The organism is Bacillus cereus group sp. MYBK195-1 (assembly GCF_051916605.1).
In the GTDB taxonomy this organism is placed as follows: Bacteria; Bacillota; Bacilli; order Bacillales; family Bacillaceae_G; genus Bacillus_A; species Bacillus_A cereus.
On record NZ_JBQAGZ010000001.1, the window covers coordinates 1,202,567 to 1,433,252 of the forward strand.

Sequence of the window (230,686 nt, forward strand, 5' to 3'; positions counted from 1 at the left end):
TCAATATGAATTTGATTTGGGAAACTAAAGTTACTACAAGAGTCAGAACAAAACTGATCCATCCATTCTTCGAAACCATCAACATGAAAAAGACAATCCTTCTTTTTCTTGCCCATGTAAGACACCCTCCGTAAAATCTCAATTCATACTATGTTATGCATGAATGAAGTAGGGGTGAAGAATAAATGGAAAAATATAAACATTGTATGTGGTAAAGGCAGCTATTGTGAACCTTTTGTTTTACATATCATGATGTGCATGATGTTTTTGGCGTGAATGGTTACGGTTTTTTACTTTATGAGATCCGCTTAATGGTTCAGGTTGTCCCTTTTTTTCTTTTGCTTCACGATTGTTTTTGCTCATTGTATGTGACACCTCCTCTTTCTCTTTAGAATGAGAGAAGTTTGCAAATTTATACGAGAATGTTTTTAGAAAAAAAGGTAAAGATAATTGGGACTAACTATTATGGAAAGGGGATTATATAATGCCATATCATAAAGATAAACAGCAAGCTTTTCAAGCAGCGCAGCAAGGAGTTACACAAGCAGAACATGCATATAACAACATTGTGAAAAATGATCCAAACTACGGTCATGATTTAAAAGAGTTACGCCAAGAGGTTCAGGAGGCGTATGAACAGATTCAAAATGCGTTAGAAGTAGCTTCGGAAACACAACGCCCACAACTTGAGCAATACGAAAATAATCTCCAAAATATTATGCAACATGTAGATCAATTAGAAAAGTAAATGAGGTTGTTGTGTATTTGACAACCTCTTACTTTAATGAACATTATGCGAAAACAGAAAATTTTTCTATTCGTTTTTTCTTTATTATGCGCAGTACATATATTTCAAGTTGAAAAAGTGGAAGCGAAAATGTTGCTCAGAAAAGAGCTAGAACCAACTGGCTATGTAACGTGGGAAGTACCTAATAATGAAAAGATTATTGCCATTACATTTGATGATGGCCCAGATCCAACTTATACACCGCAAGTTTTACATTTATTACGTCAATATAAAGCAGAAGCAACATTTTTTATGATTGGATTTCGAGTGCAGCGCAATCCATATTTAGTGAAACAGGTGTTAAAAGAGGGACATGAAATTGGAAATCATACGATGAATCATTTGTATGCGAGTAATTCATCAGATGAAAAATTAGAAAATGATATTTTAGATGGAAAGAAATTTTTCGAAAAATGGGTGAAAGAACCTTTGCTATTCCGTCCTCCTGGCGGATATATTAACGATGCTGTATTTAAAACAGCGAAAGAAGCTGGTTATCAAACCGTTCTATGGTCGTGGCATCAAGACCCGCGTGATTGGGCAAATCCAGGGGTTGAATCTATCGTAAATCATGTAGTGAAAAATGCTAAAAGTGGCGATATCGTATTGTTACATGATGGAGGAAATGATCGTAGTCAAACAGTAGCAGCGCTAGCAAAAATTTTACCTGAACTGAAAAAGCAGGGCTATCGATTTGTAACGGTTTCGGAATTGTTACGTTATAAACATTAGAAAAAATCCCAAAAGGTGAATGGTCCTTTTGGGATTTTTCGTTACTGGTTCTTTTTGCGTTTCTTATTATTTTGTCGTTCTGCAGCAGTTAAGTTTTCATTTGCAAACTCTTCGTTATAACCAGCGCCTTGTCCTTGTGCAGATGCCGCATTCATTCCTGAAATAGTATGATTTGCTTTTCTTTTACCCATTTTATTTCACCTCTATAACTTTTTTTTATAAGTTGCATGATGAGCAATTCATAGTATGTATGAACTGTAAAGAAAGCGCTAATAGAGCACTTTACTTTATGGTAATAGTATTCATAAGGAACATAAACACTATTCAAATTTAGAAACATAAAGAAAACTTATGATAATCTATAAGTTTCTTATTATTTACTTATTTAGAAAGTTGTAATAAGATATTATCGTAAGGTATTGAAAAGTTTGTCTACATTTTATATTCAGACAACTTAGTCATGTTTAACAGGGGGGAAACATAATGGTCAAACATAATCCATTTCAATCACGCGCAACTTTTGAAGTAGATGGAAAAACGTATCATTATTATGATTTGAAAGCGCTTGAAAACGCAGGGGTTGGCAACGTATCTCAATTACCATATTCCGTGAAAGTTTTACTTGAATCAGTACTTCGTCAAGTAGACGGACGTGTAATCACAGAAGAGCATGTTACAAATTTAGCGAAATGGGGAACGAAAGATGTGCAAGATATCGATGTTCCATTTAAACCATCTCGTGTAATTTTACAAGATTTCACTGGTGTACCAGCTGTTGTTGATTTGGCTTCGCTTCGTAAAGCAATGGCAGACATGGGTGGAGATCCTGATAAAATCAATCCAGAAATTACTGTAGATCTTGTAATTGATCACTCTGTACAGGTTGATAGAGCGGGTACGGCAGACGCGCTTGCATTCAACATGGACTTAGAGTTTAAACGTAATGAAGAACGTTATAAATTTTTAAGCTGGGCACAAAAATCATTTGATAACTATCGTGCAGTTCCACCAGCTACAGGTATTGTACACCAAGTAAACCTTGAATATTTAGCACCAGTTGTTCATGCTGTGAAAAATGCTGAAGGTGACTTAGTTGCATACCCAGATTCATTAGTTGGAACAGACTCACATACAACAATGATTAATGGTATCGGTGTTCTTGGATGGGGCGTTGGTGGTATTGAAGCAGAAGCAGGGATGCTTGGACAGCCTTCATACTTCCCAGTACCTGAAGTAATCGGTGTGAAATTAACCGGTACACTTCCAAGTGGTACTACAGCAACTGACGTTGCATTAAAAGTAACGCAAGTATTACGTCAAAAAGGTGTAGTTGGTAAATTCGTTGAGTTCTTCGGTAACGGACTAAAGAGTATGCCTTTAGCTGACCGTGCAACAATTTCAAACATGGCACCAGAATACGGCGCAACTTGTGGATTCTTCCCAATCGACGATATTTCATTAGAATACTTACGTTTAACAGGTAGAGATGAAGAGCAAATTCGCGTTGTTGAAGAATACTGTAAAGCGAACGGTTTATTCTATACAGCAGACAGCAAAGATCCAATTTACACTGATCTTGTTGAAATTGATTTAAATACAATTGAATCTAACCTTTCTGGACCGAAACGCCCACAAGATTTAATTCCACTTTCAGATATGAAAGATGCGTTCCACAAAGCTGTTGTAGCGCCAGTTGGAACACAAGGACTTGGATTTAATGAGCAAGAGTTCGATAAAGAAGTGAAGGTTACATTAGAAGATAAAGAAGTAACGATGAAAACAGGTGCAATTGCAATCGCTGCAATTACAAGCTGTACAAATACATCAAACCCATACGTATTAATTGGAGCAGGTCTAGTTGCGAAGAAAGCAATTGAAAAAGGACTTAAAGTACCTGAGTACGTAAAAACATCATTAGCACCAGGATCTAAAGTTGTTACTGAGTACTTAGATAAATCAGGTTTAACAACATATTTAGATCAATTAGGTTTCCAAACAGTTGGTTACGGCTGTACGACTTGTATCGGTAACTCTGGCCCATTAGCGCCAGAATTAGAAGAAGCAATCGCAGCAAACGACTTACTAGTAACATCTGTTTTATCTGGTAACCGTAACTTTGAAGGGCGTATTCACCCACTTGTAAAAGCAAACTACTTAGCATCACCACCACTAGTTGTGGCATATGCACTTGCAGGTACTGTTGATATTGACCTGAAAAATGATGAAATCGGTAAAGATGCAAATGGCAATGCTGTTTACTTCAACGATATTTGGCCATCAGCTAAAGAAATTGAAGATGTAGTTCAAAGTGTTGTTACATCTGAACTGTTCAAGAAAGAATATGCACAAGTATTTAACAGCAATGAGCGTTGGAATGAAATCCAAACTTCAAATGAAGCGTTATATACTTGGGATAATGATTCAACATACATTCAAAACCCACCATTCTTTGAAGGATTATCTAAAGAGCCAGGTGAAGTTGAAACATTATCAGGCCTACGCGTAGTTGGTAAATTTGGTGACTCTGTAACGACAGACCACATTTCACCAGCAGGTTCAATCGGTAAGCATACACCAGCTGGACGCTACTTATTAGAAAACGGCGTACAACCAGTTGACTTCAACTCTTACGGTTCTCGTCGTGGTAACCATGAAGTTATGATGCGTGGTACATTCGCGAACATCCGTATTAAAAACCAAATCGCACCAGGAACAGAAGGCGGATATACAACATATTGGCCAACAGGTGAAGTAACGTCTATCTATGATGCTGCTATGAAATATAAAGAAGATGGCACAGGCCTTCTAGTTGTTGCTGGTAAAGATTACGGTATGGGAAGTTCTCGTGACTGGGCTGCAAAAGGTACAAATTTATTAGGTATTAAAGCAGTAATCGCAGAAAGCTTCGAGCGTATTCACCGTAGTAACTTAGTGTTAATGGGTGTGTTACCACTTCAATTTAAAGATGGCGAAAGCGCTGAAACGTTAGGTCTTGTTGGTAACGAGTCATTTGAAATTCAAATTGACAAAACAGTTAGACCACGCGATCTTGTAAAAGTAGTTGCAACTGATCTAGATGGCAACGAAAAACAATTTGAAGTAGTAGCTCGTTTCGATAGTGAAGTTGAAATTGACTACTACCGTCACGGTGGTATTCTGCAAATGGTTCTTCGTGAGAAAATTGAAGAGTCTAAAGTGTCGAACTAAATAATTGAAATGAATGATAAGGAAGCTAACAATTGTTAGCTTCCTTATTTTATGGAAAGGGATGAAACCATTTGGTTTCATCCCTTTCTTTTTACTATAAACAATGGAGGAAACGTCATGAAAGAATATAAAAGAATTTTGTTACCGTTACAGAAAGAAAAAATATTAGTAATAGCAGCTGTATGCAGTGGGCTTTTTGCAGCTATTTTAAATCTCTCCCGTCCACTATTCATGGGACTAATTGTAGATAACCTGATTCAACGAGAGCTGAAAGGAGCGTATCTTTACATTACTTTGTTTACAGCTAGCCGTTTGTTGATGTGGGTGAACAATCTTTCATTTGATTATGTAAGCTCAAAAGCGAGTCAGCGAATATTACGAGAGAAGCGTATAGATGTATTGCGCCAATTTTTCCTATTACCGTTTGAAGAGAGTGAGAAAATCAAACAAGGAGAGTTAGAAACTTTGGTCGTGTCTGATATTCCGAACTGGGTCAGATTATACGGCTCTATATTAATAGAATATATACACGCTATTGCCCAATTTATTGGAGCTTTCATAGCACTACAACATATAGATATACAGTTTATATTGTGGGTAACTCCGTTTTTATTTTTAAGTACAATTGTTCCAATACTGATGGGAGAAAAGGTAAGAGATATTGCAAGCGTTTCTCAAAAAAATCACTCAAGTGTTGTAGAGATGGTGTCACAGTTTGTAAAGGGGATACAAGATTTGCGGAGTTTACAAAAAGAAAAATGGGCAATTCGCTTATTTAAAAGAGTAACGGCACAATCGTATAAATCAGAAGTAAAGAAGACGATGATGCAACATTGCATTGGAGTAGTTGGAACGGTGATTGAAACAGGAGCATATATTGTTGTTCTCATTATAGGTGCACAAAAAATAATGAGGGGAGAAATAGAAGTTGGTTCACTCATTGCAGTGTTAGCGACAATTGAGATGCTCTTTTTCCCTGTCCGTTATGTGGGCGATTTATTAATAATGACACAAGTTGCAGTCGCTTCGGCAAATAGAGCTTTTTGCTTTTTAAATAAACGAGCAGTAGATAGCAATGTAGAAAGAGCGATGGGGATCAGGATAACAAATGTTTCATTTCAGGAGAATGACGAAGAGAAATGCAGAATTCATAATATTAATTTGCAAATTCGTCCTGGTGAACTCGTTATGATTGTGGGAGAAAGCGGTGCAGGAAAAACAACGCTTTTAAAGTTAATAACGGGCTTGTATAAACCATCTAACGGTAGCATTGCTTATTATGGTAATGAAGCTCGTATGACTACAGTGTGGCAAGAACCACGTTTTTTCCGAACGACGGTAACAGAGAATATGTATTTCGGGGAAGAGGGTTTAGAAAATCAGTTAGAAAAAAATAGTGAACTTATAAATGTAACGCCGATTATTAGAGGGTTACCTGAAGGGAGTCAAACTGTGCTACATAAAAGCGGTGAAGAGTTTTCGGGAGGCGAAAGAAAACGTCTTGCATTATTGCGCGCGATTGTATCAAATCCAACTCTTATTATTTTAGATGAACCGACGGCTGGGTTAGATCCGGGCAATCAAGAACTGGTTTGGAATATGATTGAAGGGATAGGAAGAGATGTAACGAGAATTGTGGCAACACATGATGTAGAGAGGGTGGTACTAGCAGATCGTATTGTCATAATGAAAGAAGGAAATATTGTTGCATGTGAGGGTCCAGAAAAATTAATACATAGTCATTCATTTTTTAAGAGATGTGAATAAAGATAAGAGCAATGCTCTAATCTTTATTCAGTGTCATTTAGTTGATACTCGATAGATTCGGAGTGATTTAGATCAACGTTAAAAGTAGCAGTCATAAGGAAAGTGGCAATTCCAAGAATTAAGAAAAGGACGAATGAGACTAGAGAGACGTAGAGACAAATACGTCCTATTTTCTTTTTTTCAAGATCTTTACTAAAGAGTGAAATGATCCATGTAATAATACCGACTGGGTATAAAAGAAAACTAAGAATATATAATGTTGTTTTTTCGAATGAATTCATAAACAATCCCCTTTTGTTGTAGGTTTATAACTATGAGAGGAAAAAGGTGAATGGGTCCATAATTAGATAAGCAATACTTCATCTGCTTTTCTAATTATATGATAAAATTGCACTTTTAATAAGAATATTCTAATTATTTCGATTGTGAATATTTCCAAGCTTGTCCGTATAAGCTAAAATAAGGTATATAGTATTTTGATGAATGTGTTAAAAGAAGATAATACGTTAGGGTGATATAAAATGTGGCGGAAGCTTACGATTATTGTAGTGTTACTTTGTTTAGCGGGATATGCAGCTTATGAACAGTTTGGTCATAAAGAGCAGGCGGTAAAAGTGAAGCAAGAAAAAAGTGAAGCTGCTATGAAAGAGATGATTGCAAGTAATGGTATTGAAATAGGGAAGAGTGCACCAGACTTTACATTAACGAATTTAGATGGAACGAATGTAAAGTTATCAGATTTAAAAGGAAAGAAAGTGATTGTAAACTTTTGGGCAACGTGGTGTGGACCATGTCAGCAAGAAATGCCGGATATGGAAGCTTTCTATAAAGAACATAAAGAGAACGTAGAAATTTTAGCAATAAATTATACGCCTTCAGAAAAAGGTGGGGGAGTAGAAAAGGTAAGCAATTTTGCTAAAGAAAAAGGAATTACTTTTCCTATTTTATTGGACAAGAACATTGATGTGACAACAGCGTATAAAGTAATTACGATTCCAACTTCGTATTTTATAGATACAAAAGGTGTCATTCAAGATAAGTTTATTGGGCCGATGACGCAAAAAGAGATGGAGAAAAGAGTTGCTAAATTAAAATAATGGTGAAAAGGTAGAGGTGGAGAGTTCCCATTTCTGCCTTTTCTTTTTCAAGTAGTAATAACTTCATGATATGATGTAAGAAATATAAACGTTTAGAGATAAAGGAGTGTATGGAGTGGGGAATGTATCCTTACCGTTAGATTATGTTGTAATTGATTTTGAAACAACAGGATTTAACCCTTATAATGATAAAATTATTCAAGTTGCAGCAGTGAAATATCGTAATCATGAATTAGTAGATCAATTTGTTTCATACGTGAATCCAGAGCGGCCAATTCCGGACCGAATAACGAGTTTAACAGGTATTACCAATTATCGCGTTTCAGATGCACCGACGATTGAAGAAGTGTTACCTTTATTTTTAGCATTTTTACATACAAATGTTATTGTGGCCCATAATGCTTCTTTTGATATGCGCTTTTTGAAAAGTAATGTAAATATGCTTGGGTTGCCTGAACCTAAAAATAAAGTAATTGATACTGTATTTTTAGCAAAGAAATACATGAAGCATGCGCCTAATCATAAACTTGAAACGTTAAAACGAATGCTGGGAATTCGTTTAAGCTCTCATAATGCATTTGACGATTGCATTACGTGTGCTGCTGTTTATCAAAAGTGTGCAGCTATTGAAGAAGAAGGGAAACGAAAAGTAAATAAGGCTATGCTTGATGAAACTGCGGTATATGAAGCGGTCAAAGAAATACTTGCATGTAATAAACGTAATGTAGAATGGCTACGTTGTATGAACGTAGGAAGTTATTTAGATATAAAAGCTTTTTATCCAGTTATGAGATTAAAGGTAAAAGGGCGAAAGAAATATGTATTAACAGAGATATTAGAAGAAGATGTGAAAGAAATATGTACAAGTTTAAAATGTGAACCGGCGTTAAAAAGTGAAGTTGGTAATACGAGAATTATGCTTAATAGCTTAGAGGATGTTATGAAATTAGAAAGTTATATTTTAGAGCAGTATGATTTTGTATTACAGGCGCTTCATGATTATAAAGAAAATGAAATGAATGCAGATGAAAAGTTGAAAGAGTATTTAAATATTATGGTATAAAAAACTCCGTGTGCAATATATTGTACACGGAGTTTTTTTAGGAGTACTAAAACATAAAATTTTCTTGCAAATCTGATTAAAGAGTTTTTTGTTTGCTCATACTATGTAATAAGAAAGCGAAGGAGAGAGGGTGAACAACATGAGAAGAAGTCGCCGTAAATCGTTTGAAGAACTTGTAAATGAAAATAAACAACAATTATTAAGCGATCGTGAGGCAATTGATCGCATTGAAGAGCGCATTGAAAAACGTTATGAAATGAAACTTTTTAAGCAAGCTGAATAATTCTTAACACTAGTACGATACTAGTGTTAAGGAGGCGATAGTAATGGGTAATCCGAAAAAAAATTCAAAAGACTTTGCACCGAATCATATTGGAACACAATCAAAAAAAGCTGGTGGAAATAAAGGAAAGCAAATGCAAGATCAAACAGGTAAACAACCGATTGTTGATAATGGTTAAAGAAAAGGAGAATATTACATTCTCCTTTTTTATGTATAAATTTGAGGAAAGATAGGTAATTTAAGATGGTGTGTATATACAATATTAGGAGGGAAGTACATGCCAAATCCAGATAATCGAAGTGACAACGCTGAAAAGTTACAAGAAATGGTGCAAAATACAGTTGATAACTTTAATGAAGCAAAAGAAACAGCGGAACTTTCTAATGAAAAAGATCGTGCTGCTATTGAAGCAAAAAATCAAAGACGTTTAGAAAGTATTGACTCATTAAAAAGTGAAATCAAAGATGAATCTTAACAAAATGTACAAAAAGGGCTGACTTTTGTCAGCCCTTTTTCGTAATCGTAAAGTTTTCAACAAGTAAACGCCAATTTTGTGGAAATGGCAAGCCAATCTTCCAATAACTAATACCGCCAATGGCCTGCTCTTTCATTAAATTGAATTTACTTTGAATAGACCTCGCATCTTCAAACCAAACTTCATGTTGTACGCCATTTTCGTCAAAGTAATTAAAATGTGGAGCTTGAGCTGTGAAATCATAGCGGATAGGAACATTATATTTACGAGCAAGTGCAACAGCTGCGACAGAGCTAACTGCTTTTGCTGGTGGATTCCCTTGTTTGAACGGAAGTTTCCAATCGAATCCGTATAAGTTTTGCCCCATCATAATTTTTTGGGGAGGCATTTGAGATTTTGCGTATTGAAGTACTTCTTTTACAGGACCGATAGGAGAGATTGCCATTGGTGGCCCGCCCTGCCAACCCCAGTCATATGTCATAATGACGACGAAATCAACAATTTGCCCTTGCGCTTTATAATCATGGGCTTCGAAAAACTTTCCCTTTTGATTTGAACTTGTCTTCGGTACGAGAGTTGTGCTTAATGTGTACCCGCTAGGTAAGCGTGTTTTTACATTTCGTAAAAAGCGATTATACGCCTCGCGGTCTTCGGGTGCTATACTCTCGAAATCGAAATGAATGTCTCGCATGCCATATTTTTCAGCTGTTTGCAAAATGTTAGTAATAAATTTGTTTTGAATCGTTGCGTCGCGTAAAATAACCGATGTTAGATCGGCACTGAAATTACCATTTTCAATATTTGTAATAACGAGCATAGGGATTGTTTGCCCTTGCGTTGCAATATTAGCAATTTTAGCTGTTTCAGTAGGTTCTTTTAATGTGCCATCTCTTTTTGCCTCAAAACTAAAATAAGCTAAATATGTTAAAAATGGATTGATGGCACGTGTAGCATTAACTAAACTCTCTTTAATCGGTATAGTGGAAGGTTGTAAATAAGCGATGGATTCTACAGCTCGTTTTGTGCCTTTTGGTACATATAATTGTTGTCCGACATGGAGAATAGATTTTAAAGATAAATTATTAACTTTAGCTAAACTAGCGAGGGGAACATTATATGTTTGAGAAATCCGATAGAGGCTGTCACCAGGCTGTACATAATAATTATTTCCTTTCGTATTAACGATAAGTGCCTGACCAACAACGAGCGTTTCAGCGGGATTTAGTCCATTGTCTTTTACTATTTCGTCAGGTGTTGATCCATATTTTGATGCCAAGCTATATACGCTATCACCGCTACGAACCGTTACAATTTGAATCATATGCTTGCTCCTTTCGGGAAAAGATTCACTATTTTTATTTTATTTTTGATGTCACTGTATTATGATTAAATGTATGCAAGGTAGCAGAAGTGAAAGAAGGCGAATATACATATGTTTGTAGCAGAACATGAAGTTGAAATCCGTTATGCGGAAACAGATCAAATGGGTGTTGTTTACCATTCAAACTACTTAGTGTGGCTTGAGTTAGGTCGCACGAAACTTATACAAGATTTAGGTTTTTCATATGTTGAAATGGAGAAAGAAGGAATTATTTCTCCTGTGTTAGATTTACAAATTTCATACCGTAAAGCGATGCGTTACGGAGAAAAAGCAATCGTAAAAACATGGGTAGATACTGTGAGCCCACTTCGCGTTGTATATGGATATGAAATATATAATGGTGATGGTGAACTTTGTATTACTGCAAGTACGACGAATATTTGTGCGAAAAAAGAAGGGTTCCGCCCTGTATCATTTAAAAAGTTATATCCTGAGTGGTATGCGAAATATGAGGAAATTAAGAAAAAATAAAAAAGCGTGGCAGAAGCCACGTTTTTTTATTTTTCATAATTAAATTGTGGGAAGTCGTCACCTTCGTTAAGTGTAACAGATAAATTATGTCCATCGAAGAACCATTCATCATCGCCTTCAATAAAGAAGTTAATACCTTCTTCTTGAATTTGAACAGCAGGATGTGCAGGATCATCTTTACGAATCCCTAAAGAAAGTCCTTTTTGCACAGTACTGCAACCACCGTATTGTACGAAAAAGCGTAGTGTTTCATTTGATTGTAAGTTTAATTCATTTTTATACCATTGTGCTGCTTCTTTTGTTACGGAAAGATTCATGTATAGTTCCTCCAAATTATGTTGCTTTTTCTTTAGTATAAAAAATAACGCAAAAAGACGCTATTAATATGCTTCACGTTTTCTTTTTGCGTTATGTGGGTTACGATCTTATTTTTGCTTTTTTGAAAAGTTTGCTTTTGGTTCAGTTTTATTTATAATTCGTCCGATATTTGCACGGTGTTTATAAATAACCATACCTGCTAATAAACACATCGCAATAATGAAGATTTTATCCCCGCTAACAATGGATGCAATAACAGCAACAACTGCTGTTACCATAGAAGAAAGTGATACGTATCTTGTTGTAAATAAAAGGGTGAAAAATACAACAGCCAATATTGCAAAAACAACTGGTGAATAGCATAATAGCACCCCAGCAGAAGTTGCAACTGCTTTACCACCGCGGAATTTCGCGAAGATTGGATAGACATGTCCAAGAACAGCCGCTAACCCGAACCATAGTGGATGAATATCTAATCCGAAAATCATTGGTAGACTTGTTGCTAATGTCCCTTTTAAAATGTCAGCAATTGTAACGGTAAAACCTGCTTTTTTCCCTAATGTGCGGAATGTGTTTGTTCCGCCTAGATTACCGCTCCCGTGCTCACGAATATCGATTCCGTAGCCGATTTTTCCAACAACTAGTGCAAATGGAATCGAGCCAAGTAAGTAGGCAACGATAAATAAAAGATATGTAGTAACCATAAGTTCAGTCTCCTTTATTCAAATGTGTTGATAAAGGGTAAAAAGAGTTTTTCCCGTATATTGTACCATACATTTGTAAAGAGCACATTTCTTTTTTGTAAATGAAAAATTCATTATTTCGTGAAAAAAATTTCACAGTAATGTTACATTTCTCACAGAAACAGTAAGACTATATGTAGTAACATTTTAATCAAAAGATAACAACATATTGGTGGAGGGTTATAAATGTTACAAAATAATACACGTGGAGAAGAAGAATTAATGAAAGTGTTCGAGACAATAGTCCACGGCAATGAACAAGATTTAATGCAAGAAAATGCAAATGTAGACGGCCGCTCTCCAATGGGCGTAATGGGAACGTTCGCATCTGAGAGTGCAAAATATTATGCTGTTGAGAATTTATTGTCAGATCAAGTGAAAAAAGCGATAAATGAAAATATATTATATCCACATGATTTAGATTTTTATGCGACAGGAACGACGACTTGTTCACAAATTCCGTTAGCGCAAATGCTTGCTAACGGTTTTCATACTGGACATGGACATATGAGACAACCGCAAGACATTAAAAGTGCATTGGCTCTTTCGTCTATTATTTTTCAAGCGAATCAAAATATGCAGCATGGTGGTCAATCGTTTGCACTCTTTGATATTGATTTAGCACCTTATGTACGAAAAACAATTGAGAGACATAAAAAACGATTACAATCATATCCGCTTACGAAAGAACAAATAGAAGAATTCGCATGGAAAGAAACGGAAAATGATACGTATCAAGCGTGTGAGGCTTTCGTTCATAATTCAAATAGTATGCATAGTAGGGGCGGAGGACAAGTACCGTTTATTTCTATTAATTACGGAACAGATACATCAAAAGAAGGAAGAATGTTAATTAAACAACTTTTAAAAGCGACACAAGCTGGACTTGGTAAAGGAGAGACACCGATTTTTCCGATTCAAATTTTCAAGATGAAAAAAGGTGTGAATTTTGAAGAAAGTGATCCGAACTACGATTTATTTGAATTAGCATTAGAGACAACGGCTGAACGATTGTTCCCTAACTTTTCATTTTTAGATGCTCCGTTTAATGCAGTACATTATGATGGAAGACCAGAAAGTGAAGTATGTTACATGGGATGTCGTACCCGTGTTATGTCTAATATACATGGAGAAGAAACAGCGATTGGTAGAGGGAATTTATCATTTACGTCTATTAATTTAGTGAAATTAGCGTTAATTAGTGGTTCAAAAGAAGCGTTTTTTGAAGCGCTAAACTATTATTTAGATTTAGGAATTAAGCAGCTATTAGAAAGATATGCGTATCAATGTACGAAGCGAGCAAGAGATTTTCAGTTTTTATATTCACAAGGTGTATGGCGTGGTGGAGAAACGTTGCAGCCTGAAGACTCCGTAGCCTCGATTTTAAAACAAGGGACGTTAAGTATTGGTTTTATCGGTCTTGCGGAATGTTTAGTAGCTTTAACAGGAAAGCATCATGGGGAAGATGGAGAATCATGGAAACTTGGGTATGAAATTATTTCCTTTATGAGAGATAGAATGGATAAAGCGACAGAAGAACATCAACTGAATTTCTCAGTAATTGCAACTCCAGCAGAAGGATTATCAGGGAAGTTTGTGAAAAAAGATAGAGAAGAATTTGGTGAAATTAACGGTATAACGAACCATAATTACTATACGAATTCATTCCATATTCCAGTTTATTATAACATTCAAGCGATAAATAAAATCCGTTTAGAAGGCCCGTTCCATGCTCTCTGTAATGGAGGACACATTACTTATATTGAACTAGATGGAGCAGCAATGCATAACAAAAAGGCATTAAAACAAATTGTACAAGCCATGGCAGAACATGGCGTTGGATACGGTTCAATTAATCATCCTGTTGACCGTTGTAAGTGCTGTAGTTATCACGGGGTTATTGGGAATGAATGTCCAAGTTGCGGGAATAAAGATGAGGCTAATATAGAAAGAATTCGCCGTATAACAGGCTATCTTGTAGGAGATATGTCGAAGTGGAATAGTGCGAAACGTAGTGAAGAGATAGATCGGGTGAAACATAAATGAAAGTGCTGAATATTATTCATGATAGTGTAGTAGATGGAGAAGGATTGCGGACAGTCGTGTTTTTTGCGGGCTGTCCGCATCGTTGCGTTGGTTGCCATAATCCGAAATCGTGGAATATTTGCAATGGAACGGAAATGACAGTAGAAGAAATTGTGAAAGAGATTGCAAGTAATCCATTAACTGATGTAACATTTTCAGGTGGAGATCCATTTTTTCAAGCTGCTGAAGTGAAAAAGGTAGCAAAAATCGTAAAAGATTTGAAAAAAAACCTATGGATGTATACAGGTTATACGTTAGAAGAGATACAGAGTTCTCAAAATAATGATATGATAGAGTTGTTACATTATGGGGATGTTTTAGTCGATGGAAGGTTTGAAATTGAGAAAAAAGATTTAACACTTCCATTTCGCGGAAGCTCCAATCAACGTATTATTCGATTGAAAGAGTAAAAAGGCGGGATAGATTATATGAATAAAACAGTATTGCTTGTTGAAGATGAAAGAAGATTACGTGAAATTGTTAGTGATTATTTTCGTAATGAAGGCTTTGAAGTAATCGAAGCAGAAGATGGAAAAAAAGCGTTAGAGTTATTTGCAGAGCATGAAATTGATTTAATTATGTTAGATATTATGTTACCGGAAATAGATGGATGGTCTGTTTGTAGAAGAATTAGAAAAGAATCAGCAGTACCAATTATTATGTTGACAGCACGTTCGGATGAGGATGATACATTGCTAGGTTTCGAATTAGGTGCAGACGAGTATGTAACGAAACCATTTAGCCCGAAAGTATTAGTAGCTCGCGCAAAGACGTTATTGAAACGTGCGGAAGGTGCGGTAGGAGTAGCGGAAGAAAATGCTATGTCTTTAGCTGGAATAGAAGTAAATCGTCTATCTAGAACTGTTTTAGTAGATGGAGAAGAAATTATATTGACACATAAAGAATTTGAACTTCTTGTGTATTTAATGGAGAACAAAGGAATCGTGTTATCACGTCAACATTTATTAGATCAGTTATGGGGATATGACTATTACGGTGATGACAGAACGGTTGATACCCATATTAAAAAACTTCGAAATAAGCTAGGAGATAAAGCGAAGCATATCGGTACTGTTATTCGAGTTGGTTATAAATTTGAAGAATAATCTAGAACGATTTGTGTAATTTAGCCTAGGGAAATGGCGATTTTATACTCTCTTTTGAAGGTAGAATGTACAAAAAATACTTTTTTTGTCTACAATGTTAGATAGGAGTATTTTTTTAATTAGATTTCACGATGAGTTCACAAGAAGGACACAAAACGTGACTATACTGAAAATACGAATTCACCAGAGAGGGGAAATAAAACATGGGATATTACGACGGACCAAATTTAAATGAAGAGCATAGTGAAACGAGAGAAGTGAGAAAATCAGGTAGTAAAAAAGGCTATTTCTTCACAGGTTTAGTGGGGGCTGTAGTCGGAGCGGTTTCGATTAGTTTTGCAGCACCATATATGCCATGGGCTCAAAATAATGGAGCGCCAGTATCATCATTTAGTTCGGATTCAAAAGTAGAAGGTACTGTAGTTCCTGTTGTAAATAAAGCGAAAAATGAAACTGATTTACCTGGTATGATTGAAGGGGCGAAAGATGTTGTTGTAGGTGTTATTAATATGCAACAAAGTGTTGATCCATTTGCAATGCAACCGACAGGTCAAGAACAACAAGCTGGTTCAGGATCAGGTGTTATTTATAAAAAAGCAGGGAATAAAGCATATATCGTAACAAACAACCACGTAGTAGATGGTGCAAATAAACTTGCTGTAAAACTAAGTGATGGTAAAAAGGTAGATGCAAAGTTAGTAGGGAAAGATCCTTGGTTAGACTTAGCTGTTGTTGAAATTGACGGGGCTAATGTGAATAAAGTTGCAACTTTAGGTGACTCAAGTAAAATCCGCGCGGGTGAAAAAGCAATTGCAATCGGTAACCCACTAGGTTTTGATGGAAGTGTAACGGAAGGTATAATCAGTAGTAAAGAACGTGAAATTCCAGTTGATATTGATGGCGATAAACGACCAGATTGGCAAGCACAAGTTATTCAAACAGATGCAGCGATTAACCCTGGTAACAGTGGTGGTGCATTATTTAACCAAAATGGTGAAATAATTGGGATTAACTCAAGTAAAATTGCACAACAAGAAGTTGAAGGAATTGGATTTGCTATTCCAATTAATATCGCAAAGCCAGTTATTGAATCACTTGAAAAAGACGGAGTAGTGAAACGTCCAGCGCTTGGAGTAGGTGTCGTTTCATTAGAAGATGTGCAAGCTTATGCAGTCAATCAATTGAAAGTACCGAAAGAAGTAACGAATGGTGTTGTATTAGGTAAAATTTACCCAATATCACCGGCTGAAAAAGCTGGTTTAGAGCAATATGATATTGTAGTAGCATTAGATAATCAAAAAGTAGAGAATGCGCTTCAATTCCGTAAATATTTGTATGAAAAGAAAAAAGTAGGCGAGAAAGTAGAAGTTACATTCTACCGTAACGGTCAAAAAATGACGAAATCGGCTACTTTAGCAGATAATTCAGCTACAAAGAATCAATAATCGAAATAAAAGAAAGTCTCTTTCATATTGAAAGAGACTTTCTTTATCGGCTATACTAAAGGAATAGGAGGGATTAATTATGACAATTGAAAACCCAACTCGTACGGAAATTGGTGAAGTGTTAAAGAAAAGCAAAACAATTGCGGTTGTTGGATTATCAGATAAGCCAGAACGTACATCGTATATGGTTTCAAAAGCAATGCAAGATGCTGGATACCGCATTATTCCAGTTAATCCAACAATAGATGAGGTGCTTGGAGAAAAGGCAGTTTCTTCACTAAAGGATATTAAGGAACACGTTGACATAGTAAATGTATTTCGTCGCTCAGAGTTTTTAATGGATGTTGCAAAAGAATTCGTAGAGATTGATGCAGATGTTTTTTGGGCACAATTAGGAGTACAAGATGAGGATACATATAAACTTTTAAAAGAAAAAGACTATACTGTAATAATGGATCGTTGTATTAAAGTAGAACATGCGATGACAAAATAGTATAGATTTAAAGGTAGAAAGATTGATTCAGCCCTCATTATAGATAAGTAGGGCCGATGAACGAGGTGTTCATCATGAGATTTTTTAAAGGCTGTTTTTGGGGATTGTTATTTGTAATCCCATTTTGGATCTTGATCATTTGGATCATAATAAAGGTTTGGAATGTGTAATCTTGGAATACATATCCATTTCTCGTTGACAAACGATTATTTTTCTGAAATAGTAGCCTAGAGGAATCCTTGTGAGAAAACAAGGATTTTTCTATTGAAAATGGTATATAAAAGAGATAAGATAACTTGCCAAAACTATAGTCGAGGCGTTATTCTATAATAGAAACATATGTTCTGATTTTGGATTAGGAAAGGGGCAAGGAGTTTGGCGAAGCATCAGTTCCAATATAATGAAGATGCGATTCAAGTGTTAGAAGGACTTGAAGCCGTTCGAAAACGCCCGGGTATGTATATCGGGAGCACGGACAGCCGTGGATTGCATCATTTAGTATATGAAATAGTAGATAACTCCGTTGACGAAGCGTTAGCGGGATTTGGCGACGAAATTTCAGTCGTAATACATAAAGATAATAGTATTAGCGTTATAGATAAAGGGCGAGGAATGCCTACGGGAATGCATAAACTTGGGAAACCTACACCTGAAGTTATTTTAACTGTACTTCATGCCGGTGGTAAGTTTGGTCAAGGTGGTTACAAAACGAGTGGTGGTTTGCACGGTGTTGGGGCATCGGTTGTAAATGCCTTATCAGAATGGTTAGTCGTAACGATTAAGCGTGACGGAAATATTTACGAACAACGCTTTGAAAATGGCGGTGTTCCTGTAACGACGCTTGAGAAAATCGGGAAGACGAAAGAGTCTGGTACTACGATGCATTTCAAACCAGATACAACGATTTTCAGTACAACAAATTATAATTATGAAACATTATGTGAGAGATTACGTGAATCTGCATTCTTATTAAAAGGAATGAAAATCTCAATAAAAGATGAACGAAATGATTTAGAGGATGTATTTCATTATGAAACGGGAATTGAAGCTTTCGTTTCATATTTAAACGAAGAAAAAGATTCCATTCATCCAGTTGTATATTTCACTGGTGAACAAAATGGAATTGAAGCAGAACTAGCATTTCAATTTAACGATGGCTACTCAGAAAACATTTTATCGTTTGTAAATAACGTACGTACAAAAGATGGTGGAACACACGAAGCTGGATTTAAAACAGCGATGACGCGTGTGTTTAACGAGTATGCTCGTAAAGTAGCACTATTAAAAGAAAAAGATAAAAACTTAGAAGGCACAGATATTCGTGAAGGTGTAGCGGCTATCGTTTCGGTACGTGTACCAGAAGAAGTGCTTCAGTTTGAAGGGCAAACGAAAGGGAAACTAGGTACAAGTGAAGCGCGTTCTTCAATTGATGCCATTGTATCTGAGCATTTAGCATACTTTTTAGAAGAAAATCCTGATGTAGCTACACTTCTTGTGAGAAAAGCAATTAAAGCAGCACAAGCCCGTGAAGCAGCCCGTAAAGCAAGAGAAGAAGCGCGTAGTGGTAAGAAAAAGAAAAAATCAGAAGGTACGTTAAGCGGGAAATTAACACCTGCACAATCACGTAACCCGCAAAAAAATGAACTGTACCTAGTAGAGGGTGACTCTGCCGGTGGTTCTGCGAAACAAGGACGAGACCGACGTTTCCAGGCCGTATTACCGTTACGTGGTAAAGTAATTAATACAGAAAAAGCAAAGCTTGCTGATATCTTTAAAAATGAAGAGATTAATACAATCATTTATGCGATTGGCGGCGGTGTAGGAAATGAATTTGATGTTGAAGATATTAACTACGATAAAGTTGTAATTATGACCGATGCCGATACGGATGGGGCTCATATTCAAGTATTGTTATTAACGTTCTTCTACAGATATATGAAGCCACTTATCGAAGCTGGTAAAGTATTTATCGCACTTCCTCCTTTATACAAAGTAAGTAAAGGAAAAGGTAAGAGTGAGGTAATTGAATACGCTTGGTCAGATGAGGAATTAGACGGTGTAACGAAAAAAGTTGGAAAAGGCTATATGTTACAACGTTATAAAGGACTTGGTGAAATGAATGCGGATCAATTATGGGAAACAACAATGAATCCTGAAACGCGTACATTAATTCGCGTGAAAATTGATGATGCAGCAAGAGCAGAGCGTCGCGTTACAACGTTAATGGGCGATAAAGTAGAACCGCGCCGTAAATGGATTGAACGTAATGTACAGTTTGGTATGCAAGAAGAAGGAAATATTTTAGAAAATGAAATGATTATGGAGACGGAGGTGGAATAACATGCAAGCAGAGAAGTTTCATGACCTCCCGCTTGAAGACGTGTTAGGTGATCGCTTTGCACGTTATAGTAAATATATTATTCAAGATCGTGCACTTCCAGATGCACGTGATGGTTTAAAGCCAGTACAAAGACGTATTTTATATTCTATGTATGTAGAAGGTAATGTACATGATAAAGCGTTTCGTAAATCAGCTAAAACAGTAGGTAATGTTATCGGTAATTATCATCCACATGGAGATTCCTCTGTATATGAAGCAATGGTACGCTTAAGCCAAACTTGGAAAGTACGTAATGTTTTAGTTGAAATGCATGGTAATAACGGTAGTGTTGATGGGGACCCAGCGGCAGCGATGCGTTATACGGAAGCTCGTTTATCACCAATCGCATCTGAATTATTACGTGATCTTGATAAAGAAACAGTTGAATTCGTGTCAAACTTTGATGATACGAGTGAAGAACCGGTTGTATTACCAGCAGCGTTCCCGAATTTATTAGTGAACGGATCTACAGGGATTTCCGCTGGTTATGCAACAGAAATTCCTCCGCATCATCTTGGAGAAGTTATTGATGCTACAATGATGCGTATTGATAAGCCAAATAGTACTGTTGATGATTTATTAACAGTTATGAAAGGACCAGATTTCCCAACAGGCGGTATTATTCAGGGGATTGATGGTATTAAAAAGGCGTATGAAACAGGTAAAGGTAAAATTATTATTCGCGGAAAAGCAGAAGTTGAAACAGTGCGCGGTGGGAAACAACAAATTGTAATCACTGAAATTCCTTACGAAGTGAATAAGGCAAATCTTGTAAAGAAAATGGATGAATTACGTCTAGATAAAAAGTTAGATGGTATTGCTGAAGTGCGTGATGAGACAGATCGTACTGGTTTACGAATTGTTGTTGAATTAAAGAAAGAAGCAAACGCCGAAGGTATTTTAAATTATTTATATAAAAATACAGATTTACAAATTCCATATAACTTTAATATGGTAGCGATTAATAATCGTCGTCCAACACTTATGACATTACCGAAAATTTTAGATGCTTATATTGGACATCAAAAAGAGGTTATTACGAGACGTTCGCAATATGAATTAAGAAAAGCAGAAAATCGTCAACATATTGTAGAAGGTTTAAAGAAAGCATTATCGATTTTAGACCAAGTAATTGAAACAATTCGAGCTTCAAAAGATAAACGTAACGCGAAAGATAATTTAAGTGCAAAATTTGGCTTTACAGAAGCACAGGCAGAAGCAATTGTTTCCTTGCAATTATATCGCTTAACGAATACAGACATTACGGCGTTACAAGAAGAAGCAGATGAGCTTAATAAGAAAATTATTGAGCTACAGGCAATTTTACAAAGTGAAAAAAGATTACTTCAAGTAATTAAAACAGATTTAAAGAGAGTTAAGAAAACATATAGTGATGATCGACGCGCGATTATTGAAGATCAAATCGAGGAAATTAAAATCGATGTAGAAGTTATGATCCCACAAGAAGATGTCATCGTTACTGTAACGAAAGAGGGATATGTGAAACGTACTGGATGGCGCTCACACAATGCCTCAAACGGCAAAGACTTCGGTATGAAAGAGGGTGACATCTTACTTGAACGATTCGATACGAATACGACAGAGACAGTCCTCTTATTTACGAATAAAGGAAACTATATATATCTGCCAGTATACGAAATGCCAGATATTCGTTGGAAAGATTTAGGTCAGCACGTTGCTAATATCGTTTCACTCGACCGGGATGAAACAATCATTTGGGCAACGGTTGTACAGAACTTTGAGGAAGAAAAACGATTTATCGTATTTGTAACAAGAAATGGTATGATAAAGAAAACAGAATTAAATCAATATAAAGTTCAGCGTTATTCAAGGGCATTCGTTGCTGTAAACTTGAAAAAAGATGATGAAGTTGTCGATATATTTGCGACAGATGGAACTAGTGATATCGTTCTTGCTACACACGGTGCATATGCACTTATTTTCCATGAAGATGAAGTAAGTCCAGTCGGTGTAAGAGCTGCTGGCGTGAAAGCAATTAATTTAAAAGAAGATGACTATGTCGCTTCTGGTAAACCGTTAAATGGTGACAAAGATCAACTTATTCTCGTAACACAGCGCGGTGCTGTAAAACGTCTAAAAGCATCAGAAATTGAAAAATCAACGAGGGCGAAACGAGGTCTTGTTATTTTCAAAGAATTAAAACGTAATCCGTACCGCATTGTCGGTATTGAAATTGTTCGGGACGATGAATTAGTTTACATGAAGACAGAGAAAAACGTTGTAGAAGAGATTGATCCGAAAGCGTATCGAAATAAAGACCGGTATAGTAATGGTAGCCTAGTGCTAGATGTTAATGATACTGGTGAAGTAGTAGAAACGTGGACGAAGAAAAGACCAGAATAAAGAGGGCATCTTGCTATGAATAATAGCAAGATGCTTTTTTCTAGGCAATTTATTATGTAAATAATAATAATCTTGTTATAATAACTGAATGAAATCGTTCTCATAAAGTGAAACTTTAATCAATGGGGATTTTCTTTATCCACACTGATTATTAGTTGAACCAATCGGGCTTTAACAAGCAGTTGATTTCTCACCTAATTCCTTAGCTTTCGCTGAATTTTTGGTTAGGAATCTTACTGCCTGTTAAAGCGGGACAAATGGAGGGGCAACATGAAAAAAATAGGTGTAGGGATTGTAGGATTTGGTTTTTCTAGTACGACATTTCATATCCCACTATTGCAAACGATAGAAGAATATGATATTCGTGCTGTATTATCCTCAAAAGAAGAGGTAGTAAAAGAAACATTACCAAATGCTAATGTTGTTAGTACAATTGATGAATTGGTGAAGCGAGCTGATGTTGACTTAGTTGTTATTACATCACCTAATACAACTCATTTTCCATATGTAAAAGAAGCAATTTTAAACGGTAAGCATGTTGTTGTAGAAAAACCATTTGTTGTCTCAATTGAAGAAGGGGAAAAGCTTATTTCATTAGCAGAGCAGCATAATGTAATGTTAAGCGTATATCATAATCGTCGTTTTGATAATGATTTCTTAACAATTAAGAAATTGTTAGGAGAAAACAGAGTAGGGAATGTATACGCATATGAATCGAATTTTGATCGTTTCCGTCCACATGTACGTGATCGATGGAGAGAAAAAAATCTACCAGGCTCCGGTATATTATACGATTTAGGATCGCATTTAATTGACCAAGCGTTATCAATATTCGGGAAACCAGATGCGATAAGTGCAGATGTAATAAAACAACGACCAGGTGCAGAGGTGGATGATTATTTCCACATAGTACTTCATTACGGAGTTAAACGTGTCATTTTACGTAGTAGCAGTTATGTGAAAAAAGCTGGACCGCATTTTATAGTGCATGGAGAGAAAGGTTCTATCGTGAAGTACGGTATGGATTCGCAGGAAGAGCAATTAAAAAATGGAATGAAGCCAGGTGATAACGGTTATGGAGTAGACGATGAAGAGAATTTTGCTACTTTAGAAACAGAAGAAAACTTAGAGCGTATTCCAACAGAAGTCGGTTGTTATGACAATTATTATAAAGGTGTGCGAGATAGTATATTAAATGGTGAGAAACTACCTGTAACAGCAAAAGAAGGTTTAGATGTTATTAAACTGATTCAATTAGCGATTGAAAGCAGTGAAAAAGGTAGAGTCATTTCTATAAAATAAAAAGACACGAAATTCGTGTCTTTTTTATTTTTGTGGAACAGAAAGACCATAGAAGAACATAGTGACTATATCTTGTATATGTTTTTCGCGATTTCCTTCAAGAAGTTGTGCCCCAAAATCATCACCTAATTTAGTAAACATTTGAATGTAAAGTAACATCATTTCTTTAGTAAGGTGTGGATTAATTTCGTTTTTACGCTGAGCTCGTTCTAATATTTCTAAATACCAGGGCAAGATTTTTTCATTTTGATAACTATAAATAAACTTTCGGAGTTCTTCGTCCCTTTGCATCATTTGCAGTAACATATCAGGTTGAAATAACCCGCCAGTATTCATTTTTCTTACAATCATTTTTTGCATCATATCATGAAAAGGTAATTTTTCTTCTGCAAGATCTTTATAATATTGAAATTCAGATATGATAAATTCTTGTATAAGCTCCCTAAATAACGCATCTTTACTTCCGAAATGATTATAAATTGTAACTTGAGAAACGTTGGCTTCTTTTGCGATATGTTCTATTTTCACTTCATTAAATCCACGTTCTGAAAATAATACGAATGCTGCTTCTTTAATGGCACGTTTTTTCTTTTCTTTTACTCTTTCAAAGCCGTTCAATGCAATCACCTCACTTAAAATATACAAGAAAAAATAATGGAAAACAATAATTTTGAAATATGAACTAATAAATATTTCAAAAAGTTGTTGCGAATATGGAAGATGAGGAGTACAATAATTTTGAAATATCACATATTAAATATTTCAAAAAATGAGGTGGAATTATGATTTCAGTTCAAGATGTCACAAAACAGTTTTCGAATGGAAAAGGTTTGTTTCATATTACATTTGATGTAAAAAAGGGAGAAGTATTTGGTTATTTAGGCCCAAATGGTGCTGGAAAATCAACGACGATTCGTAATTTAATGGGATTTATAAAACCGACAGCTGGTAAAGCGACAATTTTTGGATTAGATTGTTGGAATGAAGCAGCGAAAATTCAAAGGGAAGTTGGTTATCTACCGGGTGAAATTTCTTTTATTGAAGGAATGAACGGATTAGAGTTTTTAAAATTAATGCAAGGAATGCGTGGATTAAAGGATACAAAAAGACGAGATGAACTAATAGAGCGTCTGCAATTTGATGTGAAAACACAGATTCGCAAAATGTCTAAAGGAATGAAGCAAAAAGTAGGGATAGTCGCTGCATTTATGCACGATCCAGAGGTGTTAATTTTAGATGAGCCAACATCTGGACTTGATCCACTTATGCAGCAAGTGTTTATAGATTTAATATTAGAGGAAAAGCAAAGAGGAAAAACAATTCTTATGTCTTCGCATATTTTCACTGAAATTGAGAGAACTTGTGACAGAGTAGCTATTATTAAAGATGGTCGACTCGTAACGGTTGAAAATATTCACGATTTACAAAGTATGAGAAGACAGGTGATAGATGTAACAGTATCATCACAAGAAGAGATTGAGTCTCTTACAAAGTGTAATTTGCAATTTGAAGCGGTAAAAGGCAGAGAGGCATCTATCATTGTACAAGGAAACTATCAAACTGTTTTACAAACACTTTCAAACTACAATGTAACGGCACTTCAAACGAGAGCGATGGATTTAGAACATTTATTTATGCATTATTACGATAAGAAAGAAGGAATAACGCATGAATAAGCAATTATTTTTAGCTAGTTTGAAAGAAACACAAAAAAGTATTTTGAGTTATGCGTCTGGTGCAGCTTTATATCTGTGGTTATTAATTTGGATATTCCCGTCAATGGTATCAGCAAAAGGGCTAAATGAATTAATAGGTGCCATGCCTGATAGTGTGAAAAAAATCGTTGGTATGGAAAGTCCGATTCAAAACGTAATGGATTTTCTAGCGGGCGAATACTATAGTCTATTGTTTATTATCATTTTAACAATTTTTTGCGTAACAGTTGCGACACATTTAATTGCTCGTCATGTAGATAAAGGAGCAATGGCATACTTGCTAGCAACGCCTGTATCTAGAGTACGAATCGCAATTACGCAAGCGGCTATTCTTATATTAGGACTACTGATTATTGTAGCGGTTACGTATGTAGCGGGTATAGTAGGTGCTGAATGGTTTTTAGAGGATAATAACTTAAATAAAGAATTATTTTTGAAGATAAATGTAGTCGGAGGACTCATATTTTTAGTCGTTAGTGCCTATTCATTTTTCTTTTCTTGTATATGTAATGACGAAAGAAAAGCACTAAGTTATTCAGCGAGTTTAACTATCTTATTTTTCGTATTGGATATGGTAGGGAAGTTAAGTGATAAGTTAGAATGGATGAAAAACCTATCATTATTCACGCTGTTTCGTCCGAAAGAAATTGCTGAAGGATCATATAATATATGGCCGGTAAGTATAAGTTTAACTGCTGTAGCGCTTTGTATTTTTATCGTAGCGATTGTAGTATTTAGGAAGAGGGATTTACCGTTATAGAGTAGAAAGTCCACTGAGAAAGTGGGCTTTTTTTATTTGTAAATTTAAACTAGTATGTTTATTGCATCCTTATAAAGGATATTTATCTTTTCAATTAAAAAAATATTCAAAAAAGTGAACCTTTTTCTAGGTTCATACGTCTAATATATGTAAAGTTAAATTGGAAGTGATGAAGTGAGGATGAAACAGGAGGAGCGATTGTGAAAGTAATCCCTTTATATAAAATGATTATAAAAGAAGAAACGGATGTTTCTTTAGCGAAAAAAGGTGATCATGAAGCCTTTATAGCGCTTATACATACAGAAAAAGTGAAGATGTATCGAATAGCAAAGGCGATGTTACGTGATGAGACAAATATAGAGGATGCGATACAGACAACAATTTTAAAAGCCTATGAAAATATAAAAAAATTAAAAAAAGAAGAATTTTTTCAAACTTGGTTAATTCGAATACTAATAAATGAGTGTAACAATATTATTAGAGCGTATAAAAATGTAATTGTGACAGAAGAGAATGATTACAATATGAGTGCGTGTGATCAGTATGAAGATATAGATTTGTGTAATGCGATTCAATCGTTACATGAAGAATTAAGAGCTGTTACGGTGCTTTATTACTATGAAGACATGAATCAAGAGAGTATAGCAAAGCTGTTAGAAATACCGAAAGGAACAGTGAAATCAAGATTGTCACGCGCGAGGGAACAACTACAAAAACGATTAAAGATGGAATAGGGGGTGTAAAGGATGGATAATGAAAAATTATTTGATGAGAAATTAAAAAAGAGAATAAAAGATGAAAATGTTATAGTACCTCCAGAGTTAAATGAAAAGATTAATGGTACGCTACATAATCTTAAGGTAAAAAAGAAGAGTTACAAAATTCATATGATGATAATTAGTGCAGCGGTTTGTATACTTTCAGTGGTATCTATGTCTGAGTTTTCTATACAAAGTTTTGCGCAAAATGGTGGAGTATTTGAATATGTAAAGAAAAAAGCGTTTTCTGATTATGAAAATGAAGAAGAAATAAAATCGAATGTACATTATCCAGATAAAGAAAAGATTCATCAAAAAATGCTAGATTCTATTGATTATTTTAAAAATATTTCAGGACAATTTGAGGAATATTCTAGCTCATCAAGAATTGCTACAACATATAAGTATGCGATTGATACGGAGAAACAAAGAGGTATCTCTTCGAAAGAAGATAAACTAGCGAAAAAACGAACAATTATATATAACGAGGGCAAGAAAAAAGAGTTTGATGATGAGAAGTATACCTATAAAGAGACAAAATGGAACCCAAAAGAAAGAAACAATGAACTATTAAAATTAAATCCTACGGAAAGGTTAGTGAGAAAATCAGATGAGAAAAAGAGATATGATGATGAATATGTAGGGCTAGCTAAATATAGTATTCAATCAGAATTCGCAGATTTGTTAATTCGATATAAAGATTGGAATTATAAAGAAACGAAATATCTTGGATTAGATTGTTACAAAATTGAAGGAGTTATCAACATAGAGATGCCTGTTAGCACCTCTGAAGATTTAAGAGGGAAATTCGAAATGGTTGTGGAGAAAAATACAGGGATTATGTTGAAATTTCTTAGTTTTCAAGAAGGCTTGATTCAATATTCAGTTACGACTGAATGGATACAAATAGATAAGGGATTGAAAGAAAGTATGTTTCAAAAGGATAGCGCTAAATATGAAAAAATGAAAAACATATTGGGTGAATAGAAACAGGAGGAGAGTAAATGGGGAATCATTCATCTTTAAGAGAAGAGAAAAATAAGCAAAAATATAAAAAGAAAAAGATAATAAGTTTACTACTGGCGGTATTACTATTTGGTGGAATTGGCTATGGAGCCTATGTATATATGAAAACTTCTAGTCTCGTACAAAAATCTAATTTGAATTTAGCACGAGGCGAAAAATCCAATTTACGTGAGAAATCTGTAAAGCCAATTGCAAATCATGTTTCACTTTTAATTATGGGAATTGATGAAAATCAAGAACGACAAAAGGAATATAATGGTGCATTTCATACAGACGCATTATTGTTAGCGACTTTTAATAAAGATGATAAAACAGTGAAATTAACGAGTATACCGCGTGATACATATACATATGTTCCAGTTGAAAAGAAAAAAGATAAAATAACCCATGCATATGGAAGTGGTTTCGTTAAAAATGGTAAAGATGGAGGACCGCAAGCTTCTGTGGAAGCGGTAGAAAAATTGTTACAGGTGCCTGTTGATTATTTTGTGAAATTTAATTTTGGTTCCTTTACTAAAATTGTTGATGGGTTAGATGGTATTGAAGTGGATGTCCCAGTTGAATTTACGGAGCAAAATAGTAAAGATGAACCTGAAGCGATTCATTTGAAAAAAGGATTACAAAAATTAAATGGGGAAGAAGCACTTGCACTAGCAAGAACGCGCCATATTGATAGTGATGCAATGAGAGGACAACGCCAACAACTTGTTATTGAAGCGATTTTAAGTAAATTAAAAAGTGTAGGATCGATTGCGAAGTTAGAAAAAATAGTTGAGGCGGTTGATGGTGATTTTAAAACAAATTTAGTAATGGATGATATTTTATCTTTTTATAAATACGGTTTAAACGGTTCAGTTGAAAAAATACAATTAGCTGGTGATGATTTATACTTACCTAATGGCCCAAACGGGCAACGTGTATATTATTATAATCCTAATAAAAAAGATCTACAGAGTTTGAGTAATACTCTTAGAACACATCTAGGATTAAGTGAAAAGCAAATTGAGGAGAATTAAAGCAGACGAAATGTCTGCTTTTTTATTTTTGTCTAATGGTATGACATTTAGTTTTTAATGTTATATACTATTTTAAAATTTTAGTTAATAGTGTAACATAATGGTAGGGTTCAAGTTAAGTAGCAAGGGGGCTACCATATAGAATAAATGTTATTGCTTAAAATAGTTTGGGAGAAATGAAAATACAGGGGAGTAGCAAAAATGAGAATTGCAAAGAATTTAACATTCCAAGTTATTGTGGCCATTATTTGTGGTATTGCAGTAGGGGCAATTTGGCCGAGTGTTGGACAACAAATGAAGCCAATTGGTGAAACATTCATCAATATGATTAAAATGGTTATTGCACCGATTATCTTTTTAACAATTGTACTCGGTATTGCAAGTATGGGAAGTATGAAAAAGGTAGGCCGTGTTGGTGGGAAGGCACTACTATATTTTGAAATTGTTACAACAGCTGCTTTAATTATTGGTATCATCGTAGCAAATGTTGTGCGTCCCGGAGATGGATTAGATCCCTCAAAACTAAAAGGCGGAGATGTTTCACAATATGTACAAAGCGGGCAAGAAATGAAATGGATGGATTTCTTTTTACATATTGTGCCGTCTAACATGTTTGAAGCATTTGCAAAAGGTGATATTTTACAAGTGTTATTCTTCTCCATTTTATTCGGCGCAGGATTAACGATGTTAGGGAAAAATGGACAACCGGTTATTGATTTTTTTGAAAGATTATCGAAAGTATTTTTTAACATTTTATCAATTGTAATGAAATTAGCACCGGTTGGAGCATTCGGTGGGATGGCATTTACAATTGGGAAGTATGGTTTAAGCACGCTCATACCACTTGGCAAATTAATGATTTGTGTATATGCGACAATGGCATTATTTGTTTTTATTGTTTTAAATTTTATTTGTAAACTGTATAAATTTAGTTTGTGGAAATATTTAGCGCATATTAAAGAAGAATTACTTATTGTTCTCGGGACATCATCGTCAGAATCAGTACTGCCGCGAATGATGACAAAGATGGAAGACTTCGGGTGTTCGAAACCGGTAGTAGGTTTAGTCATTCCAACAGGCTATTCTTTTAACTTAGATGGAACAACAATTTATTTATCGATGGCTACTATATTTTTAGCACAAGTTTTCCACGTCGATCTTTCACTAGGTCAACAATTAACAATAATAGCTATTTTATTAGTTACATCTAAAGGAGCAGCAGCAGTAACCGGCGGGGGATTCATTGTACTAGCATCTACTCTATCTGCAATGAATGTTATCCCATTAGAAGGTTTAGCGTTATTACTTGGTGTAGATCGTTTCATGTCAGAAGCACGTGCTATCGTTAATTTAATTGGTAACGGTATTGCAACTGTAGTTGTTGCAAAAAGTGAAAATGAATTTGATGATGAGAAGTATACGAGAGTAGTAGAGGAAATGAAACGAGAAAAAATGGCCAGGTAAAAAGTCAGCTTTGCTGACTTTTTTATTTTTGTAGAAAAGATGTTTTTAGATATATGCATTATTTATTAGCAATAATTAACAAGTATTCAAGCGGTAAATGAGATCGAAGTGATTAAAACAACGAATGTGTATGAATGCAAAATAAGGTTTGAACAACATATGGAATTTTTATGAATATTACTGTAAAAAAATAATTTTTTAAAAATTTTCAATAATAATACTTTACAAAAATTAAAAAATTAGTAGAATAAGAATTAGTAAGAATCGTCTGATAAATATATAGAGAAAAACAGAATTATCAGAAAATTCTTTAATAGCTATCGTTAAGAATTAGGGAGGGTACAAAATGAAAAAGAAACAAATGAAAAAACTAACAGCAGTTGTAGTACCGGTTTTAGCAATGAGCATGGCACTAACAGCATGTTCTACATCAGGCGGAGATAAAAAGACAAGCACAAACTCAAGTGGAGATAGCAAGTCAGAGGGAAAATTAGCGGCAAAACAAGTGTTGAATCGAACAGTAAACCAAGAGATTCCAACGATGGATTCTTCTAAATCAACAGATACAGTATCTTCACAAATGCTAGGGAATACGATGGAAGGATTATATCGTCTTGATAAAGATAATAAGCCTATTCCAGCTGCAGCAGAATCTAGCACGAAAAGTGAAGATGGTAAAAAATATACATTTAAACTACGTAAAGATGCAAAATGGTCAAATGGAGATCCAGTAACGGCGAAAGATTTCGTATATGCTTGGCAACGTCTATTAGATCCAAAAACAGCTGCTGAGTATGCATTTATCGCATTCCCGATTAAAAATGCAGAAGTAGTAAATAAAGGAGAAAAACCTGTAACTGAATTAGGAGTAAAAGCAGTAGATGATCTTACGCTTGAAGTTGAGTTAGAGCAAGCAGTACCGTACTTCTTAAACTTAGTAGCATTCCCATCATATTATCCATTAAACGAAAAGTTCGTTAAAGAAAAGGGCGAGAAGTTCGGTATAGAGTCTGATACAACAGTTTATAATGGACCGTTCGTTCTTAAAGATTGGAAGCATGAACAAGGATGGCAATTAAAGAAAAATGATCAATATTGGGATAAAAAGACTGTAAAACTTGAAGAAGTTAACTTCAGTGTTGTTAAAGAACCAGCAACTCTTATCAATTTATATGATAGCGGTCAAGTTGACTTTGCTTTATTAACTGGAGAGTTCGTAGATAAATACAGAAATAAGAAAGATGAATTCGGAACATATTCACAAGTGAGTACGTATTTCATTCGTATGAACCAAAAACGTGATGGACAAGATACACCATTAAAGAGTAAAAAGTTACGTGAAGCAATTGCACTATCAGTTGATAAAAAGAATTTAGCAAACGTAATTTTAAATGATGGATCAAAAGAAGCTGACTTCTTAGTACCAAAAGGTTTAGCAACTGGACCAGACGGTAAAGACTTCCAAGAAACGTTTAAAAATGGTTTAAAACCAAATGCTAAAAAAGCTGCTGCAGCTTGGGAAGAAGCGAAAAAAGAGCTAGGTAAAGACCAAGTTACAATTGAATTCTTAAACTATGATACTGGTAATGCGAAAAAAGTTGGAGAATATATTAAGGACCAAATTGAGAAGAACTTAAAAGGTGTAACAGTTAACATTAAACTTCAGCCATTTAAGCAAAAACTAAAATTAGAAACTGAACAACAATATGATATTTCGTATGGCGGATGGAATCCGGATTATGCAGATCCAATGACGTTCTTAGATATGTTTGAGACTGGACATTCTCATAACCAAATGAGCTTCTCTGATCCTAAATATGACGGCATGGTGAAAAAAGCTGGAACGGAATTAATGAGCGATGCAAAGAAACGTTGGGAAGAGTTAGGAAAAGCTGAAAAAACATTACTTGAAGAAGATGTAGCGATTGTACCTTTATATCAACGTGGAGATTCTTATGTTTTACAACCAAATGTAAAAGGTGTAGTAAAACATAATATCAGTCCAGAATTTAGCTTTAAGTGGGCATATGTAACTGAAAAATAATAGAGTTGAAAAAGCATTTAAAAGTGGCTTAGCTACTTTTAAATGCTTTTTTTGTGAGCTTAAAATACTAATTTTTAGTGTGGTTAAATAGAGGCGAATAAGGTGTATAGTATATACATATAGTAGATGGGGGATAAATCCTACTAAATTAAAAAAATCAGAATATTTAAAATTAAACTATTTACAAATACGAAAAAAAGAGTAGAATAACATTAGTTGTAATTTTCTGAAAAAATAATCTTTAGTAAGGGGTCTCTCAAGGGTTGGTAATGTACATATAATTAGGGAGGGTACAAAAATGAAGAGAAAAAAGATGAAAAAGTTAACGGCAGTTGTAGTACCAGTTTTAGCGATGAGTGTTGCATTGACAGCATGTTCTGGGTCAGGTGGGGAAAAGAAAACGACTACTACATCAAATAGTGGGGAAGAAAAAAAATCTGATATTAAATATGCAGCGAAACAAGTATTAAATCGTACGGAAAACCAAGAAATTCCGACGATGGATACTTCTAAATCTACTGATACATTAGGTTCGCAAATTTTAGGGAACACGATGGAAGGCCTATATCGCCTTGATAAAGATAATAAGCCAATTCCTGCTGCGGCAGAGTCTAGTACGAAAAGTGAAGATGGTAAAAAGTATACGTTTAAACTGCGAAAAGATGCAAAATGGTCAAATGGTGATCCTGTAACAGCGAAAGATTTCGTTTTTGCATGGAAGCGCTTACTCGATAAGAATACTGCGGCAGAATATGCATTTATTGCTTACTATATTAAAAATGCAGAAGCAATTAATAAAGGAGAAAAACCTGTAACTGAATTAGGGGCGAAGGCGGTAGATGATTACACGCTAGAAGTAGAATTAGAAAAACCGGTACCGTATTTCTTAAATTTATTAGCATTCCCATCATACTATCCATTAAATGAAAAATTCGTAAAAGAAAAAGGTGATAAGTACGGTTTAGAAGCAGATACAACTGTGTATAATGGTCCATTCGTTATGTCTTCATGGAAACATGAACAAGGTTGGCAGCTGAAGAAAAATGATAAGTACTGGGATAAAAAGACTGTGAAATTAGAAGAAATTAACTATAGTGTAGTAAAAGAGGTTGCAACGAAAGTAAACTTATATGATACAGGATCAATTGATTTTACATTACTATCAGGAGAGTTTGTAGATAAATATAAATCGAACAAAGAAGAATATGGTGAGTATGCGGAATCAAGTACATTCTTCTTACGTTTAAATCAAAAACGTAACGGACAAGATACGCCTTTAAAGAGCAAAAAACTTCGTGAAGCAATTGCATTATCAGTTGATAAAAAAGGATTGGCAAATGTAATTTTAAATAATGGTTCAAAAGCAACAGATCAATTGGTTCCAAAAGGACTTGCGACAGGGCCAGATGGTAAAGATTATCAAGATACATTTAAAAATGGTCTGAAATATAATCCGAAAAAAGGAGCAGCAGCGTGGGAAGAAGCGAAAAAAGAACTTGGAAAAGATCAAGTTACAATTGAATTGCTAAGCTATGATGATGGAACTGCGAAAAAGATTGCTGACTATGTAAAAGATCAAATTGAGAAAAATTTAAAAGGTGTAACGATTAATACGAAAATTCAGCCGTTCAAACAAAAATTAAAATTAGAAACTGCGCAAGATTATGAAATTTCTTATGCAGGTTGGAGTCCAGACTATGCGGATCCAATGACATTTATTGATATGTTTGAATCGAAGAGCCCGTACAACCAAATGAGTTATTCAAATCCAAAATACGATGAAATGGTAGGAAAAGCAGGTAATGAATTAATGAGTGATGCGAAAAAACGCTGGGAAACGTTAGGGAAAGCTGAAAAATTATTCCTTGAAGAAGATGCAGGGTTAGTTCCTTTATATCAAACAGGAAGATCGTATGTAATGAAACCGAATGTAAAAGGAATTGTGAAACATAACATCAGTCCAGAATATAGCTTTAAGTGGGCGTATGTAACTGAGGATGGCGGAAAAAAATAAAGTGAAAGCATTTCAAAAGTGGCTGAGCTGCTTTTGAAATGCTTTTTAGTATGTATAAGGGAATAAATCTCGTTAGCCTATTGAGAATCGGGTAGGTAATTAGGAAGGTTCTATCGGAGGAATTTAGAGAGGTCAGTAAGTAGTAAGACAGATGATAGTAAGAGACCTCATGCTAATAAGAAAAATATAGAACGTAGTAATAGATTGGAATAAGGGGAGGGATGTTTACATATAAGTAGACGGGGATAATTCATATAGTAGTTAAAACAACAAGTTACTATAATAAAAAAATAAACATTTAGAAAATTTACAAAAATACTTTACAAATTTTTAAAAAATAGTAGAATATTAATTAATAAGAATTTTCTGATAACGAAAGTTAGTAGAGAAATTCTAAATGTTAATATCGTACATATAATTGGGGAGGGTACAAAAAATGAAGAGAAAAAAGATGAAAAAATTGACAGCGGTCGTAGCACCAGTTTTAGTAATGAGTATGGCATTAACAGCTTGCTCTGGATCAGGAGATAAAGAGAAGGCAAGCACAACACCGAAAAGTGGTGAAAAAGAAGGCGGAAAGCTAGCGGCGAAGCAAGTGCTTAATTTAACAGAGTCTCAAGAGATTCCATCTATGGACTCTGCTAAAGCGACAGACCAAGTATCGTTTCTAGCTTTAAACAACGTAATGGAAGGTTTATATCGACTTGATAAAGATAATAAAGCAACACCAGGAGTTGCTGAATCATATAAAAAGAGTGATGATGGTAAAAAGTATACATTTACATTAAATAAAAATGCAAAATGGTCAAATGGAGAGCCTGTAACAGCGAAAGATTTCGTGTTTGCTTGGAAACGTGCGGTAGATAAAAATACAGCAGCAGAATATGCATACATTATGTTTGATTTGAAAAATGCACAAGCGATTAATGAAGGAAAAGCTGAACTAGATACGTTAGGAGTAAAAGCTGTAGATGACTATACGTTAGAAGTAGAATTAGAAAATCCAGTTCCTTACTTTGTAGAATTAACTTCATTTGGAACATTTTATCCATTAAACGAGAAATTTGTAAAAGAAAAAGGTGAAAAGTACGGTTTAGAATCAGATACGACGTTATACAACGGACCGTTTACATTGACAGACTGGAAACATGAAGAAGGTTGGAAGTTAAAGAAAAATGCACAATATTGGGATAATAAAACAGTGAAGTTAGATGAAATCAACTTTAACGTAGTAAAAGATAGTGGTACACGTGTTAACTTATATGAAAGTGGACAAATCGATCGTTCAGGACTTACATCTGAATTTGTTGACAAATATAAATCAAACCCCGACTTCTTTACACAAAAAACACCGTCAACGTACTTCTTACGCTTAAACCAAAAACGTGGTGGGCAAGATACAGTGTTAAAGAGCAAAGATCTACGTTTAGCGATTGCAAAAGCGTATGATAAAAAAGGCTTAACGAACGTTATTTTAAATGACGGATCTACACCGGCAGATTACTTAGTACCAAAAGAATTTGCTAAGAGCCCAGATGGAAAAGACTTCCGTAAAGAAAATGGAGATATTTTAAAAACAGATGTGAAAAAAGCAAAAGAGCATTGGGAAAAAGCGAAAAAAGAACTTGGAAAAGATGCAATTACAGTAGAACTATTAAACTATGATGGTGATGGTGCGAAAAAAGTAGGAGAATTCTTAAAAGGAGAACTTGAGAAAAACTTACCAGGTTTAACAGTGAATTTGAAAAACCAGCCATTTAAACAAAAGTTAAAATTAGAATCAGATCTAGATTATGATTTATCTTACGCTGGTTGGGGCCCTGACTACTTAGATCCAATGACATTCATTGATATGTTCGTTACAAATGGCCCTCATAACCAAACAGGATATTCAAATCCTAAATATGATGAAATTGTACAAAAAGGTAAAGGTGAGCTATTAACGAAAACGAAAGAGCGTTGGGATAGCTTACTGAAAGCGGAGAAAATGTTATTGGAAGATGCAGCAATTGCACCATTATATCAACGTGGTGATGCTATCGTTCAAAGACAGAAAGTAAAAGGTATTGTTCACCATCCAGTTGGTGGAGACTACAGCTATAAATGGGCATATATTACAGAGGATAAGTAAGATGAGGGGCGTACAATACGCCCTTTTTTCTATGCACTTTTCTTCCGTGCTCGAATATATAAAATAAAAAAGGGAGAATCCCATGAAGCGAAACACATACATCGATTTCCTAGCTTATTACGGAATAGGAAGTGCTCATCCTGGTGGTTTTACGTTAACAAAACAATTGTTAGCACAACTGCCTTTTAAATATGGAGCGAATGTCCTTGAAATAGGTTGCGGTACGGGAAAAACAGCGGCATATATGACAAGGGAATTTGGTTATAAAGTAACAACTGTTGAAAAGAATGAAATTATGATTCAAAAGGCAAAAGATAGATGGTTGTTTGAAGGGTTAGATATACAATTAATTGAAGGAAGTGTAGAGCATTTACCGTGTTTGAATAACTCATTTGAGTTCGTACTTGGAGAATCAATCATCGCTTTTACAGACAAAGAAAGGGTTATCTCGGAGTGTTATCGTGTATTACAGCAGGACGGTAAGCTTGTTGTCATTGAAATGATTATTGATAGGCACATTGATAAGGGTGAGGAAGAAAAAATCGTCCAATTATATGGCATGAAAGAACTATTAACTGAGAAGGAGTGGGTACAATTATTTCAGAAAGCAAATTTTAAAAGAATTACAATTGCTGGTGGTGGCACGATTGCAGAAACAATCTCTGGCTATGTAGAAGAGCCAGAATGGAATGTATCCTCACATATTCCGAATGAGTTATATGAGGCGTGGATACAGCATGAAAATGTACGGCTTATGTACCAACACATTTTAGGGCATCGTATTTTTATATGTGAAAAATAAAGAAAAAGAGTTGGCTAAAGGTAGCCAACTCTTTACTATGTTAAATGAAAAATAATGCAGCTAATGTAATTCCGAAGATGAAACCAAATCCGAGTTCAACACCCCAGCCACAACCGCCGCCTCCCCAGCCGCCGCAACCACAACTACTACAACCACGACCGCCACATCCGCAGCTGCTGAATCCACCACCGCATCCGAATCCACAACTATCACACCTGCTAAGGCCTCCACAAAGGTCACAACCACCGTTTGCATAAGCGTCGTAGTATCCGAACCCTGAATCAAAAGATGAGCGCTGTTGCACCGGTTCGATCCATACAGAGTTTTGTGTCACATCGATTATTTTACCTAAATGTATACGGCCATCACGGTCTTCAATCCGAACAACTTTTCCGAAATAACGTTGGCATGTATCATAACATTTTTGTCTATGCATATTCTTTTCTCCTTCCGCATTACAGTAATACGATATGTAAGGGGGACAAGTGCGGCTTGTACGAATGCCCTATCTATCATAATTGTTATAGGAAAGGGGAAATATAAGAAGAGGATATATAAGGAGGAAAAGGCATGAAATCTACAGATCAGTTTCAGACATACGAAGTACCGTGGGAAGATTTTATTGAAGCGTTACGAGAGGAAATGAAGAAGCAAGTAGGGGCAGATATTATTGATACAGTAGTTTGCAATTTAGAAGATGGTTTTGAAGTGTATACATATGTGCAGGGGGATTTAGATTTTGAATATAAGGAAGCGCTTGAGAGAAAATACGGAAGTGATGCGAAGACACCTAATGTGTTAACGATAATGTTATTAGCTAGTATTTATAATACAAGTGAAGAGAATATACGCTTGCATGCGGATAATAAAGAGAATCCGATTGTTGAAGTGTATGTAAAGCAATGAAACACGCTGTGGAAGGCGTGTTTTTTATTTGTATGATAAAATGTTAGAAAATTGAGAAAGAAGGTGAAGGATTGGGAATTAAACATCTTAATTTAACAGTTACAGATGTAACAGCAGCTAGAGAGTTTTTAGAGAAGTATTTTGGTCTAATTTGTAGTGGAACAAGGGGAAATGGCTTTGCAGTTATGCGTGATAATGATGGATTTATACTAACTTTAATGAAAGGAAAAGAAGTTCAGTATCCAAGAACATTTCACGTAGGATTTCCACAAGAAAGTGAAGAACAAGTAGATAAGATAAATCAAAGATTGAAGGAAGATGGATTTTTGGTCGAGCCTCCTAAGCATGTCCATGCGTATACGTTTTACGTTGAAGCACCTGGTGGATTTACAATAGAAGTGATGTGTTAAGTCAAAAATCAAACTTTTTGTTATGTGTTTTTAAAATAAAAAGTAGGAAAAGTCTGTTTTAAGTGTGGAGCTTAAACAGGCTTTTTTACTTATAGTATCGGATAGAAAACGCTAGAAGGAATAATATTCAGTTCTTATAACTGTTTACATAATAAAATTATGCTGGGTTCGTTGTCCTAAAATACAAGTCATATATCTTGTTTCCTCTCATAAATTTAAACATAGGAATTTGTCTACAAAGGTGGCGAAGCCTCATCATGAAAATCCGAATTTGTGCCACGTTCATGTTGTTTCTATTTATATGTTTACCTTTATCAGCTTTTGCAAAAGGAGAGGAGGCAAAGGAAAGGGTCGTTTCACTTGTATATGACGATTCGGGCAGCATGAGAAATAACGATCGCTGGAAATATGCCAATTATGCTTTGCAAAGTTTAGTTGCGCTATTGGATGAAAAAGATAAATTTTCTTACGTTCCAATGAGTAAGCCGAATGATCCATTAAACATTTCGTTAACGAAGGATAAAAGGCAAACAGAAATTGAGGGAATTGGAGCGTGGAAAACGTATTTAAATACTCCATTTAGCGCGGTAGAAACGGCGATGCAATCTATAAAAAAGGAAGCAGATATAGATGGAAAACGTGAATTTTGGCTTATTGTATTAACTGACGGGGCATTTAATGATTTAGAGAAAGATAAGGTTGGCGGAAAAGAACAAATTTTGCAGAAATTAGCCCAGTTTAAGAAAGAAATGGATGCAAAAAAGATATCGTTACATCCAGTCTTAATTACGATGGAAGAAGATTTAGGACAACAAGAAAAAGAACAACTAAATACGTTCAAGGAAATATGGAAGAAAGAGATAAATGGTGTTACGATGCCGTCAAGCGGAGAAGATGGCATTGTAAAAAGTGTAAATCAAGTGGCAGCATTAGTTGCAAATCGTGATCCATTCTCCTCTGTTGAATCGATTGTAAAAACGAAAGTAGTGGGGAAAAGAGTAGAGATTACAACACCGTTTCCATTAAAGCGTATGACGCTTGTACGACAATCGCCTTCTCTGCCCGATTATCAGGTCACACAAATTTCTAAACCATTACAATTGCAATCTTCTTTTTCCATACATGCACCAGGAGAAGCAAAATTGTTCGGAAATATAGTTCATATAAGTACGGAAAATGAGGAAGTTATTAAACCAGGAACTTATACGATAGAAGTGGACCAGGACATTGAGAAAGAAGGACTACAAGTACTAGTTGAACCAGCGCTTAATTATACGGTTTCTACTTATGACAAAGATGATAGTAGTCAAAAAAATGTAGAGAAAATGTACGAAGGTGTTACTGCTGTTATTGAAGCAAAGCCTACGGAGTTGCCAGTTCAGTCTTCTTACTTTCAGGCAGAAGTAGAAATAGACGGAAAACAATATGCAATGAAGTGGGATGATAAGAGGCATGTGTTTTATTACGAAACGAAGCTTGGTAAAGGATTAGTACGCGGGAAAGTTCATATGAATATAAAGGGGTTTTATAGACAGACGAAAGAATTTAAAATTGAAACAGCTGAGAAACCGAAATTATCACTTCAAACTGTTACAAAAGATTATGAAGAAAAAGTGACAAATTTAGAGAATAGTAAACCATTTGTTTTACAACCACAGTTAGATGGCAAGTCAATGACAGAAGAAGCTGTAAAAAAACTATTAAAATCTACTGGTGTCACATCTAAACAATCAATCAATTATGAAATAAAGCAACATGGAAATCAAATCTATGTTTATCCTCGTCCCTATTACTCCGACACATTTAATTTTACAGATACCGGCACCGTAGAAGCTACCATCGTAATGCAGGATTCAAAATTACAAGAAGTAAAGAAAAACATAACATTCCATATTCAAGATGCTCCGTTTTATGAAAAATATGCGCTTATTTTTAAGTTTGTCATTCCTATCACTTTATTACTACTGGTAGTAGGAATCATTGTTTTAGGATGGATTGTTCGGCCAAGATTTCACCGGAAAGCACTACTGTATTATGAATGGGATCAAGAGGTAGCGAAAGATTGGCTATATCAATCTGAACCAGAATTACTTCGAAATAAATGGTGGAACCATTATTTTGGTATCCCATTTAGAGCAGAAAGAAAAACAGTGCAATCCGTTACGTTTATAGCGAAGAAAGGTTCGAAATCTGTCTTTGTAGCGAAAGAATCACAAGTAGTTGGAATGATTATTGATGGAATGTTTATAACAGAGGATGAAGTAGGAATGGAACATAAGACACTATATCCAAATGAACTTTTACTAATTGATAGAGGATATGGTAAAGAGATTTACAAGTACGAATGTGAATAGTAGGTAGGGATAAGAAGGGGATGGAGTATGGATTCTCTTTCCCTTTTTTCAAACAAGCAAGAATAGGAAGGTGGTTCACATGACATTACAAGTTCCAACAATATTAATTGGTTTAGGTGGAATCGGTAGTACTGTGACGCATCAAATATATGAAAAATTACCTGAAGAGCGCCGGAAAAAGGTAGCAATGCACGTATTTGATACAGATGTGAATACATTGAGTAAATTTGATCATATTCGAAAGTTTAAGACACAAACGAGTTCTAGTAAAACGCCCAGGGAGTATATTGCAGGAGATCCAACAATCCCAGAGTGGTTTCCGATGGATCCGACTATACTTGATAAACCATTAACAGAAGGAGCAGGACAGTTACGCGTCATTTCACGTTTAGCGTTACGTGCTGCGATGAAAGAAGATAAATTAACGTCCTTTTGGCAAGAAATTGAGAAAATTTTTCCGGTTACAAGTGATCAAACAGAATATGGTGTGCGTGTCATTATAGTAACATCACTAGCAGGCGGAACAGGTTCGGGGATGTTTCTGCAAATTGCATTATATTTACGTGAAATGCTTCGGAAAAAATTGCAGCATCATAACATTTTAATACGCGGTGCGTTTTTAATGCCGGATGTTTTAGTAAAGACGAGAACAGTTAGTGCGAAAGAGTTTGAAACGGTGCAAGCGAACGGCTATGCATCGTTAAAAGAATTACATGCTATTACGCTCGGTTCTACTGGAGAATTATCAAAACGCGGCGGTGTAACAATTGAATTAGAGTATCGCCCTGATCAAGTAGATGAAGACGGAAGAACGAATCATACAATTAAACAACATCATTTACCATACAATTATTGTTTCTTATACGATTATGAAAACCTACATGGACACCATTTACACAATTTATCAGATTATATGGAACAGATGGCAAATACAATTTATTTACAGTTATTTAGCCCGATGTCCACAAGTCATTTTGCACAGGAAGACAATCAAATTCAGCAATTAGCAGAATCAAGCGGAAAAGGGCGATATTGCGGGGCAGGAACGGCAAAACTCATTTATCCATATGAACATGTGTTAAAATATTGTGCTTTAAAATGGGCGGTGCAAGGTTTAGATGAATCGTGGCTTCATTTAGATCAACTGTTTCAAGAGAAGAAGCAAAGATACGATCAAGATGTAAAACGTGGGATGCAACGTGAAAAGCCGGAGAGAGGTAAAAGTTATTTAGAGGACTTGGAGCATCTTGCTACCCGTCCAGAGCAAGCTCATATTTTCTATAGACAAATGTACAATGAAACACGTGAAGGAGCAGAGGGTGGTAAGATCGGAGTTGCGAAATCAAAACTGTTTTTAGAAGCTGTAGAAAGTTATGTACAACGAACGGTGCAAAAAGATGAGGAATTAAATCGTCTGCAACATGAGTGTAAAATTTCAGCTGCGAAACTGAAAATGATGGAACAAATGAAAGGTGAAGTGGCAAGAGTGGATCATGCGGTTCGTTTATATGCGTATGCAATTCCGAGCCGTGTACATGAACATGTAACGACACTTTTATATGACATGATTGAATCAGACCGCTTTTCACCAAGTGGTTCTGAAGGGCAGTCCTATCAATTAAATACATGGTTTTTAAAGAAAACAGATCCAGTTCACCCAGTAGCAGCACGTTTTATGTTATATGAAATTCGAAAGCAGTTAGTGGAAAAAATGAATCGACTACATGAAAATAATGAACAAAAGCGTAATGTAATTCAAAACTACGATAAAAAATTTAATGTGGGTAATATCGATGGAACGGTAACGGCTGTACGCCGAGTAGAAATTGCTCAACAACAAGGCTGGTTCGGAAAAATGATTAATAATCAGCAACGTTTATTCAAAAGAGAATTTGAAGACATCGTAACGCAATATGTACACAAATTAAATGAATATCGAAAAGAAATGCTATTAGAACTTGTATATCAATCGCTATATCAAGCAGTTAATAAAATGATTCAATATTGGGAAAGATTTTTTGATAATTTACATGAAACACGTGAAAATTTACTGTTTGAGATCCAAAAGCGCAGTAAGGAATTTGAAGGGAAAACAAACCCGACGAATGTATATGTATTAGCTGAGGAACAGCTGCAAGAAAAGATATGGCAAGATATGCAGCAACATTTAAATTTAGGTGTACTACCGAAAGATATATCAGCGGAAATTTATATGAGTTTGTACGGGGAATATTGTCGTGATGCGAAAACAGAAGAGATTCAGTCGAAAAAGGTAGAGGATTTCTATCGAGAACATATACTGAGCTATTGTTATGACGAACTGCAAGTACGCTATCGTGATAAATTAGAACTGAATATCATTGAAGCGTTGCGAAAAGAAGCAGATTATAAGAAACGTGATCGCGATGAATACGTTCGTGAAAAAATTGAAGACCTGTTCCATTTAGCGAGTCCATTCGTTCCGAAAGTTGCTCATCATAGGGAATTACAATATTGGGGTATACATCCTTCTTTAAAGAAAGAGCTGCAAGAGGAATTAATTCAAGAAATGTTTAAAGAAAAAGATACAGTACATGAAGCCTTTTCGCCATTTGAAGTAATCTGTTATCGAGCGCATTACGGCTTATCGCTGCAAGATTTTCCTAAATTATCATCAGGACATATTTCAAACGGATTTATGAATGATAAAGGTGACTATTTCCAATCGTATTATCGCCGTGTAAATAAATTAAATAGTAAAAAATCTAGTTTAACGCCGCATTTAGATAAGTATTGGCACTTACCAGCCTTTATGCCAGATTTAAACGCGACTCAAACAAAATTAGATTATGATAAATGTAATCGTGCATTACTATACGCATATATGTATCGCTGGATTAGTTTAGTTGCTGTTGATGGACAATTTGTGTATCAATATAACGGTGTAGGACGTAGCTTTTTAATTCAGTCGATGGGGAAAAATATTTCAAGCGAAAGTTATAAATTACACAGAGCATTGCTTCATAATCCGTTTATTTATGAAAACATCTTGTCACGATTTGAAGAAGAGCAAGAAAAGGCGATGATACAAGGTGGACATTTATATACACATCCGTTCGTATTAGGAGCCCAAGATGTAAGATGGCTTAGAAAAGAACATGTCCACAATCTTTTAGATATGATTTTAATGTATGACCGTGAAGCGAAGTATGATCCGACATTAGAAGAAACATCAGATGAATTATTAAGACTATTCCTCGATGAAATCGAGTTGTATTTCCAGAACTATTACGGTACAGGTGCCGATATGGTGGCAAAGAAAGAGAAAGAAATGTTTATTAAACAATTGTGGGATCGCTCGCATGCAAAAGGATATGTAGATCCAAATAGCGCTCCGTATAAAAAATGGCAAAATTTATTAAGTGTTCAAGATGAAGAAGAAACGCCAAAAACGAATGTATAATGAATGAAAAGGGAATCCTTAAAAGTGGCAATACAACTTTAGAAAAGAGGGATTCTGATGCCGTTTTTAGGAAGTGTATATCAAATATTTGGATTGTATCCAGAAATTTATTATGGAATGATTTCAGCTGAACTTGCAGAGCAGCAAGGATTGGAACAAGCGGAAAACGAAGAACCAGAAACAGAAGTATAACTGTATAGGAAGCTTCAAAATAAAAATGATAATACGCTACTTGCTCTTTAGACGTATGAGAGCAAGTAGCGTGTTTTTTCTATTTAATAATCCCATTTTCTAAAATTTTAATAGTTGGTGCCACTTTCACATTAGCTTTTGAAAAGGCACTTGGCCAATCATCTTCAACTTGTTTCCATTCTTTATAGCGAAATGCTCTCGCATAATCACCAAATCCGAATGGATCGAGTTGCTGTTTCTGAATTTTGTGGATTAATTCGTTTAAATCTTTGTTTAGTTGTTTTGTAATAAGAGAAGTTAATTTTTTTCTATCACTATCTATATCCATGTTGAATGTAAGTTCAGATACGGCAATTTTTAAATCCATTTTAATATTAAATTTGAATCGGTTATCGCTATAGTCTGTACCGATATCATGATTCATACTAAGAACGTTTATTGTTATAAAATCGTTGCCCTTTGTATCTTTTAGATGGCTATTACTTTCAACTAAATTAGAGGGGATTTTCATTGTAAGTGAAACGGGTATATTAGCTTTCTTTTGCACCATAAGAAGAAGGGCGCTTTCATAGCGAGTTAAAGACATCTTATAAGCTCCACGAGAGGTTAATAGTGCCGAACCAGTAACAATAACATCTTTCTTCCCTTTTTTTATTTCTGAAATAGCAGGAGTTACCCCTTTATTAAAAGTTTGTCTATGAAATTCATGGAATGTCGTAAACACGGTCCGATTGTATAGTTTGTTCGTATTAATTAAATCTGTTAAATATTCAGGAAGAGCAGGCTTATCTTTGAAATTATTATATATAACAGAAGAAACGGGGCCATCTACTGCAACCATGCGCATATTTCCTGTATTTTTAGGATCGCGATACCAAACATCCAGATAAGGCATAGCTCCTTCTTGTTTTAAAAAATTCGTGCTAAACAATATGAGCTGTAACTTTTCTGTGGACACTAAACCGCTGCTTGAACTGTTAAACGTATCTTTTGCTTCTCGGGGTGTATGTACTTTCGCTTCATGAATTTCGTACTTTTTCTCTACATCTTCATTAAAAATAGGATTTACGTGATACACAATTAATTTTCCTTTTGCTTTTGAGTCAAAACCGTAAATTAATGAGATGGATTGTTTTTCTAAATCAAGCCGATCTTCACAACCTGCTAAAAAAATTATGAGAAAACAAAATATAATAAAACGAATAAAGCGTCTCATTTAAACTTTTCTCCTTTTCCAATGCTGATAAAGTGTCATGTATAAGAGAAATACAACCGGGAATAGAAAAACGATAAAATAACTAGCAGTTCCCCAAAATTCCCGCAACGCACTTATCTGATAAGAAGAAGGGATATAAAAGAATAAGATGAAAATACACCCGAATAATAAAAAATAAATAGGTAATGAACTCCCTTTTTTGTTAAGTAATTGATTAATTCCATCTGAAGCAGTGAAAATATAAGGAATACAGGAATCAAAAATAATAAAGAGATAAAATGATAAAAAGATAATTTCAAATCGCTCAAGAAATGAGAAGTGAAACGGTGTAACAAGAGAAAGAGTCGGCCATAAAAACTTTGTTATACCATCTGGACTAAAATAAATAAAAGAAACGAACGTGATTTGAAGATAAATAAATAACGTAATCAAATTCGCAATAATAATTCCTTTTTTTGCAGATGCTTTGTTAGTTAAATAAGGATAAAGGACAAATGCAAACTCGAATCCGAGAAACGCAATGATAGTTGATTTCACGGTGTTTAGAATTGGTAGCCATCCTTCCTTGATGAGAGGAAGAAGATATATAAAATGCCCATCTTTAAGAGGAATAAATAATAATAATGGCATCCAAAGTGTAAAGATGACAGTAAAAACAGCAAAGCGACTAATAATAAGTGCCCCTTTACATGCAAGCATAAGCATTGGAATGGATAACAAAATCATAATTAAAGACATAGGAGATCTAGGTAAAATCCAAATATGAATAACGTATAAGAGGGAAAAAATTAAGGAAACAGCTGCGAGTACAGCATATAAAATCCAAAAAATCATTACTACTCTTCCTAGCCATTTTCCAAGATAACGTATCAGCACATCAAGTAAAGTATATCCTGGATGTTTTTCCATGATTTTTACAATACATAGACTGACTAAAGTGGTAATGACACATCCGATAATAATAGACATCCAGCCATCTGTATTCGCTCCTTGTGCAACTTCACGCGGAAGTGTAAGTACGCCGAACCCGACTTGAACACCACTAATAGTTAAAATGTATTGAAATAAAGTGATCTCCCTCTTTGCACGTTTTGTCACTTATTCTCCTCCTTTTCCTCAACATCTCTTTGCCGGTTATCTTGTTTTAATTGTAGAGATAGTGGCCGTTTCTTCATAATTTTCCATGGGAAACGTACAAGGGTATCTTTTAAATCCGAAGCATATGACGGAGAAAAAGGACTACCATATGGCACACCAAGTGATTCCATAGAAAGAATATGGATGATAATAATTGCCATTCCAACCATAATTCCAATGACGCCAAATAAAGAGGCGGCTATCATCATTGGGAATCGAAGAAGCCGAATTCCTGCTGACATTTCTAAGTTGGGAATAATGAAAGAGGCAACCGCAGTAATTGATACGACGATAACCATAACGTTACTAACAATCCCAGCTTGAACCGCAGCTTGTCCAATTACAATTCCTCCTACGACGCCGATTGTTTGTCCAACAGGTCCAGGGAGCCGAATCGCTGCTTCTCGGAGCATTTCGAGAACTAATTCCATTAATAAAGCTTCTAATATGGGGGGGAAAGGAATTTTGGCTCGAGATTCTCCAATCGTTAACAACAATTTGAGCGGAATCACTTCATAATGGAAGGAAATCATAGCAATATAAAGAGCAGGAGCAAATATTGCAATAAATAGCCCAGTGAAACGAAGGAGTCGTATAAAAGATGGAATCATAGGTCTGAAGCTGTAATCATCTATCGTCTGGAAAAAGGATGAAAAGGTCATAGGTCCTATTAATACGCCTGGTGAGCGATCTACAATAACGGCAATTCGCCCATCTAGAATATGATGTGCTGTTGTGTCAGGACGTTCAGTTATTGATAATTGCGGAAAGAGAGTAAAGGAATTATCTTCAACAAACCCCTCTAATTCACCAGTAGTAAGAATCGCATCAACTTTTACTGACTCGATACGGGATGCCATTTCTTTTACGACATTTTCGTTCGCAACATCTGCTAGATAAAGCAAAAAAACCTTTGAAGTAGCTCGTTCACCAACAGTGAATTCCTTCACTTTCAATTCGCGATTTGGAATATATCGACGAATAAGTGCAAGGCTGTCGCTCGCTACTTCATTAAATCCTTCGTGTGAGCTTTTTATGGAGCTCTCTGTTGTAGGTTCTTCAATACTCCTTTTTGGTGCCGCTTGCGTATCAAGCTCTAAAGCGGATAGTTGCCCGTTTATAAATAAAATACTTTTGCCGTGTAAAAGAGATTGTTCAATGTCTGTCCACTGTTGAACTTTTTTTATATTTCCGATAGAAACAGAAGCTTCCCAAAAATCGTCTTCATTCCACTCTTTAAATAAGAGAGGACGAAGAATGTTTACGTTAATAACAGTTTTGTCTACAAGTCCTTCCATATATATAAGTGCAGCTTCCTGTCCGTTTTTTAATGGAAAAGTGCGTGTTATTAATTCTGGAATATCGCTAAACAGTTTGGACAAGTGCTTTAAATTAAGGGAAAGGGAAGAAGAGATAGATTTATTTAATGCGTAATCAGCTTGCTCTTGGGTAGAAAAAGATTTTTCACCACGAATCCATTTATTAAAAGACCCCATTTGTTCGCTTACTCCTTGTTATGTTTTATATGGGTTATTATGGATAGTTACAAGCTGACATATGCGTAGTTTAAATTTTATATTGTATATTTTTAACTTTAACGCTATAATTATAGTGTTAAAGATGGAATCGTGATATGACCTGTTATGACTCTATCGTTTTATTTATGAATAAATGGATTGGTATTTTAGCAAGATGTGCTAATAAACTACTCCACCATGATAATAACGTGCCGAAATGTGGTGCGTATATTTTCGTGGTGGAGTTTTTTTATTCTCAAAAAGGGGGAAAGACCATGAATAACAACATGGTTCATATTACAATTGACGGAAAAAAGTATACAGCGGAGCCCGGTTCAACGATATTGGGTGTTATTAATGAGAACGGGATTGAACATCCGCAAATTTGTTATGTGCCAGAGGTAGATCCTATTCAAACATGTGACACTTGTATTGTAGAAGTTGACGGAAAGTTAATGCGTTCTTGTTCGACGATAGCAACGGAAGGTATGAGCATTGAACGTGCTTCTGTTCGCGCAAAAGAAGCACAAACAGAGGCGATGGATCGGTTACTAGAAAATCATTTATTATACTGTACAGTATGTGACAACAACAATGGGAACTGTAAACTGCATAATACAGCAGAATTAATGGAAATTGAACATCAAAAATATCCGTATGAACCGAAAGTAGATGTAAGTGAAGTTGATATGACGCATCCGTTTTATCGCTATGATCCTAATCAATGTATTGCATGCGGTCAATGCGTTGAGGTGTGTCAAAACTTACAAGTAAATGAAACGTTATCGATAGACTGGGAAGCGGAACGCCCACGAGTTATTTGGGATGAAGGAGTAAATATTAATGATTCTTCATGCGTTAGCTGTGGTCAATGTGTAACGATTTGTCCTTGTAACGCTTTAATGGAGAAAACGATGCTCGGTGAAGCTGGATTTATGACGGGATTGAAACCAGATATTCTTGAACCGATGGTAGATTTAATTAAAGAAGTTGAGCCTGGATATAGCGGTATTTTTGCGGTATCAGAAGTGGAAGCGGCCATGCGTGATACTCGTACGAAGAAAACGAAAACAGTATGTACATTTTGTGGTGTAGGTTGTTCGTTTGAAGTGTGGACGAAGGGGCGTAAAATCCTTAAAGTACAGCCATCTTCAGATGCACCAGTTAACGCAATTTCCACTTGTGTAAAAGGGAAATTTGGTTGGGATTTCGTAAATTCTAAAGAACGAATAACAAAACCTTTAATTCGTAAAAATGGAACGTTTGTTGAATCTACATGGGAAGAAGCACTGAATGTAGTTGCAAATAAATTAGGTGCTATTAAAGAAGAGTACGGTAAAGGTTCTATCGGATTTATTTCTTCCTCTAAAATTACAAATGAAGACAATTATGTAATTCAAAAATTAGCTCGACAAGTATTTGGAACGAATAATATTGATAACTGCTCACGTTATTGCCAATCACCAGCAACGGATGGTTTGTTCCGTACAATTGGTATGGGCGGTGATGCCGGAACGATTAAAGATATTGCGCAATCTGGTCTTGTTATTATTGTAGGATGTAATCCGACAGAAGGGCATCCTGTTCTAGCTACACGTATTAAACGTGCACATAAATTACACGGACAAAAGTTAATTGTAGCTGATCTTCGTAAAACCGAAATGGCAGAGCGATCAGATGTCTTTATTAGTCCAAAACAAGGAACAGATCAAGTTTGGTTAATGGCTGTTACGAAATATATGATCGATCAAGGTTGGCATGATCAGGAATTTATTAATGAGAATGTAAACTTCTTTGAAGATTTCAAAGAAAGCCTAGAAGAATATACACTTGAATATGCAGAAGAAGTAACAGGTATTTCAAAAGAAACACTTATTCAAATGGCTGAAATGATTCGTGATGCAGATGGTACATGTATCCTTTGGGGTATGGGGGTAACGCAAAATACAGGTGGTTCTGATACTTCCGCTGCAATTTCAAACTTACTTCTTGCAACAGGGAACTATCGTCGTCCAGGAGCAGGTGCATACCCACTTCGAGGTCACAATAACGTACAAGGTGCTTGTGATATGGGGACTTTACCAGGATGGCTTCCAGGATATCAGCACGTTACTAACGAAATGGAACGGGCGAAATTTGAAACTGCTTACGGAGTGAAAATTGATAGTGAACCAGGTCTTAATAATATTGAAATGCTTCACGCAATTGACGAAGGAAAAATGAAAGCAATGTATCTTGTCGGAGAAGATATGGCTCTTGTAGATTCTAATGCAAATCATGTACATGAAGTGTTATCGAGCCTTGATTTCTTCGTTGTGCAAGATGTTTTCCTTTCTAAAACTGCTCAATATGCAGATGTTGTATTACCAGCAGCGCCATCTCTTGAGAAAGAAGGTACTTTCACAAATACAGAGCGCCGTGTCCAAAGATTATATCAAGTTCTTCCTACGCTAGGAGATGCGAAACCAGACTGGTGGATCGTCCAGGAAGTTGCGAATAAACTAGGTGCAAACTGGAATTATAGCCACCCAAGTGAAATCTTTGCTGAGATGGCAAGTTTATCACCATTGTTCTCGCAAGCGAACTATGAAGTGCTTGAAGGATGGAACAGTTTCCATTGGGGAAGTTTTGATGGAACGAATACACCACTTCTGTTCCAAGACGGATTTAACTTCCCAGATAAAAAAGCTCGTTTTGCGATTGCTGACTGGGTACGTCCAGCTGAATTTCCAGCTGAGTTTGACCTTCACATAAACAACGGTCGTATGCTTGAGCATTTCCATGAAGGGAATATGACAAATAAATCAACAGGTATTCAAACGAAAGTACCTGGTGTTTTCGTTGAAATCTCTCCAGACCTTGCAAAAGAACGTGGCGTAAAAACAGGTTCGTTAGTTCGTCTTGTCTCTCCTTTTGGAGCATTAAAATTACGTGCACTCGTTACAGATCGTGTAAAAGCGAATGAGTTATATTTACCGATGAACTCTACAGATAACGAAACGGCAATTAATTTCTTAACAGGTCCTGCTGTGGATGTACGTACGAATACACCTGCGTATAAACAAACGAAAGTACGTATGGAAGTATTAGAAGTTGATGGCGAAAATCCGATGCCAAAAGCGAACCCACGTAATAAAAAACGTCACCCTCAAGCTGGAATTGAGGTATATCGTAAGTGGGCACGTCCAGGGTATGTGCATTTAACGGATAAGTAGGAGGAGAAAACTATGGCTGCACCTATAAAAATGATTCAAAAACAAGAATTAACTGAGGAAGAAATAAAACAGCAAAAGTTAGATGATTTAAAAGAGCTTCTAACTAATAATGAAGAAGCTCTAAATCAGATGTTTAATATAGTAGGGGAATTAAATGACATTGGAATGCTAGAAGCTGCAAATTCAATGCTAAAAGCGAAAGAACCAATTGCGAAAATTGTTCTAGGTCAAGTAACTCGTGAGCCTGTTACAAATTTAATTAATAATATGATGGGCGCTGCAGGTGCGTTAACTGAACTTGACCCAGAACTTACGAAAAAGCTTATAGGTAGTTTATTAGTCGGACTAGAAGAAGGTAATGAACATCTAGAAAGTAATAAAAAAGTAGGGGTATTCGATCTTATGAAAGTATTGAAAGACCCAGATATTAACCGTGCTATCGGGTTTGGGCTTCATTTCTTAAAAGGTATGGGGAAAGGGTTAAAAGACGAATAAACTTCATGAAGTGAACCTTTCCGCCCAAATATTTGTACGAAATAGTTTGGGCGGAAGGCTCATTTTGGTAAAATATATAATAAAGTAAAATGAGGCTTTTGGGAGGTATAATTGTATGTCAAAAAAAGTACATGAATTTAATGATATGATACGAAAACTTCGAAAGGAACTTTTTGGAAAAGGACCAGAACGAATTCATACTGTTTTTGCGGAAAATATGGCTATAGCGACTCTTTATGGAAACTTAACACCTACTGAAAAATTTATTTCAAGTACGATGGACGGTGCGGAAATGGTTCATATGGCTAGAACGAAAATGATTCAAGAAGTGTATGCTGCGAATTCCCGTGAACATTTGGAGGAACTTGTTGGAGCGAAATTAGTGAATTTGTTTTCGGATATGAAAGTAGAAGAAGATATTGCAGTTTCTGTATTTGTTTTTGATAAAAATATAACGTGAGAGAAGGATACTGATCGTGAAACCGATACAGGTAGAAAGAGAAATCTTTCGTTATGAACAAGGAGCATTTAAGCATATAGAGGACAGCATTGTAACAGAGTTTCCTGTCACCATTAAAATGAACGGACAGGAGTTTGTTACAATGGTTAGTACTCCAGAATATATAGAAGATATGGTAATAGGCTTCTTAGCGTCTGAAGGAATCATTCGGAAGTATGAAGATATTGATAGTGTATGGGTGCAGGAGAAAGAAGGATTTGTGCATGTAATAACGACAAAAGTAAATCCGTATTATGAACAAATGCAAAATAAACGCTATATTACGTCTTGTTGTGGTATGAGTAGGCAAGGGTTTGTTTTTGCAAATGATGCACTAAGTGCAAAAAAAATGAAGGGTGTCCATGTACAGGTTGCGGCAGAGGATTGTTTTCGGTTAATGAAAGAAATGCAGCAATCTGCGGATACGTTTCATCATACTGGCGGGGTTCATAATGCAGCGTTATGTGATGTGAATGGTATTATTTTAAGCCGAATGGATATTGGTAGGCATAATGCACTAGACAAAATTTACGGTTATTGTTTAAGAAACGATATTTCTATAAAAGATAAAATCATTGTTTTTAGTGGTCGTATTTCTTCGGAAATATTATTGAAAGTTGCAAAAATCGGTTGTGAAATTATACTATCAAAATCAGCTCCAACTGAGTTAGCTTTGCAACTAGCAGAAGATTTAGGTATTACGACAATAGGATTTATTCGTAATCACTCCTTAAATGTATATACCCATCCAGAACGTGTTTTAAATATAAAATAAAAGTGAGGCAATGAAGATGAAATCAGTTACATTAGACAAGTTGCAACGTCCGTTAAAGGATTTACGTATTTCAGTTACTGATCGCTGTAATTTTCGCTGTCGATATTGTATGCCAGAAGAAATATTTGGTCCTGATTACTCGTTTTTGTCTAATGATAAAATTTTATCTTTTGATGAAATTGAAAGGATAACACGTATTTTCGTTTCTTTAGGTGTGAGAAAATTACGGATTACAGGCGGAGAACCGTTACTTCGAAGAGGGCTTCCAAAGCTTATTGAGCGCCTTAATAAAATTGATGGTGTAGAAGATATCGGTTTAACAACCAATGGATCGTTACTTAAAAAGTTTGCTCCTGATTTATATAAGGCGGGACTATCACGTGTGACAGTTAGTTTAGATTCCTTAGAAGAAGAGCGGTTTTTCTATTTAAATGGTAATAGAAGCAAAGTGCAAAGGGTTCTGGAAGGAATACAGGCAGCAGCTGAAGTTGGAATGAAAATTAAAATAAACATGGTCGTTCAAAAGGGAAAAAACGAACAGGACATTTTGCAAATGGCGCAATACTTTAAGGAAAATAAGCATATTCTTCGTTTTATTGAGTATATGGACGTTGGAAATTATAATGGTTGGGATTTAAAAGAGGTCGTCTCTAAACAAGAAATAGTAGATACGATTCATCAAGTTATGCCGTTAGAACGGATAGAAGCAAATTATTCTGGTGAAGTGGCTACTAGGTATCGTTATATAGGAAGCGATGAGGAAATAGGTATTATTTCATCAGTAACAGATTCTTTTTGCTCATCATGTACGAGAGCTCGTATTTCTGCAGAAGGAAAATTATATACTTGCTTATTTGCTTCTAAAGGAAATGATTTAAGAGAATTGCTTCGTTCTGAACATACAGATGAGGACATTAAAGATTTAGTACGCGATATATGGAATAATAGGGAAGATCGTTATTCAGATGAACGCTTAAATCATACAAATAAGAAAACAATGCCTAAAATTGAAATGTCACATATCGGTGGTTAATATATAAAGCTAGCGTCATAGTGAAAAATGGAAAATTTACAAGAGTTGTGGATTTTCTATTTTATAGTAAAAGTGATGATTGATATCTCTGTAAAAGATGTGCAGAGAAATTAAGCAGCATTCAAAAACCTTTATTTTGAGGAGGTTTTTTGAAGCTGCTTTTTTACTTGGAGAAAATGGAGGAATGGGTAATGGCATTTCATAAGCCGGAACAAATTGCTGAGCTTGTCATTGAGGCCGGTGTTCAAAAAGTAAGACAGACATTGCCAGCGATGCTTATTCTCGGTTTTTTAGGAGGAGCGTTTATTGCGATAGGTTTTTTACTTAACATTCGAGTTTTAGGGAATTTACCTGAGCGCTGGGGAAGTCTAGTGAATGTTTTAGGAGGAGCAGTATTTCCTGTTGGACTCATGCTCGTAGTATTAGCAGGAGGAGAATTAATTACGGGAAATATGATGTCACTGTCTATGGCGCTTTATGCAAAGAAAATTACATTGATAAGTGTACTGAATAACTGGGTTTGGATTACTCTCATGAATTTTATTGGGGCAATTTTCGTTGCGTATTGCTTTGGACATCTTGGCGGATTAACAGAGGGAGAGTATTTAAATAAAACGGTAGCGATAGCGGAAGGGAAGTTACATGAATCATTTGGGAGAACTTTAATTTTAGCAATTGGTTGTAATTGGCTCGTCTGTCTTGCTCTTTGGCTTGCTTACGGGACGAGTGATTTTGTCGGAAAAATCATCGGAATTTGGATTCCAATTATGGCATTTGTAGTGATTGGATTTCAGCAAGTAGTAGCAAATATGTTTGTCATTTCCGCTGTTATTTTTGCTGGTCATCTAACGTGGATGGATCTGGCTAAAAATTTTGTTCCTGTTTTTATCGGAAATGTAATTGGAGGAGCTGGGTTTGTTGGTTTTGCTTACTTTGCTTGTTATCAGAAACAACATTCTAATATGAAATAGAGTTCTTGAGAGGAAGGGTATGTAATGGCTGATCGGTATTCACGACAACAGTTGTTCAAACCAATTGGGAGTAAAGGACAAGAAAAAATTCGAAATAAACATGTGTTAATTGTAGGGGCAGGCGCATTAGGAAGTGCAAGTGCCGAAAGTTTCGTACGTGCAGGTGTTGGCAAGTTGACGATTATTGATCGTGACTACGTTGAATGGAGTAATTTACAAAGGCAACAATTGTACTCTGAACAAAATGCGAGAGAGAAAATGCCGAAAGCAATTGCTGCAAAAAATCGGTTAGAACAAATTAATTCGGAAGTACAAATACATGCTGTCGTAATGGATGCAACTTCAGAAAATATGGAAGGTCTATTAAAAAATGTAGATGTAATCATTGATGCAACAGATAATTTTGATATTCGATTTGTAATAAATGATTTATCACAAAAACATAATATTCCGTGGGTATATGGTTCTTGCGTTGGATCGTATGGTATGAGTTATACAATTATTCCGCAAGAGACACCGTGTTTACATTGTATGCTGAAAAATATTCCTGTTACAGGTGTGACATGTGATACCGCTGGAATTATTAGCCCGACTGTTCAAATCGTCGCAGCATATCAAGTGGCAGAAGCACTCAAAATTTTAGTGGAAGATTTCTCAGCAATTAGAAAAACATTTTTCATGTTTGATATATGGAGTAATCAAAATCATTTTATAAAATTAGGGAAAATAAAAACAGACACTTGTCTCTCATGCGGTTTGAATCGAACTTATCCTTATTTATCATACGAAAATCAAACGAAAGCAGCTGTTTTATGCGGAAGAAATACAGTTCAAATTAGAACAGTAGACAATAGGAAATACAATTTTGATGATATAGAAAAAGTATTAAAAAAATTGGAGAAAGTAGATCGGAATCCGTATTTACTATCTTGCCAATTCGATGATTACCGCATCGTTTTTTTTCGGGATGGTCGTGTTTTTATTCATGGTACAAATGATATTTCGAAAGCGAAACAACTATATTATCGCGTATTCGGTTAATAGAGAGGGTGTCAACAATGGAAAGAAGAGTGCCAATTACGGTTGAAGAAGCTGTTCGTAAAGTGATGGGATTTGCTGATAAAGGCTTAAAGGAGCTATTACCAATTGAATTAGCTTATGGACGTATATTAGCAGAGGATTTAGTAGCTGACCATGATGTACCGTCATTTAATCGTTCGCCGTATGACGGATTTGCTATTCGAGCAGAAGATACTAATTTAGCAAGTTATGAAACGCCAATTGTATTTGAAGTAATGGGTGAAATTGGTGCAGGATCGCTATTCCATGAGAAAGTAGGTCCGTTTCAAGCAGTTCGAATTATGACGGGAGCACAAATTCCGAATGGGTGTGATGCGGTTGTTATGTTAGAGCTGACTCGTCAATATGAGAAGAATGGCAACAATTATATGGAAGTGAAGCGATCATTCAAAACGGGCGACAATATTTCTTTTCAAGGTGAAGATGCTCGTAAAGGAACAGTTCTTGCAAAGGAGGGATCGTACATTAATCCAGGTATTTCAGCTCTTCTTGCTACATTCGGTTATAGTGAAGTACCAGTTGCGAGAAAGCCTGTAATTGGACTGTTAGCGACTGGGAGTGAATTACTGGATGTCAATGATTCATTACAGCCAGGGAAAATCCGAAACAGTAATACGTACATGATATTGTCTCAAATTCGAAGAGCGGGCGGAAGAGTAAAATATTTTGGGAAGTTTAGTGATGATTTTAATACGTGTTTTACAGCTGTGAAAGAAGCGCTTGGTCAAGTAGATATGTTAATTACAACGGGTGGTGTATCAGTAGGAGATTATGATTATTTACCGGATATTTACAAAAAAATAGGTGCATCTGTTCTTTTTAATAAAGTTGCAATGCGACCAGGAAGTGTTACGACTGTAGCACAATTAAATGGCAAGTTATTATTTGGTTTATCAGGAAATCCATCAGCTTGTTACGTAGGGTTTGAATTATTCGTAAGACCGTGTATTCGGACGTATATGTTTAGTGAAAAAGTACATTTAAAAAGAGAAAAAGCGTTATTAGGAGAAGACTTTCTAAAACCGAATCCATTTACAAGATTTGTACGAGCAAAATTGCAATATGATGAGGGGAAATTAATCGCTTATCCATCAGGGTTTGATAAATCTAGCTCAGTTTCTTCATTGGCAAAATCCAACGCGTTTATCGTATTGCCGGGCGGGACAAGAGGATATAAAAAAGATATGTTTGTCGATGTTCTTTTATTAGAAGATAACGAAGGTAGTGAATGGCCTTGGACATTTCATAAAGTGAGAGGTGGTTTTAATGGAACAAGTGCTATTTGAGATTGTAGATAATCCGATTTTAGTTGAAGAAGTAATGAATAAAGTCGCAAGAAGGGAAGCAGGTGCGATTACAACATTTATTGGTACGGTGAGAGAATTAACAAAAGGAAAACGAACGCTACATTTAGAGTATGAAGCATATAAACCCATGGCAGTAAAACAACTTATGAGAATTGGAGAAGAAATTAGTGAAAGATGGCCGGATACAAAAGTAGCAATTACGCACCGTGTAGGGCGGCTAGAAATAATGGATATTGCGGTAGTCATTGCAGTTTCATCACCGCATCGTAAAGTAGCTTATGAAGCGAATGAGTACGCGATTGAACGTATAAAACGAATTGTTCCAATTTGGAAAAAAGAATTTTGGGAAGATGGAACGATGTGGATTGGAGATCAACTTGAAAATACACCATATCCAGAAGGAAAACCAAAGAAGGAAGAATGAGAAAATGATTATAATTTTATTGTTTGCAAATTTGCGTGAGGAAGTTGGATCGGATCGATTAGTGATTTCAGAAAAGCAAGAAATGACAGTGCAACAATTAAAAGAATGGCTCAAAGCCAGCTATTGTTTACAATCGTTGGATAAAGTGATGGTCGCTGTTAACGAAGAGTTTGTAATGAATGAAGAGATGATAAAAGCTGGAGATATAGTCGCATTAATCCCGCCTGTTAGCGGTGGATGATAAGCTTTTTCACAAGATGAAGCGCCAAGAAAATGTTGTATATAAATTAGAATAAGAGAAGGGATGAGTTCTATGCTTACTCAAGAACAAATAATGAATGCATTAAAACATGTAGAGGATCCAGAGTTACACAAAAGTGTTGTAGAATTAAATATGGTTAGAAATATACAAATGAACGGAACAGAGGTTAAACTTGAAGTAGTACTAACAATCCAAGGTTGTCCGTTAAAAGCAAAAATTCAACAAGATATTGAAGAATCACTTCACGCAATTGGTGCCTCTAAAGTGGAGGTAACATTTGGTTCTATGACACAAGAAGAACGTACAGCTTTAACAGAGAAATTAAAGAAAAATACTAGAACAGAAACTGGTATGCCGAGCATGCTTCGCCCGGATTCAGGAGTACGTTTTATTACTGTAACGAGCGGAAAAGGCGGAGTTGGAAAATCAACGGTGACAATTAATCTTGCAACTGCACTAGCGCGTATGGGCAAAAAAGTGGGGATATTAGATGCAGATATATATGGTTTTAGTATTCCAGCTATGATGGAAACGAATAAGAAACCAACGATGATTGATCAAACGGCAATTCCAGTCATTAGTTACGGTGTTAAAATCATGTCGATGGGATTCTTTACAGAAGGAAATAATCCAGTTATGTGGCGCGGACCGATGCTAAATAAATGGATTCAAAATTTTCTTGCGAATACGCACTGGGGAGAATTAGATTATTTATTACTTGATTTACCACCAGGTACAGGAGATGTTGCGATCGATGTTGCAGCGATGATTCCGCAAGCGAAAGAAATAATTGTTACAACTCCGCACAATGTAGCTTCATTCGTTGCTTCAAGAGTCGGTGTAATGGCAAAACATACGAAGCATGAGATTTTAGGTATTGTGGAAAATATGGCTTATTATGAAGAACAAGATGGATCGAAAAATTATCTCTTCGGAAAAGGCGGCGGCGAAATGCTTGCAGAACAATTGCAAACAGAAGTAATTGCCCAAATACCTTTTGCGAAACGTGAAGAAAATAATGGTTCATCTGTATATGATGAAGATTCTCTTGTTGGAGAAGTGTTTACATCGTTAGCTGAGGATATTATTTATAGAGGATAGAGGGGGAAGTTTAGTATGACATGTAACATTGATCATTCTATTGAAGATGTGATGAATAAGCTTGAAAGTCAAAAAAATTTTTTATCAGAAGAGATTTTTAAAGGGTTAAAAAATTTTTTACAAGGTAATCACTCACAAGAAATATTAAATGATGTATTTCATCTTTTAAAAAAGTATGACTTAGTAAGTGAAGAAGAAAGAGAGACGAGAAATAATCAATTATTGTTGATTATAAAATAAGTATACTTTGGCTTTTGTTTTGTAACAGGAGGGGTAAATGGAATGGATATGAAAAAGATGATTGAAATGATAGAAGCAACAAAAGTGACTAAAGAAGAATTATCAATTTCTACTTTACATCAAGAGCTTGTGAAGTTATATAGTCAAAAAAATGTTGCTCATTATACCGAGTTATTAAAGTATATTTTATCATTATCCGTGCAGCTCAACCTACATCTTGTATTGAAATATTTTGGCGTGCGACCGGTTGTTGCGACAGATGAGCGTATGCAATTTCAAGAGATATTTAAATGCTTAGCTAAGAAAGATGAGAATGGGGAATGGTTTTTAAATTTCGTTTCTTTATATGTAGGGTTAATTATGGTTCTTCATTTTGATGAGAAGGAGATTGAGGGAAGTTTTTTCGATGCTATGGTAGTGGATGAATGTAATGAAATATAAGATTCTGCTCATAACATTTTTCTATATTAAATGCTTTAACTGCGATTTTAGTTGGTTATGTAAATATGAAGGTAACTAATTAAGAAAAAGGAATGAAACTAGTTGGATAAAAAGAGTTCTTCAGTTGTTTCCGTCGTTTTTTCGTGTTACTATTAATCGAATTTTTCATAAGGAGAGAAAGCGATGAAATGGATTTATTTTCTTATTATTAACGTTATAGCTTTTAGCCTTATGGGGCTTGATAAACGAAAAGCAAAGAAGAAACAGTGGAGAACGCCAGAAAGTACGTTGTTTTTATCGGCGGCAGCTGGAGGAGCAGTTGGAGCTTGGATCGGCATGTATATGTTTCATCATAAAACTCATAAAAAGAAATTTGTTTTCGGCATACCGTTACTTGTTGTAATAACGGTATGTTTATTATTCGTTGTATGAGAAATGTCGAAAGAAATGCAGATTGATTATTGGTAAAGTGAGCATGTGAGACCGTATAATGGAGAAAAAATGAGAAGAGGAGAAAAAGGAAGATGGGGAGTCAATCAGCAGAGCAAAAAAAGGGGATACTATATGCGGCTGGTGCTTACACGATGTGGGGAATACTACCAATCTATTGGAAATGGGTTGAGGAAGTTCCAGCAGATGAAATATTAGCACACCGCATCGTTTGGGCGTTTGTTTTTATGTTACTCGTATTAGGTGTTACGAAGAGGTTTCGCCAGTTTATTGGGGAATTTGTGAATCTTTTTAAACGACCTAAATTATTAATGTCATTAACAATAGCTTCAGTCTTGATTAGTGGAAACTGGTTTGTTTACATATGGGCCGTTAATCATAATCATGTTATTGAAGCGAGTCTTGGCTATTATATTAATCCGCTTATTAGTATTTTACTTGGTACAGTCGTTTTAAAGGAAAAGTTAAACTTTTGGCAATATGTTGCAGTTGGTTTAGCTGGAGTGGGGGTTATCATTTTAACAGTACGTTTCGGATCTATTCCGTGGGTTTCTCTTTCACTTGCCTTTTCATTTGGATTATATGGATTAACGAAAAAATTGTTAAACTATGATGCGACAATTGGACTTACGATGGAAACGATGTTAGTGACGCCGTTTGCGATTATTTATCTAGTAATGACAGGAGTACATGGTTTCGGCTCATTTGGCTCTATCTCAATGTTATCGACATTACTATTAATAGGAGCGGGTATTGTTACAGCTCTACCACTTTTTTATTTTGCAAAAGGAGCCCAACTTATTCCGCTTTATATGGTAGGTTTTTTACAATATATTGCACCAACAATTAGCTTAATTTTAGGTGTATTCGTATTTGGTGAACATTTCACATCTACTCATATGATTGCATTTTTCTGTATATGGGTTGCATTATTTGTATTCTCGGTAGCGAAGACTAAGTTTTTAGTGCAGAAACAACCGAAATTTATAAAAAATAAATCAGCAAAAGTATCATAATGCGTAGTATTTTCTACGCATTTTTCTTTATACTGATACTATATAGGATTTCCATTATAGCTAGTAAGGAGCTGAGAACATGGAAACAATTTTACATAATGATCCGCTTATGGCAGCTGTAATTTCATGGTTTTTAGCACAATTAACGAAAGTAGTCTTTAAATTAGTTAAAACAGGTGAATTTGATTTTGCAAAGTTTTTTGCTTCAGGTGGGATGCCAAGTTCTCATGCTTCAACAGTTACAGCGCTTGCTACAGGAGTTGGAGTAGTGGAAGGTGTGGAAAGCTCGATGTTTGCGGTTGCTACTATTTTTGCCATTATTGTTATGTATGATGCTTCAGGAGTAAGGCTTGCAGTAAGTAAACAAGCAAAAATATTGAATGACTTTTTTCACGGTAGAGAAACAGAATATAAGAAGTTAAATGAACTTGTTGGGCATACACCGTATGAAGTAGTAGTCGGTGCTTTATTAGGAATTATTGTCGGAGTAGGGTATTGTTTATGAGCAGAACATTTTATATGTTCTGCTTTTCTTTGTTTTTATACATATTCAGCTACCTTTTTGAATATCGTTATACGGATTTCGAAAGGGTGGGTGAGTAACTTGTTATTATATGAAAAAGTGCATAAAGAAATAGCGAGAAGAACAACTGCACTTCAAACAATGCAACGGCAAGATGGTACGTGGCGGTTTTGTTTTGAAGGAGCTCCATTAACAGATTGCCATATGATTTTTTTATTAAAATTATTAGGTAGAGATAAAGAGATAGAACCGTTTGTGAAAAGATTAGCATCACTTCAAACAAATGAAGGAACATGGAAATTGTATGAAGATGAGGTGGGAGGTAATTTATCAGCTACAATTCAATCTTATGCCGCCTTACTTGCATCGGAAAAATATACAAAAGAAGATGCGAATATGAAGCGAGCGGAAATGTTTATAAATGAGCGAGGTGGGGTAGCACGTGCTCATTTTATGACGAAGTTTTTATTAGCGATTCATGGAGAATATGAATATCCTTCTCTTTTTCATTTGCCAACACCAATTATGTTTCTGCAGAATGATTCCCCTCTCAGTATATTTGAATTGAGTAGCTCAGCACGTATTCATTTAATTCCGATGATGTTGTGTTTAAATAAAAGATTTCGAGTAGGGAAAAAGTTATTGCCAAATTTAAATCACATTGCAGGCGGGGGCGGAGAATGGTTTCGAGAGGATCGGTCTCCAGTTTTTCAAACGTTAGTAAGTGACGTGAAGAAAATTATAACGTATCCACTTTCTTTGCATCATAAAGGATATGAGGAAGTAGAACGTTTTATGAAAGAGCGTATTGATGAAAATGGAACATTATATAGCTACGCAACTGCCTCGTTTTATATGATTTATGCTTTACTTGCATTAGGACATTCTATTCAATCACCAATTATTAAGAAGGCTATAATGGGAATTACATCTTATATATGGAAGATGGAGAGAGGGAGCCATTTGCAAAACTCTCCGTCAACTATATGGGATACAGCTTTACTCAGTTATGCTTTGCAAGAAGCTCAAGTTCCGAAAGCAAGTAAAGTGATTCAAAATGCATCAGCGTATTTATTAAGAAAACAGCAAACAAAGAAAGTAGATTGGAGTGTACATGCACCGGATCTCTTCCCAGGTGGTTGGGGCTTTTCGGATGTGAATACGACGATTCCCGATATTGATGATACAACTGCTGTGTTAAGAGCATTGGCGCGAAGTAGAGGGAACGAAAATGTAGATAATGCTTGGAAGCGAGCGGTTAATTGGGTTAAAGGATTGCAAAACAATGATGGTGGTTGGGGAGCTTTTGAAAAAGGGGTAACGAGCCGTATATTAGCAAATTTACCAATCGAAAATGCAAGAGATATGATTACAGATCCTTCTACACCAGATATTACAGGGAGAGTGCTAGAGTTTTTCGGGACGTATGCACAAAACGAATTGCCTGAGAAACAAAAACAAAGTGCGATAAATTGGTTAATGAATGCACAAGAGGAAAATGGATCGTGGTATGGGAAATGGGGAATTTGTTATATATATGGTACGTGGGCAGTGTTGACTGGTTTACGGTCACTAGGAATACCATCTAGCGATCCATCATTGAAACGAGCAGCTTTATGGCTTGAACATATACAGCATGAAGATGGTGGCTGGGGAGAATCTTGCCACAGTAGTGTGGAGAAAAGGTTCGTTACTTTACCATTTAGTACACCATCCCAAACAGCATGGGCTTTAGATGCCCTCATTTCTTACTATGATAAAGAAACGTCAGTTATTCGAAAAGGTATTTCATATTTGCTCTCCAACCCTTATATAAATGAAAAATATCCTACTGGAACAGGTTTACCAGGTGGGTTTTATATTCGTTATCATAGTTATGCTCATATATATCCGTTGCTTACTTTGGCTCATTATGCAAAAAAATATAGAAAATAAACCGAGAGATGTCTCTCGGTTTATTTTGTTGGGTAGTAGGTCCCTTTTGAAAAGAATAAGGTTGTGATGTACCTTATTTTTCGGTTGGTTGGCGCTTTTGACGTGCATCAGCGGCATTTGCACGTGCGTTTGCTTCTAAGTCATTGTGGTCAGCGAGTTCGCGAGAGAACTCAACATCAATGCCATCAGTTGCTTTGCTTTGTTTGAAATTCTTTTTATTCATTCGACACAATCTCCTTGCACTTTATCCCGCATAACGGGTAGTAAAACCCCCACCTTAAAACTCAGATGGAACAAAGAAGCTAGGTGGGAGATTAACTGTCCGTAAATGCCCGATTGGTGAGGGCTGATAATCAGTGGGGGATGAACAAACTTCCCACTAATTAAAGTTTCACTTTATGCGACGTTGCAAAGTTAGTTTGACACAAATAGACTTTTTTATACAAAGAGGAGTTGGAAAGTAAAAAGCCGAAATATACAGTATAAGTAATAGAAATGGGGGATAGGAATGGAGTTTTTAAATGGGAAAACAGCTGTTGTAACAGGAGCTGCACAGGGAATTGGAAAAGAGATTGCAAAGGTTTATGCAAAGCTAGGGGCGAAAGTATTAATTAGCGATGTAAATGAAGAGAAGCTACAAAAAACGACACGTGAGTTATCAGATGAAGGATATGAAGTGTGCTCATATCGATGTGATGTGAGTAATCAAAATGAAGCAAAGTCGTTAATTGAATATGCAGTTCAAAAATTTGGTACATTACATATTTTGGTGAATAATGCTGGAATTACAAGAGACGCAATGTTACATAAAATGGAGAAATCTGCTTGGGAACAAGTATTACAAGTGAATTTAACTGGTGTTTTTTATTGTATGCAACCAGCACTTCTTTATATGAGACAACAAGGATATGGAAGAATTATTAATATTTCTTCTATAAGTAGAGAGGGGAATATTGGACAGGCAAATTATGCTGCAACGAAAGCTGGAGTTGTAGGATTAACAAAAACAGCAGCGAAAGAAGTTGGAAGTTTCGGTATTACTTGTAATGCGATTTGTCCGGGGTTTATGGATACAGATATGACCAAAACGATACCAGATAAAGTGAAAGAAAAGATGGTTGGCGCTATTCCAGTTGGTAGAATTGGAACGCCAGAAGATATTGCGAACGCAGCAGCCTTTTTAGCATCAGAATACGCATCTTATATTACAGGTGAAGTATTAAATGTGAGCGGAGGACTGCAAGTTTAAAGGAATACATAATGAAAAGAACCTGACCGGATAGGTCAGGTTCTTTCTCATTAATTTAAGTTAAGCCAAACGCTCTTTACTTCTGTATAGTTATTTAATGCATAAGATCCCATTTCACGGCCAAGACCAGATTGTTTAAATCCTCCAAATGGAGATGCTGCATCAAACACGTTATAACAGTTTACCCACACTGTACCTGCACGTACTTTACTTGCAACATAGTGTGCTGTTTTAACATTTTCTGTCCACACACCAGCCGCTAAGCCGAATTGTGATTTATTTGCACGTTCAATTACTTCATCAATATCGTTAAATGGTATTGCAGAAATAACTGGACCGAAAATTTCTTCTTTTGCGATCGTCATTTCATCATTTACGTCAGCGAATACTGTAGGAGAAACGAAGTAGCCTTGATCGAATGGATTACTTCCTCCGCAAAGTACTTCAGCGCCTTCTTCAATCCCTTTTTCAATGTAGCCCATTACACGTTTTTGTTGTTCTTCAGAAACGAGAGGACCAATTGTCGTTTCTGGGTTAAGACCGACACCTTGATTTAGTTTTTTAGAATAGAGGACGAGATCAGCCATGACATTATCATACATTTTCTTCGGAACAAATAAGCGTGATCCAGCAGAGCATACTTGTCCTTGGTTAAACATAACACCAGAAAGTGCACCAGGAATCGCGCGAGATAAATCAGCATCCGGCAAGATGATATTTGGTGATTTACCGCCTAACTCAAGTGTAACGCGTTTTAATGATTCGGATGCTTGTCGCATAATTTGTTTACCGACAGGAGTAGAACCGGTAAATGCAATTTTATCAACGAGTGGATGATTAACGAGAGCTTGTCCAGCTGATTCACCGAATCCAGGTACGATATTAATAACACCTTTCGGGAATCCAGCTTCTTCAATTAATTCAGCTAAGTATAGAGCAGATAGTGGAGTTTGTTCTGCAGGTTTTAAAACGATTGTACATCCTGTAGCAAGCGCTGCTCCCATTTTCCACATTGCCATAAGAAGCGGGAAGTTCCAAGGAATAATTTGACCAACGACACCAACAGCTTCATGGCGTGTATAGTTAAAGTAATCACCGGAAACAGGAATTGTTTGACCAACGATTTTCGTAGCCCAGCCAGCGTAATAGCGCATATGCTCAATTGCAAGTGGGATGTCTGCTGCCATTGTTTCACGGATTGGCTTTCCGTTATCTAATGTTTCGAGCTGTGCAAGCTCTTCTTTATGTTCTTCCATTAAATCAGCTAACTTGTACATGAGACGGCTTCGCTCAGCAGTGCTCATACGAGACCAAGGACCTTCGTCAAAAGCCATACGAGCTGCGACTACAGCTTTATGAATATCTTCGCGACCAGCTTCAGAAACGACGGCAAGTGTTTCACCAGTTGCTGGGTTAGGTGTTTTAAATGTTTTACCGGAAGCGCTTTCAATGAAAGATCCATTCACATATAACTTTTTTGTACCTTGAAGAAACTTCTCTACCTTTTCATGAAGATTTACAGCTAGTTGACTCATTGTATAACCCCCTTGAAAATATAATGTAAACGCAGTACGAGACGGCGCTTATTCCGAAATCAAGGATGTGGAAACTAGATGGAAAGCCTCTAATTAAAATCATAATTAAGAAATACTGAAAATTCAAATTTCATTTGTGTTACAATTGTAAAAAATATGTAATGTAAGAGAATCTTCTATATGATTATAAAAAAATCCTGCTTGTTTTTGCTTTCTAGTAGGAAAAACTAGAAGAACAATGGTACAATAATACATCGTGAGAGGAGGGGTAAAAATGAAAGATTATCATGATGATCCACGCTTTCGAATAGCCCATAGAGAAGCGTTAATTGGTCTTGGACTTGCTATTATTAATTTTATAATTTGGTACGGATTTGCTTATGGGCTTGGTAGTAAAAATCCGAATGAATATACATATGTATTAGGTTTTCCCGCATGGTTTTTTTATAGCTGTATCGTTGGATTTATCGTTATGGTTATTTTACTTAGTTTAGTTGTTCGTTTTGTATTTCAAGATATTTCACTCGATGAGGAAGAAAAAAGTGAGGAATAATAGATGAATTGGTATGTAATCATTCCAATGATAATTTCGTTTATCGTTGTATTTTTAATTGGTGTATATGCTTCAAGACGCGTGCAAGCAACTGCTCATAATAAATTTTTGCAAGAATATTTTCTTGGTGGGCGTGAGCTAGGCGGTTTATTATTAGCGATGACAATGATTGCTACGTACGGTAGTGCAAGTAGCTTTATTGGTGGCCCTGGTATTGCTTACAATATGGGTCTTGGATGGGTACTGTTATCTGCGATTCAAGTTGTAACAGGGTATATCGTTTTAACGGTTATCGGTAAAAAGTTTGCAATTATCGCTAGGAAGATGGAAGCAATTACTCTTATCGATTATTTAAAAGGGAGATACAATAATAAAGCAGTTGTTATACTTTCTGCGTTATGTATTATTATCTTTTTATTTTCAGCGACAGTAGCCCAGTGGGTCGGTGGTGGACGATTAATCGAGTCACTAACGGGGCTATCGTATACAACAGCACTATTTTTATTTACTTTTTCTGTACTTGTGTACGTATTAATTGGTGGATTTCGTGCAGTTGCTCTATCAGATACATTATTAGGAATCATTATGTTAGTTGGAACAACAATCATTTTAATTGCTACTGTCATTGCTGGTGGTGGAATTGAAAAGATTATGCAGGAACTTGTTCAAATTAATCCAAAGTTAATTACACCATTCGGAGCAGATGGCAGTTTAACGAAATCATATGTTACATCATTTTGGATTTTAATTGGAATTGGCGTTGTCGGTTTACCGCAAATTAGCGTGCGTGCCATGTCTTATAAAAATTCAAAAGCGATGCATCAAGCGTTAATAATTGGGACGATTGTTGTGGGTACAATTATGATTGGTATGCATTTAACGGGTGTATTTGCAAGAGTAGTACTTCCAGGTATAACGGTACCAGATAAAGTAATGCCGCTACTTGCGATGGAAGTGTTGCCACCTTGGTTAGCTGGAGTTTTCTTAGCTGCACCGATGGCAGCGATTATGTCTACAGTAAATTCTTTATTATTACTTGTAAGCTCGTCAATTATTAAAGATATATACGTAAATTACATAAATAAAGATGCAGCAGACAGTACGATAAAAAAAGGAAGTTTGTGGATTACTGGTATTGTAGGACTACTCGTTTATGCAGCGGCAATTAAACCACCAGATTTTTTAATATGGCTAAATTTATTTTCTTTCGGTGGATTAGAAGCTGCATTCATTTGGCCAATCGTATTAGGGTTATATTGGAGGAAAGGAAATGCTACAGGAGCGCTTGCGTCTATTTTAGTTGGGGTAGGCTCATATATGTGTATTCATCTTTTCTATCCAAATCCGTTCGGTATACATACAGTTGTCTTCCCGATTTGTTTTGCGTTTATCGCTTACATCATTGGAAGTATGAGTGCTGTAAAAAAAACAGTATAGGTTAGCTGAAGAACGTAGTCCTTATAAGACTGCGTTTTTTTGTGTGAATTTGTTCATTTTTTATTCTGTATATCCACGGTTATTCATAAATTAATAACAACTGAGGGGATGGAGTTGAGGTCGATGAAAAAAGTATTATTTTTAGGAGACCCAGGAATTGATGACTCTTTAGCAATTATGTATGGATTGTTGCATCCTGATATTGATATTGTTGGTGTAGTTACAGGATATGGAAATGTAACGCAAGAAAAGGCGACAAGTAATGCGGCATATTTATTACAGTTAGCAGGTAGGGAAGATATACCTGTTATTAATGGTGCGAAAATCCCTTTATCTGGAGATATTACAACGTATTATCCAGAAATTCATGGGGCGGAAGGTTTAGGACCAATTCGACCACCGAAAAATCTTTCTCCAAATATAAAGCCTTTTTGTGAGTTTTTTGACATTCTTGAAAAATATAAAGGAGAATTAATAATAGTCGATGCTGGTAGATCAACAACATTAGCGACAGCATTTATTTTAGAAAAGCCAATGATGAAGTATGTGAAAGAATATTATATAATGGGGGGTGCTTTCTTAATGCCAGGCAATGTTACACCAGTCGCAGAGGCGAATTTTCATGGTGATCCGATTGCGTCGCAATTAGTTATGCAAAATGCCAAGAATGTGACACTGGTGCCGCTCAATGTTACATCTGAAGCTATTATTACGCCAGAAATGGTAAAGTATATTACGAAACATTCTAAAACAAGTTTTAATAAATTAATTGAACCGATTTTTACGTATTATTATAAAGCTTATAGAAAATTAAATCCGAAAATAAAAGGAAGTCCAGTACATGACGTCGTTACCATGATGGTTGCCGCAAATCCTTCAATATTGGATTATGTGTATCGCCGTGTCGATGTAGATACAGTGGGAATAGCAAAAGGAGAAAGTATTGCAGATTTCCGTCCTCAACCTGATGCAAAAGCATTAAAAAATTGGATGCGAATTGGTTGGTCATTACATTATAAAAAATTCCTTGAGGATTTTGTGAAAATCATGACGTAGACATAATAGGAGTATACAAGTTAAAATAATGGAGATGGTTATTTAAATAACCATCTCCATTATTTTGTTTTTTAAAGATAGAGAGAAGAGTTACACAATAGGAGAGGAATTTTACTTGAAAAAAACTATAGTATGCGCAGTGGTTGTGGGTATTTTCGTTTTGCTAATATCGGGTAACTTTTTAGTGAAAAAAGTGTGGAGTTCAAATAATGATGATGCACAGTATATTGCATCTTTTATTGAAGAACACAAAGATGAAAAAAATAGTGCGCTTCTAGTAAAGAGAAATGATAAAGTTGTCTATTCTGTAAACCCAAATGTTGTATTGCCAGTTGCTAGTACGATGAAATTAATTGTGGCGCTTGAATATACGAAACAAGTTACTGAAGGGAAAATTGATTCGTCTAGTTTCGTATCGATTAATGATGTGAATCGCTATTATGTACCGAATACAGATGGTGGTGCACAAGATAGATGGCAAAGGTATTTGGAGAAGACGGGCAAGATAACTGAAGGAGCGGTTTCTTTAGAAGAAGTGGCAAAAGGAATGGTTAAGTTTAGTTCGAATGCAAATGCTGAATACTTAATGGAATTGTTAGGATTAGATAACATCAATCGAAATTTACAAAGTTTATCACTTCCTGCACATCAACCACTATTTCCAATCGTTTCATCTTTGTATATCCCGGGATATTTGCATAAAGAATTACATGTTCCAAAATATAAAATAGAGAAAAAGTTAAAAGAAATGTCTCAAGAGCAATATCGTGAATATGCGATGGTTATTCATGAACGCTTAAAGAAGAAGGGACCATTATTACAGAAGGAAATTCCGCTTTATTTAGAGGAACGTTACGACAAAATTTGGTCAGATAGATTACCAGCAGCTTCTGCAAATGATTATATGGTATTACTTCAAAAGGCAAACCATAAAGGTGGCTTGACAGAGGCTGAAGAAAAAGTGTGGGCAAATATCGTTGAAACAGACATGAGTGCCAAGAAATACCGTAAAACATTCAGACATGCTGGGCAAAAGAATGGTTACACACCATGGACGGTTACAAAAGCAGTTTACGCTATGGATAAACGTGGAAACTGTACGGAGATTGTGTTTTTGGCGAATAATTTAAATGAAGACGATAGTGCAGAAATACGGAAACATTTAGCAAACTTACATTTCCAAGTGTTGCAAAGTGATAAGTATGATGCGACTTTTATTAAATAAACTCGGTGCAGAGAGCACCGAGTTTATTTTTATGTACAAGCACTTTTTTTCTATCTCTGGGTATGATGGGTAGTAATACTTAGGTGAGAGGGGAAAAGGTGATGAAACAGAGTAAAGAAGAGTTTATAAAGAGTGAAGGCGCTGATTTCCCTGGAAAAACATATGTGGATTGTGTATTACAGCATGTATTTGATTTTCAACGAAATTATTTATTGAAAGATATGTTTCAAGTGCATAAAGCACATATTGCGATGCTAACGGAAGAAAATTTAATGAAAAAGGAAGAAGCTAAAGTTATATTACACGCATTAAAAAAGGTAGAGGGAATTCCAGAAGAGCAATTGCTCTATACAGAGCAGCATGAAGATCTCTTTTTTTTAGTCGAACATTTAATTTCTCAAGAAGCGAAATGCGATTTTGTAAGTAATATGCATATTGGTAGAAGTAGAAATGATATGGGTGTAACGATGTATCGCATGAGTTTAAGGCGATATGTATTACGATTAATGGAACATCATTTGTTATTGCAAGAAAGTGTACTACAACTTGCTGCTGATTATAAGGAAACAATCATGCCAGCTTATACACATACACAACCGGCACAGCCAACAACATTTGGTCATTATACGTTAGCAATCTATGATACGATGCAAAGAGATTTAGAAAGAATGAAAAAAACGTACCAGCTTTTAAATCAGTCTCCAATGGGGGCGGCTGCACTCTCTACAACAAGTTTCCCGATTAAACGAGAACGAGTTGCTCATCTACTTGGATTTACAAATGTAATTGAGAACTCATATGATGCTGTTGCCGGAGCGGATTATTTATTAGAAGTTAGTTCGCTACTTATGGTAATGATGACGAATACGAGTAGATGGATTCATGACTTTTTGTTGTTAGCAACGAAAGAATATGACGGTATTACTGTTGCAAAGCCATATGTACAAATCAGTAGTATTATGCCGCAAAAACGAAATCCGGTTTCAATTGAACACGCTCGTGCGATTACGAGTAGTGCTTTAGGAGAAGCATTTACAGTATTTCAAATGATTCATAATACACCATTTGGTGATATTGTCGATACGGAAGATGACTTGCAGCCATATTTATATAAAGGGATTGAAAAGGCAATTCGTGTTTTTTGTATGATGAATGCAGTGATCCGAACGATGAAAGTAGAAGAAGAAACGTTAAAAAGTCGTTCCTATAAACATGCAATAACGATAACGGATTTCGCCGATGTTTTAACAAAAAATTATGAAATTCCATTTCGGCATGCTCATCATGCAGCAAGTGTTATTGCAAATATGTCATTGGGGCAGAAAAAGGAGCTACATGAATTACATTTCAAAGATGTAAATATATACTTGCAAGAACATTTTAAAATAAATTTATTAGAAAAAGAGTGGAAAGAAATCATATCGCCAGAAGCTTTTATTCAAAAAAGAAATGTATACGGTGGACCGAGTAAAAAAGAAATGAATCGTATGATTCAAAATCGAAAAGAGTCATTTCGAAAAGAAGAAGATGTATTTGAAAAGGAAAAACAGAGGATTTTACAAACTGAAAATGATTTAAATATATTAGTTTCTAATATTATAGAATTGTAAAAGAAGGATTTAATGAATTAATCGCCAATACTTAATTAAAATATAAATAGAGAGAAGAGATTGTCGATGATTCAATTACATGTATATGAAGAGATTTTTCATTTTAAAGAAGATGTTACACCATTTCTAGAAAAGAATGAGCAGGAAAACAATCTCATATTAGGTGTATTACAAATGGTCCAAGAACCGATATTTATGGGGATAGCGAAACAAGGAGAAGAAATTGCGGTTGTATTTCTACAAACAGAAGAGAAGAAACAAATCATTGTTGCAACTTCTGAAATTTCGGGAGTAGCTATTGAGGAACTTGCAAAAGAGTTAACGAAAGTATACCCGGATATTCCTGGATTGATCGGTAATAAGAAAATTGTACAGAAATTAGCGGAAGAGATTGCGGTATTAGAAAATAAGAAAACGAATATTACAATGGAACAAGGTGTGTATGAGCTCAACAGAGTAAAGAAGAAGTGTAATGCGGATGGACTTTTCCGGGCGGTAAATAATGATGAATTACCATTAATAGAACAGTGGATATATCAATTTTGTGAAGACGTAAAGCTTCCTACTACGAAAGAAGAAGCAAAACAAACTGCGCATACATTAATAACTACAAATCGACTGTTTGGTTTGGAAGTGGATGGGAAACTCGTTTCTGTAGCTGCAAAAACGAGACCAACTAAAAATAATATAACAGTTAATTTCGTATATACGCTGAAAGAAGCAAGGAAAAAGGGATACGCATCTAAGTGTGTAGCGGCACTTAGTCAACGTATGTTAGATGAAGGGTACAAGACGACTACGTTATATACTGATTTAGCGAATCCGACATCGAATAAAATTTATCAAGAAATTGGTTATGAGCAAATTACGGAGTCTATGCTTATATTTTTAGAGAAGTAGAACAAAAAGGCGTGTTAAAATAGCACGCCTTTTTGTTATTCATCAATTCTAATAACCTCGCCTTGAGGAAAGTCCTCAGTTTCTAGTAAGTTACGAATAGCTTTCGCAACATATTCAGGTGATAATAGTTTTCCTTCTTCTTTTAATGCAATGAAGCGGTCCAAATTTATGAAATCTTCTTTATTTGTTTCACGAATTTGTGATTGCATATTTGTATCAACAACGCCAGGTGCAAAAGCGACGATTTTTACTGGATATTCTTTTTCCACTTCTTCAGTTGCTACGCACTGTGTAAACATATTTACACCAGCTTTCGTTGTACAATAAGCGCCCCATCCGAAATAAGGATTTTTTCCTGCACCAGATGAAATGTTAATAACGCGTTTATCTACTTTCCAGTCTTTCGTATGTTTCATAAACGTAGATGTAAGAATCATAGGAGCAAGTAAATTAATGTGAACGTTCGTAATGAATTGTTCGCTTTCTGCTTTTTCAATTGGCTTCATAGGAGCAACTGTACCCGCATTATTAATTAAATGAATAGAAGATACACTGTCTTCTTGAATAGATGAAATGATTTTGTTAAAGTTCGTTTCTAAATTATGTACATCTTGAAGATCTAAGGAGTGGAAAACACAATTGCTATTATATTGCTCTGCAAGTTTAGTAAGCTCTTTATTTTCTCTTCTAGAAATAGAGATGACAGTTGTATTTTCTTCTAATAATTGCGTAGCGATTGCCTCACCTAAACCTTGTGAAGTTCCTGTTATGATAACGTAGCGCATAGTTTTATAAACTCCTCTCATATGTGCGGAATTTTGTTGGACAACGTACATCACATAGGTTGTCTACATTTTATAGTATAGAGCACTTTTTACTATAAATGAAATGAGATGATTGTGTGCCTTTTATAAATCGTTTTACGACAACGGTACCTGGTGCCGTCACGTTTACTGGGAATACGCTGGGACTTAGCCCTACATCACCTGCACCAGGTAATATTTTTGGTACACTTGCTGTGTTTACGACAGTAAATACAGCATTGCAAGTACCAGGATTCCCAGCAGGGACAACAGATGAATGGCAATTGAATTCTTCAAGTGCAATTTTAAATCTTCCAGCGGGAAGCAGTGTGTTATATGCAGAATTAGTTTGGGCTGGTACTTTCCGGACTGATACGGAAGATGTTTTACCATTTTTAAATGATAACATTACATTTACAACGCCAGCAGGGACGTTTTCTGTTACGCCAGATCCTGCTACCGCGCAGCAAGGTTCAGTAGGAAATCAGTTTTATTATGCTCGCTCTGCCAATGTAACGAATCTTGTTAGTGCAGGTGGGGCAGGCACATATACAACGGGTGCTGTGCCTGCTGCCAGAACTTCAGCCGACCCGACAATCAGTCGTTCAGCTGGATGGACGCTTGAGGTTGTGTATCAAAATGCAAGTTTACCACTTCGAAATTTGTCAGTATATGCAGGCCAAGAAATTATTGATGCTTCATCACCACCAGTTGATGCTACTATTTCAGGATTTGCTACGCCGGCAACAGGAGCTGTTACAGGAAGAGTACTCGTAACTGCTCAAGAAGGCGATTCTAACATTGTTGGAGATCAACTTCGCTTTGGACCGAATGCAAATGCTACAGTTGCATTATTCGGACCGAGAAACCCTGCGAATAATTTCTTCCAGTCTCAAATTTGTAATGACATTGGAGAGTTAGATACAACCGGGACATTTGGAAATTTGAATCAGCCGTTAGGGATAGCTTTAGCGATCCGAAGACAAGGGTGGGATATTACGAATGTAAATGCCTCTGCATCATTAGTAAATAATCAAACGTCAGCAACTGTTCGCTTCGTTACAAATGGAGATGGATACGCTGCAGCTGGTTTTGGTGTTCAAATTGATGCAACAGGTCCAATTATTAATCCTGTTAAATCAGTTAATAGAACAGTCGCAGGGGTAGGGGATACTCTCACTTATACGATTACGGTCCCAAATACAGGAACAGGAAGTGCAGAAAACGTTGTATTACGTGATAGTATTCCGAACGGAACGACGTTTGTTGCAGGTAGTGTTACGGTAGAGGGAGTAACACAGCCGAATGCAAACCCAGCTAATGGAATTAATTTAGGTACAATCCCAAATAACACGCAAAGAATTGTTACATTTCAAGTTCGAATAACATCATTCCCGAATCCCAATCCTATTTTAAATCGTGCAATGGTGTCATATCAATTCCGTCCTTTCGTTGGTAGTCCTCCTATTACAAGTACGTCTTCTTCAAACACAGTACAAACGACAGTGAATCAAGCAACCATAAGTATGCAGAAATCTGTAGATTTACAGACGGCAACGCTTAATGATGTATTAACGTACACAGTTAATGTCACAAATAATGGAAACGTCACTGCGAACAATGTTATTTTTGTTGATAGTATCCCTGCTGGAACAACATTTGTCGCAAATAGCGTTACAGTAAATGGAGTAGCGCGTCCAGGAGCGAATCCAGCAAGTAGTATTAATCTAGGAAGTATTAATGCTTCGCAAACGACTGTAGTGCGCTTTCAAGTTCGAGTAACATCGAACCCTCTTGTCAATCCAATTCCAAACCGTGCAAGTGCAACATTTACCTTTACTCCAGTGCCTGGTCAACAACCAGTTTCAGGGCAAGCGACAAGTAATACTGTAGTTACGACAATTAATATAGCTGATATAACAATGAGAAAAACAGTGGATAAAGCTTTTGCAACGGTTAACGACGTTCTTACGTACACGGTAACAATTCAAAATACAGGAAATGTACTTGCAACGAACGTTATTTTTCAAGACCCAATCCCAATTGGAACGACTTTTATCGCAAATAGTGTGACTGTGGACGGGGTTTCACAACCTGGGGCAAATCCAGCGAGTGGGTTTACGGTAGCTAATATATCTCCTGGCGGAAGTAGGACTGTTACATTTCAAGTACGAGTAACATCTACGCCGTCAGGAGGTACGATTCCGAATCGCGGAAATGTGTCTGCTAATTTTGTCGTTATTCCAAATCAGCCACCGATAACAATTAATAGACTAACGAATACAGTTGTGACACAAGTTAATACAGGTGGTTTGAATGTAATAAAAGAAGTGAATACAATGCAAGCAGCAGTAGGGGATACTTTAACATACACAATTGCCGTCCAAAATACAGGGAACGTTCCGTTAACAAATGTATTTTTCCAAGACCCTATTTCTTCTGCTGTTTCATTTGTTGCAAATTCTGTAACAATTAATGGAGTACAGCAAAGTGGACTAAATCCGAATACAGGATTTTCTCTTCCGAATATTCCTGCGGCTCAAACAGTTGTAGTCACATTTGACGTGTTAATTGTACAGGATCCAGAAAATGAAGATATTTTAAATCAAGCGAATGTAACAGCAAGCTTTCAAGTGAATCCGAGTGAACCACCAGTGACAATTAATGTTCCGAGTAATGTTGTGAATACGACAGTACAATCAGGAAACTTTGAAGTTGTGAAATCAGTGAATACAGATGTTGCGACGGTAGGAGATGTTTTAGTATATACAATCGAAGTTATAAATGCAGGTAGTGTACCAGCTACAAATGTATTTTTTCAAGATTCAATTCCACAAGGGACATTATTTATTGAAAATAGTGTATTGGTTAATGGTGTTTTACAAGAGGGGGCAGATCCAGGACTTGGATTCCCATTAAATGATTTGCCTACTGGCGCCAGTGTTATTGTTACGTTTGAAGTATTAATTGATGAAATTCCCCAAGGAAATAATGTCGTAAATAATGCGAATGTAACTGGAGATTTCCTTGTAAATCCAACAGAGCCACCGATTACTGTAACAGTACCAAGTAATACTGTTATGACGGTCGTGAATTCTTCAGGGTTAAATGTAATGAAAAGTGTAAGTGCTACTGAAGCCGGTGTAGGAGATACGTTAACGTATACAGTCCGTATACAAAATAGTGGAACGGTGGCAGCGACAAATGTATCATTCCTTGATCCGATTCCAGTTGGAACCACTTTTGTAGCGAATAGTGTAACAATAAACGGGACACCTCAACCAGGTTTAAACCCGACAACTGGATTTCCACTTGCTAATATTCCAGTAGGAGGTATGGTGACGGTCACTTTTCAAGTGACAATCACGAGTATACCACCAAATAGAGTTCTTCCGAATAATGCGAATGTCACTGCTGATTTCCAAGTAAGTCCTCTCCAGCCACCAATTACAATTGTAACGATTAGTAATATTGTCGTGACGCGAGTGAATGTAGGATCACTTAATGTAATGAAGAGTGTAAATACACCACAAGCCGGTGTAGGAGATACGTTAACGTATACGATTCTTATTCAAAATACAGGAACTGTTCCTGCAACGAATATTGTTTTTCAAGATCCAATTCCGTCTGGTACTGCCTTTGTAGCAAATAGTGTGACGATAAATGGAGTCGTTCAGCAAGGTGCGGATCCTATGGTAGGTTTCCCAGTACCAAATATTCCGGTCGGGCAAACATCTACGATTACGTTTCAAGTTACAGTGACGAGTATTCCGAGCGGTGGAAATATAAGAAACCAATCGAACGTTACTGCAAGTTTTCTTATAAATCCAGCAAACCCTCCAATAACGACTGTTACAAATAGTAATTTTGTAGTGACGCAAGTAAACACAGCACAGTTAAATATACAAAAATCTTCATCTGTACAACAAGCAGCACTTGGAGAAACTTACACGTATTCTGTTGTCATTCGAAATAACGGTACAGTAACAGCAACGAATGTCTCTTTCCTTGATCCAATTGCTTTAGAAACAACATTTGTAGCAAATAGTGTAACGATAAATGGAACGCCTCAACCTGGATTTGATCCAAATATTGGTTTCCCGCTTCCTAATATTGCAGCTGGAACATCATTGACAGTAACGTTCCAAGTTACGGTAGTTGCACCGTCTACACGTGGAGCAGTATTAAATACAGCATCTGCTACAGCCACTTTCTTATTGAATCCTTTACAACCACCTGTAACAACAACGAATTCAAGTAATACAACGGTAGTTACAATACCGTTACCTCCTCCTGGTGAAGTAACAGCAACAAAAACAGTTGATGTTGCAACTGGGGCTGTCGGGGATGTATTAACGTATACAGTGCTAATAACGAATGTAGGAATTATCCCTGTTACAGATGTACTCTTCCAAGATGTCATTCCAGAAGGGACGACGTTTGTTGACAATAGTGTAACGATAGGTGGAGTGCAGCAACCAGGATTAAATCCAGAAATAGGATTTACAGTTACTCCATTATTAATCGCTGGTGGAAGTATTGAGGTCACATTCCAAGTGACGATTACAGAAATTCCAGATAATGAAGTCATATTAAATGATGCAGATGTTACATTTACTTCACAACCAAATCCGCAGGAACCACCGATTACGGAAACGATATTAACAAATTTAGTCGTTACGACAATTAATATAGCGTTTATTTTTCCATTGAAACTAGTAGATAAAGAAGTAGCGACGGTAGGAGAAATATTAACGTATGATGTATTGATTTTTAATTTCGGAACAGTGCCAGCGACGAATGTTCAATTTATCGATACTACTTCCGCGGGTGTAGCATTTGTACCAGGAAGTGTGAGCATAAACGGGGTACCAGCACCAGGATTAGATCCTTTCATTGGTTTTACAGTTCCAGATATACCTGTCGATGATTTTGTACTTGTCACATATCAGGAAGTGGTTACAAGCATACCAGAAGGTGGAACGATTGTTAATTTTGTAGACGTTACAGCTACATTTGCTGTAAGTGAAACAGAACCGCCTATTACGGAAACAACGACAAGTAATACGACATTAACAGAAATCAATGAATCTGGTTTGAATGTTTTAAAATCAGTAAGTCAGCCGGTTGTTGCAGTAGGCGATACAATCACATATACAACAGTAGTTCAAAATACAGGAACAGTGATAGCGACAAATGTTCAATATAGTGATGTATTACCTTCCTCTATAGCATTCGTGCCGAACAGTGTAATGATAGACGGTGTGTTACAACCTGGATTCAATCCGAATAATGGATTCCCGCTTCCAGATATAAATCCAGGTGAAAGTGTAGAAGTCACATTCCAAGTAACTGTTGTTAGTGTGCCGACAAACGGAACAATTGCCAATACGGCAAATGTAACGGGAAGTTTTGTATTAGTACCAGGAGAACCACCAGTTATAGTAAACCAATCGAGCAATACAACACTTACAACTGTAAATAGAGGGCAATTTAATGTTATTAAACAAGTAAATAGGGTTGCTACTCTCGTTGGAGATATATTAACGTATACGGTCCAAATAACGAATACAGGAACAGTAACAGCTAACAATGTTCAGTTTATTGATACGATTTCAACAGGTGCGTCATTTGTATCAAATAGTGTAACGATAAATGGAGCCCCGCAACCAAACTTAAATCCGATTACTGGATTTGGAGTTGGAGATATACCGGTAGGTGAAACAGTTATAGTGACGTTTCAAGCGACAGTTACAAACATCCCGTCATCAGGAACAATTACGAACGTTGCAAATATAACAGGAAGCTTTACTTTAGTGCCAGGAGAGCCACCGGTTGTAGTAACAGAGCTGAGTAATACGACGATAACTAGAGTGAATAGAGGACGATTCAGCGTTATAAAATCTGTAAATAAAGAAGCGACACGATTAGGAGATACGTTAACGTATAGTGTGCAAGTTACAAATACGGGAACGGTAACAGCAACGAATGTTCAGTTTATCGATGTTCCATCACCTAGTTTAGAATTCGTTCCTGGAAGTGTACAAATAAATGGGATTCCGCAAGTAGGTTTAGATCCATTTGTAGGCTTTGTATTGCCTAATCTTGCAGTAGGGGATAGCGTATTAATTACATTTGAAGTAAATGTAATCGCAGTTCCGCCTTCTAGTAGCATTATGAATACAGCAAGAGTAACGGGTGATTTTGAATTAATTCCAGGAGAACCTCCGTTTACAATTACGAATTCAAGTAATACGACAGTCACACCAGTAAATAGAGGCAGTTTAGATATGCAAAAAGAAGTAGATCATTCAATTGTTGGAGTAGGAGAAACAGTAAAGTATACGGTTCGAATATTAAATACTGGTACTGCTGATGCGATGAATATTCAATTTATTGATGTCCTATCTCCGGAAGCTGTTTTTGTACCAAATAGTGTAACTGTAAATGGAGTAGCTCGTCCGGGAGTAAATCCGCAGGTTGGATTTACGATTGTAGACATTCCAGTCGGTGAGACGGCGATTGTAACATATGAAGCTACGATTACGAGCTTTCCAGATGGTGGTACAGTAGTGAACGTTGCTGGGGCGTTAGCAGAATATATTTTAGTACCAGGGGAGCCGCCAGTTACAGTGATGGATACGAGCAATACAGTTATAGTGACGGTAAATACTGCAATCTTATTTGTTGCAAAAGGAGCAAACTTTGAAGTAGCAATGATAGGGGATGTTGTCACTTACGGAATCGCTGTTATAAATGATAGTACAGTCCCTGTGACCAACATTGTGTTAACAGATATCATTGATCCGAATACGCTATTTATAAATGGCACGGTAACGGTAAATGATGTACCTTTTCCATTCGCTAACCCGAATACTGGTATTCCGTTAGGTGATTTTCAGCCAAATGACGCAGCAATTATTAATTTCCAAGTTGTAATAACAGGAGGACAAATAAATAATTTAGTTACAAATACTGCTATAGCAAATGGGCTCGCAACTGTAAATCCGAATGAGCCGCCAGTAGTAGTTGAAGGTGATAGCAATACAGTTGTTATCCCGTTTATTCCTCAAAATGTCTCAACGACAGTCGTAAAAACGGCAAATTTACAGGCAGCAACAATTGGCGATGTTATTACGTTTACGACAGTTATTACAAATACGGGGGATACAGCAATACAAAATATTCGTTTTCAAGATATGTTAGATAGTAGTGTTCAATTTGTCCTTGGAACTGTAACGATTGATAATACGCTAGTGCCAAATGTAAACCCAGTATCAGGTTTTATTATAGGAAATTTAAATCCAGGTGAAGCACGGACAGTTTCGTTCCAAGTAGTAGTGCAGAGCGCGCCAAATGGTTCAGGAAATTATATAAATCAAGCGAGTATTCGTTTCGAACATCAAGTAGGCACAGTATTGCCACCTGTTACACAAATGGTAGAAAGTAACATAGTTGTCATTCCATTTGTTCCAACGATAGAACAAATTTGTGAAACGAATCTTAATTGCTTAGGGAAAATTCCTTTTCAATGTTCTCCGTGTAATCATTTGCAAATAAATAAAAAATAAATACAGAAAGAGCATCCGGAAAAAAGGATGCTCTTTCTGTATTGATCATGTAGATTCTTTTTCGGGTGAGGTGAAAAATTCGTCGATTTTGTCGGAGAGTAGTAATGGAATGGCTCCTTTTATAACAGAAATGTCCCAGTCCCACCATGCGAGATTCTCTAGTTTGTCAATCGTTTCTTGTGGGAAACGATATCGAACAAATTTTGCAGGATTACCAGCCACAATTGCATATGGAGGGACGTCTTTTGTAACAATACTTTTTGCACCAATAATGGCACCGTTACCAATTGTAACACCAGATAAAATGCAGGATTGATAACCAATCCATACATCATTGCCGACTACGATATCACCTTTTGAAGAAGGGTGACCAGTAATATGTGCTCCTTCATCAAAAAGTGCATTAAATGGATAAGTTGTTATCCAGTCTGCGCGATGTTCACCGCCAAGTATGAAAACGACTTCTTCTGCTAATGAACAAAACTTACCTATTTTTAATTTTGTTTCATCGTTCCAAGAAAAAATGGTTGGCCCTACTTTACTATAAGTATAATCACCAATATCATATTTATTATATTCAGGTTTTTGATTTAAATATAACATGCTTCTTCAGCCTCCTTTCTCAATTAAGTGATACGTATGGAATATTATATGCAAGATGTAGTAATGTGAACTGTATTAATAGGTGAAATGAACAAAAGGGAGTGGGATGTATGCGATACGAAATGGGTTTATATAATAAACCGTTTCAGTCAATTCAATCAGGAAAAAAAGTATATGAAGTACGCCTATACGATAAAAAACGTCAACTAATAAACAAAGGTGATGAAATCGTATTTACGAATCTTACGACAAAAGAAATGATGACGGTAAAAGTAACGGAAATAAAGCGATACGAGAGCTTTAAAGCTATGTATGAACAAATCGATAAAAAATTATTGGATTGTGAAAATGATAATTTAGAGGAAATGTTAGAAAGTACATACAAAATATATACGAAAGAACAAGAAAAAGAGTGGGGAACAGTTGCGATTTGTATTGAGGTAATAAAATGATAAGAAATCGCGGGGCGGCTATCATTGTACAGGAAGGAAAAATCGCTCTTATAAAACGTATTCGAGAAGAGGAAACATATTATGTTTTTCCAGGCGGAGGGATTGAGGAAGGTGAAACGCCTGAAGAAGCAATGAAAAGAGAGGTATACGAAGAATTAGGGGTACATATAAAAGTGGAGCACCTTATTGCAAAGGTAAAATATAAAGGAAATGAATATTATTATGCTGCCTATATTACAGGCGGAGTGTTCGGAAGCGGAACAGCTGAGGAATTTCAGTGGGAAGATAGAGGAAGTTATATTCCGTTATGGCTACCGATAAACGAGTTGGAAAAAGTGAATATAAAACCTTATGAAGTGGTCGAAAATATATTTAGTCATTATAAAATATAACGTCTGACAACATACAAAAAAAACCATTGACATAGGCTTCTGATTTAAGTATTGTATTCGAGTATGTTTATAATCAGGAGGTTTATATGAGCAATCAAACTACTACACATCATGTGAAAATGACAACAGCGGATCCATCTGGAATTGGTCTATTTGGATTAGCGATGGTAACACTTGTAGCATCATCTCAAAAGTTAGGCTTAACAGATGGCGTTTCACTTGTATTACCATGGGCAATCTTTTTAGGAGGATTCGCACAAATCTTTGCTTGCATTCACGATGCAAAGCATAACAATACATTCGGTACGACAGCATTTGGTGCGTACGGCCTATTTTGGTTAGGTGTTGGAATGACTTGGTTAATTCAACTTGGAGTATTTGGCGAAAAATTAGCACAAGCTGCAGATTCAAAACAGCTTGGTGTAGCCTTTATCGGATATTTGATTTTCACAATCTTTATGACGATTGGTGCAATGGAAACACATAAAGTATTATTTATGATCTTCGTCCTTATTGATTTCTTATTTATTGGTCTTTCATTAAGTACTTTAGGTGTTATGCCGCACGCAATGCATAATTTAGCAGCATATTCTGAACTTCTTATTTCATTATTATCTTTCTACGGTTCAGCAGCAGCAGTGTTAAACACACACTTCGGAAAAGTTGTTTTACCAGTTGGAAAGCCGTTTGGTATTTTTAAAAAGTAATAAAAAAGCACAGATGATTGTATAGTCATCTGTGCTTTTTTATTTATTCCGCTCTTTGTGGGCTGTCTGAAAAAGCTTGATTGGTGAGGACTCATTAAACTTTCACTTTATCCCGCTATTTGCCGGGCAGTAAGACCCCCGCCTCAAAATTCAGCGGAAACAAAGAAGTTAGGTGGGGGATGAATACCCCGCTGATTAAAGTTTCACTTTATTTGAAATAAGTAATGTGAAATGTAAATAAAAGTAGAAAAAATCAATTGAAATTGATTATCATTATTAATATAATGAGAATGAGAATCATTTATTGTTAGAGGGGGATGCCAAAGTGGCAAAAATTTTAATAGCTTATGCAAGTATGTCAGGAAATACAGAGAGTATTGCTGATTTAATTAAAGTTAGTTTAGATGCTTTTGATCATGAAGTAGTATTGCAAGAAATGGAAGGCATGGATGCTGAAGAATTATTAGCTTATGATGGAATCATTTTAGGATCTTATACGTGGGGCGATGGTGAATTACCATTTGAAGCGGAAGATTTTCATGATGACTTAGAAAATATAGATTTAGCTGGGAAAAAGGTAGCGGTATTCGGATCGGGTGATACGGCGTATGAACTGTTTTGTGAAGCGGTAACGATATTTGAAGAACGTCTTGTGGAACGCGGTGCAGAGCTTGTACAAGAAGGGCTGAAAATTGAATTAGCTCCAGAAGATGAAGAGGATGTTGAAAAATGCAGTAATTTTGCAATTGCATTTGCTGAGAAGTTCTAAGAATGGGAGTGTCAACGTGGAGACAATGTTAAGTGCAACTGCTATTACAAAGTTAAGAGATGGAAAACTGTTGTTAGCTACTACATATAATGGCTTATTTGTTGAACAAGACGGAGAATGGAAACGAATTTTAAATGGTTTTCAAAAACGAATTAGGGATTTACATAGCGAAGATAATGTAGTTTATGGTGTAGGTGACGAAGGGATTTTTATTCGTAGTATGAATGGTGGAGAGAACTGGACAATTCAGCGTTTTCCAACAAAAGCAACGAGTTGGAATGTATGTAGCAATGTACAAGGAACTGTTGTTGCTCATGGAGAAAAAATGCTGTATCTTTCTAATAATTTCGGTTCGACATGGGAAACTATTCATCCGTTTCTTGAGTATGGCAGTGCGGCACCGTCTATTCGATCGTTATTTTTATATAAACATTACTTATTTATTGGTACGAAAATACATGCTAAATATGGTGGTGTTTGGCTCTTTGATTTGAAGACACGTAAATTAAAGAGCATTAAAATTGCGATGAATCAAATGATCTCCGCGTTGACTTTACACAATTCTTATTTAGTAGCGGCAAGTGGATCGTGCAAGGGAGTTAGCGGGAATATTTCTTATTGTAAAATAGATGAAAGTATTGCAAGTGAAAAAATATATTGGCACACATGTCAAAGTGAGCAGAAAGCAAGTAGTTATTTAGACTTAAGTGTAGATCAACATGTTTTATATACAACTTCAACGCAAAATAAGGCGGGTATTAGTAGTGTGTGCCGTGTGCTTCTTGAAGAAGGTATTGTTACAGTATGTGATTCAGTTAAAGGGCACGGATGGCGCATTGTTAATCAAAAAGATGGTTATGTAGTAGCCGGATCAGGTGAATTAAAAGCAATGCAGTGGGAACAAAAAATAATTTAAGAAAAAAACTTTACTTTTATTATATTGATATGATATAGTATATTTAAACCATTTTACTTTTAATAATATAGAGATTTAAATGAGCTGTAACTTCCGAGGAGGATAGCAATGTTAAATCTCCTCAGGGGTTGCAGTTTTTTAATATCTGGCTTATTATTGTAAGGTGGTTGAAAATGAATATGTACATATAGGTACATTGTAGGAGGATTTTTTTCATGCAAAACGGTAAAGTAAAATGGTTTAACTCAGAAAAAGGTTTCGGTTTCATCGAAGTTGAAGGCGGAGAAGACGTATTCGTTCATTTCTCAGCTATCCAAGGCGAAGGCTTCAAAACTTTAGAAGAAGGTCAAGAAGTTACTTTCGAAGTAGAACAAGGTAACCGTGGACCTCAAGCTACTAACGTAAACAAGAAGTAATTTTTGAAAAAAGAAGGGCTCGCCCTTCTTTTTTTTGCATTTTTATAGATGTCCTCCTACTTACATATCATAACGAGACTGAATTTTCATTTATTTATTCGGAGTATTTTTGTATAAAGTACATGAATAAATAAATACTGAAAATAAAGTGTTTGTGTGAAAAGGAATTTAGAAAGAGGTAAATAAATTGAAAAACGCTACACATTTTATTGTGTTTGATATTGAGAGGAATTTCAGACCGTATAAATCAGAAGATCCGTCAGAAATAGTTGATATCGGAGCTGTAAAAATAGAAATAGGTACGATGAAGATAATTGAAGAATTTTCGGAGTTAGTAAAACCAAGTGCACGATTAACTCGTCATACAACAAAATTAACCGGTATTACGAAAAAAGATTTAATGGGTGTAGAAAAATTCCCTCGAATTATAGAGAAATTTATTCAGTTCATCGGCGAAGGTTCTATATTTGTTTCATGGGGAAAAGAAGATTATCGCTTTCTATCTCATGATTGTACATTATATGGTGTTGAATGCCCAAGTATAGAAAAAGAAAATAGAATTGATTTGCAAAAATTTGTTTTCCAAGCATATGAGGAATTGTTTGAACATACGCCAAGTTTACAATTTGCGGTAGAACAGCTCGCTTTAACGTGGGAAGGAAAACAGCACCGTGCTTTAGCAGATGCTGAAAATACAGCAAATATACTTCTTAAAGTGTATAGCGAGAGAGATATTAATAAGCGATACAAAAGACATGGTGAACTTGAACTTGTAAAAAACGGAAAACTAACAGAAAAAGCGAAAAAAAAGATGCGAAAATGGGTGTTTAAAGAACTAAAGAAAAATACAGAACGCCCATTTGAATGGAGTACATTTGAAAGTAGTGACACGTGGGAAAGTATAACGGAAAGATATTATATAAGTGAAAATACAGTAGAACTCCTGAAAAAACATTTTCGTACAGCAGTGAGAAAAGCGGAACGGCAGATTAGGTATTTGGCTGAGATGGAGGAGAATACAGAGGTTAAATGAATTTCTCCTCCATCTCTAACTACATACATGTAATAACAGCGTATTGATATTAAATAGGCATCAACTTGTTGTTGTGATGGTGCATTATAATTGCTTTGGGAGTGTTAAGACGTAATAAGAGTTTTAAACCGTATTAATAAAATAAAAATATATATAAAGAAAAGAGTGTAGTTTAATGGAAACAATCTTTAACATTTTAACTGTTTTAGTTTTTTGGATAATATTTACCACACAATTAGCATTAACTACACTTTCTTTCATAGTAAAGAAGGATTGGAAAAAACTTAATATCTCTTTAAGTTGTGGTGTATTAAAGTTTAAAATAGAAGAGTAAGATTGAGTTTTGTACAAGGGAGGTGTGATAGTGGTAGACTTGGATATTAAAGATGTCACAGTAAAGATGGAATTAAACGGTGTCTTTTGGAATGAGGATCGGATTGCTGAAATGAAGGTGACTACAAAAGAAGAGCATTCTGTTATTCTTCGTCTAGTAGTTGATTTAGAAAGTAAAACTATTAGGGCGACGAGTGCGGAAATAGTGAATGGATTCTGCCCTCTGTGCAAACAGAAAAGGGACGAATGTAGTGAACTTAATGACTTGCAAAACAAAATGGAAATTTTAGAAGAAGCCTACGATTGGGTGAGAGAACATCCGGAATATCGTTTTCAATTATCTTTTTACGAGTACAATAAATTTGAAGTAGTAAAGTGAATTTTGCATCTTAACAACTTATAGAAGGACTTGGTCAACTAGAAATATTGAAGTAGATATTTCTAATGGAAATAAGCTTGTATAACAAGGAAGGGATGTATTTGATTCTGCAACAAATGTCATCTTGCATCAAAAAAATTTGAAAATAAACATGTTTTATTATAAAGCAGAAAAATCGATTCTTAGTAGAGTCGGTTTTTAATATAAATAAAAGAGCGCTTATTAAAAGCGCCCAGTAACAACAGTTATATGGAAGTATTTATCCCGTAAAAGCCCGATTGGTGAGGGTTAATAATTAGTGGGGGATGAACAAAACCCCACTGATTAAAGTTTCACTTTATTCAATACCGCTCGGATCAAACGAATACTGCTGCTTATTCTCAATCCGCTCAATCACATCTTGCAGCTCATCCGGCTTCAGAAACTCAATAGGAGAGAAGCCTTTTTCAAATGTAAGTGTGTCTGCTTCAATCATAAGTACATATCGATCATTTACCTTCGCAATATGTATTTGATCCCCGAAATCCGCAAGCAACGCCTTCACAGAGATATGATCGGCTTTTAGTTTTAATTCCACTTCAGGAGCATGCTCAACGATTTGAGCGGTAGCTTCCATTACTTCTTCGGTTGAAAATTGTTCCATAATTTCGCGTTTCGGACTGGCAGCCCATACTTCCATTGCTTGGTCGAATTGTTCGCGTTCTTCCGTACCTTCTTCAAATACATCTTCAATTTGGTCATATACCATGTCCATTACTTGTGTTTTCATAATTTCAGGCATAGAGCGTTCATACTCGACGAATTTTAAGAAGTCTTCAAAATAACGGGCGTGTGATGCTTGATGAATTTTTAGTTCGCCTACTTCAACCATCCCTTCTTCAGGCATGTACGGATATTGGATAGATTTCATATTCTTTGTTGTGATGGCCATTTCAACGTTACGAATCAGTGTTGATTCATCAGAAATAGAAGCAACCTTTGGTTCAAAGTCGCATTTCATTACGAATACGAATGGATCATCAAAGTATTTGCGTAGTTTTGCCTGAGCAATTAAAAATACACCACCACGTACAGCGCTTGTGTCAAGATATGTATAAACGAGAGGTTCGCTCATATCTTTAAAGTTTTCTTTTGTTTCTGCAAAGCGAATACGATTAAAAAGGTTGTAATGAGGGTTTGAATCAAGTTCGTGCCCTTCTTCTACAATAAAGCGACCAATTTTTGTTGGGGCTTGTTCTGTTTTTGCATGACGTTCTACTTTTCGCTTCGATATTTTTAATAACTCACCATTCAAAAATTCTTTTAAGGAGCTATCTTCATATTCTTCAGCGTCTAAAGTTTGAAAATGTTTGTAGCGTTTATCAACTGCTTCACCTTTTCCTTCTACTTGTACAACATAAAAGGAAAGATAATTTATTTCAAAATCCATATTTATCACCTTGTTTCATTTCATTAACTCTTATCAGTATAGAGATGGAAAAAACTTTCGTCAATTTATATAAGGAAGGGGGAGCCCCTTCCTTATATAATTTTTATTTTTTCAATTAAAATCCGTCTTCTAATGCTGCGAAAGGAATATTTAGTCTGTTTTCTACTGTGCGTAAACGTTGGTTTAAGCGGTTGAGTCTACGTGTATGGCGCTCAACTGTATTTTCTAGTTGACGTACTCTTTGTTCAAGCTCATTTACGCGTCTTTCTAATTGACGATTTCCAGTGCCAGGAAAAGAGATTGGAAGTTGGAATTGTCTATTTTGGTCGTATGGATTCGTGTGCTCTGCTTGATCTATATAAGATTGATATTGTGTTTGTAAGTCATACTGTGGTTGTTGGTACGCATATTGATTATATGGATCATATGGATTGTAGGGATACATAATAACATCCTCCATTTCTTTAAAATAGGTTGAATACACCATAATGTATGTGCAAAAGCGGAGCGGTGGCACGGCAAATACCTATTTATGTTGACGGGATTTCTCTTTATCCCGCTATTTGCTGGGCAATAAGACCCCCATGTCAAAATTCAGCAGAAACAAAGAAGGTCGGGATGCCCGTAAAACCCCCACTGATTACAATTTCACTTTATAAAAAATAGCTTGAGGGTTTTTGATTTGTATTTCTTTTGTTTAATGGTATATACTGGATAAAAGGGGGAGTTTACATAAAAGTTACAATTCTATCAAACTCAAACTTTTATGTAAATATGTATAGACATTTATAAAAGAAAAGAGTAATTTATATAGAGTGAAAAATAACTTGTAACATTTTATAAACATATTGTAAAATGATTGTAACAAAACATACATAAAAATGAAATAAATACATAATAGTGATGTTGGGGAAAGGGAGAGAGTATATTGTTCCGTAAAGTAAAGGGTATATTAGTTGGGGTGTTATGTGTAGCTATAATGAGTGGCTGTGGTGCAAAAGTAAGTGATGTTGCATTGGTAAGTGATATTGGTGGGCACACTGTAGAGGCTAAAGCAGAAGTACAGGATACTATTAGTTTAGTTGATGGTCGAACTGGTACTGAAGTGAAAAAATTAGATTTATCTGGTTTAGGCTATTTTGAAGATGAAGCGAAATTTAAAAAGTCTGTAACAAAGGTTGTTGGTGAGGTTGGAAAAAGCGTCGACAAAAAAATGGTTCCTTCACGTATAGCACCTGATGGAAGTTGGCAAGAAGGAAAACCTTCTTATGAATTAATGGAAAAAGAATTAGTAGATAAATTGTTAAACGTTGGTATGTGGGATGCTACGTATCAGTTGCCGATCGTGGAGAAAAAACCAGTCGCAACATTAAGTGATGCGCAAGGAAATGGTACGGTAATTGGTAGATATGAAACGAACTTAGGTGGTTCAACAGGTGGCCGTATTGAGAATATTCGTTTGTCAGCAGCGAGCATAAATGGAGTTGTGTTAGCAAAAGGAGACCGTTTCTCTTTTAATTCATTAATCGGTGATACAACACCAGATAAAGGATATCAATTAGGGAAAGAAATAGTTGATGGTAAATTAGTAGATGGATATGGTGGTGGTGTTTGTCAAACATCTTCAACTTTATACAATGCAGCAGATCAAGCTGGCCTGAAAATGGTGGAGAGAACTACACATTCTAAAACGGTAGGTTATGTTCCACAAGGAAGAGATGCTACAATTGCATATCCATATTTAGATTTAGTATTTGAAAATACGAATGATGCACCTGTGAAGCTTTATATGGGCATTCAGGGTGGAAAACTAGTTGCTGAAGTACATAAAATGAGATAAGAGTTATAAAGCCACCTTTTCTGAAATTTAGAAAAGGTGGCTTTTTTATTATGAAAATAAAAATGTATGTAAATTCTGACTTTTCTTATTTACATAGGATGATTTTAGTTGTATCCTTCATAGTAACGGTTATATGTAATGGAAAAATATAGGGATAAGGAGATGGAGTTATTCATGGTACAAATTCATCCGAAAACACGTATTGGTCATATTGAATTTAAAGTGAAAGATTTAGAGCGTCAAATTGCTTTTTATGAAAATGTTGTAGGATTAGAGGTAATTAAGCAAGAGGGGAATAAAGCATATTTATCTGGAAAAGGTGGAAAGAACGCGTTACTTGTTCTTGAAAAGTTAGAGGACGGGGTACTGCAAGAACCGCGTACGACTGGTATATATCATGTAGCCTTTTTAGTTCCGACTCGTGAAGCTTTTGCTTCTGCGCTATTTGGGGTTCTTCGTAATAAAAATGTAATTGACAGCCCGGATGAGCAAGAAGGGCGTTATACATATTCAAATGAAATTTTACCAATTTCAAGGTTTAATAGTGCAAGTGATCATACATATAGCGAAGCTTTTTATTTGCAAGATTTAGAGGGGAATGGTATTGAAATTTATGCAGACCGTCCGCACGATCAATGGGGAGAAGGGCCAGGAGGAAGTACACCACTTGATTTAAAAGAATTGGCAACACTCGTTGATTATGAGTTTGATGGTTTGCCTGCTAATACTGTCGTTGGGCACGTACATTTACGAATAGCTGATGTAGAGAAATCACATGAATTTTATGTGGAAACAGTAGGTTTTGAAGTACAACAGCGTGAAGAGGATTGCTTATTTATTTCAGCAGGGGGATATCATCACCATATTGGTGCAAATACGTGGAACGGAGTAAACAACCCACACCCACCAGTACATGCAACTGGGCTAAAAGTGTATACGATTGTACTACCGTATAAAGAAGCGTTAGATGAAGTGAAAGAAAGATTAATAGAAAAACAACATGAAATAAATGAAACTACAAATGGGTTTGTGGTGGTAGATCCAAGTGGTATTACAGTGCAGTTTGAAATAGAAGCAGTGTAAAATAAGCGAGAAAGTGTATAATCACTTTCTCGCTTATTTGTGATCATTCATAGCTCAATCCAATATCTTCTTACTACATTCCCATCTTCCTCAGTGAAATCATCATCACGAAGTCCGCCGTTATGTAAAATCGTTTTTTCAGAAGCGGTATTCACTGCGTCGCAAACGACAAGTACTTTCGTGATGTCTAATTCCTTCGTTTTTTCTAATGATAATGCTAGTAATTTCGTAGCATAACCTTTGCTTCTTTCAGAAGGGCGAATGCCATAACCGATATGACCGCCAGCGTTAAATAAATGTTTGGTTAAACTATGACGTATATTAACAGCTCCGACAATTTTATTTTCATCTGTAACAAGCCAATATGTAGAGTCTGGTACCCAATTTTTAGGGATATTTATTCCTTTATGCGCATCGAGAAGTTCTTGAACCATAGCTGGGAAGTTGGCAGGATTTTTTGAGATAACCCACGGGATCATTGTTTCACCGCTATCTTTCCATTCGTTATAGAAATCTAAGTATTCTTCTTGTAAATCAGTAGTAGGCGTAAGTAATGAGACGTTCATTGTTAGTAAGCTCCTTTGTTTATGTAGTATTTATAAAAAATTATGATACAAAATGAAAGCGTTTTCTGAAGTTTCTCAACCTAATTTCATGTAATCCATCTTTGTTTTTTTAGAAAATTAGTGGAGGTTTAAAATTAGAAGTTATTTATTTTATGTTAATATTTTAAATATTAACATAAAACAGTCGGAGTATTAAGTGTATTTTAGTAGTATTCCTTCATGTTGATAAATGGATATTTGTGATAATTTTTGTTTTATCTATCTATAATGAATGAAAGGGGGAAGTGCCCGTGAGTGTAGATTTTGATTTTATTATACGAATCGGTGTTGCTGGCTTGTTAGGAGCAATGATTGGTATTGAAAGAGAAATTCGATCGAAAGAAGCTGGATTAAAGACTCATTTCCTCGTAGCGGTAGGAAGTGCGTTAATAATGGTTGTTTCGAAATATGCCTTTTCAGATATTGTGTTTGAGGAGCATATGTCTCTAGACCCAAGTCGTATTGCAGCACAAGTCGTTAGTGGAGTTGGTTTTTTAGGTGCAGGCACAATTATTATTCAAAAGCAGGCGGTGAAAGGATTAACGACCGCGGCTGGTTTATGGGCTACTGCCGGTATAGGATTAGCAATTGGAGCGGGAATGTATGTAGTAGGCATTGGAGCGACGATTCTCGTTTTAATTGGTTTAGAAATTGTAAGTCGTATTTTTAAGGTGCAATTTTTATTTCCACAAAATATAACAGTGCAAATGTTTGTAAATAAACATGAAGCGGTACAACAAATATTAGAAACACTACAAGTGAAAGGCATCCCAATACTCTCATATGAGGTGGAAGCTTCACAGCAAAGTACAGAAACTGTTTATAAGGTAGGGATGCAACTGAAAAATATATCGTCAGAAGAAAAGAATGAGTTTATTCAGCATATGCAAACATTACCGGAAGTTACGTTTATAAAGTTAAAATCATAGTGTTGAAAACGAGGATAGATGTAGCAGAAATTTTGCTATTATCTATCTTTTTTTGATATAAAATGCACGGAAAGTCAAGCGTTAATTTTACAGGGAATGGATACATGTGTGAACGTTACCTTGTTTTTTTCTCAATACAGGACAAAAAGTAAAAATAGTAAAATAATGGAGCGGGACACTAAAAATGTAAGGTAGGGGAGAGCATGAAAGGCTATTCAAAGAAAATGTTAGTAGGGGTAAGTTTTGCTAGTTTAATGTTAGGGAGTTTTCAAGGGGTAAGTTTGGCAGAAGATACTAAGGGAGAGCAAGTTTCTTATCGAAATGTGCTCAAAATGGAGCCAGTCGGTGTACAACTACCAGTACAAGAATTAGCTCATTCATCGAAAGTGCTCGAAAGCAAGTCTTTTGAGAAAAGGTTACAATTTGCCGATTTATCACAAAGACCACCTGAGGTGAAAAAAGAAAGTAAGCAATTAGCTGTAGCGAAAACTTATACAATTGCTGAATTAAATCAATTAAGCAATCAGCAGTTAGTAGATTTACTTGTAACAATTGATTGGGAGCAAATTACGGGGCTATTTCAGTTTAATACAGACAGTCTAGCATTCTATCAAAATGATAGTAGGGTGCAGGCGATTATTGATAAATTGAAGCAGCAAGGACAAGCCTATACGAAGGATGATTCAAAAGGGATTGAGACATTAGTAGAGGTATTACGTTCAGGATTTTATTTAGGATTTTATAATTCGGAACTTAGTAAATTAAATGAACGGAGTTATCATGATAAATGCTTACCTGCATTAAAAGCGATGGCTAACAATTCAAATTTCAAGCTGGGTACATTAGAGCAAAATAGAGTGGTATCATCATACGGAAAGTTAATAGGAAACGCTTCGAGCGATGTGGAAACGATAACATCGGCTGCAAAGATTTTTAAACAATATAATGATAATTTTTCTACATTAGTAGATAATCTTTCAGTTGGAAATGCTATTTACGATATTATGCAAGGTGTTGATTACGACATTCAATCGTATTTGTACGATACGAGGAAAGCACCGAAAGATACAGTATGGTATCAGAAAATAGATAGTTATATTAATGAATTAAGTCGTTTTGCATTAATGGGAACGATTACAGCAAAAAACGGTTGGCTTATTAATAATGGCATTTATTATACAGGTAGACTCGGTACGTTCCATAGTACAGGAACGAAAGGGTTACAAGTTGTAACAGATGCGATGAAAATGTATCCGTATTTAGGGGAGCAATATTTCGTAGCTGCTGAGCAAATTGCAACAAATTATGGCGGAAAAGATGCAAATGGTAAAGTGGTGAATTTAGATCAAATAAGAGAAGATGGAAAGAAAAAATATTTGCCAAAAACGTATACGTTTGATGATGGGGCAATTGTTTTAAAAGCTGGAGATAAAGTGACAGAAGAAAAAGTAAAACGTTTATATTGGGCGGCAAAAGAAGTAAAGGCACAATTCCATCGTACGGTTGAAAGTGATCAACCTTTAGAAAAAGGAAATCCTGATGATGTATTAACGATGGTTATTTATAATAGCCCAGCAGAATATCAATTTAATCGTCAATTGTACGGTTATGAAACGAATAACGGTGGTCTTTATATAGAAGGAACAGGTACGTTCTTTACTTATGAGCGTACGCCAGAAGAAAGTATTTATAGTTTAGAAGAATTATTCAGACACGAGTTCACGCATTATTTACAAGGTAGATATGAAGTACCAGGGTTATGGGGACAAGGGAAAATATATGAAAATGAAAGATTATCTTGGTTTGAAGAAGGAAATGCTGAATTTTTTGCAGGGGCAACGAGAACGGATAATGTTGTACCGAGAAAGAGTATTATAGGAGGATTATCTTCAAATCCAGCAGAGCGTTATACGGCAGAGCGAACGTTAAATGCAAAGTATGGAACGTGGGATTTCTATAATTATTCCTTTGCTTTACAATCATATATGTACAATAAGAGATATGATATGTTCGATAAAATACATGATCTTATTAGGAAAAATGATGTAACAGCATATGATGCATATCGCTCTACATTAAGTAAAGATGCGAATTTAAATAAAGAATATCAAGACTATATGCAAATGCTAGTTGATAATCGTGAGAAATATAATGTGCCATTAGTATCAGACGATTATTTAGCGAATCATGCATCGAAGCCAGTTTCAGATATTGCAGCAGAAATAACAGCGGAAGCAAAATTGAAAAATGTATCAGTGAAGAAAAATAAATCACAGTTCTTTAATACATTCACACTACAAGGAACATATACAGGAACTGCAGCAAAAGGAGAATATGAAGATTGGAAAACAATTACACAAAACGTTAATGATACGTTAAAACGTTTAAGTGCAAAGGAATGGACAGGCTATAAAACAGTAACAGCATACTTCGTAAATTATCGCGTGAATACATCAGGACAATTTGAATATGATGTTGTGTTCCACGGTATTAATACAGAAGAAGGTGCAGAGAATAAAGCACCAGTTGCAGTTATAAACGGTCCGTATAGCGGAAATGTAAATGAAGCAATTTCATTTACAAGCGACGGATCAAAAGATGAAGACGGGAAAATTACTTCGTATAAATGGGAGTTTGGTGATGGAGCAGTAAGTAATGAGCAAAATCCAACTCACGTATATACAAAAGAAGGAACGTATACGACGAAATTAACGGTAACAGACGATAAAGGAGCAACTAATACTGCTACAGCGACTGTAACTGTTCAAAAGAAAGAAGATAACAGTGTAGAAAAAGAACCGAATAACTCATTCCAAACAGCAAACAAATTGCAGTTAAATCAAGTTTTACGTGCTAGTTTAGGAAATGGCGATACAAGTGATTTCTTTGAAATTAATGTGGAGACTGCTAAAAACCTTCAAATTAACGTAACGAATGAAAATAATATCGGAATGAACTGGGTACTTTATTCTGAAGCAGATTTAAATAATTATGTTACGTATGCTCAGCAACAAGGGAGTAAACTAGTAGGTAGTTACTATACGTATCCAGGGAAGTATTATTTACATGTGTATCAGTATGGCGGGGGGACAGGGAATTATACGGTGGAAGTGAAGTAGTAAAAGGGGAGTTGTCTTGTTCAATGAATGGAAAAAGGTCTGTACTTTAATGAAAAAACAACTGCAGGCAATGTCTCTAATGATAATAACAAATTAAGTGTCGCGAGATGTTATATTTATATTAAACCAATCTAATCAGTAAATAAGATAAAATTGATGAACTAGTATTTCATCACGATGTAAGAAAAGTTATAAATATTAAGTGTTTTTAATTGAATTAAACTAAAGGATCAGAGTGTATCTGTAACAATAGATAGGCTCTGATCCTTATTATATTTAATTAACGCATATGAATTTAAGATAATTAATAAATAAGCTAGCTAGCGGGATTCTTAAAATTCATTTATGTAATTAACTAAACAGAAAATTGTTATCACATTAGCAAGGGATACTAATAGAAAAGCGTGTCCCTTTACCTAATTCACTCTCTATTTCTATATCTCCGTTTAATTCTCTAATAATACTATAAGCAATCATAGTACCAAGCCCAGTTCCTTTTTCTGTTGTTGAATAGAATGGCAAAGCAATTCGTTTTATTTGTTGAGATGACATCCCAATTCCTGAATCAATAATATCAATTATGATATTTCCTTTTACTTTTTGTATATTTATTTGTAATAATCCACCATTTTTCATAGCCTCAATTCCGTTTTGGATGATGTTGTTTAGACAGAGTTTGAATTTTTCGGGGTCCCCATTTATATAAAAGGAATCTGTACTATTTTGTTTGATTTCAACTTTGTATGATAGAGCGAGTGGTGAAATAGTATCTTTCACCTGATTTAAAATGTGATTAATATCTATTTTTTCTTTTAGGGTGTTCTGTGGTTTGGTTAAAGATAAATAGTTATTAATAGTAGATTGTATTTGCTGCATTTCAATTAACATGATTTCTAAGTATTGATCCTGAGATAGCTTAGAGGCATGTTTTTCATTTAATAATTGAGTGAATCCATGTACCGTGGTTAGTGGATTGTGGATTTCGTGTGCAATTGACGCTGCTAGTTCGCTAGCTATATAAAATTTTTCAGCCCGTTGCAGTTTTTCTTTCATTTTATATTTCTCAATCATTTCCTCTATAAAATAAACTGATAATAATACTGTGAAAATATTAATGACTATATAATTTAATAAAAATTCTATGAGAGTAGAGTCTATTTTACCTCCTGTATTTATTTGAGTTACAATACCGCAAATAGAAAGGGAAGCTGTACATACTAAAATAAGAAGTAAGCTTAATAATATCTTTTTTTCTTTAAAATACATAGGTAATAAGTAACGAGAGAGCATTGTTATAACAGAAATGATAGTAAAGATAATAAATGATGGAAGAACGCCATTTCCGCCTAAGTAAAACCGGTAAGAAAGATATAAAATTCCTATAAAAACAATGTTTTTTGTATTTCCATATAGAAAAACTAATATAATAGGAATAAAACGTAAATCATAAATAAATCCCACATGTAAATGAAAAGGAAAAGTCATACAAAAAATAATAGCAATGGAGGAAAGGATAGAAAATAACATATTATTACATGTTATTTTTTCTTTAAACTCTAGCCAAAATACGTGATAGCTAAGGATACAAATTATTATAATAAAGGTATTTAATAAAAGAGTAGAAATTCCCATAGTTTTGCATCTCCGATAGTTTGTAAGTAGAATTATGTATGAGTTGGACATAGATGTTTAGTATTAGTAGACTTTTTATCTAAAAAAGGAAGGGTACTTGAAAAGTGCTGTCATATTACTCGTATTAAAATTGATAAGGAAAATAGAAAAAATAATAGATAAAAAATCTATTTAAATTTATGTACATATGAAATTATAAACTAACTTTTGTATAGGTGAAATTTGGATTGAGTTACTGATAAAATAAGTCTTTTTAAGTATGAATATTCTGTGAAAATGATATGCGTGGTGACTCCTGTTTTGTAGCCTTCGTTATATTAACATGGAATATATCAAATTACAAAGTGAAATTTTAGAAAAATTTTATTAGTACATTTTATCTGAAATAGAAATGCTATTTATTTGAGTATTTTGGTACTTACTCGTATAAAACTTTGTTAGAAAAAGACTTTAAAATTTACATGTTTTTTATGAAGTGTAATATTGTAGCTTTATCTATGTGGCTTTCTCAATAACTATTAAGGCGAAAAGTTTAAATATATAGGTTTATAGATATGAATTATTACATAAAAACGCACTTAAAAAAGGATGTATGATGGTAATAGAATACAAACATCAAGGGGGAACTTAAAATGAAGTTAAATAAACTAGTGCTTAGTTGTGGAGTAGTTTCAGCATTAACACTTGGTGTGTTAGGGAATAATACTTATGCTGAAGAAGTACACAAAACGAATGATCCAATTCATGTAGTTGAACATGTTTCTGCAGACTTATTATTAACCCAAACAATGAATTATAGTGGCGAGGCTGTAACTTCTTTCGTATATGATGGGAGTACTGACTTAAGCTTCTCTATGAAAAATAATGGTCAAAATACAATGGGATATAGTGTAAAAGGTCCAAATACAGAGCTAATTGTTGGTGGTTATATAAAACCTGGAGAACAACAAATTAATGTTACAAATGTACGGAATGCTTTATCTCCATTACCGAATGGAACATATAAAATTTACGTTTCAAATGATGATGGTTCTAAGGGACAATTCCAAGTTTCAGTAAGATCTATGAATTAAATTTAAAACGCTTTGTTTTTAAGTTAATTTAATCTTTGCTTATTGGAAAGAAGCTAAAATGAATTGAGAATTACCGATAAAAATGAAAACGAGCACCTTATCTAATTGTGAGAGGGTGTTCGTTTTTTGCTATTAAACAGAAAATAATTATAAATATATTTTGATATCCCCATTGCTAACCTACTAGATTGTGTCAACTAGAGAATGTCTACTATAAAACATATTAAAATAAAGATGATGTAACATTCCGCTAAATTATATGGGGAAATAGAAAAACCACCCTTATATGAGTGGTTTTTAGTAATTATTTTTAGGTTATACATTTAAAATTAGGCTAAGTTATAGAAATAATAAACATTTAATCCGTTGTTATTATTTTGGTTCTGGATAATGATTGTAGTATGAGATTCTAATAAATTCTTGGTAGACATTTGTTAATTTGGCATCTCTAAGAGCATCGTTGAATTTTTGCATACGTACACTCCCTTGAGCGTAGCCTCCACCTGGAGTATAAGGGTTTCTAGCTTCAAAGTCATCCAAAAATACTTTTAATTTTTTATAGTCTTGAGATTGATAGAAAGCCACGGCCTCTTCAGGAGTGACATCAAAGTAAGAGGATGACGTTGAGTTATAAGAAGCTGCTTGAGCAGTAGGTGCCTCTAGCATAGTTGCAGCTCCACCGAACATAGTAAGCGCCATAGAAGATACAATAATTTTTTTAAACATAATAAAACCTCCATGTAGAATATTAGATTAATAGTAATCCTGTAATCATTATAGTTACAATGAAAATGATTATCAAATGCAATATTGCATAATATATCCCGTTATTTTTGGGCAGTAAGACTCCCGCCCAAAAATTCAATGAAAGCAAAGAAGTTAGGTGGGAATCGGGCGAATTAAAGTTTCACTTTATTATTTGAACGAGAAGTCACCTTTATATTTAAATGGAGGAGTGTAATAGATTAAAAGAGGTGTATAAATTACTCAGGTTAACAAGAAAATGAAAAGGCTATTTTTAATAGGGGAAAGCTTAATAACTGGAGTAAAGGAATTGCTATTTATATATTTAACATACATATTTGTCTTTTAAATTGTAGGCGTGTTTTAGAATTTGTATATAGTAAATTCGTTAAAAAACTTGATAAATAATAAAATGTGTAAATTTTTTGACTATTTTATTAAAATTATTTAATATTTGTAATTTATTGTTTTATAATGATAATTGGGTCGATCGTGAATGTTTTAGATATTGCGATATATACTCGGATTAATTTATTCTAGGGAGGTTACAAAATTGGGTAAGAGAGTCATTATAAGAGTTTTTACATTATTATCAGTACTGGCATTATTCCTTAATGTATTTTTACCTAGGGCTAGTGCAGAGGTTATGACGCATGAGAAATATTCAATGGACTGGAGTTATAGTAATAGTCTAGGTAAGTACATTCGCACTGAAATGATTAAAAATTCAAGTGGTCAAATTGCTTATTGCTTAACCCTTGGATTAAAATCACCAAATGGTGAAGATCTTCCTGAAATGGGGAAAACAGATAATGTAGTATATAGAGTCTTATTAAATGGTTTCCCGCAAAAAAGTGCTGAACAGCTGGGAGTAGCTAATAAAAATGAAGCGCATTATGCAACGCAACTTGCGGTTTGGAATGCATTAGGTCAACTCAATGTAAATGAATTAAAACATGAGAATAAAAATGTTGAAAAAGCAGCTAAGACAATTATTAATGCTGCTAATAATAGTGGGGATACGCAAGATATTTATATGAATGTTATCCCAGCTGAAAAACAAAAAGCAGAATTAAAAGGTGAATTCTTCGAAACGAATCTATATACAGTACAAACAAATGCTAAGAGTGGTTCTTATAAAGTAGTAGCGAAAAATGCACCTAATGGAGTTAGAATTGTTAGTGAAAATGGAGAAGTGAAAGATCAGCTTTCAGTTGGAGAAAAATTTCGTATCCAAATTCCTAAAAATACAAAAACGGGTGAATTTAATTTAAGTGTTGCTGCTAATTTAACTAAAGTTCAAGCAATTGCTTACCGTGGTACGGATACTGTTCAGAATGCTACAGTACTATTAGAAAGAAATGAAGAAAAGCTTAGTAGTGATCTTGCAGTAAATTGGGAAGCAGCTGGTTCTTTAAAAATTAAAAAAGTTGGAGAAAATGGAGAAGTTTTAGCTGGTGCAGTATTTGAGGTCTTTAATGCAAATAATGAATCAGTCGGAAAAATCACGACTGGTGCTGATGGTATGGCAGAATTAAACAACTTACCAATTGGTACTTACACATTAAAAGAAATTAAAGCACCAACAGGCTATGTTTCAGATGATAAACCACAAACTATTGAAGTTAAGACAGGGGAAACAGGAGCTGTCCAAATAGTAAATAACAAAGTAAAAGGTAACATCGAAATTAAAAAGCTTAGTGATTCAGGAAAGATTTTACCAAATGTTGAATTCACAGTCTTCACTGAAGATGGAAAAGAAGTGAAAAAAGTAGTAACAAAAGAAAATGGAATTGCAAACGTTGAAGATCTTACGTATGGTAAATATTATTTCTTAGAGACAAAAACACCTAATGGATATATTGGAAATAAAACAAAGTATCCTTTTGAAATTAAAGAGCACAATAAAACACTTACTTTTACAGTGGAAAATACCGAAGTGAAAGGTAGTGTAAAATTACTAAAAGTAGATAATGAAGATATTAGTAAAAAATTAGAAGGTGCAGCATTCGAGCTAAAAGATGCAAGTGGAAAAGTAGTTGGGGAATATAAGACAGATAAAAATGGTGAGATTAACGTCAAAGATTTAGCGTATGGTAAATATTCATTTGTAGAAAAGGCTTCTCCAAATGGTTACGTTCTTGTTAAAGAACCGATTACGTTCGAAATAAAGGAACATGGAAAGATTATTGAGTTATTGGCAGTTAATCATCTTATCAAAGGTGATCTAGAAATTACAAAGGTAGATGTGGCTGATGGAAATAACAAGCTTCCAAATGCAGAATTTACAATTTATAACGAAGCAGGAAAAGAAGTAGTAAAAGGTAAAACAGATGATAAAGGTATCGCTAAATTTGAAAAGCTACCATTTGGAAAATACACATATAAAGAAACTGTTGCACCAAACGGTTATATCTTAAATGAAGAGACGTTTTCTTTTGAAATTAAAGAGAATGGTCAAATCATTAAACACGTTGTCAAAGATGAGAAGATTCCTTCAATTAAAACAACAGCATCTGATAAAAAAGATGGTACAAAAGAAATGCACACTTCTAAGTCTGTAACAATCCAAGATAAAGTGGAATTCAAAGACCTACAAGTAGGTAAAGAGTACACTTTAAAAGGTAAATTAATGGATAAAAAGACTAATAAATCATTCGTTGTAAATGGTAAAGAAGTAACAGCTGAAACGAAGTTTACACCAAAAGAAGCAAATGGTTCTATTACATTAGACTTCACATTTGATGCAACTGGTTTAGAAGAAAAAGAAGTAGTAGTATTTGAAGAGTTACTGAAAGACGGAAAAGTTGTTACGACACATGCTGATATCAATGATAAAGGTCAAACAGTTAAGTTCGTTAAGCCATCAGTAAAAACGACAGCAACAAATAAAGCTGATGGTGGAAAAGAGATTCATTCAAAGGATTCTATCACTATTCAAGACAAAGTGGAGTATACTAACTTAGTTGTAGGTAAAGAGTACACTGTAAAAGGTAAACTAATGAACAAAGCTATTAACAAACCATTATTAATTGATGGTAAAGAAGTAACAGCTGAAACGAAGTTTACTGCAAAAGAAAAGAATGGGTTTGTAACATTAGACTTTACTTTTGTTGGTGCTGAACAGCAAGGAAGAGAAGTAGTCGTGTTTGAAGATTTATTACATGAAGGTCAAGTAATTGCAACTCATGCTGACATTAACGATGTAGGTCAAACAGTTCGATTTGTAGAACCTTCTATTAAAACGACAGCAACAAATAAAGCTGATGGTTCTAAAGAGTTAGATGCTTCTAAATCTGTAACAATCCAAGATAAAGTGGAATACAAAGACTTAATCGTGGGTAAAGAATACGTAGTAAAAGGCAAACTAATGGATAAAGCAACCAACAAACCATTATTAGTTGATGGTAAAGAAGTAACAGTAGAATCTAAGTTTACTGCTAAAGAGAAAAATGGTTCTATCACACTAGATTTCACATTTAATGCTTCTGCATTACAAGGTAAAGAAGTAGTAGTATTTGAAGAACTGTATCAAGATAATATATTAGTAGCTATTCACGCTGAAATTGAAGATAAGGGACAAACAGTGAAATTTAAAGAGGGAAAATCGGAACAACCTAAACCAGAACAGCCAAATTCAGATGAAAATACGCCAACACCAGAGCAACCTAACGAGCAAGTAAAAGAACAACCACAACTTAAGAAAGAAATTCAATCTAAAATTGGATGGTTACCGCAAACAGGTACTAATCTTACAAGTTGGATTTCTATGGCTGCAGGAGCATTACTGTTAATTGCTGGTGGAGTTATTTTCTTAAAACGTAAAAACGCATAAAAACTAAAAAATAAGCACATCTGTTTTTATAACAAGATGTGCTTATTTTTATCATTTTAGCCAAGAAGACTCCTATATTTAAGCGTGAATGGCATTTAAAATAGCAACTTTATTTGTAGTAAACAATACATAATTTTGTTTTACTGTTTTAATTAAAATACGGTCTGTTGTCCCATAAGCTGTTCCAATACGTATTACATCTACTTCTTCAACACCAGCATAGGTAGCATCTTCGGTAACCTCAATCACATCACGTAATGGAATTGTAATCTCCGCCAATTGCCATGAAATAATTAACTCTTCATTTGTTTTTTTTACATTAATGCCTAGCATTATACCAAGACCTTTCAATAATAATAATATGCTACACTTCTAATCTTATTATATAAATTTTTAGATTATTTATCTATATATAGGAATAGAATTTATTTCTATTTGTGAGCATCTTAATGATGTCAAACAAATAGAAGGATATACAGTCTTTCTATTAAGAAATATGTTAAGAACAAAATTTTACTTCAAATTAATATGAATTTGATATGGTTGAGATATTATGAACGAGAAACAGTAAGAGTTGCAGGAAGGAAATGAATAATGAGACTTAAATTAGTAGGGATTTTCATTTGTGTAATTATGATGTTAGGTATCTTTATAATTTACACCAATCAATCTATTGGTAAAGAATCAGATAAGATGAACTATGAATCTCGTGAAAACTTCATAAATAAAGAGAAAGATAGTAGAGGAAAAAGGCAATCAAAATACAATGAAAGTTCTTTTGCTAGTATACAGGCTGTAGTTAATAAGGAATATGGATTACCCGAAGACTTAGTGGACAGGATTGTTACTGCATTAACAGATAAACTTAATGTGTAAATTATTCAGTGTTTATGAATTCTATTATTACTATTTAAAGCCTAATTTCTCAATGTATTGTAGAGAAATTAGGCTTTTTTTATCAATTCATTAAAGTTTTTATAATTCAAGGACTCAAGTTAATGATTATATTTTCAAGTATTCGTTTTGAGCTACATAGATATAGTTTTCGTTGCAACTGTTTGTTGAAATATTTTATCATGCTCAACAATAACCATTGTGGGATTAAATTGTTGAATAAGTTCTTCAATCTGCATGCGGGAATAGATATCTATAAAATTTAGTGGTTCGTCCCATATATATATATGAGCTTTTTCACATAAACTTTTAGCGATAAGCAGTTTTTTCTTTTGTCCACCAGAATAATGAGATATATCTTTCTTAAATTGAATTCGGTCAAAGTCCATCTTACTTAGGATGGACTTAAATAAGGTTTCATCAATCTTGTGCTCTTCAATAAAGCCTGATAGTGATCCCTTCAAATGAGAAGTATCTTGTTGGACATAGGAAATGATGAGTCCTGTACCTAAAGTAACTAAGCCTGTATGCTGTATCGGATGTCCTAGAATTAGTTTTAGGATACTACTTTTTCCGCTCCCATTCGTTCCATCAAGTACAATTCGGTCACCTTGTTCAACTATGAAGCTAATCGGCTCATTCACAATTTGATCATTGTACTTAACGGACACGTCAACTAAAGTAACCAATTCATTTGATTTAAATTGCAATTGTTCCAATTTTAATGACTCAGTTTTTTCCACATTTTTTAGTAATTTTGATTTTTCCTCAATAGCTTTTTGTTGCCTTGATTCAAGGTTTTTTGCTCTTTTCATCATCTTCGCTGCTTTATGTCCTACAAACCCCTTATCCAACTTAGAGCCTGAATTCCTCGTTCCATTTTTTGAAGCTTCCACGTCATGAGACCAACTTGCTGAACGTTTGGAAGACTGTTTTAATCGCCCTATGTCTTTTTGTAGACGCTCATTTGTAGCCTTCTCGTGTTCTTGCTGTCTATCAAAATTTAACTTCCAAGAAGAATAGTTACCACTTTGAACTTCAATATTTGCTCTATTAATAGATAGGATATGGTCAACGCACCCATCTAAAAAGATTCTGTCATGTGAAATTAAAATAAATCCTTTTTTCTTCCTTAGATAATCGGAGACTATCTTTCGTGCATCTGTATCTAAGTGATTTGTTGGTTCATCAATTAATAGAAATTGACCCGCATTTAAAAACAGTGCAGCAAGCAACACTTTTGTTTGTTCCCCATTTGATAATGTTTTAAATGGTCTGTACATGACCTCAGCATCAACATTTAAATAGGATATCTCACGTAGAAGTTCCCAATCTGCGGCTTGGGGACAAATTTCTTCAAGGATTTCATGAGTGAATTTGTTCTTATCTGAAACAGAGTAGGGGAAGTAATTGAATTCTACTGAAGCAAGGATTTTCCCGCTATACTCATAATTCCCTAACAATAAATTAAAGAATGTCGTTTTACCTCGTCCGTTTCTACCGATAAATCCCAGCTTCCAATCCGTATCTATTTGGAAGTTTACACTTTCAAAAATATTATCAAAGCTACCTGGGTATGAAAAAGTTAAGTCTTGGACCTTTATCATTGACATAATAATTCCTCCTTTATATATCGAAACGTTTCATATAAAGTCGGAACATCCATCCATTTTTTAATTCCTCTATATAAGTTTGATGGATATTAACGACTTATATAGAGCATTACATGTGTAACAATAGTATCTGAAGTACTCATTTTTCTCGCTCCTTTATTTGTGAAGTACATTTAACAATTAGTAAGTTTCAACTAAGACAAACAGGAATAAAAAAATCCCCCAATTTGTAATCGGAAGGATTAGTCTTTCGTCTATACTTAATAAGTACTTATTAATCATTTGAATCATGACAAATAAAGTATGAACTGAATTTTAAAAATGGATAGACTAACCCTATATTTTGTAGTTTGAAGTTATAAAATTCAACTTAAAATATAAATTAGTTAATCATTATTCATCCATCATTCCTTTCATAATTCTATTTTTAGAGTAACATTCTTTTTAGGGAGATGCAATATTAGCTTCAATTTCATCTAATACTAAATCATTTATAATTCTTTGAGTAAGGAGATAAAACTTTACCGCCCTTTTTATAAACATCACATTTTTGTTCAATAGGTCATGTCTTTTGTCCGTTAAAAAGGGAGGATGTGAAATTGACATCAACTTTTTGTGTAACTATAATAGTTACAGTTGGTTTCGTAAACTAATTTGAATTTCTATTTTAATGATAGTATATTTTCATTCCTTTTTAAGTGTGACAGATAGCAACTATAATCCAATAGAGGAGTAGATTCTATCTCATATGTAAAGAGTAGATAAGTTGTACCCGCCAAATTTACGACGCGCAAATACTTAAAAAATTACATTTTTCAGCTTATCCTTTTTAGAATCCTCAGTATTGGTAATTGTAAACATCTACAAAAAGTTAATAAGATTGTTGTGTGTAGAAAGAAATCTTTTAAAAAGGTCATAATATGGATAATAGGTAGCACACATTTTAATTAGTAGGACTTGTGCTACCATCAAGCCATTTTTTAATAAAAGTATAGAAAAACTCAAGAAGGTGAGTCCATTGCGTAAGCATGCATATGTGCAATTTTATGTATTGATATTGGCTTTAATAACTTATATAAGCTTTTGCTTTATATTTTTATTTGTTTTTCCGAATCATTATTTCGTATCAGATTTTAATATCCGACTATCATCTTTAGTCGTTGAAACTACTGTATTTATCTCATTACTGTATTCTATATTATCCCAAAAAATTAAGTTAGGAGTATTCTGGGTTTGCATTACTATTGCAATAGGGTGTTTTTTGATAGGGAATTTCATATCCGCTTTTCAAGTACTTAATGTAGAATTACCAATACAAAATTTTAATATTTCTGATGTATTTCTACTGTTTTTCTTATTCTTCTTTCTTTTTGCGTTCTTTTATAAAATTATGATGGAATGTAACAAATGGGAGAAAACGTATTTACTTTGTGATTTATGCATTGTTGTTACTGCTATTTTTACATTAGAGTGGTACCTATTTAATAAACCATCTGCAAATATTTTATTCTTATCAATTGGAGATGTTTTTCTCTCATTTATTTTTCCGATTATAGATTTATTGCTTCTATTACTTGGAGTTACACTGATCTTTCGACCTGCTATTTTCAATGCAAAAAGTAAATTGTTTATTTTTATCCTAGTATTAACTGGATTGGCTATTACGGACTATTTGTATTTTTACTTACAAGGTGATTTGTCAGAGCGTTCAGTTATATTTTTAAGGTGTTTGTATAGAGTTTTCCTATTATTTGTCGCTATTGCTGCTACAATCCCAAAGAATACTTCTTCTAAAAGAAATTATTTTATTATTAATCCGACATTTGGAGAGAAACTTCTTGGTATATTCCCTTATCTTGCAGTTGCAGTCTTAATTGGCTTTACTTTGAAAGAGCAAACTTCTTCAGCTACATTAATTACGGGAAATTGTATTGCTTTTGTATTTGTACTGATTCGTCATACAATCGTACGAATGCAAAACAAAGAGTTAACTAAAACATTAAAAGTGTTTAATAATCAATTAGAACAAACAGTATCTCAAAGAACAAGGGATTTAATAAATAAATCTAATGATTTAGTAAAAAATCAAGAGAGATTTAAGTCATTATATGAGTATCATCCGGATCCTATTTTAACGATTGATTCAAACGGTATCGTATTAAATATAAACCAGGCTGGAAGTATGTTACTAGGAAAAGAAAGTGCTGCATTGATAGGGAAAGAGTGCTTCTCTATTTTTTTAGATGAAGATAAATCTGAATTGGAAGCAGCTATAAAGAAAGGGAAACGATGTAGTTCATCTTCACTACAGTTACGTGTGAAAAATAACAATGAGAAGGATATACTCTTTTGGTATGTCACTATAGTTCCTATTATGATAGAAGGACAAACCTTTGGGAGCTATGTAATGGTAAAAGACATAACAAGGATGAAACAACAACAGGAAGAGATAAATTACCTTGCATTCCATGATACGGTGACGGAGATTGGAAATCGTATATTCTTCCAACAAGAATTAGATAGATCTATTAAGCGTGCACAAAAAACACAGGATAAGTTTGGGCTCCTGTATATTGATTTAAATCGCTTTAAGACTATTAATGATACATTGGGTCATTCGATTGGTGACAAGGTTTTAAAAGAAGTTGCCAAACGTTTTAGGACATGTCTGTCACCGACTATTCCTCTAGCAAGAATAGGTGGTGATGAGTTTGCGATCATTGTCCATAACCAAACAGAGCAACAGCTATTGGATTTGTGTAAAACTCTATTTCGTATAACTGAAGAACCATTTGTAGTAAATCAGCATAGTTTTTACTTATCTCTTAGTATAGGAATAGCAGTGTATCCATTTGGAGGAATAAATACTACTACACTTTTACAACACGCTGATATCGCTATGTATAGCGCAAAGGAAAAAGGTAACAATGCTGTTTGTATGTATGACGAGACATTATCTCAAAAAGTAACTCGTCGATTACAATTAGAACAGGATTTACCAAATGCAATTGAAAATAATGAGTTGTTTTTATTGTATCAACCACAAATTGATAGTAAGGCAGGTAAGGTTATTGGTGCAGAGGCTTTAATACGTTGGCAACATCCAGAGCTTGGGCTGATTTCTCCTTTTGAGTTTATACCTATCGCAGAAGAAACGGCGCAGATTATTTCAATTGGGAAGTGGACGTTACAGAAAGCGTGTCAACAACTGAAAGAATGGCATTCTACGGGCTTTTCAAATCTAAAGATGGGGATAAATTTATCAGCTATAGAGTTTGAACAGAAAGATTTTGTTCAAACCATTATATCTACCATAGAAGAGATAGGAGTACCTGCTAATTCGATTGATTTGGAATTAACAGAGCGAATAGCAATGGTAGATGAAAAGGAAACCTTATCGAAGTTAAAAGCATTAAAATCATATGGTGTACATTTATCAATTGACGATTTTGGTACAGGTTATTCTTCATTAGCGTATCTGCCTCTTTATCCAATTGATACTTTGAAAATTCCAAGAGAATTTGTTAATAGGATTGGAACTTCTACTGATGGAGATGAAATTATACAAACCATTATTTCACTTGCTCATACTTTAAACATGAAAGTGATAGCAGAAGGGGTAGAAACGAAGGAACAATTAACGGTATTACAGCGTAATGCATGCTATCTAATTCAAGGCTATTACTACAGTAAACCTGTAAATGATGATGAATTCATTGGTTTTTTAAGTACAATACAAAATGAATAAGTGAAAAATCAGTATATGTATGAAATAAAGTGAAAAGACGTTCTATCCATATGGATTTGAACGTCTTTCTTATGTTTATTTTCAGTAGTTATGCAGCAAGGTTTCAGCCTTTGAAAGTAAAATAAGTATCTATATTCCTTGTATTTAGGGCTAATGGGATATGAGGTGAAAGTTGCTTCTTGTGAAACCGCATTAGGGACAGCTCGTATATTCTTAAAGCAATTTGAAAAAGCGGAAGAACATTTCAATCGTTCCATTGACCTTTTGCAAAAACATAATGAAGACAAATTGATTTTAATAGTAAGGCATAATTTAGGACTATTATATGCAACTCAAAACTTATCTAAATTAGCAATTCGTCATTTATCAGAAGTGACAGAGAAGAATATTGCCCATTTTAAAGCATTGTTCTTACAAGCGAGTGAACATTATAAGCTAAGAAAAACAAATATTGTAAAAGAACTTATTGAAAAAGGATTAGCAGTTTGTATGGAATTAGGAAATGAAGAGTATGTATATCATTTCAATATTTTACGTTCTCTTAATGAAGATGAAGCAATTAAACTCTTGGAAGAAGTGAAAAAGTATTTCTTACTTCGAAAAGCAAGGTTTATGGGATTTCGTAGAAGAATATGCAGATCTAAAAAAGGAAGAAATTATACAATAATCACATGCTATCATTTTTAATAGCTAATTAACAAAGGGATTCCAATTATGGAGTCCCTTTGTTAATGGGGTAATGCTTTGATTTATCTAATTATAACAATATTTGTAAAAAGTGTAAAGGGGTCCTAGTTTGGAGGGGGAATTATTTAATCTTATTTATTTAATAAAAGGGATAATATTTAGTTATCTGCGCTTCTTAATTATGTTTTTTATCATAATTTGAATTGAATTTCAATTAATCTTATTTATTTTATAGGAATTATAAGTTATACTAAAAGTAGGTGCAAAATGTACCATTTGAAAAAGAGTGCATTGCAAAAAGGAATCCGTAAAGGATTCCTTTTTTGTTTCTTTTAAAATGAAGCAACGTTCTAATTATCTCTTTCTTTTTTATGAATGAACTACCAATGTATAAATTTAAAAGGTATTTTTGGAAAATTGCCATATTCCTGTAACAAAACAAAGGTATGTTATGTGTGCAAAATATAAAGAGAAAGAAGGAAAAGTTGTGAAAAAAATTTTGCCAATTGTTGCGTTATTAGGCATGATGAGTTTTGGAGTACAGGAAATGAATGTAAGAGCTGATACATACCACAAGGGCGATTCAAAAATTAGTTTTTCGGATTCGAAAAGAAAGGGTACTAATTTCATGAATAGTACGTCATTACCTGAAAACTATAAAAGTGCAAAAGAAGCTAATATTGAAAATGTACGTTTAGCACCTGATAAATGGGCAAAAGATAAAGATTTTCTATTTGAGGATAAACCAGATATTTCTGGAAAAGTTTATCTTATATAATGGTGGAGACAATAGGATATATGTATTACAAGCACTAAGTAATGGTAGATATATATCAGCAAATGGTGGTAGAGAATTAACAGCTACTAGTTATGTAGCTGGAAGTTGGGAAAGATTTGTTATTGTATACTTCTAAACTTTGAAGTGTTATATATCTAAATAATAATGGCATGTTTAGTTTGTATAAATGCCTAATACAAGAAAGTATTAAGTATTTAATACAAGTGTATATTAACTTGTAAAAGGGCTGCAAGTAATTAGCAGTCCTTTTGCATGTTAAATAAGGACTTACTGAGGTTATAATGAAAAGAAAAAGAACCCTATAGGATTCTTTTTCAAGGCATATTAACAGTAAGGAGAATCATGAAATGCTACTTCAAATCTTTATTAGGGGAAAGATTTTGAAAAAGCTTAACATGTATTTATTTTTACATAAATGTAAGATGTAGTAAATTGATAATGTTTATACTTACTATTACTAATATTCAATTAAGATAGTTAATACTATTTATATAGTGTTAACTGGTGTATAGTACAGTATAGATTTAGAAATTTAATATTAGATTACATTTGTTAAAAAAGTTAATAGATATATTATTTCAAATTTTAACTAACATTTAAACGGTTTTAATTGAAATTGGTTGTGTATTAACCCTTATAAGCCAATAAAAGTAAATAAAATAAACAAAGACCCTGTAATAAATACAGGGCCGGATACAGGGTTAAGGGAACGCATAGTTTCTTAATATCATAGTAGCATATATTCTTTGTATAGCTACATGAGGATTTTGACAGAATTAAGAACAAGACAGAAAATCTGTAGGAAAGCAAATATAGTGCTGGAAATGTGATTTTAAATTAAGCTATAGGTATATTGAAATGGATGAAAACTCTTGAGTACCATGATTAAATTGCCTTTAATTATGAGGTCTAGGTTAGAGGGATAATTGGATCTTACTGAAAAGAAAAAATATTTTTTAGATTAAAAGAAGAAAAGACACCTTTTGGGTGTCTTTTCTTTAGGTAAACAGTTCACATATTGCTGAATTAGATACGAAACCATAATTCGACTACGAAGTAAATCCTAACATAATCTGAACAGAAAAAATATGTAATATTACATTTTTAGTTTTTAATTATTTTATTCAATATAGAGAAACAACGTAAATAAAAGGGCATGCAGTCGTATCTGCAGCCCTTTTTAGGAGGAATTCAAGACACCATTAGGACACGTATTGGTAAACAGGTTCAAAAATAGTATGTGTGAAAAGAAAAAGTCCTATACCAAAAGTAGACAGGACCTCATCTTTTTACATTTTAAAAAATGAAATTCTGTCCTTTTGAAATCAGTACAGCACACACTTGGTTTGAAATGAAATTAGAAAAAGTATACATGAAAATGGCAGACAACTATTTTGTTGCCTGCCGGTGCCAGTGGGTTGAATGAGTTAGTCAATTCAATAAATTGTGCTATCCCATTACCAGAAGAGTGAAGCCGCTAGTTCAAACGGCTTAGACATAGTTTGTCTAATAAAGAAAAAATTATGAGTAAAGATTTTGTTTGCTCTATATGAAAAGATAAATAGATATTCATCAGACAAGGATAATTTAGCATATCTTGAATAGGGTGTAGGAACGAATTAAAGAAAGGGATATTTGTTTAGGAAGGGACTGACTCAGGAGTGGGACTTTCGGACAGGGTTTGGGGAGCGGTGATTGCCTTTGGCATTGCGACTAATATCGTTGCTTGTATAATGGCAGTATACATTCAAAAATATGAGCTAATGATAAATCATCTTACAAATATTTTATTTTTAATAATTATCTCTTTAACGTTTATAAAGATGAAAATTAACAGATGGGTGGCTTTAGGATTTACATTAGTTGTAATAGAGAAAGGTATTAAAGCGGGCTATGACTTCTACACACATAATTATTATAGTGTCAGTTGGAGTTTAGCTATCATTGTCTATTGCATATACGAGATGGAAAAGTATCATATTGAAATAAACGAATAGGCGCAACAAAAAGGTGTTAGTAGGTGGAATTCTTTTTAAAATACTATAAAAAAGACACTACAAGAGTGTCTTTTTTTTGAAAATACTCTATAATTAACTTTGGGGAAGGTAATGTTAGAGTATTCGTTTAGCATTATCTTTATATTTGATAAACCATGAAATCGAAAGATTTTGTGGTTTATTTTATGAACAATAGATATTACAGTATTGGCAGTGAGTTATTAACCATTTTAAGCATTAGGGGAGAATGGATTAAAAGTTTAACATCGAATAACGGTTCCGGAATATAGTGTTGCGAAATGATCTCCCATATCCCAAACGGTACTTGCCTGTATATAGCCCTTAAAGCCTTCTGAAGAATAATAAATCTCTTTTGGTATACTTTCTTTAGTTTGGAAATGTGCTTTAGAGTACTTTACATAATGGTCTTTAACAACTTTTGCTTCTGGAACAATAGTGTTTTTTTGTTCCAATTTTGGCCTAGCACTAGAAGGTGGTATGAATTTTACATTGTCTTGGTAATTAGGATCTAAGGTGTCAGCTTGTACACTGTGTGACGAAACAAAGGTGCTTAGACTACTTCCCGCGATTAAAGTTGCAAATACTAACTTTGAGAATTTTGTTAATCTACTCATTCTATAATCTCCTTTTTATTATTTTGTAAGGTATCTCCTTACACCTCACAGTCTATATCCACTACAAAAGGGTGTACATACATATTGATAGACAAAATTCTACAAAATACCGCATGTTTTTGGGATTTATGTATAATAATCCAATGTCTAATAATCTATTAAAAGTAAAAAGGTAGGTCTTATATAAAAGAAAATGAATAATTTATGCAGGTAATGTATATGGAATTATTGTTTAAATATTCTAAAATGAGTTGATAAAGATGTTGGTAGGTTTTTTGGAAAACAAATAATTCCCTAGGTGAAATTTGGAAGGAAGATTCTCTGTTAGAGTTTTTATAAGGGAATTCATTTTCGTAGATTCAAAATGTAAAAATAACTAAAAGAGCAAGTGTTTCAATGGGTAAAAAGCTATGTTGAGTCTTGTTTCTCTGTCGGTGGTCGTCTAATCAATGAAATGACGGATGCTTATGATAGTTTGTGTCTAGCAACATTCGTGTATAAACGAATGAATTAAGAAAAGGGTGAAATATTGGATAACTCGAAATGGATGCCTTTAAGTAATGTTGATGATGATGAGGAAATTTGGGTAGGAGCAAGAGTTAGGTTGTACAATGTTGGTATGAATAGAGAAGATAAAGAAAATAATTTCTATGAATATATTATTTCTTATATCTACGACAACACTAACTACTTACAACTAACTAATTTAACAACAGGAAAAGCAGGTTATATTATTTGTGTCATTGAAAAAGAATTACCAAATAATTATGCTTTGGGCAGAACATTAAAGCAAAGAATAGGTTTAGAAAATACCTATTTTAGATTTGAATAATCAACAAATAAGGGAAGCACCAACTCTAAGGTGTCTTCCCTTATTTAATACTTTTTATCAATAATCAATATTAACAGAGCCTAAATAAAAAAGTGAGAAAAATGATAAACACTCTTCTCACTTTCATCAATTAGGGTGGCATATACATAAATATGCGTTTGGGTGGATTTTGGATGAAAAATCCACATGCATAGTATAACAAAAAAATTATGGCTTTTCGCGTGTAATATTGCATATGAAAAATAGTAAAGTTTTAAATTTTAATATTAACAACTTATATATATATGTTACAATGTAATTCTCTAATTTATTTTATTCTCCTATTTAGAATTTATAGTTTAGTGATTTAATAAAACAAAAGTGGTTGTAATAAATAGATAAAACGATGAAATAATACAGTTAGAATGGTTAAAAGGCAGTTAAATATAAGTATTAAAAGAAATAAATTTACTTATTTATGTTTAGTGAATGTATTATGGTAAGAATTTCATCCGATTGGATTAGCGCTAAACTAGATTTTTATCCAAACAAATCCAATAATTATTTTTTAAATGAAGTATTTGTTGCATCAAGTTTATTTGGAATAATTCGTAGTCTAATAATTGCTGAATCTAGAAAAATAACATATTCGAAAGGAGAACAGATAAAACTCTGTCTGTGAAAATTAAATCTTTAAATTATAAAGTATGGATAATAGGATGTAATTGTGGTTTCATTTCGAATGGTACCATAAATGAATGTGGAAAAGTAAAGGAGAAAAATTTAAATAAACTATATAAGTAGTAAAAATGAAAAGGAGAAGTAGCTAGTGTTTAATATAAAAGAAAGATTGGGGCAAATAAAGCTTAAAACGAAGTTGTCTATGGCATTTATAGCAATATTAATTATACCAAGCCTTATCGTAGGAGTATCATCTTATAATAAAGCAAAAACAGATCTTAATGAAACAATTCTACAATCTGCAAAAGATAATATAAGTATTTTAGATAAGATTGTTGATGATGAATTAGAAAATAAGCATACAGATATCACTCATTTTGCAAAGGTACTCACACAAGGGGATTATAATCCTGAACAATCGCAAAATGTACAGAATAAATTTGATCAATATATACAGTTACATCCAGAGATAGAAACGATTTATACGGCATCCAGTAACAATCAATTTATTCATGCACCTGTTGGAAAAATACCAGAAGGGTTTAATCCGTTAGAAAGTAGTTGGTATAAGGATGCAGTAAAAGCAAATGGAGAGATTATTGTTTCATCTCCCTATAAATCAAAGTCTACAGGAAATATGGTAATTGCAATTGCAAAGCAGAATGCAGATAAAAGTGGTGTCATTGGCGTAGATTTGAATATTAAAGATATCGTAAAAACATCCAAAATGATAAAAATTGGGAAGCAAGGATTTGTATCTATAGTTAGTCAAGATAAAACTATAGTTGTTCATCCATCACTAAAACCTGGAGAGAAATTAGATAAAACTTTAGTGGATGAATTGTACAAGACAGAAGATGGAGTAATTACTTATAGCCTCAATGGTGAAGATCGAAACATAAGCTTTAAGACAAATAAAAAAACAGGTTGGAAAATAGCTGGCGTAATGCCTACGAAAGAAATTGAAGAAGCTACCAATCCTATTTTTTATAAAACGCTCACTATAATAGGTGCTTCATTATTGTTAGGTGGAATTGTAATTCTATTCATACTCAAATCTATAATTACTCCACTAAGACAATTAGTCATTTCAGCTCAAAGAATTAGTCAAGGAAATTTAACCGAGAAAATAGATATTCGTTCAAAGGATGAACTTGGTCAATTAGGTGGTAGTTTCAATACAATGGCAGAGTCGTTACGTAATATTATTTCTCAAATTAACACATCTGCAGGACATGTAGCTGCGTCTTCTGAGGAACTAACTGCTAGTGTAGAGCAAGCAAGTGTTGCGACAGAACAAATTACAAAAGAGATGGAAGAAATCTCGAACAGTGCAGAGGTTCAAAATAATGAAGTTGAGTCTGGAGCTGAATTAATTGGTGAGGTAACACGAAATATTCAATATGTAGCTGAGAATGCTTCTGAAGTATCGGCTTCATCCATATACACTAAACAAAAAGCCAATGAAGGTGAACAATTAGTAGAACAAACTGTAACACAAATGCAGTCTATCCATCACTCTGTTTCTCAATCCGATAATGTCATAAAATTATTAGATAAGAAATCACAGCAAATTGGCAGTATATTAGAAGCGATTCAAAATATTGCGGAACAAACAAATTTATTAGCATTAAATGCAGCGATTGAAGCAGCTAGAGCTGGGGAACAGGGGAGAGGGTTTGCAATTGTTGCTGATGAAGTTAGAAAGTTGGCGGAGCAATCATCCGAATCTTCAATGGAAATTGGAAGTTTAATTAAGGAAATACAAGCAGACGTACATGAGACTGTAAAAGCTATGAATGAAGTAGGCGTAGAAGTACAGTCGGGAATTAAGGTTGCGAATGATACAAAACAAAGTTTTTATGAGATTTCAAAATCTGCAAATGATATTGTATCAAAAGTGCATGGTATGGTAGAACTATCAAATAAAATGACAACTGATGCAATGAAAGTTGATACATCGATTGATCAAATAGCTATGGCTGTAAAAGAAAATTCTTCAAGTATGCAAACGATAGCTGGTTCATCTGAGGAACAACATGCTTCTATGGAAGAGATAAATTCTTCAGCAATACAATTAGCACAGATGGCGGAAGAACTTCAAGAGTTAATTGGTGGATTTAAGATTTAAGTTGAGATTCTAGGAGAGAATGCTAGAATCTTGTTACAGAGTGGAAATGAAAAATCTTATAACATAGTAAATAAGTATAATATGTACTCTCTATGCGTATTGAACAGGCAGATAAGCCATTTAAAAACCCTCCATTTGGAGGGTTTTTAAATACATTTACATTAAATTTGTGGTGGTGCACCACTATAATCGCCAACACTATATGAAGGAGCAGGATAATGCCCATGAGTAGCAAGCTGATCTGTTTTAGAAAACTGAAAAATTCCCACCGTTAATACCCCAATAAAAGCAATGCCTGATAATAATAAGCTAATTTTTTTCATTATTTTAACACTCCTTTTGCGATTGATTTTTGTCTTGCTTGATAACAAATATGGAAATAGTCACTTACTTTTTGGTGGTTCTCTAATTGTCTACATTTTGTGGCAAATAATTCGGCGTATTCGACAACATATTCCCATAATTCTTCTTCCTCAAAGTATAAGATTCCTTCTTGAATGATTTTTTCTAATTCTTCCAATGGAATATTTTCGTTTAATTTTTTTAAAATAGAGAAGTGGTGTGTGTATTCTTCGTTATGAATTTCTCTGCAAATCTGTAGACCCTTATCAATGAGTTGGCTGGCCGTTGATTGTTCTCCTAACTTATAATGTTCCTTAGCTTGTAGGAAGATGGCCTTGAAGTGTGTAGGGATTTTCTCTGTTACTTCTGAAAGGTGACGAATAGCTAAAGTAGACATACTTTGATCAGAATACAGCCACCCCATAGTATTTTTTACGTATAACAAGGAATCTTCTTCCCTATTTTTTTGTAGTAAATCAATTGCACAATGTAGATATTCTTCTGCTTGTTCGTACTGTTTTAAATAGATGCAGCAACCACCTAGCAAACTATTACAAAAGGCTGTTTTTACTTCATAACCTTCATACTTTGAAAAGATTGCTCTCGATTTATTTGCGTATTCGATAGAAGCGAGATTGTTATAGGTATGGTGATAGAAAGTAGCAATTCTATAGTAAAATTCGGCGTGTTCAATTTCATCTGGTATAGCTACCAATATTTTTTCTGCTAGTTTATAATGTTCCTCTGCCTCAGTATAATTTGATATAAAAGTGGAATGAATGGATTTGAAAAAATGATAATAGAATTGTAGAAATTGATCTGTAGGCATATCATAATCGCTAATAGTATCAAAACTATTTTGTTGAATACCAAGGCTATCTGTTAAGACCTTGTAACGAAATTCGAGTAGTGAATAGTATAGTAACAAATTTTGATCCTGATGCTCTTGATTCGGTTCAATGCTTAACTTATTAATTTTTTCATCAATTTTCTTTTTTAGATTAGTAGCTTTTATAACTTGCTGAGATAGCATAGATCGATACCAGTCGTTCAATAGAGAGGTTAATTGCTCATTTCCTTTTACTGAGACACTCATAATATACGCCCCCATTTTCTAAAAAAATCCTAATCCAATTTAATTATAAACATCATAACAAAATAGAAGAAAAAATGGAGTGATATTACAATATTTTTCAAGAAAATTCATAAAAAACAATCAATTTGTGTCGAATATACGTAGAATAAAACATCCAAAAATAATCAAAAGATGATATGAGTCTTTATACGTTCTATTAGGTGAACTAAGAAACTGTGATTGAAGATTTATGAAATCTCTTTTTCTTAAAACGATCAATTATGTGTTAATTTTTAGATTATTTTATCGGATAAATATAGTATGTATCACCACCAAATGTATAAATCTTGCGTATGTAAATAAGAAGAGAATAAAGGAAATAAAAAAGAACTTGTAAGAATTCCTACAAGTTCTTTTTTAGATAATGTAAAAGGTGAAACAGACTATGTCATTATTTGTAATAGTAAAATTATCTTATGTATGGTTTTGTTTTATTTTATCATTTTAGCCAAGAAGACTCCTTCCTCAAGGAGCGTGAAGGGTCACAGTCCAGTGAGTAGGCGGGAGATGAATTGGCCTCGAACAAGAGATGGCAGGAAGCCATCTTAATTGTTCGACATATAGAAAGTATTACTCTACTATCTATCGAATGTATGTTTGGTGTATAATAGTCATATACCGAAATGGAGGTGAATCAAATAATGATTAATAAAGCCTATAAGTTTCGTATCTATCCAAATCAAGCACAAGCACAAGCAATTCTAATCAACAAAACGATTGGGTGTTCTCGCTTTGTATTCAATCATTTTCTATCCTTATGGGATCACGCATACAAAGAGACAGGAAAAGGCTTGACCTATGGTATATGCTCTGCCAAACTACCTGCCATGAAGAAAGAGCTTGTTTGGCTAAAAGAAGTGGATAGTATTGCGATTCAGTCGTCTGTTCGCAACCTTGCGGATGCTTATACGCGCTTTTTCAAAAAACAAAACAGCGCACCGTGCTTTAAATCTAAGAAGAACAACGTACAATCTTATACCACAAAACAAACAAATGAAAACATTGCCGTTGTAGGGAACAAAATAAAGTTGCCGAAACTAGGCCTTGTTCGATTTGCCAAAAGTCGCGAAGTAGAGGGGCGTATTGTAAATGCTACAGTTAGACAGAACCCTTCTGGTAGATATTTTGTGTCACTATTAGTTGAAACAGAAGTACAAGAACTTCCGAAAACACATTCTTACATTGGAATAGATGTAGGACTAAAAGATTTCGCTATTTTGTCAGATGGAACACACTATGAAAATCCGAAATTTTTCCGATCATTAGAAGATAAGTTGGCGAAAGCACAGCGTGTTCTTTCTAGAAGAATGAAAGGATCTTCTCGCTGGAATAAACAACGAGTAAAGGTAGCTAGAATTCATGAATACATATCAAATACTAGAAAAGATTACTTGGACAAAATTTCAACTGAAATCATCAAAAACCACGATGTTATCGGTATAGAGGATTTGCAAGTATCGAATATGTTAAAGAATCATAAGTTAGCAAAAGCAATTAGTGAGGTATCTTGGTTGCAATTTCGATCAATGTTAGAATACAAAGCAAAATGGTATGGCAAACAAGTCATTGTCGTATCGAAAACATTTGCTTCCAGCCAATTATGTTCTTGTTGTGGATATCAAAATAAAGACGTTAAAAATCTAAACCTACGTGAATGGGACTGTCCTTCTTGTCGTACACACCATGATAGGGATATTAACGCAAGTATCAATCTAAAGAGTGAAGCGATAAGGCTTCTAACCGCAAGGACTGCGGGGTTAGCCTAATCAATTAGAGTTCGATAGAACTCTTTACTTAGGAATCCCTCACTTCTAAACGAAGTGAAAGTGGGGGTAGTTCAAAGAAGATGTACTATATTGAAGATTTGTTCTTATTGTTGATTAAAGGGAAATTTAAGAATGGTAAGGGGAAAGTGCATAAAAGAGAAAGTCTCCTTTATTTATTCTGAAAAGATAATTCAAAAAGCTATTTGTGTATAGAATAAGCTATGCATAAATTCATCAACATTGGTGATAATAAATAAGAGAATCAATATATAAGCATAAACTTGTTAAAGCTCAGTGTAATTCTATAAATAGTAGATGTAATCATCTGAAAAATAACATTATTTACTTTTCGAGTAGGATAAGTAGAAAAAAAGGAAGTTTTTCTTTGAAGAAAGCTCTTTTGACAGGAATAGATTTTTTCATAACTAGAACAAATAAATTAATAATCACATATACTGTATTGTCGTTAAAGCAAGACATTATTTTCTCAGAACAAGGGAATCACTAGAAAAATACGTGATTCCTATATTCTTCAATATAATGTCAATAGTTGATTTGAAATAACCGAAGAAATAAAATTTTTGTTAATGGACAATCACATAATTTTAGGTATAGTAGGTTTATAATTTAGACTATAAAAATTAATGTATCTTTTATTATTTTAACCAAGAAGACTCCCTCCATAAGGAACTCACAGCAAGTATGGGTAAGTGGGAGTAGTTCAAAGCATGCAATATTGTTTGATTTGGCTAATACATAGATTTCTCATCTCAGAACTGGTGTAAGAATTATAATGTTTATACCATTCTATTGTATTTTCTAAAGTCTGTTGTAGGGACCATTTTGGCTGCCAATTAAGATTGAATTTTGCTTTGCTAATGTCAAGGTTTAGTAAATTTGCTTCATGAAAATTTATTGGACCTATATTTTCTGCTGTCCAATCCCCGCAGCTCCAAATATCTAGTAAACTGGTCACTAATTTTTCTACTGAAACAATATTGCTTAGGGATGGCCCGAAGTTCCATGCTCCTGAAAAAAGGATACCATTATTTATAATTTTTTCTGTAAGGAGTAAATACCCGCTTAAAGGTTCTAGTACATGTTGCCAGGGTCTAATAGCAGTAGGATTTCTAATAATAATCTTTTTGTTTGATTCTAATGCTCGTATACAATCGGGAATAATTCTATCTATTGACCAATCACCACCACCAATTACATTACCAGCTCGAACACTTGCAATTATTTTCTTGTGTTGAGAAAATTTTTCTTCTGAAAAGTAAGAATTACGATAGGAAGAAATTAAAAGTTCGCAGCATCCTTTGCTTGAGCTATATATGTCATGGCCGCCCATAGGGTCAATTTCACGATAACCCCAAGGCCATTCTTTATTCTCATAGCACTTGTCACTTGTCACCATAATTCCTATTTTAGCTGATTCATGTAATCGAATTGCCTCTAGTACATTCATAGTTCCTACAACGTTTACCTCGTATGTTTCTCTAGGATATTCATATGAATACTTAACTAGAGGTTGGGCAGCTAAATGGAATACAATTTCAGGTTTATAATCTGTAAAAACCTTATTTAATTTATTAAAATCTCTAATGTCTCCACGAATATCAATTATATTATTTTGAAGGTTAGTAATGTTAAAGTTATCATTTTTATTTTTAGGATCTAATGAATATCCGATTACAGCAGCACCTAATTCATTCAACCATAGGGATAACCAAGAACCTTTAAAACCAGTATGTCCAGTAATTAAAATTCTTTTTCCGTAAAAAGCATTATTAAAGTTTCGGTTTAACAATTAGTCCACCTCCTTTAGTACCCTATTTTTAGGGGGTTAGGTATAAATGTTTATTATTTTTATACCAATTAATAGTTTTTATAATTCCTTCTTCAATATTAATTCTAGGTTCCCAGGAAAGAGAGTTTTTTATTTTTTGCACATCTGCTTCAGGAACCCATCTTTCATTTGTTCTAGAGGAAATTGCACCGTAATTTGGTCTGGAATTGGTTTTCAAATGTTTGAATAATAATTCTACATAATGTTTCAAGGGGTGAATAGTGCCGCTCCCAATATTAAAGATTTCATTTTGTACAGTAGTATTTTCTACTGCTAGGATACAGGCATCTATTACATTTTCTATATAACAATAATCTCTTAATTGATTACATAAAGTTAAATTTACATCTTTGTTTTGTAATACTCGCAAGATTATATAGCTAAAAATTTTATGCGGCTCTTCGCCTTCTCCGAATATGCCAAAAGGTCTTAATGTTATAAGATTAATATTGTTTTCGCTAGCAATTTGATGGGCGAGTATAGTAGCAGCAGCTTTGGTACTTCCATAGATGTCCACAGGAGTTAGTAACATATTTTCATGAATAGGTTCCATCTTGTTACCGTATTCAGAACTACTCCCAAAATTGATGATTTTTTTACAATTCACCAATTTTGCTGCTTGAATAATGTTACAAGTCCCTATAACATTTGTTTCTATAGCATGGATGTAATCTGTATGGGCAGAATTTACACCATAGGCTGCCAGGTGAAAGATATAATCGGGATTAATTTTCTTTATTGCATCTTGTACTTGTTTTTTATCTCGTATATCTATTTCATAGGTTTCAATATATTTTAGAATATCCTTTAGTCTCCAAGAATTTGATGGTGTTCTTATGAAAAGAACAATTTTTGCTTGTAAATTTAAAAGTCTTCGTGCCAAGTGAGAACCAATAAAACCGTATCCACCAGTAATAAGGAAAGTTTTATTTTTAAATGAAGCAATCATAGTGATAATCTATCCTTTATTAAGATGTATTTTTAGTTGCTGAAATAAATAGATTTATTTTTAAATAAGGAAAGTATCAGTCTTAATTGTGATGAGGGGAGGGGTATTTAAAATAATTTTTTATTGTTGTTGTATCAATTTGGTCAGCAAATAAAGAGGAGGGAGATTTTTGAAAAGTATTATGAAGGGTATGACATGTCTTGTTCAATTGTTCAATATAAGGAATGTATATATAATCTAAAACTGCTGGAGGTAATTCTAAAGTTTCTTGTTTCCATAAATCGAACTCATTTGGATTAATAATTTGCATACTTCCAAAATGAAAAGCTATTAATTCATCTTGATCAATAAAAACTTTATTATCTGTTTTGGATATAGAACTGCTATTTAAAATGACATTCCAAGGTGCTGCATCAATACCTTTATGAGTCATGATTTTTATATTAGAAAAGATGTTAGGAATGTGATTTAAATATTTTTGGTCACCCCATCTATTCATTTCAACATCATATTGATTATTGCAATATTCTAGGCATTTATCTTTCCACCATGTTAAAATTTCTTTACTATTTTGATCATTTTTGAAGCCTACTAAACCAGCTTGGTATATACCGTGTATGCTTTCAATTTCAGTAGAGCTTCTTTGAGGGCAAAGAAATACAGAGTACTTCCACCATTCATCAAGAATGATATTAGGTGCTGTAAAGAAATACATATCAGCATCACAATATATAATGTGATCAACTTCCGGATAAAGACTAAGGACATGTAGACATAGGGGCGCTTTTAATGTCCAACAATACTCTTGTAAATTTCTATCATTTTTTATACTGAGGAGTTCATGATTTTCAATTTCTTTTACCGGAATTAGTATGGCGTGCTTTAATTTTAATTTCTCTAATATTTGATAAGTTAAATCATCCATACAACAGATCCATACAGTAAATTTAGCGTTGAAATTTTCTAAGGAATAATAAGAGGTCAATCCTTGAATTAATCGTTCTTTACTTATAATCATGGAAAAGTTCATAAAATGATTGGATTGATTCATTTTTCTTCTTAATTGTGAATCTTTATATAAAGTTTGAGCTTTATTTATATCTTTTTTACTTAAAAATTGTTTAGTATCTTTATTGAATTTATCCTTTAATTGCTTTAAAACAAATTGAATTCTCTCTAAATATGGAGTGTAAATATGGTTTAATATATTATTGGGTATTGAAATTTCTCCCAAAGACCAAAGATCAAAATCATTTTCAGTAAAGATAGTAATACATGCAAAATGGTAAACAACTAGTTTGTCGTTTTCAATAAATATATCGTTTTTAGTCTTGTCAATTTTATAATCGTTATTATATATACAGTTCCAAGGCGCAGCATTTATACCTAAGTTATTTGAAATTTTTACTTTTGGAAAATATATAGGGATATAATCTAAATACTTTTGGTCTCCAAATTTCCCCTCCTCAGCCTCGGCACTGCACCAATCTATACATTTATTTTTCCACCATCTTACACTTTTTAGTCCATAGAGATCATTCTTAAATCCAATTAGACCAGCCTGATATTTTCCATACATTTTTTCTACCCAATCACGATCTCTTTGGGGGGTTAGGAAAATAGAATGGTCACCCCATTCCTCAAAAATAATATTAGGGTCAGAGAAAAAGCATAAATCACCATCACAATATAGAATAGATGGTAAATCATAATTGACCAATAAATATTCTATCAAGACAGATTTTAAAGTCCAACAATATTCATTTACTTTTCTTTTTCTCTTAATTGCTTTTAATTCACGATCTTCCAATTCTTCAACTTGTAAAAGGTTTACATTAATTAAACTCATTTCTTTTAATAGTGAATATACAAAAGGATCTATACAACAAATCCACAATGTGAATTTTTCTGAGTACTGCATTAATGATTGCTGTAAAGCAATAATTTTCAAGACATACTCACTACCTACAATGACGCAGAAATGATTATTTAAATCATGTTGTTGATTATAGAATTGGGGATCAATTCTTTTTTGAGTATTTTTTTTGGAGAGATTTGAAGCTTTAAATCCTGTTGAAAGTGGGTTAACTATTTTCTCATTAGAGGGGATATACAATCGAGGTAAACTTATTTTTTTATCATTAGAGTTCAATGCTTATTCAGTCCTCTCCACTAAAATTTATTTGGATTCCAACTTTCATTTACAGTTTTTAAATCTTTAGGTGTATCGACACTAGCCCAAAAGTCATTGTGTTCATAGACTGCGAGCTCATTGTCTTTTATTAAATTTCGAAGAGGATCTTCTTCTAGAACACAATCATCATTATTACTTAAATAATCGAATATTTCTTTGTTAAATACAAAAAAACCGCCATTAATTACTTCATCAAGTAATGGTTTTTCTTTAAAATCAATAGCAATTCCATCTTCGACCGCCAATAGGCCGTATTGACTATTTTTTTTAATTCCAGTTAATGTAGCAATTTTTCCTTTTTCTTTATGGAATGCTATTAGTTGATCAATATCTATATTGGCTAATCCGTCACCATAAGTTAATAAAAAGGTTTCACCCTGTACAAAGGATTCAAGTTTTTTTAGTCTTGCCCCGGTCATTGTATCAATTCCTGTATCTATAAAGTGTATATTCCAATTTTCTAATTTCTGAAGTAGCGTATATTGACTGGTTTTAAAATTCAAACTAAAGTCATTCTCTTTCCAGCTAAAGTCCATAAAATATTCCTTAATTTTCTCACCTTTATATCCTAAGGGCAAAATGAAATCAGAATGTCCATATTTTCTATACCAATTCATTATATGCAAGAGGAGAGGCTTTCCTTGAACTCGAACTAATGGTTTGGGAATGTCCTCTAAAATTCCTTGCATCCGAAGCCCTTTTCCGCCACACAAAATTATGACTTTCATAGATTTATTTCCTTCCTCTCTATATATTTTACTAATTTAAACTATGTAATTTGTTTGGTAAATGTATACACGGTTGTACCATAATGACAATCAACTAAAAAAAATATGTTAGATTTATAATTCAGATGCTGATTAAACGTGGAGAATACACATTGTAGTTTATCATTAATTATATGTAAATTAGGTTCTTTTAAAATCTATGCTTTAGTTTATTTAATATTAATGAAAGAAATTGCTTGTTCTTAAGATAAAAGAAGGGGAAGGAAATCAAGGGAATTGAAGAAGCTTATAATGAAATATCCAAGAAGACAAAATATAAGATAAAGTATGGAAGTAAGTAATCGTGAATGCACTACATAAGCAGAATATGCTGATCGCATAAATGATTATACAGAAATCAACAGAAGAATAACAAAGGGAATTAGCCATTTGAAGGAAAATGGAACAACTATTTTTACATTTTATAAATTCAAAAAAGAGCACCGCATAAAGGTGCTCTAGTGATAGAACTAATTTTGTAAAGAACTATTTATTCAATAAAGAAGGACTTACGAATTATTATATGAACGTTTTGTTAATTAAGTGTGTATCAATTAGACAGGAATTTTATTTCTCTACACCTATTTGATTTTACGGGCCAAATCATGTTAAAAGTAAGAAGAAAATTATTAAGTTAATGTTATTTTGTTTAAAATAACATCCCAATCGGAATCATCACCTTCCCATCTATCCTGATAACGTGGGAGTTCAATTGAACAAACCCGCGATATTCCCCAATTTTGTTCAACAATATTAGATATACCCTCCTTGAAATTAACAATAAGGATATTAAAATCCTTATTTGTAATTTTAGATAATACGTTTTGTAATTCAACCGCTTCATCTCGATTTCCCCAAATTCTAATGAATAAAATGGATTCACTACTATTTATTTTTTCAAGGAATTGATTAATTCTAGTGTCTAATTTAGCTTTAAAAGAAGGATAGGTTGATTTCAAATCCTTTTCTGAATTAATAGGAAAATCATGCATTGAAAAACAATTATAATAAGTGTCCTTTATACAGTAGGTAATTCGTTCTGCCCATTTAATTTGATTATCAAATTCTGATTCAATAAGACCGTAACTTTCTGAACCTTCTATAATCATATTTTCCAACTTCATAAATTTTTTAAATCGATTTTGAAGTAATCTGTTTACATCTGAAAGTGATGGATAATAAAACCAATCTAAAGGTCCATAAAATGTTCTTAAATTGTGTCTTTTGATTTGGTTGGTGACTTGACACAATCCTCCTAAACTTACAATTACGCCATAGGATTTTTGTATATCTTCTAGGTTCATCCTCATCATCCTTTATAAAAGTAATTTAAATTATCTGTTCAGTATATGATGCAATAACATATTGATGTGGACCTATATATCACAGTACATAGAGCTAAGACATTTGTATAAATTTAAAAAGTCAAATACCTAAGTTGAGGGATTTCATCTTTGATGTTATATCATGGAGTTACTATTGGAATGAAAGCTGGTAGGGATATTGCGCCAGAGTTATATTTTCTGCAGTAACTTAATTTAGAAAACTGTTCTTGATTACTGTAGTAAAATTGTTGTTTTTTAAACATTACTTATCCGGATTCATGAAAAGTATTTTAATGTATTATTTTATATAACAATATTTAGTTTTAATATTAAAACTAAAATATGGAAGTAACATAGGGGATTCACGCATATAGTAATGTTAATGATAAAATTAACAAAATTTTCATTTAAATCAGATAAAACTATGATGTTTTTAACTTATAATAATGTTACTACGATGAAAAAATGGCTACTAATTAGTTAATTTAAAAATCAATTTTAGATAGGAAGAGGATAATGAAGACCAGAGATAGTTATAAAATTATTGTAATTGGTGCTGGGACAGCAGGACTATCTTCTACTGCACATTTATTACGAAATGTACCCCTATTGAAAGAAAGTATAGCAATTATTGATCCATCAAAAAAACATTACTTTCAGCCACTATGGAGTTTAGTGGGGGGAGGAATTGTTTCAAAGGAAAGTACGATGCGTAATCAGGAATCGCTTATTCCAAAAGGGGCAACGTGGATCCCTAAAAGTGTTGTTAAGTTATTTCCATCTGAAAATAAGATACTTTTAGATGACGGACTGCTACTTGAGTATGAAATTCTTATTGTAGCAGCTGGTATACAAATAAATTGGGACAGTATTAAAGGCTTAAAAGAGTCTATTGGCACTAATGGGGTATGTAGTAATTATTCTTATACATATGTTGATTCTACTTGGAGAGAAATCGAAAAATTTAAAGGAGGAAATGCGCTTTTTACCCACCCTAATACTCCTATTAAATGCGGTGGTGCTCCACAAAAAATTATGTACTTAGCAGAGGAGTATTTTTGTAATAGTGGTGTAAGAAACAGAAGTGAAGTAATGTTTTATTCTGCAAACAATAACATATTTCAGGTTCCACGATATGCAAATACTTTAGAACAAGTACTAGAAAGAAAGCAAATTATAACGAATTATAATAAAAATTTAGTGGAAATTATCGCCGAAAAGAGAGAGGCAATTTTTGAAGATACGCAAACACTAAAAAGAGAAACCGTACCATATAGTATGATACATGTTGTTCCACCAATGGGGCCACCTAATTTTATTAAAGAGAGTGAGATAAGTAATCATCAGGGATGGGTAGATATAAGCCCTTATACTTTGCAGCATGTGCAATATAAAAATATTTTTGGACTTGGAGATTGTACCAATTTACCTACCTCTAAAACTGGAGCAGCAATTCGAAAACAAATCCCCGTCTTAAAACAAAATATTATGGACGTACTTAGCGGAAGAGATTTACAGGCTAAATATGATGGATATACATCATGTCCGATTGTTACAGGATATAAAAGTCTTATACTTGCTGAATTTAACTATGAACATGAGCCTCAAGAAACGTTTCCATTTAATCAAGCGAAAGAACGGTATAGTATGTTTTTACTTAAAAGATATATGTTGCCATATATGTATTGGAATTTAATGTTGAAAGGGATTCTATAGGAGAAGATAAAAAGTGGTTACAAAAATTGAAAATTAATTTGAAATAACTAATTGGAGGGAATAGCTATGCTTTTAAAATATTTTTATGATGAAAAATTAGCACATGCTTCCTATTTAGTCGGTTGTCAGAAAGAAGGCGTAGCAATCGTTATTGATCCTAGTCGCTATATAGAACAATATATAGAATTTGCTAAGAAAGAGGGGATGGAAGTAATTGCTGCGGCTGAGACTCATATTCATGCTGATTTTCTTTCCGGGTCTAGAGAACTTTCTAATCTTTACCATGCAAATTTATATGTATCTGATGAAGGAGATTGTGATTGGAAATATCAATATCTTAACGAAGGTCGATACAAATTGGTTAGAGAGGGCACAGAGTTTAAAGTAGGTCATATAAAATTTGATGTAATTCACACCCCAGGGCATACGCCTGAAAGTATTTCTTTTTTAGTAACGGATACAAGTCAAAATAATTATACGAATGATAAGCCGATAGGGATATTCACAGGTGATTTTATATTTGTAGGAGATATAGGAAGGCCGGATTTATTAGAAACTGCTGTCGGTATGAAAGATACTGCAAAAATAGGAGCGAAACAATTATTTGATTCTATACAAAAAATAAAAATACTTCCTGATTATTTGCAAATATGGCCATCACATGGTGCGGGAAGCGCATGTGGAAAAGCATTAGGAGCAATTCCAACTTCTACATTAGGTTATGAAAAGATGTTCAATTGGGCATTTCAGTGTAATGAAGAAAGTGATTTTATATCGACTTTATTGACAGGACAGCCAGAGCCTCCAAAGTATTTTTCATTAATGAAGAATTTAAATAAGTATGGTCCGCCAATTCGTAAGAAGAGAAAAAGTACTGCTATTAATACAGTAGAAGAACTTCAAGAAATTTTGAAGAGCGTTCATCAAATAGTTGATATAAGGGATGTAGAGAGTTTTGCTGCAGGTCATATCGAGAAGTCAATTAACATACCTTATAACAATTCTTTCACAACTTGGTGTGGATGGTTATTAGATTATAAAAAAGAAACTTTAATAATTCTAGATGAGGAAAAGGTTAAAGTAGAGGCGGTTATTAGAGAATTTGAATCTATTGGGTTAGATAATATTATTGCTTTTGCACCCTTAAAAGTAATACAAAGACTTGATAGATTTGAAAGTTACAAAGAAAAAACATCGATTGAATTATATCCGCATATAAAAGTTGGAAGCGTTAAGGTTATCGATGTGCGTAGTAAAAAAGAGTGGGAGGAAGGACACCTTCATGATGCAATACATATCACTTTAGGTAATCTATTTGAACAACTAGATTATATACCGAAAGATTTTCCAATAGTTTTGCAATGTCGAACCGGATTACGTTCCGCTATAGCAGCTAGTATTTTACAAAGAGCTGGTATAAAGGAAGTAGTGAATTTAAAGGGAGGATTTCTTGCATGGAAAGAAGAAGGGCTTCCTTATACAACATGCAATCTCAATGTGTAGGAAAATATTATATGCTAGGTAAGAATAATTAAAAGAAGTTATAGATGACGTGTTAGAAAAGGGAATCATAATTGTCGCAGATTCAGGAAATACATTAGGATTATTAATTGATTATCCAGTTAAATATGAAAATGTAATATTTGTTTTAGCATTAAATAATTTAACATTGGATCCATCTTTTATGGAATGGCAGTGTTGGAAGTACTTAGGTATTATCAATAAGAACCCAATTTAAAATTCTCTTGGATGCAAGAGAATTTTTTTATTGGGAATAGTAAGGGGGAGGGGAGGTGCATTACATATGGGAAAAGGTAGAAGTAATAATGCTGGTAAAAAGCAACCGAATTTTGATGATTCATCTAATTTTGCTAAACAAAGCCAACCGACAGAAAAGAAGAAGAAATAAGAACAGGAGCTCTCTTGATAAAGGGAGCTCCTGTTAAAAGTGGACTGACGTTTCAGAATAACATATCGATGGATTAACCCAATAGCCATAAATACAAGGTTTTAATTTTTACGAAGGGCACCTAATTTAATATTATTGTCCCGCTTTTTTATACGTATTGACGCGTTAAATCCATTTGAAATGCTCCTTAATGGCGTTGGGCGTGACCTTCATTAAAATTTTTTAAACCTAATGGGACTTACCATTAAGAGGGCGAGGATTAAAGTAATCCATGCATTACTATATGAAAACAATGCCATACCAGCCAATGATAATCCTGCAGCTGGAATAGGTAATCCCTTAAAATATCCAATAGTTGGTTTAATACTAAATTTAGCTAATCTTAAAGCACCCATTGTTGGGAATAGGATAAATGCCAAAGAAGTTAAAATAGAAGGTGTTGCTATCGTATGAAATAAAAGCGCAGGAGCGACGCCGAAACTAACAATATCAGCCAAGGAATCCAATTCTACGCCAAACTCACTGTTCACTTTTAATTTTCTCGCAATTCTTCCATCAAGAAAATCTAAAACAGCTGAAAAGAAAATGAGAATGGAGGCTGTTCCTAAATATTCACTCATATTCAAGGTGATTGAGAAAACACCGCACAATAAATTTCCAATCGTAAATAAATTCGGTATAACTTTTACAAGCTGATTAAACAAGTTTGTTCCTCCTAAATTAATTAAACTTCACATTTCTGTAGCAATTTCTATATATTCTTCCGTTATTCTTAAAAATATATGACCACTGTATTACTGTAAGCTAATTAAATTTCGATAAGAGAAAAATTGATTTCTTAAATGTTCCACGGGTTTATAAAAATGTTTAATCATTTTCAGTACGCGTTATTGAATATTAGCACCTGATAGTTGATATTTCGAGTAGTCAGGGATTTTCCGGTTCTGGTGCAAAAAATTAAAGGTAATTAAAAATAATCTCTAAAAAGGAGACATAATGATACTATTATTTTAAAAAGGTTCGTGGTTGGTATCGAATATAAAAAAAAGAATTTTTATACAAAAATCACCCGAAAGGGTGCCTTTTGTACCTCTTAAAATGACTGAAGATGTGTTTACTTGAGTTCATTAGGTAGTTAGAGGTTGATAGACTATCTTTAACGAAAATGTTGAGTAGTTCATCTTCATTATATATCAATTTAATAATGAATGGGGATTTAGAAAGTTCCATGGAAAGTACATATCAACCTGATTGGAAGATTGGAAATTTAATAACTGGTGATACATTTTACTTAACGCAACATTTTGGTGCGCAAATGAAAATTTTTAAAGTCCACACAAATGGTACCCTAGAACGATTCCAAACAATAGAACCAGAATTAAAATGAAATTTTTGTAGCATCAATTAAATTCATTTCTTTTTATGCAAACACACTTTCAGCGGAACTAACTTCTTCACTATTTTGCGCTGGAAAGACTTTATAAAAAATGGTTACGTTTTCTGATCTTGAAATAACCCTCTCAAATTGCAATCCTGCTTTTTCTAAAAGCTTTACTGCATCAACAATAGAAGTAATTGCTACAAAAGTTTTTCAAATAAAATTTATAAAAGCTTGATAGGTAATACCAAGGGAAAAGACCGTAGCTACTATATGTGCAGTCCATTTAGGCATATTTAAATTTAATACGGTATTGTACAACATTCCATATACGATACAAATGATTAATATGAATGCAATGAATTGAAGAACTAATAAAAATAGCGGTTGTTCCATTTATTCTCACTTCCTTTATTTGATATATTAATATAATTTATTTAAATGTGAAAGTTTTATTTCTATGAATTTCCAAAAAATGTGATATGAAAGGCATAGTAGTAATCACAAGAATTACTGCAAAACTATAAATGGAACTAAAAGTATTATGACGAGATCAGTAAAATAGTAAAGAAGGTCACCATTCACGGCGACCTTCTTTACTATGCGTTATACCCAAATAATTTTAAATCTTCTCCTGAATCTGAAATGATTTTCTCAAATCGTAATCCTACTTTTTCTAAAAGCTTTCCTGAGGCGATGTTATCTACAGAAGTAATTGCTACAATTCGTTTCATGCCGAGCTTTTGTACACCGTATTCGATTATCGCAGAAGCTGACTCGTAGCCATATCCTTTTGAACGGAATGTCTCTAAAAAGGCAAACCCGATATCAACGTCTTCTAATGAATCTCTTTTAATAAGGCCACACATACCAAGTGGAGTGAGATCTTTTTTTCGTTCTACTAAGTAAAGGCCGAATCCAAGTTTGTTATACATATCGATGGGACCGTTTACAATATAATTTTTTGCATCTTCTAAGTTACTAACTCCTTTGTCACCGATAAACTGAATCCATGCAGGATCGTTTACTAACTCAAGAATAAAAGGAGCGTCTTTTATATCAAACCAGCAAAGATTAAGACGTTCAGTTTCAAGAACTATCAATAATTACACCACCTTTAAAAAGTTATAACAATTAGTATGGATTGTGTAAAACAAAAGTGCAACATATTTTAATGGGGGTGTTTGTTCACATAAAGTTCGTTTGTTTTGTATAGAGAGATATCTTATAATTAGGATTGATTGTAAAGAGTGAGATGCTTATACAATGACTCCTAGGTGACTAGGAGTTTTTACTATATAACTATCATTATTACTAAATATGACACACTATACATTCTACTCAAGGAGGTACATAATGAAGAAATTATATAATGCATCGTTTACGTATTTGATTATCGGTTTATTATCAGGGATTTTCGCTAGGGAGTATGGTAAGTATAAAGGGATTTTAGGATCTACTTTGTTAAATCTTTTGCATACGCATACACTTGTACTTGGCTTTTTCTTCTTTTTAATTGCTTTAGGATTAGCAAAAGTATTCGCGTTTCATGAAGTGCAAGGGTTTAATAAGTGGTTTGTTTTACATAATATTGCATTAACATTAATGTTAGGTTCGCTAGCAGCGAGAGGGCTTCTTCAGTTAAATGGAGCTGACTTTAAAGGGTTAACTTATATTGTAGGATTTTCTCATTCGTTGATGGCAGTTACTTTAATTTGGTTTATGTTGTTAATAAAGAAATCGTTTAAAATGTAGTGAAAAAGAACTTGTAGCGTGTGCTGCAGGTTCTTTTTTGTATGTTCAGGTTTAATAATCTTATTTTTCTAATTATTTCGTATAAAGATGGTATACTTGTTTTAAAATTAAAAAGGAGAGTTGATTATGGAAATAACAATTGAACATGTAGTAAATGAATTAAAAGGCATACTTCCTGAAGATCGAGTAGTAATAAATATGACAGTACGAGAGTTACATAGTAAAGATGAATCTTACCATAGTAGTAGTTTGCCTGATGTAGTTGTTTTTCCAAAAACGACCGAAGAAGTTAGCGCGATAATGAAAATAGCGATTCAGCACGGAACAGCTGTCGTTCCATTTGGAGTAGGGTCCAGTTTAGAGGGACATGTAATTCCTTACGAAAAAGGAATTACAATGGACTTTTCTCTTATGAACAAAATACTTGAAATAAGAGAAAAGGATTTTCTTGTGAGAGTACAGCCAGGGGTGACGCGCTCTCAGCTTAATAAAGAATTGAAAAAGTATGGATTATTTTTTAGTGTAGACCCAGGAGCTGATGCAACGTTAGGAGGAATGGCTGCTACAAATGCGAGCGGAACGACAGCGGTAAAGTATGGGGTAATGCGTGATCAAGTTCGAGATTTAGAAGTCGTTCTTGCTGATGGAGGAGTAATACATACCGGGAATTTAGCGGCGAAGTCATCATCAGGTTATCATTTAAATGGTATTTTCATAGGCTCAGAAGGAACACTTGGATGTTTCACGGAGTTAACTTTAAAAGTATACGGTATACCAGAACATGTTATGGCTGCGAGGGCATCGTTTCCAACTATAAATGATGCAGTAGAAGCTGTAATTAACATATTACAAGCAGGTATTCCAATCGCGAGAATTGAACTCGTTGATGAATTATCTATGAAACAAGTAAATTATTACAATGAAACAAGTTACAGAGAAGAACCGACACTGTTTTTAGAGTTTCACGGCAATGAAGCAGGGTTAAAGCAAGATATTGAATTTACGAAAGAAATCGTTCTTGATCATAAATGTATAGAAATTGCGTTTGAGACGGAAACAGCAGCGAGAAATAAGCTGTGGGATGCAAGACATAACTTAGCGTACTCTTACGTGCATAGTTATCCTGGTAAAAAGCTAATGAGTACAGACGTATGTGTACCAATTTCGGAATTAGCTGGAGCGATTCAACATGCGAAAGAGGTATTACATAAAGTAGGGCTTATTGGCGGTATTCTCGGTCATGTTGGGGATGGGAATTTCCATGTACTCTTAATGATTGACACAAATGATAAGGAGGAAGTGAAGAAGGCAGACGAAATAAATGAAAGTATCGTTCAGTATGCTCTTAAACGAGGAGGAACGTGTACAGGAGAACATGGCGTTGGAATCGGAAAACGAAAGTATCAAGAAGAAGAACATGGGGCGGCATTATTTGTAATGGAGAAAATAAAGAAAGTTCTTGATCCGCAAAATATTTTGAATCCGAAAAAGGTGTTTCAATTAAAAGATAGGGGCTGAGTGGATGAAAGTACTAGAAGCGATAAGTAATATAGCTGGAAAGTATTTTGCATTTTGGGTTATTTGTATTGCAGCTATTGCATATTTCATTCCCGCGCCATTTCTCGGGTTAACTAGTTACATAACGATTTTACTTGGGGTTGTCATGTTTGGGATGGGATTAACATTGAAGGCTGTTGATTTCAAAATCATAGCTACAAAACCATTACCAGTTATTATCGGTGTATGTGCTCAGTTTATTATTATGCCACTTGTCGCATACGTACTAGCCTACGTTATGAATCTGCCAGCGGAATTAGCAGCTGGGTTAGTGTTGCTCGGTTCAGTACCGGGTGGCACTGCATCAAATGTTATGGTTTATTTAGCAAAAGGGAACTTAGCGTTGTCTATTGCAATGACTTCAGTATCAACGTTACTAGCACCAATTGCTACACCGCTCATTCTACTATTACTTGCAGGGCAATGGATGCCAGTAAATGCTATGTCCATGTTTCTTTCTATCGTACAAGTCATTATTGTGCCTATTATTTTAGGACTAGTAGTGAAAAAGTTTTTCCCTCATATCGTTAATAAAGGAATGACTGTTATTCCTTTAATATCAGTTGTAGCAATTATCATAATTGTTTCTGCAGTTGTTTCAGCAAATGTAAGTAGCATTACTTCTTCAGGACTTCTTATCTTTATTGCGGTGATGCTCCATAATGCTTTCGGTTTTTTGCTCGGATATATAACTGCGTTCGTACTTGGACTAGACGAAGGGACAAGAAGGGCTATTTCAATAGAAGTAGGAATGCAAAATTCAGGTTTAGGTGTTGCGCTGGCGACAGCACATTTTGGACCGGTTGCTGCACTCCCAAGTGTATTAGCGGCAGTATGGCATAACATTGCAGGGCCAATATTAGCAACCATCTGGTCAAAAAATACAAAGGATACTTTCAGCGATGAAAATGTATCAATAAATATAGAAAAATAGGAATGATAAATAATGCAAAAACGTATTGTACATTTTGAAGGAATGGTTGTATTTTTAGCCACGATTTATATGTATTCGATATATGAGTTTAGTTGGATTATATTTTTTGTATTCCTTTTAGCGCCGGATCTATCAATGTTAGCATATGGGATTAATAATCACGTTGGTGCGAAAATATATAATGTATGTCACACATATATCATATCCATATTAATTGTTCTAATAGGTGTCTATTTTAAGATAGATACCGTTATAATGATTGGCTTAATATGGACAGCACATATTGGAATGGATCGAATGTTTGGATATGGATTGAAATATGAGACGGATTTTAAGGATACTCATATTCAGAGGTTATAATTTGTTTTGAGAAGAGGGGTACGTTGAAGCAGAGAATTGCTATCGAAGAATATAATGTCAAATGGGAAAGTGAATTTAATAAGCTACAAACTCTCATTAACGATGTGATGGAAGACAGTATTGTATCTATTGAACATGTTGGGAGTACATCTGTTAAAGGGCTTGCATCAAAACCAATACTAGATATTGATGTTGTAATAGAAGAGTACGAAATTTTTCATGAGGTAGTAAAAAAACTTGAGAAGATAGGGTACTATCATCAGTTAGAATGGAGCTTTAAAGGAAGAGAGGCGTTTGGAAGAAAGGATACGTTCGTTCCATGGAACGAGGGAAATACAGTTTGGATGGAACATCATTTATATGTGTGTGATAAAAATAGTGAAGAGTTGAGAAGGCATATAGTGTTTCGAGATTACCTTCGTGAACATACTGAAGTAGCTAATGAGTATGGAAACTTGAAGGAAGAGTTAGCAAGAGAGTCGAAAAATCGATCTAGTTATATTGAGGGTAAGACCGTATTTATTACAAATATATTAGAAAAAATAAACTAAAGCAGCATGGAATACATGCTGCCTATTGTTTTGAAATAGAAAGCTGCCATTATAAAACAAATACAAACTGGCCCTGTTGATTGATGCGGTTACTAAATATAATAGGAAATAAAATAGAAAAGAGCGGAAAAGAGGGAGCTTATGTACATACCAAAATATTTCGCAATACAAGATGAAGAGATGAAGTACGAAATAATGGAACAAAATAGCTTTGCGACATTATTTTCTCAACATAACGGAGAACCATATGCAACGCACTTGCCGTTGTTATTAAATAGGGAGACCCTTACTTTACATGGTCACTTCGCACGGCCGAATGAACAGTGGAAAGATATTGGGACTCAGCAAGTACTAGCTATATTTCAAGGACCACATAGTTACATCTCTCCGTCATGGTATGAAACAAACAATGCAGTACCAACATGGAATTACGTTGCAGTGCATGTATATGGTGAATTAGAAATTGTTGAAGATGAGAAGACATTAGTAGATTCTCTTCAAGATTTAGTAAATAAATATGAAGATCCAGAGAGCACCTACTCACTTAATGATGTAGATCCGAATTATATGGGAGGATTAAGTAAGGGAATAGTTGGATTCAAAATAAAGATAAATAAAATAGAAGGAAAAGCGAAGTTAAGTCAAAATCATTCTGTAGAGAGACAGAATTTAGTTGTGGAGAAACTTGAGAAAGTTGGTAGTGAGGAGAGTAAGAGGATTGCGGAGTTGATGAGAAAATAAAGCCTACATGAAAGGGAAATATTCTAAATAAGCGTATTTAAAAAGACCTTCTTAATTGAAGGTCTTCCGTTTTTTAAAGTGCTTTTTCAGTTGTTGTTGAGTTGTAGTCTTTACTTACGTCAACGGATTGAACAAGGTCAGGTCTTTGTGGTGCAGGGGTGTCCCCAATGTTTAATGCTACATATCCTAACTGTGTTTTCGGTGTTTCTGAGGTGAAGCTTAATCCAAGAGTTGTGATGCTAATAACAGCTAAGCCAATGATGCTCAATTTAATCTTTTTCATTATATCAAAGCTCCCTTTTCTTCATGTTTTTTTCTTGCTTGATTGGCCATGTAAAAGTATTGACTAGCTTTTATATGGTCTTCTTTTTCATAAAACATATTTGCTAGAACATCAGTGTACTCTTGTATACATTCCCAAAGGTTTTCTGTTTTAAAGTAAGAAATTCCTTCCAAAATTATCATTTCTAAATCATTTATAGAAGTTTTATTATTTAGTTCTCTTAAAATCATGAAACGATATTGAAACTCTTTGTTTTCTAGTTTATTTGAAATGTTTAATCCTTTTTTTATAAGTTCTTTAGCCTGGGTATATTCTCCAAGCTTGTAGTATTCACGTGCTTCAACAAAAAGTGCTTTAAAGTGATTTGGTTGCTTAGTTGTAACCTCTGAAATATGACGCATTGCTAACTCTGAAAGGTTTTGACTTGCATATAGCCAAGCTAAATTATGTCGTACTCTTAATGATAAAGTCTCCTCTGAATACTTCTGTAGAATATTTAATGCTGAATCAAGTCTAATTTCAGCTTGTTCAAACTGTTTTAAATCAATACAAGATAAACCAAAGATGTTATCACACAAAGCAACATTAATTTCACAGTTTATATGTTTTGAAAAAATCGCTTTAGCTTCATTTGCAGATTGGATTGCTACTAATGGTTGATATGTTTGATAATAATAGGAAGCTAAGCGGTAGTTAAATTCAGCATTCTCTAGTTCGTCAGATACGTGTATTAGCAGCTTTTTAGCGTTCTCGAAAAGGTGTTTTGCTGTATTGTATTTTCCAATAATTGTATTGTGAATAGCCTTAAAAAAATGATAATAATAAGAAAATAGCCCATTCTCTGGAAGTGGGAAAGAATCAATTTTATTAAAATCATCTTTATTAATATTTAAACCATCTGTTAAAATTTTGTATCTGAAATTAAAAAGTGAATAATACAATTGTAGGTTTGTATCTTCTTCTGAATTAGAGATGATATTTTCAATATCTTTTTTTATTTTTGTTGCATGGGTAGTTTGATGCTGTAACATAGCTCTATACCAGTCATTAAATAATTTTGTAATTTGTTCATTACCTTGTAGTTGAACGTTCATGAAATCCCCTCACTTTTTGAATATTCTTATAAAATATAGTATCAAAAATAAAAATATTTAGAAATGATGTTTTATATTTCTCAATATTTGTTTAACAAGCTTACGAGTAAGTCTATTGGAATAGTGTAGAATTTGTTTTGGATTAAAGAAATGGCATCGGGGGATGTGCATTTTAAAGTTTTAGTTGAGTGGGGGATATAAAAAGGGTGCGTTCACACAATTTATATGAACGCACCTTTTTACATATTAAACAATCAAGTCCCACAAAAAGTACGATAAGGGCGATTCGTCGGTGCAGGCGGAATGCAGTATTCTTCTTGATCTGTAGAATACGCATAAGGGTTTGATAAAGCTTCAAGAAGTTTCTCCATTACGCTATAGTCTCCATTTGTAACAGCTGCTTCTAGTGCTTCTTCTACACGATGGTTCCTCGGGATGATTGATGGGTTATTATTTTTCATCATTTCGTAGGCGTTTTCTTTCGATTGTTCTTGTCTTTTTAATCGAGATTGCCACAGTTTGTACCAATCTTTATATTCAGGACTTTCAAATAGAGCTGTATTTTCGATAGCATCAAGAGTTAATGAACGGAATGTATTTGTGTAATCCGCTTTATATTTCTCCATCATTTTTAAAAGTTGCTCAATAAGTGATTGATCTTGTTCTTCGTTACTAAATAGTCCTAATTTCTTTTTCATTCCAAGGAACCATTGGTTTTCATACTGTACGCTAAATTTCGAAATTTCGTCTTGGGCGATTTTTAATGCTTCTTCTTCATCTTCGTGCAGAATTGGTATTAAAGATTCTGCTAATCGAGCGAGGTCCCATGCGGCCATATATGGTTGATTTCCATATGCATAACGGCCTTGTGTGTCAATAGAGCTAAATACGGTTCCTTGATCGTAATTGTCCATAAATGCACAAGGACCGTAATCAATTGTTTCGCCACTAATCGTTATATTGTCAGTGTTCATTACACCGTGAATAAATCCAACAAGTTGCCATTTTGCGATAAGACTAGCTTGTCTTTTAATGACTGCTTGTAGTAATGCAGTATATCGGTTTTCATGGGATTCAATTTCTGGGTAATGCCTTTTTATCGTATAGTCAGCTAGTGATTTCAGGTCCTCTATTGAACCACGAGCTGCAGCATATTGAAATGTACCGACGCGTATATGGCTACTAGCTACTCTAGTTAAAATTGCTCCAGGTAACTTTGTTTCACGATATGTTGCTTCACCAGTTGTGACAACTGCTAAACTACGAGTAGTCGGAATATCAAGTGCATACATTGCCTCACTAATGATATATTCACGTAGCATCGGACCGAGTGCAGCACGGCCATCTCCTCGGCGTGAATAGGGAGTAGGGCCAGAACCTTTCAGTTGAATATCGAAACGCTCACCTGAAGGAGTAATTTGTTCGCCAATTAAAAGAGCACGACCGTCGCCTAACATATTAAAATGTCCGAATTGATGGCCAGCATATGCTTGAGCTAATGGATGAGCTCCTTCTGGGAGTGCATTACCAGCGAAAATAGCAATTTCAGCTTCCTTTTTCAGTTCTTCAGGGGTCAAGCCAAGAGATATCGCTAATGAATGGTTTAGTTTAACTAACTCCGGTGAACTTACGGGAGTAGGGGGGATTTCTGTATAAAATGATTGTGGTAAAGTCGTATAACTATTATCTAAATTCCAACCTGTTTCATTATTTTTAGTCATTGTATCTCCTCCTTTTTGTATTTTAAGTTATGTATTTGTACGTATGTATTCTTTGTAAAGTTAACTAAAAGTATAATATAATATTTCCCCTTGCAATCTATTGTAAGGACTTCATTGCACTATGTCTATTTAACAGCAAATTTAAAACCTCCATTTTAAGAAAATGGAGGTTTTTATTATTATTTAATTTTTACAATTATTTTTCCTTTTGCTCTTCCAGACTCTGAATATTCCATTGCTTTTTGAGCATCTTCAAAAGGGAAAACTCGATCGATTACCGGTTTGATTTTTCCGGCTTCAATATAGTTTGCAATAGTACGTAATTGATCCCCGCTTGGCTTCATAAATAAAAATGAATATTGAGCATTATGCTTTTTTTCAAGTGCAGTAAGTTTTTTGCTGGCTAATGAAAATAAGAGAGTTTTAAAGAAGCCTGAACCAAATTCTTTACCGAAGCGAGCATTCGGCATACCTGAAACTGAAACAATGTTTCCTCCGCTTTTTATAATATTGAATGATTTTTCAAGTGTTGCACCGCCGATTGTATCAAATACCGCATCATAATTTTTTAGTATATCTTCAAATTTTTCTGTTTTGTAATTAATAATTTCATCTGCGCCAAGAGACGTTACTAAATTTTTACCAGCTTCACTAGCAGTCGTTGTAACAGTAGCACCCATTATTTTTGCTAACTGAATTGCGAAAGTACCAACACCACCGGATCCAGCGTGAATTAAAATCTTTTGTCCTTTTTGTAATTGCATGATGTCATGTAAAGCTTAATAGGAAGTTAAGCCAACGAGTGGAATCGAAGCCGCTTCCTCAAAACTTAAATTTTTTGGTTTTAAAGCAATATCATCTTCATGAATGGCTATATACTCCGCGAAAGTACCAATCTTATTTTTTCTTGGACGAGCATATATTTCATCACCGACTTTAAAATGAGTCACTTTTGATCCAACCTTCGTGATGACACCGGAAAAGTCATTCCCAAGGATTAGAGGCATTTCATATTTCAGTAACATTTTAACTTTTCCGTCGCGTATTTTAAAATCAATTGGGTTAATACTAGCTGCATGAATTTCTGCGAGCACTTCATACTCATTAATTTCAGGAGTAGGTACCTCTGCCATACACATTGGGACTTTTCCATAGCTATCAATTATCATTGCTTTCATTTCTTATACCTCCAAGTTTTAATAAAAGTTTTGCAATAGCTTCTCAATATCTAATACAAGATTTTTTAATAAACCTAATTTTGTACGTATATCAATATAATAAAAATTCTTTGTACCTTCTTTTCTCATTAAAATAATGCCAGCTTCTCGTAAAATCTTAAGGTGATGTGATACGGCTGGACGGGAAAGGTGTGTTTGCTTCGTGATTTCTCCTACACGTAATCCTGTTTGACATTCCGTTTCCATTAGCACTAATAAAATAGCCTGACGTGTTTCATCACCAATTGCCAATAATACTTTTTGAGAATCAATAAAATCTTTTTTTATAATATTTAATTGTTTTTGTTTATTCATTTCAATCACTTTGCCTCCAGGTAATTAGTCGAAAGGTTTAAGATGATGAACCATTACTTCGATACGGTAATGCTACATGATTGTTGCATGAGGTGCAATATTGAGAAAGAAAATCGAGACGAATGAATTTTTTATTGTTGAAAATTATAGGGAGATAGAAAAGGGATTGGAAGGATTACATAACACAATAGATGAAGTTTTAAAAACAAAAAATGATGTAACAATAAAATAAGCGGTCGTAACCTTGTATAATCCATAAGGTTACGACCGCTTATAATGTTTGTATTATTTTTGATTTTTACGATAGAACATGGTTCAACGTAAAGTACATTCTTTTGTTTTACACTTTCATACAGACACAATTCAGGTGGATTATAGATGTATGAAAAGGTAAAAGGAATTTTGGGGCGTAATCTATCTATATGATAATTCAAAATGAAATATAAGTCTATATTTTAATGTTTTTTTTGATTATATTTATGTCACTGAGCTCAGAACAATGATGTGGAGGGTAAATATATGAAATCGAATTATGTACCAGTTTTAATTGTTGGAGGGGGATTATCTGGGTTAGCGTCTGCGTTATTTCTTGCAAAACATAATATTGAGTACTTACTTATTGAAAGGCATCCGTCTACTGCCATTCATCCGAAAGCAGGCGGTCTTACTTTACGTACAATGGAGTTATTTCGAGAATTAGGCTTGGAAAAAAGAATTAAATTGGCAGGTAAAGCATTAGAGAACTGCAGAGGAAGAATAGCGGTTCATACAATAGCTGAGGCGAATAAAGAAGAATTGGAACAAATGAGAGCGACGCAATACGGAAACGATGAAGAGTTACTTCAAAAAATAGAAAAGATTAGTCCATCAAAACAAACTGCGTGTTATCAAATTATTTTAGAAGAGATGATGTTACAAGAAGTGAAAACATTAGGCGAGCAACTATCTTTTTATCATGAATTAGTTTCATTTGAACAAAATGAAAACGGGGTAAAAGCAACGATTCGAAATCGTGAAACAGAAAAAGAAAGTGTCATACATTGTGACTATGTAATTGCAGCGGATGGAGCGAAAAGTAAAATACGTGAGCAGTTAGGGATTAAAACTGAGGGTCGTGGAACCATTGGTGGCTATTATATGAATATTTATTTTGAAGCTGATTTAAGTGAGTTTATACAAGGAGATGCATTCGGTTTTTCGATGGTACTTCATCCGGAGGTTCTTGGTGCACTTATCCCGGTTGATAACGTAAAAAAATGGATTTATCATGTAGCCTACGATCCATTAAAAGGAGAGGGGCTAGAGGACTTCACTATAGAACGTTGTAAACAAATTATTCAAATAGCAATTGGAAGTACAAATGTTGAATCAAAAATATTAAGTGTTTTACCGTGGGAAGCAGCCGAAAGTACAGCGGTGAAATTTCAAGGAAATCGAACCTTTTTAGTTGGCGATTCTGCACATATTATGCCGCCAACAGGAGGATTTGGTTCAAATACAGGAATACAAGATGCGCACAATCTAGCTTGGAAATTAGCGGCTGTTATAAAAGGGAAGGCAAAACCAAAATTGTTAGAAACATATCATGAGGAGAGACACTCTGTTGCAAAATTAACGACAGCTTATGCAAGTAGTTTACTGTTTCGTGCTGCGAATAGAGAGGAAGGCAGTTTGAATAATATGGATGGTTTAGCTGTTACAGTTGGATATCAGTATTGTTCAGAAGCGATTATAGATGATTCAGTCACTCCGCATAGAATGGATAGCATAGAGTTGAACGGAAGACCTGGAACGCGAGCGCCACATTTATGGGGAACGTATGAGGGGAAGAAAGTTTCTACATTAGATTTATTCGGTAACAGTTTTGTATTACTTACAGGAGTAGAAAATAGTTCTTGGGCTGAGGCAGCACATACTGTTTCAGCTAAATTAGGAATAAATATAAAAGGGTATCGTGTTGGCTTAAGTGGAGACTTTATTGTTCCAGAAGATATTTTTAGTAAATTATATGGTATAGAGAATGGAGGTGCTGTATTAATTAGACCAGATGGCTTTATAGGATGGCGTTCGGAAAAAACGGTAGTAAATCCAGATATAGTATTGGAAGAGGTAATGAGAAATTTTTTATGTGATTTTTGAGTAACTACAGAAATATTGTTTTATGTGCTTCACTGTACTGAAAAAAATATTCACAAATTTCAATAGGTTTGATATGATTAAATTCGACAAGTTAATAGAGGCCGGAGATATTTGAGAAAAGCCATAAATTTATTTAGGGACACAGGAGTGTATTCTAAATAATTTATGGCTTTTTTTATTGAATGAACCGTACAAAATAGGGAGTTACATGTGAAAAGGAGGGCTATAGAAATTAAATAGGATAATACTAGTTTTCTATATTAATAATATAGAAAACATTTGTAAGGTTGGAATTTTAATATAGGTTTATAAAAATAATGAAAGTGTGTCTTCTATTTCGTGTAAATCTCATTAGCTTGTTGAAATTTGCAACGTAGGAAGGATTAGAAGGATGAGAAAGATTATTAGCGTTTTAGTTATTTTCTTTATGACGGGAAGTATCTTTGTTGGGGGAGCTGTTCATGCGAAAGCAGAAGGGAAGCATGAATGGAATATGAATAAGCTTTTAAATATTGCACATCGCGGAGCAAGTGGACATGCACCTGAGCATACTTTTGCTTCTTATGATTTAGTTAAAAAAATGAAAGCGGATTATTTAGAGTTAGATATTCAATTAACAAAGGATGGCCAATTAATTGCAATGCATGATACAGCAGTTGATCGCACTACAAATGGAACAGGCGAAGTACGCGATAAAACGTTAAGTGAAATAAAGAGTTTAGATGCAGGATCATGGTTTAATAAAGCGTATCCAGAAAAGGCTAAGCAAGAGTATGTTGGGCAAAAGGTTCCAACTCTTGAAGAAATCTTCCAAAAGTATGGAAGAAGTATGAAGTATTATATTGAAACAAAATCACCAGATGTGTATCCAGGAATGGAAGAGAAATTGTTGGCGCTGTTACAAAAATATAATTTAGTAGGCCAAAACATGTCTTCTAGCCGTGTTATGATTCAATCATTTAGTAAAGATAGTTTGAAAAAGATTCATAGTATGAATGAAAATATTCCGTTAGTTCAATTGCTTTGGTATTATCCAAATGAAAACAATGAAATTGTTGAATGGTCTGGCATTACACATGAACCGAAAAGTGTAACGAATGATGATTTTCAAGAAATTAAAAAGTATGCAGCTGGTATTGGACCAAACTTACGTAATGATAACGGAGAACTAATTATTGATGAGTCATATATGAAAATGGCTAGAAAAAATGGACTGTTAATTCACCCTTATACAATTAATGAGAAACCAGATATGAGACTGTTAATCAAATGGGGTGCTACAGGAATGTTTACAAATTATCCGGATCGATTACATAGTGTATTGAAGGGAAAATAAGTGGAAAAGGGTATACCAGTGTTTTAGGTATACCCTTTTTAATTTAACTCCCCGATAAATGTAATCTCTTTTTCATAGCATTCATCTACATCATAAATAATTTCTTGAAAGTGAAGCGTTTTGAAGGAATGACAAACTGACATTTCCCATGTCTCCCAAAAATCAATTTCATTTGAAAGAAGAATCCATTTTTGAAATTCACTATTTCTATTAAAGAAATTATGAAAGTAGTCCTCATTTTTAAATATAATGATTTGCGAATCCCACAAATTATTTATAGAAATTAAAACAACAACTCGATATGTATGTGTATCGCTTGGTTTCATATTTATTAAATGATTTGCTTGATTTAATAAGGTTTGAATACATAACCGTTTTACTTTTCTAGGTGTTTTACGAGAGTCAATAAAAGCTTGCGAAACTGGCAATAGCATATTCCAATATTCATCGTTATAGAAAGTAGAAGGGAACGTTTTTGTATGTTCCTCAATTCGCTTTATCATAGTGTTTGTTTTTCGTTTCATACCACGTATTTTCTTTTCACGCATTGTGAGTCATCTCCATAAATTTTTGTAATGCAGCAGAGTGATATATATCTTTTCTAGTAATAAAAGTAGTAGGAACTTTTTTGAAGCTATTTGGTAAAGGGTTGAATGATACGTCATGTTGATGACCATTTAAAATAGACTTCATCATAATTGCTATGCCCATACCTGATTTTACACATGCGAGTATCGCTTCAATTGTTCCAAACTCAAATACTCGCTTAGGTGAAATTCCTTCTTCTTGAAGCCAATCTTCTAATAAATTTCTATAATAGCACCCGTGACTAAATGCAAGTAAATTCATGTCTCCTATGTCTTTAAAGGAAGATAAAGGCTTTTTGCTAATGAGAACTAATTCTTCTTCACGAAATATATTTGTATGAAGTTCGGCATGCTGAGTAGAGCCAGCTATAAACGCTCCATCCAGTTTTCGTTCTAGTACAAGCCTAATCAATTGTTCTGTCGTATTTGATTCTAAAATCAATTCGATTTTTGGATATTTTTCATAATAGGCCGTTAATATAGATGGAAGTCTTACAGCGGTTGTAGATTCTGTACATCCAATTTTTAAAGTGCCTCTTGGTTCAATCCCATTACTTTGAACTGCTTTAACAGATTGATCCATTAAGTGGATAATTTGTTTGGCGTATGTTAATAAAATCTCACCGTTAGAAGTTAAAGTTACACCTTTTCCGTTTCGGTAAAATAAAGGCACACCTAATTCGTTTTCTAGTTGTTTCATACGCATTGTTACGCCAGACTGTACATAGTTTAAATTTTGAGCTGCGTGAGATATGTTTTTTTCTTTCGCAACTTCGAAAAATACAGTTAAATCTTTTATATCCAAGTATCATCCCTCCAGAAAAGGTATCATTTTTTTTGATGGATTACATGATAAATCTTTATTTTATATAATATCAGAACTTTCATACAATGGAAGGGGATGGAGGGATCATTGTGTTAATGGAAGAAAGGGTGAATAGTACTTATAAGTGGGTTATGTTAATTTTTGCGACGGTTGCTCAAACAACAGCAACACTTATAACGTATGGTGTTGGAGCGTTTGCTTTATTTTGGAAAGAAGAATATGCACTTACGAATACGGAGATCGGATTGTTAGTAAGTGTTGTAAATATAGGGCCGCTATTTTGTATGCTTTTTGTCGGGCGGCTACTTGATCAATACAATGAAAAGTTGTTAATTTCGATAAGTTCATTTTTATTAGGAGGTTCGTTTTTACTGACTAATATGGTCAATGGATTTAATGGGTTACTTTTTGTACTTTTATTAGTAGGAACGTTTTATAGTGTTTCGCAGCCAGGAGGAAGTAAGGTGATAATGAAGTGGTTCTCAAAAGAAAATCGCGGGTTAGCGATGGGAATTAGACAAGCCGGTATACCGATTGGTGGTACATTAGCGGGAGTGTTGATCCCGTTTCTTACAATAAAATATAATATGGCTTACGCGGTAAATAGCATTGCATGTATTTGTATAATTGGAGGGTTTTTATTTTTTATATTTTATAAGGAACCATATATTCAAGAGAAAGTTAAACAAGAACGTAGTAAACTTTCTTTTTGGATGCAGTTAAAAGAAGTGATGTGTAAAAAAGAGTTGTATGCAATTTATATAACTGGCATTTGTATGATTTCATTGCAAATGGTGTTAGTTGCACACTTTATAAAATTTTTAGTATTGAAACAATCAATCACGCCAATTTTAGCTGGAAAAGTATTTTCCGTTATGTTCTTTTCTGGAATGGTTGGTAGGGTTATATTAGCAGCTACTAGTGATTTGTTTTATAAGGGAAATCGGCGTATCCCCTTATTTATAACTGTTTGTATTTCTATTTTCTTCATTCTAATATTAGTAATGAGCATACATACAATAACGAATGTATTGTATGGTGTAAGTGCATTGTTAGGTTTCTTTTCAATTGGATGGTTTAGTCTTTATATAGCTGAAGTTGCGGAATCAGCAAGTGAAGAATCAGTAGGGATGACAGTGAGTTTTGCACTTACATTAAATCAAATTGCCATTATTGTTGCGCCTGCTTTATTTGGTTATATTGTAGATAAGAAGGGATATACGTATGCGTGGTTATGCATAGTTGTATTACTAACTATTTCAGCGGTCAGCTTATATAGGAAGTATAGAAAATGAAGGAATGGTAGCAATGTAAATTTTTTATGAAGAAAGTCTAAAGAAATGTTGAATGAGCGACATTTCTTTTTTTATTTGTTGTATAATCAAAATGTAAATGAGATTCGTTTTCAATTTCGTTCATTGCCTCTTTTGAAATTACCTGTAATTTTAGCCATAATTACCTGTTTTTCTTTATCGTTATTTGCATGATTTATTTTATTTAAAAATTTTTCAGCATCATTTCCTTTTAATATCACAATCTATTTTCCGTAATATTCAATTAATAACATGTTATTTTTTGTTATCCGATAATGAAACATCTTATCATCTAAACGATTGCGTTTATCGGTGTTTTTCATAGTACATCTCCATTCTTTTTAGTATGTAACAAATGTTACAAAAGAATTTGAAATTATAGTGTAATGCATCCGATTGTATGTTGGAAATTTTGCAAGAAAGAAATACAATAGAGAGTAGTCAAAATTGAAAATGAGAAAAAGGAATCTAGTTTTAACAGAGTGAATATTAAATAATATTATAATATACTTGATAATTAAAAGATATAAAATAGAATGGATATACGTTAAGTGAAACTAGATAAAAGAGGGTTCCTAGTATGTTAAAGAAATGGTTAATCATTTTCTTTATTTTTGCTGTTTTTTGTGGAAGTGTTGTTACACTAATACATGCAAATAAAGGAAAAAAATATGATGCAAAGGCATTTTCTAATGTAAATAGTAAGCAAAAAGATGTTAAGCAGGAAATTGATGCGAATGAGAAAAAGCGTTATGAAATTGCAGCTGGAAAACTAGATCAGTACTTAAAAGATAAAGGATTTAATGGGAGTGTTCTTGTAGCAAGTAAAGGTCATGTCATTTTACGAAAAGGCTACGGTTATGCGAATGTGAAAGATCAAGTATTAACAACGCCAAGAACGAAATATCGCATTGGCTCTATTACGAAAACAGTTGTTGCAATATCTATTATGCAACTAAAAGAAAAAGGGAAGTTGAACATTGAAGACAATGTAAATAAATATATCCCATCGTTTCCAGCAGATAAAAACATTACGTTACGAAACTTGTTAACACATACGTCTGGATTACCAGAACAGGGACAAGGTAGTGTTGACGCAGCATCACGGTTAAAATTAGTAACGTGGATTGGGGCACAAACGTTACAATTTCCAGCAGGGACAGGATGGAAATATACAGATTATAATTATATGGTGCTTGCATATATTGTAGAAAAAATATCAAATAAACCACTTGCTGAATATGTGAAAGAAAATATTTTGACTCCTGTTGGAATGAATGAATCTGGAATGGGCGCAACACTCCCAGAAGATATTTTCTTAGCAGAAGGGTATACGAAAAAAGATAATAAGTTAATAGCCACACCTCGCTTAAAAATGAACTGGCTGTATGGTTGTGGTGAAATGTATACGACTGTTGAAGATATGAAAAAGTTAGATGAAGCTATTATGGATGGTAAACTACTTTCTAAACAAAGTGTATCAGATATGTTTTCTGCATCACCTGCAAGAAAATATGGATTTAGTTTCTATATTTATCCAGATTATTATCATAACCACGGTGTATTAGCTGGCTGGAACACTTTTAATAATTTTAACTGGGATAAACGAACGTTTGTCATATTATTTTCTAACGTCCAAAATGGTATGAATGATGCATTTAATCAAGAATTTAGGAAAATGGCGAATGATTTAATAGAAGGAAAATAATTATAAAAAATCGGTATTGATATGTAATTATCAATACCGATTTTTTTATTTTGTAAAGTTTTACTTACTGAATAAAGTGAAAATTTACTCAGTGGAGGGGCTTTGTTCATCCCCCACTGAGTAGAAGCCCTCATCAATCTGGCTTTTACGGGCAACAGGGCCCCCACCTAACTTCTTTGCTTCCGCTGAATTTTGAGGTGGGGGTCTTACTGCCCATAAATAGCGGGATAAATAGGTAAGAAAGGTGATTTGTATATGAATAAATCTAAATAGATAGTTAAATGCTAAGTAATGCAAAGAAAAATTGGTAATTTTTACATTGATAAAAAAGCTTGAGCTTCACACTATGTGAAGCTTTACATTATTGAAGACAAGAACAGGAGGTTGAAAAAATGAAAAAAGCAATAAAGTTTTGTTTAATAGCTAGATTATCTACAACGATTATTAGTGGGTGCTCTTTTGAGGGTAACAATGAAAATGTTAAAGGGAAAGAAGGGGAAAAAGTAGAGGCACAGAAAAATGCTGGGAAATATACGATGCCAGATGAAAAAGATAAACATGAAGGTACATGGCTGCAATGGCCACATGAATACACATATGGTGAAGAGTATAAGAAGGAAGTTGAACCTATTTGGGTTAAGATGGCAAGTGCTTTAACTGAGGGTGAGAAAGTCCACATTGTTGCATATGACCAGGAAGAAAAAGAAAGAATCAATAACCTTTTAACAGATGAAGGGCTAAATATGGAGAAGATTGATTTCTTTATCGCGCCTACTGATGATGTATGGGCAAGGGACAGTGGACCAATTTTTGTTTATGACAGCAATAAAAATCTCAAAATATTAGATCCAGCATTTAATGGTTGGGGGAAGAAAACACCTTATAAAAATGATGCTCAAATACGTAAGAATGTCAGTAAACAATCAGGAATTGAAAGAGTTGATTGGGGGGAATTTGTCCTTGAAGGCGGCGCAATTGAATTAGACAGCAATGGGACTGCTTTATTAACTCGAAGTGCAGTAACGAATAAAAATAGAAATCCTGATTTATCAGAAAAGGAAATTGAAAAATATATAAGTGACCTTGGGGTATCAAACTTTATTTGGTTAGACGGAGTACCTAATTTAGATATTACGGACTTTCATATTGATGGATTTGCTAAATTCCATAATAAATCTACCATTGTAACGATGAAAGAAGATGACCTAGCCGAATGGGGTTTATCTAATAAAGATATGGATACATTGTTAGATGCAAAAAATGCTTCAGGACAGAAATATAAGTATGAATACTTACCGCTTAGTAAAGAAAAGGTTGCTTTAGAAAATGGAAAAACTCTCGATTATAAGGGGGCATATATCAATTATTATATCGGAAATACAGTTGTATTAGTGCCTAATTATAATGATCCGAATGATAAAATCGCAAACGATACGATTCAGAAGTTATACCCAGGTCATAAAGTAGTCGGTATTGATGTGAGAGAGTTGTATAAAAACGGCGGTATGATTCATTGTGTGACACAACAACAACCCATTGCATTGAAGTAATTGATTGTAATTTCGTTGTTCTGCTATATAGACAAAATAGGTGGAATCTTATTACCTATTTTGTCGTTCCTTATTATTTATAATAATAAAATTTAATATAATGATAAATTGATTATAGTGTATATTCGCTTTTCGTTTTATATGGTAAAGGAGAAAAATGTTTGTGTTAAAGAATTTTAAAATAGTGTTTTCGTATTTCCCAATCGTTTTACAGTACATTTTAAATCTAGCTTTAATTTGCTTAGGGGTTATTCTAAGTGTGTTTCTTATGAAAGAAGTCATTCAGTTTATACAAGAACTGAAATTGGATGGTAATGAATCGAGTTATCATTTAATCATTTATTGTTGTTTTAAAATATGGTATTTAAAAAACTTGTCAAGAGTCAATATAAGGCTTAACGTCAGCCTTATATTTTTTATATAAATATATAATATTTCTCCATGCTATAATCCATTCATAAAATGTACATGTTGCATGAGTTGTAACGAAAAAAGACATAAATTTAGGAATAGTTGGCTTTGTAAAATCAGTTATGTAACTACTATTAAAAAGCGAGGTAAATAATATGGAACAAAAACATAATGGCATTATTTTTACTGCAATACCAGACGAATTAAATGAATATTATCAACCATTTTATGAAGACTTGATTTACTTTAATGAATGTTTAAATGAAAAGAAATCAATTGCGGATCAACTTATATCTTTATCTGTTGAAGAACAAGACTTTCATACGAGCTGTTTTGAGTATGATGATATTTGGCTAAGAGATGTTGCACCGGTTGTCACAAATCATCTAGTTAAATTTAAATATCGACCAAATTATTTGCCAAATGATCAAGGGCGATATTTAGATCAACAATTTAATAAATGGTTGAAAAAGAATGACTTTGAATATGTAAAATCCCCATTAATATTAGATGGTGGTAATCTTATTTGGAATAAAAAAGATACTGTAATATTAACAGAACGCATATTTGATGATAACGATGATTGGATAGAAGAGGAAATTATTGAGCAGTTAGAATGGGATTTAGATGTGAGCCGAGTTATTATTATTCCTGCTGAGGAAGGGGATGTACTAGCACACGCAGACGGAATGGTTAAATTTATTGATGAACATACAATGTTTATTAGTGATTTTTTAGGAGATCATGAATTTAGATATAGTGTTCAAGAGATTATTAAAGAACAAATGCCAGAAGCTGAATTTATAGTTGTTCCTTCATCATATACAGAGAAAGGACAATATGATCAAGAGATAGCATCGGCAAAAGGGTTGTATATAAATATGTTAGAATCATGTGATGCTCTTTATGTTCCTAAGTTTGGGCTAGCTAAAGATGAGGAAGTTTTACGATATATTCAACAGTATACGGAGAAACAAGTTATTCAAATTCATGTAGGAGAAATATCAACAATGGGAGGCGCGATGAATTGTTTAACGTGGTATTGTCCAAGTCATTTGTTACCTTCGAAAATGAGAAGATTGAAAAATCAGAATGAAAATTTTTCAATGAAGAAGATTTTTGATTGGTTTTAATAAATAAGTAATGAAAAGAAAATATATTCAAGGAGTATTGATATGTATACCATCGCTGAGTTTTCTCGGATTTGTAAAATGAGTACGCGGATGTTAAGACATTATGACAAAGAGGAGATATTAAAACCGGCATATGTGAATCCGGTTAATGGGTATAGGTATTATGAACAAGAGCAGCTGGAAGTAGCATTGAAAATAAAAAAGCTAAGGGAGTATAAATTTCCTCTTCCAAAAATTAAAATTGTTTTGCAGTCATCGGATCAAGATTCGTTTGTTCAGCATATACAATCACAAATTATCGAGTTGTCTCAGGAAGTGAAGCAAAACTTACAGGTTATTTCAGAAATGAATGAAATGGTAATGGTGAATAGTAGTCTAAATATTGCTCGCCATAGAAGTTACGATATATTAATGGGAATGAGGAACGAAGTAACGTTAATTACTCAAAGAGTAAAAATAGATATAGATGATATGGATGATTATTTTTATGACTTATATGAAGAGGTACAAAAAAATAACTTTCAAATAGCTGGTTCTCCATCTGCAGTCTTTTATGATGAAGAATATATTCCAAGTAACAGTGATATTGAGTTAAGAATTCCGGTTATGCAGGGGAATGATGAAGACGTAGCACAAGAGTATGAAATGAAACAACTAAGTCCACATCATATCGTTACTACTATGCATTATGGAAGTTACGACTATATAGGTTACGCTTATATAGCGTTAGAAGAATGGATTGAAAGAAAGGGGTATGTAATAATTAATTCGCCATATGAAGTTTATATAAAGGGACCTGAATGTGATTGTTTAGCAGAAGAGTATGTGACACAAATTTGTTTTTTAGTTACGAAAATAGAATGAGAATAAGGATTGACATTAACATTATGTCAATCCTTATTCTATGTATGAAAGCAATTTATCATAATAAAAAGGAGAAGTAAAGAATCACCTTATAAAGTTGCTACAAGTAAATGAAGATATTCCTGTTGACCTTAACACGATGTCAAAGTATAGACTGTACGTACATTCATATAAGGGGTGAACACGTATGAGAAATATAGAGAATAGTTTGTTTTATATGCCTGCGGAATGGGAGAAACATGAAGGTACATGGCTCCAATGGCCACATGATAAAGCACATAGAGGTGAAGGCTACAGAGCTAAGTTAGATGATATTTGGATATCGATGGCAAAGGAGCTTCACTATGGAGAAAATGTCCATATTGTTGTATGTGATGAAGAAGAGAAAATACATGTCCAATCGAAGTTAATTGAAGCTAATGTAAATATGGATAAAATTGATTTCTTAATTCAAGAAACTGATGATATTTGGATACGAGATAACGGACCAATCTTTGTAACGGATAAGGAAGGGAATCGCTGCCTAACGCACTGGATATTTAATGGTTGGGGAAATAAATATCCGTACGAAAAAGACGCTAATATTCCGAATAAAATAAGTGAAATGTATCGTATTCCAAAAGTTGAATCTAGTGTCTGTCTAGAGGGTGGGGGAATTGAGATAAACGGAAACGGGACCTTAATGGCGGCGAAAACGTCTATTATAAATGAAAATCGAAATCCCACACTAAGTCAGAAAGAAATTGAAATGGAGTTAACGAAATATTTAGGAGTAACAAATTTTATATGGATAACTGGTATACGCGGAGAAGATAATTATGATGAAGATACGGATTATCATATTGATGGCGCGGCACGGTTTGTAAATGAAAATACGATACTGTATGAGTATGATCCTTTCGATGAAGGAGAGCCATACCTTTTGGAGGCGTATGAAAAGCATTATCAAGAATTACGGCAAGCGAAAAATATAGATGGAAAGCCATTTCAGCTCATTCCAGTACCAGTAACAAGAAAAGTGGTAAAAGAAGCAGATTGTAAAGGATCGTACTTAAATTTTTACATTGGTAATGAAGTTGTATTGGTACCTATATACGGTGATGAACATGATAAATTAGGGCTTCAAATCATTGAAGGTCAATTTCCAGGGAGAAGAATTGTTGGTATATATGTTAACGAATTGTATGCATACGGTGGTATGATTCATTGTGTGACGCAGCAGCATATAGAATAGAGTAATTCAAATAAAAAGCATGCAGAGCATATACTCTGCATGCTTTTTATAATGTTGAAAACTCCTCAACAAGTTGAGTGAATTGTTTCAATGCACTTTCAATCGGTTCTGGCGTTGTTAAATCGACGCCAGCTTTTTTCAATAAGTTTAATGGGTAGTCTGAACTTCCGCCTTTAAGGAATTCAATATAATTTTTCTGAGCATTCGGATCACCGCTTAATAGTTTATCAGCGATTTGAATGGCAGATGCGAATCCAGTTGCATATTTGTATACGTAAAACGGGCGATAGAAATGAGGGATTCTAGCCCATCCGTATTTTACTTCTTCATCAAATACAAGTGAATCACCGTTATATTCTTTAAATAGCTTTTCATAAATTTCACTGAAGACTTGTGCATTTAATGGTTTACCTTGTTCAGCTATTTCATGTGTGATTTTTTCAAATTCTGCAAACATAATTTGTGTAAAGAAAGTACCTTTAAATTTCTCAATAAAATGGTTAACTAAATGGTTACGCACGTTCGTATCTTTTGCTTCTTTTAATAAATAGTGAATTAATAAGACTTCATTTACTGTAGAAGCGACTTCTGCGACAAAGATAGAATAATGTGCAGAAATTCTTGGTTGGTATCCATGTGAATAGTGCGTATGCATACCGTGACCGCATTCATGAGTAAGAGTGAACAGGCTGTTTAAATCATCGTGATGATTTAAAAGAATGAAAGGATGAACGCCGTATACACCAAAGTTATAAGCACCAGAACGTTTCCCTGGTGTTTCTCTTACGTCTATATATCTTTTATCTTTAAAACTTTTTAATGTCTCAATATATTCTTCTCCTAAAGGAGCTAGTGATGCAATCATAATGTCAAATGCTTCACTATATGGGATGTCTTGTTTTGCACCTTCTACTAAATCGACGCCTAAGTCGTATTGTCTTAGTTCATCTACGTTTAATTTTTCTTTTCGAATTTCATTGTATGTATGTAATGTTTGAATGTTTTTTTTCGTTGTATCAATTAGGTTTTCATATACTTCTTTTGGAACCATATCGCCAAATAATGATTTCTCTAGCGCTGATGGATAGTTTCTTAATTTCGAAACAGTAACATTATTTTTAATAGCAGCGGATAAAGTAGATGCGATGGAATTCTTTAACTGAACATATGGTTTGTAATATGCTTTATAAGCTTCTTTACGCTTTTCACGATTCGTATCTTCTATTAACTTTGCATACATTCCGCGTGTTAAGTTCACTTTTTCTCCATCGTCAGTCGTCACTTCACCAAATAATATATCTGCATTATTTAACATACCAAATGTGTGCTGTGGAGAAGAAAGAGCTTCACCCATTTGTGATAAAATTTCTTCTTGGTCCTTATTTAATACGTGTTTTTTATAACGGTATAATTCAAATAAGTCTTCTTTATAATATTGTAAGCCTTCTGTTTCTTCTATGTAAGAATGTAATGTGTTTTCGTCTATGCTAAGTAAGAAGGGGGAAAAGAAAGATTTCGCTGCACTTACTTTCACGTGTAATTGTGATACTTTATCGACAAGAGATTGCGCGTCAGTATCGCGTGTATCAAGGTCAGATTGTAATCGTGCATAAGCGAACATTAAAGATATTATGCTAGAAATTTCTTCACTCTTCGTTAAATAAGCTAATAAACTATTGCCGTCGTGAATATTTCCATTAAACTCGTGTAATTCCTTCGTTAATACTTCAATTTTATGAAAATCACTTTCCCAATCTTCAATTGTATGGTAAATGTCTGTTAAATCCCATTTTTCTATATCAGCTACTTGTAATCGATCTTTAAGTTCTGTCATAATCATTTCCTTTCTAAACATGTAGTTATATTTCTATATAACTATGAAATACAACAAATTGCAAAAAATCCCTGCTGAAAATTGAAAAGCCCTGCTAAAATAACAAGGCTTACTTACTTAGAGTGTAATTCCGAATTTTGAATGTAAAAGGTTTGTATATTGCATGTTTGTAACGGTTTCTTTCGTTTTTTTACCATTTTTCGCTACTGTAAGGCTATCTTTCGTTAAAGAGGCATGCCCATCTTCAGTTAGTTTTACAATAAGAGGTACTTTATTAAAGGGTGATCCTTCATGTTCAACGATAATTTTTTGTGCTGTATTTGCTTTTTCTTCATCCACTTCTTCTATATAAAATGCATAGCCTAACGTCCAATCATCAGCAGAAGATTGATCCAAGAACTCATTGTTTTTCCGCATCTCTAAAATGTAGTTTCCCTTTTCGGTCATTTCTTTACGAATACGATAATCTCCTGTAACAGAGTGAATGACTTCACCTGAGAAAGGGACAGGGGCAAGAGGTAAGTATGATCCGAATCCTACTTCAATTAAATAAAGTTCATTATGATGTGTTAAAACGATTGCGATATGGCCAGAATCAACAGCCCATATGGAGTTTGCAGCGTTATAAACTGTTCCTGAAACGAGATGAACATCGAATCCAGAATCTTTCAGGAAGTAATACATAGTAGGATTGAGTTCATAACAAAGACCGCCACGGTTATTTACTAAAATTTTCTCTTTCAAATTTTCTTTTGATATTTCTTTAAAATTCTTTTCGAGAATATTTAAGTTTTCAAAAGGAACAGTTTGTGCCATTGCGTACATAATGTTAGATAAATTTTCAAATGAAACTGTGTCTTTTTCTTCTATATGTAATCGTGCGAAAAATTGTTTTTGAAAGTCTGTCATCGAAACCCCTCCGTTATGCTTTTATAGGTAAATTGTAAACAATCTTGAATAGGATGTGAAATTAAAACTACGTTGAATATTTGAAATTAGACTAAAAATAATATGGGAGAGTGAGAGATTGCTACTTTACTAACGGTGGGACGAATATTATAATAATTCTGATAAACTATGCAAACGCTTTCTTGGAAGGGGATGGTGTACAGATGTTTAAAAGAATAACAATAGTCGGATTGTCAGTTTTTATGTTTTTACCTAGTATATATGAGGGGAGTAAAGCATATGCAGACACAGTTAACAATGGAACGTTAATGCAGTATTTTGAGTGGTATGCTCCGAATGATGGGAATCATTGGAATCGTTTGCGTACTGATGCTGAAAATTTAGCGGAAAAAGGAATTACATCTGTTTGGATACCACCTGCATATAAAGGAACTACGCAAAATGACGTAGGATATGGAGCATATGATTTATATGATCTGGGGGAATTCAATCAAAAGGGCACAGTGCGGACGAAATATGGGACGAAAGCACAATTGAAATTTGCAATTGACGCTTTACATAAGAAAAACATCGATGTATACGGTGATGTAGTTATGAATCATAAAGGTGGGGCTGATTATACAGAAACTGTTACAGCAGTTGAGGTAGACCCGAGCAATCGGAATATTGAAGTATCAGGTGATTATGAAATTAGTGCGTGGACGGGATTTAACTTTCCAGGGCGTGGAGATTCTTATTCTAATTTCAAATGGAAATGGTATCATTTTGACGGAACGGATTGGGATGAAAGAAGGAAATTAAACCGAATTTATAAATTTAGGGGCATAGGTAAAGCATGGGACTGGGAAGTGTCTAGCGAGAATGGGAATTATGATTATTTGATGTATGCGGATCTTGATTTTGGTCATCCAGATGTTGCGAATGAAATGAAAAAATGGGGAACGTGGTATGCGAATGAATTAAATTTAGATGGTTTTCGTTTAGATGCTGTTAAACATATTGATCATGAATATTTGCGCGATTGGGTAAATCACGTTAGACAGCAAACAGGGAAAGAAATGTTTACAGTAGCTGAATATTGGCAAAATGATATCCAGACTTTAAATAATTATTTAGCGAAGGTTAATTATAATCAATCTGTGTTCGATGCACCACTTCATTATAATTTTCATTATGCTTCAACAGGAAATGGAAATTATGATATGAGAAATATTTTAAAAGGAACGGTAGTTGCGAATCATCCTACACTTGCGGTTACTCTAGTTGAAAATCATGATTCACAGCCTGGTCAGTCATTGGAATCTGTAGTGAGCCCTTGGTTCAAGCCGCTGGCATATGCATTTATTTTAACGCGTGCAGAGGGGTATCCTTCTGTTTTCTATGGTGATTACTATGGTACAAAAGGAAATAGTAACTATGAAATTCCAGCGTTAAAGGACAAAATTGATCCGATTTTGACGGCACGAAAAAACTTTGCATATGGTACGCAGCGTGATTATTTTGATCATCCAGATGTGATTGGCTGGACAAGAGAAGGTGATAGTGTACATGCTAATTCTGGTTTAGCAACATTAATCTCTGATGGACCAGGAGGGGCAAAGTGGATGGATGTTGGAAAGAATAACGCAGGGGAAGTATGGTACGATATTACGGGTAATCAAACAAATACTGTAACAATTAATAAGGACGGATGGGGGCAGTTCCAAGTAAGTGGAGGATCAGTTTCCATATATGTTCAGCAGTAATTTGGTGATGAAAAAGAAGAGGTAGACTGAAATATAAGTTTTCCTCTTCCTTTTTACATTCTGTATAGTTATAAAAGTATGACACCTTTACTTCTCACGTAACATATAGTATGATGATTTCAATAAATTAGATTTCAATGACTATAATATAAATTAATGAGAGGTGCTTTTTGTGAGTGCGGTAGGTACTAAATAGGAAAAATTTAATGAAATAAATCGGATAAGACCAGGGGATTTTTATGTACATCATACCCCTAATTTTGTCATGCATTTATTTCAAAACCTATGAAGATACCTACAATACTTTATAAAGCGTGTAATAAGGGACTGCCATCTATTTTTTTATGGCTTATTTCCTCATATGTTATTACAAATGCCTTGTAAATGTAAAAGCTGCGGTATCCCCGCAGCTTTTTTGTATATGTTTTTATTGTATAATTATGGGATTTTATATATGACTCATTGGAATCTAATGAGTAGGTATCTTCATTTATGATAAAAATCAATCATAGTGAGGAGAAACAAAATGAATACGATGACTTTTGAAAAGCTACAATATAACGAATTAAAGGATATAGTGAAATCTTATTGTGTAAGTGGATTAGGTAAGGAATTATTAAACAAATTAGAGCCGAGTACGAGTATAAAAGTAGTGAGAAATCGGTTGAATGAAACGACAGAAGCACGAGCTATATTAGATGCAGAAGGGCATGTTCCTTTCTTCGGCATTTCTAATATTGCTAGTACAATTCAAAAATTAGAAAAAGGGATGATTTTAGATCCAGAAGAATTAGTCAGTGTTTCAGACTTTTTACGCGGATGTAGAAAGATTAAAAAGTTTATGTTAGATAAAGAATTTTTTGCACCAGTATTAGCTTCTTATGCAAATTCAATGACTGAATATAAAAGTATTGAAGAGGAAATTAACTTTTCAATTAAAGGAAATAGTATTGATGCAGCTGCAAGTAAAGAGTTAAAACGAATTCGAAATAATATCGATTCTGTAGATGGGAAAATAAAAGAACGTTTAACGAAGTTTTTAAATAGTAGTGCAAATAAGAAATTCATTCAGGAATTCTTTATTAGTAAAAAGGATGACCGTTATACGATTCCAATTAAATCTTCCTATAAAAACCAAGTTGCTGGAAGTATTATTGAAGCCTCGGCAAAAGGTTCTACTGTATTTATAGAACCGCATACGGTTACGAAATTGAATGCGGAACTAGCGGGTTTGAAAGCAGAAGAAGCGGTTGAAGAATATCAAATTTTAGCGACTTTATCAGGAATGGTGTTAGAAAACATTTATAGTATAAAGATTAACATGGAGCTAATTAGTCAGTATGATATGGTATTTGCAAAAGCGAAGTTTAGTAAATCAATTGATGGAATAGAGCCGAAGTTAAATGATCATGGCTACATTCATTTAGTGAATTGTAAGCATCCGCTTTTAACAGGGCAAGTTGTACCCTTAAATTTTGAAATTGGTCAAGAGTATCGTAGTTTAATTATTACAGGGCCGAATGCGGGCGGAAAGACAATTGTGTTAAAAACGATTGGATTGTTAACATTAGCTACAATGTCAGGTCTTCATATTGCAGGAGATAAAGGTACAGAAATCGCTATTTTTGAAAATGTATTTGTAGATATTGGTGATAATCAAAGTATCGAAAATGCACTAAGTACATTTTCATCTCATATGAAAAATCTTTCTGAGATTATGAGGATGTCAAATAATAATACGTTGTTATTATTTGATGAAATAGGAAGCGGGACTGAACCGAATGAAGGAGCAGCACTTGCAATTTCTATTTTAGAAGAGTTGTACCTTGCGGGATGTATTACCGTTGCGAGTACGCATTACGGAGAAATTAAACGATTCTCAGAAATGCACGATGACTTTATGAATGCAGCGATGCAGTTTAATAGTGAAACGCTAGAGCCGCTTTATAAATTAGTTATCGGAAAATCAGGAGAAAGTAATGCACTTTGGATTGCGAATAAAATGAGCGTAAAAGAACATGTGCTGAAAAGAGCGAAAGAGTACATGGGAAATAAAGAGTACGCCTTAGAAAAAGTGAATGAAAGTAAAATTAGAAAACCGAAATTTGTACAAGAAAAAAGAGAATTTCATTATGAGTACAAAATCGGCGATCGTGTGAATTTATTAGATTATGATGATTTTGGTATCATCTATAAGGAAAAAGATAATTTTTATAACGTTGTTGTATATTATAACGGTGAATTCGTTGAAGTAAATGTAAAACGTATGAATTTAGAGGTAGCAGCGAAGGAATTATACCCAGAGGGATACGATTTAAATACACTATTTGTCGATTATAAAGAGAGAAAAATGCAACATGATATTGAGCGCGGATCGAAAAAAGCACTGCGTAAAATTCAAAAAGAAATAAGAAAGAATAGAGGATAAGTTAAAATGGTAACGATTAGACAAGAACAAAAAAATGATTATAGAAAAACAGAAGAAGTCGTAAAAGAAGTATTTTCACTTGAAGAATTTAGTGATAAAACAGAACATGAACTTGTAAAACGTATTAGAGAATGTGAAGCATTTGTTCCGGAGTTATCAATTGTTGCGGTAGATGAAGATATAGTTGGTCACATTATGTTATCGAAAATTACAATAGAACAAGGTGGAACTTCTGTAGAATCGTTAGCACTTGCACCAGTTTCAGTTGCTAGGGGTCATCAGAAGAAAGGAATTGGTGGAAAACTGATCACGGCTGCTTTAGAAAAAGCGAAAGAACTTGGATACGGATCAGTTGTAGTATTAGGACATCCAGAGTACTACCCGAAATTTGGTTTTAAGAAAGTAAGTGAGTGGAATGTAAAAGCACCGTTTGAAGTGCCTGAAGAGGTATTTATGATAAAGGAATTAACAGAAAATGCTCTTCGAGGTGTAGAAGGAATTGTACAATATTCGAGTGCTTTTGCTGAGTAGGAGTACCGGTTAAGAAATGTAATCATAAAAGATGCTATCTTTTTGTATGGATATACAGAAAGATAGCTTTTTTTATTAAGCGGATCTACTGACGTATATTTTGCTCAATGAATAATTGAGGTGGTAAAATTGATATAGAAACGTAAAGGGAGAGAATGAAATGAATAAGCGAGAAACAGATAGCAATGAGAATGTAGTGACGTTATATGTTACAAGACACGGTAAAACAATATTAAATACGAATCATCGCGCGCAAGGTTGGGCAGATTCTCCTTTAGTAGAAAAAGGTGTTGAAGTTGCCACAAATTTAGGAACAGGATTAAAAGATATTCATTTTATGAACGCATATAGTAGTGATAGCGGCCGCGCAATTGAAACTGCTAATTTAGTATTAAAATATAGTGAGCAATCAAAAGTAAAACTTGAGCAAAGAAAAGATTTGCGAGAATTAAATTTCGGTATTTTTGAAGGTGAAAAACTTGAGAATATGTGGGATGTGGTTGGAAAAGCTGCAGGCGTTGCATCACCAGAAGAACTCTTGAAGCTTTCTATTCAAGAAGTGATTAATCTTATTAGAGTAGCAGATCCGACAAAACAGGCGGAAGATTGGGAATTGTTTTCTACTCGTATAAAAACAGAGATAGATAAAATTAGTGAAGAATCTGCTGCAAATGGTGGCGGTAACGTTTTAGTTGTCGTTCATGGGCTTTTGATTACTACCTTAATAGAAATGTTAGACAGTAGCAAAACAAAACTTGGAGTGGAAAATGCTAGCGTGACGAAGATTGTATATCAAGATGGAACATACACAGTCGAGTCTGTTGGAGATATGAGTTACGTTGCAAAAGGGAAAGAAAGTGTGGAAATATAAAAATAAGAAAAGGAAGGTAGAGAAATCTAGCTTCCTTTTTTATTGGAACGATTATGGGATCAATAAAATCTTCCCTGTGCTTTTTCGGCTCTCTAATAATTCATGAGCACGGGCACCATCTTGTAAAGAGAATGTAGTAGAACTTGCGATCTTTAATTTTTCGGTCGCAATCCATTCGAATAATTGAGAGGAGCGTTCTATTCTCTCTTCATAAGATGTAAGCACGTTCCAAAGGTCTCCGCCAGTTAAAGTTTTCGAAGTATCCATAAGCATACGTGGATCAACTGGCGCAGGATTACCGCCGGCCATTCCGTAAAATACGACAGTACCGCCAGTTTTAGTAGCATTAAAACTCTCCTCTAATGTAGAACCTACTGATTCATATACAACATTTACTCCATCACCATTTGTTATTTCAACTACTTTTGTATGCCATGCTTCCGTATATAAAAAAACGTGATCAGCACCAGCTAATGTAGCTATCTTTGCTTTTTCTTTTGATGACGTTAGGCCGATTACTTTTCCGCCTAGTAGTTTAATTATTTGAATAAGAAGTTGCCCAACACCACCAGCTGCAGCGTGTACTAAAGCTATATCACCTTGTTTTATCTCATAGCTATCTTTCGTTAAATAATGTGCGGTTAGACCTTGCAATAAGACAGAAGCGGCTGTTTCAAAAGAGATAGAATCTAAAAGCTTAATTGCTTTCTCAGACGGAACAGCAACTAGCTCTGCATTTGCAAATGGGACATCAGCAAATGCAATACGATCTCCAGGATTAATATTCGTAACGTCAGCTCCTACTTTTTCAACAATGCCAGCCCCTTCATAACCTAATATAAAAGGCGGGGTACCAGCGAGATGATAATCACCGCGGCGTCTATAAATGTCGGCGAAATTTAAACCGATTGCTTTCGTGCGGACAATAATTTCATTTGGATTTATGATTGGATCATTTAGTTCTTTATATTGTAGTACATCCGGATTTCCGAACTGTTCGAAACAAAGTGCTTTCATATGGAATACCTCCATTTTTATTGTTTGTAGATGCTCTTTATCATACAATACAAATATCAATAGACAAAGAGGATTATTTCGATGAAATCAATCGGGAATATCGATTGAAAAGAGGGACGATAAATGGAGATAAAACAATTAATTACATTTAAAGTAGCGGCGGATACTTTGAATTTTACACAAACTGCGAAGAAATTAAACTTTGCTCAATCGAGTGTGACAGCGCAAATTAAAACGTTAGAAGCTGAGTTAGGTACGCCGTTATTTGAAAGATTAGGAAAACGCCTTTTCTTAACTGAAGCAGGTAGGAAGTTTCAACTATATGCCGACAAGATGATTGCGCTCAGCAACGAAGCAAAAATGGCTGTGAAAGATGATGAAGAAATAGCAGGTACGTTAATAATCGGTGCGCAAGAGAGTCAATGTACATATAGACTTCCTTCTATATTAAAGAGGTTTAAAGCACAATTTCCTCAAATAAAGCTTATATTTAAACCAGCGCATTCCAATAAAGATGCGAAGGAACAATTGATGGAGGGAAAAGTCGATCTTGCATTTATTTTGGACGAATGTAAAACAGAAGATACTTTACATGTGGAGCCGCTTATGAAAGAAGAATTAAAAATAGTAGCTGCTTCAGGGCATCATTTACTCGAGAAAGCTTCCATTTCTACAAAAGATTTAGAAAGTGAGACGTTGTTGCTAACAGAGCTAGGGTGCTCGTACCGGACTTTATTTGAAGAGCTACTTCGTACAGAAGATGTGTATCCAGCAAATAAAATTGAGTTCGTTAGTGTAGAGGCAATTAAACAATGTGTTATTGCAGATTTAGGAATAGCTGTTTTACCAGCGATAGTAGTAGAAAAAGATATACGAGAAGGGACGATAGAAGAGTTACATGTAGAAAGTGCAATCTCACCGATTTATACACAAATTGCTTGGCATAAAGATAAATGGATGACAGCGCCACTGCAGCAATTTATTGATGTAACGAGGGAGTTTTTTACAACGGATTAAGTGGAGAAATATTTATTTTATATAAAAGAAAAAATGGCAATTTTGTATAAAGAACCGATGCTTGCATGTAACAAGTATCGGTTCTTTTATGTTTTAAATAAAGGATGCTATAAAATGTGTATTTCTCAACTTTTTTTCTTACAAGGATAAGTAAAGTTCTTCGTATATTCCAATAATCATAAGGGAATTTACAACGTTAATTCGTTTCTGTAAGATGCCTCTAGGAAGCATGGAAGGAGGGCTGACACAGCAGTATAGGTTGTGTTTAGTATACATAATCATTTTGAGGGGGAATTTAAAATGTTTAAAAAGTTAATGAAAGTATGCGTGTTAAGTGCGGCAAGTATAGGTGTATTATTTAGTTTTCAAGGAAGTACATTTGCAGCTACTGATTTAAGTAGTTATTATGACGGGAAAAATCCAGCAACAACGAAAGTATACGGGGGAAGTACAACGTGTGATGCAGATGGATTTAATGCAAAGTCTACAGCAGTTTATGAGGGTAGTAAAAAAGTAGGGACAGTGTATTTACGTTACAGTAATAAATGTCATGCAGCATGGTCTAAGCTTGTTTTAGATCAACCAGCTCCTTCTGTTTCTGGAGGGGTATATGCTTACGCTGTTATTAATAAATATAAAAATGGTGTATTCCAAAAATCAGTAGACTCTAATAGTGGCAATGGAGCAATTAAAACAGGACAAACGAGTACGTATACAGGAATGGTGTTTGATTTAACTGCTGATTTTGGTTATACAGCTGATGCCGAAGCGGTGACGATTAATAATGGTTACGGGAAAACAGCACGTTATTAATAAAGGAGTGGAATTCTATGAAGCTTTTTAAAAAGGTAAGCGCATGTCTTTGTCTGGCATTGCTCATCGTAACTAGTGTGTTTAGTACGACCAATAATGATAAAGCATACGCGGAAGACCATTCATATGATGGAAAAAGTCCTTATTATAATAGCTGTAATCAATCCGCAGTAACGAAAGAAAAGAAGTGGATTGATTCAAACTCTTATGTGGAATTAAAATTTAGCACGACGTGTAAGACAGCATGGGCAAAAGTTACTGTAACTCGCCTGGCAGTTTATAATAATGAAGCTGATGCAAGGATTGTTAGAAAAACAGATGGAAAGGCATACACTTGCGGAAGTGCTGGAGGAAATGGTGTTGTAAATAAAGGGCAAACATCATGCTATACACCAATGGTATATGATTTAGATCCAAGAAAAGCACAAGCGCAGGGGAAACATGCAATTCCGAATAGTGATGCATATAATTATGCGGAGACTATTTGGTATTGATGAGGAAATGGAGAATGTAAGATAGAATATTTTAAGAGCATGTTTTGATTGGATTTCAAAACATGCTCGATTTGCATTCAGTCTAATTTTTTTAGTAATCATGGACCATTGAATTAACTAAGGTCTGTATCAGGAGGAGTATATCCAAGGTGCCTAGCCATTGATACAATTTGTCCTTTATGGTGAAACTCATGAGTCTCCGTATGAGTTAAAAGCCATAGCGGAGTTGTACTCCAAAGCTCTTTTTGCCACTTTACTTCATTTGCTATATTTTCGAGCCAACGGTCATTGTATTCATCTAAAAAACGTTGTACAGTCTCATCTACTAACTTAAATCTATCACGGACTTTCTCAACATCTGCATGCTCAATTTCATCATCATTAGCGAATGAAAAATTTGCTCGTTTTTGCTTGAATGCAAATGATCCAAGCCAGTATCGATAGCAATCGGCTACATGAATATGTGTCTTTATAATGCTACCGCTCCCGAAATTCGGAACAGTGCTATGTAATTTTTCTAGTGGGATTTCTTCCAAAAATGAAAATAGAGTTTCTCTTGTAGAGCTAATAAGATTATATTGTTGTTTTAAAATATGTAACATGTAAGTACACTCCTCTTTTATTTACATAGTAAGTAATTCTATATTTACGAGGAGGGAACCTTTTTATTATCTTTAATAAGCATATTAGATGTATTTCTTATTTATTTCTGATAGATTAAACAAGGTAAAACTTTAATGAATTGAACATTCTTAGTTCATAATAAATTGTACATCAAGAAGGAGAACGATAAAGTGAATAGACTAGTTGGCTTAAAACAATTTGAAATAACGCGCGGGGCATTACTTAAATTTATGGAGACGCTAGATGATAAAATTGCAGATATGCAGCCAGAGGGTTTTAACAATACAATTCGTTGGCATATTGGTCACGTGTTAACAGCAGCAGAAGTTTTCATGTTTGGAAAAGAATTCAAACAATTACCAACTGAATATCCAGGTATGTTTGGATATGGATCAAGACCATCTAAATGGAAAACAGAAGGACCATCATTAGAAGTGTTAACGACTCAATTAAAAGAACAAGCAAAGCGTATTAACGAAATGCCAGCAGAAGCATTTGAAGATAAACTACCAGAGCCGTTTTTAGGATTGGAAACTGTTGGTGAGCTTTACGGTATGATGCTTTATCATGAAGCAGATCATATTGGGCAAATGAAGGCGATGGAACGTATTATTAAAGCTCTTTAGTCTTAATTGCATATAACAAGCAATACAGTTGTAATGTTAAATAATATATACAAAAAAGGTAGATAAATTATTATCTACCTTTTTTGTATAACTTCTTGAAGGATTAGAGAATTTTATAATTTTTTAGGTTGTGATTATTAATTGTAGTATTCCTAAATATGGAATATAAGTATAATGATAGAGAAGAACTAGAAATAGGGGTGAATACTATGATTACATTAGAGCAAAAGTTAGAGCAATATAAACATACATATGTACAGTTAAAGGGAGAACTAAAATGGAAAACGAGTGATTCTCGAACAGGAATGATGATTGTTGCTATGTATGCAGGTAGTGATAAATTGTTTAATCTCGAACGTTTTTTAGAAATTAGTAGTTATATTAAGAATGAGGTAGGGATGTTTTCATACTTAAAGTTTTATCATCGTTTTGTAGTGGCCGCAACATTAGATATTCACTTTACAGATTACAAGGAAGCTTTTCGGACGTTTTTAGATTTATATGAACAATTGGTCACTGGTGGCTTTAGCCGGAGTATATTTACTTATCTCGCAGCAGCTGTGCTTTTAACAGAAGAAAATGAACAGCATGGCGCGCACATTCAGCGTTCGATGCAAGTATATAAACGCATGAAAAAGGATCACCTCTTTCTGACAAGTACAAATGATTATCCGCTCGCAGTTTTATTAGCAGGACAATCAGAGCATGTAGAAACACTTATGGACCGAGTGGAACGTCTTTATCAGAAACTAGCGACAGCTGGTTTGCGTAAAGGGAATGATCTTCAATTTTTGAGTCATATTCTTTCACTAAAGAAGGATGTCAGGGAAGAACTATTAGTTGCAAAATGTACAAATATATGGAATTTGTTAAAGCAAGAAAAGGTAAAAGTAAAACAGATGCATTACCCAGCTATCGGGCTACTAGCGTTACTCGAGGACGGAGAAAAAGAGATTCATTCTATTAGAGCATTTATTGAAAAATTGCAGGGGGATAAATTGTTCCGTTGGCATACAGATACAAATATTCTTATTGCTATTCAACTGTTCGTAAGTCAGAAAGGTGAGGAAAGTAAAGCTACTAACACAGGTTTACAAACAATGATAGAAGTCCTCATACAAGCACAACAGGCAGCCATGATGGCAACGATTGCCGCTTCATCTGCAGCAACATCTTCTGCTAGTAGTAGTTCATAATGTGCAACTGCTTATACTCTTGTAAATTATAAATTCTTTGATAAGGACGTTTTAAAAAATATTACTAAAAAAAGCCCATCACTCTCTAATGATTGATGGGCTAACTGTTTTTACATAATTAGCATTATCTTTTTGATTGCTTCAAATGTTTGAGTTGCGTAACAATCATAATGCTAATAACAACGAGTAAAAACCATGGGCTAATTTTGCTTAAGTGAACGAGGTTCCATGCTTCCCGTTGATTTGGATATTGCCATGCACTGAAAAATGTTGCGATGTTCTCTGCAATCCAAATGAAGAATCCGATAAGGAAAAAGGAGAGAACGAGTGGCATTGTATATGTAACGCCTTGTAATGAAAATTGTACAAATGTGCGAGAGAAAACAAGGAATAGTAGTAAAGTTAATATCCATCTAAAATCGTATGTAAAGTGGTGTGTGAAAAAATTGAAGTAAATCATAGCTCCTAACGGCACGGCAAAAATAGCTTTCGGCCAATGATGCATTTTTAAATGCAACCTTCTCCACGCTTGGCATATGTAACTTGCGACACTTGCGTACATAAAGCCGCTGTAAAGTGGAACTCCAAAAATCTTTGAATACGCCTCTTCAGGATAACTCCATGAACCAAAATGAACTTTATATATTTCTAGTAAAAGGCCGATGAGGTGAAAGACAGTAATTACTTTTAATTCGTCTTTCGTCTTTCGTCTCAAGTCCAGTCTTGTACATAATCCACTGCATAAGAAGACATGCAATGAGTATGAAATCATAGTGATATAACCCTGGGATAGAAACGATTTTTGAAAGGGCTAGTGTTAAGAAAATAACGACTGGGAATAAGCAAGATAATGCTTGCTCGTAAGTGAAGTGTAGTAGTTGTTTTATATATAACATTGGGTCACCTTCGGTATTTTTATTTGAAAACTCGAAATAATGATTAAGTATACTACACTTTTAAAAATAAGCTAGTAGTCTATTTTGCGTGTATTTGTAAGTTTTGGAAGGGAATTGAAATAAACATTTTAATATTTAGCGAAGTTAAAAAATAGTTTGCTATTTAAAAAAAGTGGCGATATAATATCTAAATGAAAATGATAATTATTATCAATAATAATTACAAATAAAAAATAATTATAAAAAACAACTGAATATAAAGGATGAAATGAAACATGTTACATAAGTCTACTGTACATGCTGGTAATAACCGCTGGATACATATTAAGTTCATATGTTTCATGAGCTTAACAATTTTATGTTTAATTGGATCTATATTTTTAGCCATTTCATTTGGTGCAAAAGATATTCATTTACAAACGGTGTGGGCAGCGGTTTTGGATTACAATCCGAAACTAACACAGCACCAAATTATTTATGAATTAAGGCTCCCGAGAGTAATTGGTGCAGCAGTTGTAGGGGCAGCTTTTGCGGTTGCTGGTGCTGTTATGCAAGGTGTAACACGAAATCCTTTAGCTGATGCAGGTGTACTCGGAATAAATGCAGGTGCGATGTTTGTAGTAGCACTTAGTTTTGCTTTTTTCCCACATATGCCGTATTCCTATTTAATGATTGTTTCCTTTATTGGAGCTGTTTTAAGTACAGTACTTATTTTTGTTATTGGATCAGCAACATCAGGCGGGTTAACACCAATGAGGTTAACGATTGCTGGAGCGGTTATGGCAGCGCTTTTACATTCATTAAGTTCAGGTGTTGCGATTTATTATGATTTAAGCCAAGATTTAGCGTTTTGGTATGCTGGTGGTGTTGCAGGGGTTAAGTGGGAACACTTGAAATTTTTAGTCCCTATTATTCTTATAACGATTATTTTTGCGACAATGCTAGGGAGATCTATTTCACTCATATCAATGGGAGATGATGTTGCTACAAATTTAGGAGTGAAAACGAACCGAACGAGAATACTAGGGATGATTATAGTAGTCATTCTTGCAGGTGTATCTGTTTCAGCTGTTGGTTCTATCGGATTTGTAGGACTCGTTATTCCGCATATTGCTAGAAAATTAGTTGGTGTTAATTATCGACTCATTATTCCTATGTCAGCATTATTAGGTGCTATGTTATTAGTTTTAGCTGACCTAGGAGCAAGAGCAGTAAACCCTCCTAAAGAACTTGCGATAGGAATTATGGTAGCTCTTGTTGGAGTTCCGTTCTTCCTCTATATAGCACGTAAAGTTGGGAGGGAGCTATAAGTGAGGGGTCTTATTAACACAGATAAAAAAAGAGCCATTACTGTAACTACAATATTCGGTTGTATTGGTATCGCTGTTATTTTACTTAGCTTAAATACAGGGACACTTAGTATTGCACCGCTCAAAGTAATTCAAACGCTTTTCGGTTATGGTGATTTTGAAAGTGCAACCGTGCTATACGATTATCGTATGCCAAGAATTATAATCACAATGTTAGCTGGTATTGGCCTTGGGATTTCCGGTGCGATTTTACAAGGATTATCACGTAACGCACTTGCAGACCCTGGTATTTTAGGATTGCATTCAGGTGCATCTTTCGGGCTAATTATATTTGTTACTTTCTTTCATTCTTTTAATGAGAATGCATCGATTTTAATACCGTTATTTACATTTGGTGGGGGAATACTAGCTGCATTTTTAATTATTATACTTGCGAGTGATCGGTCAAATGGTTTACTTCCCATTAGACTTATTCTCGTTGGTATTGCAGTTTCAGCTGGCTTTAGTGCAATTTCGTTATTTTTCTCTCTCAAGTTAAATGATGAGACGTATACATTCGCTTCTAGATGGCTAGTTGGTAACGTGTGGGGAAGGGATTGGATTCATGTCTTTGCATTATTACCTTGGATTTTCATACTAACCCCTTATGCGTGGCTAAAATCTAAAACGTTAAATGCATTGTCACTAGGTGATAGTGTAGCAGCAGGACTTGGTGTTTCTGTTCAAAAAGAACGGTTATTACTTTTAGCTACAGCGGTTGGATTATCTTGCGCAAGTGTATCGATGGCAGGAGGAATTGGTTTTATCGGTTTAGTTGCTCCGCATATCGCAAGGAAGTTAGTAGGTACTACATATCAACACTTTCTTCCTTTAGCTGGCATTATCGGAATGATTATTTTAGTGCTAGCAGATACGATAGGTCGTTCTATATTTGAGCCAAACTCTATTCCAGCTGGTGTAGTAGTGGCAGCTTTAGGAGCACCGTATTTTCTTTATTTACTTACAAAAACAAAATAAATACTTCAAAGAGGAGAACATATGAAAAAGAAACTTACTATTTTATTTAGCATGATGTGTATTTTAGTATTAGCAGCATGTGGTCAAACGAAAGCTAATGAAGAGGCAACGAAAAAAACGGAAAAAAGTAATGACCCAAAAATTGCTTCAATGTCTATTCATTTAACGAATGATTTACTTGCATTAGGAATTACACCAGTAGGTTCTGTTATTGGTGGAGATTTAAAAGATTTCTTACCGCACGCTAAAGAGAAGTTGAAAGATACGAAGAAGCTTGGTGTTGTAACAGATCCGAATATGGAAGCGTTACTTCAATTAAAGCCAACTGACATTTATGTTGATGAAAAATATGCTGGTAAAGATGTAGCGAAATACGAAAAAATTGCAAAAACACATTCTTTCAATTTAGATGAAGGTACGTGGAGAGATCATTTAAAACAAGTTGGTAAACTTGTAAACCGTGAGAAAGAAGCAGATAAATATATTCAAGATTACGAAGAGCAATCAAAACGAGTAAAAGGTTTAATAGATAAAGAGCTAGGTAATAACGAAAAAGTAATGGCAATTCGCGTTACTGCAAAAGAATTGCGTGTATTTAGTACGAAAAGACCGATGGGACCAATTTTATTCCAAGACTTAGGGTTACAGCCTGCAAATGGTGTAGAGAAAATTGATGGAAACCGCCCTTTCGAAGTCATTTCACAAGAAGTATTACCTGACTTTGATGCAGATGCGATTTTCGTTGTTGTAAATAGAGATGATAAAGCAAAAGCAGCATTTAAACAACTTCAAGAAACGCCAATTTGGAAAGACTTAAAAGCAGTTAAAGGCAAGCACGTATACATTATCAATGATCAACCATGGCTGGACTATTCTGCTTTAGGAAACAAAATGGCAATGGATGAAGCGGAGAAAATGTTTACGAAATAATATCGATTCGATGTTAGGAAGATCCTCTAAATTTTGAGGGTCTTTTTTTATTGTTAGAATAAACAAAAAATTATACAATGAATGTAATTTAATGCAGAGGAGATGTGCCAATGTCAGCGCTTATTGTATGTATCCCGTTTAAAAAACAGTTTATGGAATAAGGGGATAAATAGGCTAAAATAAGTATCCCCGTTATTAAAAAAGGGGGAGTTTGAAATGACAATGAATCTTTTTCAAAATAAAACGATTAAATTATCAGTTATGAGAGAAGCAGATGCTGAAGTAATGACTATGTGGCAGGAAAATAGTGAGTATGTAAGAAATGTTGATACAGACGTAGCATTCCCGCAATCAATACAAGAAATAGCAAGTGATGAGTTATTAAAAGGACGGAGATCAAATAGTGTTTCTTTCATGGTAAGGACAGTTCAAGAAGATCGCTTAATTGGTTTTGTGGCGATTCATGGTATAGAGTGGAATAACAGAACAGGTTTATTAGCCATTGGTATAGGAGATGCGAATGATAGAGGAAAAGGATATGGGAAAGAAGCAATACATCTTATTCTAAAGTATGCTTTCTATGAATTGAATTTACACCGCATCGGTCTCGATGTTATTTCGTATAATAAACCTGCCATTGCATTTTATAAAAAGATGGGTTTTCAAATGGAAGGCTGTATGAGAGAAGCGGTTCAAAGAGATGGGAAGTGTTTTGACCGTCTGATTATGGGGATATTGCGGGATGAATGGATAGAGCTGCAAGGTTAGAAAGTACATTCGAAATTATATATGTAGTATGCAGGAGATATAATGGTAATTGGCGAAAATTTACAGTGTGTTGATTGAATTTATAAGGAGTCATGCAAAATGAATTTAGAAAAGGCAAAACCAGTAAATGAAGAGGTCGCCGAATTAAAAGAACTTATTAAAGAGTTACACGGAAGTGTGCACCAACTTCAAAGTGAAGTGCAGCAACTAAGGCACGAAAGACCAGTTGTTGAAGTGAGAAAAGGTGTTCAATTATCACCAACAATTGTCGGACAAATTGGGGGTATGATTTTAGGTGGTTTAGCAATTATCGGTATATTTTGGTGATGAAAAAAGGTTTGCAGCACGGATGCTGCAAACCTTTTGTATTTGACGATATAATTTCATGCAATACAACTTTTACATTAAATAACGTAAATATATATAAGCATGTGATAACAAGAGTGCAACAATAGTTAATGGTAAACCAATTTTTAAGAAGTCCATATAAGAGAAGCCATGTCCTTCACGTTTTGCAATACCAGCAACGACTACGTTTGCAGATGCACCGATTAGTGTTCCATTTCCTCCTAAGCAAGCTCCAAGAGATAACGCCCACCATAGTACTTCGATTTGCGGAGAATCGACAGATAGTCCGAGTCCTGTAGCTAAGTCTTGAATAAGAGGAATCATCGTTGCGACAAATGGGATGTTGTCGATTGTCGCAGATGCGATGCCAGATACCCATAAAATAAGTATAGCTGCGAATCCGATGTCACCGTTTGTTACGTCGATTACTTCTCTTGCAAGTGAAGAGATAAGTCCGATATCAATTAACCCGCCAACGAGAACAAATAATCCGGCGAAGAAGAAAATGGTTACCCATTCAACGTGGGCAAATACATCTTCAATATCATGTTCTTTCACGCCGATTAACATAAGAAGTGTAGCGCCTGTCATCGCGATAACAGCAGCGTCTACATGAATAATCGAATGAAGTACGAAGCCTAAAATAGTTAGTCCTAAAATCGAAATAGATTTTAAAAGGAGGCTTTGATCTTTAATGTAATCTTTTTCGTTTAATGCCATTAGTTTTTCGATTTGTTCAGGTGTTGTTTTTAGTTTATTACGATACATGAAGTAAATAATGCCAAGTGTCACGATAGAAATAATAATTACGATTGGAGCTAAGTTAAGTAAAAAGGCGTTAAAGTCTAAATGCTTGTTTGCTGATCCAATCATAATATTAGGTGGATCACCGATTAATGTTGCTGTTCCGCCTATATTTGAAAACAGCACTTCTGAAATCAAATAAGGCACAGGATTTACTTTTAAAATACGTGTAATGGATAGCGTAACAGGAACGATTAATAAAACAGTCGTTACATTGTCCAAAAATGCTGATCCGACAGCAGTTAATAGGGATAGTAATAATAAAATGCGAATCGGTTTTCCGCCAGCTGCTTTTGCCGCTTTAATGGCCACAAATTCAAAGACGCCTGATTGACTCGTAATATGTACGAGAATCATCATCCCAATTAAAAGGGTAATCGTTTCCCATTGAATATGTGATGTGAAAGCAGTATGTAAATCTACAACTCCAAAAATAATCATAATAGCAGCACCGAATAGTGCGATTACAGCACGATTCAATTTCTCAGAAATAATAAATCCGTACGTGATTAAAAATACGGCAATTGCAAAATAATATTGCCAATTTGCTACTTCATGTGCTGACTGTTCCAATCATGTCACCTTCTTTAAATTATGTATTCAATTGTCGAAATGTATCTCGCTGCAATAATACGGGATAAAATATATTGTAGCAAATTCAAAAAAGAAAGAAAACTATTTAACAAAGTGAAGGAAAAAATGTATTTTTTACATATCATATAAAAAATATAAAAAACACAGTGCAAATTATTAGGAAAAGTGAGCGTTGTCCTCTAATATAGAGATAGCAATTTACATTATTTTTGCGTAAAATGGTTTAAAGAGGTGAATTCCGATGGAAATAGTAAAAGATAGTTCTCTTATTCAAAATGAAATTGAACGTTTTGTAAATAAAGATGTATATATTCATTTAGAAACGACAAACGGAGCGTATGCATCACACATAAATGAAAAGATGATGACAGTTGGTGCTTTCATTCGAAATGCGATTATCCGTTTTGAACGCGGGAAGATAACTGGAACAAATCCATACCGAGTTGGTCTGAAAATGGATCACGGTTGGGTATATGCTGAAGGTATTACGCACTGGGAAGTAGACGATCAAGAGCGTTTATTACTAGCTGGACATGATAATTTAGGTCGCTTAGCAGTTGCACTTGAGTTAAGCTTAACACCATTTAAGTAAGAAGGAGGGAAACTTATGGAGAGACATGTACTTGTTGTATTTCCGCATCCAGATGATGAAGCATATGCTGCGGGAGGAACAATTCGCTTATTAACAGATCAAGGAGTACCTGTAACATATGCATGTGGTACTCTAGGACAAATGGGACGTAACATGGGTAAGAACGTATTCGCTAACCGTGAAACGATTCCACATATCCGTAAGAAAGAATTGAAAGATGCTTGTAAAGCGATGGGTATTAAAGATTTAAGAATGCTTGGCTTCCATGATAAAACGTTAGAATTTGAAGATGTTGATTTCGTTGCTGACAAAATTGAAGCAATCATTCAAGAAGTAAATCCATCTCGAATTATTACATTTTATCCAGAACACGGTGTACATCCAGATCATAATGCATTTGGCCGCGCTGTCGTTCGCGCTGTATCACGTATGCCAAAAGAAGAGCGCCCAGTTATCCATGCTGTTGCGATTACGAAAAATCGTGAGGCAGTATTAGGAGAACCGGATGTTGTAAATAACATTAGTGAAGTATTTGATCATAAATTAACTGCATTAGGTGCGCACCGTTCACAAACAGAAGCAATGCTTGAAGACACGCATGCAAAAATAAAAAACAAAGATGCAGCAACATTAAAATGGCTGCAACTTGAACAGTTTTGGACTTATAAATGGGAGTAGGCTAGAAGGATACCTTCTAGTTACTCTTACATAGAAAAGCGCCGTCACTTGTGATGGCGCTTTTTTTATTGAAGACTATATATTTCTTAAGGGGCTTCAAAATTTTTAAATTAACGTGCAGTATAGCCTCCATCAACAAGAAGTGTTGTACCGTTAACAAAACTAGCTTCATCACTTGCTAAAAATAAGACAGCTTTAGCGACTTCTTCTGGTGTTCCAAGTCTGCCTTGTGGATGAAGTGAAGCTAAATATTCTTTCTGTTCAGGATTAACACTACCAAGTAAAGGGGTGTCAATATAACCGGGGCACACCGCATTAATACGTATTCCATATTTAGCGTAGGCGGTACATAAATTTTGAGTTAATAGTTTCACACCACCTTTTGCAGAGGAGTATGCTGTTGGGGTAGGTAATGAAACAAAACTATGAATCGAACCAGCGTTAACGATGACACCACCTGTACCTTGTTTAAGGAATTGTTCAATCGAATATTTATTAGAAAGGAATACTCCAGACAAATTAATATCAATAGTTCTTTTCCACTTTTCATAGGATAATTCGTTTGCTGGTGCATCATCAGCAACGCCGGCATTGGCATACATAATATCTAATTTACCGTATGTACTTACTGTCTCATGAATTAGCTGTTTAATATCTGCCTCTTTTGTTACATCAGTTTTAATAAATAACGTATTATATCCATGTGCATTCAATTCATCTGATAGTTCTTTTCCGCGTTCAGAAAAGTCAGCAATAACTACTTTTGCACCTTCTTCGATAAAAAGACGAACAGTAGATTCGCCAATTCCACTTGCTCCACCAGTTATGATTGCTACTTTGTCTTTCAATTTCATATAAACCTCTCCATTCATCAATGAATTTAAGTCGAATTTTAAAATCTGGTTATGTCACTATTAACCTTAAATAGTAAGTAGATAGAAGAAAAAGCTCGCGTTTACTTAATTGTGAGAGTGCTATTTTTTCTTTAGTGTACTTTTTGATACAGTTATGGACGAAAATATTAATTTGGTCAATCTTATCATTAGATTGAATATTTGGTAAAGAGCTCTCGAACAGAGCGAGTACGGATGCTGAAAAATTAAAATAAATATGAAGTATTATTTGTAGGGTAAGGAACAAGGGGAGAGAAGCATAACGAAAACTACTACTCTATTTAAATAGGAAAAAACCTTGCAGGGGGGCAAGGCTTTAAACAGGGTATTAAAAATTATTGATTTATTAAGAAGAACTTCTTCTTGTGAATAAACTAATTTTAGCATGATAACTCATATGTATGTGTTACGAATTTGTGAATAAAAACTCAATGATAAAAGTATGAGTGAAAGGAAATAATGTATTTGAAATATGTATTATTACAGAAAGTTTAGTTGAAATAGTGAGGAAAATAAAAAAGCGCAATGAGCAAAATAATTAAGAGACGAATTATATGAAAGATTAGTGGAACGCCTACTATTTAATTCTTTAGAACTGATTTTTAATAATGCATATAAGAAGCGTATATTTTGAATTATTTAATAGAATAATATATATTTATATTGATTTAGTGATTTTAGTTTGTTAAAAATGGGGAAATCGATATGAAGGTTAAATTTGCCGTAATAAAAGATGAGAGCTTTGATTGTAGTTTATTGGAAACAAAATTATTGAAAACTTTTAAAGAAGTAGATTGTGAAGCAGATATTGTAAAGGTTGAGGATGAAATTTTTGAAAACAATGATGTACAAACACATTTATCAGAAATAACCATTCATGTTACTGGAAAAAATATCGGATATAGATCCGTTTCAGCCAGTATATTTATTGTTCTAGAGAGTTTATCAATACAGCTATTTCGTATTCATATTAGTATACTTTAAGCAGTTCAAAAATTGGCTTCTTCAGAAAATCATACTGATTATATGGAGTTGTAAATATGAAAACAATAGAAATTATCGTAGGTGCTTCCGAATGTTGGATTGCACCTTGTTTGTTGTTAAATAAACAAGGGGTTCCTTTTAAAATTTTAATGTATCTTAACGCTAATTTATAAATAGAAGAATAGAAACATGTGAGTAATTCAATTAGATTGTACAAATAATTTGGTACGCGGATATACGCAATGTATTCACAGGTAAGAGGGTTGTCTCATAATATATATAGATTTTTCTATTAAGATGAACAGAGGGTGTGAATATATGGAAGATGTTTACGCTAAAATTGACAGTCTCAAGGCGGAGCAAAAAGAAATTATGAGAGACATTCGAAATTTAGAAACGCGTACCACTATTAATGAGAAAGACATAGCAACAATCAATAAGCAATTAGAAAAAATAAGTACAAACACAACTTGGATTTTGCGAATTATTATTAGCGCGATAATAATGTCAGTTTTAGGATTAATATTAAAAGGAATGATTTAGTCTTGTGAAATAGGACGATATAAAAGAAAGAGGGGAACTCCCTCTTTCTTTATGTAAATGAGAAACTATAAATTTTCCGTTTCCTTTTCGTCTGCATACTTATCCTCTAAGGAAATTAATAGAGGGATTGATACGGTTACTAGAATGATTAAAGTAGTTATAAAAGATTTAGAAAGAGAAAAAGAACCTTCAATTAAAGGTGATAAAAACTTGAATGAAAGTATACTTGTTATTAAGGAAATTACTAAAAAGCTCAAAAGAGATATATTTTTATTCTTTATAGATGTCTCTATAAAGTCTTTAACACAGGTTATTACGACAAATATAGTTAATATGATAAGAGAAACAAAATAATGTGTTACATTTGTCATACTAATAGTAGGATCGTCTATTATGTAAGCAAGTAACTTAGATACTAATATTCCTCCAAACAATAAAATAATAAAAGCAAGTAATCCTTCCGATATATAAGTGCTCAAATTGTCTTTCTTGTTAAAGAGTTTATAGTTTAGAGTAGATTGGGTTATTTGAATTAGGAATAGGCTAATAATCCATACATAATATACAATTGGTAATTCTCCTGAGAATAGAGAAATTAGGAAATTTAATACTGTCCTTAAAATTTCAATCATTACGAAAGTCCTCCTGTTTGTAAGCTTGTGACATTAAAATTTGCTAGTCTATCGTTTAATAATTAAGTTTATGAATTCAAACTATTTCTAATTATTCCATAAAAAGGCGAATGCATCAAGTTATCTTTTTAACAATCCTCCAAGGCCGAGCACTAGTAAAAGAAACGCAATATGTAATATAATTGAAAAAGTATATTTAAAAATCGATGTTAATATTACCCTCCTATAAGTATTAACATACGTAATTGAGGTGTTTTCTTTGTTGTTTTATGACCGGATTTCTATAATGGCCCCTCCTGTTCCGTAGCTAAGGAAAGTCTTTTTATTTCTGAGATTTTCAAAGTTATAGGAGGGTATGAAAAATGAAAAAAGTCTCAGTACCATCACTTTTGTTAATGATTGTTCTTGTCGCATTTCCGCAAATTAGTGAAACGATTTACACACCGTCTTTACCGGATATTTCAAAGGCGTTACATGTAAGTAATAATGAGGTGCAGTTAACGCTTAGTGTGTATTTTGCTGGATTTGCTTTAGGTGTATTTTTTATTGGATGGCTATCAGATATAATTGGCCGTCGCCCAGCAATGTTATTTGGAATTGTCGTATATGGCGCTGGGAGTTTCTTGTGCTTTATTGCAAATTCCATTGAAGTTTTATTGGTAAGTCGTTTTATTCAAGCGTTTGGAGCAAGTGCAGGATCAGTTGTGACGCAAACGATTCTTCGTGAAAGTGTAGAAGGGCATAAGAGGCATGTTATGTTTGCTCAAATTTCAGCAGTCATTGCTTTTACACCAGCGATAGGACCGTTAATTGGTGGCTTTCTTGATCAAATGTTTGGATTTAAAATAGTATTTTTAAGTTTAGTAGTTATGAGTATCGGTATTTTTCTGTATACGTTTGTTTCTCTTCCTGAAACAAAAACGGGCTCAGTAACGAATAAAATAAATGTATTTTCAGTCTTGAAGAGGTTAATTACAAATCCAAAAGTGGTAACATATGGGCTGTTAATTGGAGGAGCAAATGGTGTTTTATTTAGCTATTATGCAGAAGCGCCGTTTATCTTTATTGAATACTTTCAGTTATCGCCTAGTATGTATGGCTTTCTAGGAATTGTTGTAGCGTCTGCTTCTATTGTTGGAGCGAAAATTTCAAAACGTTTACTTGCTACTTATAAACCAGAGAAAATTATATATATCGGTTGTCTTGTAATGACAGGGGGAGCAGTCGCTTTATCTATTATTACTTCAGTTGGATCAAATCCAAATATAATATATATGATTGTATTTTTAATAGCGATGTTTATATTGCTATTAGGAATTGGAGTAGCGTTACCTAATTGTTTAAGTTTAGCGTTAGTAGATTTTCAAGATGTCATTGGTACAGCTGGTGCATTGTTTAGTTTAGGTTACTATGTAATTGTAACGATGACAATTTTGGGAATGAGTCAGCTGCATACAGGCTCGTTAATGGTGATGCCACTTTATTTTCTGGTTATTGTAGTTATAATGGCAGTGTTTACTAGGGTGTTTATCTTTGGTAAGCAAACTTCGAAATCGATTTAAATATGAAATTGTAAAAGAGTCTCATTTTTTAATGAGACTCTTTTATATTTTATCCCGTTGTTTTGAGGCAGAAAGGTTTCTGCCTCAAAATTTGGCTGGAGTAAAGAAGTTAGTAGTTTATTAATATATTAAATTCCTTATTGGTATATGAATCGAATGTGTGGGAAATTACGTTATCAACTATAAAGGTTGAAGTATTTGAGATATGAAACCGAGGAAGATAGCATCTCCTCGTTTATTTATATTGTAATAATATACATGTCGGAATCATATTGAATAGATGTATTTTATTGTTAATTTAGTTAAAAATTAATCAGACTTATGTATAATAATTTATTGAAAAAATAATTGAATTTTTCAGATTAATGAATTAATATAAGGTAAGTAATTTTAAGATTTATAGAATATTGGAAGATGAAAGGTTCTGAGAATTTTATTAGGAGCACAAAACGATTTTAGGATAGCTTTAAAGCTAGTGTAAAATGACGTTTGCTTCATCATTTTCAGGGTCGAAAGGAATTAGGGGAAAGCATCTTGTGTTAAAATGCGGCTATGAATCATCTAAGAGGGGGAAGTGAAGTGGCAAACAAAGAATTGAAAAGAGGTTTAGAAGCACGTCATATTCAAATGATTGCTTTAGGCGGAACGATTGGTGTTGGTTTGTTTATGGGATCAGCCAGCACAATTAAATGGACAGGTCCGTCAGTAATGCTTGCTTATGCAATTGCAGGTATTTTCATCTTCTTCATCATGCGTGCCATGGGAGAAATGTTGTATATGGAGCCAAGTACAGGCTCATTTGCGACATTCGGTCATAAGTATATTCATCCACTAGCTGGTTATATGACAGCGTGGAGTAACTGGTTCCAGTGGGTTATCGTTGGGATGTCAGAAATTATCGCGGTTGGAGCGTATATGCAATATTGGTTCCCGGATTTACCAGCTTGGATACCAGGTATAATTGCAATGGTTATTCTTGGTGCAGCTAACTTAATTTCTGTGAAGTCATTTGGTGAATTTGAATTTTGGTTCGCGATGATTAAAATCGTTACGATTCTATTAATGATTATTGCGGGATTTGGCCTTATTTTCTTCGGAATTGGTAACGGCGGAGAAGCGATTGGCATATCTAATCTTTGGTCAAATGGCGGTTTCTTTACAGGTGGTTTCTCAGGATTCTTCTTTGCTTTATCACTTGTAGTTGGTGCATACCAAGGTGTGGAATTAATTGGTATTACTGCTGGTGAAGCGAAGGATCCAAAGAAGACACTTACAAGAGCGATTCAAAGTACAATTTGGCGTATTTTAATTTTCTACATCGGTGCTATTTTCGTTATTGTAACTGTGTATCCGTGGGATCAATTAAGTACAATTGGTAGTCCGTTCGTAGCAACTTTTGCGAAAGTTGGTATTACGGCAGCAGCTGGATTAATTAACTTCGTTGTTATTACAGCAGCAATGTCTGGTTGTAATAGTGGTATTTATAGTGCTGGTCGTATGCTTTATACGTTAGGTGTAAATGGACAAGCACCGAAATATTTCACGAAACTTTCTGGAAATGGTGTGCCTTTATTTGGTACAGTTGGCGTAATTATCGGTCTGGCGGTTGGTGTTGTTTTAAGTTACATCGCACCGAAAAACTTATTCGTATATGTATATAGTGCGAGTGTACTTCCTGGAATGGTACCATGGTTTGTCATTTTAATTAGTCAAATTAATTTTAGAAAAGAAAAGGGAGCAGAGATGAAAGATCATCCGTTCAAAATGCCATTTGCTCCTGTTACAAACTATTTAACGATTGCCTTTTTAATTATGGTATTAATCGGAATGTGGTTTAACGATGATACTCGTATTTCATTAGTTGTAGGTATTATTTTCTTAGCTATCGTTACAATTAGTTTCTATGCTTTTGGAATAGGAAAGCGAGCTCCGTTAGACGTTCAAAATAATAAAGAGATTTCAAGTAAATAAAGAAAAGGCTGTTCATTTGGAACAGCCTTTTCTTATTGTTGTTATTTGTCGATAAATCGGTACACCTTGTCGAATTGTTGATATAATTTGATTTGTGATAGATATATTTGAAAAATCGTTGGTATAATTTCACATACTATCTGTCGCTATCATGATTAAAATTTCTCTAATACGATTTTCCCAATGGTGTGCCCGCTTTCAAGTAGTGCATGTGCTTTTTTTAAGTTTTCAGCGTTAATCGGTGTTAATGTTTCATTTAAAGTAGTTTTTAAAATGCCTTCATCTAGTAGTTCGCTTACTTTATTTAATAGTTCGTGTTGCGTAATCATATCGCCAGTTTCATACATCGCTTTTGTGAACATAAACTCCCAAACGAGTGTAGCGCTTTTACTTTTTAAAATACCCATTTCAAGAGGGTGTTCATTTTCTACGATAGAGCAAATTTTGCCTTGTGGTTTAATAAGGTCACATATTGCTTGCCAATGTTGATCTGTATTGTTTAAGCAGAAAATATAATCTACATCGCTGAATCCAAGGCTTTGTAATTGCTCTTTTAAAGGGGTACGATGGTCAATTGTATGGTCAGCTCCAAGCTTTTTAACCCAGTCTATCGTTTCGCCGCGGGAAGCAGTTGCGATTACATTTAGTCCAGCCCATTTCGCAAGTTGAATTGCGATTGAACCGACACCACCAGCTCCGCCGATAATTAAAATGTTTTTAAATGAATTCGTATCTTTTTTAGTATGATCAATGCCTAAACGTTCAAATAAACCTTCCCATGCTGTAATCGCTGTTAAAGGAATTGCGGCAGATTCAGCATCATGTAACGTTTTTGGTTTCTTACCGACAATTCTTTCATCAACTAAATGATATTCACTATATGTACCTTGTCTCGTAATGCTTCCAGCGTAAAATACTTCGTCTCCTTCTTTAAATAATGTACAACTTTCGCCAGTTTGTACAACAACACCACTAGCATCCCAGCCAAGAATTTTTGGTGCATCTTCTTTTTTATCTTTCGGAGAGCGAACTTTTGTATCAACTGGGTTAACGGAAATAGCGTTAATTTTCACGAGTATATCTCTTCCTGTGGCAACAGGTTTTTCAATTTCCAGATTAATTAAACTGTTTTCTTCTTCAATAGGTAAGTATTCATGTAAACCAATTGCTTTCATTTGTAATCCCTCCATTAAAGTAAGAATCATTTACTTCTACATTATAGATGGTGAAATACTGCTATGTAAAAAAATACCCTCTTTTTTATGTAAGCTGTACTGATAGTCTAGAAGGAGTTTATTTCTAAAAAGAAGAATTTTTTACTGTATTACTTTATCCAAAACTAAATGTAAAGGTGGATACATAATGACAGTAAAGAAACTTTATTTCATCCCAGCAGGTCGTTGCATGTTGGATCATTCGTCTGTTAACAGTGCGTTAACACCGGGGAAACTATTAAACTTGCCGGTGTGGTGTTATCTTTTGGAGACGGAAGAAGGTCCTATTTTAGTAGACACAGGTATGCCAGAAAGTGCAGTTAATAATGAAGGGCTTTTTAACGGTACATTTGTTGAAGGACAGATTTTACCGAAAATGACTGAAGAAGATAGAATCGTGAATATATTAAAGCGTGTAGGGTATGAGCCAGACGACCTTTTATATATTATTAGCTCTCACTTACATTTTGATCATGCAGGAGGAAACGGTGCTTTTACAAATACACCGATTATTGTGCAGCGAACCGAATATAAGGCAGCACTTCATAGAGAAGAATATATGAAAGAATGTATATTACCGCATTTGAACTACAAAATTATTGAAGGGGATTATGAAGTGGTACCAGGTGTTCAAGTATTGTATACGCCAGGTCATTCTCCAGGCCATCAGTCGCTATTCATTGAGACGGAGCAATCCGGTTCAGTTTTATTAACGATTGATGCATCGTACACGAAAGAGAATTTTGAAGATGAAGTGCCGTTCGCAGGATTTAATCCAGAATTAGCTTTATCTTCAATTAAACGTTTAAAAGAAGTTGTGGCGAAAGAGAAACCAATTGTTTTCTTTGGTCATGATATAGAGCAGGAAAAGGGTTGTAGAGTGTTCCCGGAGTATATATAGTGCAAAAAGTCATGAGTTCGCGTGCTCATGACTTTTTCATTTAAATAATTTTTTTAAATAAATTATAAACTTTTTTTGAACTATCTTCGTTTAACTGATAGTACGTAAGGTTTACATCATCAGGAGTATCTTGCTGAGCAATCATCACTTCGCTGCTGTGATGATCAACTATCCATATGAAATATTTTTTATAAGTTCCATCCTCGAAAGTAATCCACATATCACAATCTATTAAATCTGATCCTTCTTCATCCAATGTTAATTTGCCTTTTTTTGCGGTATTCATACTGTTAATAAATGTTTTTAATTCATCTGTTTTTGTGAGAAAGATATCCTTTTTTGTTTTAATTGATTCTACATGTATATCTTTTATTTCCTGCTTTTCTAAAAAAACAGGGGGCTCATTTGGATCTCGCGAGCTTGAAATAATAGTAGCTTTCTTTTTCGGTTTGTTTGCAGTATAGAGATCTTGAATAGATTTTCCCGAGTTTACAAACCATACAATTCCACAAATAATTAATACGCTACCTAGCAATAAAATAATTTTTTTAATAGGGTTTTCTCCTCTCTATTATTTCGTGTGAAGAGCTTTTCTATTAATATATGATAGGTAAGCGTAAAGTATTATAGTTGAACTTGGTTATGCTTCACAGTTTTTATCGGGCGATCTATGAGTAAATTGTAAGTGAGCCCAATTAATACGAAAATGCCACCGATAACTTTACCAATTGAGAGTTCATTTGTCAGGAAGAAATCAATAATAGTCCCCGCAAATAATTGTCCGATAAAGATGAGTAATGTTAAATAAAAGGCTGATATTTTAGGAGTAATATAGTTGGATAATGAAATAACGATAACGCCTACTAATCCGCCTAAGTACACGGCGATAGGAATAGATTGCAACGTATGAATAGGGATATACAATGAATCTGAACTGAAAATTAAAAATAACATAGAGAAAAATAATCCAGTAATATAATTGAAAAATGTGCCTTCCCAGTTTCCAATTTCCTTTGCTAAATTCGCGTTAATAATTCTAGCAACGACGATAGAAACACCAGCTAAAATAGCGATAGTAATATATAACATATTTTTGCCCCCATTAATAAATTGTCATGATAATAATCCCAGAAGAGATGAATGCTAATCCAACTAGTTTTTTCTTTTCAAACTTTGCAACTTTCATTCCTAATAAGCCGAAATGATCGATAATGATGGAAGCAATGGATTGGCCGAGTAAACTTAATGCGATCGTAATAGAGGCACCAAGGACGGAGAAACTTATATTATTAAAAAGAACAGTGAATACTCCAATCGCTCCAGCGCTATATAAAAAAAGCGGAATACCTTTATTGAAATGAATTTTATGTTTGTTTAAGATTAAAACGAAAATAACTGTAATTAAACCGACAAGGTGAATGACAACGCTTGCTGTATACTTGCCAATTAATTCAGATAAAATCCCATTCAATGGAAGCATAACGGCAATGAGCACACCAATAAAGACAGAAAGAAAGTTGTACAATGTAATATCCCCTTTAATTTTCATATTTGTAATGACTGTATCATGCTGAAATTGTGAATTACTATGACATATGTCATAGTGGAAGGGGAAAATTTTGATTACAATGGGGAGTAGTTGTAAAGGCGGGGGAACTATGAAGAAAATATGTAATTCTATTAAATTAACAAATTATATGAAAGAAAATAATATTGACTCCTTTTTTAGTAATGATATGAAACCATATATGGAACTAATATTTTTTAAAAAGAATGAGTTTATTTGTAGAGAGAATGAAGAGATAGATTATTTATTTTTCTTCGTTGAAGGAAAAGCGAAAGCGTTTAATACATTAAGTAACGGGAAATCTGTATTGTTATGCTTTTATGATAGCTTGCAGCTGTTAGGAGATGTGGAGTTAATTCATTCTCAAAAGACAGCTTCAAACGTACAAGTGATGGCAGATTCATATTGTGTTGGTTTGCCTTTAGGGAAAGTGAGAAATCAATTATTTCATGATGCAAAATTTTTACGATGTATTTGCGGATCGTTAGCACATAAGTTAAATCGACTTTCAAAAAATAGTACAATTAATTTACTATATCCACTTGAAAATAGACTTGCGAGTTACATGTTAGCAGCAGGGGAACGAGCGGTGCAGCATGGAAATAGAATTGTGTTTAGTGGGAATTTAACGGAAACAGCTGAATTGTTAGGAACGAGTTATCGACACCTATTACGTACATTAAATATTTTTTGTGATAAAGAGATTATAAAAAAGAACAATGGTTGCTTTGAAGTAGTAAACTTGGATGTTTTGAGGGAATTGGCGGCAGATGTTTATAAATAATATATTAAAATGGGGATTTAGATGAAAATAGCAATTATTTCAGATGTTCATGGAAATAGTCACGCTTTGAAATCCGTATTAGAAGATATTGAACGTCGCAAGGTCGAAATGATAATTAATTTAGGTGATAGCGTCTATGGGCCGTTAGATCCTTTAGGTACAATTGAAATATTAATGAATAATGAGATGATACATATTAAGGGAAACTGTGATCGCATGCTTTGGGAACCTATACAAGAGCAGTCTGCTACACTAACTTTTGTCCGAAATCAATTAACAGAAAATCATATAGATTGGTTAAAACAACATCCTTTCCAATTCATTGTTGACGATATTTTATTTTGTCATGGTACACTAACTTCAGATGAGGTGTATTTACTAGAAGAAATGGACGAAAATGGTGCAGTATTAAAGAGTGAAAAAAATATAATGGATCAACTCAAAAATATAGAACAAAAAATAATAGTATGTGGTCATACACATATTCCTAGAGTTGTTTATTTAGCGAACGGAAAAATCATAATAAATCCAGGGAGTATAGGGCTTCCAGCGTACAAAGATGAATTACCCATTGTGCATAAGATGGAATCAGGAACTCCGCATGCAAAATATGTAGTGATAGAAAAGGTTTTGGGAGAATGGGTAATTGAACAAATTCCAGTTCCTTATAATTGGGAGGAAGCTGCTGAGTTAGCTGTTCAACAGGAAAGACATGACTGGGCACAGGCACTAAAGACTGGGAAGATAGAATGAAGGGGAGTTTACTTTATGGTAAACTGCTCTTTTTTATTTTGAGTAGATATTGAATTATATAAAAATAAAATGTTATGATTATGGAAACATATGAATATATGAACAAATATTCATATGTAAAAGAAGGAGGGATTAGAATGATAGACCTAATTATTATTGGAGCGGGTCAAGCTGGATTAACAATGGGATATTACTTGAAGCAAGAAGGGTATAATTTTTTATTACTTGAGGCAGGAAAACAAGTTGGTGATTCATGGAGAAATCGATATGATTCTTTGCAGCTTTTTACCCCAAGGTCTTACAGTAGCTTGCCGGGTATGGCGTTAATAGGTGAAAAAAATGAATTTCCATATAAAGATGAAATTGCAACTTATTTAGAAGAATATGCAAGACATTTTCAATTACCGGTACAATTACAAACGGAAGTTCTAAAAATAAAGAAAGAAAAAGAAATATTTGAATTACATACTCCTACAGAAGTTTTACAAACGAAAAAAGTTATTATCGCATCAGGTGGTTTTCAGCAACCATTTATTCCCTCAGTTTCAGCAAATCTATCATCACATATTTTTCAAATACATTCATCACAATATAAATCATCACCGCAAATTCCACAGGGGAAGGTACTTGTAGTAGGTGGCGGGAATTCAGGAATGCAAATAGCAGTAGAACTTGCAAAAACACATGAAGTTACGGTGTCTATTAGTCATCCTTTAACGTTTTTACCGTTACAACTTTTTGGAAAAAGTATTTTTAATCTGCTAGAAAAAATGGGTTTATTGTACGCTGAAATAAATACAAAGAGGGGAAGATGGTTTCAGAAGAGAAAGGACCCTATTTTCGGTTTTGAAGGTAAGAAACTTATTCGTAATGGAGCAATCAAACTGCAAGAAAAAGTAGTAAGTGCATCAGGAAATAACATTATGTTTCAGAATGGTGATATTTATAGTGCAGAAAGCGTTATATGGTCAACTGGTTTTGTTCAAAATTATAATTGGATTGAAATTGAACAGGCAGTGAATGAGAAAGGATTTCCTAATCATATAAAGGGAATCAGTCCAGTAAAAGGATTGTATTATATCGGTTTACCATGGCAATCTCAAAGGGGTTCCGCACTTATTTGTGGTGTAGGAAAGGATGCAGCGTATGTACTTTCTGAAATCAAAAAAATAGATCAGTAGCGATAACTACTGATCATCCATATGTACATGAATTAGGAGAGGTCAAACATTTATTAACTTTATTATAATAGATTTTCATGGAATTAAAAACTGAAAATTCAAATTTAATGTTGAGAAAGTTTTTTGTATCGAAATATATGAAAAAATAGGGATTTTTATTGAAACAGAAAAAGATATTTCTATTTTAGTAAATTATGATATAGTCTAAATAAGCGTGTTTTTCCATAAATGTAATTATTTTCATTGTAGTTTCGTTTATATGAGGGAAGGAGAAGTAATTATGAAGTTTGATGATCAACGCTTATTAGGAGTCCGATTAGGTTCTGTACTTGTAACAGAGGAAAATCAATATTTAGTAATTAAGAAAAAAGATCATTATGCACTTTTAAATATACATAATTTAGAATGCACACATGTTGAAGTGCAGCTAGAACATATTGAAGAAATGTTGCAGGAAGATTTTCAAGAAAGTATAACGGAGATTATCGCACCAGAACATATAAAAATTGTTGCCAAAAATGTAATATAAAGAAAGAAGCTGGAAGGAACAGCTTCTTTCTTTTCGTTAAAAGGATAACGTTTTTAACACGTCACCAATAATCCCTTCCATTTGATGAACGCCTAAGTCAGCGTTCGTCATTATAACAGCACCATTACCTCGGTATGGATAGCATATCATCATACATTGAAATCCAACGCCCCATCCAAGTGAATACATTTGTAAGTCTTTATTCGAATCATCTAGAAACACACCTAATCCAGTCCATTTTGAGCAACCTTGAGGAGAAATCATATCTTGTACTAATTTTTGAGAAAGTTTTAGTTTGCCCTTTCCTTGTAAGGAATGAATGATTTCAATAACTAAAGCTGATAAGTTAGTGAAATAAAATAAATGAAAGTTAGTAAGGGGGAACATTTATGGAATTCTGGATGGTTATACTAATATTAGCCTTTGGTTTCATTTATATCGCTGAAAAATTAGCTACAATTGAAAAGAAAAATGATGCGCGTTTAAAGAGAATTGAAGATAGATTACAATTAATTACGAAAGAAATGGGAATTGTAGAAAGAGAACCTGAAATTAATAAAGAACTACGCCAGCTTGTAGAAGAAGGAAAAACAGTTACAGCAGTTAAGAGAGTAAGAGAAGCTTTTGGTTTTTCCTTACTAGAAGCGAAGCAATATGTTGATAAATTATAAAAAAGATCATCCATTTGGGTGATCTTTTTCACTGCACCATGCGTGTATTTACATAAGCGGCGATAATAAAGTGTCCAATTATAATGATAGGAATAACGATCGTGACATTAGGAGTAGTGAAGACACTACCGATTGTGGCAATGACCCCAGCAACTAAATTATAAAGACCAACTATTTTTGATAACTTCACTTTATCAGGCACGTGGCGTTCATTGAATCCTGATAAGAGCCAAGTGTATTGTTTTACTCCAATGAAATAAGCTAGTGCAAATGAAAGGATTGCCACTATGAATAATGATGGGGAAGCGAAGAGAGTCATTGAAAACACCTCCTTTAAAGGGTTATAAATAAATTATAGTATGAATGTTATAATTTAACAAAATATAAGTATAATAGGAAACAGAGTATTTATCATGAAGGGAGATTAAGTATGAATATTGTGGAATTCCAGAGATATGTATCAAATTTCAGTAAAGAAAAAGGATTTCAAGATACAACAATTGAAGAGCGTACGATGTATGCGATGGCGGAATTAGGTGAATTAGCGGAAGTGATATTAAAGCGTGATGCAATACAGGATGCGAAAAGAGAGATTGGTTTAGAAATGTTTGATGTCATTTGGAATGTATGTGACTTAGCAAATAAGTTAGAAATTGATTTAGAGAAGGCATTTGAAGAAAAAATGAGGATTAATAAAAAACGTGAATGGTAAGTGGAATATTAATGTGTAAAGATGGGGGATACGAATGAAAAAGAAGCTTATTATAGGAGGAGTCTTTACCTTAATTAGTGTAATGAGTGTTTTCGCTTATTTAGTCTTTCAAGGCATATTTATTCCGAATCAAATAAGTGCGGATAAGTATGAAATAAAAGGTGTAGATGTTGCGTCATACCAAGGAGATATAGATTGGAGAGAGTTGGAAAAGCAAAATATGAAGTTTGCGTTTATAAAGGCTACTGAAGGAAGCTCTTTTGTAGATAAGTACTTTTCGGAAAATTGGACGAATGCGAATAAGACAGGTATGCGCGTCGGAGCGTATCATTTTTTTAGTTTTGATAGTAAGGGTGAAACACAAGCAGAGCAATATATACGAACTGTTCCAAAGTATAAACAAGCATTGCCACCCGTAATTGATGTTGAGTTTTATGCTAACAAAAAAGATAATCCCCCTAAGCGTGAAGATGTTGTGAAAGAGTTGTCGGTTATGATTGAAATGCTAGAAAAACATTACGGTAAGAAAGTAATATTGTATGCAACGCAAGAGGCGTATGATGTATATATAAAGGATGCGTATCCAAAATGTGATATATGGATTCGTAGTGTTCTTACAAAACCGAGTTTATCTGATGGGAGAAAATGGAAGTTTTGGCAATACACGAACCGCGGAAGATTAAATGGTTATAATGGAAAAGAAAAGTATATTGATTTAAATGTATTTTATGGGAATGAGGAAGAGTTTGAGAATTATGGAATGAAAGATTAAGTTTTAAAGTGTACAAAATTTTGTACGCTTTTTTTGTTAATTACATAAAAGTATGCAAATGAAGATGGAACAAACATTTGAGATGAATTGTCTAATATAGGTAATAACTATTTGGCTTGAAAGAAAGGGTTGATGACATGAAAAAGAATACGTTGTTAAAAGTAGGATTATGTGTAGGTTTACTAGGAACAATTCAATTTGTTAGCACAATTTCTTCTGTACAAGCATCACAAAAGGTAGAGAAAACAGTAATAAAAAATGAGACGGGAACCATTTCAATATCTCAGTTAAACAAGAATGTATGGGTTCATACGGAGTTAGGTTCTTTTAATGGAGAAGCAGTTCCTTCGAACGGTCTAGTTCTTAATACTTCTAAAGGGTTAGTACTTGTGGATTCTTCTTGGGATGACAAATTAACGAAGGAACTAATAGAAATGGTAGAAAAGAAATTTCAGAAGCGCGTAGCGGATGTCATTATTACACATGCGCACGCTGATCGAATTGGCGGAATAAAAACGTTGAAAGAAAGAGGCATTAAAGCGCATAGTACAGCATTAACTGCAGAACTAGCAAAGAAAAATGGATATGAAGAACCGCTTGGAGATTTACAAACCGTTACAAATTTGAAGTTTGGAAATATGAAAGTAGAAACATTTTATCCAGGGAAAGGGCATACAGAAGATAATATTGTCGTATGGTTACCGCAATACAATATTTTAGTTGGAGGCTGTTTAGTGAAATCTACGTCCGCGAAAGATTTAGGAAACGTTGCGGATGCTTATGTAAATGAATGGTCTACATCGATTGAGAATGTGCTGAAGCGATATAGAAATATAAATGCAGTAGTGCCTGGTCATGGGGAAGTAGGGGACAAAGGATTACTTTTACATACATTGGATTTATTAAAATAAGAAATTGTAGAAATACAAAAGAGAGGAGAAATAATTTTCTCCTCTCTTTCTTCTAACTATATTTAAATGCTGAATCTGTTGATTACGCCAGCATATATTACTGAGATTTTAATTCCAAGTATACAAATACTAATACTGTCATAATTGCTATAACAACGTAAGTAGCATCAAGCACTATAAGTGTTTTTAAAGTTTCAGTCATCGTAATTCACCCCTGTTATAAAAATATAACATGATCTTTTTATTGATTAGAGTAAGAGATCATAAAGATAAAATGTATATGAAATTTCTTAAGTAGCTTCTATATAAATATATCATATAAATAATGTAAGTAATGTTAAGATAGTGTAAATGTATTGTAAATAAAAAGGTTTACAATAAAGACTTTAATAAAAAATGGTAGTTTCTTAAAATGAAAAATATGCTATTTTCATATGCGATGAATTGCAACTATTTGTATAAGGGATTCGAAAAATTTTTCGTTGTATATATTTCTCCAAATTAATTATTTAGCTATTTAAAAGTATTGAAAGATGTGTGTACACTAATGTACGTTTTTTAGTGTCAATAAAAATATTATGTCAACAATATGAGCTGTCACAAATCTTTATATATTATTGTGATGGAAATCACATCACTTTTTTTCAATGGGTATTATGCTTAAGGTGTAATGAATGATTGGGAGAGGGTGGGATGATATGTTTTGTTATCAATGTGAACAAACGCCAACAGGCGGATGTAAAGTAATGGGTGTGTGTGGCAAGAATGAAACGATTGCGAGTTTACAAGATACGATTGTGTTTGGGCTAAAAGGAATTGCAGCTTATCGCACACATGCTGCTCAGCTAGGGTATACGGATGCATTTGTAGATGCTACAACACAAGAAGCTTTATATATGACATTAACAAATTCTAACTTTAACGAACAAGAGCATATTGATATGGCTATGAAAGTGGGGAAATCAGCTTTACGGGTGATGGAATTATTAGATGAGGCACATACGAATCATTTTGGTGTGCCAGAGCCTGTACAAATTACACAAAATCGTGTAGAAGGTAAAGCAATTGTAGTTACGGGTCATAATTTATTTGCACTAGAAGAACTATTAAAGCAAACAGAAGGAAAAGACATTAATATTTATACACATTCTGAAATGCTACCAGCACACGGATATCCGCAGCTGAAAAAATATAAACATTTAAAAGGAAACATCGGTAAGGCATGGTATGATCAAAGACGCCTTTTTGAAAAATTTACTGGTGCCATATTAGCTACAACGAACTGTGTTATGCCAATTAAAGGATCGTACTCTGATCGATTCTTTTCATATGATATTGCAGGTTTAGAAGGTGTACAAAAAATTGAAAATGATGATTTTACACCATTGATTCAAAAAGCACTAGAACTTCCAGAAGTACATATGGAGTCGGATGAACAGTTAGTAACAGGGTTTCATCATAATACAGTATTATCATTAGCCCCAGAAATTATTGATGCAGTAAAAGAGGGGAAAATAAAGCGTTTCTTTGTTATCGCCGGTTGTGATGCACCGGGAAAAGGCGGAGTATATTATCGTGAATTAGCAACGTCACTTCCGCCAGAAACGGTTATTTTAACAACTTCTTGCGGGAAATTCCGCTTTAATGATGTGGATTACGGTGTTGTACCTGGTACGGAAATTCCGCGGTACATTGATTTAGGACAGTGTAATAATTCCATTTCTACAGTGAAAATAGCGGCTGCATTAGCTGATGCTTTCCAATGTGAAGTGAATGAATTGCCAGTAAGTATTGTGCTATCATGGTTTGAACAAAAAGCGGTTGCCATTTTACTCGGGCTATTTAGTCTTGGGATTCAAGATATTCGCATCGGTCCAAAGGTTCCTGAATTTATTTCACCTGGCGTGCTTGATGTATTACAAGAAACATTTGGTTTAAAACTAATTACAAATGCAGCAGAAGATATGGCTATGATGTTATCGTAACAAAAAATGATCTGTTTTATTAATAAGAAGAGCTAGCCATATTCATTAACTTTGGTATAGTATAGCGCCCCAAAATAAAAATGTAGAATTTTTGTTTTGGGGTATTTTCTTTTCTTAGTGGGATAGGTATGGGGCAAAATAAAAAAAGAAAATAGGCTGTATCGAATAGGTAATAGTTGATTTTAGAAAAATATAAAAATCGAGTTGACATTCATTGCTACTTAGTCATACAATGTACTTGTGATAAGCAATACTGAGTAGTGTTGTTTCTCAAAATATTTTCAGTAGACAATAGGTAATAGCGGATTTTAGAAAAAATTTGAAAATCAGTTGACATCTATCGCTACTTAGTCATACAATGTAGATGTAATAAGTGATACTGAATAGTATGAATTCAAAAAACTACTCAGTAAAAAATTCGCCTTAGTACTCTGTAATACTGAATATAAGTCAGACAGAATAGGGGGTAAAGGAGGATCAGGACATGGAAAATTTAACTGAAATGCTGAAAGGTTCACTGGAAGGGTGTGTACTGGAAATCATTAGTCGCCGTGAAACGTATGGCTATGAGATTACCCGCCACCTGAATGATCTTGGGTTTACCGAAGTTGTGGAAGGTACGGTGTATACCATCCTTGTACGATTAGAGAAGAAAAAGCTTGTGAATATTGAAAAGAAACCATCAGATATGGGACCGCCTCGTAAGTTTTATTCATTAAATGAAGAAGGCCGCCAGGAGCTTGAATTGTTTTGGGAAAAATGGGATTTTGTATCGTCAAAAATTAACGTCTTGAAGTCAAAATAGGTTCATAAGATAAAACGTTCCGGCCGATACTTTGGGAATTTCTTGTTCGGTTTTATAAAAAAGGAGGAAAATAAGATGTTAGAAATGTTTAAAAAGTTAATTGGTGATAAAAAAGAGTACAAAATGATGATGGCACGAGTTGAGGCTCTGCCAGAGGACTACCAATTTGTATTTAAGAAAATTCAAAACTACATGTGGAATTTCTCAGCGGGTAACGGGATGGATATGTTACACATACAGTATGAATTAATCGATTTGTTTGAAGCTGGTGCAGCAGAAGGAAGACAAGTGCTTGACATTACTGGGGATGACGTGGCTTCCTTTGCTGACGAACTAGTGGCAAATGCTAAAACTTACGTCTCCAAGTATCGTGAAGATTTGAATGAAAGTATTATGAAGAAATTGAGAAAAAAATAAATGGAATAAGTAATACCGACTGATTAGCTGGTTACACATATGAATTGCCATCATAGCTATTCAGTTATATTTTTAGCTCAGTACTAAGTGATACAGAATATCAGTGGTACTAAATAGATAGAGGTAAATAAATTATCTTCGCAAAATATTTTTATAGGGAGGAAAAATGTATGAGTCATGCAGCGATTTCTGTAAAAGGCTTGAAAAAATCCTTTAAAGACAAGGAAGTTTTAAAAGGGATAGATTTTGAGGTGCAGCGTGGAGAAATTTTCGCGCTGCTAGGCTCAAATGGAGCGGGAAAGACGACAACGGTCAACATCCTTTCGACGCTAATGAAGCAAGATGGCGGTGAAGTAAGTATTTGCGGATTTGATGTACAGCGTCAACCAAATCATGTACGTCAAAGTATCAGTTTGACAGGGCAGTTCGCAGCTTTAGACGGTATGCTGACTGGGAGGGAAAACTTGATAATGATAGCTAGGCTACGTGGTGTTTCCAATCCCGCTCAAGTTGCTGACAATCTACTTGCAAGATTTAGCCTGACTGATGCGGCAAACCAAAGGGCAGATCAGTATTCAGGCGGGATGAAGCGCCGGCTTGATATCGCGATGAGTTTGATTGGGGCGCCAGCAGTTATTTTTCTTGACGAACCAACGACTGGACTCGATCCTGAAGCGCGAATTGAAGTGTGGGATACAGTCAAGGAACTTGCTGATAGTGGTACAACTATTTTGCTTACGACTCAGTACTTGGAGGAAGCAGAACAACTGGCAGACCGTATCGCTATTTTGCATGGCGGAAAAATTATTACGACAGGTACTCTTGCTGAACTAAAAGAGATGTTCCCACCGGCAAAAGTGGAGTATATCGAGAAGCAACCGACATTGGAAGAAATATTCCTTGCGATCATTGGCAAAAAGGAGGAGATGTAAATGAAAAGTAAAACAGGTGTATTACTAGGTCGTTTAATGCGTAACATTATGCGCAGCCCGGATACAATTATTACAGTAGCGATTACACCGATTATGATGATGCTATTATTTGTCTACGTGTTTGGAGGCGCAATAAAAACTGGAACGGAAAACTACGTTAATTATTTATTGCCGGGAATTTTGCTAATGGCTATCGCATCCGGTGTAGCTTACACTTCTGTGCGACTCTTTACGGATGTAAAGAGTGGGCTGATGGCACGTTTCATTACGATGCCTATTAAGCGCTCGTCGATATTGTGGGCTCACGTTTTAACCGCTCTTATTGCTAATGTACTTACTATCGTGGTGGTTATTCTTGTTGCACTCTTAATGGGTTTCCGTTCCAGTGCGAATATTCTAGATTGGCTCGCGGTAGCTGGGATACTTGGGATGTTTACGCTGGCGCTAACATGGTTGGCTATCATTCCAGGGCTGACGGCAAAGTCTATGGAAGGGGCGACTGCTTACTCGTACCCACTAGTTTTTCTTCCATTTATTAGTTCGGCCTTCGTTCCTACCGAAACGATGCCGAAAATTGTTCGTGCTTTTGCAGAGAATCAGCCTGTAACTTCAATCGTGAATGCAATTCGTGCTCTTTTATATGAAGGAACTGTTGGAAACGATATTTGGATTGCGCTCACTTGGTGCGTAGGTATAATGATTATTTCTTACTTTTTCGCTAGTAAAGCATTTAAACGTCAGCTAGGGTAAGTGAATGAAATCATCCGGAATAATATATTTTTTTGAAAAAGCACGGGAAGATTTTCCGTGCTTTAATAATTCATTCATACTTCGCTTAATTGTAGTAGTTTTAAAGTAAATAGGAGAATAATAAATCGAATACACATGCCTGGAAATATGGTATGTTAACACTTAACTAAAATGACTTGTTAATAAACAGAATATTCCGTGTAAATATAGAGGTTATCGTTGTGATGTGTTATATTTATACTTATAAGGTATATAATGTATAAATTAATCGTTTAGGGGATGAAAAAGGGAGAGGTTCAAATGAAATGGTATTTATATACTCTCAAAAACTATGCGAAATTTAGTGGGAGAGCTACGAGAAAAGAGTACTGGATTTTTACTTTATTTAATAAGGTTACGTTTTGGTCATTCATATATTTGGCCTCTTATTCTTCGTCTGCCTTTTACTTAAGAGCCAATATTACCTTGCTATATATAACAATTTTTATCGTTCCTACTCTGGCAGTGGAAGCTCGTCGATTACATGATAGTGGAAAAACAGGATGGTGGCAGCTATTAAATTTGGTGCCATTTGGAGGAGCGGTTCTACTTGTGTTTTGTATCATTGAAAGTGATGAAGGTGAGAATAAGTATGGACCAAATCCACATTCAAATCTTAAACAAGCAATTTAATGTGTTTATAGAAAACTCTAATATAAAAGGTATGAACTAAAAGTTAGTTCATACCTTTTTTGTTGTATTATTCATAGAAGCCTCGTTCAGTAGTGATTGCTTAAACTCAATATTTTGAGGTTTAACTAATCACTGCTTATGGGGAATATAAACATAATCGCTCTTGTAAATCTTTTAATATTTCTTCAGGCATTTCCCTAATTGTAATATCCTTCCCTAGAAAAAGCAGCCAATTTATTATTTCCGTCACTTCATCGGGATTGTTAACATTGATAAAAGTTTTTAAAATGGCTGTGGATTGGTAAGGATTAGTATAAGATATTGAAATTTTTAAAGGATGGTATTTTTTGAACTGGGCAATTGCTGTGGGACCAAGTTCAAGTACAAGGTTAATTGCTTCAGCCTTCTTACTTAGTTTTTCTAAAATCTTTTTCTTATTGAGCCTTTTATTCGTCGTGTATGGTTCAATATTGTTGAGATCATCGACAGGAAACATTAACTTCTTTTCTTCTTTTAAGTCAAATCCTTCAATAATCCAATGGCTTTTTTCTTGATAAAGGTGTAATAGATAAATTGGATAAGACTTAATTTTTTCATCTTCTTTAATGGTAATCAATAAATGGTTATCCAAAAGAAGGATTTGAATGAGTTTTTCTAACATAGGATGGGGGAGATCAGAAAGCTCAAGTAGATCGGGATTATGAGGATTAGTTCCTTGGAACAGCAAGAGTTGATTTAAAAGAACAAGGTCATCCTGCTGGGTTTCTGAGATGAGTCCTAGTAGTTTTTCGGCTAAAGATTGACGACTCTTTAGGTAGGGAAGTTGTTGATTCCTCGTAGCCATAAAGGCAATAAAAAGAGCTTTCACTTCATTATCAGTAAAGCGAACAACGGGCAGTATAGAATTATGCATAACAAAATACCCACCCGTTCTCCCAACTTCAGCGACAAGTGGCATTCCCATAGCTTCAATTTCTCTAATGTCTCTAATAGCTGTCGATCGTGATATGTTAAATTCTCGTATGATTTCAGAAATTGTAAAGTGGGAGCGGTTGTTAATATATCGCATAATTGTATTAATCCGTTCAACTTTTTTCATTTTGGTCTCCTAAACAGTATCATTTTTTGACATGGTTTAAAGATATTATAAACGTATCAGATGAAAAGATAAATCGTTTGATTAATAAAAAAAGAGGCAGGTTTTGTATATGAAAAATTATACTATAGAAGAAAAAGATAGCTTTATTGTGTTAGGTATTGGAACTGAAATTAAGAGTGAGTACACAGACTTTGCTGGAATAAATAAAGAAAAGGAAGACTTTTGGTCGGCTGTTAAAGAGGATGGAAGGCTGGACACTTTAAAAGCTTTAGCGACAAATGAATACATTTTTTCTGTGAGCGAAGCGGTGAATAACAAAATGATGTATTATGCGGGTGTCATGACAGAAGCACAAATAGAAGAAGAATCTAGAGTGATTCAGTTTCCGAGGGGAGAATACTTAGTAGTAAAAGGGGAAGACAAAACAGCTGAAGAGTTAAGTAAAAAGTTGACTGGCATCGCCTTCGGTCAAGCTTTACCAGATGCAAATGAATTTGCTTATGTTGGTGGACCAAATACGACGGTTGAGATGGGGAAAAGAAACGGCTTAGTGTTTGGTGAAATGTGGATTCCAGTTGTAAGGAAGTAAAGTGATAAAAGATACGAATATGGGAAGTAGAGGCTAACAATCTTGGATTGTTGGCCTTCTTAACATGAATATAATATTCATATGTCTATTGTATTTTTTGCGGCAAGATTAAATAGCTTTTTTGTTACTTTACAATAAAGTATACTTAATATCAGTAATTCATATAATTAGGAGTGGTTTCTATATTTAGAGAAAATACAAAAAGGATACTTCTGTCATTAGTAACAAATCCAATACTAATAATTGTATACGGGATCTTTTGCTATGAGTTGGCCTTATACTGTAAGTACGGAAGAATGAATTATAATATTTACATTTTGTTATTATGTATAGTACTTTTTATATCCATAACTACATTTACTACAATGCGGGTGATAAAAAATAGAGAATATGAATCTAAAAAATTAACAAATTCAATATCATGGAGATCCATTTCTATTATCATTATTGTTGCAATTACATCATTTTATGGGATGCAGATTTATAAAAGTGCAATAAATTACAATGGTAAATTGGCATGGTTTATAGAAAAGTTAAAACATGAAAGGTCAGTTAAACTTAAACATAATAATATATATAAGTCTGGAGTAGAAGGTATTTTTGAAGATATAAATAAAAAATATCCTTTGCCAAAGAAATTGTATATGGCAACTGATTTTGATCTTACATTTCATTCAGATGGAACAATCACAGCGTTTGATACATTTGTTTATGGGAAAAATGTTGATGGGAAAGAAGAAACTTATTTAATCTCTTATAATAAGAAGAAATCAGAAGATATTACTATAATACGAGACGGATACGCAAAGCCTGATTATAATGATGATAAATTAGTAGAACCTTTAATTAAAACGGTTAAGGCGATTCCAGTTAAGCAAACGGTTAGAAAATGGAATGAAAGTAAGTATGGGTTGATTTATTATGGGAAAAGAAATTGGGGATCCAATACAGAGGGAATTATTAATATTACTGAGGATGGTAAGGGGCAGAGTCTTAAAGAAGCATCTTCTGATATCATTGGATATACTGTATCTATATTTGTCCCTGGAAAAGAGAAAGAGCTAGTCCCTGCTAGATATAATTTAATAAGTGACGCAAGTTGGAGTAAATCAAAGACGCCTCCAAAAGAAGATATGCTTAAAGAGAAGAAACAACAAGATTTAAAGAATGAAAAAGAACAGTTTTTCCTATCGAAAGAAATTGGTTATAAACTAAATATGACAGATAAAGCATTAGGGAGCGCTTTTTATTCATTAAGCAAGACTAGTGATGAAGGGAAAACATGGGAGGTTATCAATCCAGACCCATTTAATGGGGGGATTGGTAGTGTATCAGGAATCACTTTTATAAATGATAAACTTGGGTTTTTAGGAGCAATTAGGCCTTCTGGTAATGAAGGAGAGTTATATCGTACAGATGATGGGGGAGTATCTTTCAAAAAGGTAGAATATCCGCCGCATGAAGTGAAATTAGATCATACACAGTCCACAATAAGTCCTTTTGATTCACCTAGTATGCCATATGAGAAAGATGGGGTTTTTAATATGTTAGTTGGACAAGGGGCAGATGGAGACTACAATGGCGATAGTAGTGCACTTTATCAATCAAAAGATAACGGAGAGACATGGGAATTTGTAGAAGAAGTGAAAAAGAAATAATCAGAATGTTTTTTTAAAAATAAGGTAACTACTCAGCTATACATTTCATGACGGACAGGAAGAATTTACGAGTGAAATAATTAAAGTTCTTTCTCATGCTGGAGATTGGTTAATATGGTCTACTATTCTTGCATCTTCCATCATGTATACTGTTACTTTATATAAGAATCATCCAGATATCAGAAAAATTATACATGCTCGTTTTGAAGAAATAAAGCAACGAATAAAATATTAATGTAACTAATAAAAAACGTTATTCTTTCTAGTAATTTTGCTTATTTAGAAAGAATAACGTTTTTGTTTTTTAATACTCAAGTAATAGTTTACCTGCAGTTCCTATCATATAATTTATTGAATTTTAATATACGTTATGTATAACAGATATTTACCTTATAAAATAAGGGGGGAATATTATGACTGAGACAAAGGAATCTTCAGGAGTCAATTTGAAAAAAGATGTGAAGTTTTCTATTATAATTCCTGCACACAATGAAGAAAAGTACATTAGAAAATGTTTAGATTCAATTGCAAAGGCATCAGAGGCATATAAAGAGCAAACGGAAGTTATAGTTGTTTTAAATCGTTGCACAGATAAAACAGAGGAAATAGCAAAATCTTATAATTGTATTATATTGAAAAATAACGATAAAAACTTATCTAAAATTCGAAATGCAGGGGCTAAAATAGCCAGTGGAGAAATAATCGTTACTATAGACGCTGATACGATAATGACAGAGTCTATGTTGTCTAATGTAGATAAATATTTAGCTTCAGGTAAATACATTGGTGGTGGGGTGAATGGGAAGTTTGAAAGAATATCTTTAGGAATATTTCTCTCCGCAATGTTAATCATAATCCCTTTACTTTTTAAGTACGGAGCTATATCTGTAGGGATTTTTTGGTGCTATAGAAAAGACTTTATGGCAATCAATGGATTTAATGAAAACATGCTTATGGCAGAAGATGCAGATTTCGCAAAACGTTTAAAAGAGTGGGGAAAGAAAAATAATAAGAAATTCGGTACTATTAAAAATGGAATGATAACTTCATGCAGAAGATTTGATACATATGGATACTGGACTTTATTTAAAAATCCAAAAGTAATTTTAGCTTATCTAAAAGGAAATGATAGAAAATACGCAGATAAGACATATTATGATAACCAAGAAAGATAAAAGTGGAGAAAAGCGGCAGAGGATAGCTAGTACTTTTTTTAGATATGATGAGAATCCAACTTAATTTAATAGATACTATAAGAAAACCATCAATTTGATTACCCTTTTTCAAATTGATGGTTTTTATTTTTGAAATAAATATGTATTTTTTATAAAAATATTTTTTGACCCCCATAAAACTTTGTACTCCTCCGAATATGTATAGTGGAAAAAATAAATAGAAGAAAAATGACTATGAAAGAATATAGAAGTATTAATAAAATTACTAGATTAAGTGGGCATCCGAAGTAAAAGGATGAAATTACCAATTATATAGAGGAGAGTTATTCAAGGATTGCAGATAAAATAGAAAAAGAATAAGCAAAACGAACGGTAGAGAATAAGAAAGTAGATAAAAATACAAACTTAACTTTAGTGCCGAGAGAAAAGGAAAAATCATTAAGAAAACGTTAGACTCTAAAAATATAACTAACAGCAAGAAAACAAGACCGAAGAAAAGTACCAAGAAAATCTGGTTAAATGGTCACTTGTGTAGTGACCATTTTGCTATTTGAAGGAGGCTGGGAGATTACAAGTGTTGAGTTTAGTAATGAAGATCTTAAGAAAACCGAAAATAGAAGATATCGTATGTAACATACAAAATAATGAAGAAGATAAAGAAGCGTTTATCGTACAGTATCAGCCTTTTATTAGAAAATCAATCTCATCTGTCTGCCGCCGATATATTACAGAACAGGATGATGAATATAGCATTGGATTGTTTGCGTTTAACGAAGCAATTGAAAAGTATTCCTATACAAAAGGAAAATCTTTTTTAGCGTTTGCTGATCTTCTTATAAAAAGAGATGTAATTGACTATATACGTAAGGAGTCTAAACATAACTTTGTCTTTTTAAAAGAAGATGAGCAAGAGGAAATGTTAGAAATGCAAGTGTCGCTTACGGAGTATATGAAAGAGATGGAAAATAGTAACCGTAAGGAGGAAATTCTTCATTTTCAAAGTGTGCTAGCTGAGTTTAAAATCACATTCTCAGAGCTTGCTAAAGAATCTCCTAAGCATCGTGATACGCGTGAGCACTTAATAGAAATTGTGAAAATTATTATAAAAGAAGAGGAAATGATGGAAGAGCTGTTCCGAAAGAAAAAGTTACCACTTAAACATATTGAACCGCGTGTTAGGGTAAGTCGCAAAACATTGGAGCGTCATAGAAAATATATCATTGCAATGTGTATTATCTTTGCAAACAACTATACATACATTCTTGATTATATAAAGGGGGGAAAGCATGATGAATAAAGGAATTGTGATGGATATAAAAAAGCATAGCGTAGTTGTTTTAACACCAAATGGAGAGTTTATTACGTGTAAAAGAAAAGGGGATTCTTGCATAATCGGGGAGGAAATCTCATTTGATGAGCAAGAACAAAAAGTATCGTATTTTTCGATCCCTTCCTTTTTAAAGCCTGCATCAATACTTGTTGCTTGTTTTCTATTTGCAGTGCTGTTTTTCTACAACCAACCAGAAGAAAAAGTATTTGCTTACGTCTCAGTTGATATAAATCCAAGTTTAGAGGTGAGCGTAACAAAGGATTTTCGTGTTATAGATTTGCAGGCTTGTAATGATGATGGAAGGCGTATTTTAAAAGAATTGAAGCAATGGGAAAATAAACAATTGCAAGAAGTAATACGTACTATTATAAAGCAAAGTCAAGAGGATAAGTATTTAACGAATGATAAGCAAGTTATGCTAACAGCAGTTGCAAAGGACAAGGCACTAGAACCACTTTTGGAAAAGGAAATGAAAGAATTAAAGAAAGAATATGAGCTAAAACATATTACAGTTGAATATCAAAGTAGCACAATGCAAGTAAGAGAGAATGCTAGAAAAGCTGGAATTGGCACAGGTGTCTATATAAAGCAAGAGAATGAGAAGAACAAATCACTTACGCCTCCTGCCACCCCGTCTAATCCGGTGGAAAACGAAGAAGAGGTGCAATCACAGCCGGAGTCATCTCATGATACATCACTGGATTTGTCTCCTGTAAAAGAAAAAAAATATGAAAAGCAAGAGCAGAAAGAACAAAAGAAAACAGAGGAACAGCCATCCAAGCAAATAAAAGAAAACAATGGAAGAGGATCTCAGCAAGAAAATAGAGGGAATCAACAAGAGAATAACAGTAGAGAAGCTCAACAAGGAAATAATGGGAATCAGCAAGTGAACAACGGAAGAGGATCTCAACAAGGGAATAATGGAAATGGGCAAGTGAACAACGGAAGAGGATCTCAACAAGGGAATAATGGAAATGGGCAAGTGAACAACGGAAGAGGATCTCAACAAGGGAATAATGGAAATGAGCAAGTGAACAACGGAAGAGGATCTCAACAGGGAAATAACGGAAACGAGCAAGGGAACAATGGAAGAGGGTCTCAACAAGGGAATAATGGAAATGGGCAAGGGAACAATGGAAGAAATCCTCAACAAGGAAATAATGGGAATCAGCAAGGGAACAATGGAAGAGGATCCCAGAAAGAAAATGACGGAAACGAGCAAGGGAACAATGGTAGGGGGTCTCAACAAGAAAATAGAGGCCACCAGCAAGGGAATGAAAAGAAGAATCAATAGAATATGGAAGTGAGAGATTCATTTCAAAGCTAAAAGGATTTATTCCGCTATTTGCTGGGCAGCCCGATTGGTGAGGGCTGATGATTAGTGGGGGATGAACAAAACCCCCACTGATTAAAGTTGCACTTTATTATTCTATAGTTTTATTAAGAAGGAGTATGTGAAAAATATAATGGAGAAAAACATTCAACAAGAGAAAGATAAAGAAAAACCTGTTTTTTATGATCCGAAAGGAAGGAGAAACATAGCCTTTATTTGGTTTCTATGTATCTCAATAGTTAGTGTAAGTGTTGTATTTTATTTTTTCTTTCAAAGTATTTTTTCAACACCAGAAATTCCAAATATGAATACCGCTGTACAACAAGATACGAAACTTGTACCAATTAATCAAAAACTTAGTGATCAGGAGTTAAAGGAGGAAGCATTTAACCCAAATACCGAAACGAAGGATAATAAAAATTTGGTGAATCCGCCGAAGGATAGTAAACATCCTAAAGAAGTGTATGGTTTTTATGTAAACTGGGATGAAAATAGTACCGCTTCTTTAAAAGAAAATATCGATTCATTAACCACGTTAGTACCAGAATGGTATCATTTAAAAGAAGATTTAACGATTAGAAGTGAGATAAAACCTGAGATTGTAAAACTAGCAAAAAAAAATCATGTGAAGATTATGCCGTTACTTACTAACTATACAGAAAAAGCTTCTGGCCCTGATAGTGAGCTTATCCATAAGTTACTGAATTCGCCGAATGATGTGAAGACGAAATTTATTAATAATTTAGTAAGCGAAGTTAAAAAGAGTCAGTTTTCAGGTATTAATATTGACTTTGAGTCCGTACCTGAAAGTGATAAAGAAAACTTAACAAATTTTATGAAAGAACTTACTATGGCCTTTCATAAACATGATTTGCTCGTCACACAAGATGTTCCAGCTAATGATAAGGCTTTTGATTATAGTGCATTAGGAAAAATAATAGATCGTATGATTGTAATGATGTACGATGAGCACTATGGAGCCGGGGAACCAGGACCAATTGCTTCAAATAAATGGTTCCAACATACATTAAAAGAACTGAATATTCCGTCTGATAAACTTATAGTTGCTTTCGGTAACTATGGATACGATTGGGAAGTAAATAGTAAAGAAGCTGCAAAGTCTATGACTTTCTCAGAAGTTATGGCAATGGCTCATGATTCAAATATAAAAATTCAATGGGATAAGATGAGTGGAAATCCGTATTTTAGATATAAAACAGGAGAGAAAGAACATACTGCTTGGTTCTTAGACGGTGTTACTCTTTATAATCAAGTGAAAATCGCAATGGACAATAATGCAAAGGGGTTTGCGCTATGGAGATTAGGAGCAGAAGATCCTACAATATGGAAAGTTTTAAAAAATCCTATTGAGGTACAAAAAAATCCTAATGTATTACATAAAATCAGTAGTTTAGATGAAGTGAATTATTCTGGACAAGGTGAAATTTTACAGATTGAGAATGAAAGAAAAAATGGATTGAGAGATTTTAAAGTAGGCAAAGATGGTTATATTACAGATGAAGTATATCAATCCTTACCATCTGCATATGAAGTGCAACGATATGGAAAACCAAATGAGAAACAAGTAGTATTAACATTTGATGATGGACCAGACCCGAAATATACGCCAGAAATTTTAGATATATTAAAAGAGAATCAAATAAAAGCTGCTTTTTTTGTACTTGGTGAAAACGCGCAACTAAATACTAGTATTGTAAAAAGAATATACGATGAAGGGCATGAAATTGGCAATCATACTTTCAAGCATCCTAACGTCGCTGATACGTCTTTACTACGAACAAAATTAGAACTTAATACGACGCAACGTTTAATTCAGGAAATAACTGGACATTCTACGGTTTTATTTAGACCGCCATATGAAGCCGATGCTAACCCAGATTCATCAAATGAAATATTGCCTATTTTGCGTGCACAAAATATGAACTATACAATGGTGGCGGAAAAAGTTGATCCTGAAGACTGGGCAACACCATCAACGAATGAATTAGTAAAGCGTGCTCTTACTCCCATTTATAAGGGAGAGGGAAATATTGTTCTTCTCCATGATGCGGGAGGGAATCGTGCCCATACGGTAGAAGCGCTTCCCATTATTATTAAAGAACTTAAAAAAAATGGATATAGTTTTGTAACAATTTCAGATTTAATGAATAAAGAACGAGATGAAATTATGCCTCCTGTTTCTTCTGAGGGGAAGCAATATTTACTTTACAATAAAGCTGTCTTTTCAGGGGCAGGATACTTTAAGCATATATTAACAACTATTTTTTATATTGCTATTGGATTAGGGATTTTTCGATTTTTATTCTTAATTTATTTTGCATGGAAGCAGAAAAGAAAAACGTTATCTCGCTATATTAATTCGTCCTATCAACCTTTTGTTAGTGTTGTCATAGCAGCATATAATGAAGAAAAGGTGATAGCCAAGACAATTCACTCAATTTTGGATAGTAATTATAGAGAATTTGAAGTTATTGTTGTGGATGACGGATCGACAGATGGTACGTCAAAAGTAATGAAAGAAACATTTTATAAACACCCTAAAGTTCGTTTCATTCAGAAAGAAAACGGCGGGAAATCATCGGCAATGAACCTAGGGTTTCAACAATCGCGAGGAGAAATAATTGTCACTTTAGATGCGGATACTATTATTGCGCAAGATGCCATTTTTCTAATGGTTAGACACTTTGAAGATCAGAATGTAGCTGCAGTTTCAGGTAATGTCAAAGTGGGGAATAGACGGAATTTGTTAACTACTTGGCAACATGTTGAGTACATTACAGGGTTTAATTTAGAACGTAGAGCTTTTGATGAGTTAAATTGTATTACAGTAGTTCCAGGAGCTATTGGGGCGTGGCGCAAAAAGAATGTAGTTGAATCTGGATATTTAAGCGAAGATACGTTAGCAGAAGATACGGATCTTACTATTACATTTTTACGTCAAGGGCATAGAATTGTATATGAAGAAAAAGCTCATGCTTTTACGGAATCACCTGAAGATGTGAAAAGTCTCATTAAACAGCGGTATCGTTGGTCATATGGTACACTTCAATGTCTTTGGAAACATCGAAAAGCGTTATGTAATCCAAAGCATAAAACATTAGGATTTATTGCACTGCCTAATATGTGGTTATTCCAATATGTGCTGCAATTCATTGCTCCTTTTGCAGATATATTAATGATTATAGGAATATTTAGTAGTAATCCGCTAAAAGTTTTAGGATTTTATCTTGTATTCTTTTTAATGGATCTTCTCGCTTCTCTGTTCGCATTTAAATTAGAGGAAGAGAACCCAAAACCATTGGCATGGTTAATTTTACAACGTTTTATTTATCGTCAATTTATGACTTATGTTGTCATTAAATCTATATTCTCATCGCTTCGAGGAGTAGCGGTAGGGTGGAATAAACTAAAGAGAATGGGGAGTGTTAAACATTCCACGGAACATAAGGAGGCATCATAAAAGGGCAGACTATCTGCTCTTTTTTTCATTGGTTTTAGTTAGTTGAATGTAGAGGTGTAGTATAAAAACTGCTGCTTCTATAATGAGATTCCTATTCATCATTAATGGTGAGACATTATGTTAAGCTAATCCTTTAGTTTCGGATTAAAGTTTTTTTATATTTTTTTTCAATGACGGACACAAAAACGCATATACCTTCGAATTATATATATGGATAACATAAATATGTATATAAAAGGGGAGAAATAAGATGAAAGAAAAAAAAGAAATGTTTCAAGAAATCGCTGAGGTGTTAAAGGTATTGGCGCATCCAGTTCGTCTATCTTTAGTAAAAATAATGCTTGCAAAAGGTCCTACTAATGTAACAACAATGTATGGGGATTTACAAATGCCTCAAAGTACAATTAGTCAACATTTATCTAAATTAAAAGCTGCTAAAATGGTTACAGGTACTCGGAAAGGATTAGAAATTTATTATGAGGTAACTGACAATCGCACAAAATCAATATTAGCATGTTTAGTTTAAATGATGATTTCTATTTCAAAATAAAAAGCGCTATTCTTTTCTATGATTTTACAGAGAGAATAGCGTTTTTTATTTTTAAGGAGTATCTTTTTATATGCCTATAGAATGGAGTGAAAGGTTTATGGGTTTAAATGTACCTACTATTACCTTAGGTTCTAATGCGTCTAATAATGAAAAAATTCTCGGTTTAGGGGTGCTTCTTTACAGCTTACGTACAATTGAGATTAGAAAAAGTAGAGCGAGCGTTTAATGAGGCTGAAGTAGTGTTTATATGCGAAACTTTATAGAAATCTCATTTTTCTAATTGTATCTTTTTAGATTGATGGATGTGGGGTCACGTCCATCAATCTAAGAAAACAAGTTAGCTAAAAAATGATGAAAATAAACTTTATAGAAATAAAAAATATGAACGTAGAGGATGAAACAAAGTATATAGTGCTTTTTTAGTCATGTAATCTTTTAATCTGATGATCTTTTCCCCATTCAAACAGATTATCCATTATTTGCATTAAAGATTTTCCGTATTCACTTAGTGTGTACTCAACCTTTGGTGGAACTTCTTGATATACGGTACGATAGATAATCCCATCAGCTTCAAGTTGCCGAAGTTGTTGTGTAAGAACCTTTTGTGTAATGTTTGGGATTTCTCGTTTAATTTCATTTGTTCGCATTTTTCCATCCGACAAAATACATAAAATATGAACTTTCCATTTTCCACCGATTACATCGAGTGTTGTTGCAATTGGGCAATTATCATTTTGATTCATATAACACCTCCACAGGTACTTTAAGGTTCCTATAGCACTTTAAAGTACGTACTTTTCAATTATATGTGACTCATTCATACTAATACGTAAAGGGTTGAATAATTTATAAAGGGGATGAAAAAAGATGAAAACACTTGTAATTGTAGCACATCCTGATATTGAAAAATCAAAAATTAATAAAAGATGGATTGAAGAACTTGAGAAATATTCGGATGAAATTACGGTGCATGAATTGTATAAAGTGGCACCGAATTGGGAGTTTAATATTGAAGAAGAGCAAAAGTTATTAGTAGAACATGACAGATATATATTTCAATTTCCGCTTTACTGGTACAGCTCACCACCATTATTAAAAAAATGGTTCGATGATGTATTAACATATGGATTTGCATACGGATCTAAAGGAGATAAAGTGAAGGGGAAAGAATTTGGTGTAGCTATTTCTATAGGTGGATTAGAAAAAGACTATGAAAATAGTAGAATTACAATGGATGAGTTGACGAAACCATTCCAAGCTACATGCTTATACACAGGTATGGAATTTATACCTTCCTTTTATTTATATGGTGCAGAATATAAACTAAGTGATGAAGAGATTGATAAAAGTGCACCTGAGTATGTGCAATATGTGATGAACAAGAAGTATTCTAATATATAATGGGAAATATCCATTTACTTGTAAAGTAAATGGATATTTTATATTCTTCTTATATTCACTAAGTGTAATCTTTAGTAAATTAATAGTTAATCTGGTAAAATAAAAAACCTAACATATATAAAGGGGAGTTTTACTTGAGAACGATGCGACAATTATTACAAAAGAGAGCAATGCAATCACCAAATTTGGAAGCGCTTGTAGGGGGGAAGAAAAGATATTCGTTTCAGCAATATAATGAACGAGTAAATCAGTTTGCACATTATTTGTTATATAATGGTGTGCAAAGAGGAGATCGTATAGGAATACTATGCAAAAATAATCACCCATTTCCAAGCGTTATGATGGCAAGTTTAAAAATTGGAGCGGTATTTATTCCGCTAAATCATCAGCTGACTGTTTATGAATTAGAAACGATTGTAAAAGAAGCGAAATTAAAAGTGTTAGTTATTGATGAAGAATTTAATGAAGTGTTATTAAAGGTTGATGCTGTTAAAGAAATTCCTTATGTAATTCAAACGACAAAAGAAGACTTTGGTTCATTTGAATTAGAGTTGCAAAAACAGCCAACGACAGAACCGAACGTAGAAGTTCATGAAGAAGACGATGCCATTTACTTGTTTACATCAGGAACGACTGGACAGGCAAAAGCATGTGTAATTGGACATAAAAACTTACATCATTATTTTGCTGAAATTGCGGGACAAAGAGAAATTCCAGCAGGTGAACGCTTTTTATCTGTGCATCCATTGTTTCATATGAGTGGCGTGCTTTCTATTTTAAATTGTATTTATCATGGCGTTACGATGATCTTCTTAGCTGATTCGAATCCTGCTCTTATTTGGGATAAGATTGAAGAAGAGAAAATTACTACGATGCTTGCTTTCCCAGCCGTTTATAGTTACATGCTTGATGAACTAAATAAAAAAGAACGTAACATTTCAACCTTTAAAGTAGCACAAAGCGGTGGTACAAAAGTGCCAGAAACACTCATTCAAAAATATATGGAAAAAGGCATATATATGGTGCAAGGCTATGGTAGTACAGAAGGTTGGGTTGTAACCTCATGGCATCCAATGATGGGAAAAGAAAAGATGTCTTCTGTAGGAAAGACCTTGAAAAATGTAGAGGTGAAAATTGTTCACCCAGAAACAGGACATGAACTAACAACAAATGAAGTTGGAGAGATTCATGTGAAAAGTCCATACATGTTTAAAGGATATTGGAATAATGAAAAGGCGACAAAGAAGGTAGTAAAAGATAACTGGTTTAACATGGGCGATGCTGGCATGATAGATGATGATGGATTCCTGCATATTATGGGAAGATATAAAGACGTTATTATACGCGGTGGTGACAACGTATATCCAGATCAAGTAGAAGATGTTATTCATGAAATACATGGTGTTTTAGAAGTTGCAGTAGTTGGAGTTCCAGATGACTTTTGGGGAGAGGTTCCAAGAGCTTACATTGTGAAGGATGGCGAAACAACATTAACAGAAGAAAGTATTATTCAGTATTGTAAGGAGAAGTTAGCAAGTTACAAAATTCCAGAAGTGGTATTCATAGATGAGTTACCGAAAAACGCTTTAGGAAAAGTGTTGAAGAGGGAATTACGAGATGCTGTTCTTGTGAAATAGAAAATTATGAAATAATGGAGAACCCAGTTATGTATAAAGCATGACTGGGTTTTTATGTATCAAAAACATAATAATTTACTAGATTTTGTATTTTGTGTAAGATAATAAAGAATATTCAATTAATAATTTGAGGGATGAAATTAAATGAAGCTAGAAGTAGAGACGGATAGACTCATTATACGTCCATTTCAAAAAGCTGATTATGAAAGTTGGTTAGATGGATTTTCTTATTGATTATAAAAATAAAGAAATGGACAAATAAGGGGAAAAGAAAATGAAGACTATAAATGTATTTCATTACGACGCATTTACGAATAAACCAAATAAGGGAAATCCAGCAGGTATTGTATTAGAAGCAGATGGATTAACGGAAGAGGAAATGCAAATTATTGCTGAAAAAGTTGGATATAACGAAACAACTTTTGTTCTTTCCTCAGAAGTAGGAGATATAAGAATGCGCTATTTTACCCCTGGTTTTGAAATGGATTTATGTGGTCATGGGACAGTAGGAACGATATATGCCTTGCGCGAAAAAGGTTTATTAGAAGAGAAAAGTAACCTTATGATTGAAACGAAGGCTGGGATTTTACCGATACAAATAGGTGTAAAAGAAAATGGAGAAACCTTTATTAAAATGAGGCAGGCAGCACCTCAGTTTAAAGAATTTACGGGTTCAAAAGAAGAATTAGCTCATAGTATCGGTTTAGAAGTAAATGATTTAGATGTAAGTTTACCGATTGTATATGGAAGTACTGGTAATTGGACAGTAATTGTACCGATTAAAAATCTAGATGCGTGTGAGAGAATGAAGCCTAACAATGAGATGTTTCCATCAGTATTAAAAGAAATACCTAACGCTTCTATTCACCCAATTTGTCTAGATACTTATGATGAACTAGCACAAATGCATGGACGTCATTTCTCATCGGCTTATGCTGGAACGATAGAAGATCCAGTGACAGGAACAGCTTCAGGTGTAATGGGGGCGTATTATGCGATGTATTTGGAAAAAGATTTTGACCATGAAATGGAGTTAATTGTTGAACAAGGACAGGAAATACATAAAGATGGTCGTGTAACGGTGTATGTAACGAAAGTTGAAGGGGATGCGAATTTACAAATTGATATTGCTGGAACAGCGGTGTATGTGAAAGAATTTGAAGTTTCAATATAAAAAAGAAAGCCCGGCATACATCCGGACTTTCATTATCTGTTCAATACTTCAATATACGAAGCATTTCCAGTTGTTCTTAAAGCAGAGCGAAAATTGTTATTTTCTAGCGTTTTAGCGACTTGTTGTAACTGCTGTGCATCATCATGATGGATAAGTAAGCTGTCAGCACCGCTTTCTTCTATATGAATGTGTTCGACATTTCCGATTGCATCATGTACAGCTTTTAAAAATTCAGGTTTCATATTGTCCTCCTATATGTATGTAACGTTGTAATTTAGTATTTCCTTATTTATGAAATATAAAAGTAAATGAAAGGAGAAATAAAAATGAATATAAAGCAGTTTAATGAACATATAACATCACTATTTGGAGAGCATCTTCATAAATATGGCGATGATGAATATGGTTTTACTTATATAAGTAAAGATGAATTTCACAAAATCGGTTACACAACAAATTTAACGTTAGAAACTATTGAAGAAGCGTATCGAAATGGAGTTGATATGATAGTTACACATCATGCGCCGTGGAGTTTTTTATTTGGTATGGAAGAGGCTTGTATTGAGAAATTGAAGCAATATGAAATGAATCATTTTTGGATTCATTTACCGTTAGATTTTGTAAAGTTTGGCACGTGTACATCGTTATTTAACGAAATTGGGATAGATACAATACTGGAATATTCAACCTATGAGGAAGAAGAACTACCGGGAATAGGAGAATATAAAGAAGCGATTCCTTTTTCAAACTTAGTTGGAAAACTTGAAGAAAAAATGGAAGAGAAAGTGAAGAGCTGGAGAAATCACGATAAACCAGTAAAACGGATTGCAATCTTAACCGGTGCAGGAAATAATACAAATTTGATTGAACGTGCATTAGAAAAAGGATGTGACACGTACATAACAGGTGAAAAAACATTATATACAGTGCAACATGCGAAATTTAAAGGAATTAATTTAATTGTAGGTAGTCATACGTTTACAGAAGTGTTTGGTATAGAAAGTTTGGCTCATAAATTACAAGACAGAGACCCTGCAATAGAAATTATTAGAGTATATGAAGAGCATTTAGAGTGATAAAATCACGTTATCATAAATGGAATATTGAAGAAAGTCATTGTAATAAAATAAAGTTGTTGTTTGTTATATCAGGGCGATTGAAAGGATTTTACTTTTGTTTGTCAAATAATAGTAAAGTTGTCTTTTGAATTAAGGAAATATTCGGAGTTGAAGGGTGAGAGAATGGACATTTCAATAATCACTGCACAACTAGTTAAGGAAAAAGTTATTTCACATTATCCAAATAGCGTAAAAGCATTAAACGGGGGAACGACAAGTACTATATATTTGTTAGATGAACAATACGTTATAAAGTTGAATGAATCGGATGTCATACGTGAAGAAGCTTATTTTCTTCAGTTTTATAAAAAGGACGAATTATTTCCAAAGCTTTTATATAAGGAACCTTTAAATCGCTATATTGTTTACTCATTCCTTGAGGGCACAACTTCTTGCAAACTAGGCCATAAACGGAGTGTTCTTAGTAAACTTGTAAAGGAAGTTATCAATAAGTATGAAGTAGCTACAGAGGTTGATGGCTGGGGATGGAAAGAAAGCCCAGTTCAATCTTGGAATGAATTTTTAACGACAAATGTGATGGAAGCTCATGAAAATGTAAGACGTTATATAAGTGAGGAAGAGTATAGAACGGTTTTTAAGTTAGCAAATAGTCCAAGTAGGGGGACTGGAATAAATGAGCCATTTTTATTGCATGGTGATCTTGGATTTCATAATTTTATATTTCAAGAGAATAAACTGCACGGTGTAATTGATCCTTTACCAGTGTTAGGAGATCCTATATATGATTTAATTTATGCGTTCTGTTCAACTCCGGAAGATTTAACAAAAGAAACGATTGGTTATGCGATGAAACAATGTGTATTTTATAAAAAAGACCGTGATTTATATGAAGAAATAGTCATAGGATTATATTTGCGTATAGATACATGTTTACGGCACCACCCGAAAGATTTAGAAGATTATTTAGCAGCTTGGCGTTATTGGATGGGTGAGGTTGAGGTGACTTTTTAGTACAAATATTTTGGGGGAGATAGTGAGATGAATGTTGCAGAAGCGAAAAAGGATTTACTGTAATTCCATTATCGGTTACAGTTGCCTATTTACTTACTTTTATAAGTTTATTAATTGAAAATAAAAAAGTAGATTATTATCAACAAAAATCAGCTTAATAAAAATATAGGGATAGGGGGAATTATGATGAAAAATTTCGTTTGTACAACGTGCGGTGTGCAGTATGCAGCGAGTGTAGAGGAACCGGTGAGTTGTCATATTTGTGATGAAGAGAGGCAATATGTGAATCCGAAAGGGCAGTCTTGGACGACTTTAGAAAATTTGCAAACAGATGATACATATAAAAATGAAATAATCAAAGAGGAAAATGGACTTTATAGTATTACGACAAAACCAGGATTTGCGATCGGTCAAACGGCATTTATAGTGAAAACAGAGTCATATCGTTTACTATGGGACTGCATTACGTATTTAGATGAAACGACAATTGCGAAAATAAAAGAGCTTGGTGGATTAGATGCAATTGCATTGTCTCATCCTCATTATTATTCAACGCAAGTAGAATGGGCAGAGACATTTGATGTACCAATTTATATACATGAAGATGATAAAGAATGGGTGATGCGCCCAAGTAGTCGTATTATTTATTGGTCTGGTGAGTCTTTACAATTAGCGGATGGGATTACTGTACATCGTCTTGGAGGACATTTTAGTGGTGGTTCTGTATTGCACTGGGAAGAAGGTAATGATGGAAAAGGGATTTTGTTAACAGGTGATATTATTCAAGTTGTAGCGGATGAGCGGTGGGTAAGTTTTATGTATAGCTATCCAAACTTAATTCCATTACCAGCGAGAAAAGTGGAAGAAATGGTGAACCGAGTGAAGCCGTTACAGTTTAATCGTTTATACAATGCTTTTCATCGAGTAGTAAAAGAAAATGCAAATGAGGCAGTTGAACGTTCTGCTGAAAGATATATAAAAGCAATAGAAGGAAAGTTGTTTCATACGTAAAAGGAGAGTAGCTTAATGAAAACGTTAGTGTGCTTTGGAGATAGTATTACAGCTGATGAAACATTTTTTGATGGAATGCCGAGATTAACACCACGTTTGCAAGAGATGTTTCCGAAGTGGAAAGTAGTGAATGCAGGTGTTCCAGGGGATAATACATTCGATGCGTTACATAGGATTGAAGAAGATGTAATATCATATAAACCAGATTTCGTAACAGTTTTTCTTGGTACGAATGATGCAGTTTCTTTTTCTCAAGTGTCATTACAAGCATATAAAGAAAACTTAGAGAAGATTGTGAACCATATTTCATCAGATAAAGTACTACTGATTAGTCCTGCACCAGTTGATGAAGAAAGACAGCGTAATAGAACAAATAGAGTGCTTGGTCAGTATGCAGACGTGGTGGAGAAAGTGGCGAGGGAAACAGGAAGTTATTTTCTAAACGTATTCGCTGAAATGATTCAAGAACGGGATTATAAAAGATTTGTAGAAAATGGTGAAAAAGATGGATTACACTTTGGACCAGAAGGCTATGAGTATGTAGCGAGGTTAATTGGTGAAAAGTTAAAAGGAATTTTATAAGGAGCAAAGCACTTAGTGTTTTGCTTTTTCTTGTTTTTTTGCAGTCTATAAACTTATTCACCGCTGTAATTTGCACAGATATTTTGTTTTTTTATATGCGTAAAAGGTTAGCTCTGTTTTAAAGTAATATAAATTTATTTTTAAAAATTTATATTTCGTAGTTGAAAATCAATAAAGGTGTAACTATAATAGTTACAGTTAGTTTGTTATTTTGAAATATACACATTGAATTACAAGAATGAAAGGAGTTTTTATGTAAATCAAAAAGTTATAAAAATCTATTAATTTTTATAATAAGATAAAAAGATTTTTGGTTCATACACATTATTAAATATGTTAATTCTAATAGAAAACTAGAGGTGGAAAGATGAAAAATTTTAAAGGTATGTTGGTATCATCACTTGCAATTACAACTTTTGCTGGGGTAGGTACGACATTTGTAACAAATACAGTACATGCTGCCAATAACGATTCTAGTAAAATACAATTTCGTTCTAATAAGAGTATAAACACAACAACTAGCTCGAGATTGCCTGTATTATCAATCAATCCTTATGATGAACCTAGATTTTCGAGACAGGGATATCTTGAAGAGGCACCTTTAGGAATTAATGCTCCTTATGCTTGGGGAATTAAAGGAGGAGATGGTCAAGGAGCAACCTTTGTAGATTTGGAAGAAGGCTGGTTATTAAATCATGAAGATTTAGTCGGTCAAAATATTGAATTTATGTCTGGAAAAATGAGTAATGATCTTTCTCACGGTACTTCAGTTCTAGGTGTTGTTTCTGCAGCTGACAATAGGATTGGGAACATTGGGATTGCACCAAAAGCAAAGGCAAAAGTAATTTCAGTGATCCGAGATAATGGGAGAATCGATGTAAGAGATGCTATTTTAAGTGCCGTAGATTCTTTACAGGCTGGAGATGTTTTATTAATAGAAGAATCCTTTAAATATGATGGATATGGAGATGACCCTTTACCAGTAGAAGTATACCCGAGTATATTTAACGCAATTCGCAAAGGTACAGATAAAGGCATTATTATTGTAGAAGCAGCTGGTAATGGTGGGATTGATTTAGATGAATTTAAAGACCGTAATGGTAAACAGATTTTAAATCGAAATAGTCCAGACTTTAAAGATTCAGGAGCTATTATAGTTGGAGCATCTACTGCAAGAGTTCCTCATAAACGTTTAGGTTTCTCTAACTATGGTAGTAGAATTGATGTATATGGTTGGGGAGAGTATGTTGATACATTAGATACATATCAAAATCAAAATAGTAAAGGGCAAAAAGTTACAGATCAGAATATAATGAATCGTTATACTTCTAACTTCCGTGGTACTTCTAGCGCTTCGCCTATAATTGCTGGGGCTGCTGTATCAATTCAAGGGATTGCTAAAGAACATTTAGGTAAGGCATATACACCAAAAGAATTGAGGGCAATTTTAAGTAATCCTAATACAGGCACAAAGTCTAATAATCCATCATCTGATAAAATAGGGGTTTTACCAGATTTAAAAGCGATTTTGTCTAACCTTGGATTTCATAGTGATTTGACTACCAATGATCCTATGGTATTTCCAGATAACGTAGAAAAAAATGAAGGAAAAGAAAATTCAACTTTCGTATTTCCAGGTGAAGAAACAAAAAGAACAGGTGATAAAAATTCAACTGTAACCTTCCCAGAAGAAGATTTAAAACAGGAGGAAAAAGAAGAGGGATTAATTGTTTTTCCTGATTAATAAAAAAATACTACCTTCCATTTGGAGGTAGTATTTTTTATTTCTTGTCATTAACAAGCAGGCATGAAATTTGTATTTGTTTATCTTTCATAATGAACTTAACCACAAAGTCGAATGTTTGACTGTTAATTAACTTTTTCGTCTCAATCAATTACATGAATTAATCTAGAAATGCTTGCTGCAATGCTTTCAGTCCATCGCTGTATATACCATGAAACAGATTTATTGCCTCTTCATCACTAACCTCAACAGGAGTGAACGTACCAGACCACTCTACTAATGATGTGTTACTTTCAGTACCTTTTTTCACCCGGATTGTAGATAAATAATTAGTGACCGGGAACGGTGCATTCATGATTGAATACGTGTAGTAGCGTTCCTTATCATTGAATACTTCTAAGCGTTCTATAATTGTATCACCATCTGGATTAGCTAGATGACGTACACGACCGCCTTCAGTTAATTTACTACTAGGTATATAAGGTAACCAGTCTGGAAGGGAGTTGAAACCTCCTATTAATTGCCATACTTGTTCAGGTGATCCGAAAATTTCCATAGATATAGTAGTATATGCCATGTTCATTACGCTCCTTTTCATCCCGGTATTTACGGGTAAATAATCAGTAGAGAATAAATCGCCCCACTGATTAAAGTTTCACTTTATAGGTCCATAACTTATAGTGAGAATGAATTTTATCGTGGATTTTTTATTTAATATATAATTATAAATTTAAAACTATATACTTTTAATAATTAAATTATATAATAAATATAGAAACGAAAATTTATGAGCAAGGAAGTTGAAAAATATGACATTAACAATGGGCTTTATTGGATTTGGAAAGTCAGCTAACCGCTATCACTTACCTTATGTAAACACACGTAATAATATAAAAATAAAAACGATTTTTGTACGTCAAATAAATGAGAAATTAGCGGCTCCATATAAGGAAAAAGGTGTTTACTTCACTACTGATTTGGACGAATTGTTGAATGACAAGGAAATTCAAGTGGTGACGATCTGTACGCCAGCACATACGCATTATGAATTAGCAAAAAAAGTTATACTAGCTGGAAAATCAGTTATCGTTGAAAAACCATTTTGCGATACAGTGGAACATGCGAAAGAATTATTAGCTTTAGGACGAGAAAAAGATGTAGTAGTTATGCCTTATCAAAACCGCCGTTTTGATGGTGATTTTTTAGCTGTGAAGCAAGTAATTGAACAAGGATTCCTTGGTGATATTATTGAGATTGAATCACATATTGATTATTTCCGTCCTGGTTCAATCACTCATGAAGCTCCAAAAGAAGAAGGTTCATTTTACAGTTTAGGTATTCATACGATGGACCGTATGATTTCACTATTCGGCCGTCCAGATACGGTGACATACGATATTCGTAATAATGAAATGGAAGGTGCGGTTGATAATTATTTCGATGTTGGTTTACATTACGGAAATCAGTTGAAGATTAAGCTGAAAACGAACCATGTCGTAGCAAAAGATTATCCACGCTTTATCGTTCATGGAACAAATGGATCATTTATTAAATATGGTGAAGATCAGCAGGAAAATGATTTGAAAGCGGGGATTATGCCTGAGAGTGCAGGGTTTGGTGAAGATTCACCGATGTACTATGGAGTTGCTAAATATCGTAATGCAAATGGTGACTGGATTGAAAAACAAATTAAAACGCCGCTTGGTGATTACGGTCGTTTCTATGATGCCGCGTATGAAACAATTATAAATGGTGCACCAAAACTTGTGAAAGACGAAGAAGCGGTAACGAATATAGAAATCTTAGAAAATGGATTTGCTGCCCCATCACCTTCAGTTTACAAACTTGAGGCTTTACATTTGAATGAATAGAAGAGAGTTTGCAGTATAAAGGAGGTATGAAAATGGCAAGCGGATCAACACAAGTAAAATACCTCGGCATTTATCAAAAGATTAAACAGCAAATTTTAGACGGTGAATATAAAATCAACGAAAAAATTCCGAGTAGCCCCGTCCTTGCTGAAGAATTTGGTGTTTCAGCCCTTACTATTAAGAAAGCGCTGGATCTATTAGTTAGAGATGGCTACATCATCCGCCGGCGCGGAAGTGGAACAGTGGTGCAAGATTGGCGTCAACAGGAAAAGGCACGAATGATTCAAACTTTAACGGGTACGAAAGCTGTATACGGCAGTGAGGTAGAAAGTAAAATTATCGAGTTTGCGATTGTTGGGGCTGATGAAGTAGTTGCTGAGAAATTGGGAGTTTCAATCGGTGATTTCGTCTATAAAATCATTCGCCTCCGCATCATTCACAGCATTCCGACGATTATGGAGCATACATGGATGCCAATTTCGGTTATCCCAGGTGTTGAGGCTTCTGTTTTAGAGGAGTCGATATACTCACATATTCAAAATAAACTTGGTCTTGAAGTAGGGACATCTGTTGTCAGGGTTAAAGGAATTCGCCCAGATGATAGGGAAAAGCAGTTTATGAACTTAACAAATCAGGATTTCCTAATGCGAGTTGAACAAGTAGCTTATTTAACGGATGGACGAACTTTTGAATATTCTTATGCAGATCATCTACCCGAAACCTTTGAGTTTGAAACAGTCATTACTGCAAAAAATTATAAAGAGATATAAAAATCGGTTGAGGCAAGTATTGTCTCAACTGCTCCTATTATACGTTAATAGAATGAATCCAAGACTTAACATTTGATTTATAGAACTGTAAAGTTTAAAATTACAGTATAGTTTTTAGAAGTGAGTTGTTATCGTCTGTAAAATGTAGATAAATTAAATATTCTCGAATAAATAATATTGCTTGTATTTGATTCTAAACTGTAATTTTTTTTAATACATTTCAATAACCGATGTTTAAAATGTACGTTTCATAACATTAAAGGAGTGAGTGAAATATGGTAATTCTATATACAACAGCAAGCTGTGCCTCATGCCGAAAAGCGAAAGCATGGCTTGAAGAGCATCAAATTGATTATATTGAAAAAAACATCGTATCAAATTCTATGACAGTTGATGAGCTTAAATCGATTCTTCGTTTAACTGAAGAGGGGGCTACTGAAATTATTTCAACTAGATCGAAAACTTTTCAGGACTTAAATATAAATATTGAGGAGCTCTCGCTCAATGAATTTTATACATTAATAATTGAGCATCCACTAATGTTACGTCGCCCAATTATGCTGGACGAGAAAAGATTGCAGATTGGTTTTAATGAGGAAGAAATTCGTAAATTTTTACCACGTAGCGTTCGAACGTTTTTGAACATTGAATTGCAAAAATTGGCCAATTAATAAGTAGTATTTTTAGAAAAAGTTTTTTGAAAGGAGGAAGCAGAAGATGATTGAAGTATGTGTTACAGTTAATTATAATGATAGAAATTATCAAACAAATGTTATTGTGAGTAAAGATACGATTTGGACAAAAATTAAACAGTTGGCAGAAGAACAAGTGAAGAAACAGTGGAGTGTTTAATTTTATTTTCAACTTAAAAAGCTAAATGAAGTTATCAGATATAGGTGGGACCGGATAGAATATAAGAGAATTAATTTTTTATGGCAAGAAGTATTCTATATGTTTTAACGTTCTAACCTATCTGTAATATTTATGGCTACAGTTAATATATGAGAAACAATATTTTTGATCGTAGGAGGAAAATCATGAACAGCGACTTTACCTTGGCCATACACAGTTTAACTTATTTAGCTTTACAGCCAGATCGGATGTCAACAAGTAATGCTATTTCAGAAAGTGCAGGTGTACATCCAGTACGCATTCGCAAAGTACTAAGTTTGTTAAAAAAACATAAGTTTATACAATCGAAAGAGGGGACTGGTGGCGGTTTTATTTTCGCTCGCGATTTAGATGAAATTAATCTTTGGCATATTTATCAGATAACCTCTGAAGGTGCTTTGCAGCCGAAGTGTCCAGAATCAAACAATCAGTGTGTTGTAGGTTCGAACATGCGAAAAGTTCTTTTCGCTATTTTCTTAGGTGCTGAAGAGCATCTAGGTGAATACTTAAAGAATTATACAATGAAAGAAGTTGTTGACCTTATCAATCAAGAGCGTTAAGCGGCTTAATTATTATATAGCCGTGAGTTCTTAACACTTAAATGTAATGAAAAATATTACAGTATAATTGTTTTTATATCTTTTTTATCGTCACAAAAAATATTTATAGGAAGGTGAAACGGTATGATGTCAAATAATAATCATGTTTTAAAAGTAGGAGATTGGGTTCGTGGAATATCAAATGAAGGTGAATTAATAGTTGGTTATATTGTATCACTTGATGATGTAGAGGATATAGTTACAGTTAGTATTGTGAAACGTGACGGCCAGTACACAATAAACGAAGCGATTTTACTCTTTAGTAAACACGTTAACAAACTCCCTGAATCAAAGGTAATAAATAAGGAACAAATCCTTTATCTTATAGATCTTGCATTATTAACAGGGGATGAAGAATGGTTTATCGAGCTTTCTTCAAAATTAAACTCGATAAAAGAGCTAGTTAATGAGGGATTTTAAAATTTAAACTTTTGAGGGTGCACACAATCCGCCTTATGGAGAGGACACAATTACTTTTCGCATAAAAGGAAATGATGTAAAAACGATTCATTACAAACATAGAGATATCCCTGAAGAAGAGCCGAACAAACTACAATTAAGATGATATTGAAGTGATTTGTTTGTGTATTCCTGATAACGATAATTATGTAAATGAGCTGTCCATATGGGGCAGCTTTTTTGCTTTTTGCTCAGTGTAGCTTTTTAAATTGTATATGAATTCAATATTAATAATATATATCCTAAAATTTGGTTTTTGTATTTTTGGGTTTTTTTCTTTTTACCTACATTAATTATTTATTAGAATATCTTTTATGTTTAAAATAAGATTTTTTGATAAAAGGGGATATAAGTATCTTTATAATAAGTCACCTAGAAAAACAATGTATTATTGTATTTTTTTAATAACTAATTCAGCTTTAAGCGATAAAAACAATGGCTACATGCTAACTGTAAAATATTATCCATATAAAATTATTCCTCTTTAATATTTCTGAAAATATAAAAATATTAATTTTATAAATATACACGTTATAATGAGGGCGTCGAGAGAAATTTTATTATCTCTGGAGAAAATATAAAAAATGCGATTATTAGTAAGAAAGGTGTGTGATTAGAGGCGAAATGTATGTAATGTGCTTCAGTGGCTTGTGTAAGCAATATCATCAGTGCTACCGAAGTTATGAAGGTAATGTATAGAATTGAGAAAGAAATGCCTCGCAAATGAAGAGAGGCCGGTTTAGCTAAAATTACTGTTAAAAGTAAAAAAGAGAAACCATTAAAGTAATACACTGTTATTAGAAATGTTGCAACGTATTTATGAAGTCTATTCTATATTGTTCTCTTAAGGGGTCTTTATATAAAGAGCGGATATTACGAGTAAACTTTTTTGTGAACGCTAACAATTATATTAGGACGCTAATTAGTGAATGTTTCAATTTGGATTCATTATGATGAAGGACATACAATGTGGGGCAACTTGTAAGGAATTCATTTTCCAGAAAGGGAATATTTGTTAGATGCAAAGAGAGATGCAGGAATAGATACAAGGGGGAGTTATTATATGAACGGGAATACTGCAAAGAAAATAGAAGTTCAAGCTGAAAATACCGCACGAAAAAATGAGCAATATGCAGATCCGAAAAAGTGGCATAAGCAGGATACTACATGGGCACTGAGTCTATTTGGAACTGCAATTGGAGCAGGGGTGCTCTTTTTACCGATTAATGCAGGTTCAGGTGGTTTATTATCTTTACTACTAATTACATTACTTGCATATCCAGTTATGTACTACTCACATAGGGCGCTTGCTAAAATGATATACGCTTCTAATTCTGCTGATGAGGGGATCACAGGTACAATTAGAGAGTATTTCGGAAATAAAGCGAGTATCATTTTTAACATCGTATATTTCGGTTCAATTTATACAATCGTACTAATGTATTCGGTTGCGCTTACAAATACTGCAAGTAGTTTTATCGTGCATCAATTGCACATGCCAGAACCTCCAAGGGCTATTTTATCACTTGTATTAGTTCTTGGTCTTATCGCTATACTAAATTTTGGTCAAGATATTACTGTAAAGGTAATGAGTATGTTAGTGTATCCTTTCATAGTTTCTCTACTTTTTATTGCAATATCTTTAATTCCACAGTGGAATACGTCAATGCTTAGTTTTTCAGCTGTTTCAACTGCTTCAACAGGAACAGGCTATTTTGGGACGATATTGATGATTCTACCAATCATCGTATTCTCATTTAATCATTCACCTATGATTTCATCATTTGTTGTGAAACAGAGAGCTACGTATGGAATCGAAGCCACTGATGCTAAATGTGCGCAAATACAAAAGGTTTGTTATATTATGACATTCGCTGTTGTTATGTTCTTCGTTTGGAGTAGCGCATTGAGCTTGACTCCAGATGATATAAAAATGGCAAAAGAACAAAACTTATCAATTCTTTCATATCTTGCTAATGAGCTTAATTCGCCTGTAATCACTATTGCAGCTCCAATTATTGCTTTTGTGGCTATTACAAAGTCTTTCCTTGGCCATTATATAGGAGCATTTGAAGTAATGCGTGACATGATTATTAAGTTCGGTAAATCACGTGGAAAAGATATTGAAGAAAAAACAATTAAGACAGTAATCCTTACTTTTGTTGTATTATCATGCTGGTTTGTTGCTTATACAAATCCAAGTATTCTTGGACTTATTGATTCTCTAAGCGGTCCATTAGTTGCTGCTATCTTATGTCTATTACCGATGTATGCGATTCAAAAAGTTCCAGTACTAGCTAAATACAAAGGGAAAATGAGTAACGTATTTGTTATTATTGTAGGTGTACTTACTGTCTTAGCAAGTATTAAGTCATTATTCTAATTCACTATTATTCGTATTAGTGTAAAAATAGTTAATACGAATAACTTTTTGGACAAACTTCTCACATTGGAGAGTTTGTCCTTTTTTAGTCATTTTATCAACTTGCCGACAAACAGCCACCTTCCAGGCAGAAGGTGGCTTGTTTCGGTATTAATTTATTTTAACTATTCACGTCTGAATGGCCTTTTTGGAGCAATTAGCTCTAAATTAGTACCAGCTGAATCGGAGAAGTAGGCAACTCCTGTACCAAATCCAGATTTCAAGTCGTCTTCTTGAAAGATAATTGGTTCGTCATCTGGGTGCTATCCTATGCCCATCAAGCTAACAAAATGGATTGCCTCTGAAACAAAAAATGATTTTTATTACTATAAAAAACGTAAAGTATCTGTTTTTAGAAAAAATTAATTTTTATAAATTGATGGAGGTATAACTCAATTCTTTTATATATGTAGTTAAATATGATTGTCAGAATGAACTTAAAGTAATTATGATTTCTAGAAATGCGAACTGATGTTTTGAATTGGTTTAAAGTTGCTGGAACAAAATAAAACCAATTGAGCAAAAAAACTTGCAAAAATAAAAAGAGAGATGTATATTAATTGATGTATCAATAATTGATATATCAATTAATGTTTTAACAAGAAAGAAAAGGAACATTTTATGAAGGAAATGTTCGTAAATATCAGTGGAGAAGAGCGCAAAATACTTATTCATGTTCTATTACAGATGCAAAAAAATGTAGAGAATATTAAAGAATAGAGAGTGTAGGGGGCAGAATAGTGTGGAAATAATCGCAGCTATTTTAGTCGGGATCGTAGCATTAGAACATTTGTTTATCATGATCCTTGAAATGTTTTTTATTGATTCAAAAGTAGCGAAACGTGCTTTCAAATTACCGAAGCATTTAGAAGGAGATCGAAACGTAGCCATTATGTTTGCAAACCAAGGTTTATATAATGGATTTTTAGCGGCTGGTCTCATTTGGGGACTTGTACTTGGGCTCAATCCAATTGGTTATATGGTCCAATTATTTTTCGTGATTTGTGTGGTGATAGCAGCTATTTTCGGAGGTTTCACATCTAATAAATCAATTATTGTGAAACAAGGACTTCCAGCTGTTTTAGCATTGGTTGCCCTTTTATGTATAATATAGAATCAAAGTTTTTCAATAAAAGAACTCATTTTTGAAAAGAATACGCTATTCTTTCTTTAGAATTATAGGAAAGGATGGCGTTTTGTATGTCTATTTCTATATGTAGTGAATTATAACTATTCTCTCAAGGGACTCAACTGCTTTTCAGC

At 34.2% G+C, this 230,686-nt stretch carries 211 protein-coding genes and 12 pseudogenes (1 of these 223 only partly in view); 162 read left to right on the forward strand and 61 right to left on the reverse strand.

The window, feature by feature from the left end; all coding sequences use genetic code 11:
- On the reverse strand, positions 1-116 hold the 5' end (the start) of the coding sequence (locus ACTFRY_RS06440) for an Hsp20/alpha crystallin family protein (RefSeq protein ID WP_000516730.1). Its footprint begins 265 nt before the window's first position; 116 of the gene's 381 nt are visible here — the first part of the coding sequence; the start codon lies at positions 114-116; its stop codon lies off the left edge, out of view.
- Positions 117-240: 124 nt separating this feature from the next.
- Positions 241-363 (reverse strand): small acid-soluble spore protein P, encoded by a 123-nt coding sequence (locus ACTFRY_RS06445; RefSeq protein ID WP_000042141.1) that lies wholly within the window; start codon positions 361-363, stop codon positions 241-243.
- A gap of 121 nt (positions 364-484) precedes the next feature.
- On the opposite strand from ACTFRY_RS06445, the gene ACTFRY_RS06450 reads away from it, so the two are divergent.
- Positions 485-748, forward strand: coding sequence for a hypothetical protein (locus ACTFRY_RS06450; RefSeq protein ID WP_001146293.1), 264 nt, complete (start codon positions 485-487; stop codon positions 746-748).
- A gap of 45 nt (positions 749-793) precedes the next feature.
- Entirely contained in the window at positions 794-1,519 is a 726-nt protein-coding gene (pdaB, locus tag ACTFRY_RS06455) for a polysaccharide deacetylase family sporulation protein PdaB (RefSeq protein WP_030027157.1), read from the forward strand.
- A 41-nt stretch (positions 1,520-1,560) separates the two neighbouring features.
- Here pdaB and sspO read toward each other — a convergent pair whose 3' ends face one another.
- Positions 1,561-1,710 carry an acid-soluble spore protein SspO gene (gene sspO / locus ACTFRY_RS06460; RefSeq protein WP_000518051.1) on the reverse strand — a complete coding sequence of 50 codons (150 nt, stop codon included), beginning with the start codon at positions 1,708-1,710 and terminating at the stop codon, positions 1,561-1,563.
- Between the two features lie 292 nt (positions 1,711-2,002).
- Between sspO and acnA the strand changes: the two genes are divergently transcribed.
- Positions 2,003-4,726, forward strand: coding sequence for an aconitate hydratase AcnA (gene acnA, locus ACTFRY_RS06465; RefSeq protein ID WP_000238561.1), 2,724 nt, complete (start codon positions 2,003-2,005; stop codon positions 4,724-4,726).
- A gap of 117 nt (positions 4,727-4,843) precedes the next feature.
- Positions 4,844-6,493 carry an ABC transporter ATP-binding protein gene (locus tag ACTFRY_RS06470; protein WP_000666369.1) on the forward strand — a complete coding sequence of 550 codons (1,650 nt, stop codon included), beginning with the start codon at positions 4,844-4,846 and terminating at the stop codon, positions 6,491-6,493.
- A gap of 23 nt (positions 6,494-6,516) precedes the next feature.
- Here ACTFRY_RS06470 and ACTFRY_RS06475 read toward each other — a convergent pair whose 3' ends face one another.
- Entirely contained in the window at positions 6,517-6,774 is a 258-nt protein-coding gene (locus ACTFRY_RS06475) for a hypothetical protein (RefSeq protein WP_001083887.1), read from the reverse strand.
- A gap of 240 nt (positions 6,775-7,014) precedes the next feature.
- Between ACTFRY_RS06475 and ACTFRY_RS06480 the strand changes: the two genes are divergently transcribed.
- The 5 genes from ACTFRY_RS06480 to tlp all read left to right on the forward strand — a co-directional run bounded on the left by ACTFRY_RS06480 (position 7,015) and on the right by tlp (position 9,411).
- Positions 7,015-7,590, forward strand: a complete 576-nt coding sequence (locus ACTFRY_RS06480) for a peroxiredoxin family protein (protein WP_000269055.1) — start codon at positions 7,015-7,017, stop codon at positions 7,588-7,590.
- A 115-nt stretch (positions 7,591-7,705) separates the two neighbouring features.
- Positions 7,706-8,653 carry a 3'-5' exonuclease gene (locus ACTFRY_RS06485; RefSeq protein WP_000528755.1) on the forward strand — a complete coding sequence of 316 codons (948 nt, stop codon included), beginning with the start codon at positions 7,706-7,708 and terminating at the stop codon, positions 8,651-8,653.
- Between the two features lie 139 nt (positions 8,654-8,792).
- Positions 8,793-8,936: an FbpB family small basic protein gene (locus tag ACTFRY_RS06490; RefSeq protein WP_001254703.1), complete on the forward strand. Its 144-nt coding sequence runs from the start codon at positions 8,793-8,795 to the stop codon at positions 8,934-8,936.
- Positions 8,937-8,979: 43 nt separating this feature from the next.
- On the forward strand, positions 8,980-9,114 hold the full coding sequence (sspN, locus tag ACTFRY_RS06495; protein WP_000527987.1) for an acid-soluble spore protein SspN: 135 nt from the start codon (positions 8,980-8,982) through the stop codon (positions 9,112-9,114).
- Positions 9,115-9,213: 99 nt separating this feature from the next.
- Positions 9,214-9,411: a small acid-soluble spore protein Tlp gene (gene tlp / locus ACTFRY_RS06500; protein WP_001133511.1), complete on the forward strand. Its 198-nt coding sequence runs from the start codon at positions 9,214-9,216 to the stop codon at positions 9,409-9,411.
- A 28-nt stretch (positions 9,412-9,439) separates the two neighbouring features.
- On the opposite strand, the gene ACTFRY_RS06505 is transcribed toward tlp, so the two are convergent.
- Entirely contained in the window at positions 9,440-10,732 is a 1,293-nt protein-coding gene (locus ACTFRY_RS06505; protein ID WP_440032221.1) for a glycosyl hydrolase family 18 protein, read from the reverse strand.
- Positions 10,733-10,843: 111 nt separating this feature from the next.
- On the opposite strand from ACTFRY_RS06505, the gene ACTFRY_RS06510 reads away from it, so the two are divergent.
- Positions 10,844-11,263 (forward strand): acyl-CoA thioesterase, encoded by a 420-nt coding sequence (locus ACTFRY_RS06510; protein WP_000495812.1) that lies wholly within the window; start codon positions 10,844-10,846, stop codon positions 11,261-11,263.
- Positions 11,264-11,289: 26 nt separating this feature from the next.
- Here the strand turns inward: ACTFRY_RS06510 and ACTFRY_RS06515 are convergent, their stop codons facing one another.
- A complete protein-coding gene (locus ACTFRY_RS06515; RefSeq protein ID WP_001054453.1) occupies positions 11,290-11,580 on the reverse strand; it encodes a HesB/YadR/YfhF family protein in 291 nt (96 codons plus the stop codon).
- A gap of 108 nt (positions 11,581-11,688) precedes the next feature.
- Positions 11,689-12,285, reverse strand: coding sequence for a glycerol-3-phosphate 1-O-acyltransferase PlsY (plsY, locus tag ACTFRY_RS06520; protein ID WP_000258974.1), 597 nt, complete (start codon positions 12,283-12,285; stop codon positions 11,689-11,691).
- Positions 12,286-12,510: 225 nt separating this feature from the next.
- Here plsY and ACTFRY_RS06525 point away from each other — a divergent pair, with 225 nt between their 5' ends.
- From ACTFRY_RS06525 to ACTFRY_RS06560, 8 genes are all read left to right on the forward strand, one after another.
- A complete protein-coding gene (locus tag ACTFRY_RS06525; protein ID WP_000940073.1) occupies positions 12,511-14,370 on the forward strand; it encodes an anaerobic ribonucleoside triphosphate reductase in 1,860 nt (619 codons plus the stop codon).
- Positions 14,367-14,819: an anaerobic ribonucleoside-triphosphate reductase activating protein gene (nrdG, locus tag ACTFRY_RS06530; RefSeq protein WP_000866404.1), complete on the forward strand. Its 453-nt coding sequence runs from the start codon at positions 14,367-14,369 to the stop codon at positions 14,817-14,819. Before ACTFRY_RS06525 ends, nrdG begins: the two co-directional genes overlap by 4 nt.
- Before the next feature lie 18 nt (positions 14,820-14,837).
- Positions 14,838-15,515: a response regulator transcription factor gene (locus ACTFRY_RS06535; RefSeq protein WP_063220549.1), complete on the forward strand. Its 678-nt coding sequence runs from the start codon at positions 14,838-14,840 to the stop codon at positions 15,513-15,515.
- Positions 15,516-15,718: 203 nt separating this feature from the next.
- Positions 15,719-16,960 carry a S1C family serine protease gene (locus ACTFRY_RS06540; protein ID WP_000542641.1) on the forward strand — a complete coding sequence of 414 codons (1,242 nt, stop codon included), beginning with the start codon at positions 15,719-15,721 and terminating at the stop codon, positions 16,958-16,960.
- A 79-nt stretch (positions 16,961-17,039) separates the two neighbouring features.
- The gene (locus ACTFRY_RS06545; RefSeq protein WP_098617164.1) at positions 17,040-17,453 is read left to right on the forward strand and encodes a CoA-binding protein; all 414 of its coding nucleotides are present in this window, start codon (positions 17,040-17,042) and stop codon (positions 17,451-17,453) included.
- A 375-nt stretch (positions 17,454-17,828) separates the two neighbouring features.
- On the forward strand, positions 17,829-19,793 hold the full coding sequence (gene parE / locus ACTFRY_RS06550) for a DNA topoisomerase IV subunit B (RefSeq protein WP_001062202.1): 1,965 nt from the start codon (positions 17,829-17,831) through the stop codon (positions 19,791-19,793).
- A 1-nt stretch (position 19,794) separates the two neighbouring features.
- Entirely contained in the window at positions 19,795-22,218 is a 2,424-nt protein-coding gene (gene parC / locus ACTFRY_RS06555; protein ID WP_098536437.1) for a DNA topoisomerase IV subunit A, read from the forward strand.
- A gap of 270 nt (positions 22,219-22,488) precedes the next feature.
- Positions 22,489-23,520 (forward strand): oxidoreductase, encoded by a 1,032-nt coding sequence (locus tag ACTFRY_RS06560; protein WP_000719773.1) that lies wholly within the window; start codon positions 22,489-22,491, stop codon positions 23,518-23,520.
- Between the two features lie 24 nt (positions 23,521-23,544).
- Here ACTFRY_RS06560 and ACTFRY_RS06565 read toward each other — a convergent pair whose 3' ends face one another.
- Complete coding sequence (locus tag ACTFRY_RS06565) at positions 23,545-24,147, reverse strand: TetR/AcrR family transcriptional regulator (protein ID WP_118043338.1); 603 nt, start codon at positions 24,145-24,147, stop codon at positions 23,545-23,547.
- 155 nt (positions 24,148-24,302) lie between these two features.
- On the opposite strand from ACTFRY_RS06565, the gene ACTFRY_RS06570 reads away from it, so the two are divergent.
- The 10 genes from ACTFRY_RS06570 to ACTFRY_RS06615 all read left to right on the forward strand — a co-directional run bounded on the left by ACTFRY_RS06570 (position 24,303) and on the right by ACTFRY_RS06615 (position 37,250).
- Positions 24,303-25,196 carry an ABC transporter ATP-binding protein gene (locus tag ACTFRY_RS06570; RefSeq protein WP_000626582.1) on the forward strand — a complete coding sequence of 298 codons (894 nt, stop codon included), beginning with the start codon at positions 24,303-24,305 and terminating at the stop codon, positions 25,194-25,196.
- The gene (locus ACTFRY_RS06575) at positions 25,189-25,995 is read left to right on the forward strand and encodes an ABC transporter permease subunit (RefSeq protein WP_001041436.1); all 807 of its coding nucleotides are present in this window, start codon (positions 25,189-25,191) and stop codon (positions 25,993-25,995) included. The genes ACTFRY_RS06570 and ACTFRY_RS06575 overlap by 8 nt, the downstream gene beginning before the upstream one ends.
- Positions 25,996-26,195: 200 nt before the next feature.
- Positions 26,196-26,729, forward strand: coding sequence for an RNA polymerase sigma factor (locus tag ACTFRY_RS06580; RefSeq protein ID WP_000864723.1), 534 nt, complete (start codon positions 26,196-26,198; stop codon positions 26,727-26,729).
- Between the two features lie 12 nt (positions 26,730-26,741).
- Complete coding sequence (locus ACTFRY_RS06585; RefSeq protein ID WP_098617163.1) at positions 26,742-27,740, forward strand: anti-sigma factor; 999 nt, start codon at positions 26,742-26,744, stop codon at positions 27,738-27,740.
- A gap of 17 nt (positions 27,741-27,757) precedes the next feature.
- Entirely contained in the window at positions 27,758-28,795 is a 1,038-nt protein-coding gene (locus ACTFRY_RS06590; RefSeq protein ID WP_016118453.1) for an LCP family protein, read from the forward strand.
- A gap of 201 nt (positions 28,796-28,996) precedes the next feature.
- Positions 28,997-30,259, forward strand: a complete 1,263-nt coding sequence (locus tag ACTFRY_RS06595; RefSeq protein ID WP_001216971.1) for a dicarboxylate/amino acid:cation symporter — start codon at positions 28,997-28,999, stop codon at positions 30,257-30,259.
- Positions 30,260-30,605: 346 nt separating this feature from the next.
- Positions 30,606-32,303, forward strand: coding sequence for a peptide ABC transporter substrate-binding protein (locus tag ACTFRY_RS06600; protein WP_086391345.1), 1,698 nt, complete (start codon positions 30,606-30,608; stop codon positions 32,301-32,303).
- A gap of 298 nt (positions 32,304-32,601) precedes the next feature.
- The gene (locus ACTFRY_RS06605) at positions 32,602-34,317 is read left to right on the forward strand and encodes a peptide ABC transporter substrate-binding protein (RefSeq protein ID WP_000823472.1); all 1,716 of its coding nucleotides are present in this window, start codon (positions 32,602-32,604) and stop codon (positions 34,315-34,317) included.
- Positions 34,318-34,753: 436 nt separating this feature from the next.
- Positions 34,754-36,448, forward strand: coding sequence for a peptide ABC transporter substrate-binding protein (locus ACTFRY_RS06610; RefSeq protein WP_000823447.1), 1,695 nt, complete (start codon positions 34,754-34,756; stop codon positions 36,446-36,448).
- Positions 36,449-36,530: 82 nt separating this feature from the next.
- Entirely contained in the window at positions 36,531-37,250 is a 720-nt protein-coding gene (locus ACTFRY_RS06615) for a class I SAM-dependent methyltransferase (protein ID WP_000828253.1), read from the forward strand.
- A gap of 40 nt (positions 37,251-37,290) precedes the next feature.
- Here ACTFRY_RS06615 and ACTFRY_RS06620 read toward each other — a convergent pair whose 3' ends face one another.
- Positions 37,291-37,686 (reverse strand): hypothetical protein, encoded by a 396-nt coding sequence (locus ACTFRY_RS06620; RefSeq protein ID WP_000554977.1) that lies wholly within the window; start codon positions 37,684-37,686, stop codon positions 37,291-37,293.
- A gap of 134 nt (positions 37,687-37,820) precedes the next feature.
- Here ACTFRY_RS06620 and ACTFRY_RS06625 point away from each other — a divergent pair, with 134 nt between their 5' ends.
- The 5 genes from ACTFRY_RS06625 to ACTFRY_RS06645 all read left to right on the forward strand — a co-directional run bounded on the left by ACTFRY_RS06625 (position 37,821) and on the right by ACTFRY_RS06645 (position 44,554).
- Entirely contained in the window at positions 37,821-38,156 is a 336-nt protein-coding gene (locus ACTFRY_RS06625; RefSeq protein WP_000842885.1) for a hypothetical protein, read from the forward strand.
- A gap of 71 nt (positions 38,157-38,227) precedes the next feature.
- Positions 38,228-38,566 (forward strand): VOC family protein, encoded by a 339-nt coding sequence (locus tag ACTFRY_RS06630; RefSeq protein ID WP_000511521.1) that lies wholly within the window; start codon positions 38,228-38,230, stop codon positions 38,564-38,566.
- Positions 38,567-38,823: 257 nt separating this feature from the next.
- Positions 38,824-40,920, forward strand: a complete 2,097-nt coding sequence (locus ACTFRY_RS06635) for a vWA domain-containing protein (protein WP_000702059.1) — start codon at positions 38,824-38,826, stop codon at positions 40,918-40,920.
- A 79-nt stretch (positions 40,921-40,999) separates the two neighbouring features.
- A complete protein-coding gene (locus ACTFRY_RS06640) occupies positions 41,000-44,362 on the forward strand; it encodes a tubulin-like doman-containing protein (RefSeq protein WP_086391346.1) in 3,363 nt (1,120 codons plus the stop codon).
- Positions 44,363-44,419: 57 nt separating this feature from the next.
- Positions 44,420-44,554 (forward strand): hypothetical protein, encoded by a 135-nt coding sequence (locus ACTFRY_RS06645; protein ID WP_001116174.1) that lies wholly within the window; start codon positions 44,420-44,422, stop codon positions 44,552-44,554.
- 79 nt (positions 44,555-44,633) lie between these two features.
- Here ACTFRY_RS06645 and ACTFRY_RS06650 read toward each other — a convergent pair whose 3' ends face one another.
- From ACTFRY_RS06650 to ACTFRY_RS06660, 3 genes are read right to left on the reverse strand one after another with little or no spacing between them, the layout of a single operon-like run.
- The gene (locus ACTFRY_RS06650; RefSeq protein ID WP_098617162.1) at positions 44,634-45,770 is read right to left on the reverse strand and encodes a Ger(x)C family spore germination protein; all 1,137 of its coding nucleotides are present in this window, start codon (positions 45,768-45,770) and stop codon (positions 44,634-44,636) included.
- Positions 45,771-46,868, reverse strand: a complete 1,098-nt coding sequence (locus tag ACTFRY_RS06655) for an endospore germination permease (RefSeq protein ID WP_016118450.1) — start codon at positions 46,866-46,868, stop codon at positions 45,771-45,773.
- The gene (locus ACTFRY_RS06660; protein ID WP_098617161.1) at positions 46,865-48,403 is read right to left on the reverse strand and encodes a spore germination protein; all 1,539 of its coding nucleotides are present in this window, start codon (positions 48,401-48,403) and stop codon (positions 46,865-46,867) included. The genes ACTFRY_RS06655 and ACTFRY_RS06660 overlap by 4 nt, the downstream gene beginning before the upstream one ends.
- A gap of 296 nt (positions 48,404-48,699) precedes the next feature.
- Here ACTFRY_RS06660 and fdhF point away from each other — a divergent pair, with 296 nt between their 5' ends.
- The 17 genes from fdhF to ACTFRY_RS06745 all read left to right on the forward strand — a co-directional run bounded on the left by fdhF (position 48,700) and on the right by ACTFRY_RS06745 (position 64,191).
- Positions 48,700-51,639: a formate dehydrogenase subunit alpha gene (gene fdhF, locus ACTFRY_RS06665; RefSeq protein ID WP_098617160.1), complete on the forward strand. Its 2,940-nt coding sequence runs from the start codon at positions 48,700-48,702 to the stop codon at positions 51,637-51,639.
- A 12-nt stretch (positions 51,640-51,651) separates the two neighbouring features.
- Positions 51,652-52,134 carry a DUF1641 domain-containing protein gene (locus ACTFRY_RS06670; RefSeq protein ID WP_000729897.1) on the forward strand — a complete coding sequence of 161 codons (483 nt, stop codon included), beginning with the start codon at positions 51,652-51,654 and terminating at the stop codon, positions 52,132-52,134.
- 115 nt (positions 52,135-52,249) lie between these two features.
- Positions 52,250-52,594, forward strand: a complete 345-nt coding sequence (locus ACTFRY_RS06675) for a DUF2294 domain-containing protein (protein WP_000039582.1) — start codon at positions 52,250-52,252, stop codon at positions 52,592-52,594.
- Between the two features lie 16 nt (positions 52,595-52,610).
- Positions 52,611-53,408 carry a formate dehydrogenase accessory sulfurtransferase FdhD gene (gene fdhD, locus ACTFRY_RS06680; protein WP_000802684.1) on the forward strand — a complete coding sequence of 266 codons (798 nt, stop codon included), beginning with the start codon at positions 52,611-52,613 and terminating at the stop codon, positions 53,406-53,408.
- A gap of 16 nt (positions 53,409-53,424) precedes the next feature.
- A complete protein-coding gene (moaA, locus tag ACTFRY_RS06685) occupies positions 53,425-54,441 on the forward strand; it encodes a GTP 3',8-cyclase MoaA (protein WP_098617159.1) in 1,017 nt (338 codons plus the stop codon).
- A 191-nt stretch (positions 54,442-54,632) separates the two neighbouring features.
- A complete protein-coding gene (locus ACTFRY_RS06690; protein WP_000863998.1) occupies positions 54,633-55,412 on the forward strand; it encodes a formate/nitrite transporter family protein in 780 nt (259 codons plus the stop codon).
- 24 nt (positions 55,413-55,436) lie between these two features.
- Complete coding sequence (locus ACTFRY_RS06695) at positions 55,437-56,453, forward strand: molybdopterin-synthase adenylyltransferase MoeB (RefSeq protein ID WP_098617157.1); 1,017 nt, start codon at positions 55,437-55,439, stop codon at positions 56,451-56,453.
- Between the two features lie 17 nt (positions 56,454-56,470).
- A complete protein-coding gene (locus ACTFRY_RS06700) occupies positions 56,471-57,778 on the forward strand; it encodes a molybdopterin molybdotransferase MoeA (RefSeq protein WP_098617156.1) in 1,308 nt (435 codons plus the stop codon).
- Complete coding sequence (moaE, locus tag ACTFRY_RS06705) at positions 57,759-58,223, forward strand: molybdopterin synthase catalytic subunit MoaE (protein WP_098617155.1); 465 nt, start codon at positions 57,759-57,761, stop codon at positions 58,221-58,223. Before ACTFRY_RS06700 ends, moaE begins: the two co-directional genes overlap by 20 nt.
- Before the next feature lie 4 nt (positions 58,224-58,227).
- Entirely contained in the window at positions 58,228-58,464 is a 237-nt protein-coding gene (gene moaD / locus ACTFRY_RS06710) for a molybdopterin converting factor subunit 1 (protein ID WP_000583943.1), read from the forward strand.
- Positions 58,465-58,536: 72 nt separating this feature from the next.
- Positions 58,537-59,586: a P-loop NTPase gene (locus ACTFRY_RS06715; protein ID WP_098617154.1), complete on the forward strand. Its 1,050-nt coding sequence runs from the start codon at positions 58,537-58,539 to the stop codon at positions 59,584-59,586.
- Between the two features lie 15 nt (positions 59,587-59,601).
- Positions 59,602-59,826, forward strand: a complete 225-nt coding sequence (locus ACTFRY_RS06720; RefSeq protein WP_098617153.1) for a group-specific protein — start codon at positions 59,602-59,604, stop codon at positions 59,824-59,826.
- A 42-nt stretch (positions 59,827-59,868) separates the two neighbouring features.
- On the forward strand, positions 59,869-60,267 hold the full coding sequence (locus tag ACTFRY_RS06725; protein ID WP_098536449.1) for a hypothetical protein: 399 nt from the start codon (positions 59,869-59,871) through the stop codon (positions 60,265-60,267).
- A gap of 183 nt (positions 60,268-60,450) precedes the next feature.
- Positions 60,451-60,699 carry a DUF1294 domain-containing protein gene (locus ACTFRY_RS06730; RefSeq protein ID WP_000871349.1) on the forward strand — a complete coding sequence of 83 codons (249 nt, stop codon included), beginning with the start codon at positions 60,451-60,453 and terminating at the stop codon, positions 60,697-60,699.
- Between the two features lie 92 nt (positions 60,700-60,791).
- Entirely contained in the window at positions 60,792-61,733 is a 942-nt protein-coding gene (rarD, locus tag ACTFRY_RS06735; RefSeq protein WP_000535538.1) for an EamA family transporter RarD, read from the forward strand.
- Positions 61,734-61,812: 79 nt separating this feature from the next.
- A complete protein-coding gene (locus tag ACTFRY_RS06740; protein WP_000447820.1) occupies positions 61,813-62,238 on the forward strand; it encodes a divergent PAP2 family protein in 426 nt (141 codons plus the stop codon).
- Positions 62,239-62,337: 99 nt separating this feature from the next.
- The gene (locus ACTFRY_RS06745; protein WP_098617151.1) at positions 62,338-64,191 is read left to right on the forward strand and encodes a terpene cyclase/mutase family protein; all 1,854 of its coding nucleotides are present in this window, start codon (positions 62,338-62,340) and stop codon (positions 64,189-64,191) included.
- Positions 64,192-64,264: 73 nt separating this feature from the next.
- Here ACTFRY_RS06745 and ACTFRY_RS06750 read toward each other — a convergent pair whose 3' ends face one another.
- The gene (locus tag ACTFRY_RS06750; RefSeq protein ID WP_001035813.1) at positions 64,265-64,414 is read right to left on the reverse strand and encodes a YfhD family protein; all 150 of its coding nucleotides are present in this window, start codon (positions 64,412-64,414) and stop codon (positions 64,265-64,267) included.
- A 285-nt stretch (positions 64,415-64,699) separates the two neighbouring features.
- Between ACTFRY_RS06750 and fabG the strand changes: the two genes are divergently transcribed.
- Positions 64,700-65,440: a 3-oxoacyl-ACP reductase FabG gene (gene fabG / locus ACTFRY_RS06755; RefSeq protein WP_000395018.1), complete on the forward strand. Its 741-nt coding sequence runs from the start codon at positions 64,700-64,702 to the stop codon at positions 65,438-65,440.
- Positions 65,441-65,490: 50 nt separating this feature from the next.
- Here fabG and dhaS read toward each other — a convergent pair whose 3' ends face one another.
- Positions 65,491-66,975 (reverse strand): aldehyde dehydrogenase DhaS, encoded by a 1,485-nt coding sequence (gene dhaS, locus ACTFRY_RS06760; RefSeq protein ID WP_000080279.1) that lies wholly within the window; start codon positions 66,973-66,975, stop codon positions 65,491-65,493.
- A gap of 274 nt (positions 66,976-67,249) precedes the next feature.
- On the opposite strand from dhaS, the gene ACTFRY_RS06765 reads away from it, so the two are divergent.
- The 6 genes from ACTFRY_RS06765 (at position 67,250) to ACTFRY_RS06790 (ending at position 73,756) form a co-directional block, all read left to right on the forward strand.
- Complete coding sequence (locus ACTFRY_RS06765) at positions 67,250-67,528, forward strand: YhdT family protein (protein ID WP_000656239.1); 279 nt, start codon at positions 67,250-67,252, stop codon at positions 67,526-67,528.
- A 3-nt stretch (positions 67,529-67,531) separates the two neighbouring features.
- Positions 67,532-68,965, forward strand: a complete 1,434-nt coding sequence (gene panF, locus ACTFRY_RS06770) for a sodium/pantothenate symporter (RefSeq protein WP_001104815.1) — start codon at positions 67,532-67,534, stop codon at positions 68,963-68,965.
- 108 nt (positions 68,966-69,073) lie between these two features.
- The gene (locus ACTFRY_RS06775; RefSeq protein ID WP_103572790.1) at positions 69,074-70,021 is read left to right on the forward strand and encodes a nucleoside hydrolase; all 948 of its coding nucleotides are present in this window, start codon (positions 69,074-69,076) and stop codon (positions 70,019-70,021) included.
- A 115-nt stretch (positions 70,022-70,136) separates the two neighbouring features.
- Positions 70,137-71,246, forward strand: coding sequence for a serine hydrolase (locus ACTFRY_RS06780; RefSeq protein ID WP_000751377.1), 1,110 nt, complete (start codon positions 70,137-70,139; stop codon positions 71,244-71,246).
- A 101-nt stretch (positions 71,247-71,347) separates the two neighbouring features.
- Positions 71,348-72,856 (forward strand): argininosuccinate lyase, encoded by a 1,509-nt coding sequence (argH, locus tag ACTFRY_RS06785; RefSeq protein WP_061663841.1) that lies wholly within the window; start codon positions 71,348-71,350, stop codon positions 72,854-72,856.
- 66 nt (positions 72,857-72,922) lie between these two features.
- Positions 72,923-73,756, forward strand: a complete 834-nt coding sequence (locus tag ACTFRY_RS06790) for a GNAT family N-acetyltransferase (RefSeq protein ID WP_000615378.1) — start codon at positions 72,923-72,925, stop codon at positions 73,754-73,756.
- A gap of 35 nt (positions 73,757-73,791) precedes the next feature.
- Here the strand turns inward: ACTFRY_RS06790 and ACTFRY_RS06795 are convergent, their stop codons facing one another.
- Positions 73,792-74,541 carry a (S)-benzoin forming benzil reductase gene (locus ACTFRY_RS06795; protein WP_001271046.1) on the reverse strand — a complete coding sequence of 250 codons (750 nt, stop codon included), beginning with the start codon at positions 74,539-74,541 and terminating at the stop codon, positions 73,792-73,794.
- A gap of 116 nt (positions 74,542-74,657) precedes the next feature.
- On the opposite strand from ACTFRY_RS06795, the gene ACTFRY_RS06800 reads away from it, so the two are divergent.
- A complete protein-coding gene (locus tag ACTFRY_RS06800) occupies positions 74,658-82,130 on the forward strand; it encodes a DUF7507 domain-containing protein (protein ID WP_086391353.1) in 7,473 nt (2,490 codons plus the stop codon).
- A gap of 45 nt (positions 82,131-82,175) precedes the next feature.
- On the opposite strand, the gene ACTFRY_RS06805 is transcribed toward ACTFRY_RS06800, so the two are convergent.
- Positions 82,176-82,733: a CatB-related O-acetyltransferase gene (locus tag ACTFRY_RS06805; protein WP_000966300.1), complete on the reverse strand. Its 558-nt coding sequence runs from the start codon at positions 82,731-82,733 to the stop codon at positions 82,176-82,178.
- 110 nt (positions 82,734-82,843) lie between these two features.
- Here ACTFRY_RS06805 and ACTFRY_RS06810 point away from each other — a divergent pair, with 110 nt between their 5' ends.
- The 8 genes from ACTFRY_RS06810 to ACTFRY_RS06845 all read left to right on the forward strand — a co-directional run bounded on the left by ACTFRY_RS06810 (position 82,844) and on the right by ACTFRY_RS06845 (position 88,130).
- On the forward strand, positions 82,844-83,185 hold the full coding sequence (locus ACTFRY_RS06810) for an ASCH domain-containing protein (protein ID WP_061663839.1): 342 nt from the start codon (positions 82,844-82,846) through the stop codon (positions 83,183-83,185).
- Positions 83,182-83,577, forward strand: a complete 396-nt coding sequence (locus ACTFRY_RS06815) for an NUDIX hydrolase (RefSeq protein ID WP_000620826.1) — start codon at positions 83,182-83,184, stop codon at positions 83,575-83,577. The genes ACTFRY_RS06810 and ACTFRY_RS06815 overlap by 4 nt, the downstream gene beginning before the upstream one ends.
- An 86-nt stretch (positions 83,578-83,663) precedes the next feature.
- Positions 83,664-84,284, forward strand: a complete 621-nt coding sequence (locus tag ACTFRY_RS06820) for an acetate uptake transporter (protein ID WP_000070938.1) — start codon at positions 83,664-83,666, stop codon at positions 84,282-84,284.
- Between the two features lie 325 nt (positions 84,285-84,609).
- Entirely contained in the window at positions 84,610-85,053 is a 444-nt protein-coding gene (locus ACTFRY_RS06825; RefSeq protein WP_001062752.1) for a flavodoxin, read from the forward strand.
- A 16-nt stretch (positions 85,054-85,069) separates the two neighbouring features.
- On the forward strand, positions 85,070-85,969 hold the full coding sequence (locus tag ACTFRY_RS06830) for a WD40/YVTN/BNR-like repeat-containing protein (RefSeq protein WP_061663838.1): 900 nt from the start codon (positions 85,070-85,072) through the stop codon (positions 85,967-85,969).
- A 215-nt stretch (positions 85,970-86,184) separates the two neighbouring features.
- Positions 86,185-86,385, forward strand: coding sequence for a cold shock-like protein CspB (gene cspB, locus ACTFRY_RS06835; RefSeq protein ID WP_001179150.1), 201 nt, complete (start codon positions 86,185-86,187; stop codon positions 86,383-86,385).
- A gap of 187 nt (positions 86,386-86,572) precedes the next feature.
- The gene (locus ACTFRY_RS06840; RefSeq protein WP_000786421.1) at positions 86,573-87,418 is read left to right on the forward strand and encodes an exonuclease; all 846 of its coding nucleotides are present in this window, start codon (positions 86,573-86,575) and stop codon (positions 87,416-87,418) included.
- Positions 87,419-87,782: 364 nt separating this feature from the next.
- Complete coding sequence (locus ACTFRY_RS06845) at positions 87,783-88,130, forward strand: hypothetical protein (protein WP_000227983.1); 348 nt, start codon at positions 87,783-87,785, stop codon at positions 88,128-88,130.
- A gap of 337 nt (positions 88,131-88,467) precedes the next feature.
- Here the strand turns inward: ACTFRY_RS06845 and ACTFRY_RS06850 are convergent, their stop codons facing one another.
- Together ACTFRY_RS06850 and ACTFRY_RS06855 are read right to left on the reverse strand one after the other, a co-directional pair.
- Entirely contained in the window at positions 88,468-89,559 is a 1,092-nt protein-coding gene (locus ACTFRY_RS06850) for a DUF3900 domain-containing protein (RefSeq protein ID WP_000345046.1), read from the reverse strand.
- 115 nt (positions 89,560-89,674) lie between these two features.
- On the reverse strand, positions 89,675-90,004 hold the full coding sequence (locus tag ACTFRY_RS06855; RefSeq protein WP_000283715.1) for a hypothetical protein: 330 nt from the start codon (positions 90,002-90,004) through the stop codon (positions 89,675-89,677).
- A gap of 483 nt (positions 90,005-90,487) precedes the next feature.
- Here ACTFRY_RS06855 and ACTFRY_RS06860 point away from each other — a divergent pair, with 483 nt between their 5' ends.
- The gene (locus ACTFRY_RS06860; RefSeq protein WP_000488971.1) at positions 90,488-91,399 is read left to right on the forward strand and encodes a VanW family protein; all 912 of its coding nucleotides are present in this window, start codon (positions 90,488-90,490) and stop codon (positions 91,397-91,399) included.
- Positions 91,400-91,573: 174 nt separating this feature from the next.
- Positions 91,574-92,482 (forward strand): VOC family protein, encoded by a 909-nt coding sequence (locus ACTFRY_RS06865; protein WP_044795258.1) that lies wholly within the window; start codon positions 91,574-91,576, stop codon positions 92,480-92,482.
- A 47-nt stretch (positions 92,483-92,529) separates the two neighbouring features.
- Here the strand turns inward: ACTFRY_RS06865 and ACTFRY_RS06870 are convergent, their stop codons facing one another.
- A complete protein-coding gene (locus tag ACTFRY_RS06870; RefSeq protein WP_098617150.1) occupies positions 92,530-93,048 on the reverse strand; it encodes a GNAT family N-acetyltransferase in 519 nt (172 codons plus the stop codon).
- Positions 93,049-93,338: 290 nt separating this feature from the next.
- Here ACTFRY_RS06870 and ACTFRY_RS06875 point away from each other — a divergent pair, with 290 nt between their 5' ends.
- Both ACTFRY_RS06875 and colA read left to right on the forward strand, forming a co-directional pair.
- On the forward strand, positions 93,339-94,016 hold the full coding sequence (locus tag ACTFRY_RS06875; protein WP_000109721.1) for an MgtC/SapB family protein: 678 nt from the start codon (positions 93,339-93,341) through the stop codon (positions 94,014-94,016).
- A gap of 203 nt (positions 94,017-94,219) precedes the next feature.
- Positions 94,220-97,135: a collagenase ColA gene (gene colA / locus ACTFRY_RS06880; RefSeq protein WP_098617149.1), complete on the forward strand. Its 2,916-nt coding sequence runs from the start codon at positions 94,220-94,222 to the stop codon at positions 97,133-97,135.
- Between the two features lie 378 nt (positions 97,136-97,513).
- On the opposite strand, the gene ACTFRY_RS06885 is transcribed toward colA, so the two are convergent.
- A complete protein-coding gene (locus ACTFRY_RS06885) occupies positions 97,514-98,767 on the reverse strand; it encodes a sensor histidine kinase (protein ID WP_000513019.1) in 1,254 nt (417 codons plus the stop codon).
- Positions 98,768-99,399: 632 nt separating this feature from the next.
- Between ACTFRY_RS06885 and ACTFRY_RS06890 the strand changes: the two genes are divergently transcribed.
- On the forward strand, positions 99,400-99,840 hold the full coding sequence (locus tag ACTFRY_RS06890) for a hypothetical protein (protein ID WP_000773525.1): 441 nt from the start codon (positions 99,400-99,402) through the stop codon (positions 99,838-99,840).
- A 372-nt stretch (positions 99,841-100,212) separates the two neighbouring features.
- Here ACTFRY_RS06890 and ACTFRY_RS06895 read toward each other — a convergent pair whose 3' ends face one another.
- Positions 100,213-100,566, reverse strand: a complete 354-nt coding sequence (locus ACTFRY_RS06895; RefSeq protein ID WP_000473483.1) for a hypothetical protein — start codon at positions 100,564-100,566, stop codon at positions 100,213-100,215.
- Between the two features lie 571 nt (positions 100,567-101,137).
- Between ACTFRY_RS06895 and ACTFRY_RS06900 the strand changes: the two genes are divergently transcribed.
- Positions 101,138-104,419, forward strand: a complete 3,282-nt coding sequence (locus tag ACTFRY_RS06900) for a VaFE repeat-containing surface-anchored protein (protein ID WP_044795256.1) — start codon at positions 101,138-101,140, stop codon at positions 104,417-104,419.
- A 78-nt stretch (positions 104,420-104,497) separates the two neighbouring features.
- Here ACTFRY_RS06900 and ACTFRY_RS06905 read toward each other — a convergent pair whose 3' ends face one another.
- Positions 104,498-104,752 carry a SunI/YnzG family protein gene (locus ACTFRY_RS06905; protein ID WP_000900695.1) on the reverse strand — a complete coding sequence of 85 codons (255 nt, stop codon included), beginning with the start codon at positions 104,750-104,752 and terminating at the stop codon, positions 104,498-104,500.
- 261 nt (positions 104,753-105,013) lie between these two features.
- On the opposite strand from ACTFRY_RS06905, the pseudogene ACTFRY_RS06910 reads away from it, so the two are divergent.
- Positions 105,014-105,247: pseudogene (locus ACTFRY_RS06910) on the forward strand (hypothetical protein); the annotation flags it as partial.
- A gap of 200 nt (positions 105,248-105,447) precedes the next feature.
- Here ACTFRY_RS06910 and ACTFRY_RS06915 read toward each other — a convergent pair.
- Entirely contained in the window at positions 105,448-106,926 is a 1,479-nt protein-coding gene (locus tag ACTFRY_RS06915) for an Lsa family ABC-F type ribosomal protection protein (RefSeq protein WP_440032238.1), read from the reverse strand.
- 1,018 nt (positions 106,927-107,944) lie between these two features.
- Between ACTFRY_RS06915 and ACTFRY_RS06920 the strand changes: the two genes are divergently transcribed.
- From ACTFRY_RS06920 to ACTFRY_RS06940, 5 genes and pseudogenes are all read left to right on the forward strand, one after another.
- Complete coding sequence (locus tag ACTFRY_RS06920; RefSeq protein ID WP_061662985.1) at positions 107,945-110,674, forward strand: sensor domain-containing protein; 2,730 nt, start codon at positions 107,945-107,947, stop codon at positions 110,672-110,674.
- A gap of 156 nt (positions 110,675-110,830) precedes the next feature.
- Positions 110,831-111,317: pseudogene (locus tag ACTFRY_RS06925) on the forward strand (tetratricopeptide repeat protein); the annotation flags it as partial.
- Between the two features lie 495 nt (positions 111,318-111,812).
- Positions 111,813-112,136, forward strand: a pseudogene (locus ACTFRY_RS06930) (cellulase); the annotation flags it as partial.
- Positions 112,120-112,275, forward strand: a pseudogene (locus ACTFRY_RS06935) (fascin domain-containing protein); the annotation flags it as partial. The pseudogenes ACTFRY_RS06930 and ACTFRY_RS06935, both read left to right, overlap by 17 nt.
- Positions 112,276-113,821: 1,546 nt before the next feature.
- Positions 113,822-114,157: a hypothetical protein gene (locus tag ACTFRY_RS06940; RefSeq protein WP_000524431.1), complete on the forward strand. Its 336-nt coding sequence runs from the start codon at positions 113,822-113,824 to the stop codon at positions 114,155-114,157.
- Between the two features lie 260 nt (positions 114,158-114,417).
- On the opposite strand, the gene ACTFRY_RS06945 is transcribed toward ACTFRY_RS06940, so the two are convergent.
- Entirely contained in the window at positions 114,418-114,792 is a 375-nt protein-coding gene (locus ACTFRY_RS06945; protein ID WP_000088958.1) for a hypothetical protein, read from the reverse strand.
- Positions 114,793-115,339: 547 nt separating this feature from the next.
- On the opposite strand from ACTFRY_RS06945, the gene ACTFRY_RS06950 reads away from it, so the two are divergent.
- Both ACTFRY_RS06950 and ACTFRY_RS06955 read left to right on the forward strand, forming a co-directional pair.
- On the forward strand, positions 115,340-115,624 hold the full coding sequence (locus tag ACTFRY_RS06950; protein WP_002024558.1) for a hypothetical protein: 285 nt from the start codon (positions 115,340-115,342) through the stop codon (positions 115,622-115,624).
- A gap of 808 nt (positions 115,625-116,432) precedes the next feature.
- A complete protein-coding gene (locus ACTFRY_RS06955; RefSeq protein WP_000481861.1) occupies positions 116,433-118,415 on the forward strand; it encodes a methyl-accepting chemotaxis protein in 1,983 nt (660 codons plus the stop codon).
- Between the two features lie 161 nt (positions 118,416-118,576).
- Here the strand turns inward: ACTFRY_RS06955 and ACTFRY_RS06960 are convergent, their stop codons facing one another.
- On the reverse strand, positions 118,577-118,738 hold the full coding sequence (locus tag ACTFRY_RS06960) for a hypothetical protein (protein WP_000724109.1): 162 nt from the start codon (positions 118,736-118,738) through the stop codon (positions 118,577-118,579).
- A complete protein-coding gene (locus tag ACTFRY_RS06965) occupies positions 118,738-119,853 on the reverse strand; it encodes a Rap family tetratricopeptide repeat protein (protein ID WP_000116962.1) in 1,116 nt (371 codons plus the stop codon). The genes ACTFRY_RS06960 and ACTFRY_RS06965 overlap by 1 nt, the downstream gene beginning before the upstream one ends.
- 680 nt (positions 119,854-120,533) lie before the next feature.
- Here ACTFRY_RS06965 and tnpB point away from each other — a divergent pair.
- Positions 120,534-121,658: an IS200/IS605 family element RNA-guided endonuclease TnpB gene (tnpB, locus tag ACTFRY_RS06970; protein ID WP_144517937.1), complete on the forward strand. Its 1,125-nt coding sequence runs from the start codon at positions 120,534-120,536 to the stop codon at positions 121,656-121,658.
- 721 nt (positions 121,659-122,379) lie between these two features.
- Here the strand turns inward: tnpB and rfbG are convergent.
- The 5 genes from rfbG to ACTFRY_RS06995 form a co-directional block, all read right to left on the reverse strand.
- Positions 122,380-123,468, reverse strand: a complete 1,089-nt coding sequence (rfbG, locus tag ACTFRY_RS06975; protein WP_000934727.1) for a CDP-glucose 4,6-dehydratase — start codon at positions 123,466-123,468, stop codon at positions 122,380-122,382.
- A gap of 28 nt (positions 123,469-123,496) precedes the next feature.
- Positions 123,497-124,456 carry an NAD-dependent epimerase/dehydratase family protein gene (locus tag ACTFRY_RS06980; RefSeq protein ID WP_000561951.1) on the reverse strand — a complete coding sequence of 320 codons (960 nt, stop codon included), beginning with the start codon at positions 124,454-124,456 and terminating at the stop codon, positions 123,497-123,499.
- Between the two features lie 82 nt (positions 124,457-124,538).
- Positions 124,539-126,608, reverse strand: a complete 2,070-nt coding sequence (locus tag ACTFRY_RS06985) for a glycosyl transferase (protein ID WP_098617185.1) — start codon at positions 126,606-126,608, stop codon at positions 124,539-124,541.
- Between the two features lie 20 nt (positions 126,609-126,628).
- Entirely contained in the window at positions 126,629-127,378 is a 750-nt protein-coding gene (locus ACTFRY_RS06990; protein ID WP_000864432.1) for a sugar phosphate nucleotidyltransferase, read from the reverse strand.
- Between the two features lie 668 nt (positions 127,379-128,046).
- On the reverse strand, positions 128,047-128,721 hold the full coding sequence (locus ACTFRY_RS06995) for a papain-like cysteine peptidase (protein ID WP_098617186.1): 675 nt from the start codon (positions 128,719-128,721) through the stop codon (positions 128,047-128,049).
- A 537-nt stretch (positions 128,722-129,258) separates the two neighbouring features.
- Here ACTFRY_RS06995 and ACTFRY_RS07000 point away from each other — a divergent pair.
- A complete protein-coding gene (locus ACTFRY_RS07000; RefSeq protein ID WP_086423513.1) occupies positions 129,259-130,458 on the forward strand; it encodes an FAD/NAD(P)-binding oxidoreductase in 1,200 nt (399 codons plus the stop codon).
- Between the two features lie 66 nt (positions 130,459-130,524).
- Positions 130,525-131,961 carry an MBL fold metallo-hydrolase gene (locus ACTFRY_RS07005; RefSeq protein WP_086423512.1) on the forward strand — a complete coding sequence of 479 codons (1,437 nt, stop codon included), beginning with the start codon at positions 130,525-130,527 and terminating at the stop codon, positions 131,959-131,961.
- 618 nt (positions 131,962-132,579) lie between these two features.
- Here ACTFRY_RS07005 and pssA read toward each other — a convergent pair.
- The gene (gene pssA, locus ACTFRY_RS07010) at positions 132,580-133,071 is read right to left on the reverse strand and encodes a CDP-diacylglycerol--serine O-phosphatidyltransferase (RefSeq protein ID WP_000483083.1); all 492 of its coding nucleotides are present in this window, start codon (positions 133,069-133,071) and stop codon (positions 132,580-132,582) included.
- A gap of 500 nt (positions 133,072-133,571) precedes the next feature.
- On the opposite strand from pssA, the gene ACTFRY_RS07015 reads away from it, so the two are divergent.
- Positions 133,572-133,754, forward strand: coding sequence for a DUF5065 family protein (locus tag ACTFRY_RS07015; RefSeq protein WP_044795318.1), 183 nt, complete (start codon positions 133,572-133,574; stop codon positions 133,752-133,754).
- A gap of 204 nt (positions 133,755-133,958) precedes the next feature.
- On the opposite strand, the gene ACTFRY_RS07020 is transcribed toward ACTFRY_RS07015, so the two are convergent.
- Positions 133,959-134,141, reverse strand: coding sequence for a hypothetical protein (locus ACTFRY_RS07020; protein WP_000437513.1), 183 nt, complete (start codon positions 134,139-134,141; stop codon positions 133,959-133,961).
- 203 nt (positions 134,142-134,344) lie between these two features.
- A complete protein-coding gene (locus tag ACTFRY_RS07025) occupies positions 134,345-134,848 on the reverse strand; it encodes a GNAT family N-acetyltransferase (RefSeq protein ID WP_098617187.1) in 504 nt (167 codons plus the stop codon).
- 253 nt (positions 134,849-135,101) lie between these two features.
- Between ACTFRY_RS07025 and ACTFRY_RS07030 the strand changes: the two genes are divergently transcribed.
- The 6 genes from ACTFRY_RS07030 (at position 135,102) to ACTFRY_RS07055 (ending at position 139,643) form a co-directional block, all read left to right on the forward strand.
- Entirely contained in the window at positions 135,102-135,500 is a 399-nt protein-coding gene (locus ACTFRY_RS07030; RefSeq protein WP_000737896.1) for a DUF2871 family protein, read from the forward strand.
- A gap of 126 nt (positions 135,501-135,626) precedes the next feature.
- A complete protein-coding gene (locus ACTFRY_RS07035; RefSeq protein WP_044795245.1) occupies positions 135,627-137,018 on the forward strand; it encodes an FAD-binding oxidoreductase in 1,392 nt (463 codons plus the stop codon).
- A 4-nt stretch (positions 137,019-137,022) separates the two neighbouring features.
- A complete protein-coding gene (locus ACTFRY_RS07040; protein ID WP_086423475.1) occupies positions 137,023-137,991 on the forward strand; it encodes a bile acid:sodium symporter family protein in 969 nt (322 codons plus the stop codon).
- Positions 137,992-138,003: 12 nt separating this feature from the next.
- Positions 138,004-138,351: a DUF4260 domain-containing protein gene (locus ACTFRY_RS07045; protein WP_001172063.1), complete on the forward strand. Its 348-nt coding sequence runs from the start codon at positions 138,004-138,006 to the stop codon at positions 138,349-138,351.
- A gap of 23 nt (positions 138,352-138,374) precedes the next feature.
- On the forward strand, positions 138,375-138,902 hold the full coding sequence (locus tag ACTFRY_RS07050; protein ID WP_016118409.1) for a GrpB family protein: 528 nt from the start codon (positions 138,375-138,377) through the stop codon (positions 138,900-138,902).
- Between the two features lie 141 nt (positions 138,903-139,043).
- Complete coding sequence (locus ACTFRY_RS07055) at positions 139,044-139,643, forward strand: FMN-binding negative transcriptional regulator (protein WP_000275795.1); 600 nt, start codon at positions 139,044-139,046, stop codon at positions 139,641-139,643.
- A gap of 73 nt (positions 139,644-139,716) precedes the next feature.
- Here ACTFRY_RS07055 and ACTFRY_RS07060 read toward each other — a convergent pair whose 3' ends face one another.
- The 5 genes and pseudogenes from ACTFRY_RS07060 to ACTFRY_RS07080 all read right to left on the reverse strand — a co-directional run bounded on the left by ACTFRY_RS07060 (position 139,717) and on the right by ACTFRY_RS07080 (position 144,282).
- On the reverse strand, positions 139,717-139,926 hold the full coding sequence (locus ACTFRY_RS07060; protein ID WP_000721431.1) for a hypothetical protein: 210 nt from the start codon (positions 139,924-139,926) through the stop codon (positions 139,717-139,719).
- A complete protein-coding gene (locus ACTFRY_RS07065) occupies positions 139,926-141,020 on the reverse strand; it encodes a hypothetical protein (RefSeq protein ID WP_016118408.1) in 1,095 nt (364 codons plus the stop codon). The genes ACTFRY_RS07060 and ACTFRY_RS07065 overlap by 1 nt, the downstream gene beginning before the upstream one ends.
- A 254-nt stretch (positions 141,021-141,274) precedes the next feature.
- A complete protein-coding gene (locus tag ACTFRY_RS07070; RefSeq protein ID WP_016118407.1) occupies positions 141,275-142,741 on the reverse strand; it encodes a protein adenylyltransferase SelO in 1,467 nt (488 codons plus the stop codon).
- Between the two features lie 179 nt (positions 142,742-142,920).
- Positions 142,921-143,919 (reverse strand): annotated as a pseudogene (locus ACTFRY_RS07075) (NADP-dependent oxidoreductase).
- An 18-nt stretch (positions 143,920-143,937) separates the two neighbouring features.
- Positions 143,938-144,282, reverse strand: a complete 345-nt coding sequence (locus ACTFRY_RS07080) for an ArsR/SmtB family transcription factor (RefSeq protein ID WP_000571893.1) — start codon at positions 144,280-144,282, stop codon at positions 143,938-143,940.
- 91 nt (positions 144,283-144,373) lie between these two features.
- Between ACTFRY_RS07080 and ACTFRY_RS07085 the strand changes: the two genes are divergently transcribed.
- From ACTFRY_RS07085 to ACTFRY_RS07095, 3 genes are all read left to right on the forward strand, one after another.
- Positions 144,374-144,505, forward strand: a complete 132-nt coding sequence (locus ACTFRY_RS07085) for a hypothetical protein (protein ID WP_001227549.1) — start codon at positions 144,374-144,376, stop codon at positions 144,503-144,505.
- A 287-nt stretch (positions 144,506-144,792) separates the two neighbouring features.
- A complete protein-coding gene (locus tag ACTFRY_RS07090; protein ID WP_098617188.1) occupies positions 144,793-146,412 on the forward strand; it encodes an FAD-dependent oxidoreductase in 1,620 nt (539 codons plus the stop codon).
- 391 nt (positions 146,413-146,803) lie between these two features.
- Positions 146,804-147,748 (forward strand): glycerophosphodiester phosphodiesterase, encoded by a 945-nt coding sequence (locus ACTFRY_RS07095; protein ID WP_016118404.1) that lies wholly within the window; start codon positions 146,804-146,806, stop codon positions 147,746-147,748.
- 38 nt (positions 147,749-147,786) lie between these two features.
- Here ACTFRY_RS07095 and ACTFRY_RS07100 read toward each other — a convergent pair whose 3' ends face one another.
- Both ACTFRY_RS07100 and ACTFRY_RS07105 read right to left on the reverse strand, forming a co-directional pair.
- Positions 147,787-148,296, reverse strand: coding sequence for a DUF3916 domain-containing protein (locus tag ACTFRY_RS07100; RefSeq protein WP_016118403.1), 510 nt, complete (start codon positions 148,294-148,296; stop codon positions 147,787-147,789).
- Positions 148,289-149,140 carry a LysR family transcriptional regulator gene (locus ACTFRY_RS07105; RefSeq protein WP_016118402.1) on the reverse strand — a complete coding sequence of 284 codons (852 nt, stop codon included), beginning with the start codon at positions 149,138-149,140 and terminating at the stop codon, positions 148,289-148,291. The genes ACTFRY_RS07100 and ACTFRY_RS07105 overlap by 8 nt, the downstream gene beginning before the upstream one ends.
- Positions 149,141-149,226: 86 nt before the next feature.
- Here ACTFRY_RS07105 and ACTFRY_RS07110 point away from each other — a divergent pair, with 86 nt between their 5' ends.
- Entirely contained in the window at positions 149,227-150,456 is a 1,230-nt protein-coding gene (locus ACTFRY_RS07110; RefSeq protein ID WP_033694186.1) for an MFS transporter, read from the forward strand.
- Positions 150,457-150,566: 110 nt separating this feature from the next.
- Here ACTFRY_RS07110 and ACTFRY_RS07115 read toward each other — a convergent pair whose 3' ends face one another.
- Entirely contained in the window at positions 150,567-150,698 is a 132-nt protein-coding gene (locus tag ACTFRY_RS07115) for an ABC transporter ATP-binding protein (protein WP_307863089.1), read from the reverse strand.
- Positions 150,699-151,054: 356 nt separating this feature from the next.
- Here ACTFRY_RS07115 and ACTFRY_RS07120 point away from each other — a divergent pair, with 356 nt between their 5' ends.
- The 5 genes from ACTFRY_RS07120 (at position 151,055) to ACTFRY_RS07140 (ending at position 157,374) form a co-directional block, all read left to right on the forward strand.
- Positions 151,055-152,182: a serine hydrolase domain-containing protein gene (locus ACTFRY_RS07120; RefSeq protein ID WP_016118398.1), complete on the forward strand. Its 1,128-nt coding sequence runs from the start codon at positions 151,055-151,057 to the stop codon at positions 152,180-152,182.
- Positions 152,183-152,574: 392 nt separating this feature from the next.
- Entirely contained in the window at positions 152,575-153,732 is a 1,158-nt protein-coding gene (locus ACTFRY_RS07125; protein ID WP_141541516.1) for an agmatine deiminase family protein, read from the forward strand.
- A 566-nt stretch (positions 153,733-154,298) separates the two neighbouring features.
- Complete coding sequence (locus ACTFRY_RS07130) at positions 154,299-155,276, forward strand: agmatine deiminase family protein (protein WP_098617189.1); 978 nt, start codon at positions 154,299-154,301, stop codon at positions 155,274-155,276.
- A gap of 42 nt (positions 155,277-155,318) precedes the next feature.
- Positions 155,319-156,140, forward strand: a complete 822-nt coding sequence (locus ACTFRY_RS07135; protein ID WP_098617190.1) for a MerR family transcriptional regulator — start codon at positions 155,319-155,321, stop codon at positions 156,138-156,140.
- Positions 156,141-156,327: 187 nt separating this feature from the next.
- The gene (locus ACTFRY_RS07140; RefSeq protein ID WP_001244183.1) at positions 156,328-157,374 is read left to right on the forward strand and encodes an agmatine deiminase family protein; all 1,047 of its coding nucleotides are present in this window, start codon (positions 156,328-156,330) and stop codon (positions 157,372-157,374) included.
- Positions 157,375-157,420: 46 nt separating this feature from the next.
- Here the strand turns inward: ACTFRY_RS07140 and pepF are convergent, their stop codons facing one another.
- Both pepF and ACTFRY_RS07150 read right to left on the reverse strand, forming a co-directional pair.
- The gene (gene pepF / locus ACTFRY_RS07145; protein WP_016118394.1) at positions 157,421-159,208 is read right to left on the reverse strand and encodes an oligoendopeptidase F; all 1,788 of its coding nucleotides are present in this window, start codon (positions 159,206-159,208) and stop codon (positions 157,421-157,423) included.
- Between the two features lie 117 nt (positions 159,209-159,325).
- Complete coding sequence (locus ACTFRY_RS07150; protein ID WP_098617191.1) at positions 159,326-160,117, reverse strand: arylamine N-acetyltransferase family protein; 792 nt, start codon at positions 160,115-160,117, stop codon at positions 159,326-159,328.
- 203 nt (positions 160,118-160,320) lie between these two features.
- Between ACTFRY_RS07150 and amyS the strand changes: the two genes are divergently transcribed.
- The 4 genes from amyS (at position 160,321) to ACTFRY_RS07170 (ending at position 165,692) form a co-directional block, all read left to right on the forward strand.
- Positions 160,321-161,862 carry an alpha-amylase gene (gene amyS / locus ACTFRY_RS07155; protein ID WP_098617192.1) on the forward strand — a complete coding sequence of 514 codons (1,542 nt, stop codon included), beginning with the start codon at positions 160,321-160,323 and terminating at the stop codon, positions 161,860-161,862.
- A gap of 526 nt (positions 161,863-162,388) precedes the next feature.
- Positions 162,389-164,290 carry an endonuclease MutS2 gene (locus ACTFRY_RS07160; protein ID WP_033693031.1) on the forward strand — a complete coding sequence of 634 codons (1,902 nt, stop codon included), beginning with the start codon at positions 162,389-162,391 and terminating at the stop codon, positions 164,288-164,290.
- A gap of 6 nt (positions 164,291-164,296) precedes the next feature.
- Positions 164,297-164,821, forward strand: coding sequence for a GNAT family N-acetyltransferase (locus ACTFRY_RS07165; RefSeq protein WP_098617193.1), 525 nt, complete (start codon positions 164,297-164,299; stop codon positions 164,819-164,821).
- A 160-nt stretch (positions 164,822-164,981) separates the two neighbouring features.
- A complete protein-coding gene (locus ACTFRY_RS07170) occupies positions 164,982-165,692 on the forward strand; it encodes a histidine phosphatase family protein (protein ID WP_001042052.1) in 711 nt (236 codons plus the stop codon).
- A gap of 51 nt (positions 165,693-165,743) precedes the next feature.
- On the opposite strand, the gene ACTFRY_RS07175 is transcribed toward ACTFRY_RS07170, so the two are convergent.
- The gene (locus ACTFRY_RS07175; protein ID WP_000645241.1) at positions 165,744-166,709 is read right to left on the reverse strand and encodes a quinone oxidoreductase family protein; all 966 of its coding nucleotides are present in this window, start codon (positions 166,707-166,709) and stop codon (positions 165,744-165,746) included.
- A 123-nt stretch (positions 166,710-166,832) separates the two neighbouring features.
- Between ACTFRY_RS07175 and ACTFRY_RS07180 the strand changes: the two genes are divergently transcribed.
- The 3 genes from ACTFRY_RS07180 (at position 166,833) to ACTFRY_RS07190 (ending at position 169,033) form a co-directional block, all read left to right on the forward strand.
- Positions 166,833-167,726 carry a LysR family transcriptional regulator gene (locus ACTFRY_RS07180; protein WP_044795229.1) on the forward strand — a complete coding sequence of 298 codons (894 nt, stop codon included), beginning with the start codon at positions 166,833-166,835 and terminating at the stop codon, positions 167,724-167,726.
- Positions 167,727-168,026: 300 nt separating this feature from the next.
- On the forward strand, positions 168,027-168,539 hold the full coding sequence (locus ACTFRY_RS07185; RefSeq protein WP_000473735.1) for a DUF2690 domain-containing protein: 513 nt from the start codon (positions 168,027-168,029) through the stop codon (positions 168,537-168,539).
- A gap of 17 nt (positions 168,540-168,556) precedes the next feature.
- Complete coding sequence (locus ACTFRY_RS07190) at positions 168,557-169,033, forward strand: DUF2690 domain-containing protein (RefSeq protein WP_000765223.1); 477 nt, start codon at positions 168,557-168,559, stop codon at positions 169,031-169,033.
- Between the two features lie 113 nt (positions 169,034-169,146).
- Here the strand turns inward: ACTFRY_RS07190 and ACTFRY_RS07195 are convergent, their stop codons facing one another.
- Positions 169,147-169,635 carry a DinB family protein gene (locus tag ACTFRY_RS07195; RefSeq protein ID WP_016118386.1) on the reverse strand — a complete coding sequence of 163 codons (489 nt, stop codon included), beginning with the start codon at positions 169,633-169,635 and terminating at the stop codon, positions 169,147-169,149.
- Between the two features lie 171 nt (positions 169,636-169,806).
- Between ACTFRY_RS07195 and ACTFRY_RS07200 the strand changes: the two genes are divergently transcribed.
- A complete protein-coding gene (locus ACTFRY_RS07200) occupies positions 169,807-170,283 on the forward strand; it encodes a DinB family protein (protein WP_170964303.1) in 477 nt (158 codons plus the stop codon).
- A gap of 158 nt (positions 170,284-170,441) precedes the next feature.
- On the forward strand, positions 170,442-171,479 hold the full coding sequence (locus ACTFRY_RS07205; RefSeq protein ID WP_141541517.1) for a DUF4003 domain-containing protein: 1,038 nt from the start codon (positions 170,442-170,444) through the stop codon (positions 171,477-171,479).
- A 124-nt stretch (positions 171,480-171,603) separates the two neighbouring features.
- On the opposite strand, the pseudogene ACTFRY_RS07210 reads toward ACTFRY_RS07205, so the two are convergent.
- Positions 171,604-172,375: pseudogene (locus tag ACTFRY_RS07210) on the reverse strand (DUF817 domain-containing protein).
- Between the two features lie 275 nt (positions 172,376-172,650).
- Between ACTFRY_RS07210 and ACTFRY_RS07215 the strand changes: the two are divergent.
- The 5 genes from ACTFRY_RS07215 to ACTFRY_RS07235 all read left to right on the forward strand — a co-directional run bounded on the left by ACTFRY_RS07215 (position 172,651) and on the right by ACTFRY_RS07235 (position 176,727).
- Complete coding sequence (locus ACTFRY_RS07215) at positions 172,651-173,685, forward strand: FecCD family ABC transporter permease (RefSeq protein WP_000902720.1); 1,035 nt, start codon at positions 172,651-172,653, stop codon at positions 173,683-173,685.
- A complete protein-coding gene (locus ACTFRY_RS07220; RefSeq protein WP_098617195.1) occupies positions 173,686-174,702 on the forward strand; it encodes a FecCD family ABC transporter permease in 1,017 nt (338 codons plus the stop codon).
- Positions 174,703-174,723: 21 nt separating this feature from the next.
- On the forward strand, positions 174,724-175,632 hold the full coding sequence (locus ACTFRY_RS07225) for an iron-hydroxamate ABC transporter substrate-binding protein (protein WP_000728216.1): 909 nt from the start codon (positions 174,724-174,726) through the stop codon (positions 175,630-175,632).
- 216 nt (positions 175,633-175,848) lie between these two features.
- Positions 175,849-176,400, forward strand: coding sequence for a GNAT family N-acetyltransferase (locus ACTFRY_RS07230; RefSeq protein ID WP_098617196.1), 552 nt, complete (start codon positions 175,849-175,851; stop codon positions 176,398-176,400).
- A gap of 99 nt (positions 176,401-176,499) precedes the next feature.
- The gene (locus ACTFRY_RS07235) at positions 176,500-176,727 is read left to right on the forward strand and encodes a hypothetical protein (RefSeq protein ID WP_001047304.1); all 228 of its coding nucleotides are present in this window, start codon (positions 176,500-176,502) and stop codon (positions 176,725-176,727) included.
- A 72-nt stretch (positions 176,728-176,799) separates the two neighbouring features.
- Here ACTFRY_RS07235 and ACTFRY_RS07240 read toward each other — a convergent pair whose 3' ends face one another.
- Positions 176,800-178,125, reverse strand: a complete 1,326-nt coding sequence (locus ACTFRY_RS07240) for an ArsB/NhaD family transporter (protein WP_000437992.1) — start codon at positions 178,123-178,125, stop codon at positions 176,800-176,802.
- A 262-nt stretch (positions 178,126-178,387) separates the two neighbouring features.
- Here ACTFRY_RS07240 and ACTFRY_RS07245 point away from each other — a divergent pair, with 262 nt between their 5' ends.
- Together ACTFRY_RS07245 and bshB2 are read left to right on the forward strand one after the other, a co-directional pair.
- Entirely contained in the window at positions 178,388-178,738 is a 351-nt protein-coding gene (locus ACTFRY_RS07245) for a YojF family protein (protein WP_000407045.1), read from the forward strand.
- A 15-nt stretch (positions 178,739-178,753) separates the two neighbouring features.
- Entirely contained in the window at positions 178,754-179,416 is a 663-nt protein-coding gene (bshB2, locus tag ACTFRY_RS07250; protein WP_000439486.1) for a bacillithiol biosynthesis deacetylase BshB2, read from the forward strand.
- 110 nt (positions 179,417-179,526) lie between these two features.
- Here the strand turns inward: bshB2 and ACTFRY_RS07255 are convergent, their stop codons facing one another.
- Positions 179,527-180,270 (reverse strand): SDR family NAD(P)-dependent oxidoreductase, encoded by a 744-nt coding sequence (locus tag ACTFRY_RS07255; protein WP_000768021.1) that lies wholly within the window; start codon positions 180,268-180,270, stop codon positions 179,527-179,529.
- 744 nt (positions 180,271-181,014) lie between these two features.
- On the opposite strand from ACTFRY_RS07255, the gene ACTFRY_RS07260 reads away from it, so the two are divergent.
- Together ACTFRY_RS07260 and ACTFRY_RS07265 are read left to right on the forward strand one after the other, a co-directional pair.
- Positions 181,015-181,293 (forward strand): hypothetical protein, encoded by a 279-nt coding sequence (locus ACTFRY_RS07260; RefSeq protein ID WP_000865018.1) that lies wholly within the window; start codon positions 181,015-181,017, stop codon positions 181,291-181,293.
- A gap of 318 nt (positions 181,294-181,611) precedes the next feature.
- The gene (locus ACTFRY_RS07265) at positions 181,612-181,836 is read left to right on the forward strand and encodes a hemolysin XhlA family protein (RefSeq protein WP_000390462.1); all 225 of its coding nucleotides are present in this window, start codon (positions 181,612-181,614) and stop codon (positions 181,834-181,836) included.
- A gap of 65 nt (positions 181,837-181,901) precedes the next feature.
- Here ACTFRY_RS07265 and ACTFRY_RS07270 read toward each other — a convergent pair whose 3' ends face one another.
- The gene (locus ACTFRY_RS07270; RefSeq protein ID WP_098617197.1) at positions 181,902-182,468 is read right to left on the reverse strand and encodes a DUF5823 family protein; all 567 of its coding nucleotides are present in this window, start codon (positions 182,466-182,468) and stop codon (positions 181,902-181,904) included.
- Between the two features lie 362 nt (positions 182,469-182,830).
- Here ACTFRY_RS07270 and ACTFRY_RS07275 point away from each other — a divergent pair, with 362 nt between their 5' ends.
- Both ACTFRY_RS07275 and ACTFRY_RS07280 read left to right on the forward strand, forming a co-directional pair.
- A complete protein-coding gene (locus tag ACTFRY_RS07275) occupies positions 182,831-184,030 on the forward strand; it encodes a multidrug effflux MFS transporter (RefSeq protein WP_074595576.1) in 1,200 nt (399 codons plus the stop codon).
- A gap of 579 nt (positions 184,031-184,609) precedes the next feature.
- A complete protein-coding gene (locus tag ACTFRY_RS07280) occupies positions 184,610-186,001 on the forward strand; it encodes an amino acid permease (protein WP_001284404.1) in 1,392 nt (463 codons plus the stop codon).
- A 155-nt stretch (positions 186,002-186,156) separates the two neighbouring features.
- Here the strand turns inward: ACTFRY_RS07280 and ACTFRY_RS07285 are convergent, their stop codons facing one another.
- A complete protein-coding gene (locus ACTFRY_RS07285) occupies positions 186,157-187,176 on the reverse strand; it encodes a zinc-binding alcohol dehydrogenase family protein (RefSeq protein WP_098617198.1) in 1,020 nt (339 codons plus the stop codon).
- Positions 187,177-187,363: 187 nt separating this feature from the next.
- Between ACTFRY_RS07285 and aiiA the strand changes: the two genes are divergently transcribed.
- Positions 187,364-188,116 carry a quorum-quenching N-acyl homoserine lactonase AiiA gene (gene aiiA, locus ACTFRY_RS07290; RefSeq protein WP_098617199.1) on the forward strand — a complete coding sequence of 251 codons (753 nt, stop codon included), beginning with the start codon at positions 187,364-187,366 and terminating at the stop codon, positions 188,114-188,116.
- 40 nt (positions 188,117-188,156) lie between these two features.
- Here the strand turns inward: aiiA and ACTFRY_RS07295 are convergent, their stop codons facing one another.
- The 3 genes from ACTFRY_RS07295 to ACTFRY_RS07305 form a co-directional block, all read right to left on the reverse strand.
- Positions 188,157-188,651: a hypothetical protein gene (locus ACTFRY_RS07295; RefSeq protein ID WP_061663920.1), complete on the reverse strand. Its 495-nt coding sequence runs from the start codon at positions 188,649-188,651 to the stop codon at positions 188,157-188,159.
- Between the two features lie 89 nt (positions 188,652-188,740).
- Positions 188,741-189,205, reverse strand: coding sequence for a DMT family transporter (locus ACTFRY_RS07300; RefSeq protein WP_000965812.1), 465 nt, complete (start codon positions 189,203-189,205; stop codon positions 188,741-188,743).
- A 13-nt stretch (positions 189,206-189,218) separates the two neighbouring features.
- On the reverse strand, positions 189,219-189,665 hold the full coding sequence (locus ACTFRY_RS07305) for a DMT family transporter (protein ID WP_044795216.1): 447 nt from the start codon (positions 189,663-189,665) through the stop codon (positions 189,219-189,221).
- 109 nt (positions 189,666-189,774) lie between these two features.
- Between ACTFRY_RS07305 and yeiL the strand changes: the two genes are divergently transcribed.
- The 4 genes from yeiL (at position 189,775) to ACTFRY_RS07325 (ending at position 192,930) form a co-directional block, all read left to right on the forward strand.
- Positions 189,775-190,467: a transcriptional regulator YeiL gene (gene yeiL / locus ACTFRY_RS07310; RefSeq protein ID WP_016118364.1), complete on the forward strand. Its 693-nt coding sequence runs from the start codon at positions 189,775-189,777 to the stop codon at positions 190,465-190,467.
- A gap of 21 nt (positions 190,468-190,488) precedes the next feature.
- Entirely contained in the window at positions 190,489-191,220 is a 732-nt protein-coding gene (locus ACTFRY_RS07315) for a metallophosphoesterase family protein (protein WP_044795215.1), read from the forward strand.
- Positions 191,221-191,357: 137 nt separating this feature from the next.
- Positions 191,358-192,401 carry a flavin-containing monooxygenase gene (locus ACTFRY_RS07320; RefSeq protein WP_000566229.1) on the forward strand — a complete coding sequence of 348 codons (1,044 nt, stop codon included), beginning with the start codon at positions 191,358-191,360 and terminating at the stop codon, positions 192,399-192,401.
- 280 nt (positions 192,402-192,681) lie between these two features.
- Complete coding sequence (locus ACTFRY_RS07325) at positions 192,682-192,930, forward strand: hypothetical protein (RefSeq protein ID WP_000666946.1); 249 nt, start codon at positions 192,682-192,684, stop codon at positions 192,928-192,930.
- A 36-nt stretch (positions 192,931-192,966) separates the two neighbouring features.
- On the opposite strand, the pseudogene ACTFRY_RS07330 reads toward ACTFRY_RS07325, so the two are convergent.
- Positions 192,967-193,281 (reverse strand): annotated as a pseudogene (locus ACTFRY_RS07330) (serine hydrolase domain-containing protein); the annotation flags it as partial.
- A 38-nt stretch (positions 193,282-193,319) separates the two neighbouring features.
- On the opposite strand from ACTFRY_RS07330, the gene ACTFRY_RS07335 reads away from it, so the two are divergent.
- Entirely contained in the window at positions 193,320-193,601 is a 282-nt protein-coding gene (locus ACTFRY_RS07335) for a hypothetical protein (RefSeq protein ID WP_098617201.1), read from the forward strand.
- Between the two features lie 28 nt (positions 193,602-193,629).
- On the opposite strand, the gene ACTFRY_RS07340 is transcribed toward ACTFRY_RS07335, so the two are convergent.
- Positions 193,630-193,920, reverse strand: a complete 291-nt coding sequence (locus ACTFRY_RS07340; protein ID WP_098617202.1) for a DUF3784 domain-containing protein — start codon at positions 193,918-193,920, stop codon at positions 193,630-193,632.
- A 111-nt stretch (positions 193,921-194,031) separates the two neighbouring features.
- Here ACTFRY_RS07340 and ACTFRY_RS07345 point away from each other — a divergent pair, with 111 nt between their 5' ends.
- From ACTFRY_RS07345 to ACTFRY_RS07385, 9 genes are all read left to right on the forward strand, one after another.
- Positions 194,032-194,313: a MazG nucleotide pyrophosphohydrolase domain-containing protein gene (locus ACTFRY_RS07345; RefSeq protein WP_001028137.1), complete on the forward strand. Its 282-nt coding sequence runs from the start codon at positions 194,032-194,034 to the stop codon at positions 194,311-194,313.
- 34 nt (positions 194,314-194,347) lie between these two features.
- A complete protein-coding gene (locus tag ACTFRY_RS07350) occupies positions 194,348-195,085 on the forward strand; it encodes a glycoside hydrolase family 25 protein (protein WP_098617203.1) in 738 nt (245 codons plus the stop codon).
- Positions 195,086-195,222: 137 nt separating this feature from the next.
- Complete coding sequence (gene bla2 / locus ACTFRY_RS07355) at positions 195,223-195,996, forward strand: BcII family subclass B1 metallo-beta-lactamase (RefSeq protein WP_098617204.1); 774 nt, start codon at positions 195,223-195,225, stop codon at positions 195,994-195,996.
- A gap of 698 nt (positions 195,997-196,694) precedes the next feature.
- Positions 196,695-197,981, forward strand: a complete 1,287-nt coding sequence (gene hcp / locus ACTFRY_RS07360) for a hydroxylamine reductase (protein ID WP_061663930.1) — start codon at positions 196,695-196,697, stop codon at positions 197,979-197,981.
- A gap of 484 nt (positions 197,982-198,465) precedes the next feature.
- Positions 198,466-198,786, forward strand: a complete 321-nt coding sequence (locus ACTFRY_RS07365) for a PadR family transcriptional regulator (RefSeq protein ID WP_000429487.1) — start codon at positions 198,466-198,468, stop codon at positions 198,784-198,786.
- A 75-nt stretch (positions 198,787-198,861) separates the two neighbouring features.
- Positions 198,862-199,203: a DUF1048 domain-containing protein gene (locus tag ACTFRY_RS07370; protein WP_000891986.1), complete on the forward strand. Its 342-nt coding sequence runs from the start codon at positions 198,862-198,864 to the stop codon at positions 199,201-199,203.
- A 170-nt stretch (positions 199,204-199,373) separates the two neighbouring features.
- Positions 199,374-200,135 carry an ABC transporter ATP-binding protein gene (locus ACTFRY_RS07375; RefSeq protein ID WP_000017470.1) on the forward strand — a complete coding sequence of 254 codons (762 nt, stop codon included), beginning with the start codon at positions 199,374-199,376 and terminating at the stop codon, positions 200,133-200,135.
- The gene (locus tag ACTFRY_RS07380) at positions 200,136-200,885 is read left to right on the forward strand and encodes an ABC transporter permease (RefSeq protein WP_098617206.1); all 750 of its coding nucleotides are present in this window, start codon (positions 200,136-200,138) and stop codon (positions 200,883-200,885) included.
- A 300-nt stretch (positions 200,886-201,185) separates the two neighbouring features.
- Positions 201,186-201,557 (forward strand): DUF805 domain-containing protein, encoded by a 372-nt coding sequence (locus ACTFRY_RS07385; protein ID WP_000872433.1) that lies wholly within the window; start codon positions 201,186-201,188, stop codon positions 201,555-201,557.
- Positions 201,558-201,693: 136 nt separating this feature from the next.
- On the opposite strand, the gene ACTFRY_RS07390 is transcribed toward ACTFRY_RS07385, so the two are convergent.
- The gene (locus ACTFRY_RS07390; RefSeq protein WP_098617207.1) at positions 201,694-202,656 is read right to left on the reverse strand and encodes a helix-turn-helix transcriptional regulator; all 963 of its coding nucleotides are present in this window, start codon (positions 202,654-202,656) and stop codon (positions 201,694-201,696) included.
- Between the two features lie 109 nt (positions 202,657-202,765).
- Between ACTFRY_RS07390 and ACTFRY_RS07395 the strand changes: the two genes are divergently transcribed.
- The 9 genes and pseudogenes from ACTFRY_RS07395 to ACTFRY_RS07435 all read left to right on the forward strand — a co-directional run bounded on the left by ACTFRY_RS07395 (position 202,766) and on the right by ACTFRY_RS07435 (position 212,998).
- Positions 202,766-203,245, forward strand: a complete 480-nt coding sequence (locus ACTFRY_RS07395; RefSeq protein ID WP_033694178.1) for a GyrI-like domain-containing protein — start codon at positions 202,766-202,768, stop codon at positions 203,243-203,245.
- Between the two features lie 173 nt (positions 203,246-203,418).
- Positions 203,419-204,903, forward strand: coding sequence for a WD40/YVTN/BNR-like repeat-containing protein (locus tag ACTFRY_RS07400; protein WP_098617208.1), 1,485 nt, complete (start codon positions 203,419-203,421; stop codon positions 204,901-204,903).
- A 40-nt stretch (positions 204,904-204,943) separates the two neighbouring features.
- A pseudogene (locus ACTFRY_RS07405) lies at positions 204,944-205,138 on the forward strand (hypothetical protein); the annotation flags it as partial.
- 178 nt (positions 205,139-205,316) lie between these two features.
- Positions 205,317-206,078, forward strand: coding sequence for a glycosyltransferase (locus ACTFRY_RS07410; RefSeq protein ID WP_098617209.1), 762 nt, complete (start codon positions 205,317-205,319; stop codon positions 206,076-206,078).
- A 574-nt stretch (positions 206,079-206,652) separates the two neighbouring features.
- Complete coding sequence (gene sigI / locus ACTFRY_RS07415) at positions 206,653-207,375, forward strand: RNA polymerase sigma factor SigI (protein WP_025708828.1); 723 nt, start codon at positions 206,653-206,655, stop codon at positions 207,373-207,375.
- A complete protein-coding gene (locus tag ACTFRY_RS07420; RefSeq protein ID WP_086391384.1) occupies positions 207,365-208,702 on the forward strand; it encodes an anti-sigma factor domain-containing protein in 1,338 nt (445 codons plus the stop codon). Before sigI ends, ACTFRY_RS07420 begins: the two co-directional genes overlap by 11 nt.
- A gap of 172 nt (positions 208,703-208,874) precedes the next feature.
- On the forward strand, positions 208,875-212,222 hold the full coding sequence (locus ACTFRY_RS07425) for a glycosyltransferase (protein ID WP_098617211.1): 3,348 nt from the start codon (positions 208,875-208,877) through the stop codon (positions 212,220-212,222).
- 250 nt (positions 212,223-212,472) lie between these two features.
- On the forward strand, positions 212,473-212,748 hold the full coding sequence (locus ACTFRY_RS07430; RefSeq protein WP_000660066.1) for an ArsR/SmtB family transcription factor: 276 nt from the start codon (positions 212,473-212,475) through the stop codon (positions 212,746-212,748).
- A gap of 94 nt (positions 212,749-212,842) precedes the next feature.
- Positions 212,843-212,998 (forward strand): hypothetical protein, encoded by a 156-nt coding sequence (locus tag ACTFRY_RS07435; protein ID WP_001121202.1) that lies wholly within the window; start codon positions 212,843-212,845, stop codon positions 212,996-212,998.
- A gap of 193 nt (positions 212,999-213,191) precedes the next feature.
- Here the strand turns inward: ACTFRY_RS07435 and ACTFRY_RS07440 are convergent, their stop codons facing one another.
- Positions 213,192-213,515 carry a winged helix-turn-helix transcriptional regulator gene (locus ACTFRY_RS07440; protein ID WP_001072981.1) on the reverse strand — a complete coding sequence of 108 codons (324 nt, stop codon included), beginning with the start codon at positions 213,513-213,515 and terminating at the stop codon, positions 213,192-213,194.
- 124 nt (positions 213,516-213,639) lie between these two features.
- Between ACTFRY_RS07440 and ACTFRY_RS07445 the strand changes: the two genes are divergently transcribed.
- The 4 genes and pseudogenes from ACTFRY_RS07445 to ACTFRY_RS07460 all read left to right on the forward strand — a co-directional run bounded on the left by ACTFRY_RS07445 (position 213,640) and on the right by ACTFRY_RS07460 (position 216,984).
- Complete coding sequence (locus ACTFRY_RS07445) at positions 213,640-214,173, forward strand: NAD(P)H-dependent oxidoreductase (protein WP_000855232.1); 534 nt, start codon at positions 213,640-213,642, stop codon at positions 214,171-214,173.
- A 143-nt stretch (positions 214,174-214,316) separates the two neighbouring features.
- A complete protein-coding gene (locus tag ACTFRY_RS07450; protein ID WP_098617227.1) occupies positions 214,317-215,810 on the forward strand; it encodes a class I adenylate-forming enzyme family protein in 1,494 nt (497 codons plus the stop codon).
- 144 nt (positions 215,811-215,954) lie between these two features.
- Positions 215,955-216,038 (forward strand): annotated as a pseudogene (locus ACTFRY_RS07455) (GNAT family N-acetyltransferase); the annotation flags it as partial.
- Between the two features lie 46 nt (positions 216,039-216,084).
- Positions 216,085-216,984, forward strand: coding sequence for a PhzF family phenazine biosynthesis isomerase (locus tag ACTFRY_RS07460; protein ID WP_000849320.1), 900 nt, complete (start codon positions 216,085-216,087; stop codon positions 216,982-216,984).
- 32 nt (positions 216,985-217,016) lie between these two features.
- Here the strand turns inward: ACTFRY_RS07460 and ACTFRY_RS07465 are convergent, their stop codons facing one another.
- Positions 217,017-217,226, reverse strand: a complete 210-nt coding sequence (locus tag ACTFRY_RS07465; protein WP_000801654.1) for a hypothetical protein — start codon at positions 217,224-217,226, stop codon at positions 217,017-217,019.
- Between the two features lie 84 nt (positions 217,227-217,310).
- Here ACTFRY_RS07465 and ACTFRY_RS07470 point away from each other — a divergent pair, with 84 nt between their 5' ends.
- The 6 genes and pseudogenes from ACTFRY_RS07470 to ACTFRY_RS07495 all read left to right on the forward strand — a co-directional run bounded on the left by ACTFRY_RS07470 (position 217,311) and on the right by ACTFRY_RS07495 (position 222,411).
- Entirely contained in the window at positions 217,311-218,060 is a 750-nt protein-coding gene (locus tag ACTFRY_RS07470) for a Nif3-like dinuclear metal center hexameric protein (protein WP_001022447.1), read from the forward strand.
- A gap of 165 nt (positions 218,061-218,225) precedes the next feature.
- Positions 218,226-219,074, forward strand: coding sequence for a phosphotransferase (locus tag ACTFRY_RS07475; protein WP_000355249.1), 849 nt, complete (start codon positions 218,226-218,228; stop codon positions 219,072-219,074).
- Positions 219,075-219,115: 41 nt separating this feature from the next.
- A pseudogene (locus ACTFRY_RS07480) lies at positions 219,116-219,232 on the forward strand (DUF7010 family protein); the annotation flags it as partial.
- Between the two features lie 25 nt (positions 219,233-219,257).
- On the forward strand, positions 219,258-220,085 hold the full coding sequence (locus ACTFRY_RS07485; protein WP_002000328.1) for an MBL fold metallo-hydrolase: 828 nt from the start codon (positions 219,258-219,260) through the stop codon (positions 220,083-220,085).
- 15 nt (positions 220,086-220,100) lie between these two features.
- Complete coding sequence (locus tag ACTFRY_RS07490) at positions 220,101-220,667, forward strand: SGNH/GDSL hydrolase family protein (RefSeq protein ID WP_000855198.1); 567 nt, start codon at positions 220,101-220,103, stop codon at positions 220,665-220,667.
- A gap of 367 nt (positions 220,668-221,034) precedes the next feature.
- Complete coding sequence (locus ACTFRY_RS07495; protein ID WP_002000327.1) at positions 221,035-222,411, forward strand: S8 family peptidase; 1,377 nt, start codon at positions 221,035-221,037, stop codon at positions 222,409-222,411.
- 160 nt (positions 222,412-222,571) lie between these two features.
- On the opposite strand, the gene ACTFRY_RS07500 is transcribed toward ACTFRY_RS07495, so the two are convergent.
- Entirely contained in the window at positions 222,572-222,988 is a 417-nt protein-coding gene (locus tag ACTFRY_RS07500; protein WP_000332041.1) for an SRPBCC family protein, read from the reverse strand.
- A 232-nt stretch (positions 222,989-223,220) separates the two neighbouring features.
- Between ACTFRY_RS07500 and ACTFRY_RS07505 the strand changes: the two genes are divergently transcribed.
- From ACTFRY_RS07505 to ACTFRY_RS07540, 8 genes and pseudogenes are all read left to right on the forward strand, one after another.
- Entirely contained in the window at positions 223,221-224,282 is a 1,062-nt protein-coding gene (locus tag ACTFRY_RS07505; RefSeq protein WP_098617212.1) for an oxidoreductase, read from the forward strand.
- 32 nt (positions 224,283-224,314) lie between these two features.
- A complete protein-coding gene (locus ACTFRY_RS07510) occupies positions 224,315-225,052 on the forward strand; it encodes a GntR family transcriptional regulator (protein ID WP_000146278.1) in 738 nt (245 codons plus the stop codon).
- 275 nt (positions 225,053-225,327) lie between these two features.
- On the forward strand, positions 225,328-225,723 hold the full coding sequence (spxA, locus tag ACTFRY_RS07515; protein ID WP_000236190.1) for a transcriptional regulator SpxA: 396 nt from the start codon (positions 225,328-225,330) through the stop codon (positions 225,721-225,723).
- A 46-nt stretch (positions 225,724-225,769) separates the two neighbouring features.
- Positions 225,770-225,904 (forward strand): BA3454 family stress response protein, encoded by a 135-nt coding sequence (locus ACTFRY_RS07520; RefSeq protein ID WP_000573532.1) that lies wholly within the window; start codon positions 225,770-225,772, stop codon positions 225,902-225,904.
- A 185-nt stretch (positions 225,905-226,089) separates the two neighbouring features.
- Positions 226,090-226,503: an Rrf2-family transcriptional regulator SaiR gene (saiR, locus tag ACTFRY_RS07525; protein ID WP_001083465.1), complete on the forward strand. Its 414-nt coding sequence runs from the start codon at positions 226,090-226,092 to the stop codon at positions 226,501-226,503.
- A gap of 123 nt (positions 226,504-226,626) precedes the next feature.
- Positions 226,627-226,962 (forward strand): IDEAL domain-containing protein, encoded by a 336-nt coding sequence (locus ACTFRY_RS07530; RefSeq protein ID WP_000987462.1) that lies wholly within the window; start codon positions 226,627-226,629, stop codon positions 226,960-226,962.
- Positions 226,963-226,969: 7 nt separating this feature from the next.
- A pseudogene (locus ACTFRY_RS07535) lies at positions 226,970-227,107 on the forward strand (DUF3888 domain-containing protein); the annotation flags it as partial.
- 957 nt (positions 227,108-228,064) lie between these two features.
- Positions 228,065-229,384: an aromatic amino acid transport family protein gene (locus ACTFRY_RS07540; RefSeq protein WP_001014190.1), complete on the forward strand. Its 1,320-nt coding sequence runs from the start codon at positions 228,065-228,067 to the stop codon at positions 229,382-229,384.
- 164 nt (positions 229,385-229,548) lie between these two features.
- Here ACTFRY_RS07540 and ACTFRY_RS07545 read toward each other — a convergent pair.
- A pseudogene (locus ACTFRY_RS07545) lies at positions 229,549-229,683 on the reverse strand (VOC family protein); the annotation flags it as partial.
- A gap of 482 nt (positions 229,684-230,165) precedes the next feature.
- Here ACTFRY_RS07545 and ACTFRY_RS07550 point away from each other — a divergent pair.
- On the forward strand, positions 230,166-230,537 hold the full coding sequence (locus ACTFRY_RS07550) for a DUF1304 domain-containing protein (RefSeq protein ID WP_000402471.1): 372 nt from the start codon (positions 230,166-230,168) through the stop codon (positions 230,535-230,537).
- The last annotated feature ends 149 nt before the right edge of the window (positions 230,538-230,686 follow it).

Coding starts and splice junctions, on each gene's coding strand:
- ACTFRY_RS06445 (WP_000042141.1), bottom strand. CDS start 363: ATGAGCAAAAACAATCGTGAAGCAAAAGAAAAAAAGGGACAACCTGAA.
- ACTFRY_RS06450 (WP_001146293.1), top strand. CDS start 485: ATGCCATATCATAAAGATAAACAGCAAGCTTTTCAAGCAGCGCAGCAA.
- pdaB (WP_030027157.1), top strand. CDS start 794: ATGCGAAAACAGAAAATTTTTCTATTCGTTTTTTCTTTATTATGCGCA.
- sspO (WP_000518051.1), bottom strand. CDS start 1,710: ATGGGTAAAAGAAAAGCAAATCATACTATTTCAGGAATGAATGCGGCA.
- acnA (WP_000238561.1), top strand. CDS start 2,003: ATGGTCAAACATAATCCATTTCAATCACGCGCAACTTTTGAAGTAGAT.
- ACTFRY_RS06470 (WP_000666369.1), top strand. CDS start 4,844: ATGAAAGAATATAAAAGAATTTTGTTACCGTTACAGAAAGAAAAAATA.
- ACTFRY_RS06475 (WP_001083887.1), bottom strand. CDS start 6,774: ATGAATTCATTCGAAAAAACAACATTATATATTCTTAGTTTTCTTTTA.
- ACTFRY_RS06480 (WP_000269055.1), top strand. CDS start 7,015: ATGTGGCGGAAGCTTACGATTATTGTAGTGTTACTTTGTTTAGCGGGA.
- ACTFRY_RS06490 (WP_001254703.1), top strand. CDS start 8,793: ATGAGAAGAAGTCGCCGTAAATCGTTTGAAGAACTTGTAAATGAAAAT.
- sspN (WP_000527987.1), top strand. CDS start 8,980: ATGGGTAATCCGAAAAAAAATTCAAAAGACTTTGCACCGAATCATATT.
- tlp (WP_001133511.1), top strand. CDS start 9,214: ATGCCAAATCCAGATAATCGAAGTGACAACGCTGAAAAGTTACAAGAA.
- ACTFRY_RS06505 (WP_440032221.1), bottom strand. CDS start 10,732: ATGATTCAAATTGTAACGGTTCGTAGCGGTGATAGCGTATATAGCTTG.
- ACTFRY_RS06510 (WP_000495812.1), top strand. CDS start 10,844: ATGTTTGTAGCAGAACATGAAGTTGAAATCCGTTATGCGGAAACAGAT.
- ACTFRY_RS06515 (WP_001054453.1), bottom strand. CDS start 11,580: ATGAATCTTTCCGTAACAAAAGAAGCAGCACAATGGTATAAAAATGAA.
- plsY (WP_000258974.1), bottom strand. CDS start 12,285: ATGGTTACTACATATCTTTTATTTATCGTTGCCTACTTACTTGGCTCG.
- ACTFRY_RS06525 (WP_000940073.1), top strand. CDS start 12,511: ATGTTACAAAATAATACACGTGGAGAAGAAGAATTAATGAAAGTGTTC.
- nrdG (WP_000866404.1), top strand. CDS start 14,367: ATGAAAGTGCTGAATATTATTCATGATAGTGTAGTAGATGGAGAAGGA.
- ACTFRY_RS06535 (WP_063220549.1), top strand. CDS start 14,838: ATGAATAAAACAGTATTGCTTGTTGAAGATGAAAGAAGATTACGTGAA.
- ACTFRY_RS06540 (WP_000542641.1), top strand. CDS start 15,719: ATGGGATATTACGACGGACCAAATTTAAATGAAGAGCATAGTGAAACG.
- ACTFRY_RS06545 (WP_098617164.1), top strand. CDS start 17,040: ATGACAATTGAAAACCCAACTCGTACGGAAATTGGTGAAGTGTTAAAG.
- parC (WP_098536437.1), top strand. CDS start 19,795: ATGCAAGCAGAGAAGTTTCATGACCTCCCGCTTGAAGACGTGTTAGGT.
- ACTFRY_RS06560 (WP_000719773.1), top strand. CDS start 22,489: ATGAAAAAAATAGGTGTAGGGATTGTAGGATTTGGTTTTTCTAGTACG.
- ACTFRY_RS06570 (WP_000626582.1), top strand. CDS start 24,303: ATGATTTCAGTTCAAGATGTCACAAAACAGTTTTCGAATGGAAAAGGT.
- ACTFRY_RS06575 (WP_001041436.1), top strand. CDS start 25,189: ATGAATAAGCAATTATTTTTAGCTAGTTTGAAAGAAACACAAAAAAGT.
- ACTFRY_RS06585 (WP_098617163.1), top strand. CDS start 26,742: ATGGATAATGAAAAATTATTTGATGAGAAATTAAAAAAGAGAATAAAA.
- ACTFRY_RS06590 (WP_016118453.1), top strand. CDS start 27,758: ATGGGGAATCATTCATCTTTAAGAGAAGAGAAAAATAAGCAAAAATAT.
- ACTFRY_RS06595 (WP_001216971.1), top strand. CDS start 28,997: ATGAGAATTGCAAAGAATTTAACATTCCAAGTTATTGTGGCCATTATT.
- ACTFRY_RS06600 (WP_086391345.1), top strand. CDS start 30,606: ATGAAAAAGAAACAAATGAAAAAACTAACAGCAGTTGTAGTACCGGTT.
- ACTFRY_RS06605 (WP_000823472.1), top strand. CDS start 32,602: ATGAAGAGAAAAAAGATGAAAAAGTTAACGGCAGTTGTAGTACCAGTT.
- ACTFRY_RS06610 (WP_000823447.1), top strand. CDS start 34,754: ATGAAGAGAAAAAAGATGAAAAAATTGACAGCGGTCGTAGCACCAGTT.
- ACTFRY_RS06615 (WP_000828253.1), top strand. CDS start 36,531: ATGAAGCGAAACACATACATCGATTTCCTAGCTTATTACGGAATAGGA.
- ACTFRY_RS06620 (WP_000554977.1), bottom strand. CDS start 37,686: ATGCATAGACAAAAATGTTATGATACATGCCAACGTTATTTCGGAAAA.
- ACTFRY_RS06625 (WP_000842885.1), top strand. CDS start 37,821: ATGAAATCTACAGATCAGTTTCAGACATACGAAGTACCGTGGGAAGAT.
- ACTFRY_RS06635 (WP_000702059.1), top strand. CDS start 38,824: ATGAAAATCCGAATTTGTGCCACGTTCATGTTGTTTCTATTTATATGT.
- ACTFRY_RS06640 (WP_086391346.1), top strand. CDS start 41,000: ATGACATTACAAGTTCCAACAATATTAATTGGTTTAGGTGGAATCGGT.
- ACTFRY_RS06645 (WP_001116174.1), top strand. CDS start 44,420: ATGCCGTTTTTAGGAAGTGTATATCAAATATTTGGATTGTATCCAGAA.
- ACTFRY_RS06650 (WP_098617162.1), bottom strand. CDS start 45,770: ATGAGACGCTTTATTCGTTTTATTATATTTTGTTTTCTCATAATTTTT.
- ACTFRY_RS06660 (WP_098617161.1), bottom strand. CDS start 48,403: ATGGGGTCTTTTAATAAATGGATTCGTGGTGAAAAATCTTTTTCTACC.
- fdhF (WP_098617160.1), top strand. CDS start 48,700: ATGAATAACAACATGGTTCATATTACAATTGACGGAAAAAAGTATACA.
- ACTFRY_RS06670 (WP_000729897.1), top strand. CDS start 51,652: ATGGCTGCACCTATAAAAATGATTCAAAAACAAGAATTAACTGAGGAA.
- ACTFRY_RS06675 (WP_000039582.1), top strand. CDS start 52,250: ATGTCAAAAAAAGTACATGAATTTAATGATATGATACGAAAACTTCGA.
- moaA (WP_098617159.1), top strand. CDS start 53,425: ATGAAATCAGTTACATTAGACAAGTTGCAACGTCCGTTAAAGGATTTA.
- ACTFRY_RS06690 (WP_000863998.1), top strand. CDS start 54,633: ATGGCATTTCATAAGCCGGAACAAATTGCTGAGCTTGTCATTGAGGCC.
- ACTFRY_RS06695 (WP_098617157.1), top strand. CDS start 55,437: ATGGCTGATCGGTATTCACGACAACAGTTGTTCAAACCAATTGGGAGT.
- ACTFRY_RS06700 (WP_098617156.1), top strand. CDS start 56,471: ATGGAAAGAAGAGTGCCAATTACGGTTGAAGAAGCTGTTCGTAAAGTG.
- moaE (WP_098617155.1), top strand. CDS start 57,759: ATGGAACAAGTGCTATTTGAGATTGTAGATAATCCGATTTTAGTTGAA.
- moaD (WP_000583943.1), top strand. CDS start 58,228: ATGATTATAATTTTATTGTTTGCAAATTTGCGTGAGGAAGTTGGATCG.
- ACTFRY_RS06715 (WP_098617154.1), top strand. CDS start 58,537: ATGCTTACTCAAGAACAAATAATGAATGCATTAAAACATGTAGAGGAT.
- ACTFRY_RS06720 (WP_098617153.1), top strand. CDS start 59,602: ATGACATGTAACATTGATCATTCTATTGAAGATGTGATGAATAAGCTT.
- ACTFRY_RS06725 (WP_098536449.1), top strand. CDS start 59,869: ATGGATATGAAAAAGATGATTGAAATGATAGAAGCAACAAAAGTGACT.
- ACTFRY_RS06730 (WP_000871349.1), top strand. CDS start 60,451: ATGAAATGGATTTATTTTCTTATTATTAACGTTATAGCTTTTAGCCTT.
- rarD (WP_000535538.1), top strand. CDS start 60,792: ATGGGGAGTCAATCAGCAGAGCAAAAAAAGGGGATACTATATGCGGCT.
- ACTFRY_RS06740 (WP_000447820.1), top strand. CDS start 61,813: ATGGAAACAATTTTACATAATGATCCGCTTATGGCAGCTGTAATTTCA.
- ACTFRY_RS06750 (WP_001035813.1), bottom strand. CDS start 64,414: ATGAATAAAAAGAATTTCAAACAAAGCAAAGCAACTGATGGCATTGAT.
- fabG (WP_000395018.1), top strand. CDS start 64,700: ATGGAGTTTTTAAATGGGAAAACAGCTGTTGTAACAGGAGCTGCACAG.
- dhaS (WP_000080279.1), bottom strand. CDS start 66,975: ATGAGTCAACTAGCTGTAAATCTTCATGAAAAGGTAGAGAAGTTTCTT.
- ACTFRY_RS06765 (WP_000656239.1), top strand. CDS start 67,250: ATGAAAGATTATCATGATGATCCACGCTTTCGAATAGCCCATAGAGAA.
- panF (WP_001104815.1), top strand. CDS start 67,532: ATGAATTGGTATGTAATCATTCCAATGATAATTTCGTTTATCGTTGTA.
- ACTFRY_RS06775 (WP_103572790.1), top strand. CDS start 69,074: ATGGAGTTGAGGTCGATGAAAAAAGTATTATTTTTAGGAGACCCAGGA.
- argH (WP_061663841.1), top strand. CDS start 71,348: ATGAAACAGAGTAAAGAAGAGTTTATAAAGAGTGAAGGCGCTGATTTC.
- ACTFRY_RS06790 (WP_000615378.1), top strand. CDS start 72,923: ATGATTCAATTACATGTATATGAAGAGATTTTTCATTTTAAAGAAGAT.
- ACTFRY_RS06795 (WP_001271046.1), bottom strand. CDS start 74,541: ATGCGCTACGTTATCATAACAGGAACTTCACAAGGTTTAGGTGAGGCA.
- ACTFRY_RS06805 (WP_000966300.1), bottom strand. CDS start 82,733: ATGTTATATTTAAATCAAAAACCTGAATATAATAAATATGATATTGGT.
- ACTFRY_RS06810 (WP_061663839.1), top strand. CDS start 82,844: ATGCGATACGAAATGGGTTTATATAATAAACCGTTTCAGTCAATTCAA.
- ACTFRY_RS06815 (WP_000620826.1), top strand. CDS start 83,182: ATGATAAGAAATCGCGGGGCGGCTATCATTGTACAGGAAGGAAAAATC.
- ACTFRY_RS06820 (WP_000070938.1), top strand. CDS start 83,664: ATGAGCAATCAAACTACTACACATCATGTGAAAATGACAACAGCGGAT.
- cspB (WP_001179150.1), top strand. CDS start 86,185: ATGCAAAACGGTAAAGTAAAATGGTTTAACTCAGAAAAAGGTTTCGGT.
- ACTFRY_RS06850 (WP_000345046.1), bottom strand. CDS start 89,559: ATGGATTTTGAAATAAATTATCTTTCCTTTTATGTTGTACAAGTAGAA.
- ACTFRY_RS06855 (WP_000283715.1), bottom strand. CDS start 90,004: ATGTATCCCTACAATCCATATGATCCATATAATCAATATGCGTACCAA.
- ACTFRY_RS06865 (WP_044795258.1), top strand. CDS start 91,574: ATGGTACAAATTCATCCGAAAACACGTATTGGTCATATTGAATTTAAA.
- ACTFRY_RS06870 (WP_098617150.1), bottom strand. CDS start 93,048: ATGAACGTCTCATTACTTACGCCTACTACTGATTTACAAGAAGAATAC.
- colA (WP_098617149.1), top strand. CDS start 94,220: ATGAAAGGCTATTCAAAGAAAATGTTAGTAGGGGTAAGTTTTGCTAGT.
- ACTFRY_RS06885 (WP_000513019.1), bottom strand. CDS start 98,767: ATGGGAATTTCTACTCTTTTATTAAATACCTTTATTATAATAATTTGT.
- ACTFRY_RS06890 (WP_000773525.1), top strand. CDS start 99,400: ATGAAGTTAAATAAACTAGTGCTTAGTTGTGGAGTAGTTTCAGCATTA.
- ACTFRY_RS06895 (WP_000473483.1), bottom strand. CDS start 100,566: ATGTTTAAAAAAATTATTGTATCTTCTATGGCGCTTACTATGTTCGGT.
- ACTFRY_RS06905 (WP_000900695.1), bottom strand. CDS start 104,752: ATGCTAGGCATTAATGTAAAAAAAACAAATGAAGAGTTAATTATTTCA.
- ACTFRY_RS06915 (WP_440032238.1), bottom strand. CDS start 106,926: ATGTCAATGATAAAGGTCCAAGACTTAACTTTTTCATACCCAGGTAGC.
- ACTFRY_RS06945 (WP_000088958.1), bottom strand. CDS start 114,792: ATGAGTAGATTAACAAAATTCTCAAAGTTAGTATTTGCAACTTTAATC.
- ACTFRY_RS06950 (WP_002024558.1), top strand. CDS start 115,340: ATGCCTTTAAGTAATGTTGATGATGATGAGGAAATTTGGGTAGGAGCA.
- ACTFRY_RS06960 (WP_000724109.1), bottom strand. CDS start 118,738: ATGAAAAAAATTAGCTTATTATTATCAGGCATTGCTTTTATTGGGGTA.
- ACTFRY_RS06965 (WP_000116962.1), bottom strand. CDS start 119,853: ATGAGTGTCTCAGTAAAAGGAAATGAGCAATTAACCTCTCTATTGAAC.
- tnpB (WP_144517937.1), top strand. CDS start 120,534: ATGATTAATAAAGCCTATAAGTTTCGTATCTATCCAAATCAAGCACAA.
- ACTFRY_RS06980 (WP_000561951.1), bottom strand. CDS start 124,456: ATGATTGCTTCATTTAAAAATAAAACTTTCCTTATTACTGGTGGATAC.
- ACTFRY_RS06990 (WP_000864432.1), bottom strand. CDS start 127,378: ATGAAAGTCATAATTTTGTGTGGCGGAAAAGGGCTTCGGATGCAAGGA.
- ACTFRY_RS06995 (WP_098617186.1), bottom strand. CDS start 128,721: ATGAACCTAGAAGATATACAAAAATCCTATGGCGTAATTGTAAGTTTA.
- ACTFRY_RS07000 (WP_086423513.1), top strand. CDS start 129,259: ATGAAGACCAGAGATAGTTATAAAATTATTGTAATTGGTGCTGGGACA.
- ACTFRY_RS07005 (WP_086423512.1), top strand. CDS start 130,525: ATGCTTTTAAAATATTTTTATGATGAAAAATTAGCACATGCTTCCTAT.
- ACTFRY_RS07015 (WP_044795318.1), top strand. CDS start 133,572: ATGAATGGGGATTTAGAAAGTTCCATGGAAAGTACATATCAACCTGAT.
- ACTFRY_RS07020 (WP_000437513.1), bottom strand. CDS start 134,141: ATGGAACAACCGCTATTTTTATTAGTTCTTCAATTCATTGCATTCATA.
- ACTFRY_RS07030 (WP_000737896.1), top strand. CDS start 135,102: ATGAAGAAATTATATAATGCATCGTTTACGTATTTGATTATCGGTTTA.
- ACTFRY_RS07035 (WP_044795245.1), top strand. CDS start 135,627: ATGGAAATAACAATTGAACATGTAGTAAATGAATTAAAAGGCATACTT.
- ACTFRY_RS07040 (WP_086423475.1), top strand. CDS start 137,023: ATGAAAGTACTAGAAGCGATAAGTAATATAGCTGGAAAGTATTTTGCA.
- ACTFRY_RS07045 (WP_001172063.1), top strand. CDS start 138,004: ATGCAAAAACGTATTGTACATTTTGAAGGAATGGTTGTATTTTTAGCC.
- ACTFRY_RS07055 (WP_000275795.1), top strand. CDS start 139,044: ATGTACATACCAAAATATTTCGCAATACAAGATGAAGAGATGAAGTAC.
- ACTFRY_RS07060 (WP_000721431.1), bottom strand. CDS start 139,926: ATGAAAAAGATTAAATTGAGCATCATTGGCTTAGCTGTTATTAGCATC.
- ACTFRY_RS07065 (WP_016118408.1), bottom strand. CDS start 141,020: ATGAACGTTCAACTACAAGGTAATGAACAAATTACAAAATTATTTAAT.
- ACTFRY_RS07070 (WP_016118407.1), bottom strand. CDS start 142,741: ATGACTAAAAATAATGAAACAGGTTGGAATTTAGATAATAGTTATACG.
- ACTFRY_RS07090 (WP_098617188.1), top strand. CDS start 144,793: ATGAAATCGAATTATGTACCAGTTTTAATTGTTGGAGGGGGATTATCT.
- ACTFRY_RS07095 (WP_016118404.1), top strand. CDS start 146,804: ATGAGAAAGATTATTAGCGTTTTAGTTATTTTCTTTATGACGGGAAGT.
- ACTFRY_RS07100 (WP_016118403.1), bottom strand. CDS start 148,296: ATGCGTGAAAAGAAAATACGTGGTATGAAACGAAAAACAAACACTATG.
- ACTFRY_RS07110 (WP_033694186.1), top strand. CDS start 149,227: ATGGAAGGGGATGGAGGGATCATTGTGTTAATGGAAGAAAGGGTGAAT.
- ACTFRY_RS07120 (WP_016118398.1), top strand. CDS start 151,055: ATGTTAAAGAAATGGTTAATCATTTTCTTTATTTTTGCTGTTTTTTGT.
- ACTFRY_RS07125 (WP_141541516.1), top strand. CDS start 152,575: ATGAAAAAAGCAATAAAGTTTTGTTTAATAGCTAGATTATCTACAACG.
- ACTFRY_RS07130 (WP_098617189.1), top strand. CDS start 154,299: ATGGAACAAAAACATAATGGCATTATTTTTACTGCAATACCAGACGAA.
- ACTFRY_RS07135 (WP_098617190.1), top strand. CDS start 155,319: ATGTATACCATCGCTGAGTTTTCTCGGATTTGTAAAATGAGTACGCGG.
- ACTFRY_RS07140 (WP_001244183.1), top strand. CDS start 156,328: ATGAGAAATATAGAGAATAGTTTGTTTTATATGCCTGCGGAATGGGAG.
- pepF (WP_016118394.1), bottom strand. CDS start 159,208: ATGACAGAACTTAAAGATCGATTACAAGTAGCTGATATAGAAAAATGG.
- ACTFRY_RS07150 (WP_098617191.1), bottom strand. CDS start 160,117: ATGACAGACTTTCAAAAACAATTTTTCGCACGATTACATATAGAAGAA.
- amyS (WP_098617192.1), top strand. CDS start 160,321: ATGTTTAAAAGAATAACAATAGTCGGATTGTCAGTTTTTATGTTTTTA.
- ACTFRY_RS07160 (WP_033693031.1), top strand. CDS start 162,389: ATGAATACGATGACTTTTGAAAAGCTACAATATAACGAATTAAAGGAT.
- ACTFRY_RS07165 (WP_098617193.1), top strand. CDS start 164,297: ATGGTAACGATTAGACAAGAACAAAAAAATGATTATAGAAAAACAGAA.
- ACTFRY_RS07170 (WP_001042052.1), top strand. CDS start 164,982: ATGAATAAGCGAGAAACAGATAGCAATGAGAATGTAGTGACGTTATAT.
- ACTFRY_RS07175 (WP_000645241.1), bottom strand. CDS start 166,709: ATGAAAGCACTTTGTTTCGAACAGTTCGGAAATCCGGATGTACTACAA.
- ACTFRY_RS07180 (WP_044795229.1), top strand. CDS start 166,833: ATGGAGATAAAACAATTAATTACATTTAAAGTAGCGGCGGATACTTTG.
- ACTFRY_RS07185 (WP_000473735.1), top strand. CDS start 168,027: ATGTTTAAAAAGTTAATGAAAGTATGCGTGTTAAGTGCGGCAAGTATA.
- ACTFRY_RS07190 (WP_000765223.1), top strand. CDS start 168,557: ATGAAGCTTTTTAAAAAGGTAAGCGCATGTCTTTGTCTGGCATTGCTC.
- ACTFRY_RS07195 (WP_016118386.1), bottom strand. CDS start 169,635: ATGTTACATATTTTAAAACAACAATATAATCTTATTAGCTCTACAAGA.
- ACTFRY_RS07205 (WP_141541517.1), top strand. CDS start 170,442: ATGGAATATAAGTATAATGATAGAGAAGAACTAGAAATAGGGGTGAAT.
- ACTFRY_RS07215 (WP_000902720.1), top strand. CDS start 172,651: ATGTTACATAAGTCTACTGTACATGCTGGTAATAACCGCTGGATACAT.
- ACTFRY_RS07225 (WP_000728216.1), top strand. CDS start 174,724: ATGAAAAAGAAACTTACTATTTTATTTAGCATGATGTGTATTTTAGTA.
- ACTFRY_RS07230 (WP_098617196.1), top strand. CDS start 175,849: ATGACAATGAATCTTTTTCAAAATAAAACGATTAAATTATCAGTTATG.
- ACTFRY_RS07235 (WP_001047304.1), top strand. CDS start 176,500: ATGAATTTAGAAAAGGCAAAACCAGTAAATGAAGAGGTCGCCGAATTA.
- ACTFRY_RS07245 (WP_000407045.1), top strand. CDS start 178,388: ATGGAAATAGTAAAAGATAGTTCTCTTATTCAAAATGAAATTGAACGT.
- bshB2 (WP_000439486.1), top strand. CDS start 178,754: ATGGAGAGACATGTACTTGTTGTATTTCCGCATCCAGATGATGAAGCA.
- ACTFRY_RS07255 (WP_000768021.1), bottom strand. CDS start 180,270: ATGAAATTGAAAGACAAAGTAGCAATCATAACTGGTGGAGCAAGTGGA.
- ACTFRY_RS07260 (WP_000865018.1), top strand. CDS start 181,015: ATGAAGGTTAAATTTGCCGTAATAAAAGATGAGAGCTTTGATTGTAGT.
- ACTFRY_RS07265 (WP_000390462.1), top strand. CDS start 181,612: ATGGAAGATGTTTACGCTAAAATTGACAGTCTCAAGGCGGAGCAAAAA.
- ACTFRY_RS07270 (WP_098617197.1), bottom strand. CDS start 182,468: ATGATTGAAATTTTAAGGACAGTATTAAATTTCCTAATTTCTCTATTC.
- ACTFRY_RS07275 (WP_074595576.1), top strand. CDS start 182,831: ATGAAAAAAGTCTCAGTACCATCACTTTTGTTAATGATTGTTCTTGTC.
- ACTFRY_RS07285 (WP_098617198.1), bottom strand. CDS start 187,176: ATGAAAGCAATTGGTTTACATGAATACTTACCTATTGAAGAAGAAAAC.
- aiiA (WP_098617199.1), top strand. CDS start 187,364: ATGACAGTAAAGAAACTTTATTTCATCCCAGCAGGTCGTTGCATGTTG.
- ACTFRY_RS07300 (WP_000965812.1), bottom strand. CDS start 189,205: ATGTTATATATTACTATCGCTATTTTAGCTGGTGTTTCTATCGTCGTT.
- ACTFRY_RS07305 (WP_044795216.1), bottom strand. CDS start 189,665: ATGAAAATTAAAGGGGATATTACATTGTACAACTTTCTTTCTGTCTTT.
- yeiL (WP_016118364.1), top strand. CDS start 189,775: ATGAAGAAAATATGTAATTCTATTAAATTAACAAATTATATGAAAGAA.
- ACTFRY_RS07315 (WP_044795215.1), top strand. CDS start 190,489: ATGAAAATAGCAATTATTTCAGATGTTCATGGAAATAGTCACGCTTTG.
- ACTFRY_RS07320 (WP_000566229.1), top strand. CDS start 191,358: ATGATAGACCTAATTATTATTGGAGCGGGTCAAGCTGGATTAACAATG.
- ACTFRY_RS07325 (WP_000666946.1), top strand. CDS start 192,682: ATGAAGTTTGATGATCAACGCTTATTAGGAGTCCGATTAGGTTCTGTA.
- ACTFRY_RS07335 (WP_098617201.1), top strand. CDS start 193,320: ATGGAATTCTGGATGGTTATACTAATATTAGCCTTTGGTTTCATTTAT.
- ACTFRY_RS07340 (WP_098617202.1), bottom strand. CDS start 193,920: ATGACTCTCTTCGCTTCCCCATCATTATTCATAGTGGCAATCCTTTCA.
- ACTFRY_RS07345 (WP_001028137.1), top strand. CDS start 194,032: ATGAATATTGTGGAATTCCAGAGATATGTATCAAATTTCAGTAAAGAA.
- ACTFRY_RS07350 (WP_098617203.1), top strand. CDS start 194,348: ATGAAAAAGAAGCTTATTATAGGAGGAGTCTTTACCTTAATTAGTGTA.
- bla2 (WP_098617204.1), top strand. CDS start 195,223: ATGAAAAAGAATACGTTGTTAAAAGTAGGATTATGTGTAGGTTTACTA.
- hcp (WP_061663930.1), top strand. CDS start 196,695: ATGTTTTGTTATCAATGTGAACAAACGCCAACAGGCGGATGTAAAGTA.
- ACTFRY_RS07365 (WP_000429487.1), top strand. CDS start 198,466: ATGGAAAATTTAACTGAAATGCTGAAAGGTTCACTGGAAGGGTGTGTA.
- ACTFRY_RS07370 (WP_000891986.1), top strand. CDS start 198,862: ATGTTAGAAATGTTTAAAAAGTTAATTGGTGATAAAAAAGAGTACAAA.
- ACTFRY_RS07375 (WP_000017470.1), top strand. CDS start 199,374: ATGAGTCATGCAGCGATTTCTGTAAAAGGCTTGAAAAAATCCTTTAAA.
- ACTFRY_RS07380 (WP_098617206.1), top strand. CDS start 200,136: ATGAAAAGTAAAACAGGTGTATTACTAGGTCGTTTAATGCGTAACATT.
- ACTFRY_RS07385 (WP_000872433.1), top strand. CDS start 201,186: ATGAAATGGTATTTATATACTCTCAAAAACTATGCGAAATTTAGTGGG.
- ACTFRY_RS07390 (WP_098617207.1), bottom strand. CDS start 202,656: ATGAAAAAAGTTGAACGGATTAATACAATTATGCGATATATTAACAAC.
- ACTFRY_RS07395 (WP_033694178.1), top strand. CDS start 202,766: ATGAAAAATTATACTATAGAAGAAAAAGATAGCTTTATTGTGTTAGGT.
- ACTFRY_RS07410 (WP_098617209.1), top strand. CDS start 205,317: ATGACTGAGACAAAGGAATCTTCAGGAGTCAATTTGAAAAAAGATGTG.
- ACTFRY_RS07420 (WP_086391384.1), top strand. CDS start 207,365: ATGATGAATAAAGGAATTGTGATGGATATAAAAAAGCATAGCGTAGTT.
- ACTFRY_RS07425 (WP_098617211.1), top strand. CDS start 208,875: ATGGAGAAAAACATTCAACAAGAGAAAGATAAAGAAAAACCTGTTTTT.
- ACTFRY_RS07430 (WP_000660066.1), top strand. CDS start 212,473: ATGAAAGAAAAAAAAGAAATGTTTCAAGAAATCGCTGAGGTGTTAAAG.
- ACTFRY_RS07435 (WP_001121202.1), top strand. CDS start 212,843: ATGCCTATAGAATGGAGTGAAAGGTTTATGGGTTTAAATGTACCTACT.
- ACTFRY_RS07440 (WP_001072981.1), bottom strand. CDS start 213,515: ATGAATCAAAATGATAATTGCCCAATTGCAACAACACTCGATGTAATC.
- ACTFRY_RS07445 (WP_000855232.1), top strand. CDS start 213,640: ATGAAAACACTTGTAATTGTAGCACATCCTGATATTGAAAAATCAAAA.
- ACTFRY_RS07450 (WP_098617227.1), top strand. CDS start 214,317: ATGCGACAATTATTACAAAAGAGAGCAATGCAATCACCAAATTTGGAA.
- ACTFRY_RS07460 (WP_000849320.1), top strand. CDS start 216,085: ATGAAGACTATAAATGTATTTCATTACGACGCATTTACGAATAAACCA.
- ACTFRY_RS07465 (WP_000801654.1), bottom strand. CDS start 217,226: ATGAAACCTGAATTTTTAAAAGCTGTACATGATGCAATCGGAAATGTC.
- ACTFRY_RS07470 (WP_001022447.1), top strand. CDS start 217,311: ATGAATATAAAGCAGTTTAATGAACATATAACATCACTATTTGGAGAG.
- ACTFRY_RS07475 (WP_000355249.1), top strand. CDS start 218,226: ATGGACATTTCAATAATCACTGCACAACTAGTTAAGGAAAAAGTTATT.
- ACTFRY_RS07485 (WP_002000328.1), top strand. CDS start 219,258: ATGATGAAAAATTTCGTTTGTACAACGTGCGGTGTGCAGTATGCAGCG.
- ACTFRY_RS07490 (WP_000855198.1), top strand. CDS start 220,101: ATGAAAACGTTAGTGTGCTTTGGAGATAGTATTACAGCTGATGAAACA.
- ACTFRY_RS07495 (WP_002000327.1), top strand. CDS start 221,035: ATGAAAAATTTTAAAGGTATGTTGGTATCATCACTTGCAATTACAACT.
- ACTFRY_RS07500 (WP_000332041.1), bottom strand. CDS start 222,988: ATGGCATATACTACTATATCTATGGAAATTTTCGGATCACCTGAACAA.
- ACTFRY_RS07505 (WP_098617212.1), top strand. CDS start 223,221: ATGACATTAACAATGGGCTTTATTGGATTTGGAAAGTCAGCTAACCGC.
- ACTFRY_RS07510 (WP_000146278.1), top strand. CDS start 224,315: ATGGCAAGCGGATCAACACAAGTAAAATACCTCGGCATTTATCAAAAG.
- spxA (WP_000236190.1), top strand. CDS start 225,328: ATGGTAATTCTATATACAACAGCAAGCTGTGCCTCATGCCGAAAAGCG.
- ACTFRY_RS07520 (WP_000573532.1), top strand. CDS start 225,770: ATGATTGAAGTATGTGTTACAGTTAATTATAATGATAGAAATTATCAA.
- saiR (WP_001083465.1), top strand. CDS start 226,090: ATGAACAGCGACTTTACCTTGGCCATACACAGTTTAACTTATTTAGCT.
- ACTFRY_RS07530 (WP_000987462.1), top strand. CDS start 226,627: ATGATGTCAAATAATAATCATGTTTTAAAAGTAGGAGATTGGGTTCGT.
- ACTFRY_RS07540 (WP_001014190.1), top strand. CDS start 228,065: ATGAACGGGAATACTGCAAAGAAAATAGAAGTTCAAGCTGAAAATACC.